This window comes from Candidatus Poriferisodalis sp. (assembly GCF_965215815.1).
In the GTDB taxonomy this organism is placed as follows: domain Bacteria; phylum Actinomycetota; class Acidimicrobiia; order Acidimicrobiales; family Poriferisodalaceae; genus Poriferisodalis.
This window is the reverse complement of the sequence record NZ_CBDCEO010000012.1, coordinates 804978-1034403: the sequence shown is the minus strand read 5'-3', so window position 1 is coordinate 1034403 and position 229426 is coordinate 804978. Positions and strand designations below refer to the sequence as shown.

The window sequence follows — 229426 nt, the reverse complement described above, 5'->3', positions numbered from 1 at the left end:
CTGACAACCTGCGCGCCATGCGCGTGCCCTGAGGCTGAGCCGACAGGCGAAGCCGTGGCCCGAGCGGCCCGTGAGCGCAGCGAACAAGAGCGGGAAACAAGAAGTTCGGCGACCACGGGCTACCCGAAGCCGAGGTCGACGTTGGGGCGGCCCGAATTGTCCCGACCCAGTTCGATGCGGTCCAGGTTGATGCGATCCGGACCACACAGCGGATTTTCCGGAACCTGCACCGTGCGTCCGAAGACGTCGCACGAGCACGTTTCTTGACAGTCCCGCAAGCCCGACCACTGCACGGCCAGCATTGCGGCGGCGCCGACGAGCACCACCGAGATGAGCACGGCCAGCACAAGCCGCCGAATCAACCGCAGAGCCACGATTGCTGCGACCACCAGCGAGGCGATGCCGCCGACGAGTGCGATGCTCAGACGGTCGGCATCGAGCCATTCGGGCAGCACCCAAACAGAGAGTACGCAGCCTTCCCCCGGCGCACGGGGACCGCTCCGGACTCAATCTTGACTCAGTCCCTGTTTCAATCCCGACGCAGTCCCGGATCAGTCTCAGGGGGCTCAGTAGAGTCCAACTGAGTTCGTTGACGCTCGCGAGGATCGTGCCATGGCTGCCACCCCCATCGACTTGCGCCCCGGCGGCCTGCCCGAGACGGTCCTGGACCCAGCTCCGCCAGCGGCTGCGGCGGCGTGGGAAGCAGCCTTGGGACAGCCAATGGCCGAGCGGGGTGCCGCCCTCGCAACGGTTGCGGCCCGCTGGCCGCGGCTGCTGGAGGCCTGGGCGGAGCTGGGCCGATGCGCTGCGAGCGAGGGCCGCCATGTCGAGGCGTATGCCTATTGCCGGGTGGGGTATCACCGCGGCTTGGACGCGCTGCGGGCAGCTGGGTGGCGGGGCAGTGGCTACGTGCGCTGGGCGGAGCCCACCAATCATGGCTTTCTGTGGGCGCTACTGGGCCTGGGTCGCTCCGCCGCTGCCATCGGCGAGCGCGATGAGGCCGAAAGATGTGCCGGGTTCCTGGTCCAGCTCGACCCCGGTGGTGAGCCGCCCATGGGTGAGTGGCCGCAGGCGTGAGCCCTGCCGGCGTCGTGCTGTGCGGCGGAGCCTCCACGCGCATGGGCAGCGACAAGTCCACTCTTGAGGCGGCGGGCCGACCGCTCGCCCTGTGGGTTGCAGAGGCACTGCGAACGGCCGGCGCGCACCCAGTCGTTGCACAGGGCGGCAGTCCGCCGCCGCCGCTCGCGGCCGAAGCCGACAGCGCGCCGGGAGCGGGCCCGCTTGGGGGTCTCGTCGATGCGCTCGAACGCCACGGCGATGTTCTTGTATGCCCAACCGACGTGCCGACCGTGCCGCCCGACCTGCTGGTCGCTCTTGTCGAGCTCGCTCACCAGACGGGCGCGCCGGTTGTTCTCGCGCGCAGCGACCGGCTCGAGCCCCTGATCGGCCACTACGCCCGCGAGTCGCTTCCGGTACTGCGGGAGGGCCTGAGGGCCGGTGCCCGCGGACCTAAGGCCGTGCTCGACAGCACGAGCGTGCCGACCGTGCCGGTCGCAGCGGCCGACGTGCTGAATGTGAACACACTCGCAGATCTCGCCACCGCCGAGGTGATCCTGTCCGCTCGATCGGCGACCGGGCCCCAAGCATCATGAGCGGTCACCTATGGGTGGACTCCCAGGCTGCGCTCGAGGCGCTGATCGCCGACCTTCTGGCGACTGAGCGCATCGGAGTGGACACCGAATTTCATCGCGAGCGCAGCTACCGCCCCCAGCTTGCTCTGGTACAGATCGCATTCGATGACCAGATCGCCCTTATCGATCCCACCGCGACCGATATTGCGGACTTGGGTTCTGTGCTTGCTTCCGATGTGGTGATCGTGATGCACGCCTGCGCACAGGACATTGAGGTTCTGTCCCAAGAGTGCGGTGCAATTCCGGCGAAGCTCTTCGATACCCAAGTTGCCGCAGGATTCCTGGGCATGAGCACCCCGTCGCTGGCTGCGTTGACTGAACGCCTCCTCGGAGTGCGATTGACCAAGGGCGACCGCCTGGCCGACTGGTTCCAACGACCGCTGCGAACGGCTCAGCGACGGTACGCGGCCGACGACGTCGCCTACCTGGCGCAGCTTCATGACGAGCTTCGCTCCCGCCTGACGGAGCGAGGTAGGTGGCAGTGGGCGCTTGACGAGTGCGAGATGTGGCGCCGCCCGCCCGCTGCGCCCCCGGATCCCGAACAGGCGTGGGCCCGCATCAAGGGCGCACGCCAGCTCCGCGGCTCTCAGCGTGCGGTGGCGTACCGGCTGGCTGCGTGGCGGGAGCGAACCGCCAGCGATCGCGACCTTCCGCTGCGCTTCGTTCTGTCGGACATGGCGCTGCTGTCCATTGCGCAACGGTCACCTGCGAGCGTTCGTGAGTTGCAAGGACTGCGCGGCGTGGACGGCAACCAGCTCCGTGGGGCGGCCGGCGATCGGATCATCGCCGAGGTGAAGCGCGGTCTGGACATGGCACCGGGCGACATTCCCGCCAGTGCGCTGGGCGGGGGACCAAACGTGGATGCTGCACTGCAGCCAGCGGTGCCCCTGGTCGCAGCCTGGGTGGACGAGGTTGCTCGCTCTCGTGGCATCGACCGCAGTTTGCTGGCCACTCGCTCCGATATCGCTGCGTTGCTCGCGGGCGACCCAGCGTCCCGCCTCGGGACCGGCTGGCGGGCCGAAGCGGTGGGCGATGGGATCCGGTCATTGCTGGCTGGAGAGGCCGCGTTGGCATTCGATCCGTCGGCGGGTCTGCAGCTCGAACCCCGGCGGGGCGGATGCGCCTGACCACCGGGTATGCCACGCAGCGGGGTTCCCTGGACGGTAGGGTGACGGGGCACTTCGTAGAACACAAGTGCCTCATCCGACGCGGCTACGGGCAAGCGGATGAAGGCAAGCGAGGCCTCACAGTCGAGCACGAGGAGCCAGCCGGTGAAGAAGGGTCGACATCGCCGCTACGAGGAGGCTCGCAAGTTCCAGCGAGCCACCGCGGAGCGTTTCACCGTCGAGGACTACGACTTCGACAACTCGGACCGTTTCGGCGTGGAGTTCGATGACGAGGATTCGGCTCCCGATGACCAGTACGGTCATCTCGCCGACAAGTACGACGACGACTACCCGGACCTTGAAGCCAAGTACGCCGACTTCGATTCCAGCGACGAAGAAGAAGCTCCGCAGCGCGAGAACGCCTGAAATTCAGCGCCGCTGCCGTATCTCGCCGCCAGCGGTGCCTTCGGGGCGGCACGCATCGCGGACTGGTTCAGTTGCGGTGACGAACGGCCGGATGGGGAAGCAGCTGGGCGGAATTGACGCGCTCGTCGAGATCGGAACGCAGCTCGGAGTAGATGCCGGCCCCGCAGATGGCCGTCAGCTCGTCGCGCAGGACTCGGTACACAGGCCTGCTGCCGACATGGGCCTGTGCCTGCGAGGTACACCACCACGACACGTCGGTGTCGGGCCCGCCCCAGTCCCGTAGCTCCCATTCGCGCACCATCGTGTAGACGTGGCCGGTGACGGTCTCGTGGTCCTCGCGGCGCAGCGGGGCCTGCCAACAGATCTCGGGCTTGGTGTCCATCGGCCGCCGACCGGTCCGCTGCGCCAGCAGGTGGAATGCGCAGCCGGTGCCGGCGGGATGGCCGGCCCGGTTGGCGAACACGCACGCCCCGTCCACCACGCGGGTACGCCACCAGCCATCGCTGTCCTGCCAGAGAGCTTCGGCGGGATCGCAGTGAAGCTGCCAGATCTCGGCATCCAGCTCGGCCATCATCGAGCGGACGTGCGCGAGATCATCATCACTGGTCACATACGCGCCATGGGTACAGCAGCCCAAGGCGAGCTCTGGGGCCGGTTCGGGGTCGATGCCCGGGCAGCCAGCACCGTAGATGCACGTCCAGGTGCTGGTGAGGAATGTCACGTCGAACAGCCATGTGCGGTGCTCGTGCGGATCCTCGAGCGAGAGCCACTCTCGCGCGTCGCTGCTGGGGCTCCCGCTGTTCGGGCCCGGTCCGATATCGGCGTCGGCGATTTCGGAAGCCATCGGCGGCGATCCTATTTGCATAGCCGGTCCGCCCTGTCTGTCGGGTACGGTCACGCCGTGGCTCCAGCGGTCGATGCGGCAGCGGACGCGGCCCTGTTGGCCGACCTGCGCAGCGTGCTCGGCGACCGGGCACGCGACAACGACTTCGAGCGCGGCCTGTACCGGCGCGACGGCTCGATCGAGGGCAGCCTCCCAGCCATCGTCTGCCTGCCGGACACCGCCACGGAGGTCGCCGAGATCGTGCGCATCTGCCGGCATCACGAGCGGGCTTTTCTGGCTCGCGGCTCGGGAACCGGCCTGTCCGGGGGAGCGGTGCCCGTGGGCAACCCGGTGGTCATCGCCACCGCCAAGATGGACCGTATCGTCGAGGTCGACACCGACAACCGTGTCGCCTGGGTCGAGCCGGGGGTGCTGAATCTCGACCTGTCCCGCGCCCTGACGCCGCTCGGATTCCATTTCGCCCCGGATCCCTCCAGCCAGCAGGTCTGCTCGATCGGCGGGAACATCGCCAACAACTCGGGTGGGCCGCACTGTTTGGCGTACGGGGTGACGACGGCCCATATCGCCGCCCTCGAAGTGGTGCTGCCCTCGGGCGAGACCACCACCTTCGGCGGGGTGGATGCGGAGGCGCCCGGTCTCGACCTGCGCGGGCTCTTCGTGGGCTCGGAGGGCACCATGGGCATCGCAACCCAGGCGGCGGTGCGGCTCACGCCGAACGCGCCGTCGGTGCGCACGCTGCTGCTCGACTTCGAAGACGTCAGTGAGGGCTCAGCAGCGGTCAGTGCAATCATTGCCGCGGGACTCGTGCCCTCTGCGCTGGAGATGATGGACCAGCGCGCCATCGAGATTGTCGAGGCATTCGTTCACGCCGGGTACCCGACTGAGGCCGCGGCTGTCCTGCTGGTGGAGCTGGACGGGTTGCCAGGCGGTGTCGAGGCGGGCGTCGAGATCATTCGCGAGGTGGCCCAGCGGCACCACGCCGGCCATGTGCGTGTTGCGGCCGACGACGCGGAGCGGGCGTTGCTGTGGAAGGGCCGCAAGAACGCCTTCGGGGCCGTGGCGCGGATCAAGCCCGACTACTACCTGCACGACACCGTGGTGCCCCGCTCGCGGCTCACAGAGGTGCTCGAGCAGGTATACCGGATTGCCGATGCCTACGACCTGATAGCGGTCAACGTGTTCCATGCCGGCGACGGGAACCTGCATCCGATCCTGGCCTTCGACCGGCGTCAGCCCGGCGTCGACGAGCGCGTGAAGGCTGCCGGGCGCGACATCGTGGCTGCATCCATCGCTGCGGGCGGGGTGCTGAGCGGCGAGCACGGCATCGGCTTGGAGAAGCGGGACTACATGGGGATGCTGTTCAGCGCCCACGACATGTACACCCAGGACCTGGTGCGTGAGACGTTCGACCCCGATGGCTTCGCCAATCCGCTGAAGGTGATACCGACAGGCTCGCGCTGCAGCGATTCGTTCCGGCAGCACGTGCCAGAAGGTGCCTGGGTGTGAGCGCGCAGAGTTCCGTCGCCGGTGCACCGCCGGCAACAGGATCGAGCACCGGCCCGGCTGTGGTCGGTGCCAGCCTGGCGGCGAACATCGCGCCCGAAGTCACAGCATTCGCCCGCGAGGTCGGCGACAGCGATCCGGTCACGGTGGTGGGTGCCCGCACGCATTCCCAAGTCGGCGGTGAATCGACGGCCGGTACGCGTGAGGTGCTGGCGCCAGCAGGCGTCTGGGAGCACGAGCCGTCTGAAATGACGGTTCGCTGCGGCGCCGGCACACCTGCTGCTGTGCTGGTTGCACACCTCGCACACAGTGGCCAGATGGTCCCGCTCGATCCCGCCGACGATGCCGCAACCGTCGGCGGCGTGCTGGCCTGCGGGTTCAGCGGCCACCGGCGGCTGCGCTACGGGCACGTCCGCGATCTGGTGCTGCAGACACGCCACGTCGATGCCGCCGGCAAGGTCGTCACCGCCGGCGGACCCACGGTGAAGAACGTCTCCGGCTACGACCTGCCCCGCCTGTTGGTGGGATCGCTGGGAACGCTTGGCTGCCTGGCCGAGGTGATCCTGCGCACCTTGCCGGTACCGCCCGCGGCGCAATGGCTGGTGGGCGTAGGCGATCCGTTCGCGGCGTTTGGCCTGCTGTACCGGCCCAGCAGCGTCCTGTGGAACGGCACGCGCACCTGGATCTTGCTGGAGGGTGATCCGAGCGACGTCGCAGCCGAAGCGGGCAAGGTGGAGCCGCTGGGCTTCGGCCCCGCAGATGGGGGGCCGTCGATTCCCGCAGCGGGGCGCGAGTCGATGAAACCGTCGGAACTGCGTGCGCTCACCGGCACTCCGGGCGAGTGGATTGCCGAGGTCGGCGTGGGGTTGGTGCATCGACCCGAGCCGGTCCCCCCAGGAGCGGTCGCGCCGACCAACGCAGCGCTGATGACTGAACTGAAGCGGAAGCTGGACCCTGAGGGTCGACTCAATCCCGGCCGGAGCGCCTGGTGAGTACGTTCGCCCTGCAGCTCGATATCGACAGCGACACGCTTGCCTCGTGCGTTGCCTGCGGCATGTGCCTGCCGCACTGCCCGACATACCGGGTGACGGGGGAGGAATCGGCATCGCCGCGTGGACGCATTGCCCTGATGCGTGATGTCGTCGAGCGGGGCGAAGCCGACGCTGCCTTCGTGGAGTTCATGGACGCCTGCATTCAGTGCCGCGGCTGCGAAACGGCCTGTCCCGCAGACGTGCACTACGGCCACATGATGGAGGTCACCCGCGAAGCGCTCGCGACCCAGACTCGGTACCAGCCACGGCTGCGACGGGCTGCCTACCGGGTGCTGGGCATGCCACGCCTGCTTACGGCGGGCTCCCGACTGCTGGCGCTCGCTCAGCGGCTCGGCCTGCTGCGTCTGGCCAGGCGGCTCGGCCGCGGCCGTGCTGCGGCGCGTGGGCCTGGTCGCATCGGGGCGCTTCGATCGCTAGCGAGCGCAGTAGACGCACTGCCGAAGGTGCCATTGCGCCAGCGACCGCTCCGAGCGAGCGGCGATGACGTCTGGCTGTTCACCGGCTGCGTCATGGACGCATGGATGCGGGACACGCACCGGGCTGCCCAGGCAGTCATCGAGGCGACTGGTGCTGGAGTTGCGCTGCCGCCGGCGGGAGCCGCGTGCTGCGGGGCGCTGCACATCCATGCCGGTCTCAGCACCGACGCTCGCCGCCTCGCGCAGCGGGTGATTGCGGCGATGCCCGGAGAGGCCCCGATCCTGGTCGACTCGGCGGGCTGCGGAGCTGCCATGAAGGAGTACGGGCACCTGCTGGGCACCCTCGAAGCCCAACAGTTCGGTGCGCGTGTCTTCGACGTTCACGAGTGGCTGGCCTCCCGCATCGACGAGCTGCCAGCCCGTTCGGAGAGGCCTCAGGATGCGAACGGCACAATGCGTGTCGCAGTGCAGGACCCCTGTCACCTGCGCCATGTGCAGCAGGCGCACATGCCGGTGCGTACCGTGCTCGGCCGTTACGTGGAGATTGCCGAGCTCGACGACGACGGACTGTGCTGCGGCGCTGGCGGCGCGTACTCTCAACAGCACCCCGACATCGCCGCCGCTGTCCGTGAGCGCAAGGTGGCTGCCATCGGGCGCACTGGGGCAGCCGTGATCGCCAGTGCCAATCCGGGCTGCACCTTGCACCTGCGTGCTGCGGGCCTCGATGTTCGCCATCCGCTCGAGATCGTGGCCGAGCACCTCGCTGTGAACACGGGTAGGCAGGCATGAACGACGAGATCACCGAGCTCGCGGATCGCCTCGATGACACTGCTGAACGGCTCGCCGAGCTGTCCATCGAGCTGCTGCAAGGTGCCCTTGCAGATGCCGACACCTCCGAGGCGCGTTCCCGGCTCGAGCGCAGCGTCACCCGCGCCCGCCGGGCCACGATCAAGGCAGCATCGATTCTGCGCGAGTCGGTCAGTCCGTCAGACGCGTATCCCGACAACTAGCGGCCGGGACGACGGACAGTGCGCTCACGGCGCGAACCACAACGTTCCCAGCAGGTCACACCCCGCCTACTGGCTGGTGCGCGTCCCCGACAAGGCACAGACCGACGGCGGGCAATTGCCGGACTGATTCAACTTCTATCCGGAATCTTCCGACTCACTGAGTCTCATGCACCGGGGCATTTCTCCTAGCATTTCTCCCGAAACCGAGAACATGGTTTCTTCAAGCAAGATCTCTTCCGAGGATCCCTCTTCCCTTAGAATTTCGGCAGACATCCCATTGAGTATGGCATCGGCAAGGGCATTGATTGACTCTTCGGAGACACTTTCGACGAGACACCGGGCGCTCTCTTCGGGAACGCCTTCTTCGATCGCCCCTTCTGTTAACGCTGCCAGGACAAATGCCTCCCATTCGACCCAAGACGACAGGGGGTGGACTCCATCGGTGGTTGCAAGTGAACGGTCATGATGACCGTTGCCAACACTTGCGAGCGACCGATGGAGGTGTCCAGTATGGCAGCGAGGCTGAGTTTGGATGAGCGGGTGTTCATCGAGTTGTCGCTCGGGGCGGGCCGCGGCGTCGCGGACGTCGCGCAACGGCTGGGCCGTGATCGGTCGACGGTGCATCGCGAGCTGGCCCGCTGCGCCGACAGGGCGGGCTATGACGCCCGCTCGGCGCACGCGTCGGCGTGCGCCGAGGGCGCGACGCGTTCGGGCCTGCAAGCTGGCCGCCGTCCCTTATCGATACTGACGTTTCGCTGAAGTTCCCGCTGGCTGCGGTGAAGCCGGACGGGAAGCCGACGATGGTATCCCCGGTGTGGTGCTGCACGACTGTCTGCGAGGTCTCGCCTGTGCTGAGGTAGGCGTTGATTGCTGTTTGGGATACCGCGGCGGGTCCGCCGAGCACGATGATGCGCTACTGCCAGCGAAGTCGCGTAACGATCCGGCCCTTACAAGCGCTCAATCTCGGTGTCGCCTGGCGCGGCGCCTGCCCCAGGCAGCGGCACCAACGCCTCAAGCACTAACGAGCACCAATGCAAGCAAGCCCGTCCGAAACGCCAGAGATCTCGTGGACGCGCGGGACGGCAAGCGCAGGCCACCCGAGCGATGCGACGCCCCGTTGTCGTGCAGCGGCTCATTCATGGCTGACTCTCGATTCATCTGGTTGATCCCGGGACTTGGCCCCTGTTGCCGGTCTTGTCCCAGCCCGCCGGGGGGCGCTTCCCCGTCGGCGAGTGAGGTGGTCATGGAACACGTGTAGGGCGATTGTTAGGGTACGGTGACGTCGCCCACAGGTGCTGCACCCTTCAGGGTTCAGTTGGTTGATGTGATCAATAGATCGAGACAGGCTCTGACAGCTCAGAACACCCGGCTTGGTTGCAGGCCGCAACGCTGTACACGGTCGTGGTGAACCCAACGAGGAAGATATGGTTCGGATCGCTGTCATAGTAGCTCACTCTTGGCGCAACGACCACACCGTCTAGATCAACAAAATCAATAACCTGATTGTTGAAACCGGATTGATATATCTGATAGTACGTGGCACCTATTACTGGATCCCACCAGATTCTGGCATCATCGGAACGGAGCTGAAGGTCGACCTTTTCGCCTCCTAAACCCTGTGGGGGTGGCGGAACACTGACTTCACGGTCAGCTTCGGTGACCCCACCGCTAGCCGGCAAGAAACGTGAGCAATCAGCATTGTTACAGGCTCGCACCATATAGTAATATGTGGTGCTTGGCTCCAAATCGCTGTCGACATAGAGGCCTCCAGCCACGTTGGAATCAACGACACTATAGTCGAGCGTCTCATGAGTGCTACGACTTAGTTCATAGTGCGTCACACCATGTCTAACTCTTATTCCTTCGCTAAGGCTATATATCGCAAGGCTCAGTGAATGAGATGTAGCTCTCTGAAGGACTCTAGCAACAGGCCTTATCCTCCCAGACCTGGGGTTGTTGGGCTGTATGGCGTGGTCGCTGTCGATGGTCGAGCATTCCGAGTCATTGCAGGCGACGACCCAGTAGTAATTGTTATACGGGTCTGGGGTGAGGTGGTCGTAGCGAGTGCCCGTTACGCTCGACGCTAATTCGTCACAATAGCTCGCACTACCGAACCGGATGTTGCAATTCGAGGAGTAGGCGTCATCGTGGTAGACCTTGTAGTGAGAAGCTTCGGGCACCGCATCCCAGACCAGGACCATCGCTGTCCAGCTCCAGGTCGCCCGCACACTCGTCGGCGCTGCAGGCGCGCTCCCGGGCCGCTCGGTGTCGGGTGCGGTTGCGGCGCCGACGGTTACGGTCACCGCCGTTGAGCAGTTGTTTGTCGTGTCGGACTCATCGGATGTCGAGTCCACGCAGGCGCCGTAGTAGTACGTCCCCGGTGTGGGCGGCGCGGTCAGCCTGATCGACTCGGCTCCGCTCTCCTGTGCGTCGAGCCGGAACACTGAGTCCGTGCCTGCTGGCGTGTCGGCGGTGGTGATGGTCGGGTCGGCGGAGCGGTAGTAGCGCAGCGTGGTGGACGCCGATGGGCCGCTGCCCTGGTTGCGCACGGTGGCGCTCAGCGTGAAGCGCGCTCCGGCGACAGGAGCGCTGACGTCCACCGTCGGGGTGCCCACCACCAGGTCGGGTGCGGGTTCGCCTGCGTTGAGGTAGGCGTCGATTGCTGTTGGGGATACTGCGGCGGGTCCGCCGAGCACGATGATGTGCTCGGTGCTTGTTCGGAGCCATTGGGCGGTTGTGGGGTGGGGTTGGTCGCGGTCGGTGAGCAGCAGGGGTGCGCAGAGTCGGGCGAGCAGCGGTGCGGCGCTGAAGGAGTCGAACGGGACGCGTGCGGTCGCCAGCCCGGCGGTGGACCGGTCGAAGCAGCGCGGGGCTGTCGAGGAGTATTTTGCCTGGACGAAGTCGGCTGTCGCGGTTGCGGTGCCGAATCGTGTCGCTCCTCCCAGCCGTGTGATTTGTGGTCCGAGCGATGCCAGGTCGCGTTCGACCCCAGCCGAGATTGCCGCGGTTCCGCCCATGATCACCACATGCAGGACGCCTTGTGTTCTGATGTATGCCGCGACATCGGTGTGCAATGTGTCGCGCGGTGTGAGCAGCACGGGATGGGCGCCTCGCGCTGCGAAGGGCCCGGCTACCAGCGCGTCGGCGAATACCGTGCTGTTCGCGACGATCGCGGTGCGCCCGTAGGCGGGCATCACTCCTGGGTTCTCGATGCGCTTGGCGACGGCCACCGACGTTGTCGGCGCGTCGTTGCCGCCGATGAGCTCGGTGTCTGTGACGCTTGACGGCAAAGAGCCCAGCACCGAACGCAGCGCCGTTTCGTTGGCGGTGCCCGCTGCGGCGATCGCCACGACAGTGGACACCTGGGTGTCGGCCAGGAATCTGAGCGCGTCCGCGCTGAGGCCTTGGGGGCTCGCGAGCAGCACCGGGGCGTCCAACGAGCCCGCGAGGCCTGCGGCCACCACCGCGTCAGGCCAGGAAGTGCCCGCCACCAGCACCGCGCTGTCCAACGCTCCGCCGGCTTCCTGGGCGAAACGACGCGCTACCGCCAACGAGGTCGCGTAACGATCCGGCCCTTCCAGGCGCTCGATCTCGGGATCGCCCGGAGCGGCGCCCGCCCCGGGCAGCGGCACCAACGCCACGGCCACAACGAGCACCAACACCAACCCAGCCGCCCGAGACGCCGAGGATCTGATCGGCACGCCACACTCCGAACGCGTCGCATTCATTGCTGTTGCGCATAGTTCTATAAGCAGGGATGATAGCTGTGACTATGTAGCGGCCGATGAGGTTGTCGGCGCTGTGGCGAATTGCTGCGGAGCACAGAATCGACGGAGAGGATTGACCAATGAGTGCCTTCATTGATGTGCTTGATCGTGGGGGCCTGTATCGAGGCCCGGGGCTTTGGCATCGCTGGCTTCGTGCGATGCGGATCGCGCCGCTGCTGTTGCTCATCGGCGCGCTGCTGCCATTACCGGCGGTGGGTGCGGCGGTGCCTGTCAGCGGCGGTGTGGTGGTGGTGGCGAACGGTTGGTCCCCGCCGGACGCGGGCGCTGCTGCTCCGCTCGCGGGTCGGCTCGGAGGCAGTGTGCTGTATGGGGCCGCCGACGGGCTCGGAGACTCGTCGGCGCGTGCGCTGGTGCGGCTCGCGCCGGCCAGGGTGATCATGGTCGGCGGGCCCGCTGCGCTGTCGGCGAGCGTGGAGGCCGAGATCCGCGGACTGCTCGGGTCGGCGATCGTCGAGCGTCTCAGCGGCACTGACCGGGTCGATACTGCAGCACGAGCGGCACTTGTCGCGCCCGTGACCGGGCAACAGCGGCCTGTGGTGATCGCCAATGGCCGGTCCGCGGCCGATGTCGGCGCCGCTGCGCCGCTAGCGACTGCGCTGGGTGGCAGCGTGCTGTACGCCACTGACCGAGCGCTGGGGGCTCCCACTGGCGGCGCGCTTGAGCAGCTCGCGCCCTCTCGGATAGTTCTCGTCGGCGGCACAGCGGCGTTGTCCGAGAGCATCGAAACTGAACTCGGCGGATTGCTCGCCGACGCGAGGGTGGAACGTCTGGCCGGCACAGACCGCTTCGACACCGCGGCGCGCGCTGCGAGTCTCGCGCAGCTGCCGAACGGCCGCCCGGTCGTGATCGCCAACGGCCGGAACCCGGCCAGCGTCGGTATCGCGGCGCCGCTCGCGGCGACATTGCGCGGCAGCGTGCTGTTCGCCAATGCCGACCGGCTTGGCACTGCGGCCAGCGACGCGCTCAAGACGCTGCGCCCTCTTCAGGTCGTGCTCATCGGCAGCTATGTCGAGCTGGGCGACAGCGTCGCTGCCGAGGTGCGCGAGCTGCTGCCGGAGGCGTCGGTGACCCGCATCAGCGGCGTCGACCGCCTCGACACCGCAGCCAGAGCAGCCATCTATGGCCAAACGCCGGCAGCAGAACGAGACGGTGTCGACACCATCGCTCCTAACGTGCGCGTCTTGTACGCGGCTCCCGCAGACCGCGAGTTCCGGCCCGACTACAGCGAGGGCATCGAGCACGCCCTGGTGGATCTTCAGTCCTGGTACCGCCAGCAGCTCGGCGGGCTGACTTTCTCGCTCTATGACGCCACGCCTGAGCATTGCCAGATGGACATGCCCGCGGACTTCTATGCCCCCGACAGCTGGAACAAGGTGGTGGAGGGGGTCCAGCATTGCGCTCCCGTGGAGGGGTTCACGTCGGAGTTCGTTTGGGTCATCTATGCCGATGTGGGCAGCGAATGTGATGACCCCAACTCCCTCGGGAGGGGTGGACCGGGCCTCACCATCTTGGGCCGCGACGACCTGGAGGGCCTGGTGGGCAACCGGCTCAGCTACTACGACCAATGCGGCTACGGGCCATTCGCTGGCCCCGTTCGACGCTGGATCGGTGGTATGGGCCATGAGCTTGGCCACGCATTGGGCCTTCCTCATCCGCCGGGGTGCGACGCAGGGCTCCCGACCTGCGACGGGTCTGCACTGATGTTCAACGGCTACGGTGACTATCCGGACACGTATCTGCGAGCTGACGAGAAGGAGCTGCTGATCCGCTCGCCGTTCATGGGCTCGCAGCGCGCCGTCGCACCTGACCCAACTCACTCGGTGCGGGTGCGCGGAACCGTGCGAGACCCCGACGGCAGGCCAGCCGATGGGGCCCGCATCTCCCTCGCCGCGGATGCCTTCTGGTCATGGGCAACTGTCGGCGGCGACGGCACGTTCGAAGTCTCGTTGCCGTCGGGTGCCATGGGCTCAGCGGTGCTGTCCGTGCATGCACACGACGCCGCACCGTGCCGCTGGCTCGGGTACCACAGCCCGAGCGGGCTCACCAGCGTACGTGAGAATGCGACATTGCTCGACATCGGCCACGACGCCACCGCGGGCATCACCATCACCCTGCCGAGCAGCCTCGACGACGTCTGCGACCAGCGGGCAACCATCTCGGGCACCTTGACCGGGCCCAACGGCAATCCCGTCGAGGGCATCCTCATTTGGGCTTGGAACAGGAATGTCGTCGAGAGCGGCTCCGCCGAAACTGGATCCGACGGCACCTTCGCCATCAGCGTCGCGGCAGGCACATTCTCGATCGACGTCTATGCCGCCCGCGACGGCAGCTGCGCGGGCTACTACGACGGCAGCGGTGTCACAGCCGACGGGAACAACGTACATCTCGTCGAAGTCGTAGTCGCAGAAGCGCGCGAAATAACAATTCGCCTGTCCATGCCGCCAGACAGTCTCGAAGGCATTCAGTGCTGAGTTCCAGAACGGAGCCTCAGCGTGAGTAGCAGCCGTGACTAACGGCAACTTTCGACATCAGGCAGGGCTTGAGATCCGGTAGAGCTCGCCGATGAGGTCGTCATAGCGGCCGATGGCCAGCGTCACGGCGTAGGCAGCGCCGACGACGGCGCCCGCAATGGCCACCGGTCGCCGATCCAGCGCTCTGCCGATCGCGGGCACGCCGTACGGTGCGATCGCGATGAGCAGCACCGGCAGCAGCGCCCCGACCATGTACACCAGCATCAACCCGGCGGTGCGCAGGCCATCGGTGGCGGCGTCGTTGAGGATGTCTCCGAGACGTGCCCCGACGCAGGGACGCCACAGCCAGCCGGCCAGCGCCCCGCCGACGATGCCTGCACCGGTCGCGTACGGCGAGGAGTGACCCTGCGCCCGCCACGCCGCTACGTAGGTGCCTGCGGCGAGCAGCCCCGCTATCACGACAGCAGCGCCACGCGATGCGACGGACCAGTGGCCAGCAGCCGGGGCCCATGCCAGCAGCGCGGCGCCCACCACGTAGTACAGCGCCACCGTGAGCCGGGCTTGGCGGGCGACCAGCACCAGAGCCACCCCTGGCGCGAGAACGGTCAGCGTGCACGCCCAGGTGATCACCCCGATGCCCTCGGTGAGGGTGTCGATAAGTGTGCCCACAGCGGTCGGCTCGCCGATCAAGTCTCGGCGAGGAGCCGCTCGACCGTCTCGTACAACTCGCGGTAGGTGTGTGCGCCGTCGCCGCGGCGGTCGAAACGGATCTGGTTGTCGCTGTCGATCACGTAGACGCGCGGCCAGTACGCGGTGGGCCCTTCCTGCCAGACGTGGAAGTTGTACTTGCGCGTGTCGAGTGCGATCGGCCAGACCACACCGAGCTCGGCCGCAGCCTCGATGATGTTGTCGACGTTGGCCTCATAGGCGAACTCGGGGGAGTGCACGCCTACGACTTCGACGCCACGATCCCGGAAGTCGGCATGGAGCTGTCCCAGAGCGTTCAGCGTCTTCTTGCAGTTCCGGCAGCCGAACGTCCAGAACTGCACCACCGTGATGGAGTTCTGCTCGCGGATCTCCTCCAGCGAGGACGCGTCGGTGTTGAGCCAGCCGTCGAGCTTGTTGAGCGTGAAGGCCGTACCGAGTACCGGAATCGGCTCGGGTGCTTCGGTCGTCGTGGTTGTCGGAGCCGCAGGGGCAGTCTCTGTGGTCTCTGCCGCGTCTGCTGGCGTCGTCAACGGCGCTTCGCTCGGCTCGATCTGCGATGCAGCAGTCGGCGTGCTTGCGACGTCGGTGAAGCCCTGATCGTCGTCAGGATCGCTGACGGCGGTCCAGACGATGAGAGCGACGCCAACAAGCAGAACACCGACAGCGAGATAGCGCGACAGGGAGGACTTCATCTAGAGCGCAGCGTACGCCCCACCCCACAGGCCGTGGCAGCGGGCGAACCTACGAGCGCGGCTTACTGGACGCGGCTGCCCCGTTGGAATCGCAGCCGCTTAAACGCGGCTGCTGTGTTGGAATCGCAGCCGCTTAGACGCGACTGCTGTGTTGGAATCGCAGCCGCTTAGATGCGACTGCCGAGCGACTCGAGCGGGATGAGTTTGCGGTCGGTGGCGTTGTCGGTGGGCCGGAGCACGCGGCTGTGCACCTGGGGTGCGCCGTCGGCGTTCTGGTAGCCGGTGAGGCGCTGGCGGGTGCGGCGTCCGAGAGGTTCCGCGATGTTCCGGAAGTCGTGCTCGGTGAGGCCTTGGCCGTGTTGGGCTCCCGCGGCTCGCGAGATGTTCTCGTCCATGAGCGTCCCGCCCATGTCATTGGCGCCCGCCCGCAGGATCTGCTGGGCCCCGGGCGGACCGATCTTCACCCACGACACCTGGATGTTCTCGATGAGTCCCCGGTAGGCGATGCGCGGAACTGCGTGCATCAGCAGGGTCTCCCGGAAGGTCGGGCCGCGCCGGGCGCCCTTGCGCAGGTAGATGGGGCTGGCCATGTGCACGAAGGGCAGCGGGACCCACTCGGTGAAGCCGCCGGTGCGCTTTTGCAGCTCGCGGGTGGCCACGATGTGGTTTGCCCAGTGCTCGGGCTGCTCGATCGACCCGAACATGATCGTGATGTTCGAGTGGAGGCCCACTGCGTGCGCCGCCTCGTGGCACTCGAGCCACTCGGCAGTGTTGATCTTGTCGGGGCACAGCACCGCTCGCACCGAGTCGTCGAGGATCTCCGCTGCGGTGCCCGGCAATGACTTCAGTCCCGCGTCCTTCAGCCGCATGAGATAGTCCACGAGCGACTCGCCGAGCCGCTTGGCACCTTCGATGACCTCGAGGGCGGTGAAGCCGTGCAGGTGCATGTCGGGCACGACGTCGTGAATGGCCCGGCAGACGTCGATGTAGTAGTCACCGTCGAAACTTGGGTGAATGCCGCCCTGCAGAGTCACCTCGGTGGCGCCCAACTCGGCCGCCTCGATCACCCGCTCCTGGATGTCGGCCAGCGTGAGCATGTAGGGGGTGCCCCGCAGGTTCAGCGACAGGGGACCCTTGGAGAAGCCGCAGAACTTGCACTTGAACGTGCAGACGTTCGTGTAGTTGATGTTGCGGTTGTGCACCCAGGTGACGATGTTGCCCACGGCCTCGCGGCGCAGCTCGTCAGCGACCTCGCCGACGGCGACCACCTCGGGGCCGCGTGCCCCGAACAGCGTGACGATCTCTTTGTGACCGACCTGCTGGCCGGCCATCACACCGTCGAGCACTTCACGCACGGCACCGCTGGCATACGACGGGCCGTCCATGATGGTCGTGGGCAAGTGGCCGGCGCCGCCGGAGTACCACTGGGTGGAGTTCTCGTCGGCCACCAGCACATCCGCACCGGAGCCGGCGTCGAGGTTCTCCATCGTCCGCTCGGGCATCTGGCTGCCTGGGTCGTCGCGGCCAAGGGCCTCTGCGTCGGAACGGTCCATGACTCCGAAGCGGTTGCCGTCGGACAGCCAGCGTCCGGGTTGCAGCGCGAACTCCGGATAGATCGTGAGCCGGGGAGCGAGCGTGAAACGCCGAGCCTCGGTGACCTCCCGCAGGCGGTCCAGCGCAGGCCACGGCCGCTCGGGGTTCACGTGGTCGGCGGTGATCGGCGAGACGCCGCCCCAGTCGTCGATGCCGACCTCCAGCAGGCCCCCGAAGTCGTCGGACAGGTTCGGCGGGGCCTGCAGGTGAATGTCAGCAGGCAGAATCAGCCGCGCCAGAGCGATGGCCTGCGCATACTCGTCGGGCGGGCACGCGGGCATGTTGTGCATGGAGGTTCCCGCCTTGGGCAGGAAGTTCTGGACGATCACTTCCTGGATGTGTCCCCAGCGGGCGTGGCTCGCGGCGATGGCCTCGAGTGCCGCCAGCCGGTCGGCCAGCGATTCGCCGATACCGACGAGAATCCCGGTGGTGTAGGGGATGGCCAGCTCGCCGGCTGCTTCAAGTGTGGCCAAGCGCCGGGCAGGCTCCTTGTCGGGCGAGCCCCGGTGGCAGTCAAGGTGCGGGTTCAGCGACTCCAGCATCATCCCCTGGCTCGGCGCGACTTCACGCAGCGCCGCCAGCTCGTTCGCCGTCATGGCCCCTGGATTGGCATGCGGCAGCAGACCGGTCTCGTCACGGACGAGCCGGCACATCTCAACCAGGTAGTGGACGGTGGAGTCCCAGCCGTGGGAGGCCAGCCAGTCCGCCGCTGCGGGGTAGCGCAGCTCAGGACGTTCGCCGAGGGTGAACAGCGCCTCGTGGCAGCCTGCTCGGGCGCCGCTGGCCGCTATTTCCAGCACCTGTTCCGGTGTGAGGTACGGCGAGTCGAGCCGCGCTGGGGGCTGGGCGAACGTGCAGTAGCCGCATTTGTCGCGGCACAGCATCGTCAGCGGGATGAACACCTTCGGGCTGTAGGTGACCCGTGTGCCGAAGGCCTCATCGCGTACCGCCGCGGCGCGTTCGGCCAGCTCAGCGAGCGGCAGACCGGCGAGCGACAACGATGCCTGTGTGGGCTGTGGCGCAACAGCGGAGTTCTCCAGCACGACGTCGTCGACGCTGTGCGGTGGATCGATGATGGTCACGGGGACCCTCCGTTCGTGAGCTGCAGTTCGATGGCTCGGGCACTCGGTGAATCGATGTGCTGGGGGCCGTGAGATTCGTCGTGGAGATGTGCGCGGCTGCGTATGCGTGTCGGGCTCACCGGCTCGTCACAAGTCGGGCAGCGGGTCGCGATCTCCAGTGCAGCGCCACAGTCGGCATGCACGAGCACCGTGGGGGCGTCCCCGTCTTGACACCACCGGTCGCCCCACGCCATGAGCGCGAGCAGGCTGTTCGACAAGTCGAGCCCTTTGGGCGTCAGGACGTAGTCGTAGCGAACCGGACGGTGCTGGTATGGCACCTTGGCGACAACGCCGGCATCGGTGAGACGGCTGAGCCGGTCGGCCAGCATGTTGCGGGCGATGCCCAGGTCATGCTGCATGGCGCCAAAGCGGCGCACGCCGCGGAACAAGTCACGAAGGATGAGCAGCGTCCATCGATCTCCCACGATGTCGAGGGTTGCCTGGATAGAGCAGGCGGGCTGGCCCGACGGCAGCGTTGTCACGGCCGCGCACACTACGGCAGTCAGTTTCGGTTTGCAACTGACTGGCTTGTGTCAGGCGAGTGAGTCTGCCCGGCGAGCCGTCAGGCGAGGGAGTCTGCCTTCGCCTCGAGCGACACCAGCAGTTCGTCGAAGCTCTTGGTGAATGCCGCGACGCCTTGTGCCTCAAGCGTGTCGGCGACGCTGTCGAGGTCGACGCCGTGCGATGTCACGGCCTCGAGCACGTATCGGGCTGCGGATTGGTCGGCATCGATAGTGCGACGGAGCTTCCCGTGATCACAGAACGCATCCAACGTGGCATCGGGCATGGTGTTGACCGTGTTGGGCCCGATGAGCTCGTCGACATACAGCGTGTCGGGATACGCCGGATTCTTCGTGCTGGTCGATGCCCACAGCGGACGCTGGACTTGTGCTCCGAGCGCCGCGAGCCGTTCCCAACGCGGTCCGCTGAATATCTCGTCGAAGCGACCGTAGGCGGCCTGCGCCTGTGCGACCGCGGTGCGGCCGCGCAGCCCGAGGGCGCTGGTGGTCCCGACCGCATCGAGGAGACGATCGACCTCGGTGTCGGTCCGGCTCACGAAGAACGAGGCCACGCTGGCCACTCCCGAGAGGTCGCTGCTGCCGGCAGCGACACGGTCTTCGAGGCCAGTCACGTACGCCTCGGCCACCTGCTCGTAGCGGGCCACCGAGAAGATCAGCGTCACGTTGATGCTGTAGCCCTCGGCGATCATCTGGCGGATAGCCCCGAGGCCCTTCACGGTGCCGGGGATCTTCACCATCAGGTTCGGCCAAGCGATTCCTTGGTGCAGTTCCAGGGCGGCGCGGGTGGTGGCCTCCGTGTCGTGCGCGAGCGACGGATCCACCTCGACCGACACGAAGCCATCCGTGCCGCCCGAGGCCGAATGCACTGGTTCAAGTGCCCGCAGCGCGCCGCGAATGTCACTGGTCACCAGCTGCCAGTAGGCATCGTCCACCGAGGTGCCTCCGCACACGAGGTCACCGAACTGCTCGTCGTAATCGTTGGATGACTCGATGGCCTTCTGGAAGATCGACGGATTCGATGTCAGGCCGCGGATGCCCCGCTCCACCCAGGCTTCGAGTTCGCCGCCGGTGATCCATCCTCGGCGGAGATTGTCGAGCCAGGGGCTCTGCCCGCATTCGGAGTACAGCCCCGAGAGCCGCCCGTCGGTAGTACTGCCGTTGCCGCCTTCGCTCATGGGTTTCCTTCTGTGAACATGCCTTCTGTTGTGTCTACAGCAGCTTGCGGGCGGCGTCGGCGATGGCCGGTGCCGTGAAGCCGAAGTGGGTCATCAAGTCGCTGCCCGGCGCACTGGCACCGAAGCCGACCATGGCCACGGTGGCGTCTGCGTAACGGTCCCATCCCATCGGCGACGCTGCTTCAATGCCGAGCACCGGGACGCCCGGCCGGAACACTTTCGCTCGGTACTGCGCATCCTGGGCCTCGAAGAGATCCCAACTGGGCATCGACACCACCGAGCTGGCGATACCGTCTGCGGCGAGCAGTGCTGCTGCGGTGGTGCAGCACTGCACCTCGCTGCCGGTGCCAGCCAGGATCACCGCAGGGGCCGGAGTGTTGATGAGGACATAGGCACCTCGGACGACCTGCGAAGCGCGCTCGGTGCCGTCGAGCACGGGGACGTTCTGGCGGGTCAGCACCAGCGCAGTCGGGCCGTCTCGCTCGATTGCGATCTGCCATGCCTGGGAGGTCTCGTTGGCGTCGGCGGGCCTGATCACGCACAGACCCGGAATGGCGCGCAGGGACGCGAGGTGCTCGATCGGCTGGTGGGTGGGCCCGTCCTCGCCCACACCGATCGAGTCGTGAGTCCAGACAAAGACCGTCTTGGCGCCGCTCAGCGCCGCCAGCCGCACAGCGGGCCGCATGTAGTCGCTGAAGACCAGGAAAGTACCGACGACAGGCAGCACGCCGCCGTGCAGTGCCATGCCGTTGGCGACTGCGCCCATGGCGTGCTCGCGGACGCCGAAATAGAGTTTGCGGCCGCCTGGATTCGCAGCCGACAGCACCTCGGCGGTCACGTCGGTGCCGGTATTGCCGGTCAGGTCGGCTCCGCCGCTGATGAGGGCGGGCACGGTGTCCAAAGATGCGTCGAAAATACGGTTGGCAGCCACCCGAGTCGCCATCTGGGTGCCGGCCTCGAAGGTCGGAAGCTCCGACAAGCTGCCGCCCTGGGCGCCGGCTGACCACAGCGCGTCGAGCCAGTCGCGGTCGTGCCCGCTCCCCGCGAGCCGGGCTTCCCATTCGAGACGCTCAGCGGCGCCTCGCGCACCGGCTGCCAGGTAGGCCTGCGCCACGTCGTCGTCCACCACGAAGGTGGCTTCGGGATCCATGCCCATCGCCCGCTTGGCCGCAGCGATCTCGTCGGCGTCGGTGATAGCGCCGTGTGCAGCCGACGTGTCGGATGCGGTGGGCATCGGGTAGCCGATGTGGCTTCGGACGATGACCATCGACGGCCGGTCGCTGACGAGCATTGCCTCGCGCAGTGCCCGTTCGAGTCCGTCCGCGTCTTCGGCCGCCTCTTTGAGGTCGGTGACGTGCCAGCCGTACGCCTCGAAGCGGCGGGCGGCGTTGTCGCTGAGTGCCAGATCGGTGCTGCCGTCGATGGTGATGTGATTGTCGTCGTAGACCGCGATGAGGCGTCCGAGTTGCTGGTGGCCAGCCAGCGATGCCGCCTCGTGGCTGAGGCCTTCCATCAGGTCGCCGTCGCTGACGATGACGAAGGTGCGATGGTCCACTAGGTCTGCACCCAGCCGGGAGCGCAGGCCACGCTCGGCCAGCGCCATGCCGACGGCATTGGCGAAGCCTTGCCCCAGCGGCCCTGTAGTCACCTCCACGCCGGGAGTGAGTCCACGCTCGGGGTGCCCGGGCGTGATCGAGCCGAGCTGGCGGAAATCGCGGATGTCCTCCAGCGTGACGCCGTAGCCCACCAGGTGCGCCATGGCGTAGACGAGCATCGAGGCGTGGCCGGCCGACAGGATGAACCGGTCGCGGTCGGGCCAGTCGGGCTCAGCGGCGTCGTAACGCAGGACGCGACTGAACAGCACATGCGCCAGTGGTGCCAGCGCCATGGCCGTGCCCGTGTGGCCGCTGCGGGCACGCATCACAGCGTCCATCGCCAGCGCTCGGATCGTGTTGATCTGTCGGGCTTCCAATGCTGCATTCATGACGATGCGCTCACGATCTGATGCTCACCCTGTTCATGAGGTTGGGAGATGGCTTGACGTGTCGTCGCTGTCAGTGTCGTTGTCACGAAACAGCGCCATCGAGGCCGTGAATCCATGCACGTACGAGCGTGCGCCGACGGGACCGATCTCGCCTGCGCAGAACATGCCGGCAACTTCGGCGGACGTGTGCTCGGCGAGCACAGACGCGTCATGATGCGGAGTCTCGAACAGATGGGTGCCGCGCCCGTTGCAGGTGAACAGCAGTGCGCTCTGCGTCGGTGGCGAATGCTCGAGCGCTGCGCGCAGGTCTTCGTCGGCGGTGCGTGCATCGCGCACGTGGAACTGCACGGTCGCCCCGATCGGCGCCTCGTCGCCGATGGCGATGGCGCCGCTTTCGCGGTCTGCTCCGAGCACGCCGCGGATCAAGAAGTCGCCGGAGCCGAACTCGACCTTGCGCTCGTCGGTGACGCGACCGACATGCAGGCCTCGCTGCACCAGCCGCTGGTCGGCCGGGTCAAGCTTCGAGAACATCCGCTGGAGCCGCTCGAAGGGGGGCAGGCCGCCGAGCGACCGGACGACGTTTCCTTCGGCCTCGGTGATGATGTACGGCTGACCGATGGGCCGGCAGCCCTGAGAGACCAGGTGTGTGACTGTGGCGCTGCCGCCCACGATCAGCGCTGCGGCGCCAGAGCGGTGAACACCGCCATCGGCAACGATGCGGTTGCCGCCCGGCATGGGTGCCCCCGAGGACAATCCGCCGAGCACGCTCACGTGCGGCCAGCGCTGCGCCCAGTGAGCGAGCGCCGCATCGACGGGGTACGAGTACGGGTCGGCCAGCACGATCATTGAGGGATCACCGGTGGCGTGCACCGAGTCCAGTGCGGCTGCGAGCGCCTCATCGTCGGCGGTCGGATCGGGCACCCCGCTCAGCCAGACCGCACGAGCTCGTGGCCCCTCGCCCGAACCCAGGCTGCCGACCCACAGCACCGCGGCGGTCTCTTCCTCGATCTCGCGCTCGCCTGCGGCCACCGAGCAGGCGGTGGTGCCGATGAACGCACCAGGGCTGAGCAGCTCTCCGACCGCTGCAGCAATCTCGTCGGTGTGCGCCATGTGTTCACCCGAGGTGAACAGCAGCGCCACATCGGGCTGCACTCCGAGCGACTCGAGGACGCGGCCGACGATCTCACCGGTTGCCACGCCGGGATCGGAGTGCTGGGACAGTCCGACAGTGAACGGCATTGCTGTCCGGGCCGCCTAGCCGCTTTGCTCTGCAGGCGTGCCGGTCCAGCCGCCCGCGGCGGACGATGCCTCGCTGGACGCCGAGGCTTCGTCTGCCGGCGGGTTCATCGTCAAGGGCACCACGACTGCCTCGCCTTGGTCAATGCGGCAATGGGCCTCGATGGTGGACGGCTCGTTGAAGGTGAGATCGGCCTGGACGAGGTTGTAGCCGAACTTGCCGGGCTCGACGGTGAGCGGCTGCACGTTGCGCGCCATCTGCTCGTCACCGCGCATGAAACGCACTTCGAGCGCCGCCAGTCCCGTATGGGAAGCGGGGCAGCGCACGAGCACGAGCATGTGCGGCGTGATGGTCACCGGGAATGGGCCCGGCGCGGCCATCGAGAAGTGAACGCCACCGAGATCGATGCGTGCGGCGCCGCCCGCCGCCTGGCGCATGTCGAAGTTCTCAATGAACAGCGCGGACATGATTTGCACGTTCAGGATCGTAGGCGTGTCGCACGGCCGCGACGCGAACGCACAATGCGGACGCTGGCAGAGTCTCGTGAAGGCGTGACGCGGGCTTCGCTCGATGCGCCGCCGTAGATTGCGCCCCATGGCACGCAGCGCAAAATTCGACGGCACCTATGCACCGAGCACGTGGGACTGGGTGGCGGACCAGGCAGCGGCGTACGAGTCATCTTCGGGCGCCGAGGCGAACACACTGCGCGATACAGGCTTGCCGATCATCGTGATGACGACCGTCGGGCACAAGACCGGCTTGGTGCGCAAGGTTCCGCTGATGCGAGTCGAGCAAGAAGGCGAGTACGCGATCGTCGGTTCCAAGGGCGGCGCACCGGCGCATCCGGGTTGGTACCACAACCTGATGGCCGAACCCACGGTGCTCATCCAGGATGGTCCTGAGCCGTTCCAGACGACGGTCCGGCTCATCTCTGGCGCCGAGCGAGATGCCTGGTGGGAGCGGTGTGTGGCCGCCTTCTCGCCCTACGCCGAGTACCAGGCCAAGACAGATCGGGAGATTCCCGTCTTCATCACCGCAGCGCGCGATTGACGCACCGGCCCGCCGGGGCCGGCCAGGCCAGCAGGCGCTGACGCTCTAGCGCTTCAGCAACTGGCGGTAGACGTGGGCTGCTCGTTCGAGCTCGGCGATCTCGACCCATTCGATGGCCTGGTGGGCTTGGTCGATGGAGCCTGGACCGAACACCACGATCTGGTCGGCCACCTCGCCGTATCGCAGTGCATTCGTGCCGAAGTCCGCGACAGCCGGCTCATGTCCCGACATCTCGGCGAGCGCGGTCACCAGATCGCTCCCAGGGGCCTGGAAGAACGCGTTGCTGCCGAACCCGTTTGCCAACTGCACCTTGACGCGGGCCGGCAGTGCTGCAGCACGTATCAGCTCCGTGAGACGGGCGGATTCCTCCTCGTAGTCCTCCCTGTCGGCGATCCGTCGTCCGACGTACAGCTCGCAGTGGTCGGGCACGATGTTGCGTGCCCGCCCCCCGCTCATCTCGTTGACCGACACGGTGCCCGCACCCAGTGCGCCGACCTCGCGCTGATTCGCCAGCCGTTCCTGTTCAGCATCGATTGCGGCCACGATGCGTGCGCCAGCCGAGAGTGCGTTGATGCCGAGGTGGGGCTTGGACGAGTGCGCCGCACGGCCCTCAACGTCGACTTCGAGGCCGAGTCCGCCCTTGTGGCCATATACCGGTGCGCACATTGTCGGCTCGGCGACGACGATCTGTTCGCGGCGCTCGCCGCGTTCGAGCAGCCGGTCGCGGTAGGCGGACGCGCCCGCCAGCCCGCCCCCTTCCTCCGAGATGGTCCCCACAAGCTCGACAGTGGACATCGGCTGCTGTCCGGCAGCAACCATCTCGCCCATCACGGCGAGCACGACGGCCATGGTCGCTTTGGTGTCGACGGCGCCCCGCCCCCAGACGCGGCCCTCGGTGATACGGCCGTCGAAGGGATCGCCGTCGGAGTGCTCGACGCCGACGGTGTCGAGGTGCACGTCGACCGTGAGCATCCGCTCGGTGCGGCCGGCGAACCGGGCGTACACGTTGGGCCGTCCCGGCTCGATCTCGTCCAGTTCCACCTCGGCGCCCAAGGCCTCGGCTCGGGCTGCCACCCAGTTGGCCATGTCGGCTTCGGCGACGGTGCCCGAGCGCGGACCGTGATGCATCGGGTTGACGCTGGGGATGCGCACCATCTCGCTCAGCAGCTCAGCCATCGACTGGCCCGTTGCTGTGCCGCCAGTGGTGCCTGTCGCCCTGCCGTCGTTCATGAGTCACCCCTTCGTGGCGGAGCGTACGCGCAGCGCAATCGCAGCGCGGCGAACCCAGCCGTCCCATGGAGGTTTATTGCAGGGCGAATCGGGGGACCAAAGCCCTACCGTTAGGGCCCATGTCGAACAGTCCTGCCTCAACTGGCTCAGGCGACGACGCCTCGCCGCCTGCGGGCGCGCCAGCCGCCAGCGGTGCGCGTGTACTGGCTGCGCTGCCGGCAACCGAGCGGGTGGGCATCGCCTTCTCCGGGGGGCTCGACACCTCTGCGGCGGTGGCCTGGATGGCCGAGCGGGGCGCGCTCGTATGCGCCTACACGGCCGACCTCGGCCAGTACGACGAACCAGACCTGTCCGGTGTGCCGCAGCGGGCGCTCGACTACGGCGCGCATGCGGCACGCCTGGTGGACTGCCGGGCCGAGCTCGTGCGAGAGGGTCTGATGGCGCTGCAGTGCGGTGCGTTCCATATCTCGACGGGGGGCCGCACGTACTTCAACACGACGCCGCTGGGGCGTGCAGTGACCGGCACGATGCTGGTGGCTGCCATGGCCGAAGACGGCGTGGACATCTGGGGCGACGGCTCGACGTACAAGGGCAATGACATCGAGCGGTTCTACCGCTACGGCTTGCTTGTCAATGCCGGGCTGCGCATCTATAAGCCGTGGCTGGACTCGGCATTTGTAGATCAACTCGGCGGCCGTGCCGGCATGAGCGAATTCCTGGTGTCGCGCGGCCTGCCGTACCGGGACCCCACCGAGAAGGCGTACTCCACCGATGCGAACATCTGGGGCGCCACCCATGAGGCGAAGCGCCTGGAGGACCTGGCGACCTCGATGGAGATCGTCTCGCCGATCATGGGCGTGGCGCACTGGGACCCTGCGGTCGATATCGAGCCTGAAGACGTGACCGTCCGGTTCGAGGCAGGCTGGCCGGTGGCGATCGGCGGACGGGAGTTTGCTGCTGGAGGTGCCGAGGGCAGCGACCACGTTGCACTGGTAGTGGAAGCCAATGCCGTTGGGGGGCGTCACGGCCTCGGCATGAGTGACCAGATCGAGAACCGTGTGATCGAGGCCAAGTCGCGGGGCATCTACGAGGCCCCGGGCATGGCGCTGCTGCACATCGCCTATGAGCGCCTGCTGTCAGCGATTCACAACGAAGCCACGCTCGAGAACTACCGAACGATGGGGCGCCGCCTCGGCCGACTGCTGTACGAGGGACGCTGGTTCGACCCGCAGTCGCTCATGCTGCGCGACTCGCTGCTGCGCTGGGTCGGCTCGAGCGTCACCGGCGAGGTCACGCTGCGGCTGCGCCGCGGCGACGACTACTCGGTGCTCGACACCACCGGCGCCGGTCTGACCTATGAGCCCGACCGGCTCTCGATGGAACGTGTCGAAGACGCTGCGTTCGGTCCGGCGGACCGGATTGGGCAGCTCACCATGGCGAATCTGGACATCGCCGACAGCCGTGCAAAGCTCGCTGCCTACCGGGAGTCAGGCCGCCTCGGACCCGGCGGTCTGGCCGAGCTCGACAGCTGAGCCGGCCCAGCGCGGCGTCGCTCGGGCGCTTCAGCCCGCTGAGCTGGCGCGGAAGTTGTCGAGGATGTCGTTGAACGTCGGGCTCGGCCGCATGGCGGCTTCTGCGAGCGCTGGGTCGGGCAGGTAGTAGCCGCCGAGATCGACGGGGGAGCCCTGGCAGTCCACCATCTCGGTGATGATCTGGGTCTCGTTGCCGGCGAGGGCAGCGGCGAGTGGTGCGAACTGCTCGGCCAGCACGGCATCGGCGCCCTGGTTGGCCATTTCGTCGGCCCAGTGCTTGGCAAGGTGGAAGTGACTGGCGCGGTTGTCGGGCTCGTTCACCCGGCGGCTGGGCGCGCGGCCCTCTGCGAGCCAGGTGCCGATGGCCGCATCGAGCGTGTCGGCAAGCAGCTGCGCGGCGGGATTCTCGGCGACACGAGCGAGATGCTCGAGCGACACCGCCAGTGCAAGGAATTCTCCCAGGCTGTCCCAGCGCAGGTGGTTCTCGGCCACCATCTGCTGGACGTGCTTGGGCGCCGAGCCTCCGGCCCCTGTCTCGAAGAGCCCGCCGCCGGCCATGAGCGGCACGACCGAGAGCATCTTGGCCGAGGTGCCCAGCTCCAGGATCGGGAACAGGTCGGTGTTGTAGTCGCGCAGGACATTGCCGGTGACCGAGATGGTGTCGGATCCGCGGCGAATGCGCTCCAGCGAGAATCGGCACGCATCGACCGGCGCCAGCTTCCGAATATCGAGCTCGCCGATCGAGGCATCTGAGGCCTTCCGTTCGGCCAGCCGGGCGTCGACCTTGCCGATGAGCTGTGCGTCGTGGGGCCGGTTTGCATCGAGCCAGAACACCACGGCCGCGCCGGTGAGCTGCCCGCGCTCGGTGGCCAGGTCCACCCAGTTGGTGATCGCTGCGTCCTTGGTGGTGCACATGCGCCAGATGTCGCCGGCTTCGACAGCGTGGCTCATGAGCACCTCGCCGGATTCGGCGACGACTCGCATGACCCCGGCGGCATCGACCTCGTAGGTCTTGTCGTGGCTGCCGTATTCCTCGGCCTTCTGGGCCATGAGGCCCACATTGGGCACCGAGCCCATCGTGGTCGGGTCGTAGGCGCCATTGGCGCGGCAGTCCTCGATGACGGCTTGGAACACGCTTGCGTAGCTCGAATCAGGGATGACCGCCTTAGTGTCCTGCTGGTCGCCCTGGGCGTTCCACATCTGGCCGGAGGCTCGGATCATGGCCGGCATGGAAGCGTCCACGATGATGTCACTGGGCACGTGCAGGTTGGTGATGCCGCGATCGGAGTCGACCATGGCCAGACCGGGCCGTTCGCTGAGTGTCGCGGCGATGTCGGCCTCGACGGCGTCGCGCTGGTCTGCGGGCAGCGATTCGACGGCGGCCAGCACGTTGGCCCAGCCGTTGTTGGCGTCCGCGCCTGCCCCATCCAGCACCTCGCCGTGCCGATCGAACACCGGCGCAAAGAACGCTCGCACGGCGTGGCCGAACACAATCGGGTCCGAGACCTTCATCATCGTGGCCTTGAGATGCAGCGAGAACAGCACCCCGCTCGAGCGGGCATCTTCGATCTGAGCGTCGAGGAACTCGCGCAGCGCGGCGACCGACATGAAGGTGGAGTCGGCCACCTCGCCTGCGTCCACCGGGACTTTGCGCATCAGCCGCACGTTCCCCTCGCCGTCGACATGCTCGATGCTCAGCGAGCCGGCAACGCTCACCGTGACTGACTGCTCGTTGGACCGGAAGTCGCCACCGGACATCGTCGACACGTGGGTGCGGCTCTGCGGCGACCATGCCCCCATCGAGTGGGGGTACTGCCGGGCGTATTCCTTGACAGCACGGGGGGCGCGGCGGTCGGAGTTGCCCTCGCGCAGCACCGGATTCACGGCGGAGCCCTTGACCCGGTCGTAGCGCTCACGGATCTCCCGCCCGTGTTGATCGTCGGGGTCGTCGGGGAAATCGGGCACCGCATAGCCCGCTGATTGCAGCTCGGCGATGGTGCCCTTCAGTTGCGGCACCGAAGCGGAGATATTCGGCAGCTTGATGATGTTGGCGTCACGATGCTGGGTCCACTCGCCGAGCTCGGCCAGTGCATCGCTGGTTCGTTGGTGGGGTTCGAGCATGTCCGCGAAGACCGCGATGATCCGACCGGCGAGGGAGATGTCGCGTGTCTCGACATCGACGCCGGCGGCATCGGTGAACGCCGTGATGATCGGCAGCAGTGAGTACGTCGCCAGTGCCGGTGCCTCGTCCGTGTGGGTGTAGACGATCTTCGAGCCAGTGCTGCTTGAGCTCGTGTTGCGGGGCGAGGAGGTCATCGACATAGCGATTCGACGCTACCGCCCGCCGGCAATACGCCGCCCGAAGGGCAGGGGGAAACTCAGTGCCCGGTCACCGAAGGCGGCTCAGCCGGCGGCGTGCGCAGCGGCGGAGCTTCCCGCCAGGCGACCGAACACAGCACCGGCCGAGAGGCCCGATCCGCCGGGATAGTTGCCGTAGAACAGTCCGCCGACCAGTTCGCCCGCGGCATACAAGCCCTCGATCGGCCGCAGATCGGTGTCCATCACGCAGCCGGTCTCGTCGATGCGCAAGCCGCCGAAGGTGAATGTCAGCCCGCACGTGACCCGGTACGCGGCGAACGGCGGTGTCTCGATCGGCATCGCCCAGTTGGTCTTGTCGGGGCCCAGGCCCGTGGTGCGGCGGCCGTCGAGCACGTTGGGGTCGAACGGGACGCTGCGGTCGACGGCTGCGTTGAACTCGGCGATGGTTTCCAATGCTCCCTCGGTGTGCACGTCCTCCATGCGCGCGCAGAGCTCTTCGATGCTGCTGGCGGTGACCTTGGTGACCTGCCGGATGCGGTACTCGTCGCGCAGCAGGTGATCGGTGCTGGCGTCGAAGACCTGCCACACCGAATGCCCGGGCTGGGCCAGGATTTCCCGGCCGTAGCGGGCGTAGGTGTAGTTGCGGAAGTCGGCGCCCTCGTCCACGAATCGCTTGCCGTGCTGGTTCAGCACGATCCCGAACGGGTAGCTGTGCTTCTGGAAACCGTCGCCGACGGCCAGGTCGCCGAATTCGGGGGCGTTGTAATCCCACGCCACGGCGTGAGCGCCGCTCCAGTTGCCGAATGGCATGGCGCCCACTTCGAGGGCCATCGCAATGCCGTCACCGGTGTTGAAGCGGGTGCCGCGCACCTTGGCGAGATCCCAGCCGGGTCCGAGATAGCGGGTGCGCCACTCGGCGTTGGCCTGGAAGCCGCCTGCGGCGAGCACCACGGCATTGCACGCGACCTCGATCATGCGGCCCTGCCGCCGAACGCGCACGCCGCGCACGGCGCCGCCGTCGTCGAGCACCAATGATCGTCCGGCAGCTTGGTGCCACAGGTCGATGCCGTTGCGATCCAGCGCCGCACGCAGCGACTCGACGAGTCCCTCGCCGCCGCCCACCGACTCCACCGTGAGGCCACCCCAGAACTTGAAGCGTCCGTCCACCTTGAAGGCCTGACGTCCCCAGATGGGCGCGAACCTCACGCCATGGCTCGCCATCCACGCCAGGGTCTCCTTGCTGCGGGTGACCAGCGTGTCCGCCAGTTCGGGATCGCACCGGTAGTCGGTGATGCGGCCCAGGTCGGCGTAGAACTCGTCTTCGGTGTAGGTGCCGAAATCGGTCACCTCGACTTCGGCATCGGTCAGGTCGGGCATCAGAGCGCGCAGGTCGTCGACGCCGTCGTAGGCGAAGCGGATTGCGCCGGCCGTGAAGCGGCTGTTCCCGCCGGCTTCGGCCTCAGGCGCCCGTTCGAGGACCAGCACCTCGGCGCCCCCCTCGTGTGCCGCCAGCGCGGCGCACATGGCGGCATTGCCGGCCCCGACCACCACGACGTCGAAGTGCTGCGGGTGCTCGGGCGTCGGCGCGACATCGGGCTGACTCACGCCGGGCGAGCCTATGTGCGCTGGCGGAGCCGCGATGGTCCCCGTCAGGTCCCACCGATCTCGACTCTGTGCACAGATGCCGCTTCGGACGGCACACGCCGATGGCAAACTCTGTCATCGCGATGCTACGCTGCGTTCGTGGCGACGATGAACGTGTCCCTGCCTGCCGAGCTGAAGCAGTACGTCGATGAGCGGACGAGTTGTGGCAGTTACGGCTCGAATAGCGAGTACATGCGAGAGCTCATCCGCCACGACCAGGCCCGCGAGAACCTTCGGGAGATGCTGCTCGAGGGTGCCCGATCGCCGATTGCAGCCCGGGCCGACAAGCAGTTCTTCGCCGATATGCGACAGCGACTCGGCATCGGTGAAGTGGCTGATGGGGGAGATGAACAAGCGCAATCGGCAACGAAATCGCGTGGGCACGTGGAGTAGTGGCCAAACCGGTTGACGTTGGGCGACGCTGCCTCAGCGACATCGAGAGCGCCGCCGACTACTACCTGACCCATGGCGGGGACGCTGTCGCCGATGAATTCCTGACGGCCGTCGAGGATGCGCTCAACTACATCGGCGACAATCCACAGGCGGGGTCGCTCAGGTGGTCGTACGAACTCGGATTGCCTGAGGTGCGGCATTGGCCGCTTGAACGATTCGCCTACTTGATTTTCTACGTCGATCAACAGGACCACGTGCGTGCGTGGCGGCTGCTCCATGCGCGGCGCGACATCGAGATGGAGCTGCAGGTACAGGATTGAGGTCGTGACCACCAGTCGGCGCCTCTGAGTTGCTGGGGACCTACGCTGCCGCGATGAGCGAGACCCGCACAACCAATGACGCTGCGACCGCCGACGCTGCCGCCGATCAGCCCGTCGTGATCGACCATGAACGCCTGGCTGGCTTCATCGCCGAGATCTTCCGGCATACCGCGTGCTCCGACGCCGAAGCCGAGCGCATCGGCGCCAGCCTGGTGGGTGCGAACCTTGCCGGTCACGACAGCCACGGGGTCATCCGCTCAGCCCTGTATGTCGAGCTGCTCGCCAACGGCGTGCAGTTGGCCGACCAGGAGATCAAGGTGCTGATCGACTCGGGTTCGCTGATGCTGGTGGACGGCCAGTACGGCATGGGCCAGACCGTCGGGCCGGCCGCCGTGGCACTGGGCATCGAGCGCTGCAAGGAGTTGGGCACGGCCATCGTGGGGCTGCGCAACGCCGGGCATCTCGGACGCATCGGTGAGTACGCCGAGATGGCCGCAGCGCAAGGCCTCGTCTCGGTGCACTTCGTCAACGTGGCCAACAGCCGGCTGGTTGCACCCTTCGGCGCCAAAGAGCGCCGCATGGGCACCAACCCATGCGCCTACGGCGCGCCCGTCGCCGGTCGCCGGCCGGTCATCCACGACTTCGCCACCTCGGTGGTGGCCGAGGGCAAAGCCATGGTGGCGCTGCACGGCGGGCCGGCCGTGCCGGAGAACGCACTGGTGTCGGCCGACGGCGAGATCACTGGCGATCCGCGGGTGCTGTACAGCTTCGCCGACGGCCAGCGGCCCGACTCGACGGACGGTCCCGGCTCACTACGGGCGATGGGGGAGCACAAGGGCTCGGGCATCTCGGTCATGTGCGAGTTGCTGGCCGGAGCGCTCACCGGCACGGGTACCGCAGGGCCCCGCCGCGTCCGGTTCGCCAACGGCATGCTCTCGGTGTACGTCGACCCCGCCCAGATCGACGCCGCTGTCGGCGAGGCCGACGATGGCTACAACGGCATCGCGGCGGACTATCTCGACTGGTTCTACGACGCAGCGGCGATCGATCCCGACCAGCCGGTGAAGCTGCCCGGTGATGTCGAGCACGAGCGTCGCCAGCACCGCAAGGCCAACGGCATCACGCTGCCCGCTGAGACGTGGGCGAGCATCTGCAGCGGGGCCCGGGCCGCTGGTGTACCCGAGGCGACCATCGCCGCGGCGGCTGAGCAGGCGCTGTGACAGGGGTCCCTGATTTGGGTCGATGAGTTGTGGGTCTGATTCCCGGAGGATGGGAGGATGACCACGATGAAGAGAAGGCGTCATACGCCTGAGCAGGCGGTCCGCAATCTGCGTGAGGGAGAGCGGCTCTTGAACGCTGGCCAGGAGTTGGGGCTGGTGCTGCGCGAGCTGGAGATCACCGAATCGACGTGGAATCGGTGGCGCAGCACCTATGGGGATGAAGGCTGCTGATGTGAAGCGCCTCAAAGAGCTCGAGGCCGAGAACGCCCGGCTGAAGAAGCTGTTGGCCGAGGCGGAGCTGGACAAAGCGATGCTGAAGGACCCTCGCGGAGGGAAAATGGTGACCCCGGACCGTCGGCGGGCCGCGGTGGTGCGGCTTGTGGACCGGTTCGGGGTCTCACAGCGCCGGGCGTGCGCGGTGGTGGGCCAGCATCGCTCGACCCAGCGGCGCCCGCCGGCGCCTCAAGCTGCTCAACGTCATCGACGAGTTCACACGCGAAGCCTTGGCCATACACGTCGATCACAGCATCGACGCCGACGGGGTCGTCGAAGCCGTTGACCGCACCGCCGCCGCCCGCGGCGCGCCCAAGCAGCTGCGCATGGACAACGGCCCCGAACTGGTCGCCGACACGCTGAGGGACTGGTGCCACCACTCAGGCACCCGCACCGCCTACATCGAGCCCGGCGCGCCGTGGGAGAACTGCTGGATCGAGTCGTTCAACGGCCGCCTGCGCGACGAATGCCACCAGCATCGAAGACTTCGCCAACCTGCTCGAAGCCCGCGTCGTCATCGAGGACTGGCGACACGACCACAACCATTATCGGCCCCACCGCTCACTCGGCGGACTGACCCCCGCCGCCTACTCCGAACAACACCGACAGGACAACCAGACAACGAAACACCCATAACGACCAGACCAACTAACGGGTCCCTGTCAAGTGTGCTGGATTCAGTCGCCAGCGATGTGTGGGACGAGCGAATCCGGTTCTTCGTCCCTTGGCATGGGACGAGGGTGTCGAGGAGTGTCGCGTCGGGTTCGGCGGTGTGTTCGGGTTGCTCTTCAGGTTGTCGTGCGGTGTCATGCCGGGCTCGGCAGTGTGCTGTGCGTCACTGCTCCTATCGGGCCGGGGGCGGTTCGCCGGTGCCAGTGTGCAGCACTGTCGTACTATGAAAAGGTATGTAAAGTAATTGTAATGATCGGATTGGGTCGAGAACGTGTGTTTGTGACACCCTCCCCGTAGAGTGAACACATGTTCTCTCACGTGGAGCAGGCACTCGGGCACCTCACCTCCGCGCTTGACGCCGTCGACGCCGCCTCCAGCGATCAGCTGCGCCGCACCCTGGCGCTGTCCAAGCAGCTGCGCAGCCGCGTCGAGCTGCTCGAGACCAAAGCCGCCGCGCTGGTCGCCCGCCGCGAGGACCACGGCGACGGCGGCGCAGGGCTGCTGAGCGAGCACAGCGGCCTGTCGCGCTCCGACGCCGCGCGCAACGTGCGCACTGGCGCCGAGCTTGCCTCGATCCCCGACGCGGACGAGGGTGTCGCGGCGGGCCAGATCAGCTTGACGAACGCGGCCAGGCTCGCGCGCGCAGCGCGCAAGACCAGCCCCGGCGCAGTGCAACACGACCCTGGGCTGATCGGGCTCGCCAAGACCCTGCCAGCCGACGAGTTCGCCCACGCCGCTCGCCGCTGGGAAGCCCAGCACCAGCACGGCGACGATCTGGCGGCGCAGCATCGCCGCAACCGCCGCAACCGTCATGTGCGCTTTTGGAACGGCGAGGACGGGTCGGTGCAGATGCGCGGCAGCTTCGACTCCGAAACCGGCGCCCGCATCCAGCAGCGGCTGCGCCGCCAAGCCGAACTACACCGCCAAGCCGACCGCCGCCGAGCCCAGCACCCCAATCGAATCGCTGGCGGCGACAACAACGACAACGACAACGACAACGGCAACAGCGGCAGCAGCATCGGCAGCGGCGGCGGTGCCGCCGGGTCCGCGACAGAGCAGCGCACCACAGACCAGCGCATGGCCGACGCGCTCGACACGCTCCTGGCCGCCGGCACAGCCGCACAATCCGCCGGCACAACAGCACAACCAGGCGTTCGCACACCCCCAGCACAAACCGCTCGGCTCGCTGCAGGGCAGGCGCCGCCGCCTGGAACACCACAAAGCGTTCGCACACCCCCAGGAGGGTGGTCGGAAAGTTCGGGTGTGGGTCCTGGTGTTGGGGGGCGTGATCGCGGATGATGGTGGGGTGCGCGGTTCGGCTGATGGTCAGGGTTCGATTTTCGATGTCGGGGTGATGGTGGGCGGCCTGCTCGACACTGAGGGTTTCTTGGCGACGTTGGGGCAGGCTCGGGGCGAGTTGTTCTGTGATGCCGATTTTGATGCGTTGTACGCGTCTGGCCGTGGTCGGCGGTCGCATCCGCCGTCGGTGGTGGCGGCGTTGTTGTTGTTGCAGTTGTTCTATGGCGTGTCGGACCGCGAGGCGGAGCGCCGTTCGCGGTTCGACATGTCGTGGAAAGCGGCGCTGGGTTTGCCGTTGGAGCATCGGGGGATAGCGCATGTGGTGCTGGTGGAGTTCCGGGCGCGTCTGGTTCGCGCCGGGATGGAGTCCTTTTTGGGGGATCGTGTCAAGATCGCAGCCAAACGCGCCGGGGTGATCGGCCATCGCCGCACGATGGACTCGACCGGTGTGGCGGACTCGGTGCTGACCCAGGACACGATCACGCTGATCAGGTCCGGGGTCCGCAAGTGCATCGAGGTGCTGGGCGGGATCGACGCCGGGGCCGCAGCGGAGCTGGCGGGGCTGTTGTCGCGTGAGGACTACGACCGGCGAGGCAAACCGCAGATCATGTGGGCTGATCCCTGCGCACGGGCCGCTTTGGTCGCGGAGCTGTTCGGCGACGCCGAGACCGTCATCGGGTTCTGCGCCCGTTTCGGGGACCCGGGCCTGGCTGGGGCGGTCGAGCTGCTGAGGGTCGTGGCGGGCCAGGACATCGAGATCGCCGCCGACGACGACGGAGCCCAAACCCCGCGGATAGCTCAAAGAGTGGCCCCCGGCCGGGTCATCTCGATGGTCGATCCCGACGCTCGGCACGGGCACCGTTCCCGCTCGGACCGCTACGACGGATACAAGCTGCACGTCTCCGCGGATGTGGACTCGGACCTGATCTGCTCAGCGACCGCGACGCTCGCGACTGTCCACGACGCCGCTGTGATCGAAGACCTCATCGACGCCGACCCGGTCCCGGTCGCCGAGATCATCGCCGACACCCACTACGGATCGGGGCCCACCCGTCAAGCGATGGCCGACCGAGGCATCGACCTCGTCGCCCCCGCCCAGCCGATCCCGACCCGCGGCGACAAGCTCACCAAAGCCGACTTCGACATCGACCTCGAAGCAGCGACGGTCACCTGCCCGCAAGGAAACACCGCACCCATCCCGCCGCCGAACGGCGCCAAACGGCGCCAGGTGCGGTTCGCGGCAACGGATTGTTCAGCATGCGAGCTCAAGCCCCGATGCACCACACGCGACGGCGGCCGCATCATCGAGATCAACCCCCACGAAGAACTCCTCGCCCCCGCAAGAGCACAACGCCACGAACCCGAGTTTCTCGCCAGATACCGATTGCGATCCCAGGCCGAACGCAAGATCGCCCAGATCAAGTCCCGCACCAAAAACGTCCCCTGGCGCGGCCTCGACAAGGCCAACCTGTGGCTCGACCTGCGCATCGCCGCCCTCAACCTCGACCGCGCCGGCCGCCTCGGCATCATCAGGTAAAACACCCGCCCCGACCGGCGACCCCGGGCCCCACTGGCCGACCGACGATGTGCCTGGGCATCATCAGGCAGAACACCCGCGCCCAACCCACCCCGAACCACCAACCAGACAACCGCGCACGCTCAACAAACAACACACACCACACCCCAATTGCCGACCACCCTCCCAGCACAGAGCGCACCAGCCGACCAGCGACCCAACACGAACCCCTCGCCGCAGTGTTGTGCGTCTGAGTTTGCCGCGGAGGGTCCACCGTGGAATGAACCAAGTCTGATCGTGTTCTCGCTGACGCGTGAAGGAGCATCAGATGACTGTCAGCGAGGGTCGGCGTCGACCGAAGAAGCTGTCCGCGGAGACGAAGTGGGAGATCTACTTGCAGGTCACGGGCGGAGAGATCACCCAGGCCGACGCGGCCCGGAAGTGGGGGGTCGATGTGTCGACGATCATCTCCATCCGCCGGACGGTGAAGGACGCGGCGCTGGCTGCGCTGGCCCGCAAGCCGGGTCGCCCGGCCACCGAACGGAACTGGGAGCTCGAAGCGGCCCGGGCAGAGATCGGTCAGCTCACCGAGGCGATCAAGGTCCAAGCGATCGAGTTGGCCATCGTCCGGGGAAAATCCGGCTGGGACTGAACGGACCGGTCCCGGCGAGAGTCCCCGCCGAGGCCAAAGAGCTGGTCCTCAACACCGTCGACGACGCCGTTGCCGCCGGGTTCTGGCACACATGGGCCACCGGTGTGTGGCAGGTCTCCGACGACCGGGTGCACCGCTGGCGGGCCCGCCGACGCGAGCTGGGCACGCTCAGCGACCTCGCCCCGGGCGGCGCGCCGGTGCATGCCTTGCTGGCCGACGAAGTCGCGGAGGTCCTCGCTGTCGCTGAAGAGTGGGGACCGGTCGACCGGTCGCACCGCAAGCTCGCCCACCGCGGTTCCTATGTGGGCCGGGTGTGGGTGGCCCCCTCGACGTTCCGGCGCGTTCTGGCTGCCCACGGGCTTGTGCTGCCCGAACAGCCGCCGACACCACGGCGGCCCCGCACGCCGTGGCCGCACTGGCTGGTCTGGGAACCGAACAGGATCTGGATCTGGGACGTCACCCACTTCGGGCAGGCCCGGCGCTGCGTGTTCGCCATCGTCGACATGGTCTCGCGCTACTGGATCACCAGCCTGGTCTCGACCGAGGAGACCTCCACCCAAGTGCGTGTCATCTTCGACCAGGCGTTGCTAGCCCAAGATCTCGACGAGCTGCTCACCGACGACCGCCTCGATCTCGACATCGACGACCCCGACCGGCCGATCCTGCTCGCCGTGTCCGACAACGGCCCGGCCATGACCAGCCACGACACCCGCGCCTACATGGCGATGATGGCCATCGCCCAACACCACGGCCGACCCCGCACCCCCACCGACCAAGCCTGGATCGAGAGCTTCTTCGGGCACATCAAGCACGAATGGCCCCACCTCGACGAGATCACCGACCCGGCGTTGCTCGACACAGAGCTGGCACGCATCCGGATCGACTACAACGAAGTCCGGCTGCACGAAGCGATCGGCTACGTCACCCCCGACGACGAACACCACCAACGAGGAGAACCGATCCGCGAGGCCCGCCGGCAAGGCCTCCAACGAGCCCGCACACGACGGCTCGACCACAACCGCCGGACCACCACCAACAACCCCGAGAACACAGCATGACTTGGTTCATTTCTCAGCCGATCTCCGCGGAAGACTCAGACACACCTCAGCAGCCAGAACTGCTGAGACCGCCCGACACCGACAGCCCACGATCGGGCCGACACGATGTAGCTGGCATGGTGGCCGACATCGCACCGAGGTCGCTCGACGCTGACAGACCACGACCGGGCCGACACGGCCACGCCGAAGGGATCGATCAGTCCGAGCCGGCGCTCTCGGCAGTGCCGGCGCCGACCGTGGGGCGCAAGGCCGCCGCGGAGATCATCGTGCGCGCCGACTTGGCCGCTTTGACTGATCAGCCCGGTGGGTTCGCAGAGATCTGCGGTGTCGGACCGATTCCTCCCGGCGCCCTTGCGCGGCTGGCGTGCAACTCCGATGTGTGGGTGGAGATCTTCGGCGACACGCTCACCCCGCTGTATGAGACCGTCGCACAACGGGCGCCCACCGCCGCCCAGCGCCGCGCGCTGATCGCCCGCGACGGCGCCTGCATCGGCTGCGGCGCGCTGCCGCTCGAATGCGAAGCGCACCATGTCATCCCGTGGAAGTGCGGCGGCAAGACACACGTCGACAATCTCGTGCTGGTGTGCTGGTCCTGCCACGACCAAATCCACGACCACAACTGGCACATAGTTCTGCGCGACGGCCGCTACCGGCTCATGCCCCCCGACCCTGCACAGCCACCGAACCCCGCCCGCTCACGCAAACCCAAACATCGCACCCCACACCAGCCAGCACCCGCCGACACCTCACAACTGCTGCCCCTGTCCCCAGCCGCGCCGCCCGCTGTGACCACCGCCACACCGCACAGACCACCGGTACCGGTCGCCGGCACACCACACAAATCACGGACCGCCACGACGCCGCACGAGACACAGCCAGCAGCCTGAACACCGACCACAACAGCCGTCGCCGACCGCGCTCACAGCACGAGGGACGCAACGGTCAGCCTGAACGCTGTCCACGGCCGCCGCGGCTGAGTTTCACTTCGGAGATGTCCCTCTGAACTGCTGAACCCGTCTTTCGACAAAGCGCATCGTCGCAGGTCAGAAGGGTGTTTGGACAGGGAAACCGTCTCTGACGCTGCGACGGCCCATCTGACGGCGACGGAAGATCGCCTCAATCAGCGCTTTGGCGGCGTGGATCGCGAGTTGGCGCACGGTCTGTGCGGTCGCGGGTATTGGCATCTGCACATGTATTCATGATGTCAGTGCATGGCTGCCGTAGAGTGCATGGCCACCATCCGGTACAGGCCCTTGGAGATTCGCTATGAGCCCCCCCCCCTCCCTCTCACAATGTGCCGAGGCAGGCATCCGGTCACAGCGCTCATCCAAACGCGTCAGTCATGACCGCCTCCCGGCGTCGTGCGCCGCTCCCGCTGCTCGCCGTGGCGATGCTGGCCGCCGTGTTCGTCTGGTCGCCGCCCGCGGAGGCGCTGACGGAGACCGTTCTGATCAAGAACACGGGGCAGTCCGTCTGGATGAACCACACCGAACTGTGGCCGATCAGTTTCCCCAAGCGCGCTCAACGGTTCACCACGGGCAACAACAGCGACGGCTACGTGCTGGGCTCAATCGCCGTCAGGTTCCATAACATCGCCGACACCTCGTCGGCCGGCAGCGAACTGATCGTCACGCTGAACGCGGACAACAATGGCAATCCCGCTGGCAGCGCTCTTTGCACGCTGACCGACCCGACGACGTTCTCCGCCTCCGGGCTGCACACCTTCACCGCTCCGACGACGGGTACTGATCGGTGCCCCCTGCTGGCTGCGAGCACGAACTACTTCGTAGTCATCCAGCGGGTGGCCGGCAGTACGGACCAGATCAGTTTGAGCCTCACCCGGAACTCCGATGAGGACAGCGGCGGCGCGGCGAACTGGTCAATCGGGAACGCCAACAAGTACTTCAACTCCAGTTCGTGGAACGGAACATCCGGACAATCCCACATGATCGAGGTCAAGGGCGCCGTGATCGTTCCTCCGCCGCGGGTGACGGGCTTTGACCTGCATAGCGACAACGACAACCCCAAAGGCATCTGGGGCAACGACGAGTACTTCTGGGTCTCCCAAAACGGTTCCACCGACAAGCTCTTCGCCTATAACCGTTCCGACGGCTCCCGCGCATCATCCCAGGACTTCAACACCTTGTCCGGCGCCGGCAACGACACGCCCACCGGCATCTGCTCGGACGGCACGACGATGTTCGTCGCGGACTTTGACGACACCAAGGTCTACGCCTACGACCTGTCCACCAAGGCGCACGACTCGACCAAGGACATCAACCTGGCCACCGCCAACAACAAGCCCGAGGGCGTGTGGTGCGACGCTACTTATGTGTGGGTCGTTGACGATGACACCGTCAGCAACGGCAACGACATCTTCGCCTACAACCGCGCCGACGGCACCCAGAACACCGATGTCGACTTCACCGACATCGACGACTCTGGACTCAACGCCAACCCCCGCGACATCTACTCCAACGGCACGACGATGTTTGTGGTCGACGACGAGGATGCCATGGTCTACGCCTGGAAGATGTCCGACCAGACCCAATTGGTGGGCTCTGACTACGAGGTCAACCTGGACAGCGATAACGCCGACCCCGAGGGGCTCTGGTTCGACGGCCGGGTGCTGTGGGTGGTCGACGACGCCGACGACAAGGTCTACGTCTACGACCTGCCGAACGCGCAGCCCGACAACTCCGTTGCGGAAGGCAGGCCAGTGATCCGCACCCCCACCAGCGAGGACGTCTGGACGGCGACACTGACGGCGGGGACGAACACATTCGGTGTGGGATACATCACCACACTGAACCCCGATGTCGGCTCGCTCAGCTCGGCGACGTTTACCGTGGACGGAGTCACCTACACCGTCACCAACCTGTATGACACTTCCGCTTCTGCGAACGACGGTGTCTTGGCGTTCGCGGTGGACAAGGCGCTGCCACAAGGTTTCACGCTCTCGGTGGCAGGAACGTCTTACTCGTCAGGCAACGCACTTGAGTTCCGAGACACACCGGAGTACGACTGGGCCGGCGCGAATCTGTCCTGGTCTGCCAGCGACACGATCTCGGTCGTCCTGAGTGTCGATACCGCTCCGGAGGAGGGCGTCGAGCTGACAGCCCATTCCACCGCCATCGACTACACCGATGGCCTCGCCGACGCGTTCTTCCATTACCAGTGGATCCGCGTGGACGGCGCCAACGAGACCGACCTCGACGGCGAGCGTCGCTCGACCTACACGCCGACCGCCGACGACGTGGACAAGAGCCTCAAGGTCCGGGTCGTCTTCGATGACGACGCCGGCAACCAGGAGTACCCCCGCACCAGCCGCCAGATCGGCCCGGTCATGGCACCGCCCAATAACCCGGCCAGCGGCGCCCCGTCCATCAGCGGGGTGCTGCAGCAGAACGAAGAGCTGACCGCCGACACGGTGGGTATCGCCGACGCCGACGGCCTCGGCAATTTCTCGTACCAATGGCTTGCCGACGGCACGGCCATTTCGGGGGCGACTTCCAGCACGTACACATTGACATCCGCCGAGGTCGGCAAGGCCATCAGCCTGACCGTGACTTTCACCGACGGGGAAGATCACTCCGAGTCGCTGACCAGCGCTGCCACCTACAACGTGGTCGCCTCGGGCGCCACCCGCAGGCTGCACTGGCTGGCCACGATGGAGGTGGGTTCCGTGCCAGGCGACGCGGCGTTTGGGTACGACGGCGGCATATCGTCCGTCGCCCATGGCTCGCTCTCGGTGACCAAACTGAGCGTCGCCGGGACCGAATACACAGTAGGCAGAGTGCTCTACGAGCGCAGGACCACTGAGGCTGACCTGTTCTTCGGTTTGTCCCCTGCATTTCCCGGGCCGTTCACCCTGCACACCGGCAGCGTTGCCACGGCGTTCGCATCGCAAGACGCCGCAAGGACCACCTACGCCGGTGACCCGGCTTACTCATGGACCAACACGTACCCGGGCTGGAGCGACGGCCAGCAGGTCGCCGTCTTTCTGACCGAGCCGCTCTTCCCGGCGGTGACGGTGAGCTTCGAGCAGGCCAGCTACTCGGTGGCCGAGGGTGACAATGTGACGGTCAAGGTGGAGCTCAACGCTGACCCCGAGCGTGAGGTGGTGGTGCCGCTGACGACGGCGAATCAGGGCGGGGCGTCGAACGGGGACTATTCGGGCGTGCCGGCGAATGTCACCTTCCAGAGCGGCGACACGGAGAAGTCGTTCACGTTCATGGCGACCCAGGACACGGTCGACGACGACGGCGAGAGCGTGAGGCTGGGCTTGGGCACGCTGCCCGCCAGGGTGACGGCCGGGGCCACCGACGAGGCCACGGTGAGCATCATCGATGACGATGAGCCGGTCAGCATCAGCCAGCCCCCTACCGTGTCGGCCACGGCTCAGCCCGGCTCGATCACCGCGGGCGGCACGGTGACGCTGGACGGCACGGCCAGCGACCCGAACGGCGACGCCTTGACCTACGCCTGGACCAGCAGTGGCGGCGGGACCTTCGCCAACGACTCCGCCCTGGATACCACCTGGACGGCGCCGACGGCGACGGCCGCCACCGTCTACCTGACCCTGACCGTGACGGACACAGGTGGTCTCAGCGCGTCGTACACGGTCAGCGTCGTGGTGGTGACGGCACCCCTGGGCGGCGATGGCCCGGGCGTCACGATCACGCCAACCCAGATGACGATTGCGGAGGGCCAAACGAGCACGTACACAGTCGCGCTGGCGCGCCAGCCGTCATCGAGGGTGGCGGTCGCCCTCGAGCCGCAGCGCGTCGGAACGACTGGGCGATCGGTTCACCCCCACACGTACCGGCTGACGTTCACCCGGTCCAACTGGCACATTCCCCAGACGGTCACGGTGGAGGCTCAGTATGACGACGACGCCAATGAGGACGTGGTCCCCATTCGCCACAAGATCGTCAACTTCGCCTCTGCCTCTGAGTACCGCAACCTCAGCATCGATTCGGTGACCGTGACCGTGACCGTGCCCGACTCCGACCCGCAGCCGGCCGCCGTGCTGTCGATCGGCCCAAGTGAAACGTCTGTGAACGAAGGAGGCTCGATCGTGGTCACCGTCTACATGAGCACCGCTCACAGCGAGGCGGTGAACGTCAGAGTCGGGCTGGTCTACGCGGCAGGGTTGGTGACGGGGACAGGCCAGAACAAGCCGGTCAGGGCCCACCCGCCCGGGGGCTCGGGCGGTGTGGCCTGGGCCACCGAATCCACCTACGTGGACCTGAACTTCCAGGCGGGCGACACGTCCAAGTCGTTCACCGTGTCCGTCGGCAGTGACTCCGTGCGCAGTCCTGCGGGCTCGCGCCGCATCATTGTGGGAATCAAGGGCGCCAACAGCTTGGACGTGATCGAGGGCACGCAGACCGTGGTGTACATCCACGTGCCGGAAGACGACTAGCCCCGATTATTCATTTCGAATGATCGGCGTGACCCATGTGCGTCGGTCCTCACTGGCCGTCTCGCCGCAGGCTGAATGCGCTGCGGCTGAGAGGATTCCCGACGGGAGGCGTTCGGACTACTCGTCGAGGGTGGGACCGCTGCCCTGCACTCGGGTCTGGCGCATGTAGCGGCGCCAACGGTCGGCGTCGTAGCCGGCGCCTCGGTGCAGCATGCAGCGGTTGTCGTAGATGACCGTGTCGCCCGGGCTCCAGCGATGCGAGTACACGTCCTCGGGCCGGGTGGCGCCCGCGTTCAACTCGTCGATCAGCCTGCGGCTGTCGATTCCGTGCCATCCGACGATGGATCGGGCGTGAGACCCGACGTAGTAGTTCTTCGCGCCGTTACCGGGGTTGGTGCGCACGAGCCGGTGGGGGATCGGCGGCAGCGACGCTGCATGGTTGAAATCGACCGGGGCTACCTGCGTGCGGCTGAAGACGTAGTCGTGCAGTACTTGGAGGTCGTCGATCTCTGCCTGGCGTGACGCCTCGAGACGGGCGTACGCAGCCCGCTGGCTGGCGTACTCGGTCTCGCCTCCTTCGCCGGGTACTTCGTAGGCATGCAGGATCGACACGTACGATGGCACGAGCCGGAATGACGAGTCCGAATGCCAGAGGTTGTTGCCCTTCTGGTTCTTGGTCAGCGGATCCGATTCGTCTCGCTTGGTCTCGTCGTCGACCACGTTGCCGATCGTGCCGAAGTACACGACTTCGCCGGTCTTGCCGAAAACGACGTGATTGGCCTCGGGCTCGCCGAGCAGCTCGGTAAGTGCCAGCTGGGCCTCATCGGACATGTCCTGGTCCGGGAAATGCAATAGCGAGTACGTGTCGATCGCCTCTACCAGCGCGGCCGTCGCCTCGTCGTCAAGATTCGCGCCCAGGTCGATGCCCGTGACCTTGGCACCGAAGTCGGGATGGATCGGCTCACATGTCAGCATCGACGTATCTTGGCATTGCGCAGCGAACTCTTCAGCCGGTGTCGTGGCCCAGCGAGTCGCCTTCGGCCAGAGACGCTACGTCGCAGAGACCTGGAACACTACGTTTTGTACCCCATAAATGCTACGTTTATATTGCCAGAAATAGTACATTCCTGTAGTGTGGCCGATATGAAAGCCCGCGAGTCGCCCGCTGATGCCGCCAACCCGCTGCAGCCGGCCGGGTATCGGCCCCGTATTGCAGAGGGGCTGCTCGATGACGCGCTGGGGGCAGTGCCTATGGTGCTCGTCGAAGGGGCGAAGGGATGCGGGAAGACTTGGCTGGCGCTCAGTCGGGCCCGAACGAAGATGATGCTGGCAGAGGACCCTGACGCCCTGTGGTCCGCACAGACGTTGCCCCACGAGTCGTTGTCGTCGGGCCCCCGACCGTTGTTGGTGGACGAGTGGCAGCGGGCGCCGCATGTCTGGGACACAGCGCGCGGCCTCTCAGACGTGGATCACGGCACGGGCAAGTTCTTGTTCACCGGGTCCTATGCGCGCGCCGATGCCGTCACCAGGCACTCAGGCGCCGGCCGGCTCATGCGAGTCCGGTTGCGCCCTATGTCGCTGCTGGAGACCGGCGACTCGACCGGGGAAGTATCGCTCTCGGCGTTGATGGACGGGCAGTCATGCAGCGCTCTCGGTGAGCGCCCGAGCGCTGTTCGACTGGCCGAGCTGATCTGTCGGGGCGGCTGGCCGCGGCATCCGCATCTGGGCACCGCTGCATGCCAGCGGCTGCTGGTGGCGTATCTCGACGAGACTGCCAGAGTCGACCTGCACGTCGAGACCGGATCAGTTCACAACCCCGTGAAGGTGGGCCGTCTGCTGAGAGCGCTGGCCCGCAACATCGCCAATGTGGCATCCCAAGCTCTGCTGGGCCGGGAGACCGGTGCCGACGGCGCCAAGCTCAACCATCAGACTGTCGGCCGCTACCTCGACGCACTGACACGCCTCTTCGTTCTCGAAGATCTCGCAGCGTGGTCGCCGCACATGCGCTTGGCTTCGCCTGCCCGGCAATCGCCCAAGCGCCACATGGTCGACCCGTCCCTCGCCGTCGCTGCGCTGGGCGTGGGACCGGAACGTCTGGCTGGTGACCCGCGAACGCTGGGATCGATGTTCGAGTCGCTGGCTGTGCGCGATCTGCGTGTGTATGGCGATGCGATCGATACGAGCGTGTTCCATCACCGAGACGGCGACGGCGGCGAGATCGATGCCGTCATCGAGGCCCGCGACGGGCGCTGGATGGCAGTGGAGGTGAAGCTGGGCGCCAACCCAGCCATGATCGATGCTTCGGCGCACTGGCTGCGCACTGTCGTTCAGCGAATCGACACATCCCAGCGGGGCGATCCCGTGCGATTGGTCATTCTCACGGCGTTCGGCACAGCGGCCCATGACCGGTCCGACGGAGTGAGCGTGGTGCCCATCAGCCTGTTGGGACCGTGACAGCGCGCCGCCATGTCTCGGGCTGACTTGGTTCAGCTCTCGTAGCGTGCCAGCGAGCCGTCCTGCGCCGCTAGGCGTTCGAGCAGCGGGCTCGGCGTCCAGTGGTCGCCGCCCAGCGTCAGGTCGTAGTGGCAGATGCGGCCAAGCACTTCGCCCAGGCCGATCTCGTCAGCCCAGTGCATGGGCCCTCCGGTGTACATAGGCCAGCCGTAACCGTTGATCCAGGTGACGTCGACGTCGCTGCCTCGCAGGGCGATGCCCTCATCGAGGATCTTGGCGCCCTCATTGACCATTGGATACAGGCACCGCTCAAGGATCTCTTGGTCGGTGACCTCCCGCAGCGTCGCTCCCCGGTCCGAGGCGAAGTCGCGGATCATCTGGGTGACCTCGGGATCGGGGGTCGATGCCCGGGTGTCAGGGTCGTAGATGTAGTAGCCCCGGCCGTTCTTCTGGCCCCGCCGGCCCGATTCGCACAGGACTTCGCGCACGGTCGAACTCGACGAGGTGTCGGAGTTCCACCCCACGTCGAGACCGGCCAGGTCGCGCATGGCGAACGGACCCATCGGGAAGCCGAAGTCGAACACGACCTTGTCGACCTGGGCGGGCGTTGCGCCCTCCAGCAGCATCTGGTCGGCCTCGACGCCGCGCATGAACAGCATCCGGTTGCCGATGAAGCCGTGGCATACACCGCAGAGCACTGGCGTCTTGCCGATGCGCTTGCCGATCGACATGGCCGTCGCGATTGCGGTCTTCGAGGTGGCATCGCCCCGCACGACTTCGAGCATCCGCATGACGTTGGCGGGGGAGAAGAAGTGCATGCCGACGACGTCTTGGGGCCGCGACGTTGCCGAAGCGATTTCGTTGACGTTGAGCGCCGAAGTGTTGGTTGCGAGCACCGCACCCGGCTTGCAGATGCTGTCGAGCTGGGCGAACACGTCCTTCTTGAGCGCCATGTTCTCGAAGACGGCCTCGATCATCAGGTCGCAATCAGCGAAGTCGCCCATATCGGTGGAGCCCTGCAGGAGGTCCATGCGGGTCTGGACGTCGTCGGAGGAGATGCCGCCGCGGGCCGCCGTCCGCTCGTAGTTGCGGCGGACTACGGCTAGGCCGCGTTCCAGGCTCGCCTCGTCGCGTTCGACGAGGGTGACCGGGATGCCGATGTTGGCGAAGTTCATGGCGATGCCGCCGCCCATCGTCCCCGCCCCGAGAATGCCGACACGGGCGATGTCGACCTGCGGCGTGTCACGCGGTACGTCGGGCACCTTCTGGGCCGCACGCTCAGCGAAGAAGTAGTACTGCTGGGCGTCGGCCTGCGAGCTGCCCATCAACTCGCCGAAGATGCGCGCCTCTGCCGCCAGGCCGGCCTCGAAGTCACCCGTGGCAGCCGTGGAGACCGCTGCTTCGACGCAGCGGATGATCCTGTCGGGCGCTTCAAAGCCGCGTGTCCTGCGGGCGATCGAGGCCCGGAACGCGGCGAATTGCTCGGCGCCGAAGCCTTCAAGGCGTTCGTTGCGGTCACGGATGCGTGGCCGGGGCATGTTCTCTGCGGCGGCTCGCCGAGCAAATGCCACGGCACCGGCTTCGAGATCGGCCAGCAAGTCGCCCACGATCTCGCTGATCAACCCGCACTCGAGCGCTTCGGCAGCGCCGATGGGGTTGCCACTGACCATCATCTCGAGCGCACGCTGCGGACCGGTGATGCGAGGCAGGCGCTGTGTGCCGCCGCCCCCGGGCAGCAAGCCCAGCTTCACCTCGGGCAGGCCGAACTGGGCCGAGCTGATCGCCACCCGGAAGTGCGCGCACAGCGCAACTTCGAGCCCTCCGCCCAGAGCGGTGCCGTGTGTCGCAGCCACGACCGGTTTGCTGCAATTCTCCATGGCTTCTTGACCGGGTACGAGAGCCGGCGGCTTGGGCGGCTGGGAGAACTCGGTGATGTCCGCTCCGGCAATAAACGTGCGCCCGTCGCAGATGAGCACGATGGCCGAGGCATCGCTGGCCTCGGCGGCCGCCATGCCGTCGATGAGGCCCTGGCGCACGTGGTAGCTCAGCGCATTGACCGGAGGGTTGTTGACGATGAGCAACGCCACGTCGTCGCGGCGTTCGAGTCGGACAGATTCGGTGATCTGACCCGCAGCGGTCTGGCTCTGGTCCTGCTGTGTCATGGGCCGCAGCGTACGCAACGACAGCCTGGCAGTTTCGAGCCACAGGCGTCCGCCCCGGAGAATTCACCCCGGTGCGATCGAGGCCCGGCGATACGCTTCGAATGTCCTGGGCGCCTGTGGGGCCCCGAGCCACGTCGAATGGAGTTCCGGTGACCACCAAGCCCGACCCGTTCACGGTCCCATTCGGGACCATCTTCTGTGACTGGATGACGACGGCGCGAGCCGACGGCGGGCCGTACGCATATGGCGGTGCCGCAGAACCGTTCGGGGACATCACAATCAGCCCCGCGGCGCACGTGCTCCATTACGGGAGCGCCATCTTCGAAGGACTGAAGGCACATCGACAGGTGGACGGTTCGCTGGCGATCTTCCGGCTGGACAGCCATGTGGCGCGCATGGTGTCCAGCGCGCAGCGGCTCCGGCTTCCGGCCATCGATGGCGATGTCTTGTACCAGATGGCCATTGACGCAGTTGAGGCCAACGCCGGCGAAGTGCCCGATCCGCCCGGTTCGCTTTACATCCGCCCCACGCTGATCGGAACCGAGCCGGATATCGGCGCTGCGGCCCGCCCGACGCGCAGCGCGCTGCTCTATGTCGTCAACTGCCCGGTCGGCGACTACTTCAAGGGCGGGGTTCGCCCGCTGACCTTGCTGGTGGAGACCGAGATTCCTCGCACGGTGCCGCAGTTCGGCATGGTCAAGTGCGGTGGGAACTACGCGATGGCGCTGGCACCCACGCTCGATGCCATGGCCGGCAACGAGGCCATCGACCAGATGCTGTTCGCCACTGGCGGCGATATCACCGAGACCGGGGCGTCGAACTTCTTCCTGGCCGATGACGAGCGAGTCGTGACGCGTCACCTCGACGAGTCGTTCCTGCACGGCGTCACGCGGGCGTCGGTGATCGAGCTGGCCGCCGAATTGGGATACGAAGTCGAGGAGCGATCGATCGATCCTGATGAGCTGGTCGACTGGGCCGAGCGAGGCGAGGCGTTCCTGTCCGGCACAGCGGCCGTGCTGGCACCCGTCGGCACCATCCTCTACGAGGGCAAGACGCTCACCGTGGGCGACGGGCAGCCGGGACGCAACACAATGCGACTGCGCCAGGCGTTGGTCGACATCCAGATCGGCGCTTCGCCGGATCCCTTCGGCTGGCGCACACCCGTGAAGGGCTGAGATCGCCGCCTTTCATTCCACGCACGGTGGGCGACGGCCGGGCGCGGGTGCGCGAACATGACGGCGACGGGGGCGAATCGCTTGGCAGCGGGGGCGTAATGGGCGATCACAGCGTTGACGACGATCGCGGCCGAGTCGTGCCGTGGACGGCCATGGAGCACGGGACGGCTGAGGACTACGAGTTCCTGGACCGGCAGCACTACGCACACGCCCGGTCTGGGTTGGTCGACAACCTGCTGGACATCCTGCAGTGCCTGCGCGGCCCCACGCTGGGTTACCAGATCGACCGCTACGACCACAGTCGCCAATCCGCGACGAGGGCGTTGCGCAACGGCGAATCGAGCGATCTGGTGGTAGCGGCGCTGTTGCACGACATCGGCGATGCATTCGCCCCGGAGAACCACAGTGCTGCGTCGGCGGCGCTGCTGCAGCCCTACGTCGACGAGCGCACGCACTGGGTGGTGGCGCACCACGGTCTGTTTCAGGGCTATTACTACTTCCACCACCTCGGCGGCGACCGCGACGCCCGCGAGCAGTACCGGGACTCTCCGCACTACGACGCCTGTGTGGACTTCGGTCAGAACTACGACCAGAACTGCTTCGACCCGAACTACCCCAACCTGCCGGTCGAGGAGTTCCGCCCCTTGCTCGACGAGGTTTTCAGCCGCCCGTCACAGGTCCCCGCCACCGCCCCACTGACCTGACGGCGCTACGACGCGTCGCCGGAATGCGGCCCTCCGCATCACCACAGAGTGGTAACGGGAAACTCCTCAAATGCTCGGTCCCTCGTGACGAGCGTCAAGGACTCGATCTCGGCTTGCGCTGCCAGCATCCGGTCGAACGGATCTTTGTGAGTCGTTGCGAAGCTGCCTGCCCTGAGTGCCTGCTCGTGTATGACGGGAAGGTGCAAGAAACCGTCTGCGGTGACTGATGCGCCGAAATGGGGAACGAGGCCGCTGAATTCGCCCAGTCGGCCCAATCTTGTCTTGGTCGCCATTTCCCATGCGCTTACGGCGCTCGCGAACACTTGAGTTTCTGTATCTGATATCACTTCGCGGGCGACTGGTGAGAGCGATGGATGATCTGTCCACCACCACAGCAGGGCGTGCGTGTCAAGCAGAAGGTCGTTCATTCGCCCTCCCATGCGGCGAGTTCATCGTCCGGCAAAGGATCGAAGAACTCGGGCGGGATCGTTACTCCGCGAAACCTGCCGGGCATCCGTCGAGTCGCCGCCGGCACGTAGGGCACGAGGCGGGCACACGGCTTGCCAGCCCGCGCAATCACGATCTCCTCACCCGCCTCAACTCGGCTGAGCAACTTCGACAGGTGTGTCTTCGCCTCGTGCACATTCACGATTGGTGAAGTTTTCATCTTATTTCAGCCTTTGCAAGTGAGTTTCATCGCCACACTCTGAATAAACTTAGTCGGATAACTAGACTAATAAAGAATCATACCGGCAGGCTCCGCTCCGCGAACGCGTCAAGCGACAAGCAATCCGCAACTCGTGCCAACGTGCATTCCCGAAATGCTCGACGAATGGCTCCGAAAAAGCGCTGTCGTAGGCCTTGGTCAGTGCGTGCCAAGCATCAGTACTCGCTGCTCGCTGCAGAAGGCAACTGCACCACCTTGGCCTTCCCGACGTGCGCGTAGCGGCCCGGAGTGCAAGTGAGGATGATCACTTGGCAGTGGTTGCCGGCTGACGCGATCGCGGCGCACATGTGCTGCAAGCGACGCGGATCGCTCCATCCCAGTGCGTCGTCGATGATGACGGGTGCACCGCCTGCGGTCGGGCTCACGATGGCAGCGCACGCCAAGCGGGCAAGAATGCCGAGTTGCTCCCGAGCACCGGTGCTGAGCTGCTCGACGTCGAGGGCGATGCCTTCGAGCGTGCGCCGTGCGATACCGAGTTGCTCGTCGAGTTCCACCTCGAACGTCGAATCGAACACGATTCGCCCGAATTGCTCTATGCGCTTCTTGAATGGAGCGACGTACCGCTGCCGGGCTTCCTGTCGTCTCTTGCCGAACGTCTCGTAGAGAAGCTCGGCGGCGAGTGCCCTGCGTTCGAGGCTCTCGTGGTCACGTTCGAGAAACCGCAGCTCGCCGATGGCGTTGTCGTGCTGGGTATACAGACCCATTTCGCCTCGAACCTCCAGCCCGCCGCGCAATTCGTGCTGCCGCCTGCTGTTCTCGGCGAGTTCGGTGGCCATGCGCCGCACGGCGTTACCGGCATTTGTGAGTTGGGCCTCGATGGAGTCGGGGTCCTCCTCCTGCAATCTCGTCTGAACGGAGCGTGCGGCTTGCTCGCATTCTGAGACGGCTTCGTCGGCTCGTGCGAGCGCCACCGCAAGATTTTCGTCGCTGACTTGTGACCGGGCTTCGGCGAGGCGTTCGCCAGCCTGGTCGCGCACCTGTCGTCCCGACTGCTGCTTGCCGGCCAGCTCCGCTGCGTCCAGCTGAGCTTGGGTGAGTGCCGCGTTTGCGCTCGTGGCTGCCTCGGTGCAGGACTCGAGTTCTGCACTGCGATCCCCGACAGCGGCCTCGAGGTTGGTGACCAAGGCTGTCGCTTCCCGTAGATCCGCGGGAAGCGGAGGCTGCGGCTGCCTGCTTGCGTTAAATTCCTCGATGCGCCCCGAATGCCGATCTGCCATGCGCTTGAGTTCCTCCGCGGTCAGGTCGCGCAGGTTCTCCTTGATCGTCTGGCGGGCATCGTCGCGATCCCGCAGCGCGGATTCCCGCCTGCTATTGGCTGCGCGTGCCGATGCCAGATCGGGAACATGGCCTTCGTCACAGAGCCGCTGGAGCTCTCGCCGAGCAGCATCGAGTTCCCGGGCCGTCTCCGCGGATCCCTTGCCAGCTTGCACGAGCACCGACGCGCTGTCGTCGATTCTCAGCTCGGTCGCATCGCTGACAGAGATGTCGAGTTGCTGGCCCGCAGCAAGGTCATGTCCCGTCCCGTCCACCTGTAGGGCGACGGCGCGCAACGCGGTGGTCGTGACCCCGGCGGCGGCGCTATTGGCCGACGCCTCGGCTCGTACGACAGCGATGTGGGCCTGATCGATCCGTTCGACGAGATCGCCGTCGACACCGATGTTCTCAACGACGGATTCGGCACCAGCCAGACTGGTTTGAGCATCGTCGATGCGTTCGAGGCGTTCACCGAACTGAGCGACTTCGATCATTCGGCGGTGATGGTCACGGTCGTCACACGCCTGTTTGTGCGTGGCGATTGCTTGATCCAGGGCCTCTTGGGCCGTGTCGCGACTGCCCTCTGCGTCGGTGACCCGCTGGTCCGCGGCGTTCAATGCGGGAGCGGACTCTTCGAGTTTGACGCCCAGTGCCGCTAGCGCCTCCTTCTGGCGGTCGAGATCGGAGACCAATTCGGAGCGACGCTCGGCGGCGGCGTGTCGCTGGCTCTGTTCGCTTAGCGCCGAGCCATGCGCCGTGTCTCGCTGCTGCGCCTCAAGCGCCAATTGCTCGACGTGTCTCCAGCGCTCGGCCAGCTCAGACTCGCGTTCTTGGGCCGTTTGATGCTCGCCCTCGAGCTGTCCATGGCGCTCCACGAGACTGACGAACGTGTCGGCGTCGGCTTGGATCTGGTTCAGGGCCGTTTCGAGCTCCGCGACCCGATCCTGTGCGTTGCGGACCTTGCCCGCCAAGTCCGCTCGTTCCTTGGACACCCGGCCCGTTGCGGTCCAGTAGCGACCACGCTCGGCCTCGATGCGGTCCCACAGGGCATCTTCGTCACCCGTCGGACCGTCGCCTCCCACAGCTAGGTCGAGTGCGGCGCCGAGGGAGCGAACGTCGAGCGACGGCAGGCGCAACTCGGTGCCCTGGTGCACTCTCAGGGCCTCCCACAGACTCCAATCGAGCGTTTCGTCGAGCATTTGGCGTACCCGCTCATGGGCTTCACGCCCCGTCAGCGACTCGGACCGGGGTTCGGTGACAGCGAGGGTTGTCTCAGGACTCCGTTTCCAGCGTTTGCGATAGACGAAGCGGTATTCGCCAGATGACAGCTCCGCTTCGGCCTCTGGGCCGACGTCTTTGCCAACGGGCTGGGTCGACCGAATGCGGGCCTTGTTGGACGAGTCCAGCTCGCTGAGGAGTAGGTCGAGGGCTTCGAAGATGCTGGTCTTGCCGATCTCGTTGTCACCTTCGACGATCGTCACGCCGTCATCTGCGAACTCCAGCTCGCAGTCGCCGATGCCGCGGTAGTTGTGGAGCCGAATTCGATGAACTCTCATTGGGCCGTTCCTGAGAGGCGATGCAGCAACGCCAAGCCATCCCGGGCTGCGAGCGCTTCCTGATCGTCACCCGAACTCGCAGCATCTCGCAGATCGCACAGCGCTTCGTGCGCGAATCCTGAGAGACCGAGCGCCTCGAAGTCGGCATCATCAGGTATGACGACAAGGTCCGTGCGCCGCTCCCAAGGCTCGAAGGCGGCGAGCAAGTCGGTTTGCATCTCGAGCAGTCGATCGAGACGAGCTCTCTGAGCGACCGAGATCTGCCCGATCGCAGACAGCTTCACGATGGTGCGCTCCTTGTCCGCGAGGGAGGCGAGCCAATCCTCCAATGCGTCGATGTCGGCATCTGATGCCAAGTGAGACTCGTGCCGCTTGAAGGTCCAGGTACCGACTCGATGCGCCCTCACCTCGATCTTGCCCGGTTCGAGTTCTATGACGAGCACATTGCCGGGGTCGATCTCGTCGTAGTCAGTGGGTTCCGGTGCGCCGGAGTACCAGACGCGGCCGCTGGTGCCTTCATTCGTTGTGGAGTGGCGGTCGCCGAGAGCGACATAGTGGAGCTCTTCGGCCTCGATGCGTTCTTCCAGACGGGCGAGCGTGATGAGCGCAGGATTGTCAGCGTCCGGTGAACGAGAGTCGAGGGCACCGTGGCCGGCAACGATTCGCAGTGCACTGGACGGCTCGAGGTTGGCGCAAGACTCATCGACGAGGTCACGGAGCGGTCGTTTGGACATCCACGGTGCCGCCACCAACTCGATCCGCTCAGCGACCGAAATCGAACCCGATTCGTCCAGTACCGCCACGTTGTCCGGCTTGTTCAACGTGAATGTGTTCGATCGGTAGATCGACGCAGCGTCGAGCGGATCGTGATTGCCCGGCAGCAGGTAGAAGGTCACCTGCGGAGTGGAAGCCATTGCGTCCAGTGCCCGAACAAGCACTTGGCGGTCGATCTGGTTGGATTCGAATACGTCGCCGCACACGAGGACAAACTCGCAACCCTCTTCGACCGCGAGTTCGCCGATACGCCGTACCGCGTCGAGTCGCGCTCCGCTGAACCGCGGCTGCGCCTCTCCGCTCAGAAAATGACGCGTCATCCCGAGTTGCCAGTCGGCTGTGTGAATGAACTTCATGGCACGCACAGTACGCAGAGGGTGTCATGGTCATGCAATGAGTTTGGATGCGGCGGTCCGGTATGAACCGGCGGGGCGCAGCGATCAGCTACGGGCTGCGGCCGTTCCGACGGTGGATGCTGCGGGGCGAGTGCGATCGTGTACTGGTGTTCGGCCCGATGTTGGCCCAATGAGTGTTGTTCAGTGCAGCAGGCTGTGCCGGATACTCGGACAGGCCGGGGTTGCGCTTGCCCGGAATACTGCTATGGGCTGCGGGCGGTGGCTGGTGCTCGGGCGGGTGGCCCGGCGTGCTGGGGTGGCATGAGTCGGGGTCTGCCGTCGGGTGGGGTGTGGATTTGGCGGTCGTGCTGGTGGAGGTCTGTGTGGCAGTCCCAGCACATCGACGCCAGGTTGGGTGTGTCGGTCAGGCCACCGTTCTCGAAGTAGTCGATGTGGTGGGCTTGGGTGTGCTCGCTGGTCAGCTCGCAGCCGATGCAGCCCCCGTCGCGCACGGCAAGCACGAGCCTTTGGGCGTCGCTGGCATTGCGGGTGCGGCCCAGCGCCAGTTCAGACCAGTCGGCGTTGAACACCGCCGGGAGCACTTTGGCGTCCACGGCGTACTCGGCGAGCATCTGGGCTGACAGGGGAGTGCCGTCGTCGAGGCGGGGGTTGGCGAGCCGGTCGTTCACCGCGTCGTAGTCGGCAATGATCACCAGGCTCGTGCTCGCCCGCCGCACCTTGGCGGTGCCGGCGATGAGGTCGCCGATCGCGTCGGCGGTGAGCTGAGCGCGCGTCGGCTCGATGTCGCTGCTGAGACTTCCATCGACGTCGATGCCGACACAACCGGCGCCGCTGGCGTCATCTTGGGCGCGGCGGCGCAGCGAACGCATCGCTGCTTGGATCGCCGTGTTGAGGTGACGGCCGTTGATGAAATCGAACTTGGCGAACAGATGCCACATGCCATCCGCGCCCAGCCGCATCGATCCCGACCGTTCGGCGCGCTGCAACTCGAGTTCCGCGTCGATCGGGCCGAGGCCCTTCGTGGCGGCTTCTGCCTCGAGTTCGGCGTACACCTGCTGGCTCACATAGGCGAACGGGTGACGCGCAACCGTGTCAGAGGGATACGCCCGGCACAGCTCCAAGAACTCTTCTTCGCTGCGGCGGTGCTTCTTGGGAGCCTCGCGGGCGATCACCTTCGCATGAGACGCCTGGATCTCACCGCACTTGAGCGCGTCCAGCGTCGCAGTCATCTCGTGCTCGACCAGGCTTTCGGCCAGCCGGGACTCGGTGCGTGCCTGGGCTGAGCTCATCCGGGTCAATTCCCGCAGCTGATGCGCCGCAGATTGAGCGCCCACACGCGATGTCAGCTCGCCCAAAGCCGCCAGATACTCGCCCTCGACACGGGCCCGCTCACCGGCCAGATCCACCACCCGGTCCTTGAGATCGGAATAGTTCAGCGCACCCAGTTCGACATCGGCGACATCACCGAGAGAAGCCTCGACAACGGCGGACACATCGCTCGCCCTGTCAGTGTCACTGGCCGAACCGGCGTCGTGCGCTGCTGGTCCGTTCCCGTAGCTGCAATGCGCAGGGGGGTCAATGAACATACAGAGAGCATACACACGTACGCCCCCAAACACAAACGTTCGCGCGCACCAATTTCCAGCAATTTCTGGAAATTTCGACGCAGAACCCGGGCAATGCACCTTCATCGGCGCTCGAATCCGCGATGCGCCGATTCGTGCGCTAGATCAGTCAGGGTGACCGCCACGACCTCGTCAGATCTGGCTGACTGAGTCGCCCATCCGGACGGTGCCGGGCCGCACGACTCGGCAGTTGACACCGCGCAGGCGCAGCTCACGTCCCTCGCCGGTGTTCACAAACCTCAGCGCCTCGCTACCGAAGCGTGCCGCATACTTGGCGCAGCCGGTGTGGGGCTCAACGGCGACCTCAAGCACGGCATCGCCAACCGCCAGCTGGGTTCCTGCCGGCAGAGCTTCGTGGCCGATGTCGAGGTCTGCGTAAATCTGGTCGCCCGCCAGCGGCCAGCGTTCGATCGGACCGATGACCGCTGCTGCGGCGCGGGAATTCATGATCGTGACCTGCTTGTTGGGGTGCGGACCCCCGTCGGCCGAGAACGAAGTCCCGCGCTGGTTCCAGGTGTCACCCTCGATGCCCTCGTCAGCGTTGATGCGGGCCTCGCTCAGTACCTCGCGGGCATCTTCAGCGGGACGGCGGACGATGAGCTGGATCGTGCCGGAACTTGCAGGTGCCTCGCGAATGTTCCGAAGCGCAGCCTCCAGTTCCTCCGTGCTGCGATGGCGAGCCTCGTCGTGACGGGCATCTGGATCAGCCCTGGCGGTTTCCGTTGATGGGTTCATGAAGGGCTGCCTCACAACGTGATCGTCGGCTTCGGGCGTGCCATGCCGCCACCTGCGGGAATTATCGCGGCGCAACCTACTGGGAGGAAACGAATTCCAGCTGCAGGTCGCGTGCTGCCGCATCCGGACTGCGGTCCGCGGGATCACCGAACCCGCCGCCGCCGGGAAACTCCACGATCAGGCGGCGGTCACCGGGGATCACCGAGCGACCCTTGGCACGCACCTCAGTGCCGTCGTCGAGCGACAGGCGGCCCAGCGCGCCTGGCCCACCGCCATGGCGGCCACGGGCTGGATACACCGTGCGCTCGTAGGTGGCGCTGATCGCGAAGTCCCGTCCCTGGCGGTTCTCCAGCTCGATCACCTGGCCCAGCCCGCCCCGGTACTTGCCCGACCCGCCGGAGTCGGTGCGGAACTCCTTGCGCCAGAACACCAGCGGCGAGCCGATCTCGTTCACCTCCACAGGCATGTTGCGCACTCCGCTGGGGAACGCCGTAGCCGACAGCCCATCGGCTCTCGGGCGGGCGCCTGCCCCACCGGAATGGAAGCTCATGAGGATGTAGCGCTCCAGCTTCCGCCGGTCTGAATCATCGCCGGAGCGCCCCACCGCCGTCACCGAGCGATTCGTTGCTCCGACTCCAGTGTCGGGCTGCCACATGCCAGTGCCGAGCAGGTTCCACAGCGATGACGTGCCCTCGGCGGGCACCCGTTCGGGCACAACCTGGCTCAGGCAGCCGAACACGGCGTCGGGGAGAAGTTGGCCCATGACGTGGCGCACGTTCACCGCGGCGGGATGGGGCGCATTGAGAATGCAGCCCTCCGGCGCTCGGACCCGAACCGCATCCAGTGACCCTGTGTTGTTCGGAATGTCGGCGCCGATGATGCAGCGCACGCCGAAGGACGTGTACGCGTCGGTGTATGCCATTGGCACGTTGATGCCCCATCCCGACTGGGGTCCTGTGCCGGCGAAGTCCACCTCGATGCCGTCGCCGGCAACCGTCACCGAGCAGACGATGTCAATGGGCTCCTCCATGCCATCGACCCGCATGGTCGAGTTCCAAGTGCCTCCGGGCAGTTCGCCGATGGCGTCGAGCATTGCCCGGTGCGACGACGAGATGATGTGCTCGCCAAGTTCGTCAAGGTCGGCCATGCCGTACTCGTTCATCATCGAGATCAGACGGGCCGCACCGGTCTCGTTGCAGGCGGCCAGCGAGTGGATGTCGCCGATCACCTGGATCGGGTCTCGCACATTGGCCTCGATGATCGCCACCACGGTGGGATCGAAGACGCCGTCGGTGGCGAACTTCAGGATCGGCAGGAACAGGCCCTCGTGGTACACCTCTTTCGAATCGGTGGTGAAGCCGGCCCCGCCGATGTCCACGACGTGGCTGGTGCAGGCGAACAGCGCCACCAGCTCGCCCCCTCGGAACGCCGGCGTGACCACCACGATGTCGAAGAGGTGGCCGGTGCCCTTCCAGGGATCGTTCGTGAGGAAGATGTCGCCGGGTCGCATCTCCGCAGCGAGGAATCGATCCAGGAAGTGCAGGACCGAGTACGCCATGGAGTTGACGTGGCCCGGCGTGCCGGTGACCGACTGGGCGAGCATCCGGCCCTGCGGGTCGAAGATCCCTGCAGACAGGTCGCCGGCTTCGCGGGTTGACGTGCTGAAGGCAGCACGGACCAGCGCTCGCGCCTGTTCCTCGGTGACAGAGATGAGGCGGTTCCACTGGACAGCGAGCCGTACGGCATCGAGAGCGGCCGCTTCGGCGGTGCGGCTCGTGCCCTCAGAAGCCGTCGCAGCTCCACCGAGTCGGCGAGTGCCATTGGATGCCGAATCGATGGTGATACGCAGATGGCCACCTGAGGTGACCGTCGACACGAATCCCTCCGGCACCACCGTGGTGGTCTGGTCCTCGGTGATCAGTGCAGGACCGACCAGCCAGTCGCCTTCTCGCAGCGCATCCCGCTCGTAGACGCCATGGGACACGGCTCGGCCGGTGGCGGTGTCGGTGACGAGCGTGGTTGTTCCCGAAGCGACCGGTTCAGCGGCCACCTCAGGGTGCAGCGGCATGACCTCGCCTTGGGGCGTGCGAACCTCCAGCAGCCAGCTGAGCACCTCGATTTCGAGGTTGCCGATGTGGCGGGTGTAGAGCTGCTGGTAGGCCTTGGTGAAGGCCGTCCGCAGCTGGCTGCGCACTTCGGCGTCACTGAGGTTGGCCACGTCGTCCAACAGCAGCGCGGCGGCGTCGACCTCGACGGTGATCTCGTGGCCCTGGCCCCGGTAGCGCATGAGGGCGCGCACGTGCGTGGTGGTCTCGGCGTCGGGCGCAGCAGCCCGCACGATCGCGTTGGCTTCGTCAGCCATGTCACCCAGCAGGTCTGCCAGGCTCGTCGCAGTCAGCTCGCTGACGCGGGCATGGCGTGTGCGGACCGATTCGTGGGACACCGGTGCCCGCAGGAAGCCGATGGCCGAGCCCACGCCCGCTCCGGCCGGCACCACGATGTCGTCGATGCCGAGCTTTGCGGCCACCCGGGCAGCGTGAAGCGGGGCGGCACCGCCGAAGGCGATCAGGGTGCCGCTGCTGATGTCACAGCCCTGATCGGCTGCGTGGACGCGGCCGGCATTGGACATGTTCTCGTCGACGACTTCGGTGATGCCGATCGCAGCGACCGTCGTCTGCAGTCCAGCCGGTTCAGCCAACGCAACCGTGAGCGCTTTGGCAGAAGCGTCGGGGTCGAACCTGAGCGTGCCGCCAGCGAAGCGTTCTCCGAGCAGCCTGCCCAGTACGGCGTCCGCGTCGGTCACGGTCGGTTCGGTCCCGCCGCGTGCGTAGGCCGCAGGCCCCGGTTCCGACCCGGCACTGGCCGGACCGACGGTGATGCGGCCGAGCGCGTCCAGGCTTGCGATCGAGCCGCCCCCTGCGCCGATCTCAACCATCTCGATCACCGGCAGGCGCAGCGGCAATCCGCTGCCTGCCAGGAACCGGTACTCGCGGCCGACCTCGAATTCGCGGTTCGTGCGGGGATGGCCGGACTCGACGATGCACAGCTTTGCCGTCGTGCCGCCCATGTCGAAGCTGAGCGCCCGCTCGCAGTCGAGGCCCCGGGCGATCTCCGACGCGAGGATGGCACCGCCTGCCGGTCCGCTCTCGATGAGCCGGACGGGGAAGCGCAGCGCCTCGGCGAGCGTTCCCAGCCCGCCGCCGGAGGTCATCAGGAAGAGTTCGCCGCCCAGTCCCAGCGCTGCCAGCCGCTCATCCAGGTCGGTCAGGTAACTCCGCATGAGCGGTGCGATGTAGGCGTTGGCGCACGCCGTGGAGAAGCGCTCGTACTCGCGGATCTCCGGGCAGACCTCGCTGGACAGAGTGACGCTCGCCTCTGGCCAGCACTGGGCCAAGATCTCCGCAGTGCGTTCCTCGTGGCGGGAGTCGAGATACGAATGCAGGTAGCCGACCGCCACGCTGGTGACGCCATCGGCCGCCAGTGACTCGGCAGCGGCCCGGACAGCATCGGAGTCCAATGCCAGCAGCACGGTGCCGTCGGCGGCGAGCCGTTCTGGTATCCCGATGCGCCGGTGCCGCGGAACGAGCGGCTCGGGCCGGCGCATGTACAGGTCGTACTGCTCGAACCGGTTTTCGTGCGCCATCTCGACCGAGTCGCGAATGCCTTGGGTCGTCAGCAGGGCCGTGCGTGCGCCGCGACGCTCGATGAGTGCATTGGTGGCGAGCGTGGTGCCGTGGATGAGCACGCCCACCTCAGCGGGTGCGACCCCCGCCTCGCCCAGGACGGCCTCGACACCGGTGAGCACGGCATCGGCGGGCGACTCCTGCGTGGTCAACACCTTCGCCGTGTGCAGCGCCCGATGCGCGCCTCGGCCGCTGTCGACCTCCAGCGCGATGTCAGTGAAGGTTCCGCCGATGTCGGCTGCGAGTCGCGCACGTGCGCCTGCCATCGACCCAGCGTAGGCGAGCCGCCGGAGGCGAAGCCGTGGCCCGAGCGGCCCGTGAGCCCGTCGAGCAGAGACTGGGAACAAGAGCGGGAAGCGACAGGTGCCGCAGTCGAATGGTCAGCCTTTGCGCTTGCGGCCCAGATGTCGCTGCTAGTAGCTGCGGGGTACCGTGCAGGCGTGGCAAGTGGCGACCAGCGGACCGGCAGGCCGCCCCCAGGAGCTGGTGCCGGACTCCGTGTCGGCATCTTGCGAGCAACCTGGAATCCCGACATCGTCGATCGGCTGTCGGATGGCGTTCAGCGGGCCCTCGATGAGCTGGGGGTCACCGAGGCAACCGAAGTGACCGTGCCTGGGTGTTTCGAAATCCCGCTGGCGGCAAAGATGCTGGCCAGCTCCGGTCGTATCGACGCGATCGTGACGATCGGAGCGGTCATCCGCGGCGAGACCACTCACTACGAGCTGGTCAGCGAAGGTGCTGCGCAGGGAGTGATGGCTGTTCAGCTTGAGACAGGTATCCCGATCGGCTTCGGCCTCGTCACGGTCGAGAGCGAAGAACAGGCGTACTCGCGCAGCGAAAGTTCCGGAGGCCACAACGTGGGCGAGGACGCGGTCTACGTCGCGGTCACGATGGCCTTGCTCGCCCGCGACTTCGCAGCCGACGGGGACTGATTGGCGAATCTGAGCTAGGCAGGGTCGGGGCGCATGCGAACGAGCACCTTGCCGACGGCTTCGCGTTCATCCAGCAGCCGGTAGGCCTCGGCCGCCTGTTCGAACGGCAGCACCTGCCCGATGGGCGGCCGCACGGCGCCCGTGGCGATCATGTCGAGCAGCCGTTCATGAATACGGGCCGGGATCGTCGGATCAGCGGCCACGGCTTCGCCCCATGCGGCGCCGACCAGGCTCACGTTGCGCAACAGCAGCCGATTCACCTTGACGGTCGGGATCTCGCCAGCGGCGAAGCCCACCACGACCAGTCGGCCAAAGCGTGCCAAGGCCCGAACCCCGTCCAGGAAACGGTCGCCGCCCACGGGGTCGTAGGTCATGTCAACCCCACGTCCGCCGGTGAGCTCACGCACTTCGTCCTTCCAGGTGTCGCTGATGAGCACGACGTGGTCCGCGCCGGCAGCCGTAGCGATCTCGCCCTTCGCTTCAGTCGAGACCAGACCGATGACGGGTCCCGCACCGACCGCCTTGGCCACCTGGATGCCCGATGTACCCACGCCGCCAGAGGCACCCAGCACCAGCACCGATTCGCCCTCGCGCAGGCCCGCCCGGTCGATCATGCAGAACACTGCCGTCTGGTAGTTCATGACCAGCGCCGCACCCTCTTCGAAACTGAGCTGGCTCGGCAGAGCGAACAGGTCCCGAGGACGCACGGCAACGGTTTCGGCCAGGCAGCCATTGGTCCACACGCAGACCCGGTCACCGGCCGCAAAGCCCGAGTCCGTCGGAGCCGAACGCACGACGCCGGCGGCTTCGATGCCGGGCCGGAACGGTGGATCCGGCCGGTACTGGTACAGACCCTGACTTTGCAGCAGGTCGGGGAATGACACACCGCCGCACACCATGTCGACGATCACCGAGGCCCCGGCAGGGTCTGCTTCGGGTTCCGGCGCGTCAACGACGGCGATACCGGCCGGACCGGTCAGGGACTGCACTTCCAATGCACGCATGGCGACACGATTGCACACCGAGCGCCTATGAGCATCAGCGGATAGGCACGGACGTCATAGGTGCGGAGGCGGCAGGGAACTCTGCGAGGTTGGAACCTGCTGGATTCCCGGAGCCGAGGGCCCTGCCGCCTCCGCAGCGGGCACACTCATTCGCGCGGCCTCTCTGTCGCCTCTCAGTAGCCGATCGCGGGCCGCTGATACTGTTGGCCACGAATTGGCGACCAGGCGCTTCAGCGCCGATGGGGGAGAGCGATGCGGTACTACTCGTGTGACTCGCACGTGGTCGAGGCGGCTGAGATCTACGCAGGGCTGACCGACCGGTTCGGCGACCGGGCACCGTTCATCAGCAAGGACTACAACGACAAGCCTGGCACCTGGTTGGTGCTGCCGGGCGGCATCCGCCCAGTGCCGGTAGGCCGGCTGGGAATCGCGGGCGCCAGCCTGTCGGACCCGGCTACTCACGCTCGCATCGAGCAGGGATACGACGGCTTCAACCCCGGTGTGATGGATCCGACTGCGCGCCTCGACGAACAGGCTCAGGACGGGATCGTGGGCGAGGTCATGTACCCCAGCCTGTCGATGTTCACCTTCGCCATCGGTGACGACGAAGTGCGTGACGCTGCGTTCCGGAACCACAACGACTGGGTGCTCAACTATTGCTCGGTGGACCGCAACCGCCTCATTGGCGTCGGCTGTCTCCCGTTGCCCGACGTCGAGCGGGCAATCGCAGAGATCGATCGCTCGGCCGAGCTCGGCGTGCGCGGGTTTGCCATCCCCGCTCACATCGACCCCGCCAAGCCCTACTGCCACCCCGATTTCGACCCGTTCTGGGCCCGCGCCCAGGAGTTCGGCGTGCCGCTCACCATGCACATCTTCACGGGGTCAAGCCTCGAAGGCGGGATGCCCGAGCATTGGGGCACACCAGGCGGCCACCTCAAGGGCTACACGCTGGCTCACACGACCATCGCCAACACGATGATCGACCTCATCTGCGGTGGCGTCGTCGAGCGATTCCCCCAACTGCGCTTCGTGTGTGCCGAGTACGAGACCGGCTGGGTGGGCCACTTCAAGCAGCGTCTCGACCACGCTGCGTACCGCACTCCGTGGGAGGTGTCCGACGAGCTCACCATGAAGCCGTCGGAGTACTTCGACCGGAACTTCTGGGTCACCTTCGAAGACGACACCGAAGGCATCGCCACTCGGCACTCGATCGGCGTCAGCAACCTGGTGTGGGGCAACGACTATCCCCACCACGACTCGATCTGGCCGAACTCTCGGCCGATCCTCGACGAGATTCTCTCGGGCGTACCCGACGACGAAACAGAACAGATGGTCTGGGGCAACGTCCTCGGGCTCTACAACCTCGATCCCGACGCCCTCCCCGCTGCCGCCTAAGCCTGAGTTGCTCGCGGCTACGCCGCCTGTGCTTGCCTCTCGCGGCTACGCCGCGACGAGCGGCTCCAGATGGGCGCGGATGGACTTTGCGACCAGTTCGCCGTTCTCCATGGGGCCGAAATGGCTGAGCTCAGCGAACGCCTCGAGGCGTCCATTGCCGAGCGCTTCGGCGATGGGTTGCGCGACCTGTGGCGGTATTTCGTTCCACTGGGCGAAGGAATCGCCACGAGCCACCACCGTCGGGCATGTCACTGCGGCGAAGTCGCTGTAGACGACGGGCACGCTGGCCTCGTAGATACGTGCCTCGGTATCGCCTGAGCACGACAGCCGCACTGCGTCGTCGCCCGAGGGATACGTGCCGATCTCGACGTACGCCCGCACTGCGGTGGGCTCGCAGCGCGAGAACGGAGGTTTCGAGACGAAGCGCTCATACGCCTCGTCGACGGTCGCAAAGCGGATACGGCGTCGCCGTGATGCCACCACAAGCTCGTGATCGGAGTCAGGCCGCGGGAAATCCGCAGGCACGAGCACCGGTTCGTAGAGATACAGCCCCCGGTAGGTGTCCGGCTGGCGCAGCTCGGCGAGCAGGAGACTGGCTGCCCCCAAGGAGTGGCCGACTGCGAGCATCGGCTCGCCGCCCAAGGCATTGACTGCGGTCAGTACCTCGTCGACGAAGCGCGGTCGCTCGACCGACATGCTGTCGTGCTGTGGCCGCGAAGCGCCGTGGCCTCGGAAGTCAAGTCCCCAGCAGTGGAACGCGTCGCGCAGATGTGGCACCACTGTCGCCCACATGCCGGCGTTGAGTCCATTGCCATGCGTCATGAGCAGGGGTGCCCCGTGTCCGCCGAGGTCGTGCAGCACGGCGTGCTCGCCGTCAGAGGTGGTCAGCCGCATCATCGCCGGGGCAGATTACTGGCCCATCTGCGGATTGTCTCAGTGGCCGGGCGGCCGTTGCCGATGCCGCGCCGTTGTGCTCCGGGCAGACTGGCGCCATGGCGAACTTCACACAGGGCTCCGTGGACATCCACTACGACGATTACGGCTCCGGCTTCCCGCTGTTGCTCATTGCCCCAGGCGGGATGCGTTCGGCAGCTTCGTTCTGGGAATCGACCCCGTGGAATCCGATCACCCAGCTGGCCGACCAGTACCGGGTCATCGCAATGGACCAACGAAATGCCGGCCGTTCGACCGCCCCGGTCTCGGCGGAAGACGGTTGGGCGACCTACACCGCAGACCAGCTGGCGCTCATGGACCACCTCGGCTGCGAGCAGTTCCACCTGGCAGGAATGTGTATCGGCGGCCCCTACATCATGGGGCTGATCGCGGCAGCACCCGAACGGGTGGCCAGCGCCACGCTGTTCCAGACCATCGGGCTCGACGAGAACCGTCACGCCTTCTATGGCATGTTTGACGACTGGGAAGCAGCCATCCGCGATGCACATCCCGATGTTGACGAGGCGGCTTGGAAGCAGTTCCGGTCCAACATGTACGACGGCGACAACTTCCTGTTCAACGTGGACCGTGACTTCGTAGCCACCGTGCAGACGCCGCTTCTGGTGCTGCTCGGAGGCGACCTGTATCACCCCGAGTCTTCGTCGCGGATCGTCCACGAGGTTGCGCCGAATTCGACACTGATCGAGGACTGGATGGACGGCGATGCGCGGTCTGCTGCCATGGCGCAGTTCGCTGCATTTCTGGTCGAGCACACACCCGCTTAAGTCCGAAGAGCCCGGGCCGGCAGGCACCCTCGCCGATCGGTCGGCGCTGCGCGTTAGCTTGCGCGCATGACTCCCGCAGCCAACACTGACAGCTCCATCAACACGGATCACCGGCTTGACGGCAAGGTGGCGGTGGTCACCGGGGCGAGCCGTGGCATTGGCGAAGCCAGCGCCCGAGCGCTGGACGCCGCCGGTGCCCGAGTTGTTCTGACCGGCCGGACCACTGCGGATCTCGATCGCGTAGCAGCCGAGTTGCAGCATGACCCGATCACCCTGACTGCCGATCTTGCACCGGCAGGCGCAGGCACCGACTTGGCTCGTCGCATCCTCAACGAGGTCGACGGCGTGGATGTGCTTGTCAACAATGCGGGCATTCCCATGCGGCGCACGCCTGCACAGCTCACCGAAGCAGATTTCGACCTGGTGTTCTCGATCAACGTGCGGTCCCTGGTGATGCTGAGCACCGGCCTGGCACCGTCGATGATCGCTCGGGGCGGCGGTTCGGTCATCAACATCAGCTCGGTCGCCGGCGTGCACGGTCCGCTTGGCCGCGTCGCCTATGCCGGCACCAAGGGCGCCGTTGACGCCATGACCCGGGCGCTCGCCGCGGACTGGGGCCCTGACGGCATCAGGGTGAACTCGATTGCACCCGGTCTGATCGCGACGGCTATCTGGGAAGAGGCACGCAACAACGTGCCAGGCCTGATAGCAGACCTTGCCGGCCAGGTAGCGCTCAAGCGCTGGGGCTTCGGCGACGACATCGCCGACGTCGTGCTGTTCTTCGCGTCCGATGCTTCCCGTTACGTCACCGGCGAGACGCTCGTGGTGGACGGTGGTCTGGCCCGGGTGACCGCAACGAGCGCTCCGCCGGCGCTGCCCGAACTCGAAGACTGACAAGCGCCCGAACGCGCAGAGGGTGCCGAACCGGAGTCCGGCACCCTCTGTTGTGCGCCTGCGCCGTCAGCCCTGACGGGCGACGGCTGCATTCAGTTGCCTACGCAGCGGCGCGTGCTGCTTCGAGCCAGGCGTCGACCGTGGCGCGGTTCTCAGCGATCCACGCAGTGGCCAAATCGCCGGGTGCGGCGCCGGCTTCTTGGTCGACGTTGGCCAGCGAGACCTCGATCACCGACAGCTTGACCGCCTCGAGCAGCGCCTTGGCTGCAGGGTTGGCGTCGATGAAGTCGTTGTTGGCGGTCGCCAGGATGTCGGCTGCGATCCATCCGATCGGGCACAGCCCGTCGGCGTTGTCCGCGGCTGCCGGGCACTGGTCGGCACCGATGGCTGCGTAGCCGCCTGTGCCGTCGCCGGTCTGGTCGTATTGCTCGCCGCCCTCGATGCCCGTGGGGTTCGAGTCGTCGAGGATGTTGTCAACACCAATCCAGTAGACGTTGTCGCCGGGGCGCAACTCGGTGATGTACGCCGAAGGCGTCCAGGTGTAGGCCACCATCGGGATGCCCGCATTGGCGTTATCCACAGCTTGGACGAACATGGCGTCATAGCCGGCGATCGTCTGTGTGATGTTCTCCCAGCCCGAGAAGGCGATCTGCGCGGTAATGATGTTGTCGCAGGTCCACGACTCGGGGCAGCCGAAGATGTCGGCAATGCCGTTGCCGGGCACCGGGTCGGTTGCATCGAACGCTGCAATCGCGTCAGCATTGCTGTTCAGAGCGTCCAGCGTGTAGACACCGAATTCGTCGGCGAAGGACTTGGTCACCAGGAAGCCCTGAAGCCCCCCGGCGATCATCTCCTCACCCAGCACAGTCAGGTGGTCGCCAACCAGCGAGCCGTCGGGCAGTTCGCCCGCCAGCCATGCCTTGTGGCCTGGGTACCAGCTATTGACCCAGAAGTCCATGTCGCCAGCGGCCATCGCCACGTAGCCGTTGTTGGGCCCTAGCTCGAGTTCGGCGGGATCTGACACCGTGTAGCCGAGCTCGGTGAGCAGCTGCCGGTACAGCTCGGCCTGGAAGTAGCCGGTGGTCCAATCGGCGCGGCCCATCGTCACCGAGACGCCATCGCCAGGCGTCATCGACATCGCCTCTTCCATCGGCTCTTCTTCGACCATGGCTTCGGTGGTGGCGGCGGGTGCCTCTGTTTCCGCAGTGGCAGTGGCATCGTCGTCGTCATCACCGCCGCACGCGGCAGCGAATAGCGCGAACGCTGCTAGTAACAACAGCAGCTTGGTCAATCGTTTCGTTTTCATTTCGGAGATCCTCCCTGATCTGCGACAGATTGCGTCACGCGGTGCACCATGTTGCGACCACGCATGTGCGGCGCCGTTCGCCCGGATCGACGAGGGCTCCTTGAATGGCAGCGTAGTCGGGTGCCTGCGCGCCCTAAACCCTAGACCGCGCATACATGTTCGGATTACTTTGCACGGCTCGCCTCAGCAACTAGCCAGTGTTGGCGGGGATATCGCCGTAGATCTTGTTCCGCTCGAACTCTGACAGGGTTCCCCGTGACGCGGCAAACAGGGTCACACCAGCGGCCATCACGAAGACCGATCCGACGCCAGAGACCAAGTTGGTGTCTGCGACGCGGGCGATGGTCAGGATCCATGCCAGCGGGATGATGGCTATGCCCAAGCCGATTCCTGCCACCAGCGTGCTCCAGCGGTACCGGAGGCTCTCCTCGATGCCCAGCAGTCCGATTGCCGGCAACGAGAGCCCGAGGGCGGCGAGGCCTGCGATGAATGTCCAGATGCCCAGCCCAGCGCCCTCGGATTCAAAGCCGTCGTGGATGATGTCGCCGGTGCGTTTTGCCAACGCGATCTTCGCGGTGATATCGGCGGCCCTGATCCCCGCCAGCGCCAGCGCTTGGTTCTCCACTCGACGTTGCTCTTGTTCGGCAACGACATCCCCAGCCTCAAATGCTTCATCTGCGGCTGCATCGGCAGCCACAGCTGCTGCAGCCGCAGCTTCGCCTTCGGCGGCGATGGCATCGAGCTCAGCGCGCAGCTCATCGCTGATCACCGATTCGGTCCGAGTGTCGAAGCTCCAACCTGCGTAGCCGCCGCCCACCAGCAGCAACACGGCGAACGCGGCGCCCAGCAGCCGGCCCCACGCCACCGTTGCCGGCAGCGGCCTGCGAGCAGCCATTGGCGCCCGCCACAACCATGTAAAGGCGCCGCCGGTCGCCAGCAGCGCTCCCGCGACGGCGACATAGACGCCGATGCCGGCGCTGTAGATCTCGACCCTGTCCGGCGGGTTCGCCAACAGGTACACCGCCGCGGTGGCCAGCGACGCCAGCGAGAACGCCGCAGCACCGTGCGCGGTGAACCAGCCAGAACCGCGGCCACGCCGAAACAGGGTGTTGTAGGCGGCGATAAAGGCCACAGCGGCCGCTATGGCGATGAAGATGCCGAACCATGAGCCGCCCGAGGCCGACACGCCGTTGAAGCTGTTGGAGAGCAATGACTCGGAGCCGTCACACACGCGATTGCTGCCGGCCTCTGCCAACGGGTTGAGTGACTGCACGTCGATCCAGTCGCCCGAGCACTGCTCGGTCCGGAGGTCCGCGTCGGTGCTGCGGGCATAGGCCGAGACGAGTCCGGCATCGATGTTCCACGGCAACGCCAGTGCGACCAGCGTCACGAGCGAGCCGACAGCCGTCACGACTGCAGCGGCACGCTCGGGGCGACCTGCGGGCACGAACGATTCCTCGGGTGCTTCGGGTTGTGCCGCCAGCTTTCTGGCTGCGTCGCTGCTTTCGGCCTCGGCCTGTTGCACCAGCAGCTTCTCCGGTGTGCGCCGGTTGGCCCAAGCTTGAGTGATGCGACTGAGCAAGTTGCCCGAATCGCTCGACTCTGGCTGGCTCAGCCTGTCCAGTACCACGGCCACCAGAAAGAAGGCCAGACCGGCCGAGCCTGCAAGAGCGATGTCGAGGTTTGAGATAGCCGTGAACAGCAGCCGACCTAAGCCGCCAGCGCCCATGATCGCCGCGATGCCCAGCATGGAGATCGCCAACAGCAGCGTCTGGTTCAGACCCGTCATGATTGCGGGGCGGGCCAGCGGCAGCTGCACGTCGGTCAACACCCGCCATTCGGGTGCGCCGTAGGCCCTCGACGCCTCCACCACGTCCTCGGGCACTTGTCGGATGCCCAAATTGGTCAGCCGAATCAGCGGCGGCAGGGCAAAGGTCATCGTCACCATCGTGGCGGAGACGAACCCGATGCCGAAGAAGAAGATGAAGGGCAGCATGTACACAAAGGAGTGGACGACCTGCATGGCATCGAGCACGGGCCGGACCACTTTCCAAGCGCTGTCCACCCGCCCGCACAGCACGCCGATTGGGATGCCGACGATCACGCACAGCAGCACCGCCACGCCGATGAAGCCGATGGTGAGCGCGGTCTGACGCCAGTAGGCCTCGCCCAGCAGCCCGCAGATGAGCAATCCGATGAACGCCATGGCGCCGACTTGGAAGTTGCGCACCAGCCAGCCCAGCAAGAACACCGCCAGGCACACGGTGAGCCACGACAGCTTGAGCAGCCATTGGTCCACGATGACGTTGAGCAGCTTGGCGAATGGCCACTCGATGACACCCAAGGTGGCTTCCATGTTGTTATCCACCCAGAACACGACCTGCTCCACCCAGTCGCCCACAGGTATATGCCACTGGTCCAGCACCGTGTTCTGCCGCACCTGTGCGATCAAGCCGGAGCCGCACTCCACGAGATCGCCCTGTGCGTCAATCACCGCGTCGCGGCACTCAAATATCTGCCCGTCCTCGATGAACGTGCGGGTGCCCGAGGCCACGACCACGTCAGGTCGGCTGCGGTACCACCACACCGCGATTAATCCGAGCAGTCCGCCAGCACCGATCGCGTAGCGACGGCCCCGTATCCCTCCGAAGATCAACAATGCCGGCACAGCGAACAGCGCTGCGGCCACCGCCCATTCCACGCCAGTTGTGAGCCAGTCGGCGACGCGGTCACCGGCCTCGGGACTGGTGACGGTGTCGATGAACTTGTCAATGAAGTGGCCGGTTTCTTGAACCTCCTCGGCGTCTGCCTGGGCGAGCAGCGCGGCGGCGCTCACATGAACACCTCCCGCTCGAAACCTTCTATGAGCTGCTCGACTCTGCCCATCTCCTCCATGATCAGGCGGGGATCCAGATTGCCGATGAGCTTGCCATCGTCGTCGACGACGGCAATGGAGAGACCGCGGCCCGCTGATGCATAGAGCTCGTTGAGCGTGGCGTCAGGGTTGCACTGGTCGAAATCGGATCGCTGTGCCTTGGCGAGATCGTTGCTGCCCATGCTGCGGGCGCGCAGGCCGTCGGCTGCTGTCAACAGCGCGACCGGTCTGCCGGATGCATCGCAGCAGAACCGCCCAGCGATGTCGTCCAACAGCGTGAGTGCATCGCTGAGCGACATGTCGGAGGGAATCGGGCGTGGTTCGGACATCACCTCGACCACTTTGATCACGCGCCCTTGGTCGACGTCCTGCACGAACTCGGCCACGTAGCCCGTCGCTGGTTCGGTGAGGATTTCCTCGGGCGTGCCGATCTGCACGACCGCGCCGTCTTTCATGATGCAGACCCGGTCGCCGATGCGCAGGGCTTCATTGAGGTCGTGAGTGATGAACAGGATCGTCTTGTGCACTTTGTCCTGGATCTCCATGAGCTCGTCCTGCATCTGGCGTCGAATGAGCGGGTCGAGAGCGCTGAACGCCTCATCCATGAGGAGGATGTCCGGGTCTGACGCCAGCGCCCGTGCGAGGCCCACACGTTGCTGCATGCCGCCTGAGAGCTGGGCGGGCCGATGTTCGGCAAACGCAGCGAGGCCCACCAGCGACAGTGCCCGCATGGCCGCCTCGTTCCGGTCGGAGCGGTCGACCTTTTGCACCTTGAGTCCATAGCCGACGTTGTCAAGCACATTGCGGTGCGGGAAGAGTGCGAAGTGCTGGAAAACCATGCCCATCTTCTCCCGCCGGAACGCTTGCAAGTCGGTGCCGTCGAGTTTTTGAACGTCGACGCCGTCCACAAGTACCTCGCCGTAGGTGACGTCATGCAGTTTGTTCACCGTCCGGATGGCGGTCGACTTGCCCGAACCTGACAGGCCCATCACGACGAAGATCTCACCTCGGTTGATCGAGAAGCTCACATTGGTGAGCCCGACGACATGGCCCGAGAGCCGTTGTACCTCGTTCTTGGGCACGCCAGAACGGGCCAACTCGAACGGACGGCCTCGCGGCTGTGGCCCGAAGATCTTGTAGACCTCGTTGAGACGGACGATTTCGTCGCCCGCAGCAGAGCCGTTGGCTGCGTCGTCGCTCATAAGTTCCCCCTGGCCGATCCCGCGACACGTTAGGCGCGCCGCGTGTGCGCGTCGGTAATCCGTGTATTCCTGACTGGGATGCACGTGTGGCGGGCCTAGCTGTCCCCTCAGGTGCGTCGATAAGGACGTGTCGTGTGCGAACCTATGACCGTGACGCGCCTTGGGTTCCTGTTGGACAGCGGCGCGTGCATTGGCTGCCATGCGTGCACGGTGGCGTGCAAGAGCGAGCACGACGTGCCGCTCGGTGTCAACCGGACGTGGGTCAACTACGTCGAGACCGGCGAGTTCCCCGACACTCAGCGGCACTTCACCGTGATGCGCTGCAATCACTGCGACGACGCCCCCTGCATCTCGATATGCCCGACCGGCGCGCTGTTCCGGGCATCGAACGGCGTCGTGGACTTCGACGACTCCCGCTGCATCGGCTGCAAGGGCTGCATGAACGCGTGCCCCTATGACGCGCTGTACATCTCGCCGAATACCGGAACGGCACACAAGTGCAATTTCTGCCAGCACCGGCTCGAGGTCGGGCTGGAGCCTTCATGCGTCTCGGTCTGTCCGACGCGCGCTATCACGGTCGTGGACCATGACAATCCCGCGGACCCCACCGCTGAGCGAATTCGCCGAGAACAATTGCCGGTCCGCGCTCCCGAGCGCCGAACGTTGCCGAAGGTGCATTACGCGGGCACGGTGCCCGAAGCCCTCGACCCACTGGCACGCCCCGTAGCCGAAGACGGCCTGATCTGGTCGGATTGGACCGGCAGCGCAACTTGGCCATCGAAGTCAGCATCGAGCCCGGCACCGAGCCCTGCAACACGGACGGCGTACACGGTGCCTCACGCTGAGCCGTGGGGGGCCAAGGTCGCCGGTTACATGGTGACCAAGGGCGTCGCAGCAGGCGTGATGCTGTGGGCCGCTGCTGCGGCGCTGCTGGGCTGGGACGACCGAGCGGCCGTCGCCACGGGGCCAGCGGTGATAGCGCTCGTCGCTCTGGCGGTGACCGGCGTGCTGCTGATCGCCGACCTGAAGCGGCCAGAGCGCTTCTGGTTCCTGTTCGCCAAGGGACGGCTTCGCAGCTGGATCACGGCGGGTGCGTGGGTGATCATGGCCGACGCAGCGTTGGTGATGCTGTGGGGTGTCGCGGGCTTGTGGGGCGGCTCGACCTGGTTCGTCGTGCTGATCGGCCCGACAGCGGTGTTCTCGCTGCTGACTGCTGCGTACACCGCGTTGTTGCTTCACCAGTGCCGCGGTCGTCCGATGTGGGCGGACCGGCCAGTGCTGGTGCTCATCGCTCGACTGGCCGGCGAAGCCGTGCTGGGCGGCGGTGCGGTCTGGGGTTCCTTCCTCGCCCTGCGAGCTAACGCCGTCGTTTTCGCCTGGACCCCTGTTATCGCCGCCGTGCTGCTGGCGTGGCTGTGGCGACACGACCGTGAGTTCCTGCGTGCCGCACAGGCAGCGCCGCTGTCATGACGGATCGCCCCGCCGCCGACATCGCCGGTTCCCCCCACAGCGGTCCCGATGGCATCGGGCTCAGGGCTTCGCCGCCGCACGAGCAATGGCATCACTGGACCGAGCTCGACGCAGCCTCCTGGCCCGAGCGCATCGAGCGCAACTACACGCTGGTGCCCACCACCTGCTTCAACTGCGAGGCGGCATGCGGGCTGGTCGCCTATATCGACCGGGACACTGACGAGGTCGTTCGATTCGAAGGGAACCCCGAACACCCCGCATCGCGGGGACGCAATTGCGCCAAGGGGCCGGCCACGATCAACCAGGTCCACGACACCGAGCGGATCCTGTACCCGCTGCGCCGAACCGGCGAGCGCGGTGGGGGAGGCTGGGAGCGCGTCAGCTGGGACGAGGCATTGACCGAGATCGCGGCGCGGATCCGGACAGCCATCGTCGAAGACCGCCGGGACGAGATCATGTATCACGTCGGCCGACCCGGCGAGGACGGTTACACCGAACGGGTGCTGACTGCATGGGGCATCGACGGCCACAACAGCCACACCAACGTGTGTTCCTCCAACGCCCGCGTTGGCTATACGACCTGGATGGGGCATGACCGCCCCTCATCGGACTTTGCCAATGCCGAGGTCATCTTCCTCATCTCGAGCCATCTCGAGGCAGGGCACTACTTCAATCCGCACGCTCAGCGCATCATCGAGGCCCAGCAGCGCGGCGCCACGGTCATCTGCGTCGATCCGAGGCTGTCGAACACCGGAGCCAAGGCCGATCACTGGCTGCCGGCGTGGCCTGGCACTGAACCGGTTCTGCTGCTGAGCCTGGCCCACCTCCTGCTGGAGGCTGGCACGTGGGACCGTGCGTTTGTCCACCGCTGGACGAACTGGCAGACCTACCTGGCCAAGACTCGACCCGATCTTCCGCCGACATTCGAGTCGGTCGAGGTGGCCCTGCGCGACGCGTACGCCCGCTACACCCCTGAGCGCGCGGCACACCTGTGCGGGGTGGACGCCGGCGAACTGCGCGAGATCGCAGCGGCGATCGGAGGGGCATTCGGTCGCTTCGCATCTCACACCTGGCGGGCCGCCGGGGCGGGCAACCTCGGCGGATGGCAGACGGCGCGCTGCCTGTTCCTGCTCAACGTGCTCACCGGGTCAGTCGGCACCGTAGGGGGCACGACTGGGGCTGGCTGGCACAAGATCAAGCCGGCACCGCCGCTGCGGCCGCCGCCGGTCGGGCACTGGAACGAGCTGTCCTGGCCACGTGAGTACCCGCTCAGCCATCACGAGATGTCGATCCTGCTGCCGCATTTCCTGCGCGAGGGCAGGGGCCGGCTCGACACCTACTTCACGCGCGTCTACAACCCGGTGTGGACGAACCCTGACGGGTTCAGCTGGCTGGAAGCCTTGAGTGATCCTGAGCGCGTGGGCTGCCACGTTTCGCTCACGCCGACCTGGTCGGAGACAGCGTGGTTCGCCGACTACGTGCTGCCGATGGGCGTCGGCTCGGAGCGCCACGATCTGGCATCGTTCGAGACTCACGCAGGCCAATGGCTGGGCTTCCGCCAGCCGGTCATGCGCCGGTATGCCGAACTGCGGGGCCAAGAGGTCGGCCCCGACAGCCGGACCCACGAGTTCAACCCAGGCGAGGTCTGGGAGGAGAACGAGTTCTGGATTGACCTGTCCTGGCGGATTGATCCGGACGGCTCGCTCGGCATCCGCCAGTGGTTCGAGAGCCCGTCCCGGCCCGATGAGCCCATCAGCATCGACGAGTACTACGAGGCAATCTTCACCGACGAGGTGCCGGGCTTGGCACACGACGCTGCTGCCGCGGGACAGACCCCGCTCGAGTTCATGCGTGACCGGGGCGCCTACGCTGTTCGAGGCGATCCCTATGGTCACCATGAGCGCGTCGTTCAGCCCTCGCAGCTCGCTGGCACCGTGCTCGGTGACGATGCCGTCTACCGGCCCCAGCGCAACACGATCCGTGATGGGAACACCTCGCTGCCCCCGCTCGGGGATGGCTCAGTGGCGGTGCAGGTTGCGGGAGCAGCCCGTCACGGATTCCCGACGCCCTCCCGCAAACTCGAGCTGTACTCGACGACATTGGCGGACTGGGGCTGGCCCGAGCATGCGACACCCGGCTGGATTCCCAGTCATGTGCACTGGCAGCAGCTGGATCTGGCAGGCAGTGAGCGGATCCTGGTACCCACCTTCCGCATCCCGACGCTCATTCACACCCGGTCTGCGAACTCCAAGTGGCTGTCGGAGATCAGTCATCGACATCCGCTTTGGATCCACCCCTCAGATGCCGAAGCTCTGGGCATCGGAGTCGGCGGGCTCGTGCGGATCACCACCCGCATCGGCCATTTCGTCATCTCGGCGTGGCGAACCGAGGGGATTCGCCCTGGCGTGGTAGCGGCATCGCACCACATGGGTCGCTGGCGGCTCGATCCTGCTGCCGCCGGTGGCTCGGGCCCCAATGGTGATGGCGCGGGACCGAGGTCGTGGGCCGGAGGCCCTGCAGAGATTGACCGAGACGGCACCGTGTGGCGGATGCGCCGCACGGGTTCGATGGCGCCGTTCGCCTCCTCCGATCCCGACTCCGAGCGGGTGTGGTGGAACGACACGGGAGTGCACCAGAACCTGACGTTCTCAGTGCAACCCGACCCGATCTCCGGCATGCAGTGTTGGCACCAGCGGGTGCATGTGGGACCGGCCGAAACCGACGATCGCTATGGCGATGTCGTAGTTGACACGGCGCGCTCTCGGGAGGCGTATGAGGAGTGGCTCGCGATGACGCGGCCCGCTCCTGGTCCGGGAGGGCTCCGCCGCCCGCTGTGGCTGTCTCGCCCACTCAAGCCCCGCGCTGAGGCCTATCGTTTCGACACCTGAGCCAAGATGCCTCGCGGAGTCGGGGAGCCTGCTCAGCTCGGCTTGTGGGCCTTGCGAGAACCCGCTTCCCAATCCTCCATTTCGGGCGCGTCGGTGAGGGTGCCGAGCACGTTCAGCTGCGGGGCCTCGCGCAGTGACCGCTTGAGCTCGGCAAAGCCCGGGAAGCGGGCCAGCTCGATGACGGCATTCCACAGCGGCACTGCCTGTTCGTCGGAGGGAACTCGCGAGATCACCGGGCCGAAGAACGACAAACCGTCTGGTGGTTCAAAGGTGATGATCGGCGTGCCGACGTCACGTCCGGTGCGACTCAGCGCCAGCTCGGTCTCGGCGGAGATCTCGGCGTCCCAGGAGTCGTCGTCGACCGTAAACGCGTACTCCGTGGGCAGCCCGGCGGTTGCCAGTGCCTCCGCGGTGTGCTCCACGGTGCCAATGCGGTCTCGCAGGCCCGAGCCCTTGGGCATCTCCCAGTAGTGCTGACCCATTGCGTCATACAGCGGGCCCATCTGATCGCGGCCCAGCTCAGCTCGCACCTTGGCGGCCACTCGCAGCATCCGGAGTCCCGCGGTATGTCCTTGCTCGTACCCCGGCGGGAACTCAGTGGCGTAATCGCGGTGCCGGTTCAGGACGCGCAACGAGATGAAGCGCCAGTCCACGGAGTAGCCGGTCTGAGCGATCACCTTCTCCACCCAGCGCGAGGTGATCCAGGCGAACGGGCAGACCGGATCCCAGAAGAACTCAAGATCGGGGGATTGCTCGGCAGCCGGGGCGGCGTCTGTAGTACTCATGCGCGCATGGCTAGCACACACGTCTCCCAGACATGAGTGGACCCGACGGCGGCATCCCGGCACCCGACATGGTCCACGTGGCCGACGGTGTCGAGCTTGCGCTGCACCGCCTCGGCGGAGCCGGGCCGCCGCTGCTGTTCGTGCACGCCACTGGTTTCAACGGCCGAACCTATGGGCCGCTCACCGGTCGACTCGCCGAGCACTTCACGGTGTGGGCGCCCGACCTTCGAGCGCACGGCTGGAGCCCGCCGCCCGCGGGCAGGGACTTCCTGTGGACCACGCTGGCGGGTGACCTGCTGGCCATCATCGACCATCTCGGCATCGTTGCGGGCGAGTTGGACTGCGTCGGTCACTCCATCGGCGCGGCAACGCTGCTGCTGGCTGACGCCCAGCGACCCGGCACCATCCGGCGCATGTACGGCTACGAGCCCGTCGTGTGGCGTGCAGAGGAAGTGTTCGGGCCCGGCGAGAACCCCTTGATCGCTGTCACCACAAATCGCCGGGAGGTCTTTTCTTCGCGTGGCGAGGCCTTCGAGCGGTTTGCCTCCCGGCCACCATTCGGTGGAGTGCGGGCCGACGCACTGCACAGCTACATCATGAACGGATTCGAAGACCTGCCGGATGGAACCGTGCGCCTGCGCTGCCGTGCGACCGACGAAGCGGCGACCTACGACGGCGAGTGGACCTCGACGACCACCCGCCTGCAAGGCAGCGAAACCGACGTAGTCATCGGCAAGGGGCTGGAAATGACCTTCGAGGACACCGGCATCCCTGCCCATGAGGTGCTGGCAAATTCACGCCTGATCACCTATGCGGGCCTGGGCCATTTCGGGCCGTTCGAAGCACCCGACGTCGTCGCGGCCGACGCGCTTGGGGCCGTGCTCGGTCAACCTCCGGTTGAGAGGCAGTCCGAGACGAACTCGACTAAGTAACCGGCGATCTTCTCGGGCTGGTCGCGGTGGGCGACATGGCCGCAGTCATCGATGATGTGCCCGGTTGCACCGTTCACATTCTGGGTGATGGTCCACACCTGGGCATCGGTGCCGTACTGATCGCCGTCTCCCTGCAGCACCAGCACCCCGCAGGCAATGCGTTCCAGCAGGGGCCGAATGTCCCAGTGTCGGAACTCATCGGTCAGCCAGACATCGCGCCAGCGCTCGAATGCGAGCCGTGGGTTGTCGTGATGGCGGGCAAGTCCGGAAATGACCTTGTCGCTCTGGGTGTCAATCGCTCGGATGCCCTCAATGCAGACGTCTTCAATGAACGCATGCGGTGCGATGACAGCCACACCGAGTGGCGTCACCGAGCCCAGAGCGGCAGCGATGAGCGCGATCGAGGCTCCGTCGCTGTGGCCGATCAGGATGGGTCGGCGCACAGCGAGCGCCTCGAGCACCGCAGGCAAGACGTCGGTTGCCTCGCGTTCCATGAAGCCGTCGCTGTAGTTCGCTGGCAGCGGATCGGACCGTCCGTAGCCGCCTCGGTCGTAGGCGACGACTTCGAGTCCGCACTGGCGTGCCAGCACCTCGGGCAGGTCTCGCCATTGGGTGATGCTGCCGAGCCCCTCGTGCAGCATCACGATCGTGGGATTCCCGTCGACGTTGGGGTGCCCAGCTTCGGAGCATTCGGGAGTGAGCCGGCGGTAAGCGATGCCGACCGCGTCGATCCCGATGCGACCGTCTTCGACGTCCATTCTGGCTACAGGCGCACGTACTCGTAGGCGACGGGCCGGGTGTTGATGCCGCGAGCCGGGGGAGCGATCCAAGCGGCCATTCGCCCCGGCTCATAGACGGGCGACATGAGCGAGTTGATGTAGTCGCGGTCGGCGTCAGTGGGCAGCCAGTCCTCACACGTTGCCTCCCATTCAGCCCTGGTGACGACGCGGCCCTCAGGCGTGATGTCGAAGGGGGCAAACACACCCACGGCGCGGTTGAAACCAGGGTGTGGCAGCGTCAGCTCGAAGTCAATGCCGGCCTCGGCGATCAGCCGGTTCCAGCGCCGCAGTCCCTTCTGGCAGTCCTCGGAATACGAGTCGCGCAGTTGCAGGTTCACCACCTGCAGGGATGGCCGCTCCACGGTGGCCATGGCGCCGTCGACCACCTCAGTGCAGGTGAACGTGGACGACGTGAGCACATGGTCGTCGTTGTACTTGGCTTCGTCGAAGCGTCCCTTGAGTCCGGCGGTGTAGAAGTTCGCACCATTGGTGGAAGCCTCGGCGCCGAACAGGTCGAGCGAGACCGCGTAGTGGAAGTTGATGTACTTCTGCAGCGTCGGCAGGTCGATGGCGCCGAAGGGGCGAACGTCGTCGGTGTCGTGCTCGACGATCACTTCGCAAGTGCGCTGCGCAACCCGGCCGAGGCCGGTAGCGCCGACGAACATGTGGTGCGCTTCCTCGCGCAGCATGAATTCGCACGTCCTGGCGAGCGGATCGAACGCCGACTCGGCCAATGCACCGAGCTGGTACTTGCCGTCGCGGTCGGTGAAATACGTGAACGCCAGAAACGAGAGCCAGTCGGAGGTCTTCTCGTTGAAGGCGTTGAGGATGCGGGGATTGTCGGGATCGCCCGAGTGCCGCTCGAGCAGGGCCTCGGCCTCGTCGCGGCCGTCGCGGCCGAAGTGTGCGTGGAGCAGGTACACCATCGCCCACAGGTGGCGACCCTCCTCGACATTGATCTGGAAGAGGTTGCGAAGGTCATACAGCGACGGAGCGGTCTGGCCGAGGTAGCGCTGCTGTTCCACCGAGGCTGGCTCGGTGTCGCCTTGGACCACGATCAGCCTGCGCAGCTCGCTGCGGAACTCGCCGGGCACCTCCTGCCATAACGGCGCACCCATCGACTCGCCGAAGCCGATTCGGCGATCGGGTTTGGGCGCCGAGAGGAAGATCCCCCAGCGGTAGTCGGGCATCTTCACGTAGTCGAAGTGGGCCCAGCCTTCGGCACTCGTGTCAGTTGCGGTGCGCAGGTAGACGTCGTTTCCCGAGAAGCCGGCGGGGCCCAACTCGTCCCACCAACGGGCGAATTTGGGTTGCCAGCCCTCCAGCGCACGCTGCAGCCGCCGATCCTGCGAGAGTCCGACATTGTTGGGGATGCGCTCGCTGTAGTCGACCTTGGTCATCTGCGTTCCAGCGGGAGGTGCCTGCCCCTCGGGGCGTCACTGCCGCCCAGCGAGGTTAGACGCGGGACCTTAGACGCGGTCTTGGGCGTAGATCGGGCGAGTCCCGGTGCCGTAGCGGGTCAACGCGCCCTGTGGTCCGGTTGCGTTCGGACGAATGAAGATCCAGTTCTGCCAGGCCGACAACCGCCCGAAGATCTTCGTCGCCATGGTCTCGGGGCCGCAGAACCGGTGGTTGGCCTCCATGGCGGTCAGCGCATCGGGAGAGAAGGCCGCGCGCTCTTCGATCGCCAACCGCAAGTCGTCATCCCAGTCGAGGTCGTCGGGCGTCGAGGTCGCCAAGCCAGCCTCAGCAGCGGCCTGCGCGTCGAGCGGGGTACCGATGGTGCGGGCGGCTGCGGCAATGGCTGTTTCGTCGCCCCACAGCCGCGACTGCAGCCGTGTGAGGCCGTTGGCCATGGGCATCGTTCCCAGGCTGAGCTCGGAGCACAACAGGACGGCGGGCTCATGAGGTCCGATCACCTCGCCTCGCAGGGCACGCACGCGCGCTCCCACGGCATCGCCGGGACGGTCGTCGACAAACTCGCCGTCGAGGATGTACGTGCGGTCGCCAGCCAGTGCCAGCTCGGCAAGCACGCCGGCGAAGCACGAGCCAGGCTCGATTGCAGCGATGAGTGTGCGAGCAGTGAGGTCGAGGCGAGACAGTGTCCGGCGCCACAGCAGTGCGGTCTCGAGCTCGGCATGGCTGGCGGGTTCGCGCAGCGCACGTTCGTGGACTGTCACGTCTGTGTGGCTGCCGCCGGTGAGCAGCACGATGGTGCCCAGATCGGTCTCGTTGAAGCGAAGATGGCACAGCAGCGCATCTAGCTCCCGTGCGGCTCGCAACGGCCACGCGGGGTCGGGGCTTGCTGTGATCAGCACCTCGGCGCACGCGCGTTCACGATCCGGTGCCATCGCCACGAACTCACCGATCACGCTGCCGTCATCATTGGGGCGCAAGTCGAGCGGCTCGAGCGCCACCGGTTCGCTGTCTGCAGAGGGGCCTGTGGCGCGGCTCTTCGCAGCCAATGCAGCCGCCCGCGCGCTCGCCGCCTCGGCAAACGTCGTCCGCGGCGCCAACTCGTCGACCAGGCCCCATTCGAGTGCCACCTGTCCCCGCAATCCTTCGGCCTTGGTGGCGAACACATCGGCCCGGTCGCGGCGAACGTGCCGCTTGTCGGTCAGCCGGGTCAGTCCGCCGGTGCCGGGCAGGACACCGAGCAGCGGCACTTCGGGTAGTGACACTGCAGTGTTGCGATCGTCCACGAGCAGGATGTGGTCGGTGGCGAGCGCCAGTTCGTAACCGCCGCCCGAGCACGCACCACCCACCGCCGCGAGGAATCGCAGCCCACTGAGGGCGGAGGCCTCTTCGAGCTCCAGCCGGGTCTCATTGGTGAACTTGCAGAGGTTCACCTTGTGGGCATGCGTCGCGGCTGCCAGCGCACGGATGTTGGCGCCGGCACAGAAGACCCCGTCGTAGCCGCTTTCGATCACGACGCATCCGACGCTCGGGTGCTCGAAGCGGATGCGGCGGATGGCGTCGGCGAACTCCAGCTCGACGCCCATGTCGTAGCTGTTCAGCTTCAGCTCACAGCCCTCGAAGATGCCGCCGTCGGGCTGCACTCCCATGGAGAGCGTGGCGACCGGACCGTCCACCCGAAGAGCCCAATGCCGCCACGGACGAGGATCGCCGAAGAAGTCGAGGTATACGCCGTGTTCGGTGCTCACACGATGAGTGTGCATCGTTAGTGTTCGCAACGACACCGGCAGCGTCAGGGAGGCCACGCGTGAGCGCGAACGCCGTCTACCGATTCGTCATCGAGCCGGCCGCGGCCGCGCCCGACGAAATAGCGGTGGTCGACGCCCCGAGCGGCAGCCAGTTGACCAGGGCCGAACTGGTCGAGCGAGTGCGCGCTGCCGCAGCTGCGCTGGCTGAACGCGGCGTACAGCGCGAGCAGCGAGTGATGCTGTGTTGCGCCGACACCCCGGCATTCCTGTGGTGGTTCTGGGGAGCCATGTGGATTGGCGCGGTGCCGGTGCCGGTCTCGACGCTGTTTCGTACTGCCGACTACCGGTTCTTGCTTGGGGACAGCCGCGCTGTAGGCCTGGTGTACTCGCCGCCCTTCGCCGCTGAGATCTTGCCGGCTGCCGATGACCAGCCGTTTCTGGCATGGACGCTCGACGACACCGATGACTCCGGCCTTGGTGACCCTGGGGCCGCTGGCGATCCGTTCGGGGCCATCGACAATGACGTCGCGTTCTGGCTGTACACGTCTGGCACGACCGGCCACCCCAAGGGCGCCATGCATCGGCACATCGACATGAGCGCTGTCACCGACCAGTACGCAGTCGACATCTTGGGCATGGGGCCCAGCGACACGGTTTATTCGGTTGCAAAGTTGTTCTTCGCCTACGGCTTGGGCAATGCCGGCTATTTCCCTCCCGCCACCGGAGCCAGGGTTGTGCTTAACCCGGCCCGCCCGACACCCCAAGACATCGCGGCACATGTGACCCGGTACCAGCCGACGCTGTACTTCGGGGTCCCGACCTCGTACGCGCAACTGCTCGCTGCAGATCTGCCGGTCGACACGTTCGCGTCGGTCCGCCAGGCCGTTTCCGCTGGTGAACCTCTTCCCGCAGACATCGGTCGGAGATTCCACGAACGCTTCGGCGTGGAGATCCTCGATGGCTTGGGAACCACAGAGATCGCGCACATCGTCATCACGAACCGGCCGGGCGCTTCGGTGCCGGGCACGAGCGGGACGCCGATCGAAGACTGCGAGGTGTCGCTCCGCGACGAACACGGCAACGAGGTGCCCGACGGGGAGCCGGGTGCATTGCACATCGCTTTCGAGTCGGTCATGGCGGGCTACTGGAATCGCACCGAGCAGAACCGCAAGGCGCTGCACGGCCGGTTCCTTGCGACTGGCGACACCTACGTACGCAATCGGGACGGCACCTACACCTGCCTGGGGCGTACCGACGACATGATGAAGGTCAGCGGCATCTGGGTGTCACCCGCCGAGGTCGAGGCCGCCATCTTGGAGATGGACAGTGTGCTGAGCGTCGCGGTGGTGGGCGCTTTCGACGAAGCGGGCCTCACGAAGCCGAGCGCCTTCGTGGTGCCGGCACCCGGCGCGGCCACTGACGGCCTTGCCGAATCCGTCCAGGCTCACGTGCGTGAGCGTCTCGCGCCCTACAAGTACCCGCGCTGGGTCAGCATCGTCGACGAGCTGCCCCAGACAGCCACCGGCAAGATCAAGCGCTACCTGCTGCGCGACGGCTGAAACTCGCGTCAGGGTTCTCAGCCCTGGGCGCGTGCTTCGGCGTGGGGCGTCAGCCCCACGCGCGTGCAATAGCGCGCGGCAGCTCCTCGATCCACTGGATGAGGTCGTGCCCGCAGACGCGCTCGGTCCATTCATGGGGCGATTTCGCGAAGTGCAGCCACGCTGCCCACGCCTCGGTGGCTTGGTGGAATCCGCCCTCCAACGTTCCGGCACACAGGTGAACGAACGGGGCCTCGGCGGAGTTCCAGTCCATGCGCTCGTTCGGCGGCATTCCAGTGGAATAGGCCATGACGTGGCCGAACTTGTCGCGGTGCATGTGCCCGACGGCGAGCGCGTGCCCGCCGCCATCGGATGCGCCGAACACGCCGCGCTGGCTTCGGTCATCGGAGACGCCAAGAGACTGCTCGGCCCACGCCGTCAGCTCCTCCACAAAGAAGCGCTGATGGCGGTCGAAGCGATCGTTGTCAAAGCCAGGCAGGTACTCCATGGCCCGCTCATTGCCATAGCCACCCATTGGCGCAGCGTGGGCCGCGACCAGCACGAAGCGGGGCACGGTCCCGTTCATGATCCCGGCGTCAAGGCGCCGGATGTAGGGGCCGATCATGCTGCCGTCTGTGGCATAGAGCACCGGAAGGCGTTCCGAAGCTGTGTGCTGGGGCGGCAAGTACACGGTGGCCTTCCGCTTCGAGCGCAGTGAGGTGCTGTCGACGGTGTGCACTTGCGTCGTGCCTTGCAGTTCGTCGTCACGATGTGATGGCACTTCGGCGGGAGCTTCGGGTCCGCGGAAGCGGTGCGGCACTGGGCCGCGCTGACCGCCCAGCAGACTTCCGGCGTCGTCAAGGGGCCAGAAGCCGTAGCCGATCACTGCTTCGGGAAGACGTTCGATTCGCACGCTGAGCGCCCACAGGTCGCTGTCGTCGCCGTTGCCGACCCGCCACATGGGCAATTCGATGACGGGGCCGGGCAGTACGCCGGCGGCGTCGCTGCGGCAGACCAAGGTGAGCTCGTCGCCATCGTTCCAGCAGCCGGCCGGGTCGGCGTCAAGTTGGGCAGCCAGGAATTCGGGACTGGGGTCGCGCCAAACCCGGCATACGCGCTGACCCGGCGGGAGACCTCCCTCAGCGGCTCGCTCTCGGGCAAGTTCCCGGTTTCTCCGATCGATCTCGGTGAGGCGATGCGTCAACGTGGGCAGGCCCATGCGTGCGCGGGACTCGTCGTCGACCGTGCCGTCGATCGGTGCGAGCACCAGGTCGCCGAGGTGTCGCGTGACCACCGTGCCGAATTGCTGGGGCCGACCGCCGAGCAGGCTCATCTTGTCGGCGCACTCGGCGAAGATGACCCCGGCACCGGCTTGGCCGTCGCGGTGTGCTCGTGCGGCAAGCTCCCCGGCGATCGACAGAAGCTGCGGCCCGCCGTGGACGCTGAGCGCACGGGCCGCTCGCAGGGCGGTCGCCCCTTGAGCCTGCTGGAGCTCGGGAGTCCGAGCCAGGAGCTGCACCAGCATCGGGGCCTCGGTCGATTCGGCCATCTCGATGCGAGCGATCAGATCGCGGACCTCGTCGCTGCCTGAAGCTTCGCTCGTTGCGGGTGAGCCGTCGCCGTTCATGCCAACCCCAAGTCCGCGGCTGCCCCCGGGTTCGCGCCGCGCGGCGAGACTACTGTCGGCGCCGTCGGCGCTGCCGATGGCGTCAAACTGCCGACAGACCAACAACCGCTTCACCGACGGAGGAGATTTCGTGAGCGATGAACCGCTTGTGCTGACCGAACAGCGCGGCTACGTGCAGATCCTGACCTTGAACCGCCCCGATGCGATGAACTCGTTCAACATGGCCCTGTCGGAGGCGCTCGGCGAGGCTCTCGACAACCTCGATGCAAATCCCGATGTCCGGGTCGGCGTGCTGACTGGGGCAGGGCGAGGCTTCAGCGCAGGCATGGACCTCAAGGCCTTCGTGAGCGGCGGTGGCATCGACGCCATGCCGAACCCGCCGGGCCGCGGCTTCGCCGGCATCGCCGAACGCAGTGCTGCAAAGCCGCTCATCGCTGCCGTGGAGCGCTTCGCCCTGGCGGGGGGTCTGGAAGTGGCGCTGTCGTGCGACCTCATCGTGGCGTCGCAAGGCACAGTGTTGGGCATCCCGGAAGTGGGTGTGGGCCTGTTCGCAGGTGCCGGTGCGCTGTTGCGCCTGCCGCGCCAGCTTCCCTACAGCCTGGCCATGGAGATGGCGTTGACAGCAGAGCCGATCACGGCTGAAGTCGCGCACCAGCACGGCATGGTCAACCGGGTCTGCCCCAAAGGCGAAGCGGTCAACGTGGCCGTAGAGCTCGGCGAGCGCATAGCCCGCAATGCGCCGATGGGCGTTCGTGCCTCCAAGCGGCTCATCCGCGACGTGCTGGGCGTTGCCGAGGACGACTTCTGGGCGTACCAGCAGCCCGCTCTTGAGGAGGTCTTCGGATCGGCAGATGCCATCGAGGGTGCTTCCGCCTTTGCTGAGCGGCGTGATCCGAATTGGGAGGACCGCTGAGCCGCTGGGAAGATCGAGGCGACATTCCCCGCGGGACCGAATACGACGACCGCTGGGCGCGCATGGCAGCGCGCGGAGAGTCGATCCACGGTGAAGCGGATCTCGTTGCCTCGCTAGTCCCTCCGGGCGGAAGTGTGCTGGACGCTGGATGCGGGACTGGACGGGTAGCCATCGAGCTGGCGCGACGCGGCCATGACGTCGTCGGCATCGATCTCGACCCGGCGATGCTCGATCTGGCACGGGACAAGGCACCCGACAAGCCGTGGATTCAAGGCGATCTGGCCAGCACCGTTGTGTTTGACGCCGCCGGAGAACGGCGCCTGTTCGATGCAGTCATCGCCGCTGGCAACGTGATGATCTTTCTCGAGCGCGGCACCGAGGCCGCTGTCGTGGCCAACATTGCGGCGCACCTGCGCCCTGGCGGCGTTCTGGTCGCGGGCTTCCAGCTCAGCGACGGGTACATGCAGTTGCACGTCTACGACGCGCTCGCGCAGCGCAATGGGCTGGAACTCGTCGCCCGCTACTCGACGTGGGAAGGCGCCCCGTTCGACGGGGGCGACTACGCCGTTTCCGTGCATCGTCGAGCCGCTGCGACGACTCACAGCGGCGGCTAGGACTGCTGGGCCCGCAAACGTTTGCCAGTCTGGCGCTTATCTGTGCAAAATCACTCGCTCAGCGAACATTTCTGCACAGAAAACTGATCTTGTCGAGGCCAGCGAGGCATTCAGCCCGCCTCAACCACGCAAACGTTTGCGGACACAGCACTAGGACTGCCGGGCCCAGGCTGCGGGACCCAGGCTCGTGGGCCCAGGCGGCTGATTGTCAGGCGCTGGCGTCCGCCGAGTGTTGGGGGGTCCACTTGTCGCCCCACTCCGCAAGGGCCTCCAGTACCGGCCTGAAGTCCTGGGCGGCGGGGGACGGGATGTACTCGAACCTCGGCGGGCGATCGGTGTACTGGCGACGTTCCAGCAGGCCGCTCTCGACGAGACGATTGAGTCTGCTGGTGAGCACCGTCGGCGCGATGCCGAGATTGTTCTGTATGTCGTCGAAGCGGGTGAGCCCGATCAGGACCGTGTCACGCAGGATCAGCGGGGTCCACCACTCGCCGACAAGTTCGAGCGATTGGGCGATGGGGCACGCCATGTGCTCAAAACTCTTGCGTTTCATACGATCAACGTACCAAAAGGCAGGCCCGGAACCCGATGAGCGGCGGACTTGGGCTCAGGCGGCTGAGTTCACTGGCGGCGAAGCCTTGGTCCGAGCAGGGAGCCGGGTGGCCACAAGGCTCGCCAAGACTGCGGCGGACGCCAGGTACGCGAACGCCCAGCGGAAGGCGCCGACCGTGGGGACGCCAGATGCGCTGGCACCGAGAATGGCAACCAGGATGGCGACACCGATCGCCCCAGCGAGCTGACGGGCGGTCTGGGTGACCGCTCCGGCGACGCTGAAGTGTGCAGGCTTGACTTCGGAGACTCCGGCCCCGTTCAGGATGGCTGGCCCCGCTCCGATGCCAGTTCCGGCCAGCAGAAAACCTGGAAACAGATCCAACAGGTAATTGGGGCTGGGGCCCGCTCTCACACAGAGCCACAGCGCACCGACGGTGAAGAGCAGCATTCCGGGGATCACCACGGCCCGGAATCCGAAGCGATCGGCGAGCGGTCCGCTGACGTTGGCCGACACCAAGGCTGCGACGGGCAACGTGATGATCGCGATGCCGACGTTCACGGTGGAATAGCCGGCGATCTCGGTGAGGTACAGCACCACCGCCAAGAGCATGGAGAAGAACCCCAGGCCGAACAGGAAGAGCGAAGTGGAGGCGACTCGAAATGACGACACTGCCAAGAGCGTTCTCGGCACGATGGGGTCGCTATGGGTAGCGGTGCGACGAGCGACGACGATGAGCGACACGGCGCAGAACACCAGCAATCCGAGCACTGCTGGTGAGGTCCAGCCCCATTCCTGGCCTTGCACGATTGCCAGCGCGAGGCCGCCGGTTGCGGCTCCCAGAAGCGCCGCGCCTACCAGATCGGGGTAGTGGGTCTCGGGGTGGCGCTCGCTCTCGCTCAGCACCCTGATTCCCCACACCAGCGCGATCAAGCCGACCGGGATTTCCAGCGCGTAGGCCCAGCGCCACGAGCCGTATTCGATCAAGAAGCCGCCGACCACGGGGCCGACTGCGGTCGACAGCGCGAGCGTCGAGCTCCAGACTGCGACCGCGGTGCCGCGCCGCTCGATGGGCCATGCGGCGACGGCGAGTCCGAGCGAGGCCGGGGCCATCATCGCCGCGCCGATCCCCTGAAGTCCTCGCATGGCGACGAGGACCACCAGCGAGGGTGCGATGGAGGCCAGCGCAGCGCCGATCACAACGCAGGCAATGCCGATATTGAGCATTCGGAGCCGGCCGAAGCGGTCGGCCCATCTTCCGGCCACGATGAGAAAGCCCGCAAAGACGACCATGTAGAAGGTCAGCACCCACGAGATGTCTGCTGTGCTGGCGCTGGCGAACGTTCGACCGATGTCGGGCACCGCAACATTGGTAATCGACAGATCCAGTCCCACCACGAAGTTCGTGAGCGATGTGGCGCCGAGAATCTTCCAGGCCCGGCCCGAGACCTTGCGCGTGCCTAGGTCGATGACTTGTGTCATAGTAGTCACTCTAGCAAGCGACGACCTCGGTGCCTCGTGGCCGCTGCGAGAGAACTCAGTCGGTGGGCAGGCGGGCGAGGAGCTCGATCTTGCGCTCTTCGTACTCGTCGAAGGAGATCTCGTCGTTGTCGAACTGGGTCTGCACCTCTTCGACCAGGCGAATCAGGTCGCCAGCAGACAGCTCGTCGTCGAGGTTGCCGTCGAGCACGGCACCGTCGCCGTCAAGTTCGGGTTCGGCCGCGACCAGTGGGCCGCTGAGGGGAATCTTGCCCATGCGCTTGGCACGTTTTGCGTCGGCCTTCGCCTTCTTGGCCCGGTCCCTCTGCAGTTTCTCGAACGTCGTGCGACCAGCAGCCATGACTCACACCTTGCTGTCGGGATACGGGCGGTAGGGAAACGACACGCGGGGCGAACCCCGGCGCCAAGCGGCTTGTGACCTCGCTCGGCGCAGCAGTGCCGGTGGCCGCCAAAGCGGCCAGAGAACGGACTCGGCAATGCGGTCCGCGCGTCCGAATCACATGCTACCGGCAGGGTCATGGCGCAGGTCGGCGTGGACCCGAGCTAGCGCTGCGGCCAGACGTGCCCCGAGTAGTAGGTGCGCAGCGCTTTCTTGTCGATCTTGCCGGTGCCGGTCAGGGGAATCACGTCGATGACGACGATGTCGTCGGGCAGCCACCATGAGGCGACTCGTGGCCCGATGGCATCGAGCACTGCTGCGTGATAGAGGGTGGCACCGTCGGAAAGCTCGATGATGAGCAGCGGGCGTTCGCCCCAGCGTTCGTGCGGCAAGCCGATGACGGCCGCAGCCGCAACCCCCGGGGCCCCAAGGGCAGCGTTCTCCAGTTCGATCGAGCTGATCCACTCGCCGCCGCTCTTGATGACGTCCTTGGACCGGTCCGTAAGGGTGAGATAACCCTCGGAGTCGAGGGCGCCGACGTCGCCGGTGCGCAGCCAACCGCCTTCGGCTTCTCCGAGGTGCGAGTCCGCAAAGGTCTCGGCATCGGCGAGGGCGCCGCGGTAGTACGAGCCGGACATCCAGGGGCCGCGTGCCTGGATCTCGCCGACGCTGCGGCCATCACGCGCCACGACGGTGCCCTGGTCATCGACCACTCGCAGCTCAATGCCGTACAGCTCACGGCCGGCCTTGGCCTGGCGGGCTCGCATGTCGTCTCGTTCCATTCGTTCGACCCGGTGTGTGAAACGTCCCGAGGTTCCTTGGGTCATCTCGGTCATGCCCCAGATATGGCTGACCGTGACGCCATAGTCGTCCTCGAGCGTGTCAATGAGCACACGGGGTGCGGCAGATCCGCCGACCGCGACCTTCTCCAGCGTGGGCACGGCACGACCCGTGGCTTGTAGGTATTGCACGACACCTAGCCAGATGGTGGGAACGCCCGCTGAGAAAGTGATGTCCTCGGCCTCGATGAGATTTACGAGCGCTTCGGGGCTCAGGTCCGGCCCGGGCAGCACAAGCTTTGCGCCGCTCATCGCCGTCGCGAAGGGCAGCGCCCAGCCGTTGACGTGGAACATGGGGACCGCACCCAGGACTGCGTGACCAGAGTGAACGTCGTGGCCGTCGCCGGTGCAGCACGCCCACGTCTGCAGCACGATCGATCGGTGACTCTGCAGGACGCCCTTGGGATTGCCCGTCGTGCCAGAGGTGTAGCAGAGCGTTGCCGCCGCACGCTCGTCGAACTCGGGCCACGTGGCCGGGCCCGGCACGGCGTCCAGCCAGTCCTCATAGGCGATCTCGCCTGGCATGCCCGCGGGCGAGTCAAGGCGCCCGAGCACCACCCAGCGGCGGACGCTGGGTGTGCGTGGGGCGAGACGGGCAGCGATCTCGACGAAGGAGGGGTCCACCAGCACGACGCTGTCGGCGGCGTCGTTGAGTATGTAGGCCAGCTGGTCGTCATGAAGCCGTGGGTTGACGGTGTGCAAGACGGCGCCGATGCCACAGATGCCGTAGTAGGCCTCGAGGTGGCGGTGATCGTTCCAGGCAATGGTGGCCACCCGATCGCCCGGCTGAATCCCGTCGGCAACCAGCGCAGCAGACACCCGTCGCGCTCGCTCGCCGACCTCGCCCCAAGTGCTGCGCGTGGTGATGCCCGCTGAGTCGACGGCTACGACCTCGGTGGCGGCATGGCTGTGGGATGCATAGGAAATGAGGGTCGAGACCAGCAGCGGCCGATCCATGGTGTTGCCGGCCAGGAATGGCCCGAAACCGCCCGTCGTCATCGGAAACGCCTTCTGGGCGCCATGGGTACGCCTTGGCTCATCGCAGCAAGCTGAAGAAGGCCCGCACGTCGTCGACGAAGAGCTCAGGCTGCTCGAATGCCGCGAAATGGCCGCCGGCCGGCATCTCGGTCCAGTGCCGGATGTCGGAATAGATCGGCTCGGACCAGGCACGCACCGGAGGGATGATCTCCTTGGGGAACTTGGCCACGCCGGTGGGAACGTCCACCGTCATGCGGGGCATCTGTCGAAAGCTCTCCCAGTACAGACGTCCCGACGAGGCCGCATTGGCGTTGAGCCAGTACAGCATGATGTTGTCGAGCATCTCGTCGCGGCCGAGCGCATTTTCGGGATGGCCGTCGCAGTCCGTCCACGCCCAGAACTTCTCCAGAATCCATGCGGCCTGTCCAGCGGGAGAATCCGTGAGCCCGTAGCCCAGGGTCTGAGGACGGGTGGACTGCTGCTTGGAATATCCCGAATCCCAGTCGTTGTAGTGCTTCGCCGCTGCGAGGGCTGACAGCTCCTCATCGTTGGGCTCACGATCCTTCGGGCGGCTGCCGCGCATCACCATGTTCAGGTGGATGCCGATGCAGGTATTCCCATGGCGACTGCCGAGCGCACTCGTGACGGCTGAGCCCCAATCACCGCCCTGGGCACCGAATCGGTCGTAGCCCAAGCCGGCCATGAGCTCGGCCCAGCAATCGGCGATTTTCTCGACGCCCCAGCCCGGCTCGGACGGTTTGCCGCTGAAGCCGTACCCCGGCAGCGACGGGCAGATCACATCGAATGCGTCGGCTGCGTTTGCGCCGTGGGCGACGGGGTCGGCCAGGGGCTCGATGACCTTGTGGAACTCGACCACTGAGCCCGGCCAGCCATGGGTGATCACGATCGGCATCGCATCGGGCTCGGGCGAGCGGACGTGTATGAAGTGCACGTCCATGCCGCCGACGTCAGCCATGTACTGGTCGAAGCGGTTCAGTGCGGCTTCGCGTGCCCGCCAGTCATAGGTGTTGGCCCAGTAGTCGCACACTTCCTGGACGTAGGCGAGCGGGATGCCTTGGGACCAGTCGTCGACGGGCTCGGGCTCGGGCCAGCGGGTGCGGACCAGGCGGTCGTGAAGGTCGTCGAGTTGCTCTTCCGGCACGGCGATCTGGAACGGTTCGATGCGCATGGCGTGACGGTAGCCGTCTGGTGTTGTATCGCTCAGGTTGTTGCCCGGGGTGTGCGAGGGCAGGGGCGTCCGTGCTTCAAACAGATGCAGCGCGATTTGCACTCTCGCGGGGTCGCAGGGGCGCTGCATAACTGCGCGCGGCCACCCCTGCCCACGCACACCCCTCGTTCTTCTGCGCGTTCGACGTAGTTGGTCAGTCGTAGACGAAGCCGAGTTCTGCTGGTGGGGGTAGTTCGCCGCCTATGTGGCCTTCAGCCCGGAGGTTTGCGATCTGGTCTGTGCTCAGGCCAGCTACTTCGGCCATTACCTCGTCGGTGTGCTGGTCGAACAGGGGAGCGGGGCCGGTCGGGGTGGGGCGCTTGCCGTCGAGCGTGAAGGGGGAGGCGATGTGGCGTCTTTGGCCGGTTACTGGATGCTCGACGATTTCAATGTGGTCCACTAGGGGGCTATGGCCTGGGGCCGTCCAGGGGTCCCGGCAGGGCTCGGTGCGGGCGCCCGCGGCGTGCAGGATTGCCTGGAGGTCTTCTCGGGTACGAGTCGGTGCGCCGCTGTTCGCTTCGATCTCGTCGAGCAGGCCGCGGATGACATTGGCGGCATCGAACTTCGGAGTCGGAGATCCATCCGATGTGTCGGCGATTGCTGCTAGCCAGCCGCCGGTTCCTTCTATGAAGCCGCTCCATGCCGTGCCGGGTTCGCGGTTGCCCATGCGGCCGATGTCGCGCCCGGCCGCCGAAGCCAGCACTATTGCCTCGCCGCTGTGTTGCCAGGTGCCTTCTTGCTGGGAGACGTCGATCTCGATGCCTTGGCCGGTGTGCTCTGCGTGGTGCAGGCCGCTCAGCAGGGCGAAGCCCGCGGCGATGCCGGCGATGGGGTCCGGGAAGTAAATGTTGGAGATGCGGGCGCCTTCGTGCTCGTAGCCCTGCCGGTGCCCGAGCCCGCCCATCGCCTCGATGATCGAGCCATAGCCGACCGCGTCCGCGTACGGACCGTCGATGCCGAACGCAGGCATGCGTACGAGCACGATGCGGGGGTTGACCTCGGCCAGCGTCTCGAATTCGAGCCCCAGTTGGGGCAGCACGTGGGCCGAGAAGTTGGCGACGAGTGCATCGCAGTTGCGCACCAGCTCCATGAACGCTTCCCGGCCCTCGGGCGTGGACAGCGTCACCACGCAGTCGCGCTTGCCCTTGTTGACGGCGTTGAAGTGGCCGCCCGCCTCGTAGAAGCGATTGTCCTCCACGAGGTGTTCGAGTCCCGGTGCCATGCCGTGGTCATAGGGGCGCTGTGTGCGAAAGCCGTCGAAGGGGTTCTGCGCTTCGATCTTGATGACGTCGATGCCGAGCGGCGTGAGCAGGTTGCCGACATAGGGGCCCGCCCAAGCGATCGTCATCTCGATGACGCGTAGCTGGTGAGCTGGACATAGCGCAGGAGCCGCGTCATTGCGGGAGCCGTTCGTCAGAGCCGGAAGCGAGTCGGTGCCTCGGTCGCTGACTCGCTGATTCGGCACCGGCACGCCAACGGCGGTGAACGGTCGGATAGGTCCAACCGCAGAGCCGGCCGGTGTCTCGATGTTGCCGAGGAAGCCGCGAGCAACGAGGTGCTCGTCGTTGAGCGCGTCGAGCGGGGTCATCACCATGCCGACGGCCCATGGCGTCTCGAGTGCGAACTGGAAGAGTTCCCGCTTGGTGCGCGACTGGTACCACGGCTCGATGACCTCGCGGATCTTGTCGATGTGGCGGACCCGGCGATGCCGGTGGCTCAGCTCAGGATCGTCGATCCACTCGGGGACACCGAGGTGCAGGCATTGCATTTCCCAGTCGTCACGCCGGATCGATCCAGGGCACACGTAACCGTCGGCACAGCGGATCGCGCCCGAGGGGTACGCCGTGGGCGGGTGCGGCCCCACCAGCGGCCGCGGCCGATCACAGTGCAGCGCATCGCAATAGCAGAGCTCGACCGCTGTCAGCAGCGCTCCCAGCCACGACACGTCCATGTGGGTCTCTGGCCGCCGCAAGATGAGATGCGCAGCCCAAGCGGCGAGTCCGCCAGCGGTGTACTGGGCCTGCCAGCCGGGGAGGCGCAGCGGTTCGGCACCCTCGTCGCCGTTGAAGCCCAGGAAGCCGGTTGCGGTCTGCACCAACAGCTCGTCGGCAATGACGCCCGGGTCGTCTGCGTCTGCACCCCAGGCGGTGACCGTCACAAGCTTGGGTGCCGGGTCGCCCGCAGCGGCGCGGGCCGTCAGTCGCTGCGGGTCCCACGGAGAGCCGGCGAGCCCCGCCAGGGTGTCACTCGCAATCACCACGTCGGGCCACGACGGGTCGAGGTCGTCCGCCGCGCAATTCAGCTTCGCCGCGTTGAGGTGAACGAACAGGGGGCTCAGTTCGCCGTTCTGCAGCGGGACATCGTCGACTGGCTGGTGCCGGGCAGGGTCGCCGTCCGGCGGCTCGACCTTGAGCACCGTCGCGCCGGCGCCCGCAAGCAACCGTCCAGCGAACGGCCCGGCGATGCCGGTGGCCACCTCCAGCACCTTCATGCCGGCGAGCGGTGGCCCCTCAGTGGGACCAGATTCAGTCCGTTCTGGCATCGGGTCACGGTATCGCCCGGCAGCTTGGCCACATGGGGCCCGCCGGCGGAGGATGCGACGCATGCGGACGTGGCAGGCGCTGATGGAGGTTCAGTAGGGTCCGCAGATGAGCCCCGAACGACCACCCGATGCCCCAGATTCCCGTGTAACGGTCTGCCTGAGCTTCGACTTTGATGCGATCTCAATCTGGACGGGGCCACGAGGTTCAAGATCGCCGAACCTGACCGCCCGCGGGGAATTCTCCACGATCGGCGCGCACCGGCTGCTCGACCTGCTCGATGAGCGCAGCCTTCCCTCCACGTGGTTCATCCCCGGCCACACCATCGACACCTTCGGCGACGTGTGCGCCCGGGTGGTTTCGGACGGGCACGAGGTGGGCTATCACGGCTACTGCCACGAGGCTCCCTCATCGAAGCGGGATGAAGCCGACGAGCGGGCCATCCTGACGCGCTCCATGGACTGCCTCGAACGGCTCTCGGGCAGTACGCCGGTCGGGCACCGAGTGCCGGGCGGTAACTGTGGGGACCGCTGGATCGGCCTGCTCATCGAGCACGGCTTCTCCTACGACTCCTCCATGGCCCGCAACGACTACGCGCCCACGTGGTGCCGGCTGGGCGACGTGCCTACCACCGTCGGTCCGCACCAATTCGGCGGTGAGGTGGACCTCGTTCAGCTGCCGTTCGACTGGATCCTCGACGACTGGCCGTACTTCAGCTACGACGGTCCCACGGTGCAAGGGCTGCGCACCCCCGATCACGTCTATGACGTGTGGTCGGCTGAGTTCGATTACCTCTGTGACCGGGTCGGCAGCGGGGTGTTCGTGCTTACGATGCATCCCCAGTGCATAGGACGGGGCAGCCGCATGCTGATGCTCGAACGGCTCATCGACCACATGGCGTCCCAGCCCAGCGTGACGTTCGCCACCATGGCCGCTGTTGCTGACGAGTTTCGGGCGGCCGCCAAGCCGGGGGACCAGGCGAACCGCCGCTTGTAAACAGTTCCGCCCGGTAACTTGCCGCCGGGCAGTGCGGCGTGCCGGGGCCGCGCCGAGAACCAGGAGCGCCAGCGCATGATCGGACGACCGAGGACGGCTGTAGAGGGGCTGCCGGAATACAAGCCGGGTCGCTCGGCCGCGCAGGCCGAGGCCGAGCATGACCTGACCGAAGCCGTCAAGCTGGCTTCCAACGAGAACGCCAACGACCCGCTTCCCTCGGTGGCCAAAGCGGTCGCCGAGGCTGCGCTGGGCATGAACCGCTATCCCGACCATCGCTGCATGGAGGTACGGGAAGCGCTGGCCGACAGGCACCGCGTCGGGCTCGATCAGGTCACCGTCGGCTCGGGTTCGGTGGGCGTGCTCCAGCAGCTGTTTGCCTCGTACGTCGATCCCGGCGACGAGGTGGTGTATCCGTGGCGCTCGTTCGAGGTCCATCCGGTGTTCTGCGCAGTGTCGGCGGCTCGGGCTGTGACGGTTCCGCTCGTCGACCATGCCTTCGACCTCGACGCCGTCGCCGCAGCGGTCACCGACGCCACCAAGATCGTGATCCTCTCGACCCCCAACAACCCGACCGGCACGGTCTGTTCGACTGCGGAACTGCGACGCCTGCTCGCAGCCGTGCCCGACGACATCATCGTGGTGGTTGATGAGGCATACCGGGAGTTCGTCACCGATCCTGCGGTGGCCGATCCCATTGAGGCCATCGTGCCCGAGCACCCGAATGCGTTGGTGCTGCGCACGTTCTCCAAGGCATACGGCCTTGCCAACCTGCGTGTCGGCTATGGCGTCGGCCACCCGGGTGTCATCGGCGCGCTCGACAAAGTGGCGCTGCCGTTCATCGTGAGCGGGATCGCTCAGGACGCGGCGCTGGCATCGCTGGAGCCGCAGGCCGCAGCGGAGCTGGCCGAACGAGTCGCAGGGATCTTGGCGGAGCGTGAACGCGTCAGCGCTGCGATGGGCGAGCAGGGATGGCCCGTCGTGCCGAGCCAAGCCAACTTCGTCTACCTGCCGGTCGGAGCTGGAGCCATGGACCTGTTCGTCCGGCTGGAGAAGCAAGGCCTGGTGACCCGCCCGTTCGAAGGCGAAGGCGTGCGGATCAGCCTGGGCACTCCGCAACAGAACAACCGGGTGCTGGCCGCCTTGGGCACGTTCGAACCTGCCAGCTAGACGGCGGCCTCGCTGATCGTCTTCCAGAGCAGGTCCAGGTGCGACCGATCGGTGCGGGACTGACCGATCGCCACACGGATGATGCTGTGGCCGTCCAGCTTGGAGGGGGTCAGGTAGGCGACGCCGCTGTCGTTCACCGCCGCGCCAACCGCGTCGGTGGCGCGGTCCGCGACTTCCTGTGAAGTCTCGGACTCGTCGGCGGGACTGCAGCGGAAGCACACCAGCGAGAACGGGTGCGGCGCCACGATCTCGAAGCGAGGGTCGTCGTCGAGTCGTTGCGCCAATTCCTGGGCCATGGCGACGTGGTGGCGCACCATCTGTCGCAATGCTGCGGCACCGTAGCTGCGCAGAACCCACCACAACTTGAGCGCTCGGAAGCGGCGACCCAGCGGCACCTGCCAGTTGCGGTAATCGATCACGTTGCCGGCATCGCTCTGGGCGTTGCGCAGGTACGGCGGGTCAATCGACAGCGCCTCAGTGAGCGCCTCCCGCTCCGCCACGTAGAACGCCGAGCAGTCGAAGTTGACCATCATCCACTTGTGAGGGTTGAACACGTAGCTGTCGACCAGCTCGATGCCGTCCTGGTGGTGACGGAATTCGGGGCAGATCATGGCCGTGCCCGCATACGCAGCGTCAACGTGATGCCACAGCTCGTGCTCGATGGCGATGGCGGAAATGGCCCGCACCGGGTCGACAGCGGTGGTGCCGGTAGTGCCAACGGTCGAGCCGACGAACGCCGGCACGAGACCTGCGGCTGCGTCGGCCTCAATCGCAGCTCGCAAAGCGTCGGGTCGCATTGCCCGCCGTTCGTCGGTCTCGATGAGGCGCACCACGCCGAAGCCCGCAATGTTGGCGCCCTTCTCCACCGAGCTGTGTGCCTGTGCCGAGGTGAAGGCCACCATCTGGGTGGCGGGCAGACCGCTGCGGGCGCTCGCACGGTGGCGGGCCGCGACCAGGGCGACATGAGTCGCGTCGGACGCACTGCCCTGCAGCACGCCGCCTCCGGTCGACGTGGTCTTCCAGTGGCCCGGAAGGTTCAGCAGATCCACCAGCCAGTCGAGCACGTGGCTCTCGATCTCGGTCATCGCCGGCGAGGCCGACCACAGCAGGCCGATCAGCCCGAGCCCTGCCGACACCGTGTCGGCCAGCACCGATGGCGGGGAATTGTTCGCCGGGAAATAGGCGAACCAGCCCGGATGCTGCCAGTGCGTGACGCCCGGAAGCACCACGCGGTCCAGATCGGCGAGCAGGTTCTCGAACGGCTCGGCCTCTTCGGGGGCGGCGTCGGGCAGCATCGCTCGGATGTCGCCCGGCGCGACGGTCGACGCCACCGGCAATGACTCGATGCGCTCCCAGTAGTCGGCAATCCAGTCGATGACTTCCCGGCCGTGGCGCCGGAATTCGTCCGGTGTCATGTGCGGAGGAGGCGACGTCAGCTCTGCAGGCAGATCTGGCACGGTCGAGTCCATGGCGCCGACGCTACCGGTCGTCGCCGCAGCGATTCGTCGCGGATTCGCGGTGCCGGTGCAGCCCTCGGCGCGGGTGTGCACAGCCCGCAGCGGGCGCCGCCGGTTGCCATAGTGTGTGCGAACTGCGCCAGCCTGCACATCGGCGGGCGCTCGCCGGGTACAAGGGGAGGCGAGATGACCGACGGGGCGACAGGCGGCACGGCGGTGAGCAAGGTCGTTGGGTACGACGTGCCCGCGGTGGAGGCATGGATCGACGCCAACGTCGACGGGCTTGAGCCGCCGTTCACGTGGACTCAGCTCGAGGGCGGCCACAGCAACCTCACCTACAAGCTAACCGCCGCCGATGGCACCACTGCGGTCGTGCGCCGCCCGCCGATGGGGGAGCTGCTGCCCAAGGCCCACGACATGGGGCGTGAGTTCACGATCATCAGCGGCCTGGGATCCACCGATGTGCCGGTCGCCATTGCATACGGCTACTGCGAAAGTCCCGATGTGACCGGTGCTCACTTCTACGTGATGAGTTATGTCGAAGGCAGGCCCCTGTTCGAATCTGCCGATGCCCGCGAGCACCTGAGCGCCGAAGGCAGGGCACATGTCGGCACGTCGTTCATGGACGTGCTTTCAGCGCTGCACTCGGTGGATCCCGACGATGTCGGCCTGGGCGATCTCGGCAAGAAGGTGGACTACGTCGGGCGTCAGGTTCGCACCTGGTACCGGTCGTGGACGGCTTCGGCGGAAGCGGCAACCTACGACACTCCCGTCGTCCACGAACTGCACGACTTCCTCTTGGAACGCAAACCAGAGCAGGGTCCGGCGCGCGTCGTGCATGGCGACTACGGCCTGCACAACTGCCTGTTCAACCCCGGCGGCGAATTGCAGGCAGTGTTGGATTGGGAGATCTCGACGCTCGGCGACCCGCTGGCGGACTTCGCATACGCGCTGAACGGCTGGACCGAGCCGAGCGACGACATCCTGGAGGGCTCGGATCCGCCGACCCTGGTGGACGGGTTCGTCAGCCGTGCCGACATCATTGAGCGTTACGAGGAACGCACGGGAGCCGACCTGTCGGACTTGGCGTACTACGTCAGCTTCAACCATTGGAAATCGGCGTGCATCATCCACGGCGTCTATGCCCGGTACATGCGCGGCCAGAAGCCCTCCGATGACGTCGACTTGGACCTGTACCGGGCCCGCATCGGGCGCGGCATCGAGCTGTCCGCTGCGGCGGCGGCGGCAATCTCCTAGGGCTGCGGATCGCTGCAGGCAGGCGATGACACGCACCGACTGGAACCCGATCCTGCGGGGCGAGTTCGAAAAGCCCTACTGGCCGATCCTGCAGCAATACGTGGCCGACGAGCGTGCTCAAGGCGCCGTGTTTCCGCCCCACGACCAGGTGTTCGCGGCGCTGCACTTGACGCCGTTCGCAGAGGTCAAGGTGCTGATCCTCGGTCAGGACCCCTATCACGGCCCCCGCCAGGCGCACGGGCTGTGTTTCTCGGTGCCGCATGGCATCCCGCAGCCGCCGTCGTTGCAGAACATCTTCGTCGAGTTGCGCGACGACCTCGGCATCGAGCCGCCGTCGCACGGCAATTTGGAGGGGTGGGCGCGCCAGGGTGTGCTGCTGCTCAATGCGTTTCTCACGGTGCGTGCCCGCCAGGCGGCTTCGCATCGGTCGGCTGGCTGGGAGACGTTCACCGACGAGGTGATCCGTGCTGTGAGCGCAAAGCCCGAGCGGGTCGTGTTCATCCTGTGGGGAGCGTTCGCCCGCCGCAAGAAGGCGCTCGTCCTGACCCGGCACGTGGTCATCGAATCGGCCCATCCGTCGCCGCTCAGCGCCCACAACGGGTTCTTCGGCAGCCGGCCGTTCAGCCGTGCGAATGCCGCCCTCGTGGCCGCCGGACGTCAGCCCGTCGACTGGCGCGCGGACGACTAGTCAGCGCTGGACGCCATGCGCCCGGTGCAGGGCCAAGGGTTGTTGACCGGACGGGCGCTGATCGCCCCCCGGGCTCAGCGCAGCGTGACTCGGCCGTTGGGTGTGTCGAGTGTCGCTTCGAGGCTGACGCTGTCGCCTGCGTTCACGTCGACGTCGATGCCGATCGCGGCGTGCAGTGCTCGGATGTGATCGGGGTCGGGGTGCGTTCCGGCCAGCGAGACCAGGGTGCAACCGGTCGGCGTCACGGTGGCGGGATGGGTGGTGTCGCCCCATTCGATGACGAACGGGGCCAGGCCGGCCCCCTCGGCAAGACCGGCGGGGGACAGGGTGAGCGACCAGTGGAGCTCCTCGCCGTCGGGCTTGACGCGGCTCATCGAGATGATCTCGCCGGGGTCCTCGCCGCAGACGCGCATTGCCGCCACCACGTCGTCAATGGTCTCGCCGTCCGACGCATGCACGGCGAACGTCACGAGCTTCGGCCCGCTCAGGCTGTCGATCCCGAACGGCCGCGGATTGGCCGGGGCGGGCTGTTCTGGGTCGGGCGCGATGATCTCCAGATAGACGTCGTCGCCGAGCGACATGAGCGTGTTGCGGGTGCCGACGCCCGGATGGGGCCCACCGGGCGCCGCACGCATGCCGACGAGTGCTTCCACGGCCGCGGTGCCCGCCTCAAGGTCGGGTGCTGCGACGACGATGTGATCGATTGCTGCCATGCACGCATGTTAGAGGCTGTGCGGAGAGGCGGCATAAGCGCCAGACCAGGCCGACCGGCGCGGACTTTGCGCAGAAATGCCGCCTCAGCCAGCATTTCTGCACACAGAAGGATCGCACTGCCGCTGGGCTAGTCGAATGCCTCGGCGGCGGCCAACTCGGCAACGCGCTCAGCGTCGTAATCGAGATGCTCGGTCAGGACTTCGTAGAGGTGCTCTCCGAGAGCGGGCGCAGCGACCTCTGGCCACACTCGACTGCGCGACATGGTGAACCGGGGCGCTTCGATGATCGTCGAGCCATGCGTCGAGTGGGGAACCTCAACCCAGTGACGCCGGTGGGTGATCTGGGGGTCGATTGCCAGTTCGGGGCTGTTCTGCACCCGGTGCGCAGCCACACCGGCGTCCTGGCACTGCCGTTCCACCTCTGCTTCATCGAGTTTGCTCGTCCATGCGGCGAGGGCGGCCTCAAGTTCTGGCCGTCGTTCGAGTCGGTCGCCGACCGGCAGCGTCGCCAGGTCATCGCAGCCGACAAGGCGGGCGAGCGCAGCCCATGCGTCGTCATCTTGCGCGACCACGGCGACCCACCGGTCGTCCCCGGCTGCGGGAAAGACACCGTGCGGGCAGGCGTGCTCGCTGGAGTTACCCCGCCCTTCCACGACAGTGCCATTTCGCAAGTACTCGAGCATGGCGGGCGCAATGAAGTGAATCGACGCCTCCGCCTGGGAGAAGTCGATGTAGTGGCCCTCACCGGTCCGGCGTTGATGATCGACGGCTGCGAGCAGGCTGGCCAGTGCTGGATGCGGCGAGGTGTAGTCGGTGATGGCGCCATAGGGCCCGACCGGGGCGCGATCACCCCAGCCCGTGATGTTGTAGAACCCAGCCATTGCGCCCGAAAGGTTGCCGTACCCCGCAAAGTTGGCAAGCGGCCCGCTCTGGCCGAACAGGCAGGTCGACAGCATGACGACCGATGGGTTGATCTCGCGCACGTTGTCGTAGTCGAGACCCCAAGAACGCATGGCCCTGGGCGTGTAGGCCTCGCACACCACGTCGGCCCAGCGGATCAGGTCGTGGGCGACTTCGAGGCCGGCTGGAGTGCCCGGATTCAGCGTGATGCCGAGTTTGCCCGCATTCATGTTGTTGAACAGGGCGCTGTTCTCGGGCCCAGGGTCGTTGTTGATGAACGGCAGGAAGGTACGGCACGCGTCGAGGCGGACTGATGACTCGACCCGGATCACGGTTGCCCCTGCATCGGCGAGGATCCGCGAGAACGTGGGCCCGGCTACTGCCCACATGAAGTCGAGCACCTTCAAGCCTTCGAGCGGGCGTTCACGTCTGGTTGGCGCATCCGGGGCGAACACTGCAGGTGTCCGCTGCGAGGCCAGGACAGCGGCCGTGTGCTCGCCGACGGCCGGCACCCGATCGGCCGAGCCGTCGGTGGGTTCGGGCTTCATCCAATGCCCGGGATAACGCTGCCCGTCAACGTCATCCCAGTAGCTGCGACTGGCCAATTGCTCCGATGCTGCGACATCGGCGGTTGTGGCGACTGGTGCGAGCAGCAAGCGATGCTCGTTGGCGAGGGCGAACAGCTCCTGCTTGGTCCGGGAGGCCGTGAATGCGGCGACGCATTCCTTGATTCGTTCGAAATTCTCGATCGTCTCGCTTCCGTCGCTGAGCGCCATGCCGTAGCTGATCCAGTCCTTCGACGCGGTCTCGGCATCGCAGAATCCCGCCTCGTGCACCAGGTCCATCAGCCGAGCCGTCGCCGGCCCGATTGCAGCCCCGAACACGTGGGTCACCGAGACGTGCCCGTCGCTGGCCGGGTACATGAACCGCAGCCGGAGATCGCCGCTGCGCACAGCTCCACCGCCTCGCAGGGTCAAGGGTGCACCGATCAGCGAGCACAGCACCGACGACATCGTCGAGTTCATTGCGACGGCTTGCGCCGATACGTCGATGTGCTGGCCCCAGCCGGACTGGTTGCGTTCCACCAGTGCGAGCGTCACCAGTGATGCAGCGTGCGCAGCGGCATGACGGAATGCCTGCGGGACGCCCACGCCGAGCGGTGCCCGGTCTTCGTCGCCGCACAGGTGCATCGGGCCGCCTGATGCCCACACAGTCAGATCGGCCGCCGCCCAGTCGGCCTTGGGGCCGGTCTGGCCGAACGGCGAGATCGAAGCGATGACGAGTGCGGGGTTGATCTCGGCGAGTGCATCGGGTCCGAGGCCCAGCGATGTCAGCTGGCCAGGCGGGGCAGATTCCAGCAATGCGTCGGCGCCAGCAGCGAGACCGCGGAGCGCTTCGGCGCCATCGGGGGTGGTGATGTCGAGCTCCACGGATTTCTTGCCCCGGGCATAGGGAGAATGCGTCAACGAGGTGCCGTCCGCGTCGAACGGTCCCAGCTGCCGCACTGGGGTGCCGCCCGGCGGCTCGATGGCGATGACCTCGGCGCCAAGCCTTGCCAGGATGAATCCGGCCAAGTGACCGCGATCATCGGTCAGGTCGAGCACTCGGTACGGAGACAGCAGGGTCATGTGCCGTCGAAAACTACTCGCGTACGGCGAGGTCGTCGCTGGGGTAGTGCTTCACATGAAATAGACACAGATATCCATGAGTAATTCAGGATCCTTCTGTATTCTGCGTCGGTGTTTTGCCCAGCATCGGAACCGCCACCGGGTGCCATCGGTTCGCCCCGACTCTCAAGGCTCGCCTTCGGGGGGCGGGCGGCGAAGACGATGCGACACGCTTCTGGGGCCCGGTGAGCGGCCCATTTGAGCGTGCAGATCCTCCACGCACGTGGCGGGGCGGGTGGCCGCAGGTCGCCGTTTGCACCGCGCTGGCCGTGCTGGCCTCGATCCTTGTGGCGGTGGGCACGGCGCCGCCCGCAGCAGCAGCTGACGAGGACGGCCGAATCAGTCCTACGTTGTTGACGGCTTCCACCTCTGAGCTGTGGTCGGCATCGCTGAGTGTGGCCCAAAGCACCGGTGCGATCGGTTTCGTCGCCAGCTCCCGACTCGGCGACGTGTCGGATGACCAAATCACCATCGGGGGCACCAGCCACACGGTGACAGAGCTCACTGTCGCATGCAACGGGCCCGACACCGACTGTGCGGTGCGCTTCGCTGTCTCCCCTGCCATCGACGGCAGGACTGACAGGCTGGTGCTGCGGCTGCGGCAGGTGTGGCTGAACCTGGCCGACGCACGTTCTGACGGGGAAGTCCTGACGTGGACCGGCGTGCGGGTCCGGCTGCGTGTTGGCGACATCGTCTCGGTTGCCCTGCGCGAATACCCCATGTCGTTTGGGGTGCGCTCGCTCGACGGCTGGGGCAACAATGTCGAGAATCCCGAGTTTGGCTCGGCTGGCATTCAGCTCCTCCGGCTGGCAGCCGCGGATTACGTCGGGCTCTCAGATGTGCCCACGGACCTTCCTGGGCCGAGGGCAGTCAGCAACATCGTGGCAGCTCAGGCCAGGTCAATCACCAACGCCGCCCACGCCACCGACATGGTGTGGCAGTGGGGCCAGTTCTTGGACCACGACATCAGCCTGACGCCCGAGCACCGCCCCGCAGAGTCGTTGCCGATCCCAGTTCCGACCGGCGACGTTGTCTTCGATCCCGCATTTGCCGGGACTCGTACGATTGCCTTCAACCGGTCGGCTCACGACACTGCCGCGGGCGGCACCCGTCAGCAGCTCAACGTGGTTACGTCGTTCATCGACGCCTCGAATGTCTACGGCTCGTCACTAGGTCGAACGCAGGCGCTGCGAACCAACGACGGCACGGTGAAGCTCCGTACATCGAGCGACGGCCGATTCTTGCCATTCAACGAGTTCGGACTCGACAATGACAGCGGCGGCCGAGGCGCCGGAAGTTCTCGCACTGATCTGTTCGCGGCAGGTGATATTCGGGCGAATGAGCAGGTGGGACTTTCTGCATTGCACACATTGTTCGTCCGTGAACACAATCGCCTGGCCGACCTGATCGCGGCCGCCCATCCCAGCTTGGCCGGGCAGGAGATCTTCGAAATGGCGCGCAAGATCGTTGGCGCTGAGATGCAGGTCATCACTTACAACGAATTCCTGCCGATATTGCTGGGCCCCGATTCGGTCGGCTCCTACGACGGCTACGACTCAGCAGTCGATGCGTCCATAGCGAATGAGTTCTCCACGGCGGCCTACCGGGTGGGGCACACCATGCTTTCGCCCGATCTCCTCATGGTTGACGGGAACGGCAACGAGCGGACGCTCTCGCTGGCCGACGCATTCTTCGCGCCATCACGGGTGACCGACGAGGGCATCTCGGGCTTGCTGCGTGGCCTCGCAACACAGCATGCCCAGCAGGTCGACACTCAACTGGTCGACCCGGCCCGAAACATGCTGTTCGGCCCGCCCGACAGCCCCGGACGGGACCTGGCGGCGCTCAACATCCAGCGGAGCCGCGACCACGGACTGGCGTCCTACAACGCGGCCCGCCAGGCGTACGGGCTGCCAGCGGCAACGAGCTTCGGTGACATCTCATCTGATCCCCATGTACAGGCGAAGCTGCGCTTGGCCTACGGCGAAGTCGGCCAGGTCGACCTCTGGACGGGCGGGCTCGCCGAGGACCATGTGGAAGGCGCCATGGTCGGCGAGACGTTCCAGACGATCATCGCTGACCAGTTCCGCCGCCTGCGTGACGGTGACCGTTTCTGGTATCAGAACGACACGTGGTTCGCCGCCAACCCCGATGTGCTGGCGGAAGTGGACGCCACGACACTGGCAGACATCATTCGCCGCAACACGCCGATCGGCAATGAGATCGGAGACAACGTCTTCATCAACTCATCGCGAGGCAACGACATCGCGAGCGAGGGTGAGCGCGACATCGCGACCGACGGCTACCGAGACACATCATCGAGCGAAGTGCACACGGCCGCGGCCAAGATCGACGAGGACGACGGTCCTGACGAGCCGACCGAGACCGAGTCGGGTGCCCCAAAGCCTGAGCCATCGTCCAGCACCCAGGATCGCTGGCCGGTCCCGGGCTCCGCCCACCCCTACGAACCGATGTAGAAGAACAACTCCGACTACTCACCGGCGAGGCCGAAGGTTCCTCAAGTGGAGCTAAGGGGAACGAATAGACACTGGTCAAGAACGAAACACGGCCTTGGTTCCCTAATAGTTCCCTTTGGGCATTGGCTGGTGGGTCCCTCATGTGACCCAATCGGCGAACTCCGCCAGTCTGAGTTTGTTGGCCACCGTGTTTGATACTCGACGCCTGGCCAGCTCCGGTGAGGGTGCCCGATGCCGTCGGCGAAACCACTTGAAGCGGAATCGATCGGCCCTGTTCGCCGGATCGGCGGAGCCCCCAGGAGGTGATTCCGGTGATGCTGGCGCGGCCCCGCCGGGCGAGGATCATTGACGCACGCCGTCCCAGCTGACGTATTCGTCCACACGGGATAATGCCCCATTGTCTCCGACTATGCGTGGCCACGCAGCCGGGAACCCCTGCAGCTGCGGGGGCGTCCGCTAGGGTGTTTCTGCGCGTTATCTGCGACTGTCGGGCGTGGCTGGGGTGGGCGACATCATCGAACTGGGCCTTCAGCGGCGCTCTGAGACGACGCTTCTCGACCTGGTGGACGATTTCTTGGCCGCCGTGGACCTCTCGGAGAACACCCCGCGCGCCTACCGGGCGTCCCTGGAGGCCTTCGCCGACGACGTCGGCCACCGTCGCCTGGACAGCATCGGGAGGGCCACGATCGAGCGGCACCTGCGCGAACGGTACGCCGGGCGGGCGCCGGCGACCGTGAACCGGCACCTGGCGGCGATCTCGGCGATGTTCGGCTGGGCCGCGGAGATCGGCATCCTCGAAGCGTCGCCGGCGGCAGGCATCCGGCGTCGCCGCCAGCCCCGCAGTGCCCGGTCCGAGCGGCAGGGGCGGCCGATCCCGCTCGACGAGCTGCAGGCGCTGTTCGAGCACCGTGACCACCTGGTGCGGGACCGGGTGCTGTGGCGGCTGCTGTACGACAGTGCCGCCCGGGCGCGTGAGGTTCTGAACTTGAACATCGAGGACATCGACTTCGCGAAGAAGCGCGCCACGGTGATCGGCAAGGGCGGCGGCGTCGAGACGATCCAGTGGTCCACCGACACCGCACGCGTGTTCCCCGCAGTGCTGCGCTGGCATCACCTGCGACGCGAGTCCGGTCCGGTGTTCCTGTCGAGCCGAAAGCTGCGGGGACCGTCCGCACGCGACGTGTGCGCCCTCACCGGTCGCCCCAGGCTGAGCTACAACCGGGCATCTGAGATCTTCAAGACGGCATCGAGGGGCCGGACTTTGCATCAGTTGCGACATTCCAGGCTCCCCCACCTTGCGGAGTCCGGCGTCGACGCCACCATCCTGCGAGCCATCTCCAGGCACGCGTCGCTGCGCACGCTCGACCGCTACGTGAATCCGTCAGCGGAAACAGTCGCAGCTGTGCTCGACGAGCACGCATCGTGAGGCCGCCAACGAATGAGGAGCGCAGGCTCCGAAGCGTCTGATGCCTTCGTAGCCAAGCCGCGCGAGCGACAGCTGCCGGGCTAGCGCGGGGCGGTCGACGAGTCGCCGAGCGGACCGCCCAGCGAGAAGCCTCGGCTTCGCACGTCGAGGACCAGATCGTCGAATTCCTTCGCCGTCATCGGCAGCGGATCGGCGGGCACGTAGCGGCGAGATGGTGCGTCGCGGTCCGGGCCGTCATGGGCGGGGAGGAAGCCGCGGCTCTGCACGTCGTGGAGAACGGCGTCGAAGTCCTCGGCAGGCCTCATAGACCGAGTCCTCGGCCGGGTCGTCCTTGGTGACGAGTCGGGCGCTCTGGGACTGCGCGGAGAGACCCATCGAGGGCGGCGATGTTGTCGTGGAGGTCTTCGCGGAAGCGGCGGATCATGCCGGGGTCGAAACCGAGATCGCTGCAGTGGTCGTCGACGAACTCGGCGATGCGGTTCGCCGCCGAAACATGCCGACGCAGGTAGGTATCGTCGTAACGCTGCACCGGACGGGCTTCGCGGTACCTGCCGGCTTCGGACCACTTATCGAACTGCTCGATGTCGAGGTCACGGCAGTGGCTGACAAACGTGGTGCGAATGGTGCCGGGCTGGTCCTCCAGCAGCTCGAGGATTTCGTGACTACGGGGCGGCGCGGTGCCGAGCGTGGTGACGTAGGTGGTCTTGGCGGCGGTCTCCACGACGAGGTGCGCCGCCTGGCAGGCCAAGGCGAACCGGTCGTCTTCTCGTGCTGCCAGATCGGCCTGCTTCGACGCAGCAGCAGCGTCGAGTTCTCGCTTTTCCGGGGACAAGTGGAGTTGCAAGCGCTGCACGGCGCTGGCGAAATCGGCGAAACGGGTCTGCATCTCAGCTGTGGGGTTGTCCGGCATCCCGATCTCCTTGTCCCAGTCGATGGTGTCGTGCTGGGCTGCGTCAGCCAGCCGGACTGCGTCTCGGGCGATGCGCGCTTCCAGCGAGCACGGCACCGCCGTGGTGCGCCGAACCCACTCTGGCGCGTCCGTGACCAGCACATCGACCCGGCATCCCGCAGCGCGGCGTGCCTGAGCTTCCAAATCGCAACGCCGAGCTTGGCGTTCGCTGTAGTCGAGATCGTCGTAAATGGCGATTAGATCGATATCGCTGCCGTCCCGTGGCTCGCCACGCGCCAAGGACCCAAACAGCAGCACCGTGCCGACACCGGCGCCGAGAATCTCATCGGCCGCTCGTCGAGCGTCAGCAAGAGTCGGCGCGCCCATACGCCGAGGATACCGGCCTCCGCGACATGGCCTCACGCAGCGGAGCAGGAATGCTCCTGGGCCAAGACACGAGGCGCGAAACCCACCTAGGAACCGACAACGCGGCGATCGAGGGGCTGGACCGCTCCGGCACGCATAGTGCTAGCGAAAGATCTCCCCAATGGGCGCTGAGGGATCGATCGCTCCGGATTGGAGTGCATTGCGGAGGTCTTGGAGGGAGCGATCCGCTTCCTCGCGTGTCGGCTTTGTGGCTATGACGGGAAAGCCGTGCCGGTCAGCGTCGACCGCGAACACGTAGTCACTCGTACCGCACCGAGAGCAGTGCTCGCTAGCTGAGTTGAGCGCCGCTGCGCATTGCGCGCAGAACAGGCCGTAGTTCTCGGTTTCCTCGTCAGGATCGCTGCACACGATGTCGCGGTGCCGGGCCATGAAGCTGAGTTTTCGGTTGCTGAACGCGAGACGCTGCCCGAGCGAGCGCGCCCCTTGCGCGGTTTCGTCGTCGGGGGCGTCTTCGGCAACTCGTTCAGCCGCGCGTTCGCTCCGCTCGGCTTCGGCGATCAGTTCATCAGCAAGGTCGGCGAGTTCGACGGCGCTGAGGTAGCGAAGCGCCTGCGAGAATGCTCTGGTAGCAGAGATGTCCGCGGCGCTTGCACGGCGCGCGGCTTCCTTGTCGCTGGTCATGTTGGAGCCTCCAGGGTCGGGGAATGCCGAGCCGAGTATGGCTGAATTGCCCAGATAGTCCTCGCGGTCCGCGGAGAGCGACAGTGGCTGTCTAGGGCGCCAGGCCGGCGGTGATCTAGGCAGCACAACACCGCTGATCTGAGGAGCACCGACACGATGGCATAGCCGGTCAGACACGTCAGCGTGCCGTCGAGGAGCGCTAGCTGGAGATGGTTCCGAAGTGGTTGGCTCGGCGGCGGGCGGCTGGTGCGGTGCCGGCGTCCTGGCGGGTCTGAATCCACCAGGGTGTGTCGCCGGGGCTGCTTTGGGTGTCGGGGTGATGGATGTGTGCTGTGTGGACGTAAGCGACGGTGATGGCGGCGAAGGTCCCGGGCGACGACCTTCGGTCAGCGGTTCAGGACTGTCGATCGGGCAATGCGAGCGCTAGAACCATCCTCCGTGCCCGCAGTGCTCGATGCATGGCGCTGTCAGGTCAGCGGACGCCTGCTCGTGTAGTGGGCTGAGGGTGCCACATGGCGCCGCTTGGGTCTGCTTCGGTCGCGAGTTTGGCGATTCTGTGTGCTTCGTCCAGCGACGTGAACACTTTGGCTTCGTCGTGGTCCCACCACTCGCGGTAGCAGTCCTTCGGGACACCAGAGTGTTCCTCGTAAGGGTCCCAGCATTCGCCCTGGGACTCCCGGAAAAGGAACCGGTGCGTGAAGGAGCGGCCCGTGATGTAGAGCCCGTTGCTGTCCATCACGATCCATGACTCCGCCGTGCCGCTCATGCGCCCAGTATGCGACACAACGCGACCCGCCATCGTCGAGCTGCATTCCTACGACACCCCCTCGATATGGTTCGAAGACACGGACGTCGACCCCGACGTACACGCATGGCTCGACAGCGAGACTGGGCAGAATTGTGGGTGATGGGTACCACCGTGAGCGTCAAGCAATGGCCGCGAATCGACGATGAGACCTTCGACGCGGAGGAGGAATTCATTCTCTATGCAGGTTGGTGCCCGGACCTCGACTGTAAACAGTGTGCCCGAGTGGGTTGAGCCGGGGAGGGGCGCGGTGAACGAGAGTCCGAGAGTCGTGCGGTCCATTCCGACCTACGGCTTCGCCGGATATAGGGCGAGCAGCTTCGCGCACGCGGTGGGGTGGCCGGGCCTCGCTGTGACGTTTGTGTCCTTCTTCGTGCTGGGCATATTCGGCGAAGCGGGATACCTGGCCGTGGCGGCCTTTGTGGTCTCTGTCGACCTGTGGGCACTGAGCCGTGTGCACTCGAACCCGACAAGGGACCCGGAGGGCATTCGCACGGGCTCTGGAAAGCGAACAGATCGAATCGCGTCAGGAATGCTCTGGGCAGGTCTACTGCTCGTAGCGGTGGCGTGCGCCTCGATCGCGGCAAACGACGCTGAATTCCGAGTCGCGCATCTCGTGGCGAGACCTCTCGCGACTGTCGCGCTGCCTTTGAACATCGCTGCCATCAGCACTGCACTCCGTCGAGAGCGACTCGTCGAGATGGCGACCGAAACAGTGGTATGGAGTCTGGAGGATGACGACGGGTACTTATGGAGGCGTTGCCTGGCGCGCTGTATCGACCTCGTGCTTGTTGGAGTGGGAGGATCGTTTCTCGTGCTGACGGACTGGTGGAGCCGATACGTCCCGAATCTCGGAATCGAGGGCGGTCGGGAATTCCTGGGTGCGCTGCTGGTTCTGGTCGTGTACGAGTGTTTTTGGGGATACGCCAGGGGATCGATCGGCAAGCGGGCCTGCGGGCTTCGCCTCCGCAGTGTCCCAGGAATCAGAGGGTTCCGAGCTGCGATTTGGCCTGTCTCGCGAGCGACGGCGTTTCTGGCCACCGGCGCAGCCGTCTGGCTCGCGACGTTTCTCACGGAACGAACAGGCTCGACCGAGGCACAAACACTCATGGCGATGGTCATCCTGCCGTTGCCGATGATGCTGCTAGTCCATCCGGAGGCCCAAGCCGTGTACGACGCCGCAGCAGGCTGTCGCGTCACGCGCAAGAGAGAGCGGGTGCCCGCAACTCTCGCGAAAATCTGAGGCCCTGCCGGGCCGACGGACTCGCCGCTCCCCCGGCTGTGTTTCGACAGTTGACAATGGATCTTAGGTCGAGTCGCGCAGGTCGGGGCGGGCTGAGTCGGGCTACAGCGACGGTCCGCTGCTCGATCGTCGCTGGCTTCGCCGGCTGGGGTAGGCGCTGTCGAGCCTGTCGGCGGCGAAGTAGCCCATGGCGGGTGTGTGGAGATGAGCGGGCACGGCTTGGGTGAGCAGGTCGAGCAGCTCGGTCTCGGTGCGGATGCCGAGCCCTCGGATGAGGATTTCGCAGTCTGCTTCGTCGATCGGCCGTCCGCTCACGAGCTTCATGGCCAGGACGTAGCGGTCGCCTGCGGAGTCGATGACGAGACTGTGGCCGGTGTAGATGCGCTCGGGCTCGATCGGGAGGTTGACACGTTTGAGCTTGGCGCCGTCGTTGAGCCAGTCCGCTCGCAGGCCGCGATGGCGGCGGCTGATTTCCTCGACGGAGCGACGCAGCCGATCGGTCATGCCTTCGGAGATGACGTCGACGTCGGCTGTGAGTCTCGAATCCGATTTGGTGGCGATGACGGCGCCGCCGGCAATGTGAAGATGGAGCTGGTCGACAACGCCGCTTTGGGTGAGCAGCTCGTCGAGCTCCGCGAAGTACCGCAGCATCTGTGGTGCGGCGAACAGGGACTCCACCGCTGTGGTGCGGCGATCAGCGGAAGCCATGCACCCGGTAGTCGTCGAGAGCGGTCGGCACGAACCAGACGTTGTGCCGCTCGCATGCCGGCGGCGCGACCGAGCGGACCCATGCGTTCCATTTGGTCGCAGCGAGCCGCTGCTGGGTCAGCGACACGGGCCGATCGGCTCGGTGGGACGCCACCCACGCGGGAGGGCTCAGATTGTCGCGTTCGCACAGCCCGTCCACTACCGCAGCGATTCTGGCGAGATCGAAACGACGCGGTCCGAGCCGATGCCAGGGACGGTGCGGTAGCGGAGCGTCGGCGACCATGCGGCGGCACCGAACGTCATCGGACGCTGCCCAGTCCTTGACGAACTGGCGGAGCGCGACGACACGGCCACGCCCGTCGTCATCCGCGATCAAAGCGGGCAGGTGGCAGGCGCGCAGAAGCCTCTCGGGAGGCTGCACTGTCGTCACGCTGGGGACCTCGGTCACAGTCGAATCGTAACTGCGAGCCGAGCCGGGCAGCGCGGCAGCTCGTTCTGCTGGCTCACGGGCGCGAGAATGCGGCCGCATGCGCGGACGTGGTCGACTGCAGGCCGGTCTCAGACGCTGCCGAGGAGCACGGATTCCGCTTCGAGGCGCTGACTCCCTCGGCTGCTGTTCGACTGTTGACAATGGTTCTTAGGTTGAGAAGCACAGTCTTGATTTTCCAGTGTGGATCGCCCGTGTGAATGCTTGCGGTGCTGATCGCAATAGCGAATCCTCAGGTGCGATCATCCGACCAACAGCCCGTACAAGGCAGCGTTCCTGAGAGTTCCGCGTGGTGCGGCCCACTGATGTCCGGCTGCACGAGGAACCGAGGCCACAATTCGGTCACGGCGAACAACAGGGCTCACCAAGGGCTCGCCGCTCGCGAATCACTACTTCGGGCGAGGGGCTAAGGGGAACGGATAGTTGCTGGCCAGAGGCAATTCTCGGCGTCAGTTCCCTAATTGTTCCCATCAATCGTCTTGGGTTCACTGCTAGTACGCAAAGTCTCGCGCCCGTTCTGCGCCGGTGTCAATGGCCAGTGGGATCTGCCCAGTGGCGGACAGTAGAACTGCCCGTTGGTGGCCAACAGAACTGCCCGGTGGTGGCCAGGTGTTGTGCCCGTAGCTCAGTTGGTCAGTGGCGTCACCCCCTTGCCGGCGGTGGCTTGGGTGAGGCGGATGCTGTCGCCGGCGGTCATGACGATGTGGGCGTGGTGCAGGAGCCGGTCGACGGTGGCGTTTGCGATGGTCTTGGGCATGAGTTCGTCGAACCCGGCGGGGTGAAGGTTGCTCGACAAGGCGATGGAGTGTTTCTCATAGGCAGCGTCGACGACGCGGTAGAGCGCTTCGGCGGTCTCGGTGGCGACGGGGAGCAGGCCGATGTCGTCGATCACGATGACGTCGGCGCGCATGATCCGCCGGATCGCTTTGGCGGCGGTGTCGTCGGCGCTGTGGCGGCGCACGAGCGCGCCGAGGTGCTCGAGACTGAACCAGGACACTTTGTGGCCGGCATCGACGGCGGCCTGGCCGAGCGCTTCAAGGAAGTGGGTCTTGGCGGTGCCTGATGGTCCGCACGCGACGAGGTTCTCGTGGCGGTGGATCCATTCGAGGGTGCGCAGCGCCCGCTGGGTCGGCGCCGGGATCGAGCTGACGGTTCCGTCCCAGGCGTCGAAGGTCTTGCCGGTGGGGAACCCGGCCGCTTTGCGCCGGGCTCGGATTGAGGATGCTTGACGGCCGGCGAGCTCCTCGGTGAGCAGTGCGCGCATTGCTTCGGCCGGTTCCCAGCGTTGTGCTTTGGCGGTGGCCAACAACTCCGGTGCTGCGGCGCGCATGTGGGGCAGGCGCAGGGTGCGCAACAGGTCGACGACCTCGTCGATCGGTGCTGGGTTCATCGGTCGCCTCCGAGGCGACCCCAGGCGGCGGTGCCGGGCTGCAGCGAGTGCACGTCATCGGCGCGTCGGCGCTGTCCGGGCGGGTCAGCGGCCAGGATCGAGGCCAGGTCGCCGTCTGCGAAGCGGCCGAACATCGCGGCGGCACCGAGCGCCCCGTCAAGCCGCTCGGCGCCGTGCAGTCGGGCAAGGGTGACGGCTTGGGCCATCTTGACCTTCATGCGGGTCGTGCCCGCAGCAGCTGCTTCAACGAGCCAGGTGCGGGCGCCGTCTCCGATGGCGCCGAACTCGGCCTCGGCCGCGCTCGTCGGTTTCGGACGCCGCCCGAGCGGCCCAGCCGGGCGCGGCGGGTAGTGGGCGTCGTCGATCATCGGATGCCCAGGCGTCGAACGCTGGTGGCGGGCAACCTCGATTGGGCCTGACGGTGCGCAGTGGGTGACGACGAGGTGGTCACCGTCCACACGCACCCACACCGTCTCATCGGCCAACGTGTGCGGGACCGAGTAGGTCACGCCGCCGAAGCTGATCGTGGAGCTCCAAGAGACTTTCCGGGTCTCCCCGAGCACCGCCGTGTATGGGGCCTCGGGCAGGCGATGCAGCCGCTGCTGCTCCTCGAGGACCATCTCGACCGGTGCCCGCCGGGTCACCCGATGCTCACGGCCGTTGACCTCGGCCATCCACGCCTCGCACGCATCGACCAGCTCGGCCCAGCTGGCGCAGTCGCCGCGCAGGTTCGCGTCGGTGGGCACCAAGTCGGCCTTGGCGACCCGCACCGTCGCCTCTGACCCGCCCTTGGATTCAGGGTCCGCCGGCACACACGTCGCGATCGTGATCCCGTAGCGGCCGCCGATCGCGACCATCTCCGGATGCCTGACCGGCACCCCCGCGACGTGGTCGATCGTGACGGTGCGCTCGTTGTCGGTCAACCAATACGTCGGTGCACCACCCAAGGCCCTCATCGCCCGGTCGACACAGCCGATCACCGTCGCCAACCTGCGATCCCAACACGGCACCACCACCCGGAACCTCGACCACGCCAACCACGCACAAAACAGATTCGTCCTTCGGCCCGCGATGACCGGACCGGTGCCCCAGTCCCACTGCGCCCACATCCCAGGCTCGCCGATCCACGGCCGATACACCCGCCGCCGACCACGGCGATGGTTGGCCTTCACCTCCGCCACCGCCCGACGCACCGTCCGGGCCGAACCCTCGAACCCCAACGCCTTCAGCTTGTCGTGGCAACGATCGGCGCGGATCTTGGCGTGCGACCGCTCGACCCACTCCTCGATCTTCGCCAAGAACGGATCGATGATCCGCCCCCTGCGCCGCGGCCCGTCGCCGGCCAGCTCGCCGGCATCGCGCTCAGCGACATAACGGGCCACAGTGTGATGAGACACCCCGGCCAGCTCACCGGCGCCACGCAACGACCCAGCCAGGTCGAACGCTTCCAACATGTTCATGATTTCCTCGCGAGACTTCACTCGCTCCTCCAACTCGACGGTCACCGTTGTCGTGACCGGCCATTCGAGTAGGAGGAGCACCCCGCCGCGGTGGACCCCGACGGGAAATGGACTTCAACGCGGGCAGTCCTGTTGGCCGCCGCCGGGCAGAACCGTTGGCCCCCAGCGGGCACCTACATGGCCGCCACTGGGCAGGATCTCATGGCCGCCGACACGCCGGGTTCTCGATGATGTCACTTGACGGGTGGATGCCATGTCAGCACTTCCGGCAACGCTCAGTCGTGGGTGTCGCCGACGAGCGGCTTCATGACTCCTTCAGTGACTTCGAGGCTGATCCTGCCGTAGTTCCCTCCGCTTCGGCGCGTAGCTGGAGCGGTCACGTTGCTGGGGATTCACCGTCGTCGGGCCGTTTGGCCGCCCAATCCTCCGGATTGTGGATCACCCATGTGCTGGGATCGGCATTAGTAGTCGGGTCGAGCAGCGCAGCAGCGGCGAGCATTGCCCCTGCCTCGCCTTTGGGGGCGTCAGGAGGCAGCTCGCCCTTGTCTTCGGGCGCCACTAGCGCGGAAGCGATGAGGCGGGCCGACTGAGCGCCTGCGCGACTCGCTGTCATGACGGCGTGAATCATCGCGAGATGTGCGCGTTGGTCCTCGGGCATGTCAGAGTCGATGATCTGGGCGCACTCATCCAAGTAGGCCGCCGTGGCGAAACAGTTCTCACCGCCGCGCTCGGCAATCAGATTGGCGCGTTGTCGTGTTGCGGAGGCGCACCTGCGCGCTGCTTCAGAGTCGAGGCGAGTCGCATCGTCGTGGTTCGTCACCATTCCTCCTGGAGTGTCGTCCTGCGTTCTTGCCCCTTTTCGCGTCAGGGTGTCAAAGGGGGACGCCTTGAGCGGTGTGACGGTAGTGCGCTTGTTGTTCGTCAGGTGTGTGACAGTCGCGTGGGTTTGGTGTCGCTGAGTGGTCTGGCGGGCGAGCCGCCCGGGAATCGGCTGGAGCGCCGTAGCCGTGTCGGGACGCTGGCGCCGGTGCACGGGTTGTCGTTTGACGCGGGCTGTGGACGGTCGGGCGGATATGTGATCCGGGGAGATCCCGCCCTGTCCATGGTCGCGGCCGGGCCCAGCGGGCGATCGGCGGGATCGCGTGCGGGCGAGAATGGTTCAGCGGACCTCTGGCCAGACCGGGATAGCTTCAATCGGCCCGGTCAATCGGCGATGAGGAGCACGGCGCGTGGGTTTGGACTGGTCTGATCTCAGAGCTCTGAACGGTTCTCAGCGTGAGGGCTTTGAGGAGATTTGCAGCCAGCTGGCGCGGCTTGAGGCACCGGCGGGCGCCGAGTTCTTTCGCAAGGGCAGCCCAGATAGCGGTGTGGAGTGCTATTGCGCGCTCGAAGACGGCTGCGAATTGGGCTGGCAGGCGAAGTTCTTCCGCGGGTCGTTGGGTGATTCGCAGTGGAGGCAGCTGGATCGATCGGTGAAGTCAGCGCTGGAGGCGCATCCGAGGCTGGTCAGATATTTCATTTGTGTCCCCCGTGACCTTTCTGACAGCCGTCGGGCAGGCATCACCACGGCAATGCAGAAATGGGAGCAACGGGTCTCCATCTGGACGACCTGGGCGCGTGAGCGTGACATGAAGGTCGAGTTCGTGTGGTGGGGCGCGTCTGAGTTGACAAGGCTGCTGTCGCACGACAGTCAGGTCGGCCGTCTTCGGTTCTGGTTCGGCACCGGTGGACAATTCAGTAAGGAGTGGATCAACCAGCAGCTTGAGCGGGCCATCGAGGTGGCCGGGCCGCGGTACACGCCCGAGGTTCATGTCGATGTGCCGATCGTCGAGGACTTCGAGCTGTTCGGCCGCACTGAGGCCGCGGCGGCAAGAGTGCGTGAATTGGGCAAGGACATCCGTCAGACGTCGGCCTCCACGCTGCGAAGGCTTGCTAGCGAAGAGACACATGACGCCATCTCGGAGCTGGCTGAGGCTGTTGAGTCGGTCGACCTCGTTGTCGCTGAGCTGTATGGCGTGCAGTGTCCCGCGCATCAGAAGTGGTTGCTGTCAGGGATCGCGTCGACAATCGACGATGCCGAAGTGCAGCTCTCCGCGTGTCTCGCACCGTTGTCGGCGAGGGCGGAAGCGCTCGACGAGCGCGACCAGGCCGAAGAGGTCGAACGCAGGAACCGGCCAAACCCATACTGGGACGCTGTCAGGGAAGTCCGTGCTCTGGGAGACGCACTGTGGAACGCCTCGGCGACGCTCGAACGGTATGAGAGCGTCGTCAACAGCGATCTGTTGATCGTCAAGGGCAAAGCTGGGTCCGGCAAGACACACCTATTGTGCGATATCGCGACTGGGCGGCTGGCCGAAGGGTCCCCGACCATCGTCCTGATGGGCCAGCAGTTCACGACGACTGAGCTCCCGTGGCTACAGGCACGCGCTCAGCTCGACCTGACAGATCTCTCTGCGGAGCAGTTCGTGGGCGCCATGGCGGCCGCCGCGCAGGCCGCCGGCGCCAGGGCGCTGTTCATGATCGACGCGATCAATGAGGGAGAAGGCCACGCGATCTGGCCGCCGCATCTCGCTGACTTTCTTTCCCGTCTGAGAGCTTCCCCGTGGATCGGTGTCGTCTTGTCGGTTCGTTCGCCCTTCATCGACCACATCGTTCCCGATCCGGTCAGGAGCACAGCCCATGAGGTGACACATCACGGCTTCGCTGACGATCCCTACGCCGCGGTCGAGCGGTTCTGTGAGCACTACGGATTGGATTTCCCGGCGACACCTCTGCTGCGACCCGAATTCGGCAACCCGCTGTTCCTCAAAACACTCTGCGAGGGTCTGCGCAACCGCGGCGAGCGCAGCATTCCCGTCGGAACTGAGGGCGTTACCACTGTCTTTGGCAGGCACTTGGACGCGATCGAAGCGACGATCACTGACAAGCTGGACTACGACGCGCGCGATCGCATAGTCGCCCGGGCGCTCGACGCCGTGGCCTCAGAACTCGCCGAGCGTGCAGCCCGCTGGCTTCCCAGGCGCAGGGCCCGGGAACTTGTCGATCCGCTGGCACCGAGAAGCGGCTATCGGCTTTCGCTGTATCGAGCGCTCGTCGACTCCGGGTTGTTGTTGGAGAGTCCGGGGTCCGACCGCGACGACGATTGGAGCGTCTCGTTCGGCTATGAGTGGTTCGCTGACCATCTGATCGCCAAGCACCTCATCGCCCGGTGCGGCGACGCCGAAGGGCTGGCCTCCGCGTTGACGGGAGAGCAGGCCGAGAGCAGCGTGGACGGCTGGAATCTTCGGAACGCGCCCCTTGAGGCGCTGAGCATCTTGTTGCCCGAGCTGCTCAGCGTCGAACTGCCATCAGCCCTCGCGGGTCACGGCACGGACCGCGGCGTCAGGCGCGCCTTCTTGAGCGGGCTGCCATGGCGAGACCCGGCTCGGATCGGATCAGACTGCCGGGAGCTGGTCGTCGATCTGTTGGGTGCGGCATTCCACCCGGGCACCGGGGAGGCCTTCGACGCGCTCATGGCGTGCGCAGTCGTGCCTCATCATCCCCTGGGGGCGGCACTCCTCGACGAACATCTGCGGCGCGTTGGGATGCCTGACCGCGACGCTGTCTGGTCCCATTATCTGTTTCGCGCATATGGGCGCAAGGGGCCGCTGGACCGTCTCCTCGACTGGACAGAGAAGCACCCCGAGCGCGTCACCGTGCTAGATGACGAGACTGCAGAGGCGTGCGCTGTCGTGTTGGCGTGGTGTCTGACGGCCTCGCATCGCTTCGTTCGCGATCGCGCTACCAAGGGCCTTGTGGCGGTGCTGACCAACAAGATCGCGCTGACCCGCGAACTGGTCGAGCGCTTCGAAGACGTGGACGATCCCTACGTGCGAGAGCGAGTCATGGCAGCCGCGTACGGCGTGGCGATGCGCTCAACTGACGCCCGAGGACTCGCCCCGCTCGCTGAGGCTGTGTATCGCTTGATCTTCGCGCACGGCAAACCTCCGGCACACATCCTGTTGCGAGACTACGCACGCGGTGTCATCGAACGCGCACAGCGCCTCGGCGCCAGCATCGCCGTGGACACGAGCCTTGTAGTGCCCCCGTATCGCAGCGATTGGCCCCACATCCCAGATGACAGCGAGACGGAGAGGCTCGATCCTCCTATCCGACAAGACCAGCCCGAGCTAACGAGCACGCAGAGAGCGCAACGAATGATCGCATTCTCGGTGATGCACTGGGACTTCGCCCGCTATGTGATCGGCACCAACGCAGCGTCGGCATCGCCTCATTGGCTGTCCGTTCCGATCACAGAGCCTCCCTGGCAGTCACCCGCAGAGCGCGCCGAAGCGTTCAAACGGCTCCTCGACCCCGAACCCAAGGAGATGTTCGAAGCACTGTGGAGTCCTCCTCGCACCAGCACGAGCGGGGCCTTCGCAGCGGCCCTCGGCGCTCTGCTCCAGGCCGAATCTGACGCTGCTGAAGAGCCGGTTCTCCCATTCACGGTTGAGGAGCCCGATCTCGATCCTGAGCCCGGGGAGCGGTTCCTGGCAGCGCTCAGCGAAGAACAGCAGACCGCATACCAAGAGATCAAGGCCGCACGCGACGCTCCAGAACCCCGCCTGAGCCTCGAGGTCATTCAGCGCTACGTGCTGTGGAGGGCATTCGACCTGGGGTGGACCATCGAACGCTTCGGTGACCTCGACTGGCGCATTTCCAACTCGGACAGAAACGGCCGCAGCGACACTCGCAAGCCCGAACGAATCGGCAAGAAATACCAGTGGATCGGATACCACGAGATCCTGGCGCACATATCGGACCGCTTCCAGTATCGGGCTCGCTACGACGACGAAGCACCCACACACGAGTACAGCGGAGCGTGGCAACTCTCCGTTCGCGACATCGACCCCTCCGCCATCGTTACCCCCGCAACGGCACATGGCGAGCGGCCTGGGACGCCCACCAGATGGTGGACGTCCCAGGCCGCTTCGATCGCTTCCCCCGATGACGTGGACGACTTGCAGTGGCTGCGTCGCGAATCCGACATTCCAGACCGCGGTCAGCAGCTGCGCTTCATCGACCCCGAGAGCGGGACCGCATGGATCAAGCTCCAAGGCATGGACATCTGGCAGTCAGCGCCGCCGACGGGCTACGACCGCCACGAGGTCGACCAACGGGAGATCTGGCTGTACGCGTGCGGGTATCTCATCGACGCCGCCGACGTCGAAGCGTTCATCGCCTGGTCCGAAGCTGTGGATTTCTCGGGTCGCTGGATGCCAGAACCACCACGGAGCTATGAGCTGTTCTTCGGCGAACTCGGGTGGAGCGTTGCATCCCGAGCGCTTCTCGGCGACCACTTGGGAGTCCAGCAGCCAGAGCCGCGCGACGGTCCGCAATGCCCGATAGCGCTCCAATCAGCCGCATTCGAATGCAGCGCCAACGGCGGCGAGTACGACTGTTCATTGGCCCACAGCGAGGACTTCTACCGACCCAACCCCGGCCTGACCGAGGCCATCGGTCTTCGATGGACCGGCTACGGCGCCGACTTTGTGCACGAAGATGGCACGCTCGCGGCGTTCGATCCATCGGCCCACGACGACGGTCACGGCGCTCTGCTCATGCGGGAAGAATGCCTTGAGCGCTATCTCAACGAAACACAATCGGCTCTCGTGTGGGCCACGATCGGCGAGAAACAAGCCATCAAGCCCCGACACCGTCGGGATCCGTGGGCAGGGATCCTGCGGATCACCGACGCGGCCGCCTATGAAGGCGGGCGCCTATGGGGACATCGCACGACACGCCTCGAAATATTCGATCGTGACCGCTAGCTGTCGCGGTCATCGAGGTTGGCAGCAGGGTGACGGGCTGAGCCACCTTTGCGCGCCCGGCAGTCGAAAGACGCCCACGAACCCAGAAGGTGGCTCGAGGTCTCACGCTTGGGGGGAAGGCATAGACGCGGGCTAAGAGTGTTCTTCTGCGCTAGTTCCCGAGCGGTTCCTGTTGCTTGTGCGCGTTCAGCTCCGGGATTTGGAGTCTCGCCCCCAGCATTGCGTTTACTCTTGACAGTCTGGCTCTCCCGAGAGCCAGCCATATCCGGGCGTCTGTCGGCTCGCCGTCATGGCCGTCCCCGGCCGAGTCGGAGCGTCCCCGCGGATTCATCGGGCGGCTTCGAGGCCCCGTGCGATTCACTCTTCCCACACGGTCCCAGTCGTGTCCGAGGTTGAGCAGATGTTCCTCTCATGGCTCGTCTTGGGGCCAGCCGTCGCGGCTTCGTTGCTCGCAGGCTCTTCACTGGTCGGAACCCCGGGCGCACCTCGTGGAATGCGGACATCACCGGCGTCCCTGAACCCGACTGACGGATCGGCGCTTCGGTACCGTGAGACCATGCCCGCAGCCAACGGGACCCCGATGCTCACCGGTGACAAGCGGCAGCTGCGCGCCCGTGACCTCTGTGCGCTCCTCGCCGATGACGATGGCCGCGGCCGCCTCGTCGACATTCGGCAGTTCTGCAAGGACTGGGCGGCATCAGACGATTTCCGTCGCCGCGAGATGATCGCCGATGCGCCCCGGCTACTTCGTTGGCGGCATCGGATCAGCGCGCGGCGCTTCGACCTCCGACGGATCGCCGCGGTAGTCGACGCCCTGTGCGACCGCGACGATGTGCCAACCCCGCAATGTGTCACTTCGCGCCGCTCACGCCGCCCGGTGACGTTCGCACAGCCGCGGTTCCCCGCGACTCCTTGGAACGATCACGTCAGATCGGTAGCGCCGCCCGCGTGCGCACGACACAACGTGTGGTTCCGGCCTGTCGACCTTGATGATTACCGGGTGCATGGATTCCGCTGATCACTGCTCCGAAATGAACGACGCTGCGTTCACCGCCGCCGAAGTACAGCGCTGATTCGCCGAGCCGGCGCATTAGGTCGTCCAACACGACGCCGCCATCCCTGGAGAGATCCGGGCCATGTTCCGCAGGGCCGGCGTCCGCATCATCCCCCACGGCAACCGCGACGTCGTAATAACGCCGGCGGGGAGCGCAGCGACGGCCGAGGCCTTGTCGCACAAGCGCTGCATGTGGACGACTGGCGGACGTTGATCGAGCAGCGGCACATCGACTGGCAGCGGGCCTGCGCCGACGACGTCGAGGGGGCACGCGACAGAAGACAACGACATCAGGCCGAGCCGCCGGTCGTCTGAGGCCTGAGCGGCGACATCGCCAACGGGCGGGTAGGTGCCTGACGCCGGCGCCGAGTCCGACTTGGGCCATGCGTGGTCGTGCTGCACCTGGCGCCTCAGGGCTGCGGAGCGGCGAACGGTACCTACTCTCAGCACATGATGGTGATTTACCGGGAGATCATGAGCCTGGCGTTGGCCGCGCCGGCGCTGGGCGCACTTCTGCTGTGGGTTCCGCATCGACAAGATCGGGACGACTTTCGATACAGCGGCACCCATGACGGAACGCGGCTGGCCGGGGCACTGGCCGAGGCGCTGATGGGGAGGCTGGCGATGGTGCCAGCCGTGGTGCTACCGCTGCTGGGAGCGGCGCTTGTCGTGTTGGCGTTCGTGCACGGCGAGCTGAGCGATGTCACGGAGGGGTGGTGGTACGCACTCGATCCGAGGGGGCACATCTTGGAGCCGTGGAAGTGGGCGCTGCGGCTGGTCTATTGCGGCATTGGCGCCCTGGTAGTCGCCGGCTGCGGATTCGTGGCGCGGCCCCGCGGCCGGCCCGCCGTGCCGCAGGCATCAGTGCTGCTGGGTATTCCCGACTCGAGGCTGGACTGGCCCTGGCGGAGTTTCGGTGGGCCACGGCAATGGGCGGCCTACAGCTGTGCCGTGGGAAGCTGGCTGCTCACCGGATGTGTGGTGCTGATGGTGCCGACCCTTCTGAATCTGATGGTGGCGGTTCTAGGGGCCCAAGAGACTGCAGCGACCGTCGAAGCGATCACGAACGTCGTCAGCAACCAGGAGTGAAACACTGGCCTGTGCGACCAGACACCGCGGGGCGAAGTCGTCGGGCTGCTGATTCCTGGTGGGTTGCTGGCTGAACGTTTCAGATGCTCAGGCCTCAGCCGCGACCATCGCGGCGACGCAGCTCGGTCTCAAGCAATTGGGATTTGTGTGCGCGCCTACCTGAGCGCCGAGAAATCGAGATCCAGTGATTCGCGCCACAGCCTGACTGATTCGCTGGCGTTCGCCTTCGCCTGAATGGATGGTCAGGGTCCGTGGCTATGCAGGCTGTGTACGTCTGGCCCCACACCGCAGCTTCGGTGCGCTGGTGGCTATCGCTTGTTTGCAAAACTGTTTTGAGCCATTCGAGAGGGTTTTTGACCGGTGAGCAGCCAGAGCAGGATCAGGAGTCCGGCGATGTCTGTGCTGTAGCGGGCGGCCTGCGACGTGGGATCAGTCGTCAGCGAGCAGCTGGTTGATTCGCATAGCGCTTTGCTGTGCTTCGAGACCACGAGCCTCTTGGCGAGCCTCTTCGGCTTGTCGCTCTCGTTCTTTTTCTCCTCGTCGGACGCGGGCCTGTTCATTGGCTGTTGCTATGACACGTCTCAGTAGGTCGAGCTGCCATTCTTCGACGTCTTTGAAGGTGGTGCCCACAAGGATGATCCGATTCGCTTGCGCCTTCAGGGTGGTGTCGGGGGCAGCATCAGTTGTCGCTCTCATGGCGTGTTGCCAGAGGGTGGTGAGAATGTCGGGTTCGTCGGAGTCGACGGATCGATTCAGTTCGAATGTGACATCGTAAGTGTCGGGGTCGCCATACCAGCGTTTGCTGCCGAGCGAGACCGGAGTGGTCTCGTCGCGGACTTTGACCAAACGGAGATCGTCCATGAGCGGCAGGCTAACGACGACTGATTCCGCAGCCGACTGCAACAGCGGCGACGCGATGACCTCTGGCAATAGCGCCTGTGTGTGATTAGGGGCCAGGATTCTCTCGTTCGATCCTGACTGCTGTGGCGAGTGTGACATAGAACATAGCGATGGCCCTGCACATGTTGCCGACTCGTGGGCGTCCAAGCGTATAGGCGATGCCAGCGATGAAGCTGGCGGTGGTTCCGGACCACCAGAGAGTCTTGGTGAGTTCGGTGAGAAAACTGGGCATGGCGCGTGACGGCAGCTGTTGCGGATGCGTTAGCGGCGCTGTGAAGCCACGCCGATGAGTCCCCGAAGCAGGCATCGACGGCTGGCTTGGCTCCGGTGAAATCGAGCGAAGCAAGCGGCTGGAGCTAGTAGGGGACCGGCGGGATGTCGACGCACGGCTTGCTGTATTCGCCGTCGAGCACGGATTCATCGCCTAAACAGCCTGGCGCGAGGCCGGGGCATCAGCGGAGTCACCTGCCGGGCGGGGACTACGCGGGGACAGCAGCGGCTGATCTCCGTGGATGCCAGCTCCGGAGATCGTGGCCATTCTGCGTAATCAGACTTGGCCCGCACGATTGACGGCCTGTTCGTATTCCGAGAGCAAGTGGAAACCAGCGGCGAAGATCGGTCCCCGAAAGGCCTTGCTGACCTCCGCAATTGGATGCTCTGGTATCTGCGCCTGTCGCATCACGATTGTGCTGATGTTGGCGACGGCCGTCATTGCTCCGCCGACTGATGCCAGCTGAAGACGCTCCATGAGATCGTCGGGGTTGTCTTGAGTCATCATGATCCAATCGAACACGAGGTTCGGGTGGGTCAAGTTGCTCATGATGCTCCACACAACAGCGCCTCCGTCGACGCCGTCGGGCACTGGCGGCATTCTTGGAGTTAGGGGGTCGTCGGCGCGCAACTCGATGTAGCCCAGATACTCGTCCCTGCCGAGTCTTGGTCGGTAGTCGTCCTTGCCCGTGACTTGTCGGATGTCGCGCTCATGGCGCCGCAGGATTATCTCAGCTGCTGAGTTGACCTCTTGACTGAAGACTCCCAGAACTTCGTTTAGCTCGTGGCGCATGAGAATCAGCAAGCGATGGATGCGTGTGGCGCCATCCAACTCTGGGTTGCACAGCCAGAAGGCCTTCCACAACGATTCATTCGCTCTTCGGCAAGCAGCAATGGCGCTATGGAGGCCAAGGCCGTTACGCATCGTCTGCAAAGCACTTTGGATCGACGCGCACGCAGCGACCAGCCTGGCAGATAGGGCACTGCGGTAGTGATCGGCCAATTCGGCATCGGCTCGCAGAGGCGGAAAGCAGATCGCGGCGTCCGGCGGGTCATCGATCTCATGAAGGGACGCGTATGCATGAATCCCAACCGCTGGGATCACGTGCTGGGGTAGCACGCCCTCGCAAACGGCTTCATGCCAGTCTCTCGAAATGCTGTCGATGAGATCGCCAAGGTCCGAACTTGGGCTCGGATCGTCCATCTCGTGCCGGCGTCCTCGCTGTTCGATGGGAGGGATCGGTTGCAGAACGAGCCGTGAGCCTAGCCAGAGCTATCTGCTCCAGAGCCGCCTGTCGCTCCAGCGCCAAGTCACGAGCGTCACGTTGTGAGGCGACGGCAAGCACTCACCATCCGACTGCACATCGTCGCCAATCAGCGCTCGAGTCCGGTACGACCGGCAGAGCATGGACGGCATCGCACCCAACAAGTCGGCCGCGATATGGGGCGGACTTGTCGAGTCCGCGGACGAACGCACGCCATGCCGGGCAGAACGCCGCGGCACTGTCGTTCGCATGAATCGCAGGACACCTGACCGTCCCCAGCTAAACGCCGAGCTAGCGGTGCCGCTGCGGCGCTCGGGGACGTGGCACCCAGACATGATCGGCGCCTGTCTGATGCACGTATTCGACCGGCTGCATGACACCGGCGAACTCGAATCAGCGGGGTTCATCGGCCAAGTGCTGGTCGAAGCGCCGCGCGGCGGGGATCCCAAGACGATCGCGGACACTGTGGGCGCCGAGCGGTCAACCGTGCGCCGCATCGGCAGAGCCGCCGATGGCCCCGAACGCCCATGACGCCTGACCGTCGCGCGGGGACTGACTGCTAGCCCAGTTCTGCGTCGTGAGACAAGCGGTGAGGCCCGGGGAGTCCGACCATCGCCCTGGCACGCAGTCACGGTGACTGGCGTCCGCGCCGACTCTTCGCAGGGCTCAGCGGGTGGCGGACTCGCGCTGCCGCCAGCTCAGGCTGGGCCAGCAGCGCTCCGACGAGGAGTACGAGCACCGCTCGGAACCTGCGAGGCGGGAATGTGGTCGCGAGGTCTGACTCCGGCGTCCGGCAGGCCATTTCGCAATCGAGGTGGCCATGACACCAAAGCGACGGCAGGAGCTGGATGGGACCGTTCCGCTCCATAGAGCGAGGCCGACGGTGCAAATCGAAGCTCTGTGGGACCAAACCCTTCGCTGCGGTCGTAACGGCGTCCCCGACCCGAGCGTGGCCATGTCCATGAATCCCGAAACAAGCATTGCAACAGACATCGCGAGGCGCGCTGACGTCGGTCCTCGAGAGCAGGAAGATCTCACAGCAGCTGCGGCCGACACGCTGATGAATACCGCCCGGTGTGTTGGGTTGGTTGACTACGCCACGATCGCCGTTGCTCATGTCAGCCGTAGCCATAACCCATGCACTTATGCCGCGATAGCGGGGGAGGGTTGAGATGGTCCGCCGGGAGCCCTTTGAGTTCACGACCGAGCGAGTGTGGGACGACACTGGTGTACTCGCTGACGACGCTGTAGCTGATCTGTTGATCGTCGGCGACGTGCACGGCGACACTAAGAACCTCTCCGATGCGGTCGGTCTAGCTATCGACGTACGGGTGCTGCGCGCCCTTGACCTCTGCGCGCTCATCGCTGATCACGATGGCCGCGGCCGGCTCGTCGACATCCGCCAGTTCTGCAAGGACTGGGCGGCGTCTGAGGGTTCGCGTCGCCTCGAGATGATCGCCGATGCGCGCCGACCGGTTCGTTGGTTGCATCGGTTCAGCGCCCGGCGCTTTGACCTCCCCCGGATCGCCGCGGTGGTCGACGCACTCTGCGATCGCGACGATGTGCCGGCCCCGGAATGGGTCGGCTCGTACCGTGCGCGCCGCCCGGTGACTCTCGCACAGCCGCGGTTCCCGGCGACTCCTTGGAACGATCACGTGAAATTGGCAGCGCCGCCCGCGTGCGCACGACACAACGTGTGGTTCCGACCTGTTGACCTAGATGACTACCGGGTGCACGGTTTCCGCTGATGCCAGCTCCGAGTCGGCTGGCGCTTCGTTCGCCGCGGCCGATCTACTGTGATTGCCGGTCATAGGTGCGTCTTGCACGGTCCGTGGTGTGCCATGTTGATCCGTCGACTCCAAAACCATGCGGTCGTAGTGACATCTTCTCGGTACGGTCGGTTGGGCAAGTCTGAACGGAAGCGGGCCATGTTCTCGAGCAGTCATGTGGACATCGCGACGCGTGCTGAGGTTGGTCCTCGGGATCGGCAGGAGGATCGCGTCCGCGAAGTTGTGAGTACTGATGGGTCTTGGGTGGTGGCGGTGGCGGACGGGCTGGGTGGTCATCCGTTCGGGGATGAGGCTGCGCAGGCGGCTGTGGATGCACTGCCGGGCCGGATCGCCGATTCCGTTGAGATGGTCAGGGCGTTCGACGCGGCAAATGCGGCGGCGTGGGCGTTGCATCCTGAGATGCGCAGTCCCGACGAGGGTCTGTCGTCGGTGATTGCGTTGACGACGTTGGTCGTAGCGGCGTGGACCCCTGAGGGCGGTTTGTTGGTGTCGTGGGTGGGTGACTCGATGGCTTTCTTGGTGCCGATTGGGGGCGGGGCGGGTTGGCACAGCACGCCTCATGGCGGGCCGATGGGCTTTGTCAGCCGAGGCGTTGGCATGTTCCGCGCGAGCCGTGGCGACAGCTATGAGTTGCCGCCTGGGCACTTGGAGAATCTCAGCGACGATGTTCCAGCGGCGCGCATCGCCCAGTGGATCGGTGAACAGGGTCTGCTGGTCGTGTTGGCGACCGATGGTCTGTTCGACCCGATTCTGGTGGCCCATGATCGGGGCTGGTTCGGCGATGATCGTGATGACCTCAGCCTCGGCTTCGCGTTGCCAGCCGATCGGCGGGGTTCTGCTGGTGATGTCGTGGACACGCTGATGTGCACCGCACGCGATGTGGGTTTGGTCGATAACACGACGATCGCCGTGGTCCGCATTGGCGATGGCCTTGTCGCGACTTCGGGTGTTCCCCCGGCGGGGGAGTCTTGAGATGCGCAGGTGGGAGCCGTTTGAGTTCATCACTGAGCGGGTTTGGGACGAGGCTTCAGAGCTTTGCGCCGATGCGGTGTCCGAGATGCTGGTGGTCGGCGATGTGCATGGGGACACGCAGAATCTGACCGATGCGATCGATCTGGCGTGCGATCTTGGCGTCGGGGCGATTGTGCAGATCGGCGACTTCTGGCTCGCTGACTCGCACTGGAGCCGGCTGAATCCGCTGGAGTCGGAGTTCATGTGGGCAGCCCACGACTCGCGTGTGCCGATCGTCGTGGTCGACGGCAACCACGAGGTATGGCCAGCGCTTGGCCGGTACGCCCTCACTCCTGCCGCACAAGCAGCGATGGCATCACGGCGGCCGCTGCATCTGGGCGGGTCGATCTGGTGGGCGTGGCGCGGCAGCACCTGGTGCTGGGGCGGGCGGAGGTTCGGGGCACTCGGCGGAGCGGTGTCACCGGACCGGCGAGACCCTTCGGTAGGCGGGTATCGATGGGACGAGGAGGCCACCACCCAAGAAGACCTCGAGCGGCTCATCGCCAATGTCGATGCCGAGTTCGGCGGCAGTCTCGATGTGCTGTTCACCCATGACGCCCCTGGGCAGGTTCAGAATCTCGAGTCCGGCATGAGCGGCGTCCCGTGGGACATCCAGCAGGCAGCCCACGACGGACGAAAACTGCTCGGGAAGGCCGTCGAGCACACCGGGCCTGCGTTGGTGCTGCACGGCCATTGGCACCGCACCAACCAGGAGCGAATCAGCGACACGACCGAGGTGTTCGGGCTCAGCGCTGACGGGATGCCCAACAGCACCGCCTGGCTCACCACGAGCCCCGAGCTGGCTGTCAGCTATCTGAGCTGATTCGACGACGGCCGCTTCATGTCGGCTCAGATGTGTGACCGGGGCATCATCGTGGCGGTGTGGATGTCGATGGGGGCAGTTCGTGGTGCCATTGGCGGACCCAGTCTCGTAGCTGTTCGTACTGCGAGTCAGGGATCGGGAACGTCTGGCGTGGATGACGGTCGAACACCCCGACGGCGTCGCGCAAGTGTTCGAGGCTGAACCCTGGGTCCTTGTCCGCCGCAAGCTCGTAGAGCTCGTTGAGGTCGAAGCGAGCGGTCAGGGCGCGGACGTCGAGGAAGTCGCGTGGCTCGGCGCGGCCGAACAGGGCCAGCAACTTGTCGCCTGCGAGATCTTCGGCCGCGAGGACGCGGCCGTGCGGGGTCGTCACCGGTGTGAAGGCTCGCGACGAGATCCCGACATCGATCGACATCTCGTCGTCGCCGTCGGTCACCTCGAGACGCACGAAGTCCGCGCTCGACCGTGCCGTGTCGACGCGCAGACCTTCGCCTAGGAGGGCCCTTTGGGCGGCTTCGGCGAATATGCGGACGTCGACGACGACGGGGGAGAAGTAGTCCAAGTCGGTGGTCGCGCGGTCGACGATGCCGTGCAAGATGAGCGCGCCGCCGCCGGCGAGGGCCACCATGTCGGCTTCGGGCAAGTCCGCGACGATGCGACACACGCGCAGCTGCAGCGGTGTGAGCACAGCGTTATGCGATCAGGTCGCGGTCGCGCAGCCAGCGGTCCCAAGTCTCGCGGACGTGAGGCGAGAGCCACATGCCGGGCCACATCTCGAGGAGATGATCGACGTCGATGTAGCGGCGCATGTCGTCGGGTGTGGCTTCGGTCATCACCAGCTGGTACACGTACATGCGGTCTCGGCGGTCGTCGAGATCGAAGTGGCCTTGGCCGCTCCATGCGATGCGGTTGGGCAGTTTCACTCGGCCGCGCAGGGGCGCGACGGTGCGGTCGGCGAGATCGTCGGGGATCTCGACAGGTCGGGAAAAGCGAGTCGCTGCCATTCCCGCTCAAGTGTAGAAACCTGACAGGGCGCAGCTCACCGACGATTCCAGCCGCTTGGCCAGCACGAGTCGCGGTGCCGGCTTGGGGCGCGTGGATTCGGAAACCAACAAATCTCTTCGCTGTTGGGTTGGCGGCGTGTGATGCTGGAGTCTTGGCCCGCCAACAGGCCCAACGTGATACGCGAACGACAACCGACACCCCCATTGCACCTGGGAGCCGGCAGGAAGCGGTGCTGGTCACCCATCGCGCAGCGATCCGCCGCGTCGCGAAGGACCGCAAGGCGACCTCGATCGCGTTGATCGGGTCGGTGGCCCGCGGCGAGGACACCGACAACAGCGACTACGACTTCCTGGTCGCGTTTGCGACCCGAGCGAGCCTGTTTGATATGGCAGGCCTCCAGCTCGACTTGGAAGCGCTCCTCGGCGGCGACGTGGACGTGGTCTCAGCAGGCGGGCTCACCGAGCGTCACAGCGACATGCTGAGCGACGCGATCGTGCTGTAGGCCGCCGACCGACCGTGGTGGGCCGCGTCCATAAGCTCGGGGCATGGCCTACGTCGTGGTCGATGTCGAGGCGACATGCTGGGATGACTTGCGTTTTCCCAACAACGAGCGGGAGATCATCGAGATCGGCGCGGTGCAGCTCGACGATGACCTAGTGGAGCAATGCCAGTTCTCCCAGACCGTCCGGCCGGTGCGGCACCCCGAGCTCAGCGAGTTCTGCACCCAGCTGACCGGCATCACCCAGACCGAGGTCGACGCTGCACGCAGCTTCGCTGAGGTGGTTGAGAGCTTCGTTGGGTGGGCGGGCCCAGGCGACCACTGGCTGTGCTCGTGGGGCATCTATGACCGACAGCAGCTCGCGTGGGACGCCGAGGTTCACGGCGTGACACTGCCCGATTGGTTCGTGTCGCGACACGTCAACATCCGCAAGGGGTTCACACGTTGGCGCGGTATCGACCGATGCAGCCTTGCCGATGCCTGCGTCATGATCGGCGAGGAATTCACCGGCACGCAGCACCGAGGCCTCCACGACGCCCGCAATGGCGCCGTGGTGCTCGCGGCCTGGCAGCGAGCCCACGCCGCACTGCGAGCCCGCGCAGCCCACAGCGGACTCTGATTCCGCCCGACCCCGGCTTGGCCCGGCCGCACCGCGACTGCGTTTCTGCCAGGGACGTTTTCTGGGGTCGTGACGGAGCGGCTCGAGCGGCGGTGCGTCGGGTGCGAAGCCAGTTTGGTCTTTGGGCTCTGTTATCGGCAGGCGTTGGCGGGGCCGGCGAGTCCCCGAGCCGTCGCAGAGGCGTCCTGTGGCGGGTGCGTTCATTGTCCGCTGTGCTTGGAGGTGAGGGCGGTGAGCGATGTGGCGCCGTTGCGCGCGACTGGCGATGTGGGGTCCGAGCCGTGGCCGCGGCTTGGGGTTCTCGACGAGCTTCGCCGGTGGTCCGCGTTTCGCAGCATGCGCATCGGCCGCGGCATCGACGATCTTGAGGTCTCGCACCTGAGCAGCGATGTCGCGGATTCCGCGCGGGAGCGCATCGTTCTGGGTGGGGCTCAGTGGCAATTGTTGTGCTGTGACGGCGACGGCGAGGTGCTGTGCTTTCGCAAGGATGAGACACCGGGTTCGTTTGTGGGCTTTGGGACGCCGACGCCCTCCGGTTGGGTAGGCGAGCTGGGGTATTCCCTGCCCGTGGGGTGCGCTGTGCGGGTGTATCTCGACAGGGACGACACGGCGCTGAACGCTGTGGTGGGGGTGCTGGTTGACCTCGGCGTGGACGACCCGCACGAGGTGGCGATATTCGACTTCCACGTCGACGGGATCCTCATCGACTGGTCGCCGTTGCTGTGGCCGGACCCCGCAGACGAGCAACCCCATGGACTGCCAGGGGACTGACGGGACGACCCTGGCGGTCTGTCGAGGTTCATCCGCTCGCGGTGCCGCGGTGAACCGGCGGTGCCCGCACGGTCAAGCGGGCTGGGGGAACGTGCTGGAGGTCTGAGCCGTTGGCGTATTCGGGGACCCACGACTGAGCAGCTGCCCCTGAGAGCATCGATGGTCGATTCGGCACAGCGGTCCGGCGAGGTGTTGTTGGGCGTGCGGTTGTGTTCGGCTCGGCCGCGCCCGACGAGGGTCCGCAGCGCCGTGTGACATCGGGACCTCGGCGTGGAGTTGGTGGTGTCAGGCTGTCGCGAGATCCGAAGTGCTGGCAGGCTGCTCAAAGTCGAGACTCCTGTGTGAGCGTGCCTTGGTCGCGGTGCGCTGCGCGCAGTTCTGCCGCGGCGCTACGTCCGTGGGCCCACCCGACGAGCTGGAGCATGTGTTCGATGAACTCGATTCCGTGGTCGTGCCGGTGGCGGGGGCATTCGATGGCGGTGACGAGGTGCGCGAGTTCGTGGACCACCATGCCCTCGGTCGCGCCGCGCCGCAGGTCCAGTGAGATCGCTTGCGTGCCGTGCGCAGTGCCTCGCGTGGGCTCGGTGTGTGTGACATATCGCACTCCGTGTTCGCACAGGGTCCCCTCAGCCATCACCGGAACCCAAGCAGCGGGTTCGGGGAACCGGTCGTAGCGGGCCTTTGGTGGAATCGACAGTTGCCGGTGAGCCAGCGGGAAGCGCTGCGCGAACTCGCGGCGGTTGATCAGCGAGTCCGCGAACCGCTGGGCGGTCGGGTAGTCGTGGATCGCTGCAGCGCCGACTCCCGCGAAGACATAGTCCTCCTCGGCGAGGTACAGCTGGAGGTCTCGGGTGTCGGGGCCAGTCATGTCGCAGCGTCCCAGCGTCGCTTCGCTGCCGTCGGGGGCCTCGCCGAACTGTTCGACCCTCGCTGCGGCGCCAACCATCCCAAGCGCCCCGACCTCGACGCCGCCCCGCCGACACAGAAACGGCCGCTGTTGAGTGACCGGCTCGTCGGGCACTTCGGCACTTGGGGCTTGGGTCGCGCACTTCATGCGGCACCACGGCCGATGCCGGACGCTCGCGGGCGTCCGTCGATCCAGGCTTGGATCTCGTCTGCGCGCCAACGCACGCTTCGGTGGCCGATGCGCAGCGGCTCAGGGAACTCGCCTCGTCGCATGGCCCGGTAGAGCGAGCTGCAAGAAAGTCCGGTCAGCCTCTCGATCTGGGTGCGGGAGAGCAGCAGGGCGGGCGGGTCATGCGCGGTCTGTTTCATGGCACTAAACCTCTCACCGGCCCTCCGACACCGCACGACACCACACGACCCCGCACGACTTCGACGCCCGCGACACCAGTCGCGACCCCTCAGAGCCGCCGATTCGCAGCCCCACAGCGGCTCAACCGCCGATCGCGTCGCAGCTGCTGTCGGCGGCACTGTCGCGGCCCGCAGGGCGCAATGCGGCTCTCGCAGGCCTGCAGGACAGCGCCCCGGGGGCGGCTCAGGAATCAGCAGGAACTCAGATGAGGTTTCCGAGGACGAGTGAGGGGCTGAAGGGACGGTGGATGGCGGGGGATGGGCGTGCGGGCGGTGCTGACGAATTCAGGGGGACGTCGCTGTGAGACCGTCGCAGCCGATCTGGCGTTGTCGCAGATACCGCTCGCGAGGCTGTCGCGGTGCCGCGACTACGCACCGAAACCGCTGTCGCGAGGTTGTCGCGTAAGGGTCCACACGTTTGCATTGAAATGCCTGTTGCGATCTGTGTATAGGAGACTTGTCATGACTGTTGGGGTGTCGGTAGTGTCCTGGCATGCCCAAACGGCGTCGCACCCCAGCACTGCGTTCAGTGCCCAGGTCGGCGGGCGATCAGCCGTCTCAGGCAGAGCTGTGGGACCCCGTCGATGCTGCGGTTGGGGGCGAGGATGGTTCCGATGCCGGGGCGGCACACGCTGGGATGCCAGTCGATGACGGTGCCGCGCAGCCGCCCCCGGCGCGCAGCTCGCGGCCGTCGGCTGCGCCGAAGCGACCCGTGCGAGGCGGCCGCGGCAGCTTCAGCCAGCAGGCGCTGCTGCGCGAGCAAGCCGAACTGCTCGACGAGGTAGCGGCGCGGCGAAGCGAACTCGACGAAGCCGAAGCCGCCGCCGCGGCCGCGCGACGCGCCTGGCTGCGCTCGGTCAAAGCTGCGCGGTCCAAACACGTGACCATGGACGCCATCGCCGACGTCTCAGGCGTCACTCGCGCCGCGGTGTACCAGAACCTCGAACGCGACCGTCCAAGTCGCGCCCGCTCCTGACGCAGCCGAATGCCGATTCGCGGACTCGCCATTTGGATGTGTCCCGTGTCTGGGCGAAGCCGTTGGGTCTTGTCGGTCGCGGTGGCTGGTCTCGTCGGCCACGAGGCCAAGACTGCCGATTGACCCATCCCGACCGCTCGTTGGGAGCCCGCTTGGCGGCCCTGTCGGTGAGTATCGTGACTGCCGTGGGCAACGCCGGAGCCGCCATCGCGATGAAACCCGAACAACCGCCGATACATCGCCGAGCCGGCCGTACCGACGCTTCGGACGTCGCTGAGCCCACACAATCAGCCGCCGTGTCGTTCCGAGACCTCCCAGACGGCTACCCGGCCCACATTGCGGAGGCGTTCGCACGCTTCGGTGACCGCTACGACGACATCTGCGTTGAGCTGTTCACGAACGACCCGGTGCTCGGCACCGATCCGTCAGCGTTGCCGCTCATTCCCGAGGACATTTCCCCAGCCCAGCACCAGATCGGGCCCGTCGATCCTCGTCGATGACCAGCGAACAGGCCTCCGCTCCGTCACCGTACGCAGCTTGTTGCGCCGACGAGGCGCACGTCACCGATATCGAAGGCGAAACCGAGCGGGTGGACCGCACCCGCGCCGGCTTCGACCACGCCGTCGCTGACGTGCGGGCCGAATTCGCAGCCCACTATCGCGAGATCGCTGCCGAGCTGTTCGACGACGACCCAGACCCCTGTTGCCGGCTTCCACCGCGGGAGCCCGCAAGCATCTAGACCCAGCCTCCGCGATCCCCAGACACCGCGATTCGCGTCCACGGGGACCCGATGCAGCCAGAACCCCATGATCCTGGAAGCCAGCACGAAACCATGGGTCGAACGCGTGTCCGAGCGGTCGACCGCACGCGATCCATCGTTGCCCACCGCCGTTCATCGGAACGGCCCGCTCACCTCGAGTACCGCGTCGAGGTCCCACGCGACGGTGCAGTCGCAGTCGAGCTGTGCCCACCACAGCTGGGGATCGTCGCTGCGCCGGTAGCGGGAGACGTGCAGCCCGCTGTAGCCGGCGTCTTGGACGCAGCGCCAGTCCACCTCCCAGCCCCCGAGCCCGAAGCCGAGCTCGGAGACTTCCCAGCCGAATTCGGCAGGCACGTCCTGCTCGGCTGTCAGACGCAGCATGCCGGTGATGTCAACGGTGATCTCCCAATGGTGATCCCCGATGATGCCCAGCTCCCTCGCCGCGGTGCAGCGGTTCCAGCCGTTCGCGCTGGTCTTGGGAGAGGTCCACAGCCCCCACGGATTGCGGCCCCGACGGCTCGCCCGGCGATACACGCGGCCGGGGTCGAACTCCCAGGCGGCGCTGTCGCCGAAGTCCTCGTTCGGCCAGTGCAAGCCGACCACGACACGGCGAGCTGACATGACCCGGCTCACCCTGACGTGGACGTCGCAAGGCGTTTCGGACGCGCAGGCCAGGCACTCGGCGAACGTGCAGCGGCCGCTGCCCGATCGTCCATCAGCGATCTTCGAGCCGTCTGCGGTGTCGATCGAGCTCGTCGCCGTCGAGATCGAGATGGTCAAGGATCCAGCCGACGATCGCGTGGGCCGCATCTCGCGCGGGCCCGACGTGGCGGGTGTCGACGCGGCGGGTGTGCCGATCAGGCTCCTCGTCTCCGCGATCGCGCCGATAGTGCATCTCAGACAGCGCGGCACCGCAGCTGTCCAAGGCCCGCCTGAAGGCGTCGCCGACCCATGACGGCTGCGCAGCGAGCAGCATCGTCACCTCATCGCCCTTGGGCGGCGCGATCCCCAAGGTCGCGACGTGCATGACACGCACGGCAGCAAGGAACGCCCCGTACGAGCCGGCCAGGACCGAAATGTGCCGGACACGACGGCAGAACTCGGCTTCGTCGGGGTCAACTCGGGCGAGCTCGAGCTCTCGCTGTGTGGGACGCTCGTGCAGCAGCAGCGACATAATCTGTCTGGTGGCGACCTCGAGCCTGTCGGCGAGTTCGGCCTTGTCGCTGCCGGGCCGGCCGATCGGCTTGTCCCACTCGATGACGCCCGAAACGTCGTCATTCGCGGCGAGCTCGATCGCGTAGGTAGCGACGTGAGCCTCGAAACTCGACATCACTTTGGTCGTGCGGATCCTCCATTCGGGCTCGTCGGTGACGAACACCTCGGTCCAGAACCCGCACGCGCTGCGGGCGATTTCCTCGAGACCGGACTTGCGCTTCCACCGGCCGCTGTATTCCAGATCGGTGTCGATGGCCACCAAGTCGATGTCGCTCAACGACGTCGCGCCCCCGAGCACAACCGACCCGAACACCAGCACACGGCCGACGCCGGCATCGGCCAACGCGCTCGCCGCTCGCCGGGCATCGTCCATCGTCGGAGCCGGCTCAACTGTCATGACGCTGCCAGCGCATCGAAGCGCCCCCGAGCCCAGACGCCACTTCCCGAGGCCACACGCGAGCGAACCGCAAACCGACCACGGCCGCAGACTCGCACCGGAAGCGATGCCGAGCCAAGCGAATTAGCCGCCGGTCGGCAGAACCGGCTCGATGCGGGCGGGCGAGCACCAGAGCGCCCTCGAACGGGCAAAGAAGGCATGTGCCGCGAGCATCGGCTGTTGGCGACGAAACGTGCCCGACGGGGGCTGAGGCCAAGCCGTCGAAGCGGTTGTCGCGCCCACAACGGACGCCATCGAAAAGCACGACTCGCGTGCCGCAAGCTCCACGGCCCTTGTGCCGCAGCATTTGAATGCAAGCGTGTGTCCCCCGCCGCGACAACCCGCCGCGACACCCGCGACAGCCTGCCGCGACACGCCCGCGACACCCAGACACGGCCGCTACATCGCCTGTTCGCGTCCAGATGTCGTGCGGGGTCGTGTGGTGTAGCGCCGCTGGTGGGACGCTGCGGCCCATGAAACGCACCGAACCAGAACCGCAGGCCCCGCTGCTGCTGTCGCGTCCCGAGGTGGAGCGCCTTACCGGGCTGTCGACGAGCTCGCTGTATCGGGCGATGCGCCAGGGCGATTTTCCCGAGCCGCTGCGCGTCAGCCAGCGAGCGGTGCGCTGGCGCTGCGACGAGATAGGGGCCTGGATCGAGGGGCGCCCCAGAGCGTCGGGCATCGTGGGCTCGGCGGCATGAGCACCAGCCCGCAACGACGGCGCAGACCCCGACGGGCCCGCGCACCCACAGGGGCTGCTGGGCGTCGGACTCGGTCAGCGGATCTGGTCGGCGAGGGACCCCAGGACCGCCACGGGGTCCTCGCCGGGATCGAGCTGGACCAGCGCTGCGTCGTAGCCGGCATCGGCGATGTCCCCGAATCGGGCTCGGGCGGGGCCGGTCGAGGGGACCTTGGCGGCTGTGACGACGTGTTCTGCGAGTCCTGCGACGTCGGGGCCGAGACTGAGCATCCGGTCGGGATCGTCGCCGTTGACGACAACGACGCTGGCGCTGATCGCGGCGGCGATGTCGATCTGGTCCTCGTCGCGGACCTCGACCGCGAAACCGGTGCCCTCGCCCCAGGCGGTGTCGCGGATCGCCAGAGCCTGGGTCGCGGCGACACGGTCGAGGCTCACCAGGGTGGACTGCAGGGCGAGCATGCGGGTGAGCCGGGCGTCGTGGATGCTGTCGACGTTGCCGGTGCGCAGGATCGGCAGCCCGCATCGGGTGGCTTCGTGGACGCCGTCGAGGCTGTCGTCGGCTTCAGGGCTGCGACCCGCGGGCTTCCAGTACGAGATCGGCGCGATCGCGATGCCGCTCGCTCCGCCGGCGCGGCAGCGTTCGGCGGCCCGCGGGTCGACCGGTCCCGGGGGCAGCTCGGCGACGACCGACAGCCCGTCGGCGCGCAGCGCATCGGCGAAGCGGCTGCTGCTCGCATAGCGGGGCCGGTCGGGCTCGAGACTGCGCATATGCCGGCTCCACGCATCTGTGACGTGCGGCGCGACGAACATATCTCCCCAGGCGTCGAGCAGCCCGTGCCAGTCGACATAAGTGCGCACGTCATCGTCTGTGCCCTCGGCCAGCACGATCTCATAGGCATGCTGTCGGTCGTGGGGGTCGTCGAGGTCGAACTCTCCCTGGCCGCTCCACGCCACACGATTGGGCAGCCTCACCTTGCCGCCGGCGGAAGCGACCGACCCCGGCCCGAACCCCGCAGGGATCGACACCTCACGGCGGAAGCTGTATTCCTTGCGACGCGGCATCTTGTTGAGGCGAGGCATCTTGGCCATGCTGCCAGCCGACCGCAGCGAATCCTCGGGCATCTCAGCCGGTCCGGTGCTGGGCACCGACGACCCAGACGCGGGTGTCGCGGCCCCCGTCGGCGCGGGTGTTGAACACGATCCGGTTCCCGTCAGGGGACCAGTGCGGGTTCAGCTCGGTGCCCTCGGCAGTGGTGATGTCGGTCACGCTGCCGGTCGCGACCTCGAAGATCGCAATGTTGGCCTCGACATTGGAGGGGTCGTCGCGGGGTCCCGCGAAGCGCGCCATCGCGATCCGGGTCCCGTCAGGTGACCATGAGAGCTTGCTGAACCAGTGCATGGCGACGTCCCAGCTGCGCAGGTTGGTGCCGTCAGGGTTCATGAGCCCCAGCCGCAAGCCGGTGTCGAGGGCGAGCAGGGTGCCGTCGGGGGACCACGCGGGATGCGATTCCCAGCCGCCGCCCTTGTTGAGCTCGGCCTGATTGGCGCCGTCGGGGTCCATCGTGACGATGTAGCGGTCGTTGCCCACCGGCGGCGACACCGTCCGGTCCTGCCAAGTGGTGCGCTGAAAGACGATCCGGGTTCCGTCAGGGGACCAGCTCGGGTAGTCGTCCTCGACAATGCCGTCGGTGATCTTGGTCGCATCGGTGCCGTCCGCGTTCACGACGTAGATGTGGCGCCGCTGATGCTCGTAACCTCTGCCGCCGTCGAAGCTGAACACCGACAGAACAATGCGGGTTCCGTCGGGCGACCACCCAGGATTGTTGAGCACCATGCCCGGCAAGCGCAGCACAGCGGTCGCATTGGCGCCGTCCACGTCCGCGATCGTGAGCGCCCCGACGTCGACATAGGCGATCTTGTTGCAGTCCGGCGACCAAACAGGCTCCCGGGCGAACGTTGACCCCGAGATCAGCTGCGACGGCGGATCAGCGGAGTCCGCGCCGCACGACAGCGCCGGCTCGGCTGGGTCCGCACCCTCGTGATCCTCGTCTTGGGGGGTCTCGAGGTCGAGAAAGGCCTCCACAGCAGCCTGCGACACCGCCGCGTTGCCGCCGAACACCGTCAGCAACACCTTGTCGTCGGTTGTGCTTCGGGTGTCGTTGAGAAACGCAGACGTGCTCGCTGGAACCTTCTCGGGATCGGTGAGCACCAATGGAGCGCACCGGCGGGCCATCAGCGGCGCGGCGCTGAACGAGTCGAACGGCACCCGGGCACGCGCCAGACCGACGCTGCCGCTGTCGAAACACCCGCCGCCGACCAATTCGGCTGCGAACCGTCCGGTCAGGATCGCTGTCTCGAAACGGGTCGCGCCCGCCATCCGATCCACCGAGATCCCCAAATCGGCAATCGCGGACTCCACCCCGGCCGACAGCGCGGCGGTGCCGCCCATCAGCACGACACGCTCGATGCCTGCGTCACCCAGAAACCCGGCGACCGCTGAGTGCAGTTCGTCCCTCTCGGTAAGCAGCACCGGGATCAGCCGCCGTGCCGACAGCGGACCCGCGACCAGCGCATCGGCGAACACCTCGCCGTTGGCGACGATCGCGATCTTGCCGCTCACTTCTTGGCTCTGCGCTTCGACCATCCACTCCGCGACCGACACACCAGTCGCGTAGCGGTCGTCGCCGCCGAGGCGACCCACCGTCAAGCCGGCCTCCTCGAGCGCTGTGAACACACTCGGAGACACCGACGTGTCGGGCCACGCACCAGTCGTGACGACCGTCACCTGGGTGGCTCCCACCCGTCCGAGGAACTCCAACGCATCCTCACCCAACCCATCGGGCGGAGTCATCAACACCGGACCCCCCACCCGACCCGCGACACCCGCCGCCACAACAGCGTCATGCCAATGACGGCCCGACACCAACACCACATGATCCAACTGCCCACCGGCGTCAGCTGCGACTGCCTCCGCGACCAGTAGCGATGTCTCATAGCGATCCGCGCCCCCGTAGCGGACCACCTCGACAGGGCTGAGATCGCCGTCGCCGGTTTGGGCCGACACGGCCGATACCGGCGCCACGACGGCAGATGCGGCGATGACGGATGCGAGCAAGGCATGGCGTGGAATGCGGCTCGTGGCGGTGCGGTGCAACAGCAGCCGCAAGATGGTGAAGATCGTGTCGCGCACAGGTGGGTCCCTCCGGCAGTGGGTCGATGTCTGTCACCAACGCCGACACAGCCGATCCGAAGGGACCCTTGCGGGACCCACTTGCTTTTCAGCTGTGCCAATCCCCGGTTTGGGAGACGGCGTTGGTGACGGGTCAGAGAGTAGCCGCCGGCCGGGCCGGACCTGCAATCCATCTGGCACAAACAATGAATCCGGCAAGCTCTGCTTGAGTCTGTTCCGGAACGGACTCAGAACGCTCGTCGTGACTTGCCCAGGGAAATGCGGAGCCGACACGTATTCGCCTAGGCGTCACATCCCGCATCTACGGTCGACTCCATGCCGATCGATGCCCGAACGCCAATGCCGTCGCCGACTGAGCCGCGGCAAGCCAGATGGCTGCACAACCACCAGATCCTCCAACGAGTCACCGGAGTCGATCCTCTGCGCTGGTTCGAGGCCGAGCTGGTCGAGGGCTGGAACTACGAATGGTGGGCAGTCGACTTCGGAGAGCCCGACGGCCCGCGCCTCGGCGCAGTGGACGTGCTCAAGCGAGACGATCCCGAACAGTGCCTGTGGCCGCACGCGGACGCCGTCGCAGCAATCGACTCGGCCTGGCCGACCAGCAGGATTCTCATCCGACAACCGACGGGCCCGAGAGTCTGGGTTCCCGCAGCGGTCCGGCTGCCAACCGCGACGGGCATCAGCGAATCCGACGACCTCGACAACGACTGGTACATGTTCGAACGCGCCGCCGCGTCGACCAAATGCGCGGCATTTCTCAGCGACGAACCGTTCACCGATTGGTATGGCGAACTCGACGCAGTCGGTGTCGGCTACGACCCGCACACCCTCAAGGACATGACCGTGCGCATCACTGCGCGGCCGCTGCACCCCGAAGATTGCCTCGGCGAGCTGAACTGGGAATTCGTACGCGGCACATGGCCCGACGTCAAGCTGGTCCTCGAGGGCGAGATGATGGTCGGCCGAGTGGGCCGACTCGGCGAGATTGTCGACCAATGGTGCCCCATCCCGTCAGGCGAGCCCGCAATCGCCAACATCGTCGAACGAGAACTCGACGTGCTCGTCGAAGCACCAGAACTGGACACAGACTGGCTGCTGCACCGGCTCAGCCTTGACGCCGTCGGCCCCTCATGGTGGTGCCGCTGGTGCCCCGACCACGAACGCCGACCGGCTCAATACGTCGTCGGCGGACCCGACGGCACCGTCAGCTGCGCAGCACACCTGACCAACGCAGCCAAACACGAACAAGCCTTCAACGACGAATCGGTCTGAGGATGACTGCCAGGACCACCCAGACTCGAAATTCACCCGCCGAGAGAGAAGCATTGCCGTCGGGACTCGCGTGAAGTGAGGCAGCTATTCTGCCGCGCCCAGGATGCGCCCACAACGAGTCAAGGGACCCCTAGAGCCGGCGCAATAGCCGGTGAGTTTCACCCATGCGGAACAGTCGCGGCCCGCATCACCCGCGCAGGTGCACTACTAGCGTTGAGAGTCTTGACGGCCACTTGGGGGTGGTTGCAACGGCTCTAGGTGATGTGACCGCCGAGGGCGTCGAACGCGCAGCCGCCGAGTTCGATCGTCTGGGCAGGGAGACCTTCCTTGACCGTCATGGCTTTGGGAGGGCGCGCACCTATTTCCTTGTCCATGGTGGACGCCGATATGACTCCAAGGCCGTCGTCGGTGTTGCACACGGCTTTGATCGACCTGACCTCGGCCCCCTCCGGCCGCAGGACTTCTCTGGTGGAGAAGCCACCGTGGCTGCTCACCTAAGGGCCCTTGGTTTCCGGGTCGAGAACTATTCGCGTGGCATACCTTGGGCTGAGGAAGAGCGGATCCTCGTACTCGACCTCTACCTTCGCTCGGGTCGTCTCGATAAGACTGATCCGCGCGTCGAGGAGCTCTGTCGCGTTCTCGACGCCCTGACGGTCCACTCGACTGGTTCAGACCCGCACCACGGCCGCAGCACGGACACCGTTGCGCTCAAGCTCGGGAACTTCGCTTGGCTCGACCCCAACGAGAAAGGCGGCGCGTCGAACTTCGCTAGGGGCGACGCAGATGTGTGGGACCGGTATGCGTCGGACGAGGACGCGCTTGGTGCGATCGTCGCCGCGATTCAACAGGAGCGCGGACTGCCGGCAGAGCGGCCTGCCGAACCACCTCGCCAGCGCGTCAGCCGGGTCGCGGTCGAGGCGCAGAAGGTCGAACAGTTCCAGTTCTCCGTTCCGGGCCACGACATTGTGGCCAGCCGACGCGAACAGGGCCTCGTCTTGACCTATGTCGAGTACCTAGAGAGCCAAGGGCACACAGTGTCGCGAGGCAAGTACCGGCCGGACGGCTCCGATTCTGTGCTTGCATCCGATCTCGTGGACGAGACCGATCGGGTGCTCTACGAAGCCAAGGGCGATGTTCGGCGAGCATCAGTGAGAATGGCTATCGGGCAACTCCTCGACTACCGCCGTTTCGAACCGCCATCGACGCGCCTGGCAGTCCTTCTTCCGCGCATGCCTGCTCAGGACCTCATCGACTTGATTCTCACGGTCCCCGCAACGGCCGTCTGGCGGACTACCAACAGTTTCGCAAGCCTCCAGCCCTAGCGCGCGAGTGAACCCCACCGGGTCACGCGTTGGCCGTGGGAGCCACAGGCCTTGCAGACACACGTCAGCGCCGCGGGGCCAGGCGGGCAACTTCCACGAGCCCCGGGAGCGTGCGGCGCAGACGGCTCTCGAGGCATAACGGAATCCAGCCGGCAGCAAGAAATGGCAGCGTCGGTAACGAACCGGCGAACCACCGCTCGCGCGACGGCGCCCAAGCGCGGCCGGGCTAGCCAAGTCGGATGTCGTAGGGATTTGAACCGAGGGAACTAGGGGGAACTTCATACTCAACCCCGCTGCTGACCTGCGGAAACTCAGTCCCCCCTCCGATGTGCTCGGGGTGCTGTACCCGATCTGGCACGACAAGCCCGAGAAGGCGCGACGCGTCCGACTCAGCGTCGCGGCGCACCACCAGACGGTGTCGGAACTTGCGTTGCTACTCTCGATCGTCAATCAGGAATTCCACTCACGAGACACCCCGGCTGTCAACAACCTTCGTCAGTTGCAGACTGAGTCGCGGCGCGGAGTTGTAGGCGGAGCGTCGAGGGCGGCGGCAGCAGCCTTGAGGACGGCGATCCAGCGTTCGGGTAGGTCCGAGTGAGGCGCCAGGCCACCGCCGTGTCGGGTTCCTGGCTGGAGCCGGGGGATAGCGTTTGTGAGGTCGTGGGTCACGATGGCTTGTGCTCTCGGGTCAGAAGCAGATTTCCGAGCTGGGAAAGGGTCGTTAGCAGTTGCGCACGTTCTGCTGGCGTGTCACGGAGCCGGGTTAGTCCCGCGTTGTCCGAGAGGTCAGATGCGAGCACGATCGCGCCCGCCGGGACAGCCGAGTGGGGCACGTCGCCAGTGTCGACGCTGATGGGCACGACGAGCATCGAGCCCCATTTCGAAGAAGCGAGGGCAGGGCCGTCTGCCTCGAGCGGCGCGCCGCTGCAGACAGCCTCGACAACGAGGCGATGAAATGGCATCTCGATTGGGTGGCGCTCGAGGGTGTTCTCGTCGTGGAACTCGAGATCCGAGCGGGCGACGAGGACGAGTTCGCCCTTTCTTGGGTCGTGGGCCCATAGATGTAGTGCAAGTGTCTCGTCCTCCTGGTGGAGGGCACCGAAATCAGCGAAGTTCTTTGAAATGGCTCCGGCGGCCTTCGACAGTGCGAGGCGCGCGGGGGATCGACGCGTGGCGAAAGCGGGGCCGGGTAGGACACCGATCTCGACAGCTGAGTGGACCCAATTTGCGAGCTCGTCGACTAGGGCCGCCTCGCCGGCCGCGGTGCGCCTGAGCTCGCGAAGAAACAGGCTGGTTTGGCAGAAGAAGTCCGCGGCGAGGCGCTCCGCCCCCATGCCAACGAGCCGCCTCGCGGAGGCGAGGCGGCTCGCAGCGAGGGCAAGGTCAGTCGCATCGATCCCGGGTGGTTGGTCACCCTGTCCGATCCCGAGAACGTAATGACGGACATCGTCGCTCGTCCGATTAGCGGTGCTGTGCAGGTACGAGAGCAGGTTTGGATCGGTGAGGCTTGTCCCTACGAAAACGCTTGAAACGGACTCAAGAAGGGACCGGCAGTACCGCCGGGTCGCTGTCGCCGACCCGCCATCTAGCGCGCCGAAGTAGTCGTCCTCGGCGAGCACGATGTCGCCCTCTGGTACCGAGAGCGCGGTGGATTGATTGGGATGTGGGATGACGCCGTGGAGATGGATGACCCGATACGTCTTGAGGCCGGTCTCGTGCGGGCCAGGCTCTCCCGAGATGATCTCGACCTCGGACACGGCGACTCCGGCGTCAAGGAGAGCGAGTTCGATGAGGAGGTCATAGTTGGTGGTAATGACGGTCAGTCGCCCTGGTCCACGTTCCGTCCACAGTGCTGCGATCTCGCGCGCCGTCGCGCCCGGGGTGATATCCAGCTGGCTTTCCATCGCGGGCTGGTACAGCGCTCGCTCAATCATTGGTATGTAGTCGTCAGCAGGGACGTGGCTCTTCACGATGGACGCCGCGCCGAGCAGGCCATGGGTCGCCATGACGAGGCGCTTGAAGCTGGCCACATGTGGCTTGATCGCAGCTCTGGCTTCTAGCGTCGTGACGCCGTTGCCTGTGAGATCCTGTTTGTGATTCCGTAGCGGCGCGCTCGTCAAGGCGACCTCACCGAGTAGGTGCTCGAGCAGGTCTGACCACCCGGGCAGTCCGGACTCACGTGACACTCCGGCGCCGACGATCAGCGCGATATGTTTCTGATCAGCGAGGAACGCGAGAGACTCGCGAGTGGATTGGTCTTCAAAGAAACCCTGGAGACCCGAATAGGCGCCAGTCACGCTCACTCCGGCGACCGAGACGAATATTCGTTCGGTGCGAGTTCAGGGGTATCGTTCCGGTGCATCGGCATTTTTGCGAGACTCGTGGTGTGAGACGACCAACTTACATTGAGGAGCTTGCTCGACTGGGGGAATCGTACGAGTCAGCACAACGGGCGGACATCGCACAACTCGTCGAACTGCAAGCGTCCATGGGGCGGCGCCCAGCGATCTTCGCAGCGTCCGGAGGAAGCCTCGCGGTAGCGCAGCTGGCCGCGGAGGTGCATGTCGCTACTTGGGGGGCCCTTGCCACAGCGGTTACGCCTCTGGCGCTGGCGAGCGAGGCCACGGTCCGAGACGCATCGGTCGTTGTGATCTCGTCGCGCGCGTCGCATCCTGACATCGCCTTTTGCCTCGCAGCTTCCCGGCAACGTCACAGCTACCCGGTTGTGCTCGTAACGCATCGTGACCCGGCGTTGCTCAAACCTAACGTGACCAGGCATCTCTCAGATGCGATTCACATCGAGCCCGTCGTGCTGGACGGCTTTCTCGCGACGAACAGCGTGTTGGCGTTGGCCACCCTGTTTGTTCGGGCCGCGGATCCTGCGACGGCGTTGCCCACGCTGCCATGGCTCAAGCTCCCCGTACGAGCGATTGAGACGGACCGTGTCTTGATCCTTCACGGTTCGGGCCAACGGCCAGCGGCGATCGATCTCGAGACTCGTCTTTCCGAGATCGGCCTTGCGAGTGTGCAGGTCGCTGACTATCGCAACTTTGCCCATGGGAGACACACAGGCTTAGCGCGGCACCTGGAGACCACCTCGATCGTCTCCCTTGCAGGTCCCGCGACAGAGTCGCTAGCTGAGGCGGTGCTCAAGGAGCTGCCCGATGGTGTGCGGGTTCATCGCGTATGGACGTCGAGAGAAGGGTTCGCCGGCGCCTTGGATCTGCTGTGCGCGTCGATGCGAACGGTGGGGGAGACTGCAAGTGCAGCCGGCATCGATCCTGCCCGACCTCGGGTCCCGACGTTCGGACGACGCCTCTATCACCAGTCAGCGCGTCGGCACATCGCGGTTGAAGAGGCCGGCGCAGTCGAACGCAAAGTAGCCGCAGCCGAGATCCCAGCTCGCAGCTCTCTGGCCCGTAACGTGTCCTTGAGCTATGCGGCATGGCGCCGGGACGTCAGCGCAACGCGATTCGGTGGCGTGGTGTTGGACTACGACGGCACGATGTGTGGGACGAAAGATCGCTTTGACGGGCCCCTGCCCGAAGTGTGCTCCGAAGTGATTCGACTTCTGGACGAAGGTTGTCTCCTCGGCGTCGCTACTGGGCGTGGGGTCGGACTCCTCGAGGAATTCCGCGGATTGGTGCCGCAAGACCTCTGGCCGAGCGTGACGATGGGGCTCTACAACGGTGCCGTCGTCATCGGCCTGCGCGACCCTGCCCCAACCGGCGACCGCTCGGACTGCAACGAACTGGAACACTTCAGCCACGTGCTCGGCGAATCGGAGTTCGCGACAATCGTCAAGATTGAGAACCGGCCGTGGCAGGTCTCGGTTCGGCCTGTGACAGGCGTCGGTCTAAGCGTCGCATCGGTCTCGCGCTGGGTGCAGGAGTGTCTAGCCCGCGCAGGAGCGGATGGCCTGAAGGTCGTGCAATCGGGCCACTCCGTCGATGTGGTCGCTGCCACGACGTCCAAAGTGGCAGTGGTGGAGAGGCTTGAGAATTGCGGCGGTAAGCCGGTGCTGGCCATTGGAGACCGGGGAGAGGTTGGTGGGAACGACTTCGAGATGCTTGCTGCGCGGCGATGGTCCCTTTCGGTCGACCGTTGCAGCGGTGACCCGACGCGATGCTGGAACCTGTCTCGCTCGGGACGGCGGGGCCCGGAGGCGCTCGTGGCCTATCTGAGGGCGCTGAGCAATACGTCCTCCGGTTGGCGACTTCGACTGCCTCGCCCGTGAAGGACCAGCTCCTCGAGAAGCTCTTGGCTCGCGTTCTCAACTGGGAGGCGGCCGATGTCGCGAATCGGGGCGGCGAGTACCAGGCAATGGCACGCCTAAAGTTCGACGAATACGGTGGCTACCGGGCAGGAGAGGGGTTTCTCGAGAACCTCACCGGTTGGCTTGGCCAGATGTCCACGGAAGACCGACAACGAGCGGCTGAGTTTGTGCGCGACGAGATGGTCTTCATCTCTACTGCTGAGCTTGACCACCTCATCGAGACGGCCTACCCCGATGTCATCCGGCCCACGTTGCTCCGAACGGCGGCCGCACGGCTGGGTTGTCAGCCGTGGGAGCTCGCGAGAATCAAGGCATCGGACGAGTTCATGAAGCTGCACCGCCAAACGTTGATCCTCGGGCTTGGCGACGGAGCGCACATTGACCAGCTGCGCAGGACAAGCGAATTCTCGAACGAGCAGTTCTACATCGCGCCAGAAATGGCGGAGTCTTCGGCAGAACGTATGCGAGACGACCTTCGGAAAGCACTTGACGACGAAGCTGCGCTCTTCGAGCATGTGGTGCTTGTGGACGACTTCTCCGCCAGCGGCGTCACGATGATGCGGCCGAAGGATGGTGGTTCGTTTACGGGTCGTCTCGTCAAGGCCAAGGAGCAACTCGATCGCCTGACGGATGTCGCTGTGGTCGCCGAGCCGAACGTAAGCGTGCTTCTCTATTGTGCGAGCGAGACGGCTCTCGACCACATCAACCAGCTGTTGGGCCAGGTCGGATGGTCGTGGCAACTTAAGGCGATACAGGTCCTTCCAAGCTCACTGCGCGTCGAGGATTCGGTTCTGCTCGAGATGTGCGAGAAGTACTTTGACAATCGGTTGCTCGATCAGCTCGGTGCCCATATCGATGTTGCAGGTGACGATATCCGGCACGGATTCGGAGGCGGCAGGCTGCCGGTTGTGCTGTCTCACAACGCTCCAAACAACTCGATCTCTCTGCTTTGGGCGGACACCCGGCACTTGGGCGGATCTCAGCGCGGGCTGTTTCCCCGCCGGCATCGTCACAATGCGGAGCGGCCATGAGGACGCTCCACAATCCGTTCCTGTCACGAGCCTCGGAACAGGAACGCGAGACCTTCGATTTCCTGCGACACGTCGGTGCAGCTGTCCTTGAACTCCTCCCGGACTCGCTGTGGGACCGCCCCCTTATCATCCGCTCGGCTTCGGGCGGAGGCAAGACAACTCTGCTGCGGGTCTTTACCGCCGAGAGTCTGCGGGAGGTCAACGTTCGGCGAGATGATCTGCGCGACCTCGCGGAGCAGCTCGATCGCGTCGGCGCACTCGCGGACAGTCCGACGCACCTTGGAGTGCTGCTGAATCTCAGCCGCGACTACCGCACAATTGCGATGTCGGGTGCTCCGCCAGAGATTGCTGACCGGCTCTTCTTACGGCTCCTTGATGCGCGCATCGTCTCGGCGGTGGTTCGTGCAGCCGTCGGCTCCAGCGCAGGGCGTTACCCCGACGACGCGGGGCGGCTCCACCTTGAGCTTGACGAGAGCGATGAGCGTGCGGCTGTAGCTGCCGCTCGGCTCGGCGGCCTTGACGGCACGGCCTTGGTGGAGGCAAGTCGGGCGATTGAATCGGAGATCGTCGAGATATTGGACTCGCTGAAGCCGGTCGACTGGGACCGGGCAGCCCGCGGGCATTCGCAGCTGCACTCGTTGAGGCTTCTCTCGTCCGCGGAACTCCTTTTTGACAATCAAACCGTGCCGCCAGTTCACCTGCTCTTCGATGACGGCCATGCGCTAGCAGAGGATCAACGCGCCGCGGTATTGACAGCCCTGCAGGATCGCAAGCTCACCGTTGCGCGCTGGTACGCCGAGCGCCTCTCGGCGCTTGACTCGTCTGAGGTACTGCAGGGGGAGACACGAGGTCGTGACTACGAGCTGCTGGAACTTGAGAAGGCAACTCGGGCCAACGCCCGCGGGGGCGGTCGCCGGTTTGATCGCATCCTTCGGGAAGTCGGCAATCTGAGAGCAGGCTGGCACATCGACCAGTACACGCGTAGCCAGCGAGACTTCTTTGAGTTCCTCGATTCCCCCGTCGTTGTTGAGGACGCGCAGCTGGAGGCCATCCGTAATTCCGCTAAGGAAGCGGCGGGCTCAAACACGTTGCACGCGCGATGGATCGATGAAACGAAAGGCAAAACGGCACTCGAATCAGCAGTTCTGCTGCGCGGCGCCGAGATTCTGATGGAGCGTTCCAGGAACAAGCCACAACAAACGCTCTTTGACCCAGCGGAGGGGCCTGCGCTAACGCAGAAGCTGGGCAGTGACGTAAAGGGCGCGGCGCGGCTCTTCCTCGCGCGAGAGCACGATGTGCCGTACTACGCGGGGGCCGACACGATCACCCGCGTTGCCTCGGAGAACGTTGAGCAGTTCTTACGCGTGTGCGGCGACGTATTTGAGTACATGCTGGCCAAGATCACGTTGGACGAGCCGCCGACCGTTCCCGTCGAGGAGCAAGACCGGATCCTTCGCTCCGCCAGTGAGCGCATGTGGAGAGAGCTGCCGGACCGACTACCTCGATACGCCGACGTGATCCGGCTAGTCAACCGGATCGCGCGGATCTCTGAGCAGCAGACACAGCGTCCGACCGCACCATATCCCCCTGGCGTCAACGGAATCGCCATCACGATGGAGGACCGCACTCGCCTCCTCGATCCGGGCACCCGCGCCAGAATTCCAGGCGGTGACAGACTCTTCGAGGCGCTCGGCGTTGCCGTAGCCCGAAATGTCCTGGTCGCGGATGTCGACTATTCGGTGAAGAAGAAGCGGGTAATGGTGCTGTACCTCAATCGATTGCTCTGCCCTCGCCTAGGTCTGCCGCTCAGCCGTGGGAGTTTCCGTGAACAGAAGGTCACCGAGGTGGCCGGATGGCTCCTCGACGGTGACGATGCGGAACCAGCAGCGCCCGAACCGCCGCTGTTCGACCTATGACCGGATCTCAGCCAGGCGCGCTGTGGGGGGACTACGCAATCGGCCGAGACACCGATATGAACGACATGTTGCGAGCAGCGGCGAGATGCGTCGACGAATCGCTGCATCTCGTGATCGGCGACGGTTTCGATCAGCGCACACTGCACATTGTTCGTCGATGCCTCAAGCTTGGCATCGACTTTCGCGTCACCGCCATGGCGCTCCCTTCCGGCGTCGGGCATGGGGCTTCGTCGTCGCTCGCACGGGCGAACCGCGAAGCACTCGCTGAACTGAGCGATAAGCACGGCTTCGCTATGCATCTCGCGCCGGAACCAACAGAGGCCGACTCGCTTACCGTCGGTGCACGGCAGGCGAGAGCCCTGATCGCTGACGGAATCCTGAAAGTGGGCGAGGCGGTGGTACTCGACGTGTCAGCGCTTCCGACACGCCGGTTCTTCCCACTCATCGGAGCGATCGAGAAGCAGGTTCGTGAACACGACGATGGCGAGTTCCTCGTAACGGTGGCGGAGAATCCCGAATTGGATCAGATGATCCGCTCAGAAGGAACGACCGAGCCCGGAGCCATCGCCGGGTTCCGCAACAAGCTGGGAATCGACGCGGCGGATGCCAACACGATCTGGGCACCGGTCCTCGGCGAATCCTCGTCAGCAGAGCTGAGGGCGATCTATGACTATTTCGGACCTGACGAGGTGTACCCGATCCTGCCGTTTCCCGCTCGTGATCCGCGGCGGGCTGACGGCCTCATCCTCGAGCACCGGGAGTTGCTATTCGATGTGTTCGAAACGGACAAACGCAATCTGCTCTACGTCCAAGAAGCGAACCCTTTTGACTGCTATCGCGTGCTAACAGGTCTGTACCTGCGATCCTCGGATTTGCTCGCACCCCTTGGCGAAGTGAGGGTGATCACGTCGGTTCATGCCTCAAAAATGCTCTCGATCGGAGCTTGCCTTGCGTCAATTGAGCAGCCGATAGCGGTGGTTACTGCAAGCGGGAGTCACCATTTGCCAGAGGCCCCGGACGATCAGTGGGTACGGGATACAACAGACATGACCGCCATCTGGCTCCAGGGAAGCCCATACCGCGCGTGATGTTGAAAGCTCTGTGTGGTGGGTACGTGGTGCTCGACATCGTGCACGGCCCGTGGGGGATACAACGGGCCGCCGGCGGAACCGCCGCGAACATCGCGGCCAACCTCTCTTACCTCGGGTGGCAGTCTGAGATTGCGGCTCGAATTGGTGACGATTCCGCGGGTAAAGCCGTGGTGGCGGATCTGCGAACGGCTGGCGTCGCGGTTGACGGTCTCTGGCTCGATGCAGGCACAAAGACCCCACTGATCGAGCACTCGTCTCGTGACGGAGTTCCGCGTTACAGGTACGGATGCTCGGAGTGTCGGCGTGGCGTTGCCATACACCGGCCACTGCCGGCGGAAGCGGCCATCGACGTGCTGAGAGCTGGCTTGCGCGATGTCTTCGTGTTTGACAGACCATGCCGCTTCAACGCCGCGGTGGCCGCGGCGCACCAGGCTGGGGGACGCCAAGTCGTCTATGAGCCTGCCACGAGAGCGAGCCCAGGAGCGCACCGGCGTGCGTGCGCGGCGGCGACAATTGTCAAGATGAGCCGTCTAGACAGCAAGAAAATTGGTGACCGGCTGCCGCCGACGGCTGATGGCGAGGTCCGGATTATCACCGACGGTGCTGATGGTGCGACTCTTGAGCTCGAAGGGATCTGCCGTCGAATCCCGCCACCGTGTGTCTCAGCCGTCGATGCCGGCGGGGCCGGGGATTGGTTGACTGCCGCTTTGGTGCACCGACTCGCGTCGGGGAGCAAGCTCACGGATGCGCTGGACTGGGCTCAGGCCGTGGCGGCGATGTCGACCCTCTATCCGGGCGCACGCGGGATGAGCAGCTCTATCTCTCGACCCTCGATGTACCAGCGCGCGGGTCGGGTTCGCCGAGGAATGAGCGTGCGCACGGGCTACGTGGCTACGCCGTCTAATCGCGCTAGGCGAGGTGGCTGCCCTCGATGTGGCCTCGCGCTACCGCGTCACGCGTCATGAAATGCATCTCTCGGTTAGGCGGTGGCAGCGCCGGGGTGAGGTTGACCCCAGCTGACATGTTTCGCTGCAGCTGCTCGGACCGTGGGGTGTCGTTCTGCCACCGGTTTGCCGAATGCATCGCGCTCGCACGATCCGACTGGAGTGGCATCGGGCGCGTGGTCTCCCGCCAGGAGCCGTGCTCGCTGCACCATGTGCGACCGGGGCGCGGCTCGCGAAGTGTCCATTTGGTAGTCAAGTCCCACTCCAAAGAGCAACGGCTATGTACATCAGGGTGCGACGTAGTCGGCCCAGTTCTGCATGAGTTGCCGGCGCTGGTCAAATAGGTCCGAGCGGACGTAGGCGGCTTCGACGCTGTTGCCCACGACATGAGCTAGAGCGGCTTCGCCGACTGCCCAAGGTGTAGCGCTCTGTTCGATGCACCAGGTCTTGAATGCTGATCGGAAGCCGTGCACTGTCGTTTCCATCTCGTACGTGCGCAGCAGCTTGAGCAGGGCTTGCCAGCTGAGTGGTTCGCCTCGACGTAGCGGGCTGGGAAAGACGAGGCTGCTGCCGTCATTGAGGCTCTTGGCGGCTTCGAGGGTGTCGAGTGCTTGGCGGCTGAGGGGCACGCGATGCTCACCGTTGGCCTTCATGCGTTCGGCGGGAATCGTCCAAGTTGCGTTCTCTGTGTCGATTTCGGCCCAATTGGCGCCGCGTGCCTCGCCGGATCGAACGGCGGTCAGCACCAAGAAGCGCAGACACAGTTTCGACGCCTCACTCGCTTGGGAGTACGCTGTCTTGTCGAGCGCGGCAGGCACCTCGAAGTAGGGGAGCGCCCGCTGGTGGTTCTTGACCTTGGGCATCGACGGGAGAGCGCCGTCGATGGCTTCTCCGGCGGGATTGGTCTCAACCCATCCGTGTGCCATGCCGTACTGCATGACTTTGCGGATGCGCTGTCGCACGCGTCGTGCCGTCTCTGGCTTCGTGGTCCAGATCGGTGAGAGAACAGCGATGATGTCACTACGCTCGATGCGATGTAGCGGAATGTTGCCGATTCGGTCGAACGCGTAGCGCTCGAGGCTGGCGAACCATTCATTCGCGGCGTGCTTGTTGCGCCACCGAGGAAGGTTCATCTCGTGGACGACCTTGGCGGCAGCAGCGAAGGCCGGGGCATCGCCGGTGCGTTCGGAGCCTGTCGGATCGCTTCCTTCAATGGTGGCAACGCGCATCTCTGCCGCCCTCAGTCGGGCGTCAGCAAGGCTGACGCTGGGGTAGCCGCCGATTCCGATGTCGCGTTGCTTGCCGTCGATGGTCAAGCGCATAACCCATGATCGTGTTCCGCTGGGCTTGACGACGAGCGTGAGTCCGTCCCCGTCCGCGTGCTTGCCTGGCGGCGCGTGTTGGACAGTCTTGGCGGTAAGGCGCTTGGAGCGTCGCACGAGTTCCCTCTTCGAGTTCCCTTTTTCTAGGGAACTGACGCTATGGCATGGGAACTGCCAAAGCAAGCAATTTGCCAGAAACGCTCTTTGACCTGCAGCTTTGGGAACTTCTGGGAATTCCTGGCAAGTCCTCCGGGTGGAGCTAAGGGGAATCGAACCCCTGACCTCTTCCATGCCATGGAAGCGCTCTACCAACTGAGCTATAGCCCCGAGGCTCCACGACGATACCAGCGCGCTGCCGGAATTCGAAGGAGACGGCAGGGTGCGCGGGGAGCCGCTGCGGGCGTAACGTCCCGCATATGAGCATCCCCGTGGAGCCCGCCGACGTCGGCAACCAGATGGAGCACTTCGGTGCAGCGGCCTACGTGCTGACCGTGCGTGACGACGCCACACCGCACATCGCCCACCTGGCCATGCGCCTCGATGGTGAGGTGCTGCGCTGCGGCGCCAGCCGGTCCGCAGCAGCCAACGTGGCGCAGCGGCCCAGTATCTCAGTGCTGTGGCCGCCGTACGAGCTGGGCGGCTACTCGATGATCGTGGACGCCAGCGCCCGGACCGTCGAGACCACCGATGGTCTTGAATTGGAGCTTCGACCGACTTCAGGCGTCCTGCACCGGCCGGCCACACCGGCTACACCGCCGAGCAACAGCGGGTGTGCCTCCGACTGCGCCCCGCTCAGCTCCTCTGGCGCCTGATCGGCACGCTGCGGCGCTGCGTTTCGAGTCGATTCTCGCTCACTCCGTAAACCACTTGAAATCGTCGACCCATATCACCCATATTTCTCAGTATGGGTAGTATGGGTGAAGTGAAGACCACGGTCGATGTGCACGACGAGTTGCTCAAGCGGGCCAAGCGGCACGCCACCGAAACCGGTCAGACATTGCGAGCCGTCATCGAAGAAGGCCTGCGCCTGGTGCTGGAGAAACCCCAGGTGAGCGGCTACAAGTTGCCGGACTTGAGCATTGGAGACCCGAACGGGCCGAACCCGTTTGAGAAGTTCACATGGCCCGAGATGCTCGAACTCAGCGACCGTGAATGGCCGGGCGCGGAATGATTGCTGTCGACACGAACATCCTCGTGCACGCCCACCGCCGTAGCTCACCGCACTGGCACCACGCGTTCGGCCTCCTACAAGAGTTCGCCCATGGTTCCGAGTTCTGGGCCATCCCATGGCCCTGCTGCTATGAGTTCTTGGGCGTGACGACGAACCGGCGCATCTGGGGCGACACCGTGAGCACGACTGAGCAGGCATGGCGACAGCTCGAGGCGTGGACTGCATCGCCGTCATGCCGGCAGATCGGCGAAACCGCCGGCTTCATGGACACGTTGTCGGAGATCGTGAACCGCCCGAACGTCCGCGGCCCCATGATGCACGATGCCAAGATTGCGGCGATCTGCGTGGCGCATGGGGTCGAGGCGTTGCTGACCTGTGATCGAGACTTCTCAAGGTTCCCCGAGCTCGTGACGAGGAACCCACTCGTCGCCAGGTGACACTTCGAGCGAGCTGGCACTAGCTCTTCAGGTCGTTGAAGATCGTCTCCCAGCGGGAGCGGTCGCCCTTGTAGGGGGCGTAGAAGCTCACGCGGTCCACGACGTCGTCGAAGCGGCGCTTCAGTTCGGCGGCCACGCGCTCTGGCTCGGCAACCACGGCGAAGGCGTCGAGGACCTCGTCATCGACAAGATTGGCCATCTCGACCCAACGGCCTTCCTTCGACATGGCGTTCAGCTCGGTTTGCATGTCGCCCCAGCCGTGGCAGTCCAGCACCGGTCGGTACGCCGGCGTGGATCCGTAGAACGCCACCTGCTGCTTGGTGGCCTCTTTGGCCTTGGTCATGTCCTCTTCGGTGCTGCCAGTGACGATGAACGATGGCCCGGAGATCGTGATCTCGCTGAGGTCACGGCCAGCCCGCGCGGCGCCTCGTTCGAGTGCCGGGATGGTTTCCTCACGCAGATACTTCTCGGTGGTGAAGCCGTGGCAGAGGAACATGTCGCAGGTCTCGCCGGCCACCTCGGTCATGAGCGGGCCGACGCCGGCCAGCGCCAGACGCGGCGGGCCGTAGGGGTTCTCACCGGGGTCGAAGAACGGCGTCATCAGTGTGTGCTCGTAGAAGTCGCCGCGGAAGTTCAGCTTCTCGCCGTTGTTCCAGCAGTTCCAGATCGCCTTGATCGCAAGGATCATCTCTCGCATGCGTGCAGCCGGCTTGGACCACTCCATCGAGAATCGACGTGTGATGTGGGGCCGGATCTGGCTGCCGAGGCCCAGGATGAACCTGCCCTGCGACAGCATCTGAATGTCGTTGGCGCTGTAGGCCAGCGACATCGGGTTTCGGGCGAATCCCACCACGATGCTGGTGCCCAGCTCTACCGTCGAGGTGGCATGCGCCATGAGGGGGAGCATGGTGAACGGGTCGTGGCTGGTCTCTGGCACCCACAGACCGTCGTAACCCAACGCTTCTTGTTCCCGGCTCGACTCCATGATGTCGTCGAATCCGCTGCTGACTCCGATGCCGCCGTCTACCTTCATGGCGGGGACATTAGTGGCCTGCGTTGGAATTGGCTCAGGCTTCGAGTTGGCTCAGGAGCCGGCGAGCACGGCTTCGGCACGCTCGGCCAGCGCAACAATGCTCTGCGGGAACTGGTGGACCTCGGCCGGTATTTCTGGGATGGCACCGCCCACGTACCGGGCGTGGACGCCTTCGAGGATGCAAGCGAGACGCCAGCTGGCGAAGGCAAAGTGCCAGTCGATTGCCCCGAGATCTCGGCCGGTTGCCTCTGCGTACGCATTCGCGAGCTGGTCGCGGGTCCAGAATCCCTTCGCAGTGGTGGCGTCGTGGCCCAGCGGGCTGAAGCCGTCACCGGCCTCCACCCAGTAACCCAGCAGGAATCCCAGATCGGCCACCGGGTCTCCCAGCGTGGCGATCTCCCAATCCAGCACCGCCGCCACATCGCCATCCGCGGTCACCAGGCAGTTGTCGAGGCGATAGTCGCCGTGGACCAGCGTGGCGTCGGTCTGGGGCGGTATCGACGCCACCAATTTGTCGTGGACACGCTCGATGATCGGCAGGTCACGTGAGGTCATGGCCTTGAACTGACGCTGCCAAACGTGCAGCTGCCGGGCGACGTAGTCCGCTGAGCGGCCAAGGTCGGCGAGCCCCGTGGTGTCGAGATCGGTGGCGTGGATCGCAGAGAGACACTCCACCAGCCGGGCGCAGAGCGCACTGCACGCCTTGGGGCTGAGTTCATCTGCTTCTGTGAGGGATCGCAGCACGCTGCCCTCGACGAAATCGGTCACGTAAAAATCGGCGCCGTTCACCGAGGCATCGGTGCACAACCCGACGACCGGTGGGGTGGGCACGTCGGTCTCGGCCAGGCCACAAAGCAGGCGATGTTCCCGCACCATGTCATGCGCGCCGGCCAGCAAGTGAGCCAGCGGCGGACGTCGGAGCACCCAACGCTGGCCCTGCGCGTCGGTGACGCGATAGGTCAGGTTCGAATGTCCACCGGTGATGAGCCCGAACTGCAACGGAGGAGCGACCGCCGCTCGTTCGGCCAGCCAGTTCGTGACCGGCACGGGATCGATTCCCGCGACCGGATCGGAGGCAGGGTCGCCTGCAGCTGGCACCGTCGTTCCCTCCAGCGGTCGAAGCTCGTCGCACTCCATCATGGCCTCGGCGGTGCGGTGATGCCCCGCTAGGGGTGAGTGCGGGCGGGTCGGAGCCGGGCGGGAATGGCCCAGCCAGGCACCAGCACCAATACGCTTCGCCGGTGCTGTTCGTGACGATCTATGCGACACAGTTTTTCGTCTCGGCCTCCCTGGGCGTCGTCTTCGCCTACCTCGCGGATCTTCAAGACCGCTACGACCTCACCAACCTCGAGCTGGGCATGATCGCATCGGTCGGTTTCGTCGCAGGGTTGGCGTCTCAGCTGCTGCTGTCGCCGTTGGTGGACCGAGGCCATCACCGCTTGGTGGTGTGGGTTTCGGTGGTATCTGCGGTGGCGGGCGCATTTGGATTCGTATTCGCGGAGTCGACCTGGTCCCTGGTGACCAGTCGGGCATTGGCGGGCGTCAGCTTCGGCCTCTTCGGTCTGGTGGCACGCAAGGCGCTCATCGGGCTCGACATCAGCGGCAGCGGCTCCAAGGTGGGCGGCCTGCTGTCATTCGGCGTCGCCGGCTTCATCAGCGGCCCGTTCATCGGCGCGGCGCTCAGCGGCATCTCCTTCGAGGCGCCGTTCCTGCTCACAGGCACGTTGATGGCGCTGGTCGGACCTTTCGCCGCAATCCTGATCTCGAAGTCGCCGATCGCAGCAACTGCCGTGGACTACTCGGACTTGCTCAACCTGCTGCGGCGGCCCCGAGTGCAGGCGGCGATCCTGGTGCACGTCGGCATCTGGGGTCTGGTGGGAATGTTTGACGCGACCGTCGATCGGTACCTGACCGATGTCGGGCTTTCCTCGACTGAGTTCGCCATCGGGCTCCTCGTTCTCGGCATCCCGCTCATGGTGCTGCCCCCGCACGCCGGCGCCCTGGCTGAACGTCTCGGCGGGGGTCGGGTAGCCGTGCCCGCCCTCGTGCTGTTCGCGCCCGCGGTGGTGCTGTACGGCTGGGTCGGGGGCTTGTGGACCTTCATCGCAATCGGAGTGGCCGAAGCGATCACGGAGTCCTACAGCGAGATGGGTGCACAGGTCCTGATACTGGAGGCGACCGGCGTCGAACAGGCGGCGATGGGCACCGGAGTGCTCGAGGCAATCGGTCTCATGATGGCTGCCATCGCTGCGCTTTTAGGCCCGTCGTTGTACGGGCAGTTCGGCTCACGCTGGCTCTTCGGTGTCTGGGGCGTCGTCTGCCTGGTGCTCTCGGGCATCGTAATGCTGAGATTGAAAGCAGTGAAAATTCCACCAAAGGGAATCACGCTGTCTAACTAGGGTCGCGGTTATGCGGGCGCCGGACGCTGAGCGCTCTACGGACTGGCGTTCGGTAGCGGCTGAAGCAGCGGGCTTCGCCCGGAGGGTCGGCGTTGTACCTGTCGTGGTGCTGCTCGGCGCCATCGGTGCAGTTGTTACGGCAGGTTTCCTGGCCGGCGTCCGGCACGGCGCGCCCGAGCCGGTCGAGCTGCCGCTGGCAGCAGCGGGAGCGCCGCCGCCAGTGGCGACGACCCAACCGTCGCTGATGCGTGTGCACCTTGCTGGTGCGGTGCAGCGACCAGGGCTCTACGAAGTTCCAGCCAGCTTCAGGGTCGGAGACCTGATTGATGCAGCCGGCGGCCCGAATGCAAACGCCGACACTGCGGCCGTCAATCTTGCAGAGCGAATGCGTGACGGGCAGCAGATCTACGTACCCCTCGTGGGGGAGAAACCCGTCGCCCGAGCGGCCGGCGCCGATGCCTCCGGACCGCTGGATGTGAACACAGCGACGGCGGCACAGCTCGAGCAACTGCCAGGCATCGGCCCGTCGCTATCGGCGGCAATCGTTGCCTACCGAGCCAAGCACGGTCCGTTTGCGACGCTCGACGCATTGGCACAGGTGCCCGGGATCGGGTCATCCAAGCTCTCCCAGCTCCGGCCCCATGCGAAGGTCTGAGTCGCCGAGTCCGCCACGAGCGGCGCCCCGGAAATTCGGAGGTCTCAGCGCTGTCGGCGACCGGTGGCTGGTCACCGGAGCGGTCGCGACAGCAGCCGGAGCTCTGTGGGCGCCTTCGGTTTGGTGGTGGTGGGGGACAGTTCTGGTGGGGGCGGGTCTGCGAACCCGTGCCCGTGTGCTCGTTCCGGCCGGTCTGCTGGTTCTGGGGGCTGCGGCCATGGGGCAACAGGTCGCCCAGTTGAGCGCGGCGGTGGGAGGAGATTTCGAAGGCGAAGCGGTCCTGGTCGGCGATCCCAGATGGCGCTCGGGCGCCTTGGTCGTTCCCTTCAGCGCCGTCGTTGACGGCAAGGAATTCCGGTGGGAAGGCCGTGCACGCGGTCCCGCTGCGTGGGCGCTGGAAGACGCCGCGTTGGGGGAGCGCTGGCTCCTGAGCGCGACCGTGGCACCCGCCGAGCCCGCCGACCGACCCTTCCTGTGGCCGCGGCATCTTGCGGGGAGCGCCCAGATCCACACGGCATGGCGCCGAGACGGCGGCAGTGCGCCGTTCCGACTCGCAAACTCCATGCGCAGCCTCGTCGAAGCGTCGAGTGATTCGTTGTCGCAACGGGATGCAGCGCTGCTTGCCGGCTTCGTTTACGGTGACGATCGAGGACAGCTGCCCGAAGTCGTGCACGACTTCCGGGCGACCTCACTGACTCACCTGCTCGCTGTGTCCGGTTCGAACGTGGCGTTCGTGTTGCTGCTGTTCGCACCGCTGCTGGTCCGGCTGCGGCCGGTCGCCCGGCTCGGCGCCGTCGGGGTACTGCTCGCTCAGTTCGCTGTGCTGACCAGAGGCGAGCCCTCGGTGCTGCGGGCCTGCGTGCTCGCCACGTTGGCAGTCGGAGCACATGCGATCGGCAGGCGGGTATCCGCTCCGCGCCTGCTCGCGCTGGCGGTCATCGTGCTGGTACTTGTCGATCCACTGCTGGTGCGATCGGTTGGCTTCCAGCTCTCCGTCGCCGCCACGGCCGCAATCGTGGTCGGCGCTCGCCCCATCTCCAGGCTCCTGTGGGGTCCGTCGTGGTTGCGCTTGGCCCTTGCAGCGACGCTGAGCGCCCAGGTGGGAGTGCTGCCCGTCCAGCTTGCCGTGTTCGGCTCGCTTCCGCTTGTGAGCATTCCCGCCAACGTCCTGGCCGGGCCGATTGCAGGTCCTGCCATGGTCTGGGGGCTCGTCGGGGGTCTCGCGGGCGGCGTGGCGGGCGACGCCGTGGCATCGGTGCTCCACGTCCCGACCAAGTTGATGATGGGTTGGGTTGCTGGTGTGGCCCGATGGGGCGCGGCGTTGGGATGGCCCCATATCGAGGCGTCAGAAGTTGCCGCAGCCGTCACCGTCATCGGGCTCTGCGCAGCCGTTGCGTACTTGTTGCGACCCTGGGGCACTGTGCTACGCGGACTGGCCGTAGCTGTGGCCGGCGTTGGGGTCTGGGTTGCTGCCGGAGCTCATCGGCCGGCGCTTCCTTCGGGCACGCATCTGTCGGTGCAGCACCTCGAACCCACCGTCGTCGTCGTGGACCGCCCCGATCCGGCGCGGGCCCTCGATGCGCTTGCCGCGGCCGGGATCGACGACATAGATGTGCTCGTGGCCCGCTCGGCCAGCAGGGCAGGGCGAGAAGCGGTGCGGGCGCTGGATGCTCGTCACGAGATCGCACGCGTCCTGGCGCCCGTTGGTTTCGGTGGCTCGGTGTCACATGAGGCTCTGCGTCAGCCGGTCGCCGTGGGCGGCCTGCAAGTAGAGCCGTCCGCGGGCCGTCTCGATATTGCCCCGGCGGTAGCTTCGAACGCGTGGCAGGCGGAACCGTAAGGCTCGTCAGCGGTGCAGACGAAATCCTCACCGCCGAAGCAGTGCGTGCTGCGGTCACCGAGCTAGTCGGCGATGCCAACCGGGCAGACGTGCTTGACGAGTTCTCGGGCGATCAGTTCACCCTGTCCGATCTCGTCATCTCGGCATCGACGCCGCCGATGCTGGCGTCGCACCGAGTAGTCGTTGGCCGGGGTCTCAGCCGCTTCGGCGCGGCCGAGCTCACATCGCTCATCAACTGGCTTGATGATCCGTGTCCCACGACCGATCTCGTTCTCGAGTGGGACGCAGCCCGTGTGCCTCGAGCGCTCGTCGAAGCGGCCGAAGCCGCCGGTGGCCAGCGGATCGCGTCCGACGTGCCCGGCGGGGCGCGCAATCGCCGGACCTGGCTCACCGAGCGTCTCGCGGAGGCCTCGGTCCAGTTCGATGCCCGTGCTGGTGCATGCATCGCCGACCACCTCGGGGAGGAGCTCAGCCGCCTCGGAGCTGTGATCGAAACGCTGGAGGCCATCTACGGCGCAGGTGCCCGGTTGGGGCCCGATGAAGTGCTGCCGTACCTCGGCGCAGAGGGTGACGTCCCGCCATGGGAGCTGACCGACGCGATCGATCGAGGCGATGTGGGCGGCGCACTCGCCGTGCTGGGGCGCATGTGGGGCGCCGGTCGCCACCCATTGGCTGTCACCGCAGCCGTGGCAGGGCACATCACCCGGATGGCTCGCCTCGATGGCGCCGATGCTGCGAACGAGAAAGAGGCGGCTCGTGTGCTGGGCCTACGCGGCTCTACGTTTCCGGCCCGTAAGGCGCTCGATGCCAGCCGGCGGCGCGGCAGCGGGGGCATCGCGAGGGCCGTCGAACTTCTGGCGGCGGCTGACGTGGACTTGCGCGGACGGTCCGGACTCGATCCCCGATGTGTTGTCGAGATTCTCTGCGCGCGGCTCGCGGCCGGTGCGCGTTGATCGCTAGCGCAGCGGTCTAGGCCTCGTTGGCCCGCGTTGAACGGGCCACGAGACGGGACTTGCGCCGATCTGCCTCATTGGGGTGGATGACGCCCTTGGTGGCCGCCATGTCGAGACGCTTCTGGGCGGCGCGCATCAGCTCATCGGTGGGTTCACCGGCTTCCGCAGCAGCGATGACTGCCTTCTCGCGAGTCCGCAATTCTGAGCGCACGGCGCGATTTCGCACCCGGCGCGTCTCGTTCTGGCGATTGCGCTTGATCTGGCTCTTGATGTTGGCCACGAAGGCGTGCTCTCTGTCTCGGTGGCGGTCACAACGGCATGCCCGCTGGGAGTCGGTTGGGTGTGTTTGGGCCGCGAGGCGAGTAGCCACGGTTTGTCCCGAATCCGGCCTCGCAGGGTACCGTGCGGCCTGCAATGCCCCACGTGCCTCCAGCGTCTGCTCAAGGGTCTGCCCGTGGGTCTGCCCGTGTCGGGCCCGGTTCGATCCGCAACTTCTCGATCATCGCCCACATCGATCACGGGAAGTCCACGTTGTCGGACCGGATCCTGGAATTGACCGACGCTGTGGAGGAGCGCTCGATGCGCGCCCAGTACCTCGATTCCATGGACCTCGAACGCGAGCGCGGCATCACCATCAAGGCCCAGAACGTGCGGGTGAGCTGGCAGGGGCACACGTTGCACCTCATCGACACACCTGGGCATGTGGACTTCGGGTACGAAGTCAGTCGCTCGCTGGCGGCCTGTGAAGGCGTAGTGCTTCTTGTCGATGCCGCACAGGGCATCGAGGCGCAGACGTTGGCGAACTGCTACCTGGCTCTCGAGTCAGATCTCACCATCGTGCCGGTGCTCAACAAGATCGACCTCCCCGCGGCCGATCCGGATCTGTACGCGTCGGAAATCGAACGCGTGCTGGGGATTGACGCGAGCGAGGTGCTGGCGATCTCGGCCAAGACCGGCGAGGGCGTCGCAGCACTGCTCGACGCAATTATCGAACGCATCCCCCCGCCCGGCGGCGATCCGCAAGCTCCGCTTCAGGCGCTGATCTTCGATTCCCACTTCGACCAGTACCGAGGCGTGGTGTCCTCGCTGCGTGTGATGAACGGTCGGCTGCGCACTGGTGATCGGCTGCGGTTCATGCACGCCGGTGGGCTGTACCTGTGCGAGGAAGTCGGACTGCGCCTGCCCGCGGTGACACCGACAGACGAATTGGGACCCGGCGAGGTCGGGTACCTCATCGCGGGCATCAAGGACGTGGCTGAGGCGCGCTCCGGCGAGACCGTCACCTCCGCTGCTGCGCCGGCTGATGCACCGCTGGCGGGCTACGACGACCCGAAGCCGATGGTTTTCTGCGGGCTGTTCCCCGTCGACGGCGACGAGTACACCGATCTGCGAGAGGCGCTGGCGAAGCTGAGGCTCAATGACGCCTCCGTGACCTTCGAGCCCGAGACTTCAGGTGCGCTGGGATTCGGGTTCCGCTGCGGCTTCTTGGGTCTTCTGCACATGGAGATTGTCCGCGAGCGGCTCGAGCGCGAGTTCGGACTGTCCCTCATTGCCACAGCGCCGTCGGTGGCCTACCGGGTGCACACCGACGACGATTGCGAGATGGAGGTCGACAACCCCTCCGACTTGCCATCGGCGGCTCAGATTGTCGAGATAGCCGAGCCCATGCTGAACGTGTCCGTGCTGACGCCGACTGCCTACACGGGCGCGGTCATGGACCTGTGCCAGTCGCGTCGGGGCTCGATGACCTCCATGGACTACCTGTCGCCAGAACGCGTCGAGCTGCGCTACGAGCTGCCGCTGGCGGAGGTGGTGACCGACTTCTTCGACCAGCTCAAGAGCCGAACCCAGGGGTACGCGAGCCTCGACTACGACCACGCGGGCTACCGGACTGAGCGCCTCGTGCGCGTCGACATCCTGCTGAACGGCGAACCGGTCGATGCATTCTCTGCCATCCGTCACCGCGATGGCGCGTATCCCTACGGCAAGGCCATTACCGCAAAGCTCGCCGAACTCATCCCGCGTCAGCTGTTCGACGTTCCGATCCAAGCCGCCATAGGCGGGCGGATCATCGCCCGCGAGACGGTCAAAGCGAAGCGCAAGGACGTGCTGTCGAAGTGCTACGGCGGCGATATCACCCGCAAGCGCAAGCTGCTCGAGCGGCAGAAAGAGGGCAAGAAGCGGATGAAGGCCATCGGGCGCGTCGAGGTACCCAACGAGGCCTTCGTCTCGGCGTTGCGCCTCGAACAGTAGACGCCCGGGAATCCTTCGCTCGCCGCGTCGGCGAAGCCCGGCCACATGAGCGCAAGAGGCCAGAAGCAGCCAGCCCAAAGCTGCCTCGGAGGGGTGTCGGTAGCATCGACACCATTGCGGGCATCGGCCCCGATCATGGGTGCGGCGCTGGGCAAGCTGCCGGGGCCGCGGAGGAGTGATGGACGAGCGCAGAGCCACGGTGCTGCGAGCGGTGGTCGAGAACTTCATCGAGAGCGCGCAGCCAGTCGGCTCCGCAGCGGTGCTCGAGATGACCCGCCTCGATGTGTCACCAGCGACCGTGCGAAACGACCTCGCCGCGCTCGAATCTGGCGGCTACCTGATGCAGCCGCACACCAGTGCCGGTCGCGTGCCGACTGAGGCGGGCTACCGGTACTTCGTAGACGGCCTCGGGCCCGGTTCCCTGGACAGCACAGGCGTCCGGCAGGTAGGTGCGTTCTTCGCCCATGCCCAAGGACAGATTGAGGAGCTGCTCGCCGACACCAGCCGGCTCTTGTCTGACCTGACCGAGTATGCAGCGATGGTCGTCGCGCCCAACCACGACCTTGACAGCATCCGATCGGCCCAGCTGGTGGACCTCGGCGGCGGTCGATTGCTTGTGGTGTTGGTGATGTCGTCGGGCGTCGTGGAGCGGACCTACGTCGACGTGTACAGCAACCCGGACTTGGAGGCGGCGGCCCAGGGGCCTGCTGCAGGTGCGGCCTCTGCCGTCCTGGCCGAAGCGCTTGTGGGACGGACTCGTACCCAGCCGCTGGTGGTTCCTACAACCGGAGATGCGGCAACCGATGCACTGGTGGCCGCGGCCCTGTCCGCCCTGGCTGCCGACGAACCGCATCCGAGCGAGCTCTATGTGGGTGGCACAGCCAAGATCACTGAGCAGTTCGAACCCGCGTCATCGCTGCGTTCAGTCTTGTCGGTGCTGGAAGAGCAACTGATGGTCGTGACGCTGCTGCGAAGCCTGGTGGATCGCGGTCTCAGTGTGGCCATCGGATCCGAGACCGGCATGAAGCCGCTGGCGGAATGCTCGGTGGTGGTTGCGCCCTACGAGGTCGATGGCCGAACCGTCGGCAGCGTCGGCCTGCTCGGGCCGACACGGATGGACTACTCGAAGGCGCTTGCGGCGGTGCACACGGTGAGCCGGAGGCTGTCGGCTTCGCTCGGAGACGGCGACGGCGCACATGTGCCGACGGGCTTTTCGCGATCGGCCCAGGAATAGACCCAGCACAGATGCCTGCGGACTATTACGAGTTGCTCGGTGTGAGCAGCGACGTCAGCGAGAACGATCTCAAGCGTGCATACCGGGGCAAAGCCCGTGAGCACCACCCTGATGCGAATCCCGGCGACGACGGGGCTGAGGCCCGCTTCAAGGAGATCAGCGAGGCCTACGCCGTGCTCTCGGATCCCGAGGCGCGGGCCCGATACGACCGCTTCGGACATGAGGGCTTGCGGGGCGGGATGGGCGGACCCGCGTTCGACTTCGACCTCAGCGACATCTTCCAGTCATTCTTCGGAGGGAACCCGTTCGGCAGCGGCCGATCGCGCCGCCCCGCAGGTCCGCCCCGGGGCGATGACCATGAAACGGTCGTCGACCTCGATTTCGCCGAGGCCGTCTTCGGCGCCGACCGGTCGATCGAGGTGCGGACACTGGTTCGGTGTGACGATTGCGATGGCTCGGGCGCCGCAGAGGGCACGTCGCCGACCGTCTGCAGCGTCTGCGAGGGCATTGGCCAGGTTCGCCAAGTGCGCCAGAGTTTTCTGGGCCAGATGGTGACCACTGCGCCCTGTGCTCGATGCCGTGGGATCGGTGAGGAGATTGCCGAACCGTGCCGGTCGTGCCGGGGCGAAGGGCGTCGAGCGGAACACGTCTCGCTCGTTGTACGTGTGCCGTCTGGCGTCGATTCTGGTGCAACGCTGCGCCTGAGCGGCCGCGGGTCCGTCGGGCCTCGCGGGGGACCCGCGGGCGACCTGTATGTGCACCTGCGTGTTGCCGAGTCCGATGTCTTCGTGCGCCAGGGCGACAGCCTGGTGGCGGAGCTGCCGGTGACGATGCTGCAGGCAGCGCTGGGTGCGACGGTGTCGTTCGAGACGTTGGACGGGCCACAGGAACTTGCTGTAGCGGCGGGCACGCAGCCGAACGACACCCTCCGGTTGAGCGGACTCGGCGTGCCTCGAGCGAACGGGCGCGGACGGGGCGACCTGCACGTCGTGGTGCGGGTGGACATCCCGAAGAAGCTCTCGAAGTCCGAGGCGGCGAAGCTGCGTGAGGTTGCTGCCGAGCGCAGTGAACTCGTGGACGGCAACGCCGACCCTGTGCTCGCCCAGGCGACCGAGACCCAACACGACGGCGACAATCGGTCGATTGGCCGGCGCAAGCGGCGCCACAAGCTCTGAGATCTGCCGATATGGAGCCAGACGCCGACATCGCCGAGGTCGACGTCCGTTCTGCCCAGTGGCGCAGCTCAACGGAGTCGAATGCACTGGTGGGGGAGCGACTGCGTTCCGTGCGTCGCCAGCAACGGCTCTCTCTGGCCGATGTGGAAGCCGCGTCAGGCGGCGAGTTCCGGACATCAGTTCTGGGGGCATATGAGCGCGGTCAGCGGGGATTGCGAGTGCATCGCCTGCTGCGATTGGCCGAGATCTACGGAGTACCCCCCGCTGCCTTGTTGCCGCAGGAGATGTCGATGCCGCCAAGCAGTGAGTCATCTCGCACATCGAGCGAGGTTCGGTCCCCCTCATCGTCCAACTTTCCCCCTGAGGCCGTGCTGTGAGCGACCTGTGAGGGAAAGCGGAGGATCCAAGGCTCCCGCAGCGCAGGCGACGTCGTCCGAATTCGGCGTCTACTGCCATATTCCGTTTTGCACACACCGATGCGACTACTGCGCATTTGCGACGTGGACGGATCGCAGCCATCTCATCGTCGACTACATGGAGAACTGCCGCCGCCAGGCCCAGGAACTGGCGGGGGATCTTCCGCCGGTGACATCGGTGTTCTTTGGCGGCGGCACGCCGAATCTGGTGGAGCCTTCGCTGCTTGCCGATGTGCTGAAGGAGTTGCCACTGGCGCAAGACGCAGAGGTAACGGTCGAGTGCAATCCGGACTTGGTCACGGAGGACCAAGTGCAGGCGTACGCGGGCATGGGCGTGAACCGTGTCAGCCTCGGAGTGCAGTCGATGGTTTCCCATGTGCTCGAGGCGCTGGGCCGACGTCATGATCCGCAGATGGTCGCCGCATCGGTCACCGCGATCCGCAATGCGGGCATCGACCGGCTCAATCTGGACCTGATCTTCGGCTCGCTGGCCGAATCGGTGTCCGACTGGAAGCAAACGCTGGTCGATGCCATTGCGCTCGAGCCAGACCACCTGAGCGTGTACGGGCTGACACCCGAGCCCGGTACAGCGCTCGGCGACGATCCCTCCCGGCATCCCGACGACGACGACATGGCCGACAAGTACCTGCTTACCGATGACCTGCTGGATCAGGCGGGCTACGAGATCTATGAGATTTCCAACTGGGCTCGACCCGGCTCGCAATGCCGGCACAACCTGCTGTATTGGCAACAGGGCTCCTACGCGGGCATCGGCTGCGCAGCGCACAGCCACCGCGACGGCCGCCGCTACTGGAGCGTTCGCACGCCCGAGCGATTCATCGCGGCGATCTCGACGGGAATTTCGGCCACCGCCGGCAGCGAGGAGCTCGACTCCGACGAACGCCGCATCGAGGCGCTGCAGCTTGCGCTGCGCACTTCCGCCGGTGTCCCCGCCGATGTGGTGCCCGACGACGTCGCGCACCTGCTCACGCCCGCCAGCCAGGGTCGTCTCAAGCTGACCGCTCTTGGACGCCTCGTCGCAAACGAGGTGGCAATCCGTCTGGAGCTGCCGACGCGGCGCTAGCGCGACTGCGCGCTCAGAACCAGCGCAGCATCCGCCGCGGGCTCGCGTTGGGACAACGTCAGTTGCAGATCGCCATAGTGCACAACAAGCGCATCGCAAGCAGCATCGTGCGCTGCGCCGAACGACGACGACCTCGACACAGCGTCGGCGTGCTGAGGCACAACGGCAATGCGAGTTGGAACGACGGGGCGGTCCGGCGGGGGCCACGAACCGTAGAAGCCGACGATGCCCAAACCAGGCTTCACAACCGCCAGCGTCGAGCGGCCGTCGCAGTCCCAATCGCCGACGGCGACAAGATCACCATCGGCACCGAGCGTCCATTCTCCGTGCGGAGTGCGCACGGCCGCCGACCGACGATGTGCGTCGGGCATCTCGATGTGGACAGGTACCGGACAGCCATCCCCGCGGACGTCGACGTGGTACAGCATGTCCGTCGCATCGACACTCGCCCCCTCGCTCTGCGGTGGTGTGCTGGGGGGCTCGCTGGGCTGAACTGAGCCGTCGCTGCCCTCGCCAACGTCAAGATCGGCGCCAGTCCACTCGGGGCAATACGCCGTTGCCGTGCTGTACAGCAAGGTCACTCCCTCCGACGTGGACTCCCCAGAGGTGATCGTGGCATCTGGCAGTGCGGTCGAGCCTTGGCCGTGGTCATCGGCAGCGGCCGAGGCGCCAGCGAGTTCAAGCGAGAGGGCACCGGATGTGGCAGCAGAGGTCACGGGACTGCTTCGGGAGGCGATGAGTAGTGCCGTGCCAGGAGGCTCGACATCCGCTTGGCTGCCCGCGAGCGCTTGCCATCCGATGAATGCTGCGACCGCCAAGGCCGCAACGGCCGCCGCAGAGGCGCCGACACGCCGCCGGTCCCACGTCATTGGGCCACGAAGCTCCGCACGGCGAGGCGGGTGAGCGACACCATCTGGCGGACTCGAGGCCGTGATATCTGCTCGCAACCGTTCGCGCAGGCCATGTGGTTCGTGTCCGAGCGTCGCAACACGCGCCTGCTCGGATCCGAAGCCATCGGCGGTCACCGCATGTTCCTGTACGGCTGCATTGCGAACGTGACGCAGCCGGTTGAGCCACGCCTTCAACGCCTCACTGTCGTGGGGACTGGCCGACGCGACAGCAGCGAGGTCGCCGCTGGCGATAAGGGCATCACCGCAGAACTGGCGCTCTGCGGGGTCCGACGCCGAACGATCCGTGCGCGCGAGTTCCACCTGCCCGAGAACAGCGAGAGCAGCGAGATCGGCGCCCGGCAGATGCTGACGCTGGTCGGCAGGACCCGTCGCTTCCCCGAAACCGCAGATCACCGGCCGGCGCGGTCGCGCCAGGAGAACGTGCTCGCCTCTGAGTGCACCGTGGCGGATGCCTCGAGCATGCAGTTCGGCGAGTGTCGTGCCGAGATCAATGAGGACATCGAGAAGGTCGACCAGACCGAGGGGCGGCTGTTCAGCAAGCGTCGCGGCTTCGAGGTAACGCAGCCGCAGCTCGCATCGCTCATCAACTTCGTCAAACCCGACAGACTCGACCACTCCTTCGATGCGAGCGGCGTCGAGCACCCCGGCCTCGTGGCGCAGACGCGGCCGCTCAGTGCCGATGGCGTGCTTGACCAAGACTGCGTTGCCCGATCCATCGTCGCGAACGGTCGGACTTCTCAGCACATGCAGAAGCTACAAAAAGTTAGGAAACACATTCAAATTGATTGTCTTGGAGCAAGTGGTGCAGTTCATCCGTTCAGCCTGAGAGGTGTACGCGGCCGATGGCTTCGGCCGAGATGTTCCAGTTGGACTGTCCATCCACGTTCCCGATCAAGCCGATGACACGTCGTGCCGAGCCCGAGACCGACACCCGCACGGCCCTCGGACCTGCCGCGCTGACAGCCACCGAGATCGAGCCGGGTTCGAAGACCGCGGACAGCCGCTCGGTGGCCATCCGCTGGCTCCATGGACTCAGATTCCGAAGGCGTGAAGCGTCGAGCCGGTAGGACCCGTGACGGCGAAGCGAGACCTCGTCGATGCCAAGCGAGACCAGGTCGTTCGCGAGTGAGGACGCTGCTGCTTGGGCCTCGCGCTGCGCCAAGAACGCGGCGGCGCTGTCGACGGCGATGCTGGCCAGCAGTGCCATGATCAGCACTCCGGTCGGCACGAGCAGCAGCACCGTGCCTCGCTCGCAATCGCCGGGAACCTTCGGCGAGGGCTCATCACCTTCAGCGGCCCCCGGCCCGACGGGCTCACTGTCCACAGGGTGCCCGTCCGCTCAAACCGTGCCGGAAGGGATCGACGATCTCGCTGGCGCGAGCACGGACCGTGAGGGGCGACCAGCCGCCGCCCAACAGAGCGATACGTGGGACTTCCTGCGTCGCTTCGAACGTCACTCGATCGCAGCGACGCAACCGGGCTGCACCGACCGGCGCAACGGAGGCCTCACCGTGGAGCCGGTAGCCGGACATCGCCTGCGTACCTGCGGAGACCGCCGCGTTCACTGCATGTGCGGGGCGAGGTCCGGGGTGCTCGACGAAAGTCCGCGTGGCCTCCCGGGCACCAGCGACTACGGCGATCTTCGCATCGAGTGCCGCCCAGGCTTGGGCGAGCACCAAGGCGCCCCCGATGAAGACGAGCACCACAAACGGCAGTACTTCTGCCCCCACGATGCCTGAGGAATCACGCCCTCTGCGGATCACGGGGAGCCCTCGAAGCGTGCCAGTTCGCGTCGCATCTCGAACCGACGCTCGATGCTCCGCAATCCGATCAGTGCCGACGCGTCGATGAGAACGTTCGGCGGCTTTGCCACCAGATCCAAGGCGACGATTTCGGAGGTCGTGCTCCAACGCAACGTCACGATTTCCAGTCCTGGACCGATGCTCGAGCGCAACCAGCGTTCGGCATCGACGATCGAGGCGGGGTCAGCGCCCGCGAGCGCAGCCCGGCGCGTTGCGTCGTAGCCGACAGCGGTGACAATCGAGGTGCTGTAGAAGTGCACGGCAACCTGAACTGCGAGCATGAGAAACGTCAGGTACGCCAGCACACCCCACGGCAGAGCGACGAGACCGACGCCTTCCTCATCGTGAGCAAGCGTCACTTGCCGATCTTTGCGATTTCAGAATTCGTCGTCTCCTCGGCGTTTTCCCACAGCGCCTTGAAGCCGACCCACATGAGGGCGCCGAGCGAGGCGATGATCAGCACAGCGATGGCCGCTGAAATGACTCCTTCGCCACATTCGTTTCGCCCGGAGGGGCCGCGTGCGGCCCAGGAGACCGCCGGGTTCTGCCATCGGTCCAGTGTCACGATGCCAGCACTGGCGCAAACTGCGCTGAGCGCAGCGACGGAGGCATCGAACGTCACTGCGAGAGCGGTTTCAAATACAGCGGTCAAGGTGGTGAGGTACACGGGGTTGTCCTTTCGATGAATACCGGTCATGTGCTTGGGAGGGTTCGCCCGGCTTCGCTGGCGCCGACCGGCGGCTCATAGCGCCGCAAAGCTGCTGAGGGCGTCGCTGAACGGGATCGCCAGCAGGACCGATCCCGGTACCAGCGCGGCGACGGTGACGGGAATCCACACCTGTTCGTTGCGACGTTCGATGTGGGCGATGAGGCGCCGGTGGGCCTCCATGCGGGCTGAGCGGGCCTCGTCGGATACCAGCGCCGCTATGTCCGTCGTTTCCTCGTGCAGGGTGAGCACGCCGACGAATCTTCGAATCTCCGCCGAACCGGCGTCGTCGGCCCACTCGGCGAGTGCCACCTCAACCGCGGTTCCGCCCGAGACGTGGGCGCTGACGCGTTCCAGTCCCGCGGCGCAGATCCCCTTCCCCCGCCGTGCCGCTGCTTCGAGGGCGCTGGTCAGCGACATGCCGCTGGCAAGCAGCATGCCGATCTGCTCGGCGACGATCGGCAGCTCTTCGATGATCTGTGTGCGCCGGTCGGCAACCGATCTCCCGAGGCGGTGCTCAAACGTGCCATATGTCGCAGCGGCCGCAGCGAGCGCCCCGGCGAGTCCCAGCAACGGCCTCGCACCGATGGCGCTGAGTGCAGCCGCTGATGCAATGAGCACGGCACCGCAGGTCACGTATTGCCGTGTACGAAATGCCGACGGGGATTGGGCAATGCCGGCCTGAGACAACCGGGCGCGGAGTTCGGTATCGGAATCCAGCAGTGTCGCGAGGCGCCCTCCGAATGCCGCGGCGTTGCTCATTGGAGGCTCACTGGCCGAATACCCGCTTCCGGAGGGGGACTGCCATGATCCGTGCCGCCCACAACCAGCAGCCGACTACGGCGAGCACGCTGAGTGCCACAAGCAATTGGCCGTCGGGCGCCTCATAGGCCTGTCGGCCGCGTCCGATGCTCAGGCCGATCACGGCCATGAATGCCGGCACCACCGCGACGAAACTGCGGGCAAAGCGCGCTCCGGCCTGCTTGGCGCGAGCGTCCTCGCGGGCAGCAGCCTCGGCATGTGCAGCCTCAGCCAGTGCGCGCAGGCGAGTGTCGAGCCGCACCCCTCCGATCTGGTGCGCGGCCAGCAATGTCTCGCAGATGGCGTCCGCAGTCGGGTCCGCCAGCCATGTCTTGAGCACATGCAGCGAGGCTTCGAAATCGGTGCTCAATGCCCATGTGCGTGCCGCTTCGGAGAAAGCGTCGCTCATTTCCTGAGGAGCTTGAACTCCGGCAGCGAACAACGCGGAAGGGATTGACATTCCCCGGTTGGCCACGAGGATGCGAATCTCTGCCAACAGTCGGGGCCACGCCTGCCGGGAGCTCGCGACACGGTGCAGGCGCCGTCGGGAAGCTGCACTCGGGGGGATGGCAGCACCGAATGCCGCGACGAGCGCCGGCGCGACGTACCCGCCGAAGAGGATCCAGGCACCAGTCCATCCGACAACGGCTGCCGCAACCGCACCCAGCACGCTGCGAAGCAGGTGACCTGATGATCTTCGAGATGTCAGTGACGCCGGGCGCACCATCTTGGGCAACAACCGTGGCGCGAACGGCACAAGGCCCCTCTTGGTCGCCAGCAGCCAGACGCCCAGCACGCCGGCGATCGTGAACACGAGACCGGTCATCGTGGTGCGCCCGCGGGTGCGCGTGGGCCTGACATCTTGAATCCCGCAGATTCGATGTGCGACCCTGCCCGTCGTGGCACGTTCCCTGTGCTCGCAGGCGTCTGGCCGAGGCGGTCAATTGCGTACAGCGCCGTCGTCTCGAACGAGAGGCTGTCACCGCTGCCGGCAGGATCTTCCACCGCCACGATCTCGGTGACCTGCACCCCAGAAGGGTTCCGCCGCAGATACACCACGATGTCGATCGATTCGGCCACCAATTGGGTGATCGCTGCGACGGGCATGTCACGCACGTCAGGCGCGAGCTGGCACATGAGCCGGAGCCGTCCGAGCGCCTGGCGTGCTGATCCCGCGTGGATGGTGGCGTAGCCAGTCACCCCGCTGGACAGCGTCAGCAACAGGGGAACCGCCTCGCGGTCGCGGACCTCGCCCACGATCGCCACGTCGGGCGCCATGCGCAGGAAGCCGGCAACCAAGCGCCGCAAGTCGACAGGTGCGCGCTCGGTCCGCCCAGGCCGGGTCTGCATACCGGCGACGTTGGGCAGCGGTATGTCGAGTTCGAATACCTCTTCGGCGGTCACGACATGAAGCTGCGGATCGAGCTCGGCCGCGCAACACCCCAGCAGCGTCGTCTTGCCGGTGCCCGGAGCGCCGGCAAACAGGATCGACAGCCGGGCACGCACAGCAGCGCGCAGGAATTCGGCGATCTCGCGGGTCAGCGTCCCGATCGCTGTCAAGTCGTTCAGGCTCGAGAAAGCGATCCCGGTGAACTTCCGGATATTGAAGATCAGGTGGCCGCCACGGCCGATGTCGGAATGGACGATGTGGAGCCGGGCGCCGTCGTCGAGCTGCGCGTCCTGCAGTCCCTCGCTCGGATCCAGCTTGCGATGGGACGCAGTCGCGTCGTCGATGATTCTCGTCAGCGTGCGTCGGACGTGCTCGCTGTCGTGGAAGACCTCGTCGTGACGACCGCTCGGGCCCCGGTGACGCTTGACGAAGATCTCACGCGGGGCATTGACCATGATCTCCCATACGTCGGCATCGGCGAGCAGCGCCTCGAGCGGTCCGTAGCCCAGCAGGTCGAGCTGAACCCGGTCCGCCACCGAATCCGCGTCTGCGATTGCATGGCTGCGTACGTCGCGCTTGAAGTCGAGATTCCAGCGCCGGATTTCTTCGTGGGCGATAGCCGTGATGGCGAGATCTGCGCCCGGAGCGCGGGGATCCAGTCCGCTGTAGCGAGCCCGTTCCGACACCGCTCGTTCAATCTCGGCGAGAGATTCTGGATCGATCATGACCCGACGGGATTCGAGGCACCCCAGGCCCGGATCAGGGTGATGACGCCTGCATCTGCGGCCGCGGCGACCGAGACGGCGGCGACGCGATCGGGCACCTGCAGCGTGACGGTGATCGTGTTCGAGAGATGCTCGGTGTCCGAGAGGCCGTCGACGTCGAGCACGAACGCCCCGGTCGCCACGACGGCTGCTCCTGTCGGGGGGACGTGATCGGTCGCGACGACGTCAACCTGCTCGCCAGCGGTGAGCAGGCCGTTGAGAGCCCGGGAACGATCGAGTTCGACAGAGATGGCATAGCCCTCACGTCGGTCGCTTGCGAACCCAGGCGAACCGACGTCGCCGCGCGTCAGCAATTGCCCGGCGTGCACGGCCCCGACAACAAGGTTGCCCACCACGTCATCGCCGTTGCCGAAGACGGTGACGGAGACCTCAGGCGGCAAATGGATCGGCACGAGGGCAACGTCAGTTGGCTTGATGACGCTGCCCGGCGCGAGTCGGCTCCGTGCGACGAAGTAGCTGGTCTCGGGCGCCGCCGCAGACTGCTCGAACGCCCACCACAGCCCCAGTGCTGCGACTCCGCACAAGATGCCGCCTGCGATGGCTCTCGGACGAATCGAAGCGCGTGCCGGGGCGGCGCGGCGGCTCGCGCCAGCCGCCGCGGGGACCGCATCGCGACCGGCCGGCAGCAGCGGATCGGTGGGCACGGTGAGAACCTAGTCACACTGTACTGAAACAACAAGAAAATTATGGAAACAACACTTAATTTACTCAATACGTTGTATAAATACGGCGATATAGCGCGCAATATCAATGATCGATATCGAAATGCACTTTGCCCAGAGGCGAGCGCACTAGCGTGCTTTTCGAGGAACTTGGCGATTGCCCTACAACGCCAACGGCCGAGCAACTGCGAGGTGCGAGGATGCCCGAGGAGCCGATGGAGGCAGGCGACGATGGCGCAACGAGCCCGGAACAGCGCCAGGCCTCCTATGACGAAATCGTCTGGCTGTCCACGCTGAAGGCTGCAAACCGCATGGGCATCACCACCCGGACGCTGTATCGCTTCATTGATCGGGGCGACCTACCCGCGTACCGGTTCGGCCGTGTCATCCGGTTGCGACTCTCCGATGTGGACAGTTTCGTGGAGCAATGCAGGGTTGAGCCGGGAAGCCTCGAGCATCTCTATCCCGAAGCGCGCCTGTCCGACGTCGACGAAGTACCCGAGACGGCCGACGAGGTTTGAGCGGCCAGGAAGTTCCACCCGCTGACGCCGATGCGCCAAGGGGCGTGTGGAGCACGATCAGCCCGCGCTTCGGTGTCCGCCCAGACTGGCGCAGCGCGGCGGTTCGTGGACGCTGGCCGGGAGGCCTTGCCCTCCTCTTCGTGATCGGTCTCGGCGGCTCGATCGCCTTGCTCGCGGTCTCGCTGATTGCGTCAAAAGTGGGCTATGACAACACCCTGGAGTCCGAACTCCTCAAGCGACCCCTCGTCGAGCAATTCGTGCTCGTGACGCTGCTGGCGCCGGTTATCGAGGAGCTTGTGTTCCGGCTCCCGCTCGCCGGCCGCTTGCGCTTGGGGGTACTGGCGGCCACGGGAGCGATCGGAGTCCTGAACTTCGCAGGAGGCGACGGGCCGGTCATCGCCATCGCTGCGATGTTCGGGATCGTCGTGGTCGCGTCCGGCGTGTTGTGGATCCAGTCGCTCATCGTCGGTGTGACGCGAGATGCCGCTGAGAGCGAGAGTGCCCCGACCCCCCCGACCTGGCGCGACAGCGCCGCTCGGTGGTGGTCATCACACCCGGGCTGGCCGGTGTGGTGCTCGATCGCAGCGTTCGGCTTCGTGCACCTCAGCAACTACGACGTGAATCTCTCCATCGCCGCGATTGTCGTGGCGCCCCTCGTGGTGAGCCCGCAGATGTGGCTGGGCCTCATGTTCACCATCGCGCGAGTGCGCTATGGGTGGTGGGCGGGCCTGGCCCTGCACGCATTCCACAACCTGGCGGTATGGGGCGTGACCAGTTCCCTCAGCCAGATGGCGCTTCCGTAGCCGCCTGGGCGTACTCGTGCGGCGGCAAGCGCCGCTCACCGTCGATGTGGACGCTGGGCAGCCTCGCCCGGGTGCGGCCCGTCCGCAAACGCAACATCCGGATTTTCGGCGAGGCCTGAGCGCATGCCGTGTCAGGATTTGCTGGCCCTTGTATGACGCAGGACGACACACCGGAATTCCAGAGGTTCGCCGTGGAGCGCATCGGTACCCTTGCAGCCCGATCGGGACCCCGACAACAGTGAGCTTGCAGATATTCGACACCATGACGCGGCGCAAGACCGCCTTCGTCCCGCGCACGCCGGGCGAGATCTCGATGTATGTCTGCGGTCCCACGGTTTATGACGTGCCGCACCTCGGTCACGGCCGCACTGCGCTGACCTATGACGTGATGCGGCGCTACCTGTCCTGGGCCGGGTTCGACGTGACAGTCGCATCGAATGTCACCGACATCGACGACAAGATCGTTGAGCGCGCCCAGCGTGAGAATCGCTCGGAGGCCGACGTCGCAACCGAGTTCACGGCGGCATATGACGAGCAGTTGGATCGTCTCGGTGTGCTCCGGCCCCATTCGCGGCCCCATGCCACCCACTTCATCTCCCATATGATCGACGTGATCTCTCAGCTGAAATCGCTCGGGGCTGCGTATGACATTCCCGGCAAAGGCGTGTACTTCGCCGTGGACTCAGTTCCCGGGTATGGCCAGCTGGCCGGGCGGACCCTCGAGCAACTCGCCGCTGACGCCGGCGCACGCGTCGAAGTCGATCCCGACAAGCGCTCGCCATTGGATTTTGCGCTGTGGAAGGCCGCCCGACCGGGGGAGCCGCGTTGGGCGACTCCGTGGGGCGAGGGCCGGCCCGGCTGGCATACCGAGTGCGTGGCGATGTCGCTCAGCGCGCTCGGGCCCGGCTTCGACATTCACGGCGGGGGAGACGACCTGGTCTTCCCGCATCACCAGAACGAATGGGCGCAGGTGACTGCTGTTGGCGAGTCGTTCGCTCGTTACTGGGTGCACAGCGCAATGGTGAACGTCGGCAGCCAGAAGATGGCAAAATCGCTCGGCAACTACACCCAGCTCGCTGACGCCATCGACGCTACGGGGGCTCGCGCCGTCCGACTGCTGGTGCTGCAGACCCACTACCGGCGAGCGATGGAGATGGGGTCTGATGCGCTCGCGGCAGCTCGCAGCGCCGTCGGCCGCCTCGATGCGTTCGCGCGCCGAGTCGCGGCTGCAGGCATTGCCCCGGAGGTGTGGGCCACACTGCGACGGCCCGAAATCGAGGCTGGCGCAGCACCCGAGCTCGATGTCGAAGCGGCAGCGACGTTCGCAGCGGCGATGGACGACGATTTCTCCACGCCGACCGCGCTCGATGTGATCTTCCGGCTGGTGCGCCGTGCGAACGCCTCTCTCGATGCCGAACAGCCTCGAGAGGCCGCGCGCTCGGCTCGTACTGCGCTGCATCTGCTGAGCGTCCTCGGTCTCACCTGCGGAGACGACGGCGACCGCGTTCGCACCGATGTCGAGCTTTCCGACGCCGAGGTCGAGGCGTTGCTTGTAGATCGGGCAGCAGCGCGCGCAGCTCGCGACTTCGACACCGCCGACCGCATCCGCGCCGACTTGGCCGCTGGCGGCATCGTGGTGTCCGATGGCCCTAGCGGCGCGAGCTGGCACCGCAGCTAGGCGCTGAGTTCGACCAGATGAGCCCAGCGCCGCCTAGGCGCCGCCTGTGCGCTTCAGCCAGTCGTCGATCAGCCAGCCTGCAATCGACATGCCACCACGTGGGCAAGGGGGCAGGTTGTCAGCGGTGTACCAGCCGGCTTCGACGATCTCTTCAGGGTCGATCTCGATCTCGCCTGCTTGCCATTGGCAAGTAAAGCCGCACATCAACGAGTGCGGGAAGGGCCACGGCTGGCTACCGAAGTAGCGCACGTCGCTTACTGAGATAGCGACTTCTTCGCGTACCTCTCGGAACACGGCGTCCTCGAGGCTCTCGCCGGGTTCGACGAAGCCCGCGAGTGCGCTGTAGAAGCGTCCGGGGAATTGCCGGCCCCATGCGAGCAGTACCTCGGGGCCACGCTCGACGAGAACGATCATGGCCGGGCTGAGCCTCGGAAACGCCATATGCCCGCACTCGCCGCAGACCTTCGCTCGGTCGGAGGCATTGGTGTTCGTCGGGCTCCCGCAACGTCCGCAATAGCGGTGGGTTCGTTCGAACTCCACAATCTGAGTTGCGCGGCCGGCGATCTGCCAGTGCTCGTCGGGGATGCGGCCGTAGAGCTTTCGCAGCGGAACGGGCTCGAGATCACCCTCGTCCAGTGGCGGTCCATCGGCGGGATCCATGTCGACTGCCCACACGCCCTGCCCGTCGAGCACTCCCAGGAATGAAGCGAGAGGCGATCCGTCGCCGACTGGGGCCGTCGAGCCGCTGGCCAAGCCGCCTGTGGGATCGGTGAAGACTGCGCCGGATCGGATCGGGATCCACACCCGGGACGTGACATCGAGATCTTCAGGTGGCTGCGTCAGGACCGTGAACACCAGCCAAGTTGAGCACACGGCGTGCAGAAGCGCCGTGTTTGACAGTTCGCGGCTACAAGCGGCGCCGTGTTTGACGGTCCGCCGCTAAAGACGGCGGATCACCGTCACCACCTTGCCGTAGATCGTGACCTCGGCGGCGGGGCGGACGATCGGGCGGTGGTCGGGATTGGCCGGTTCAAGAGTGATTTGATCGTCGGCGCGCCGGTAGCGCTTGACGGTGCCCTCCTCGCCATCGAAGCCGGCGACAACGATGTCCCCCGACTCGGCATCGGGTTGATGGCGGGCTACGACATAGTCGCGGTCCCAGATACCGGCATTGATCATTGAGTCGCCCCGCACTCGCAGCATGAACAATTCACCGCTGCCTGTGAAGTCGGCGGGCAGCGGCAGCAGTTCCTCGACGTTCTGCTGGGCGAGCACGTCGGTACCGGCCGCGACGTCGCCAATGAGGGGCACATGACGGGTCGGCCGTCGCTCTCCTTTCACGCCCGTCTGCCAGTCGAAGTTGACGATGAGTGCTCTGGGCCGTGACGGGTCACGCCGGAGCCAACCGTCTGCCTCAAGTGTTCGCAAATGGCGGTGGACGGTTGCAGGCGAGCTGAGGTTGACCGCCTCGCCGATCTCACGCACCGATGGCGGGTAACCGCGCTCGCGCTGTGTCTCGTCGATGAACTCGAGCATGGCGCGCTGGCGCTCTCCGAGATGTGCGACCCTCTGGTCTGCAGCACTAGCCATCTTCATGGGGATCCTCCTGGAGATTTACGTCCCGGTGAGCAGTGTCGGGCGAATCCGCTTGGCGAATCCGCCGAGTTGGCTCACCATCGTCCGTCGAGCCGGAACTCGTCGAAGTCCGTGAAATGAAATTCGTGAGATGGAACCCTCGTTCCGGGCATTACACTACCAACGAATGTTCGATATAGCGCGCATTTGTTCGGGATTTCAGCGCCGGGAGCGGATCCAGCGCACGAAGAGCACACCGTCTTGGGTGATGACGTGCTCCAGCGCGTACTCGCGTGGTCCTGCAGGCGCTGAGCCGCCAACGGGCGCGGTGGCGATGCGTGGGGCCTCGTCTCCGACGGCCAGCGGGGCGTGCGTCAGATTCACTTCGTCTACGAGATCGGCTGCCAGCAAGCTGGCGTTGAGGGCTGGCCCACCTTCGCACAGCACGACGCGGGCTCCCAGCGAGCCGAGGTGCCTCAACGCCGCATGCAGATCCACTGTCTCGGTGCCAGCGGGCACGACGTCGGCACGATCTGCCAGCCGCGCCGCGGCATCAGGGTCAGCGTTGGCAGTTGTCACCACCAGTGGCAACGGTGCGGTCGCCGGATCGGACGGCGATCGGAACAGCGGCAAGTCCGGATCGACGCTCAGTGAGCCGCTGACCACTGCAATGCGGGCCCCAGATCGCCGCGCAGGGCCATATCGCTCGGCGTTCGCTGTGCGGGCACCGACCAGGACGATGTCGGCTTGGGCGCGCAAGGCGACGAACAATGCCTTGTCGGCCGCGCTCGAGAGTCCCCGCGACAGACCGTCGACCGCGGCGGCCCCGTCGATGCTCGCAACCATGTTGAGCATCACCCAGGGACGGTCAGCGTGCGGCAAGCGCCGCGGGCCAGCGGCTTGGTCCGCGTCGACGGGTCCCGGAGGCAGCGGGTACAGCCGTTGCACGCGGCGAGTCTGCCACTGTTGGGTCCGACGATCGCCCCGGGCGACGGCACTCATCCACAGGCGCTGTGGAAAACTTCCTGCCAGAAGCGCCAGTTCGGGAGGAGGATCTCTGTCGTGTCCCGACCGGGAGGTCACCACTCTCCCCTGCTCACGGGGCTGTCACGCAATTTCTGCTAGGCGTCCGCTGCTGGCACCTCGGTGGGCGGTTGTCCACACCACTCGCCAGTTGTGCACAGGAATATCCCCATGAAAGCCCCGACGTTGCCCACTTCCATTCCACAGGCAGGCGGCCATAGGGTGCGCCTGTCTGTGGTGGCCGGAAGATTCGGCAGCCGTGTTCTCGCGAATCGATTCTGGCTCGCGACACTTGTGCAGGGGGATAACAGCACGTGGCGATGACCGAGACGCAGCGAGTGCAGACCGCAGACCCCGGCCGCCGTCCTGGGGGCGCGCCAATGCGGTTGCGTCGGCATTTCACCGTTGCCGGCACCCACCCTTACGACGCCATGCGGTGGGAACGCTTCGACGCGTCCATCACCAACGCGGTCGACGGGTCGGTGGCGTTCTCGCAGCCCGACGTCGAATTCCCTGCCGATTGGAGTCCCACCGCGGTCAACATCGTTGCCCAGAAGTACTTCCGGGGCACCCTCGGCACCCCAGAGCGAGAGCATTCACTGCGCCAGGTCATCGACCGCGTAGCGGGCACGATCACCCGCTGGGCAGCCAGCGATGGCTATTTCGAATCACCTGAAGAGGTCACCACCTTCGAGGCGGAGCTGGCATGGCTGTTGCTGCATCAGCGAGTGGCCTTCAACAGCCCGGTGTGGTTCAACATCGGCGTGCGGGGCGTGCCTCAGCAGGCGTCGGCGTGCTTCATCCTCGCCGTCGACGACGAGATGGAGTCGATCCTGGAGTGGTACGTCACTGAGGGCCGCATCTTCAAGGGTGGCTCGGGAGCCGGCGTGAATCTGTCGGCGCTGCGGGCCTCGTGCGAACTCCTGTCGGGCGGTGGGACTGCAAGCGGCCCAGTCAGCTTCATGCGGGGCGCCGACGCGTCAGCGGGAACGATTCGCAGCGGCGGCAAGACCCGTCGCGCAGCCAAGATGGTGTTGCTGGACGCCGACCACCCTGATATTGAGGCGTTCGTGTGGTGCAAGGCACGCGAAGAGCGCAAGGCGCGAGCGTTGTCCGCCGCGGGCTTCGACATGGATCTCGACGGCGTCGATTCGTTCTCGGTGCAGTACCAGAATGCGAACAACTCGGTTCGGCTGTCCGACGAGTTCATGGCAGCGGTGGAGGCCGATGCCTCCTGGGAGCTGCGCGCCCGCACGAACGGCGAGGTGACTTCGGTGATGGGGGCGCGGGACCTGCTTCGCCAGATTGCCCAGGCGTCCTGGGAGTGTGCAGATCCCGGCGTGCAGTTCTCGACCACGATCAACAGCTGGCACACCGCGCCGGCTCACGGTCCGATCAACGCCAGCAATCCGTGCAGCGAGTATGTCCACCTCGACAATTCGGCCTGCAACTTGGCAAGCGTCAACCTGCTGCCCTTCTTCGGGGATCACGTGGGCACCGCACCCGGTTGCGACTTCGACGTCGAGGGCTTTCGTCAAGCAGTACGAATCACGTTTATTGCGCAGGACGTGCTGGTCAGCCACGCCGACTACCCGACTGATCTCATCGGCGAGACGTCCCGCCGCTTCCGCCAGCTCGGTCTGGGCTTCACGAATCTGGGGGCGCTGCTGATGGCAGCGGGCGTCCCGTACGACTCGCCGCAAGCGAGGGCGCTTGCAGCGTCGATCACGGCGCTCATGTGCGGGGAGGCCTACGCCACCTCCGCCGATCTGGCTGAACGACTCGGAGCGTTCGACGGCTACGCGCCCAACGCAGAAGCGATGAGCGGTGTGCTGGGCCGACATCGCGACGCGCTCGAACGCATCGAGGCCTGCCCAGACCGCACGGAAGCCGCCGACAGCGTTTCCTCAGAGAACGGACTGCCCGCTCTGGTAGTCGAGCTGCGATCGGCTGCACGCGAGCGATGGGACCGTGCAGTAGATGGTTGTGAGGCTCACGGCGTCAGGAATTCTCAGGCCACCGTCATCGCGCCCACGGGCACGATCTCGTTCATGATGGACTGCGACACCACCGGGATCGAGCCCGACCTGGGCTTGGTGAAGCACAAGAAGCTGGTCGGCGGCGGCGACTTGCGCATCGTGAACTCGACAGTGCCCGTCGCTCTTGCACGGCTGGGATACTCGCTGCCGGAGATCGCCGATATCGAGGCGCACATCCTCGAAACCGGGCACATCTCCGGCGCGCCGCATCTGTCGGACGCAGACCGCGCTGTGTTCGCCTGCTCGATCGGGGATGACGTGATCTCGCCGCAGGGCCATGTCGCGATGATGGCCGCGTGCCAGCCATTCGTGTCGGGCGCGATCTCCAAGACCGTGAACCTTCCGGAATCGGCCACCGTGGACGACATCGAGGACCTCCTCACCGAATCGTGGCGGCTCGGCCTCAAAGCAGTAGCGATTTACCGCGACAACTGCAAGGTGAGCCAGCCATTGTCCGTCGGGCCCGCGCCAACGGCTGCCGTGGCCCACGCGGCCAACGCCGACGCGGCGCTGCGGGGAGCGCCGATACCGCCGCGCAATCGGTTGCCGCGCAGTCGCCGGTCGCGCACGTCCTCCTTCCGCGTCACCGACTGCCACGGCTACATGACGGTCGGCGAGTATGACGACGGACGACCAGGGGAGATATTCCTCACCGTCGCAAAACAGGGCTCCACGCTGGCCGGGATCATGGACGCGTTCGCCATCTCGGTGAGCCATGGCCTGCAGTACGGGGTGCCGCTGCGCTCCTATGTCGAGGCCTTCACCAACATGCGGTTCGAACCGGCGGGGCTCACCGACGATCCCGAGCTTCGTATCGCAACCAGCATCGTCGACTACATCTTCCGCCGCTTGGCGCTCGAGTATCTGTCGTTCGACGAGCGCAGCGAACTGGGGGTGCTCAGCGTCGACGAGCGCACCGATCCGCCATTGCCAGGACTTGAGAGTGCTTCGGTCGAGAGCGCAATCGGCGCCGAGCCGGCTCCGGATCCTCCGTCGGAGCGCTCCGAGGCACGCTGGCACCGGGACGCACCGTTGTGCATGACCTGCGGCGATCGGATGGTGCGCGCCGGTTCGTGCTTCGCTTGCCGGTCCTGCGGAGCGACCAGCGGCTGCGGCTGACGGCTAGCCGACCCGCCCTAGGGGACAGCAGCTTGGGGCACAGATGTCGGGTCGTGGACCGAGGTGACCCACCGTGGGCCTGTCGGTACGCAGCCCAGCGGTCTCTTCGACGAGATCGACGAGCGCTGAAATGAACAGCGGATGAGTGCCGACCGTGCGGGCACGCACCATGGTGATGCCTGAGCGAGCGGCCGCCGTACGAGCCCTCGTGTCGAGGTCGACGAGCACCTCCATGTGGTCTGAGGTGAATCCGAGCGGCACGACGAGGACGGCGCGGCATCCCTGCGAGCCGAGCTGGGTGAGACGGTCATTGACATCGGGTTCCAGCCACGGCACCTGCGGGGGACCACTGCGGGACTGGTACACGATCTCGATCTCGCCAGCGAGGCCTGCCATATCGGCAACGGTCTCGGCGACGTCGCGAAGCTCGGCCTCGTAGTTGCACGACGCCGCCATCGGGCTCGGCAGGCTGTGCGCGCTGAACAGGGCGTGCACGTCGCTTCGAAGATGCGCTCCGTCAAGCGCTTCTCGGATGCATCCGGCGACAGCTCCGGCGAACCCGGGATGATTGCCGTAGACGCGAATCCGGGACAGTTGCGGCGCGTTGGGCACGTCGCTCGCGGCTTGCTCAAGATCCTCGTGGTACTGGCGGCAGCCTGAGTACGAGCTGAACGCCGACGTCACGATCACCGCTGCGTGACGGCGACCCTCGGCAACCATCTGGCCGACTGTGTCCCGCAGGTAGGGATGCCAGTTGCGGTTGCCCCAGTAGCACGCCAGCGGGGTGCCTCGTCGAGCTAGCTCTGTCGACACGGCCGCCAACAGCGAGCGGTTCTGCGCATTGATGGGGCTGACGCCGCCGTGGCGGAGGTACTGCATCTCCACCTTGGCAAGACGTTCAGGCGTTACGTCGCGCCCCCGGGTCACGTTCTGAAGGAACGGCGTCACGGCGTCCGGGCCTTCGGGTCCGCCGAATGACAGCAGCAGGACCGAATCGATGGCAGCGGGACCGAGCGCTTGGTACGCGGGAACGTGTACGGGTTCGCCTGAAGGGGGATGAGCGGCTGTCGTTGATACAGGTGGCGGGTGCTGCGTTGTCGCTTGTGGACCAAATGCCGCGGGACGCGAGCGTGCGAGCCGTTCAGCTGCAATCAGCAGCGGTACGGCAGCGAAGCCCACGAGCATCGCAATGGTGATCGTGGCGTTGTAGCCGCTGGCATCGATCAGTAGGCCGAGTACCGGTGGGCCGATCATCGCCCCGACTCCAGCGGCGGTGTACAGCGCTCCGAGCACGCCGCCAAGCCCGACTGGGCCGAACAACATCGCGGCCACTGCCGGGGACAATGCGATGAAGCCGCCGTAGCTGAGTCCCATGACGATGGCGAACGTGAGCAGCATCCACGGGTTTGCCTCGGAGCCCAGCCACAACAGGTAGCTGAGCGCCATCGTGAAGAACGAGAGCTGATACAGGCGCATCATGGGGACAATGGCCCCGAGCGCCCCCAAACCGAGCCGGCCTACTACCGACGCGCCGCCGATGATGCCCACCAGGGTCGCGCCGCCAGTCCTGCCGAGGCCCGACACGTAGTCGGGCAGGTACACGAAGGGCATAAAGAGGCTCGCGCTCAGGACGAGCACCGACGCGTACAGGAATGTGAACATGAGCGCCCGGCCCCGCATCAGCGCGGAGAGACGCGGCAGCTCTGCAGTGTCGGCATGCATCGGGGGGCGGCGTGCGCCGATTGCCGCCACCAGCATGAGCGCAGTTGCTGCGACCGCCAAGATCCTGTAACTGGATCGCCACCCGTAAGCCTCTACAAGGGCCTCGGCGGTTGGCGATCCCACGAGCGTGCCCACGCCGATTCCGGCAACGGCCACACCCAGTGCAGCAACTCGCCTGCGCTCGAACCACCCGCCGACAACCGCCACCATCGGTACGTAGGCGCAGGCAACGCCGACCCCGACCCCGACCCCGTAGGTGAGGTACGCGAGCCAGATGTTGTTCGTCATCGAGGTCAGCCACAGCCCACCCAACATCACGAACGCGCCGGTGAGCAATACCCGGCGCGGCCCAAAGCGGTCGGCGAGCCTGCCCGTGAAGATCCCCAGCGTGAAGTACGCAAACGTCGTCACGGAGAAGAGCAGCGACGTCTGGCTGCGGTCCACTCCGAACTCGGCCCGAATTTCAGCGAAGAAGGCGCCAAAGCTGTAGGCCACGCCGAACACAGCGAACGTTGCGAGCGCAGCCGACAGTGCGACTACCCACCCCGCAGCCGAGTCGAGCCGAGCACCTTGGGCATCAGTGCTCATCGCGACGCCTGAAGTTCTGTGCCCTTCACGCCGTCTTCGGCGACCGGGGAGGAAGTCCTAGCCATGCTGGGTCTGGGCTGCCCTTCGACGCACGCGTGCACCGCCGGTGCGGTTGCGGCGCGATTGGGCACATTACTGCCGTACCGTTGGCACCGGCAGAGGCAAACCCCGGAGCGGACCCGGAGCAGCGAAGTGGCCATCCAGAACGTCGGCGCGAATGTCGCTAGCAGTCCTGACGTCATTGAGCGTCCGGACACCCGCGAGACCGAAGGCGACCATGACCGCTTTTCCCACTACGTCGCCAAGACGGCGCTGACGCGCTCGGCCGTCAGCGGTCGAGAGGTCGTGGCGCTGTGTGGCAAGAAGTGGGTGCCCACCCGCGACGGCGAGCGCTTCCCGGTGTGCCCGGCGTGCAAGGAGATATTTGCCGGCCTGCGGTCCTGAGCCAAACAAGTGGCCGATGTGCGTTCTCGGTTGCGGACTAGCCTTGGCCGCATCGTGACCGCACCTTCCGTCGGCATCCCCGATTGCCGTCTTGGCGCCCCGTGTCAATGAGCGCTGGGCCGTTGAGCGCAGGCACCTAAGCCCTGTGACCGACACCCAGGTTCGGATTCACGTTCCGGGCAACCACCTCATGGTCGGTGTGCTGGGCCAGCGCGACGAGCACTTGCGGCTCGTCGCGGACCACTTCGCCGACGCCGACATCCATGTTCGCGGCAACGAGATCACCGTGGCGGGCCCGAGCGCTGCGCTCGTCGGGCAGGTCTTCGAAGAGATGGTTCACGTCCTCGAGGCCGGCCAACGGATCGAGCCTGAAGTGCTCGACCGCGTCATCGACATGGTCGAAGCCGACGAGAGCCCGAGCGATGTGCTCTCTGCTCCGATCTTGCGCGCTCCCAACGGCAGGGTGGTTCGCGCCAAGAGCGCAGGCCAGAAGCGCTACGTGGAAATGGTTCGGTCGAACATCGTGACGTTCGCCGTCGGACCCGCCGGCACGGGCAAGACGTGGCTGGCCGTGGCGCTGGCCGTCGACGCGCTGATGTCCAAAACCGTGCGGCGCATCGTGCTCACCCGGCCCGCGGTGGAGGCGGGTGAGCGACTCGGTTTCCTGCCAGGCGATCTGATGGCCAAGATCGACCCGTACCTGGCGCCCTTGTACGACTCGCTCTACGACATGTTTGATGTGGAAGCCGCCGCCAAGCTTCTCGAACGCAAGATCATCGACGTTGCGCCGCTGGCGTTCATGCGGGGGCGGACCCTCAATGACAGCTTCATCATCTTGGACGAGGCGCAGAACACCACGCCTGAGCAAATGAAGATGTTCCTGACCCGGATCGGCTTCGGCTCCAAAGTGGTCGTGACTGGCGACCGGACCCAGATCGACGTTCCAGGCGGCAAGAGTGGCCTGATTGACGTGGAGAAAGCACTGGACGGGATTCCCGGACTTGCCTTTGCACGCCTCGGCCGGCGCGACATCACCCGGCATCGCATCGTCGTCGACATCGTGGAGGCCTATGACCGACGTGACGCGCAACGCAACGGCAACGAGTGAGCGAGCCGGGTCGCAACGCACTCTTGCGAGCTGCGCCGAGCCGGTCGGTGGCTGTGCGGGTTCACTCGGCGAGGGCGGTGTGCTGATTGCAGATCGCCAGAGCGATGTCCGACTCGACTCGCAGCGCTATTGCGCGCTGGTGCGCGATGTGCTGGATGCCGAGGGCGTGCCGCCGGGTTCGGAAACCGCTGTGACATTCGTCGGTTCTGAAGAAATGGCACAGCTGAACAAAGCTCACATGGGTCACGTCGGACCGACAGATGTGCTGGCGTTCCCGATCGATCTCGTCGCCGGCGCACAGGAGTCGAGCGCTCCAGATGCGGGCGATGTTCTGGTCGGCGATGTGGTTGTGTGTCCGGCGGTCGCCGCATCGAACGCTGCGGCAGGGGCTGGGTCCCGCCCGGGGCACGACGGCAGCGTCACAGCGGAAATCGATCTCTTGGTCGTGCACGGAGTGCTGCATTTGCTCGGCATGGACCACACCGAGCCTGCCGCGGCTGCGGCCATGCGCGCCCGTGAGACTGAGCACCTTCGCAAATTGTGGAGCCGTTCATGAACTGGGTGCTCGGCGCGGTCGCGGCAGCCGTCCTGCTTGCGGCGGCCATGTTTCTGCGATTGATCGAGGCGACCTTCATTCGTCTGGGGCGTGCCCGTGCCTCAGGTCTGGACGAGGCGGACGGAAACAGCGAACGGCACAACGGCGACCGCGACAATGGCCACTCGAGCGCCCCCCCGAGGGCGTCGTTGGAAAAGCTGGTGGAAGACCGCGAGGTGGTGCTGGGGCCTGTCTCGCTGCTGCGAGTACTGGCGCAGGTGACGCTTGTGGGCGGCGTTACATGGATCGCCGCAAGCCGGACGGGTGCAGCGGGCATCGTCGCCGCGATTGCCATGACCTCGTTCGCGCTGTTCGTGGTCACCGAGGCCTTGCCCCGGCGGTGGGGGGTCGAGGCGAACGATCGCATGGCGCGGGTGCTCGCGCCGGTCGCACGCGTACTGAGCCGCGCTGGGCCGCTCGTGTGGCTGGCTCGGCTGTTGGCAGTGCCCGCGAAAGCGCTCGGACCCGCAGCGACGCACGGTGACAGCGGTGAGGTCACCGAGGACGAGTTGGTCGCTCTGGCGTCGGCAGCAGCCCAAGCCAGTCTGATCGAAGACAGCGAGGCCGAGTTGATCGGGCAGATCATGGGACTCGGGGACACGATCGTGCGGGAGGTGATGGTGCCCCGCCCCGACATGATCACCGTGAGCATCGGCGACAGCGTCGCCGATGCTCTGGAGAAGGTCATCGCCTCTGGCTTTACTCGGCTGCCTGTGACCGGTGCCAGCGTCGACGATCTCCAAGGCATCGTGCTGGCGAAAGATCTCGTCGCCGCCCACCTGCACGGCATCGGCACCGACGGAGTGGTGAAATGCGCACAGGTGCTGCGCTCCGCCACCTTCGTGCCTGAGACGAAGCGGGTCAGCGACCTGATGCGCGAGATGCAAGAGTCCAAGTCGCACCTGGCCATCGCGGTCGATGAGTACGGCGGTGTGGCAGGACTGGTCACGCTCGAGGACATCATCGAGGAGCTGGTCGGGGAGATCGTCGACGAGTACGACGCCGACGAGGCTCTGGTTCAAGTGCTTGGCGATGATGCGTTCCTGTTCTCCGGACGGCTGCCGGCGTCGCAACTGGCCGAGGTGTTGGAACTGCGCCTGCCTGAGGGCGACTGGGACACGGTCGGCGGCCTTGTGCTCGACCGCATGGGTCACGTGCCCGAGACAGGTGAGACCACCGAACTCGACGGCTGGTGTCTGTCCGCCCTCGAGGTGGAAGGCAGACGCATCAACCTCGTCGGGGCTCGGCGGGGCGCTGACTCTACGGGTTCTGGGTAGTTCCGGGGCCAGCGATGCGTTCAGGCTTCGTGACACTGGTGGGTCGTCCCAATGCGGGCAAGTCCACCTTGTTGAACTGCCTCGTCGGTGCCAAGGTCAGCATCACCTCCGCCAAGCCGCAGACCACGCGACTGCGCGTCATGGGCGTGCGGCACCTGCCAGATGCCCAGATCGTGTTCGTCGACACGCCTGGCATCGGCAAGCCGGTCACGCCGCTCGGCGAGAAGCTGAACGAGACCGCACGGACTGCGTTAGCCGACCTCGAGCCACCCGATGTGATCTGCATGGTCCTCGACGCCACAGCGCCCTTGGGTCGTGGCGACCGGTTGATCTGGGAATCGCTGCCCGCGGGCACTTCCACCGTCATTGCTGTCACCAAGTGCGACCGGGCATCAAGGGCCCAAGTGTTAGCGCAGCTGGCTGCGGCTGCGGAGTTCGATGCCGATGCGTATTTCCCAGTGTCGGGAAAGACGGGCGAGGGCACCGAAGTGCTGCTTGAGCACTTTGCGGCCGGCTTAGGGGAGGGCCCGGCCTATTTTCCCCCCGAGAGCATTACCGATCTGCCCGACGCATGGCGCATTTCCGAGGCCGTGCGCGAGCAGCTGTTGGCACGCTTGGCGGACGAGCTGCCGTACAGCATCGCGGTCCGCGTCACGGAGTGGGAGCCCAACCGCATCCGCTGCGACATCGCCGTGGAACGGTCCTCGCAGAAGGGCATCGTCATCGGACGGGGCGGACAGATGCTGCGAGAGGTGGGCACCGCGGCACGCCGCGAACTCGGTCTCGACGGGGTCTACCTGGAACTGCGGGTACGCGTCGAGCCGGACTGGCAGCGCACCCCCGATGCGGTCGCACGCATGCTCGCGCCAGAGGCGCCCTCGAGCCCGCACCCCTGAGAAGCGTCGGCTGTCAAGCGCCGGCTCAGCGGTCGTGGAGTTCCCTGATGGCGTTCAGGAAAGCGAGCGTTTCGGCTCGGTCGATGCTGCGGCGCATCGGCGGCAGAGGGTCGAGCAATCTTGCTCGGTAGCCGGCGGTAGCGAGTCGGGAATCCATTATTGCGACGACGCCGCGATCGGTGGTGGTACGGATGAGCCGGCCGACGCCTTGGGCCAGCAGATCGGCTGCATTGGGCACGTCGACCGACATGAACGCGTCGTCGCCGGCCGCTTCGCGCCGGGCCGCCGCGAGCGGCTCGTTGGGGCGAGTGAACGGGAGACGGTCGATGGCCAGCAGCGACAAGGCCGGCCCTGCGACGTCCACGCCCTGCCAGAAGCTCATCGTGCCACACACGACGGTTGCAGGATTGTTGCCCAGTGCCTCCAGAAGGGCGGTGTTGGACAGGTCGCCTCCCTGACGCAGCACCCGGATGCCGCTGAGCAACTCGCCGAGTGCGCTCGCAGTCTCATTGAGTGCGCGCCAGCTCGTGAACAGGGCCAGCGTGCGCCCTCCGACGGCTGAGATCAGCGCGGCCAGCTCCTCAGCCGCTGCTGCTCGGTGAGCCTCCTGGGTCGGTGCGGGCAGGTGCCGTGCGCAGTACAACAGCGCATTCGACGGGTAGTCGAACGGGCTCTCCACGCCGACGTAGGTGTGTTCGGCGGCTGGCACACCAAGTCGCTGGACATAGTGCGGGCCGAGCGTCGCGCTGGTGAGGATGCACGCTTGGCGACCCCACAGCCGGCTCGCGAGCAGGTCGCCGATATCCAGCGGCGCGATGCGAAGCCGACCCCGGCCTTCGACCAGGATGACAGTGCCCGCAGGAGGGGCTGCGGCGACGCGCAGTGCGGTGAGGGACTCAGCGGCTAGCCGCGCGACACGCACCCGTTCGAGATCGACACTGTCGGCGCTGTCGGTGCCGTCGGCAGACCGCAACTCGGCAGCCAATTGCTCAACCCTGCCGTCGGCGACTTCGAGCAAGCTCGCCAGATCGCCCGTGATTGCTCCCAGGCGGGTATCACGCAGCGGCTCGAGTTCGCTCGTCAAGCGTGTCGCTATGTCTGCCACGGCATCCGCCACCGCGCCAGCTGCGCCAACACTGCGCGCTTCGGACGCGAGCCGGGCGAAGCCTGCGGGCGTGATCTCCAGGCCGGCCACCTGCGTGACCACCGACTCGAGCTGGTGTGCTTCGTCGAACACGACGGCGTCGTGAGGACCGAACAGGTACCCGTCGCCGAACAGATCGATGCAATACAGGTGCTGGTTGGTCACCACGATGTCGGCTCGCGCGGATCGGGCCCTTGCATCCTCGGCGAAACAGCGATGGCCCTGCGGACAACGTTCGGCGCCGACGCACTCAGTGCTGTTGACCGACACCGACGACCACACGCGACCGTCTGGCGCGACTGCCAGTTCGGACCGGTCGCCGGTGCGCGTCAGGCGGACCCACCGCTCGATCTCGGCGAGTTGGTGACGGCGACTCAGATCGGCGCCAGAGACCGGGCCATCGTCAAGGTCGAGCTGCTGTTGGGAGTGCTCCTCCCAGCGGTGACGGCACAGGTAGTTGTTGCGGCCCTTGAGCAGCTCCCAGCGAACCGGGCGTCCGAGTCGCTGAGCCAGCCCCGCTGCGACGAGCGGCAGATCCTTGGTGACCAACTGGTCCTGCAACGCCAGCGTTGCGGTGGCGATGACGACGCGAAGGCCGCTGGCAGCAGCGAGTGCTGCGGGCACGAGGTAGGCGAGCGACTTGCCGACGCCGGTGCCCGCCTGGCACAGCAGCGTGCCGCCGTCCTTGATAGCTGTCGCGACTGCAGCCGCCATCTCGGCTTGGCCGCGACGTTGCTCGCCGTCGTGGCCGAGGGCTGAGATCGCGTCGTCGAGCGCCGCATCGCAGTCGTAGGTATCGGTTGCAGGAGCAAGATCGGTTGGCTCGTCGGACATCGGCCTCCTGTCAGTCCGCTGCGGTAACGGTACGAGACGTGCGGTATTTCAATGCTTGGCGCAATGATCCGCGTCGACAGGGGTTCTACCCTGCGCAGTGTGAACCGAGGTGCGGGAATTGATCTGTCGCGCGTGCCCACTCACGTGGCATGTGTGATGGACGGCAACGGACGCTGGGCGCAAGCACGCGGACTGCCGCGAACTGAAGGTCATGCAGCGGGTGAGGAGGCCTTGATCGACACGGTCGAGGGCGCGGCCGACATCGGTTTGAAATGGCTCACCGTGTATGCGTTCAGTACGGAGAACTGGCGTCGCCCGCCATCAGAAGTGCGCTTCCTCATGAGCTTCAACGAGTCGCTGCTGGTTCGACGCAGCCACGAGCTGCATGAGCGGAACGTACGGATCCGCTTCGTCGGCCGGCGCGACACACGCGTGCCCAAGCGTGTGCAGGCTCGTATCGAGGAAGCCATCGAGCTCACGGCGGCAAACACCGGTCTCACATTCACAGTTGCGTTCAACTACGGCGGGCGCGCAGAGATCGTCGACGCCGCTGCGGCCCTCGTGCGCGCGGGCGTGTCGGCAGATGACGTAGACGAGGCGTCGCTGGCGAAGCACCTCTACGACGCGCAGATGCCCGACGTGGACCTCATGATCCGAACCTCGGGCGAGAACCGCGTGTCGAACTTCTTGTTGTGGCAGATGGCGTACAGCGAGCTGGTGTTCACTGACACTCTCTGGCCGGACTTTCGGCGGGATGACCTCTTCGATGCCGTCTGCGTCTACCAGGCTCGGGATCGGCGGTTCGGTGGCCTGAACCGCTAGAGAAACACTGAGCTGGAGCCACACTGAGGGGATGCTGCGCAGACGCTGCAGCAGCACTCAGCCGAGACAGCGAAGGGGATGTCCCCGCAGATGCAGTACCGGGACCAGGGAGTGGTGCTCCGCACCATCAAGCTCGGCGAGGCCGATCGGATCATCACGATCATCACCTCGGGGCACGGCAAGGTGCGCGCTGTGGCGAAGGGTGCTCGGCGAACCCGCAGCCGCCTCGCGGGGCATGTCGAGCCGCTGCGTCACGTCGACCTGCAGCTGTATCGAGGCCGGGGCGAACTCGACATCGTCACCGACGCGGTAACGCTGGACCGGTGGTCCGGGCTTCGCGAAGATCTCGACCGTTTGGGCACCGCTATGACCCTCGCCGAGGCAGTGGACCAGTCAGTTCATGACCGGGGCGATGATCCGGTGCCGTACCAGATGCTGGTGGGGGCGCTGCGCCGCTTGGATCTTGCGAGTTCCGAGATGCTGCTGCCGGCATTCCTGCTGCGTCTGCTGGCCCACGAGGGCACGGCGCCGCTGCTCGATGAATGCGTCGTGGGAAACGGTTGCGGCGTGGCGGCCATCGTCGCGTTCGACCCGGCGCAGGGCGGTGTCACGTGCGAGACCCACCGGCGTGGGCGCCCCTTAGGAGCAGGCGCGCTCGGTTTGTTGCGGTCGATCATCGCCGGACAGGTGAACTCGGTGCTCGAAGCACCGCGCTCTGCTGATACCCAGGAAGCCGCAGCGGTCGTCAATCGCATGTGGGAGTACCACATGGACCGGCGGCTCAGGAGCGCTGACCTGCTCGGGTGAGTGGTCGAGTGGCGCCGGTCCCATTGAGTCCAGACCGGCGCCTGCGAAGCGCAGACCTGCTGGACCGATGACCCCGCGCTAGCGGAAGATGCGGTTGCCGCCTTTGGGGTTCTCGGCGCCGGCGTGGAGACGCTTGAAGCGCTTCTCGGCCCGGGAATCGGCGGTGGTGCGCCACCACGTCATGCCGCGCCACATCGCTCCGGCGAGGGCGAGCAGCCCTAGGACAACCTGTGTACGGCCCAGCCCGCCACACAACGGATGCTGGCTCTGCGGAGCGATGTACGGCCGGCCGGTCGTGCTGGCGGTGACGTGCGCGTCCGCCACGGCCTCGCGCACCTCATCGAGGTCTACGTCGGGCGGAGCCAGGCTCAGCAGCGGGACCGAGCAGGTCCACTCGACTTCGCCGTCGCGGATGCCCTCGTACGGACCGCCGAAGACGGGCATCGGCACAAGCAACGCCACCACGCCGAGGAATGCGCACAAGAAGACCACAGTCGTATCGCGCAGCCGCATGTTCTGAGCCTAATGAGGGGTACGACGTCGGGGCAGCCGTTCTGGGGCGAAATTCATACTGAACCCTCCCGAGACCCTCAGTACCCTTGCCGCCCGTGACCGCACCGTTCGAGAGTCAGGCCCCCGCCGCTGAACCCTCGCCTGATCCAGCGCTCTTCGACAAGATCGTCAATCTCGCCAAGCGCCGGGGCATCGTCTTCGGCTCAGCGGAGATCTACGGCGGATTCCGCAGCGCCTACGACTACGGCCCCATCGGCGTTCAGCTGCTGCGCAACGTCAAGGACGCGTGGTGGCGCGTAATGGTGCAGTTGCGCACCGACATCGTGGGTCTCGACGCTTCGATCCTGGGTCCTCCTGCGGTATGGGAGGCCTCGGGCCACCTGACGAACTTCACGGATCCCCTGGTCGACTGCACGAGCTGCAAGACCCGCCACCGCGAAGACCAGCTGACCGATCCGCACCAGTGCCCCAACTGCGGCAAGCGCGACACCTTCACCGAGGCGCGCGCCTTCAATCTGATGTTCCGCACCCATGCGGGGCCGGTCGAAGGTGCCGGCACCGAGGTGTATCTGCGGCCCGAGACGGCCCAAGGCATGTTCGTGAACTTCAAGAACATCCTCGAGACCAGTCGCAAGCGGCCCCCGTTCGGCATCGCGCAGGTCGGGAAGTCGTTCCGCAACGAGATCACACCGGGCAACTTCGTGTTCCGCACCCGCGAGTTCGAGCAGATGGAACTGGAGTTCTTTGTCCCGCCCGCAGACGCTCAGCAGTGGTACGAGTACTGGCTGTCCGAGCGCCTCCAGTGGTATTTGGATTTGGGGATACCGGCCAGCCACCTGCGCCTACGCGCTCATGATGCCGATGAGCTGAGCCACTACTCGAGCGGCACCAGCGACGTCGAGTACCTGTTCCCGTGGGGCTGGGGCGAACTGGAGGGCGTGGCAAACCGCGGCGACTACGACCTGCGTCAGCACGCCGAGCACTCGGGCCAGAAGCTGGAGTACTTCGACCAGGCCAGTGGCGAGCGCTACATCCCGCATGTCATCGAGCCCGCAGCCGGGGCGACGCGAGCGCTGATGGCGTTCCTGCTGGCCGCTTACCGGGAAGAGACCGTCAACGACGATCTGCGAACGGTGCTGGGGCTGCACCCGCGACTGGCGCCCTACAAGGTGGCGGTCCTGCCGCTGTCGCGCAAGGAGCCGCTGACGGCTCTGGCGGCCGACGTGCTTGCGCTCTGCCAGCCGCATTGGGTGTGCGACTACGACGAGACGCAGGCCATCGGCCGTCGCTACCGCCGCCAGGACGAGATCGGCACCCCGCTGTGCGTGACGGTGGACTTCGAATCGATCGAGGACCGGTGCGTCACGGTGCGCGACCGGGACACGATGGCGCAGGACCGGCTGCCGATCGCATCGCTAGTAGACCATCTGGCAAGCCGCTTGGATCTCTGATCACCCGCGGCCGGGAGGTCCCATGACTGCGGCCGGCAAGGCAGTGACAGGCCTCAGCACTCAGCAGCGACAGGCGGTGGCAGACCTCAGCGTCGCCGAGTTGTCCGAGGCCCTGCACCCGACGTTCGAGAGCGACTCGGGCACGCTGCTGACGACAGGCCTCGCCGCGTCGCCGGGCGCGGCATCGGGACTCGTCGCCGTCGGCTCGACCGCAGCGCTGGATCTCGCGTCACAGGACCGCGCGGTGATCTTGGTTGTAACCGAGACGACACCGGCTGACGTCGCAGCGATGGGCCTTTCAGTGGGGATCTTGACCGCTCGCGGGGGTCTCGCGAGCCATGCGGCGGTTGTTGCCCGCGGTTGGGGAATCCCCGCGGTATGCGACGCACGCGACATCACCGTGGAAGCTGGCAGCTTCGCCGTCGGCGACCGTCGAATCACGAACGGCACACCGATCTCGATCGACGGCTCGACGGGCGAAGTGGTGCTCGGCGACCGGGAGGTGAAACCGGTCCGCCCACAGGAGGCATTGCCGCCCGATGTCGATGAGATCCTGCGCTGGGCAGATGCCGTCATTGCGGGCCGAGTCGCGGTGCTGGCGAATGCCGATACTGCGGTCGACGCAGGTGTCGCACGGAAACTTGGGGCCCTTGGTATCGGGCTGTGTCGCACCGAGCACATGTTCCTCGAACCCGGCCGGTTGGATATCGTCCAGCGAGTCATCCTCGATGGAGGTGACGCTCACATCGACGAACTGGCCGCATCGCAGCGCGCAGACTTTGTGGACCTGCTGGCGGCAATGGACGGCTTGCCGGTCACGGTGCGGTTGCTCGACGCACCGATGCACGAGTTCTTGGCGGGCGCAGATCCGCACACGGCCGCCGAATGGCACGAGCACAACCCGATGCTGGGTGTACGCGGTGTGCGCTTGGGACTGTTGCGTCCAGAGCTGTACGACGCGCAGGTCCGGGCGCTTGCTGGCGCGGTCGCCGATCGGCGAGCAGCCGGTGGTGATCCCCACGTCGAGATCATGGTGCCGCTCGTCTCGACGGCTGGTGAGCTGGTCGCAGCGGTCCGCGCACTGCGCTCAACATGGGAAGGCGAACTGGTCGGTCCCGTGCCTCCGATCGGAACCATGATCGAGACCCCCCGAGCGTGCCTGATCGCAGGACAGCTGGCACCTGAAGTGAAGTTCGTCAGCTTTGGCACCAATGACCTCACCCAGTTGACGTTCGGATTCAGCCGGGACGACACAGCGACCCGAGTCATTGCGCCCTACCTCTCCGATGGATTGCTGGAGGCCGACCCATTCGCGTCCCTTGATCGCCCTGGAGTGGGAGAACTCCTCGTTGGGGCGCTGCAGCGCGGGCGGGCAGCAAACCCGCGATTGCGCGCGGGCATTTGCGGTGAACACGGCGGTGACCCAGACAGCATCGGCTTCGCAGTGCAGGCGGGATTGGACTACGTGTCCTGCTCGCCCTACCGAGTGCCCATCGCACGTCTGGCGTGCGCCCAAGCGGTGCTGGGCATCGCAGACCCAGGGCGGTAACCGGGGCCGCTGCGACGCCAGCGAATCGTTAGCGTCGCAGTGAAGATGAGCATCCGTGACTCCGATGTCCAGCGCGTGCGAGAGGCCACGGACATCGTCGCGCTCATCGGCCGCCGGGTGAGCTTGAAGCGGGTCGGCGGCCGCCACGTCGGGCTGTGCCCGTTCCACACCGAGAAGACCCCGTCATTGAGTGTCGATCCGTCACAGGGCTTCTATCACTGCTTCGGCTGCAAGGCCTCCGGCGATGCCATCACCTTCCTGCGCGAGACCGAGCAACTCGATTTCGCTGACGCGGTGGAGCAGCTGGCGGCGGCGGCGAACATCACGCTCACCTACGACGCCCCCGGCGCACAGCGCGCCAACCAGCGTCGCAAGGAGCTCATGGAGCTGCTCGAGGCTGCGGCTCGCTTCTACCACGAGCGACTGCTGAACGGTCACGACGCCGGCCCGGCTCGTGCGTACCTGCGTCGACGCGGCTACGACCGGGACACGGTGGTGAAGTGGCGCCTGGGATACGCCCCACCGCTGTGGGATCCGTTGTGCCAACACCTCGGAGCACCTGCTGCTCAGCTGGCCGCTGCTGGTCTCGCGTACGCGGATTCGCGGCGCCCCTCAGGCGCACGGCGTGACGGTGGCACCTCCGGCGAAGACAGCGATGCGCCCAGCGACGACGCCGAGACCACCAGCCGGGCATCGGACTTTTTCCGGGACCGCATCATGTTCCCGATCTGCGACGCAAGCGGCCGAGTAGTCAGCTTTGCCGGCCGCGTCTTGCCCAGGCCAGATGAAGCCCCGTCGAAGGGCCCGAAGTACAAGAACACCGCGGGCACTGCTGTATATGACAAGAGCAAAGTCCTGTACGGGCTGCATCTGGCAAAGCAAGCAGCGCGTACTGCGGACCGGATTGTGGTGTGCGAGGGCTACACCGATGTCATCGGGTGCGACCAGGCGGGCATCTTCGAAGCGGTGGCTACCTGCGGCACTGCGCTCACCCAGCAGCACGCGGAATTGCTGTCGCGCTCGGCCAAACGCATCGTGCTGGCCTTCGACGCCGACGCAGCGGGGCAGACAGCCACCGAACGGGTGCATCAGTGGGAGCGCACCTACGCCCTCGACGTCTTTGTGGCGGCGCTGCCGCCCGGTTCCGATCCCGGCGACCTGGCCGCCACTCACCCGCCTGCGTTGCGCCGGGCATTGGATGAGGCCCAGCCGCTGCACTCCTTCCGGGCCGAGCGAATCCTGCACCGGGCCGAGCTCGACAGCCCGGCCGGCCGTGATCGAGCGGCCGATGAGGCCGCCGAGGTATTGGCCGTGTACCCCGCCGACGTCTTGAATGACGACGACCTTGAACCGATCGCACGTCGAATCCCGATGGAAGCAGCGGACCTGCGCCGCCGCGTTGATGCGGCTCGTGATCGGCTGGCTAAGCGCCCAGCGTCCTCCGCTCCCGATCCCAACGACGCCCCTTTACCGCCTGAGCGTGACGACGGCTACTACGACCACGAGTACGGGCGGGACTTTGACCCGACGGGTCGCGCGGATCGTGGGCCCGCAGAAACCCGCCTGAGTCGGCGTGTTCACGTGCAGATCGAGAGGTCAGCCAGACAGCGGGCGAGGCGGGAGCGCCTGCTGTTGGAAGCCGCAATGGCTCCAGAGGGTGATGCCGTCTCCCTCATCACTCCTGAGCTCTTTGTCAGCAACACAGCCTTGGAGGCGTTCTCGCACATCGCTTCCGACGCGGACTGGCGTGACGACGAGGCGGTGCCCAGCGAAACTGACGTCGTGGGTGGGGCGTCAGGTTCACCCGGCGAAGATGTGCGGGATCTCTTGGCGGCGGCGGCTGCTGGTGGGGAGAAACTGTCGACCGAGGAGGCACTGGGGCGGGTAGCGATTGAGTTGCGGCACTTCGTCAATGAGACGATTCTTCGAATCCGCGAAGGCGCCGATGTTCCCTTCGCGACACTCAACGCCGACGCGTCTCAAGCCGAGCGCTACCACTTGCGTCGCAGTTGGCTGCGCTGGCTCAGTGAGCGCGAAGTCGAGCTGCGCGACGTCAAGCAGCAAATCGGTGCCGCGTCGGCGGTCGCGAGCTGGATCCAGGGCGGCATCGAAGCTGTGAAACCTGGACCCGTCGAGTCGGCCTCACATGAATAGAGCCGGTGTTCATTGATGGAGTGATCGTGCTCCGGGGGTGGGGATCGAACCCACGACAAACGGATTAACAGTCCGCTGCTCTGCCAGCTGAGCTACCCCGGACCGAACGGGTCGATTACTTCCCCGAACGTGCGGAGCAACGATACTGAGTCGGCTGGGCACGCCGACGGCAAGTGGGCCGGGTGGGGATCGAACCCACGACCCAGCGATTATGAGTCGCCTGCTCTGACCACTGAGCTACCGGCCCGGCAGCACCGTACCGGGCCCAAGAGCCGATCTGGGGATAGGTCAGTAGCGTGCTCAGGGGCTAGTAGTTTTCGCGTAGAGCGCCGCGGCGGCGCAGTGGGGGAGGAATGTCAACAATGCATACAGGGGAAACGCGGCGCGACGCCGAGAAACTCACGAGTGGGCGACGCAAGCCTCTTTCCCGGCGGCCGCTCCGTTGGCGGATCGGGGTCATCGTTGCGGTGTTCGCGCTGATCGCCGTTGCATGCGGCGGCGGCGATGACGCAACAGGTGACGGCCCGAGCGAGCAGCCCGAGACAGCCGAGGCTGATGAGGCTGCGCCCGATACCACCCCCGATGAGGTCCAGGAAGAGGTAGTGGAAGCCCGTGAGGCAGGCGAGGCCACCGGCGAGGACATCCGCGAAACCGAGACCGGTCCGACCCACGGCGGCAGGCTCGTGTACGGCATCGAGGCCGATACGGCCAATCCGTTCGTGCACTACGCATCGTCGTGCGCGATCAGCTGCCGAATGATCTTCCGCTCCATCACCGACTCGCTGTATGTCACCGACAGCGACGGCGAGATCGTGCCGTACCTCGTGGAATCCGAGACGCACAGCGACGACTACATGGTGTGGACCATGACGCTCCGCGACGGCATCAACTTTCACGACGGAACGCCGCTGACTGGCGAGGCCGTGGCCTACAACATCAATCTGTGCCGCCTGAGCCAGCTCACCGGGCCGGCGCTGCTGGGCATTGACGATGTCACCGGCGAGGGCCAGACGGTCACCGTAACTGCCAGTCCCGGACAGCCGCTCGCAGCCGGCCTCGGCCCCGCAGGGCGGGCCGAAACGTGCGGCCAGATGTTCAGCCAGGCGTGGCTGCACACACTGCCGAACAACCCGCTGTACGTGTCACCGGCATCGCCGCTGCCCCAGGAGATGCGCGAAGCGCTGCGAGAAGAAGCCGTCGGCGATCCCTCTGCCCCGGTCGGGCTCGGCGCCTTCAAGTTCGTGAGCTACACCCCCGGCAACGGCAACAGCTTCATCGCCGCGCGCAACCCGGATTACTGGCGAGGTGAAAACGGCATCACCGGCGAGAACCTGCCGTACCTCGACGAGATCGAGTTTGTGGTCGCCGTGGACATCCAGGGTCGCTCGAATGGTCTCAAAGCTGGTCAGTTCGACATCATCCACACGGCCAATGCCGACGAGATCTCCAAGTACGAAGGCGACGACTTCGTGCTGCTGCAGGCCAACGACTACGGCGAGACCAGCCACAACCTCATCAACGTGGCCGCAGGTGTGAATCCGGTGCTGGCGTTCGTGCGTGGCGCGGCTGAGCCGATCGCGATGGATCCGCTGGGGCTCAACTCGACCAATCCGCTGGTGCATCTGAGCTGCCGCAAGGCACTTGCCCACGCCTTCGACGGTGACCGCTTCGCCAATGAGCGGCATCAAGGCCTGGTGCAAGTGGCGAACGGACCGTTCCCGCCAGGCAGCGTCGGCTACCTCGAAGACTCGGGCTATCCGACCTACGACCCTGAGGCCGCTGCTTCGGAATTTGAGCAGTGCAAGGCCGACAGCGATCAGAACCCCGTGGCGTTCTCGTTCAACACCACCAACGACGCGTTCAACGTCGAGTCCAACGAGCTCATCGCGGCCATGTGGACAGACGCCTTCGGCGACGAGGTGGCCGTGTCGATCCAGCCCATCGAGCAGGGCCAGTACATCAACCTGGCACTGGCTGGTGTGTTCCAGATGCAGGGTTGGCGCAACCACGGCGGCGTGGACCCCAGCGAGCAGTGGTACTGGTGGCATTCTGCAACGGCCAGTCCGATCGATCCGACGGTGCCCGAGCTGGCACTGAACTTCGGCCGATTCCAGGATCCCGCCATCGACGCTGCGTACCAGGTCATCCGCCACAACCCAGACCCAGCTGCCCGGCTGGCTGCTGCCGAGGAGGTCAACCGGGCCTTCGGGCGCAATGTCTGGAACCTGTGGACCTACTGGACGCTGTGGGGCATCATCGCCAACCCGCGGGTGCAGAACATCACAGACCTGCCCATTCCCGACAACGCAGAGAATGCCTTTCCGGTGATCTCTGGTAAGCACCACCTGACGCAGATCTGGTGCACAGACGGCAACTGCCAAGGCTGAGCCCGCACACCGACGGCACGGGGGACGGCAATTGGCACGGGCGCGGTCCTGCAGCAGCGGCGTTCGCGCTGATTGGCGTTGCCTGGGCCACCGGAGCGAGCCGATGAAGCTGGTCGGATGAAGCAGATCCTCCGCGACCAACTCGGGCGCATCATCGCCGTTGCTCTGATCGCCACGGTTGCGTGGGCGTGGTTCTTCCGACCCCCGTTCAGCTGGACCTTCGGCGTGCTCGTGGCAATCGGCACGGCGGGCGCGGTGATCGCCGACGGGCGCTATGCGCTGCGCCGGATCGCGAGCGTGATACCGATCCTGGTCGGGGTGTCGTTCGTGGTGTTCGCGCTGATGGCGAGCCTGCCCGGCGATCCGGCCATCAACATCTTGGGGCCCGCTGCGACGCCGGACCAGATCGAGATCGTCCGTACCGAGCTGGGCTTGGACGAGCCCTTCTTCAGCCGATACGGCAATTGGCTCGGCGGTGTGCTGCTCGGCGACCTGGGGAGCTCGATCGTGCTGCGCGAGGACATCGCTGACGGCATCTCACGATCCATGACGCCGACCCTGCAGCTCATGTCCTACTCGGTGGTGATTGCCCTGGTGGTGTCGCTGCCGCTCGGCGTGTGGGCGGGGTACCGGCAGGGCTCGGGATCGGACCGTGCGATCAACAACGTGATGCTGGGATTCCTGGCAACGCCCAACTACGTGCTCGCGGTGATGCTCGTGCTGTTCTTGGCAATCGGCGGGATCAGCGTCGCCGGCAATCAGTTCGGATTCCACGCATTGCCCGCCGCGCGCTATGTGCCTCTGGGCGACAACGTCGTGCTGCACTTCAAGCATCTGCTGCTGCCGTCGTTGTCGCTCGCGATGGGGCAGGCCGCCGTGTTCATGCGGCTGCTGCGCTCGGACATGATCGGCACGCTGCGGCTGCCGTTCATCGATCTGGCTCGCAGCAAGGGACTGCCCACCAGGCGGATCTTGTGGCGGCATGCGCTGCGGCCGTCGAGCTTCACCCTGCTGACCGTGGTTGGGCTGACGGTCGGCCTGCTGATCGGCGGCGCACTCATCGTCGAATTCATCTTCACGATCCCGGGCGTGGGCGCATACATCTTTCTGGGCGTGACCCAGCGTGACTTCATCGCCGTGCAGGGCGGGGTGCTGGTGATCTCGACGCTGTACATCGCCGTGCTCACCATGTCCGACTTCCTCTATCTGGCGCTCGATCCGCGGCTGCGTGGCAGGGAGATCGGCGCCCGTGCGTAAGCAGCTCGGATTCTTCTTCTGGCTGGCCGTGGTTTACCTGGTCGTGCTGGGGCTCTCGGCCATATTCGCCGATGTCCTGCCCATCAAGGACCCCGCCCAGACGTTTCCCGGCACGTCCAAGAATGGTCCCAGCCTGTCGTACTGGTTCGGCAATGACGGTGTGGGCCGCGACGTGTTCAGCCGGGTGATCTACGGGGCGCAGGTGAGCCTGGTGATCTCGACGGTCGGAACGGTGCTGGCTCTGGGGATCGGCGGCTTGTTGGGCATGGTGTCGGGCTACTACAGCGGGCGGACCGATCGTTGGCTCACCGCCGCTCTGAACGCGTCGCTCGTGATCCCGCCGCTCATCCTGTTCCTCGCGCTGGTGCTGTTCTTGGACTCCGAGGCCCAGCGACGAATCTTCATCTTGGTTTTCACCTTTGTGCTGCTGTCCATCGCGCCTATTGCGCGGGTGGTGCGTGCAGCGACGCTGACCTGGGCCAGCCAGGACTTCGTGCTCGCAGCCAAGACGCTCGGGGCTCGCGACGGCCGGGTGCTGTTCCGCGAAGTGCTGCCCAATGTGGCTCCCTCGCTCATCAGCTACTCGCTCATCATCATGGCGGGCCTCATCGTGGTCGAGGGTTCGGTGGCCTTCTTGGGGTTGAGCGTCCCGCCGCCCACACCGACCTGGGGCGACATGATCAACAAGGGCCGGACCAATCTGGACATCGCTGCGCACATCAGCCTGATGCCGGCGATGATCATGTTCATCACGGTGCTGGCGCTGAACTTCGTCGGCGACAAGCTGCAGCAGTTCTTGGAGCCGCGGGAGTCGGTCCTGTAATGGCCGGCAGCGGCAACGCCCACTTGCGCTCCGGTGCGATCCTCACCGCTCGGGATCTGGTCATGGAGTTCCCGGCGGCCGGAGGGCGCACCGTCTATGCGGTGTCGGGCGTCTCGCTCGACCTGCTCGAAGGCGAGACGCTGGGGCTCGTCGGTGAATCCGGTTGCGGCAAGAGCACAACCGGACGGGCGATCCTGCAGCTGCCGCGGCCCACCTCGGGCTCAGTGCAGCTCACCGGCCAGGAACTGACCGTTCTCGACGACGATGCCATGCGCGAAGTGCGGCCACGGCTGCAGATGATCTACCAGGACCCGATTTCATCGCTGAATCCGCGGCGCCGGGTTCGTGACATCGTGGCCGAGCCGCTCTACATCGCATGGGAGAACGTGACCCAGCAAGCGGCCATGGCGTTGTGGCTGGGGCGCGTCGGCAACCTGCTCCAGAGCTTGCTGCGGCGTGCGGCGGCGCCGTTGCGGCTGCTGGGCCTGGTGCTGTCGGTGGCGTTCGCATTGTGGATCGTGTCCGAGGCCGCCGAGGAGCGGGCCGCAGAGGGGCTGCTCGGCTGGCTGGAGATTCCCGCCGCAGTCATCGGCTTTCCGGCGTTGGCTCTGGCGCTTCTGGTCGCAGGGATTGCCCTGATACTGGGCCTGGTCTGGGTGATGCTGGCGATGGTTCTGCCGTTCAGCCTGATGTCGCGCCAGTTCGGAGACGTGCCGGCGGCCGTGGGGCTTCCCGGGGTGCTCGTCACCACTGGTGCCAGCGCCTTCATGGCTTGGCGCACGTGGTCGAGCTTCGGAGGCTGGGCGCATTGGCTCAACTCCGGTGGGCTGAGCCTGCTCACCGCATTGCTCATCGTGTGGCTGGTGGCGTCGCTCGCGAAGCCCGAACGGGCAGGCGCCAGCGCCGTGGCTACAACGCTGAGTGCCATGGTGGTCCTGCAGGTCTTCTACGTTGCAGGTCTTGACGACGCCCCAAAGCTGATTGTCTTGGTCGTCTCGGGTGCCGTGGACTCGTTTCTGTTCTGGTGGGTGCTGCGCCGCTACAGGGCGAACCGTCAGATCCTGCGAGAGCGCGCCGAACCGCGGGTGCGCGAGGTGCTGACCTATGTGGGGATCAACCCCGAGGATGCCCTGGATCGCCGCCCGTGGGAGTTCTCCGGCGGTCAGGCGCAGCGGCTCTCCATCGCCCGAGCGCTCGTCAGCGTGCCCCAGGTGATCATCTGCGACGAGCCGGTGTCCTCGCTGGACGTCTCGGTGCAGGCCCAGATCCTCAACCTGCTCGAGGACCTCAAGAACCTCATGGGTCTGACGCTGGTGTTCATCGCACACGATCTGGCGGTGGTCAAGAACGTGAGCGACCGGGTGGCGGTGATGTATCTCGGCAAGCTGTGCGAGGTCAGCGAACCCGATGCGATGTTTGCGCAGCCCGCCCACCCGTACACCGAGTTGCTGCTGGCGGCGATCCCGCATCCCGACCCAGAGGCCGATCTTGGCTCCGGTCGCATCGGCGGGGAGCTGCCGTCGCCGATGGCGCCGCCGTCGGGTTGCCGTTTCCGCACCCGCTGCCCGCTGGCTGCTGCACGCTGTGCCGCCGAGGAGCCCGAGATGCGAGAGATCGCCCCGGGGCGATTCGTCGCCTGCCACACGCCGCTGTTCGGCGAGCACGCGCCGCCGGTGCGGGTCCAGATGAGCTCGGCTCCCCAGTGGGCGTCGTGAGTGACCAGGCGCCGCTGAGTGCGCCAACGCTCCTCGAGGTATCGGACCTGCGGACCACCTTCAACACCGTTGCGGGCCCGCTGGTGGCTGTGGACGGCGTCGACTGGTCGCTGGCCGAGGGCGCCCGGCTTGGCGTGGTGGGGGAGTCGGGTTCAGGCAAGTCGGTCATGTCGCGTTCGATCATGCGGCTGCTGCCGAAATCGGGAGTGATCTCGACAGGGAGGGTCACCTTCGACGGGATCGACATGATGTCGCTGAGTCGCCGCCAACTGCTCGACATGTGGGGCCCGCAGTTGGCGATGGTGTTCCAGGATCCGCTGGGCTCGCTGAATCCGGTGATGAAGATCGGCCGGCAGGTGGGTGAGGGCCTGCGGGTGCATCGGGACCTGGGGGCACGCGCCGCACGCTCGGCTGCGCTCGAGCTGCTCGATGAGGTGGGCATTCCCGAGCCCCAGCGCCGAATCGACGAGTACCCCCACCAACTCTCAGGCGGCATGCGCCAGCGCATCGTGATCGCTATCGCGCTGGCGTGCAGTCCCCGGCTGCTGATTGCCGACGAGCCAACGACGGCGCTCGACGTGACGGTGCAAGCGCAGATTCTGGACCTGCTGGAGACCCAGCGAGCTGAGCGTGACATGTCGCTGGTGCTCATCACTCACGACTTGGGGATCGTGGCGGGCCGCACCGACGAGGTCATCGTGATGTACGCGGGACGGATTGTGGAACGCGCTCCCACCACGACGCTGTTCCGCAACATGAAGATGCCCTACACCGAAGCGCTGTTCCGGTCGATCCCGAAAGTCACCGACGACAGTCACGCCCGCTTGGAGATCATCGGCGGTCAGCCGCCCGAGATGACCCGTTTGGGTCCTGGCTGCAAGTTCGCACCTCGCTGCAAGTACGCGCAGGAGCTGTGTGTCGCAGAGGAGCCGGCCTTGATTGCGGCGCCGACGGTTCGCGACCCGGACGCCCGCGACCTCGACGACGCTGCGGCCGACAACGGCCATGTGTACCGGTGCTTCTATCCGGTCGGCTCCCCGGAGGCCGCCGACGCACTCGAGCGCAATATCTCTTCAGGCCGCGTCAGCGAGGCCGGCGTCGTCATCCAGACCAGCTGAACGCACCAGAAGCTGGCCCCGGGCTAGGCAGATACGTCGTCGTACCAGTCGTTGGCGTGGTGCAGCAGGTAGTCGCAGATCTTGGCGCAGAGGTCGAACGGCGCACACATGTCGTCCTCGCCTTGCAGCAGGGCTTGGAGCGACAATTCTCTGCGGGCCACGATCATGAGCGTCCGCTTGGTCGGGTCGGTCACCGATATCAGGGAGTCGATTGCGGATACTTCCACGGGCAGGGCCGTGCCTCCCAGACCCGCCAGATCGGTGGCCAGCACGAGCATGTCGGGGCTGTGATCGAGTGGCGGGAGCGCCCAGGTGAAGAGCAGCGGCAACCAGAATTCATCGGGCGGAAGATCATCTTCGGGCATCGCCCACAGGACCTCTTCGAACGACAGGAGCGTGCGCGGGTCAGCTTCCAATGTCAGGTGCAAGTCGAGCGGACCGCCGCACGCCTCGGCCGGATGCAGATCCACTTCCCAGGTCTGGCGCAGGCTGTAGGTCTCGATGAATTGCCGCTCGTCGTGGATGTGAAAGCCATGCGCATGTGCATGGTCCTTCAGGCTTGCTACGTAGCCGGTGATGTCGATCGCTGCCATCGGGACGCTCCCCATGTGGCGCCGGGACAATGCGCGGAGGCTATAGCCCCGCACGGTGCGGCTCGACAGGTTTGCGCGATCCGATCCGCAGAGGTGGCAGCGGACCGCTACCCTCCGCTCGATGCCGCCCGGAGTTCGACTCGCTCGGATCCGGCAGAGCCTCCCGCAGTGGCAGCGTGACCCGTGCCGGGATTCGCGATGACCGTTGCAGGCGACGACTGGCTGGGCCTGCTTCGGCGAACCGCTGATTCGGTGGCAGCAGCGCTACGCACCTTTGATCGATGGACGCAGAGCGGCGACCGACCGGACCAGTACGCACTCGATCAAGTGGCCGACGTTGCAGCGCTGGACGTGCTCGACGCGGCAGGCGTGAGCGTGCTCAGCGAGGAATCAGGTCTGCGCCGTGGGGTCGGTAACGAGACCGTCATCGTGGATCCTGTCGATGGCTCCACCAATGCCTCACGTCGCATCCCGCACTACTGCATCAGCCTCTGCGTCGTCGAAGGTCTCACGCCAGTGGCAGGTCTCGTACGCCACCTCGTCTCGGGCGAGGAATTCACGGCAGTTACCGGCGGAGGCGCACACTGTGACGGCCACCCGATCAGCCCAAGCAATTGCACCGGACCCGAGCGAGCGATCATCGGCGTCTCCGGACGCCCCGGCCCCGAATTGCCCGGTTGGCAAGTCCGAGTCCTCGGGTCGGCCGCGCTGGACCTGTGCGCCGTCGCCTGTGGCCGGCTCGATGCCTACCTCGACCTCAACTCGAATCATGGCGTCTGGGACTATGCCGCTGGGGTGCTGATCTGCGCCGAGGCGGGGGCGTGGACCGGCGAGACGCACGGCAGGGAGCTGTTCCATCTCGAACACAGCCAGCGCCGGGGACCGATCGCCACGAGCACAGCGCAGCTGGCAAGCCTGCTCGACGGCTTCGGGCGCCACGACCACCGGTAGCCTGCGAGACCCGGCCGACGGGGGCGCTTAGCTCAGCTGGCGAGAGCACCTCCCTTACAAGGAGGGGGTCGCAGGTTCGAGTCCTGCAGCGCCCACCCCAGCGCCGCGATGGGCCCGCTCAGTAGATGCCAGGAATGATCCGATACCGGACCCGCTCCTGGTACTCCGCCCACTTGCCAGGGCCGTATTTCTCAGCGCAGCGCTTGTCGTCGTCGATCTGGCGGTAGGTGAACAACGCAACGACGTAGGCGAAATATATCCACGCCCAGAGGTTGCCGAAGTGGCCCCAGACCAAGGCGATCGACAGTCCGAAGAACCCCTCGCCCATATAGTTGAAATGACGGGCGACGCCCCAGAAGCCGCTGCAGAGAATCTTGCGCTCGCCGGCCTCGATGAAGCGCGGCTCAAAGATTCCGAGGAACTTGCGCTCAGGCCACCGCTTGAACGTGTATTTCTGCATGTTGGTACCACGGGTGATGCACCATCCGACGGCGAACAACGCTGGCGTCCCGATCAACCAGAGATAACGCCATCCTGCCGCGAGCCCCGGATCTGGATGCGCTGCCATGCCCCACATCGGAATGATGAACATCCAGCCGTATACGATGAGACCCCCCCAGAATATCTTGAAGCCCAGACGCTCGTAGATGACGTCGTATGTATAGAGCTGCACCCGCTCGAACACGAAGTAGTCGAACACATAGAAGGTGAAGAACGCCGCAAACATGAAGACGCCTGGATTTGGGTCTTCGTATTTGTTGTAGTGCCAGACCGCGCCGGAAAAGGCATTGAGCGACAGCATCGTCCCGCCGACCACATAGAGGTACATCTTGAGATCGAAGCGGTCGTTGAAGAACTGCATCTCCTGGGCGCGCCCGAACCAGCACGCCAAGAACTTGTTCTTCACCTCTCCGGGGGGCTGGCTGAAAACTGCGATGAGGGTCCCGATGAGGGCGAGCACCGTGCCGCCGGCCACGGCGTACAGCGATGAACGGTAGAACCAGTCGCGTGGCATGCCTGTGAGTTCGAACCACCACAGCACTTGGGCCACGACGAACACCAGCAGGCCGTTGAGACGGTAGCTGCGGGGCAGGCCGGTTTCGCGATCGACGACATAGCTGGAAACGTGCCTTCCGGGCAGGACCATCTGCAGCACGAAGAAGGCGGCAAACACGAACAGCGGAGTGAGAAATCCCAGCAGCGCCTCGGTCGCAGTCAGCTCGACCAAGTGTCCGACACCAAGCCGCTCAAACATGGCAGGCCTCCCTTTTGCTACTGAAATAGCAAGCCGGTACTAGTAGATGCCGGGAACGATCCTGTAGGGAACTCGAGCCTTGTACTCCGCCCACTTTTCAGGGCCATACTTGACAGCACAGCGCTTGTCGTCTTCGACTTGGCGCGGAACGAACATTGACACAACGAATATGGCGTATGTCCAGGCCCACAGGTTAGTGAAATGTCCGAAGACAAGCCCCATGGACACCCCATAAAGTCCTTCGCCAAAGTAGTTGAAGTGCCTCGCCGCCCCCCAGAGTCCACTGCACAGGATCTTGCGATCGCCGGCCTCGATGACCTCCGGCTCGATGATGCCGAGAAACTTGCGTTCGGGCCACCGCTTGAAGGTGTACTTCTGCAGGTTGGCGCCACGAGAGATCACCCAGCCCACCAAGAAGAGCGCCGCCGAACCGATCAGCCAGAAGTATGTCCATCCATTCGAGAAACCTGGATCGGCGACCGGGGCCATGCCCCACATCGGCAGAACGAACATCCAGCCCCACACGAATGGTCCGCCCCAAGTGAGCTTGAAACCGATGTTCTCGTGGATGAGATCGTATGTGTAGAGCTGCACCCGTTCGAAGACGAAATAGTCAAGGATGTAGAAAGAGTTGATGGCGACGTAGAGGAACAGGCCGGGGTTGGGGTTGGCATCGGCAACGTTCTCGTTGTGCCAGACCGCCCCGGACCACGCGTTGAGTGACAGCATCGTGCCGCCGACGATGTAGAAGTACATCTTGAGGTCGAAGCGGCCCTTGAAGTACTGCAGTTCTTGCGCCCGCCCAAACCACCAGGCCAAGAAGCGGTTCTTCTGCTCGCCTTCAGGCTGAGTGAACACCAAGACGGTGGTCGCGATGATGCCGATGACCAGTCCGCCGGCCACTGCGTACATGGCGGACCGGTAGAACCAATCCCGCGGCATTCCGGTGAGCTCGAACCACCACACGATGTGCGCAAGCACGAACACCGCCAATCCGTTGAGCCGGTAGTTGCGGAGCTCGCCGGTCTCGCGGTCGGCGACGTAGCCGGTCACACGCCGGGCGGGCAAGATCATGTGCGCTACGAAGACAGCGGCGCAGACGAACAACGGAGTGAGGAATCCCAGCACCGCCTCGCCACCAGACAACTTGAACAGATGGTCGATGCCGAGCCAATCGATCATATTTCATGCCCCTTCACGCGCATGTTGGCGCTGACGGCCAGTATTGCCGCACCGATGGTACGGCGGATGGACTGACCGAAGGGCAGGGCGATACCGGCCGCTGAGGGCTCGGCGAGCCGCGATGGGAACGTTGCACTACGGTCCGTGTCGGCCCGTGGACAGGGAGGCGCACGAAAGATGAAACTCGATAGCGGAGATCTCTTCCCAGCACTGACGCTGAGCGATCTAGAAGACCAGCAGGTCTCGATCCCTGATGTCTTCGGCGACGGCTGGGGCGTCGTGCTCATGTACCGGGGCCACTGGTGACCGTACTGCCGTCAACAGTTGGTTGACTTCAACGGCGCCGCATCACTGCTGAAGATGCTGGGTGCGAGCGTGGTGGCGTTGTCCGTCGATGACAAGGACACCACTCAGCAACTCGCGAACAATCTGCAGCTGGGCCCCGTGCGGATGCTGCACAGCGCCGATCCCGACGAAGTGTCGGGGCTGACGGGCGCGTTTACCGAGCCCAAGCGAGGCATCCTGCATGCCACTGGGTTCATCCTGGCGCCGGGGGGCAAGGTCGCGCAAGCCTGTTACTCGACGGGCCCCATCGGGCGAATCACGGCCCTCGACACCATGCGGATTCTTCGCTTCGTCCAGCGCCAGCAACAGCGATAGCAACCCGGCGGCGGTAGCCAAACCGGTGGTCGCTCAGCGGCTAGCAGCCCGGCGTTGATGTTCGGCGGTTGTCCGCCCGGTGTTGTTGCTCGGCGGTTGTCCGCCCGGTGTTGTTGCTCGGCGGTTGTCCGCCCGGTGTTGTTGCTCGGCGGTTGTCCGCCCGGTGTTGTTGCTCGGCAGTTACCCGCCGACGATGAACCGTTGGTGCGTGCCTTCGGAGATGAGCGTGTCGCCGTGGGTGACTCTGATGTCGAAGACGAGGCGGCGGCGGTCGATCTCACTGATCTCGCCCGACACCACAACGTCCTCGCCTGAGGACACAGCGGCCTGGTGGCTCACGCAGATGTGGATCCCGACAGTGGTCTGGTTCTCTTCGAGGAGCGGTTGTACGCCGAACAGGCACGTGCCTTCGATGAGGCGGACCATGTCGGGCGTGGACAGCACCTTGTTGGGCAGATGCGGCGGGGACATTTCGTCGGTCACGCGGTGTGTGTCGCTGACGCTGAATCCGACCTCGATGGCTTTGCTCATGGCGGCAGACCTTAGAGCGTGCACTGCGCCTCAGTGTCGGGGCCATCCCCACTAGCTTGCGGAGATGGCTGAGCTGCACATGCAATGCGAACCGCTTGCCCCCCTGCTGGGTACTTGGCAGGGCACCGGCGTTGGCCACTACCCGACGATCGACGACTTCACCTATGTGGAGGAGCTGGAGTTCAGCCACATCGGCAAGCCGTTCGTGTCGATGATCCAACGCACCCGCAACCGCGTCACGGGCGAGCCGTTGCACTCCGAGGCGGGTTACCTGCGAGCCCTGCCCGACGGGCAGCTGGAGTTCACGATTGCCCAACCGTCAGGCGTCACCGAGGTCCATCTCGGCACCATGCGCACCAGTGACAGCAGCCTCGTCGTCGAACTGTCCAGCGATCAGGTCGGCCTCACACCGACTGCCAAGGAAGTGACCTCGGTCCGGCGTGAACTGACCGTCAACGGCACCAAGTTGATCTCCGAGCTATGGATGGCCGCAGTGGGCTACACCGAACTCGTCCATCACCTGCGAGGCGAACTCACCAGGCAGGACTGACCGCCTTCGAGAACTTCGAACGCACACCTGCGCAACTCGCTTCACCAGATTCCGCGACACGCCACGCCCTACGCTGGCTCCACGGCGGAGGGGGAGTGATGTCACAGGGGTCCCAGGACAGCGCAACGAACGGGGCGCATGCGCTCGACCACGGCGCGCCAACCGCCGCTGGCCGACCCGATGTAGACGATGAGACCCTCGCAGCAGCCGTGGCCGTTGCGAACGTCCCGACACTGCTGATGGTGCTGGTGCAGATGACGGGCGAGCTGCATTGGCTCGAGGCCCCGTACTGCCCCAAGCGCCAGCCCGGCCTCGGCGACAACGACACCGGCGGATTGACGCCCGAGCACCAGCAGGACGTGCGCGAGGCGGCGTTCGAGGCAGTGAGTGCCTGGCGCGACGGCCGCCCTATGGCGATTCCCGAGCCCGACGACGACCTGATCGTGCGAATGCTGAGCACGGCAATGGGAGAGCACGTCCCCGACGAATACGGCGCATTCACTGCCGCCCAGCTCGGCCTCGCCAAGTTCTTGGACCACGACCCCATCAGCGTGCCGCCCGGCTTCAAGGTGCTGGTGATCGGAGCTGGCGCATCTGGGCTGTGCGCGGCGATCAACCTGCAGCAGGCCGGCGTGCCCTTCGAGGTGGTCGAGCGCAACGGCACGGTCGGCGGGGTCTGGTGGGAGAACCGTTACCCGGGGGCAGGCGTGGACACGCCGAACCACCTGTACTCGTACTCGTTCGCCCCGCACGACTGGAAGATGTACTTCTGCCTGCGCGACGAGCTGCACGGCTATCTCGAAAAGGTCACCGACGACTTCGATGTGCGCCCCAGCATTCGTTTCAACACCTCGGTGGAGAGCGTCAGCTATGACGCCGAGCGCCAGGTCTGGCGCGCCGAAGTGCGCCATGTCGCGGACAACGAGGGACGCTGGGAGACCGGCAGTCTGGGTTTGAGCGCCACGCCTGACGAGACAGGCCTGCGCCGGCGCGACGACGGTGCGGCCACGGCGCCCGGTGCGAATGGGCACGCTCGGGGCGTCGACGGACCCACCGAAGTCATCGAAGCCAACGTCGTCATCAGCGCCGCCGGCATCTTCAACCCGCCGATCCGCCCCAACATCGACGGCCTCGAGTCCTGGAGCGGCGAGACCTGGCACACCGCGAGATGGCCCGCAGATGTGGATCTGGGTGGCAAGAGCGTCGCCATCGTGGGCAACGGCGCGAGCTGCATGCAGACCGGTCCAGAGATCCAGGACGACGTGGAGTCGTTGACGATCTACCAGCGTTCCAACCACTGGGCAGCGCCGTTCGAGCAGTTCCGCAAGCCGGTTCCCGATCCGATGCGGGTGCTGTTCGAAGCCGTGCCGCTGTACCGGGCGTGGTACCGGGTGCGATTGGGCTGGACGTTCAACGACCGCATCCACTCGGCTTTGCAGCGCGATCCCGACTGGGATCATCCCGAGCGCTCGCTCAATGCGCAGAACGATGCGCACCGCAAGTACTTCACGCGTTACGTCGTCGACGAGTTGGGCGACCGGGCCGATGAGCTGTTGGACAAAGTGCTGCCGACCTACCCACCGTTCGGCAAGCGGATGCTGATGGACAACGGCTGGTACCGGATGCTGCGCAACCCCAACGTCGAACTGGTCGACGATCCGATTGCCGAGATCTCGGGCCAGACGATCCGTACCGCTGACGGCTCCGAACGCGAGGCCGATGTGCTGGTGCTGGCGACGGGGTTCGACGTGCTGCGGTTCATCACCACCTATGAGGCGGTGGGCCGTTCAGGCAGGACGCTGCGCGAATCGTGGGGGGATGACGACGCGAGCGCCTATCTCGGCACGGTCACGCCTGATTTTCCGAACTTTTTCACCCTGTATGGGCCGAATCTGCAGCCTGGCCACGGCGGAAGCCTCATCTTCGTCGTGGAGATGCAGGTCCGATACATCATGGACATGATCGGCAAGATGTATGCTTCTGGCCTTGGCGCGGTCGAGGTGCGTCCAGAGGTGCACACCGACTATCGGGACCGTGTCGACGAAGCGCACGAACACATGGTCTGGATGCACCCGGGCATGACCAGCTACTACCGGAACGAGTCAGGCCGGATCGTCGTGAACTCGCCGTGGCGCAACGTGGACTACTTCGACATGACCAAAGAAGCCAACCTCGACGACTACCTCTGCGAGCCGCGGGTGGTTGACCGGGAGCTGGTCGCCGACTGAGGCCGTCTTGGTTTTCTAGACGGCTAGCTCGGCGGCGATGGCTTCTAGCGTCGCGTCAACGTCGGCTTCGCTGACGTCGAGGTGCAGCACCATCCGCGAGCGGCCGAATCGCCAATCGGCCAGCACGCCACGGCCTTCGAGACGCTTGCTGAGCGTGGGATCGTGCCGTTCGAGCTGCGAGAAGACCATGTTGGTGTCGCAGTCCGTGACCGTGATGCCGTCGATGGCGTCTAGCCCGGCGGCGAGCCGTTGCGCGTTGGCGTGGTCGTCGACGAGCCGGTCGATGTGGTGCTGCAGGGCGAACAGCCCGCCCGCGGCGATGATGCCGGCTTGACGCATCCCGCCCCCGAGTAGCTTTCGCCAACGCCGCGCCTTGCCCACGAGCTCTTCGGTGCCGCACAGCACCGAGCCCACCGGGGCGCCCAGGCCCTTTGACAGGCACACCGACACGGAGTCGAACGGCGCCGCAACCTCGGCGGGGGACAGGCCCAGCCACACTGCTGCGTTCCACAGCCGGGCGCCGTCGAGATGCAGCCCCAGGCCGTGTTGGTCGGCGAAGTCCCGGGCGGCTTGGTGCTGCTCGGTTGTCAGCACCTTGCCGTTGATGGTGTTCTCCAGGCAGAGCAGGCGGGTGCGGGCGAAGTGACTGTCGTCGGGCTTCACTGCCTCGGTGGCCGCGTCGAGGTCGAGCATGCCGGTGTCGTCGGTCGGTACCGGCTGGGGCTGGATGCTCCCCAGCACGGCTGCACCGCCCCCCTCGTACATGTAGGTGTGGGCGTGATGCCCGACGATGTACTCGTCTCCCCGCTCGCAGTGCGCCATGAGTCCGCACAGGTTCGACTGGGTGCCGCTCGGCACGTACAGAGCCGCTGCGGTGTCCAGCAGTTCGGCGGTGTATCGCTCCAGTTCGTTGACGGTGGGGTCGTCGCCCCACACGTCGTCCCCGACCTCGGCTGCGGCCATGGCGGCGCGCATGTCAGCGGTCGGGCGAGAAACGGTGTCGGAACGCAGGTCGATCACGGCAGCAAGCCTGCCATGGGGCTTGCGCCGTGCAACGTGCGCAGAGCTGGCCTCTTCGGACGAGGTTGTTCGGGCTGAGCCATTCGGCGCCCGGAGCTCAGCCCCGGCAGGCCCGCCAAGCGGCTCAGCCTCGGCCGTTGCGCAGCAGCTTGCCCGGCAGCGGGCCGTGCGGGTCGACGGCGTCGGCGCCATCGCGGCGAATGACGGTGCCGTTCACGATCACTGCGTCGATGCCTTTCGCATCAGAAATGAGGCGGTCGGCGCCGGCGGGAAGGTCGTATACGCGCCGCTTGCCCAGATGGCCGACCTCGTCGGCGTCGAACACCACGACGTCGGCAGGCTTGCCCTGCGCCAGCGTGCCGCGATCGGTGATGCCGAACACCTCGGCGGGGCGCTGGGTCAGCATGTGGATTGCGGTCTCGAGGTCGAAGCTGCCCCGATCGCGCACGAAGGTCTGCAAGAACTCTGTGGAGTACTTGGCGTCACACAGCTGGCTGGCGTGCGCCCCAGCGTCGGACAGTCCGATCACCGTCGTCGGGTCGTGCAGCAGCTCGTCGATGTCGTCAGGGTCGTGGTTGAGCACGTCCTGGATGACGCGCATTTCCAGGTCGGCCTCGAGCGCCATGTCGAGCACCCAGTCCACCGGATCCTGGCCGGCATCGTCGGCCATCTGCTGCACGTTGCGGCCTTCGAGCTCTGGGTTGTGGGGCAGGTAGCTGACTTCGGTTCGAGCCCAGCGGTCGCCGATCTTGCCGCCGTTGCCGGCTTTCTCCTTGAACTCGGCTCGCCAGTCGGCGTCGGCGTAGTAGCGCTTGCGCCCTTCGAGATCGCTCTTGGAGACCGGCGCGAAGCAGCGCAGGGCTTCGTAGATGAAGGGTGCCTTCCAGCTCATCTCGAACTGGATGGGCTGCACGGCGACCTGCGGGAACACCGGCAGGCCACGCGCGGCGATCTCGCGCGCACGCTCCAATTCAACACGGTGGCTGCCCGGACCTCGGGCCGAGCCCAGCAGTGCCGTCCAGCTCACGTGGGCCCCGGTGGTCTCGGCGATCCGTGCGAATTCGTCGTGGCTCAGACCCCGACCCACGGTGGCCTGCATCACACCGCCGACATCGCCGAGCGCCTGGGCGATTTCGATGATCTCTTCGGTGGTCGCGGCACGGCTGGGAACCGGGCGTCCCTCGTAGCCGACATGGGTAGATGCCTTGGAGGTTGCGAAGCCGAGCGCTCCGGCTCGCAGCGCCTCGGCTACCAGGTCGCGCTGAGCAGCGATCTCTTCGGGGGTGCCCTCTCGCTCGGTGGCCTCTTCGCCCATGACGTACATGCGGGCGGCGGTGTGCCCGATCAGCGCTGTCATGTTGACTGCAGCGCCGTTCGATTCGAGCGCATCGAGGTACTGCGGGAAGGTCTCGAAGCCCCAGTCGCCGAGGCCGGCACGCAACGCATCGACGCTCATGCCCTCGACGTTCTCAAGCGTGCGCATGATGAGGTCGCGGTGCTCTGGCCGGGTAGGTGCCACCGAGAACCCGCAGTTGCCCATCACGATGGTGGTCACGCCGTGCCACGGCGAGCAGCTGACCAGGCGGTCCCACATGATCTGCGCGTCGTAGTGGGTGTGGATGTCTACGAACCCGGGACAGACGATGCGCCCGGTGGCGTCGATCATCTGCGCAGCTTCAGCGGGCGCCGTCCCGAGCGCCACGACCTTGCCGCCCGAAATGCCCACATCACCGACAAACCGGGGCGATCCCGTCCCGTCGATGATCGTTCCGCCTGTGATCTTCAGGTCGTAAGCCATGTCGTAAACCCCGTGCTCGCCGCGAACGCGCCCCTGCTCTCGGGTTGGATCAACCCGAGGCCGCGACGGCCACGTTAGTGCTGAGACCGCAAACGTTCACGATGTCGCCAGCGGTGGTGTTGGTGGGCGTGTCGCGAGCATCACCGGAGGTGGCGTAGTTGGCGGTGGTGGCGTTGTTGGCGGTGGTGTCCCGGTTGCTGGTGTCGCCAGTGGTGGCGTCGCCGGCCGCGAGGGGTGGGATCACGGTGGACCTTTCGCCATTTTGTGGCTGGATTGGCCGGAGATGTGAGAGCGGTGTGTGGTGGTCCATCTGCCGGGGCCAGGGCGTCGCTCAAGTCGCTGGTTGTTGTTGTGGAGCTTGTCGTGGCAGTCGTTGCAGAGGGCTGCGAGGTTCGGGGTGTCGGTGTTGCCGTTGTCGGCTGCCCATTCGTCGATGTGGTGGTAGTCGCAGCGGTGCATGGGTGAGCGGCACAGCACGCAGCCACGGTCGCGTACAGCCACGGCGAGCTGCTGGGCGACGCTGGCGTGTCGACGGCTGCGTCCGAGCCACAGGATCTCTCCGTTGGTGTCGAACAGAGCGCCTGCGATGCGCGTGTCGGGTGAGAGGTTGTCCAAGATTGACGGCGGGACTGGTCCGGTGCCGAGCAGTTCGCAGGTTCCGTCGGGCTTGGTGCCGTCGATGACGCCGATCTCGGCGATGATCACGAGCTGGTTGGGTGCTCGAGCGGGCCGCCAGCGTTCGACTGAGCGACCCGCCGCGCCCTCCGAGGCGACATCGGCGTCCCCACCGAGCCCCGCATTGATGCGCCCGCCGTGTCCGTCGTCGGTGTGCGGGCGACCCCCGCGGTTGGGGGTGTGTGCGGCAGGGTGACCGATAGTAGCTAGGGCGTTGCGGTCGGTGATCATTTCAAACAGGCTGTCCGCGAGACGCTGGCGGTTGTCGCGGATCTGGTCGGGTGTGCCGTCGCGTCCGCCGTCGAGACGCCACAACGCGTCGTTGTATTTCTCGAACGCCTGGCGCACCAACGCGAAGCTGACCGGGTCGAACTCGGCGTGCAGCACACCCATCCCAGTGGACTCATCGACAAACAACGAAGCACAACGCTCACTGCGCTGACGGCCCAATTCGGTCTCAGCGGCGGCGGGGTCGTGACGGGCCGCGAACTTCATGGCTTGCTCGCGCAGCGTCTCAGGCGAGACCACCGCGGCGGCTTCGAGCAGTTCCATTGCGGTGTTGACCGCATCAGGGCTGGTGCGCCGCGCAGCGTCGGCGAGCACAGCCGCGTGCTCGACGTTCAGCTCGCCGACAGCCAGGCCGCGAGCCACGTTCGGCATCTGAGCGACCTGCTCGCTGACCTCCACGGTGCGCTTGGCGTCGCGCTTGCTCACACGCGCCCGGTCACGCAACGCCGAACGGCCCGAACCCGCACGGGCGGCTTCGAGTGCGGCGGTCGTTGCGAGCAGCAGTGCGTCTGTTGCTGACCGCAGTCGTGACGCAGCGGCGATGACGTCGCTGAGCGTCTCACAGTCTGTTCCGCCCAGCGGCACCCGCGATGCTCGGGTAACAACGTCACGTGCTCCGCACAGCACCGACAACACACTCTCCGCCGAAGGCGAAGACGGCCCACCGGCAGGTGACGGTGGCCCATCGGCGGGTGACGACGGCCCAACCGACTCGACTGGCGAGGCCATCGGAGATGGCACGGCCATAGCTGCGTCGTCCGCCGGCATGGAACCTGTCGGCATTCCCGCCGCCAGTTCGCTACGAACGTCGGTGTGCGTCATGACAATCACTGTAAATAAAGGGTGTGATACCAAAACCTCGAAACGACACCCCAACGGCACCTCCGCACCCGAACCGACTCCAACGCAAACGTTGGCAGACACAGCACGAGCCGCACTCCTTGCAAGCGGCCCTGAGTACCTCCGCCCCTTCGACTCAGGTTCCGCATTGAGGCAAGAACTGACTCAAGCCGGGCTCAACGCCCGCATCGATGCGCGCCTGACCGCGCCACGCCTAGACCGACTGGTAGCACCAGACGCTGGTGGCCTACGTAGGGTTCTCACATGAGCAACGCCGCCCTTGCCGACGAACTGGTCAATCGGATCACGTGGAAGATTCCCAACGCGCTCGCTCTCGTCGGCTCTCGCTCCGGCGAGGAACGCAATGCCATGACGACCAGCTGGATCACGCAGTTGTCGATGGAACCGGTGCTCATCGGCGTCAGCGTCGAGAACACCGCCGTCACGCACCGGCTGATCTCCGACGGCGGCTCGTTCACCGTGAACCTCTGGGATGCAGAGAACACCCGGCCGTTCGTGAAATTCTCCAAGCCTGCTGCCTACGAGCCTGCTTCCCATGACACGGCGAGCGACGCCGAAGGGTCGGCGACGGGAACCTTGAACGGCTGGTCGGTGTACGAAGCCGCCACCGGGGCGCCAGTGTTCGTCGATGCCGCCGCGTGGATGGACTGCGAGGTGCGCCACAGCGTGGACTTGGGCACTCACACGCTGTTCATGGGCGAACTCGTGGCAGCCGCCATCAACAACGACGAGGTGCGGCTCGCCTCGATGTCGGACACTCGCATGAAGTACGGCGGGGTCAAGCGTCACTGAGCGAGCTGCGCCGGCCGGGCTCGGACACGTCGGGCAGGCGCCCTGAGGCGTCCTCGGCTACGATGGACCGGTCCGTGCGCTCGGCCAATGGACCGGCGCATCGACTGTTTCCAACGAAAGAACCTACGTGCCCAAAGTCAAAGACGACGCCATCTTGCTCGAAGGCAAGACCGTCGAAGCCCTCAAGGGTGGCCATTTCCGTATCGTGCTCGACAACGGTCACGAGGTGCTCGGACACCTGAGCGGCAAGATGCGCAAGCACCACATCCGGATCCTTCCTGGAGACCGGGTGCAGGTGGAAGTCTCGGCGTACGACCTCAGCCGCGGCCGCATCACCTACCGCTATAAGTAATCCTCATGAGCAGTCCGGCGCAGCCGTCGAACGGCACGGTCAGCTTCAGCGTCGACGGCGACGTCGCCACGGTGACGCTCAACCGCCCCGAGACGCTGAACTCCATGAACGACGACTTCATGAACGACATCAGCGAAGCGTTCGGCATGGTGGCGGCAGACGATTCCATGCGTGCGGTGATTCTCACCGGGGCTGGACGAGGATTCTGCTCGGGCGCCGACCTGCGCGGTGCGGTCGCCGATGGTGCGCAAGACGTCGATCGCCAGGCTCCGGGCGATGCCACGACCGACTCGATGGACAACGTGTTTCATCCGGCCATCCGAGCGGTCGCCGAGTGTCCAGTGCCGACGGTCGCCCGCATCAACGGCGTCACCGCTGGCGGCGGCATCGGTCTGGCCCTCTCGTGCGACATCGCTATCGCAGCCCGATCGGCATTCTTCGTCGCAACGTTCGGGCCTCGGCTCGGCATTGTCCCCGACCTTGGCACGACCTGGCAGCTCCCGATGCGGGTCGGCCGGGCACGGGCGCTGGGCATGACGCTGCTCGGAGAGCGCGTCACGGCAGATCAGGCGGCCGATTGGGGCCTGGTGTGGAGGACGGTCGACGATTCCGAGCTCGATGCTGCGGTCGCCCAGGTGGTCGACGTGCTGCGTCGCAGCTCTCCGGCGGCGATGGCGCGGATCCGATCAGCGGTCGATGGCGCAATGCAGCGTGACCTCGCCGACCAGCTTGATGTTGAGATGGGCCACCAAGCGGTGCTCATCCCGCGCAACATGTCGCACGGCGCAGAGGCGTTCTTGGCCAAGACTGAACCTTCGTTCCCGGGCGAGCGTTACTGACCCGTCCCGGGATTGCTGCGCAGCGCCAGCGGCTGTGCAGTGCTGGCAGACTGGCGCCATGACCGACACGCTCGAAGCACCGACGACAGCCAATGCCGCTGCGGCGCGGGTTGACGCCGCCATCGACGAACTGCTGGCATCGCACGACCCCAAGCAGTTGAGCTACGCGGAGTTCCGCGGGGCACAGTTCGACGCCGGTCTGGCTTGGGTGCACTTCGACGAGGGTCACGGCGGCTTGAGTGTCATTCCACAGCTCCAGCGCCGGGTCGAGGAGCGGTTGCGGACCGCCGGTGCCCGGTCGATGAAACCTGTCACCTTCTTCATGCACCTGGCCGGGCCGACCATCCACACGCACGGCAGCGAAGAGGTCAAGCAGCGCTTCCTGCGGCCGATGTTCACTGGCGAGGAGCTCTGGTGCCAGCTGTTCAGCGAACCGGGTGCGGGCAGCGACTTCGCCGGGCTGGCAACCCGGGCGATCGCCGACGGCGAGGAATGGATCGTGAACGGCCAAAAGGTGTGGAACACGCTGGCCCACCTCGGCGACTTCGGCATGCTCGTGACGCGTACAAATCCCGAGGTGCCCAAGCACCGGGGGCTCACCTACTTCGCACTCGACATGAAATCGCCAGGTGTAGAGGTGCGCCCGCTGCGCCAGATCACCGGCGAGGCCGAATTCAACGAGGTCTACATGACCGATGTTCGTGTGCCAGATGCGAGCCGCGTCGGCGACGTCGGTGACGGCTGGCGGGTGTCGCTGACCACGCTGATGAACGAGCGCAACGCCATCGGCGGCGGCAGCGGCGGACCGCCCAAGCCGGGATCAGGACCGATCTCGGTGCTGGTGAAGCTGTGGAACCAGCGCCCCGAAGCTGACCGCGACGAGGTCACTCGAGATCGCCTGACGAAGCTGTGGACCCGTGCGGAAGTGCTGCGACTCACGAACATGCGCGCAGGGGCCAACCGCCGCATGGGCAATCCCGGACCCGAGATGTCCATCGCCAAGCTGGCCTATGCCGAGCTGAACCAGGCGCTCATGACCTGTGCGGTGGACATGATGGGTGCCGACGGACTCGTCGGCTACGACTACACGTTCCGCCGCCCAGGCGACCTGTCAGTGGACGGTTCCGACGGCGGCGTGCAGCACGGCTTCCTGCGGGTACGCGCCAACTCCATCGAGGGCGGCACCTCCGAGATCATGCGGAACATCCTCGGAGAGCAGGTCCTGGGGCTCCCGGGCGAGCCACGGATCGACAAGGACGTCCCGTGGCTCGAAGTGCCCCGCAACTGAGGCACGCCAGAACAGTCAGTCGATCAGCTCAGGCGATCAAGTCAGTCAAGGAGCAGCGATGACGGCGACCGACAGCAGCACCGAGGCGCCTCCCGCACCTGAGGTGCCGAAGCGCACTGCGGCGGTTGCCCCCCGCGGCGTCAATCACCTTGTGCTGAACGTGCGCGACATAGAAGAGTCGCACCACTTCTGGAGTGATCTGCTGGGCTTCCGTCAAGTCGGCAATCTCGTTGCGGCGCCCGACGGCCGCGAGCGTCCCACCATGCGCTTCTACAGCGGTGTCCGGGACGCTGCACAGGGTCAGCACCACCATGACATCGCGCTGATGGAACAACCCGACCTGCCTCCGCCGCCCGAAAAGTGGACGCTGTCAGGTGGCGGCTGCGCAGTGAACCACATCGCCATCACCTATCCCGATCGGGAGTCGTGGCTCGCTGAGGTGAAGTTCCTGATCGACAGCGGCGTGAGGATCAGCCGGCGTACCGACCACGGCATGACGCACAGCATCTACATCACCGACCCCAACGGCTACGGCGTCGAAGTGCTGTACGACCTGCCACGGGAAGTCTGGGAGAACGACATCAACGGGGCGCTGAACTACGCCGTCGACCACCCCCGCTCAGAAGCGCTCCACGACGACACCGACTATCTCGACGACTTCACCGGCTGGGGAGATCCCGCCGACAAGTTCTAACAACGGCAACCCTGGGGCGGGACCGGGCGAACGCTCAGCCCAGCCCCGACGTAGCCGTCAACACCGGGCCAGGCCGCAGCCCAACCCGGTGCGCTGCCGGCTCAATTGACGCGAGGCCCCCTCAACTCTTGGCCTCGGTCAGCATGTCCTGCACGATGAGCCCCAGGTCGCCCATCTGGGGGATCAACTCCAGCCGGGCGTACACCTCTGGCGGCGGGTAGATGCCCGGATCCTCCAGAATTTCTTCCAGGATGAACGGCGTTGCGGCTGTGTTCGGGCTGCCGTAGTACGTGTAGTTGGTCAACGCAGCACCGTTCTGCGCGTCAAGCAGGAAGTTGATCATGGCGTGGGCCGAGCACACGTTGTCGGAGTTGTGCGGAATGGCCATCGTGTCCACCCAGCGGACACCGCCCTCGATCGGGATGGTGTACACGTGAGTCTCATACGCATCGGTCTCGAAGAAGGCCTGAGCGAATCCGCCGCTCCAACCGTGCGCCACATCGACCTCGCCGTTGACCAGGTCGTCGCCGAAGGTCACCGAGTCGTACTTCAGCAGCCGATCATTAGTGGCCTTGAGCAATGCGCCCGCTTCACGCACGGCCTCCTCGTTACCGGACTCGATCACCTCAGTGATGCTGTAGCCCAAGTACTTCAGCGCCGCCGAAACGGCCTCGGGCGCGTCGTCGAGCATGGAGATGTCGCCCGGCACCAGCGCCGCCGTCTCAGCATCGAAGATGACCGCCCATGACGACTCGCCGCCCAGCGTGTCGAGCATGTCGTAGGTCATGCCGATGCCCGTCGTGCCCCACTGGTACGCCACATGGAAGCGGTGCTCGGGATCGAACGGCGGGTTGTCCCACGCATCGTCGATGTTCGCCGCATTGGGCAAGGCATCGAACTCCAGCGGCAGCAGCAGATCCTCGGAGATCATCAACGCCACCATGTAGTCCGAAGGAATGACCAGGTCATAGATGGCGGCACCTGACTCGACCTGAGTGAGCATCTGCTCGTTCGACTCATACACCGAGTAGTCGACGCTGATGCCTGACTCCTCCTCGAAGGCGACCAGCAATTCCTCGTCGATGTAGTCGGCCCAGTTGTAGAACGCCAGGTCGCCGTCGGTCTCGCCGGGTTCGCAGCCGACGTCGGCAGCCGCAGCATCACCGGCATCTCCCGCATCGGGTGCCGCGGCAGTCGTGGCGGCAGCCTCGCTGGCATCGTCGTCGTCTCCGTCGCCGCATGCGGCGACCAGCAGCACGGCGACAACGGTGACTGCGAGCCACCGACTGCGGCGCAGCCGGCCTCGGGTGCTCGCTGAATCGGTCATATTTCCTCCCTCATGGACGTCCCAACGGAACGCCGCTGTATGTATTGCGCTGTATGTATTGCTCTGTGTGAGCGTGCTTGTGTCGAGTGGTGCCGGTTCACGGCGTGATGCTCCGAGGCCGCTGCAGAGCCAGCGAGGCCACGACCAGCGTGATCGAGGCGGCCAGCATGAGCGTGGAGATGGCGTTCAGCTCGGGCGTGACACCTTGGCGGATGCTGCTGAAGACGTACACCGGCAGGGTCGTGGCGCCCGGGCCGGCCGTGAAGGCCGAAATGACGACGTCGTCGAGCGACAGCGTCAACGCCAGCAGGGCGCCGGCCGCAATGCCTGGCGCTATGAGCGGCAGCGTCACCCTCCTGAACGTACGCCACGGGGTGGCATACAGATCACGTGCGGCCTCTTCGAGCGTGCGATCGAACTGATCCAGGCGGGCGCGCACGACCACCGCGACGAACGAGATGTTGAACGCGATGTGGCTGAGGGCGACCGTCGTAACTCCCAGGGTGAGCCGCGGGCCGAAGGCGTCGATGAGTTTGAATGCCTCGGCGAAGAACACCAACAACATGACGGCCATCGTGATATCGGGGATGACGATGGGCAGGTAGACGGTGCCGTCCAGCGCCCGCCTCCCCTTGAAGCGGTAGCGGTCGAGCGCAAGAGCCACCGCAGTCCCCAGCACTGTCGACACGATCGTCGAGGTGAAAGCGACGACCAGTGACACCCGCAGCGCGCCGACCACCTGGGTATTGCCAAGAGCCTCGCCGTACCAACGCGCCGAGAGGCCTTGCCAGACGTTGACCCGCTCGGAATCGTTGAACGAGAACACCACCAGCACCGCGATCGGCACGTAGAGGAACGTGAACACCAGCCACGCGTTCGCCGCCAGCAGCCGTCGAGACGAGCGCTTGGTACCCGCAGTGTCGAGACTGCTCATGGCGCACCTGTCATGGCGCACCTGCTCGGGTGCGTTCGGCGTTCTCCGAATTGCGCTGATTGATCGTCACTGCGATGAGCATCGCCACGATCACCAGCACGCTCAGCGAGGCGCCCAGCGGCCAGTTGCGAGCAGCCTGGAACTGGCGTGCCACGTATGAGCCGATGAGCAGCGTCTTGGCGCCGCCCAGAATCTCGGGCACGACGTAGGAGCCGAAGCTGGGCACGAACACCAGCACGCAGCCCGCCACGATGCCCGAACGGGTCAGCGGAACCGTCACCCGCCAGAACGCCTTCGCGCCGCTGGCGTAGAGATCGCGGGCGGCCTCGACCAAGCGCCAGTCCATGCGCTCGAGGGCCACATACAGCGGCAGCACCATGAACGTCAGGAACCCGTACACCATTCCCAGCACGACCGCAGTGGGTGTGAACAAGATGCGGAACGTGCCGAAGCCCAAGGCCTCGCTGAGCGCTGAGGCCGGGCCATTCGAGCCGAGCAGGAAGCGGATTGCGAAAATCCGCACGAGTCCGTTGGTCCAGAACGGGATCATCACCAGCACCAGCAGACGGGCACGGACCCTGGGGGAGCGGGTGGCCAGGTAGTAGGCGAAGGGGTAAGCGACCACCAGGCACAGCACGGTCGTGATGAAGGCCAGCCAGGCCGAGCGGCCGACGATGCCCAGAATCACGTCGTCGGCGAGGCGCTCATAGGAATTGAGGTTCCAGCCGCTGAGCGAGGTGCGGCCCGTCGATGTGCGCGTGGCGAACGAGTACACGGTGATGAGGCCCAGCGGGACCATGAAGAAAATTCCCAGGTACAGCGCACCGGGCGAGGCGATGAGCGTCCCGATGCGCCGAGCCCGGCGCTGCGCGGTCTGCTCCTGGGGTGTCAGCAGCGCTTTCGCTGGGCTGGTTCGGCGACGCAGCGTGGGCATCAGTCCGCCACGACGGTCGTAGTGGCCGGGGCCCAGCTCACGCTGACCGGCTCGCCCGCGGCCTGTGCCGCCTCACCGGTCTCGACCCGGGCGGTGACCGTCGTTGCGTCGTTGCTCGTGCCGGACGCCGCGCCGACCGACACCGTGTAGACGAAGGCGTGGCCGAGGTAGGTGACGTCGAGGATGACACCGTCGAGGCACGGAGCACCGGCGGGCGCCTCGCCCCACCGATGCAGCCGCACCTGTTCAGGGCGCACGCTCAACGCGGCAGGGGTGCCCGCGGCCAGATTGCTCTGTGCAGCAACGACTGCCCCAGCGTGCAGGCGCACCGTCGAGGAACTCTCCACGACGCCCTCGAGCAGATTCGTCCGCCCAATGAAGTCGGCCACGAAGCGGCTGGCGGGATGCTCGTACACCTCCGCGGGCGTGCCGACCTGCAACAGGCGGCCGTGCGACATCACGCCCACCCGGTCGCTCATCGCCAAGGCTTCTTCCTGATCGTGGGTCACGAACACGAACGTGATGCCCACCTCACGCTGGAGGACCTTGAGCTCCACCTGCATTTCCTGGCGCAGCTTCAGGTCCAGCGCTCCCAGGGGCTCGTCGAGCAGTAGCACCTTGGGGTGGTTCACGAGCGCCCGGGCCAGCGCGACCCGCTGCTGCTGACCTCCCGAGAGCTGCGAGGGCCGACGGTGTTCCATGCCTTCGAGCTGAACGAGCGCGGTTGCCTCGGCAACCTGCCGATCGGCCTCGGAACCGCGGATGCCGCGCATGTTCAGGCCGAAGGCGATGTTCTGGGCCACCGTCATGTGCGGGAACAAGGCGTACGCCTGGAACACGGTGTTGACGGGTCGTCGGTCCGGTGGTGACGAAGCGACTTCGTCGCCGTGGATCAGCAGGCTGCCCTCGCTGGGAATGTCGAGGCCGGCGATCATGCGAAGCGTCGTGGTCTTGCCGCAGCCCGATGGTCCGAGCAGTGCGAAGAACTCGCCGTCAGCGATCCGCAAGTTGACCGAGTCGACCGCTACGACATCGCCGAACCGTTTTGAGAGGTCGCGCAGCTCCACAGCCGGTGCGCCGGTGCCGGCCGAGGTCTCGTCCGCGGTTGTGTTCATGTGAGTCCCACGGGGTTGGGCGGGACACCAGCACGCACTGCACGGGTGCAGATGAAGTCGTGCGCGATGGTCGCTGCTGCCAGAGCGGTGATCTCGGAGACGTCGTATGCGGGGGCAACCTCCACTACGTCCATTCCGACGATGTCGACCGGCGAGAGGCCACGCACGATCTCGAGCGCCTGGGCGGTGGTGAGACCGCCCGATACCGGAGTCCCGGTGCCAGGG

The 229426-nt window shown here is 65.9% G+C and carries 200 protein-coding genes, 4 tRNA genes and 4 pseudogenes (2 of these 208 only partly in view); 109 read left to right on the top strand and 99 right to left on the bottom strand.

The window, feature by feature from the left end:
• On the top strand, positions 1-32 hold the final stretch of the coding sequence (pyk, locus tag ACOOHB_RS06555; RefSeq protein ID WP_420443997.1) for a pyruvate kinase. The gene continues 1402 nt to the left of window position 1, outside the view; only the last 32 of its 1434 coding nucleotides appear in the window; the start codon falls outside the window, past its left edge; the stop codon is at positions 30-32.
• An 87-nt stretch (positions 33-119) separates the two neighbouring features.
• On the opposite strand, the gene ACOOHB_RS06550 is transcribed toward pyk, so the two are convergent.
• Positions 120-455 carry a hypothetical protein gene (locus ACOOHB_RS06550; RefSeq protein ID WP_420443996.1) on the bottom strand — a complete coding sequence of 112 codons (336 nt, stop codon included), beginning with the start codon at positions 453-455 and terminating at the stop codon, positions 120-122.
• Positions 456-612: 157 nt separating this feature from the next.
• On the opposite strand from ACOOHB_RS06550, the gene ACOOHB_RS06545 reads away from it, so the two are divergent.
• The 4 genes from ACOOHB_RS06545 to ACOOHB_RS06530 all read left to right on the top strand — a co-directional run bounded on the left by ACOOHB_RS06545 (position 613) and on the right by ACOOHB_RS06530 (position 3223).
• Complete coding sequence (locus ACOOHB_RS06545) at positions 613-1077, top strand: DUF3151 family protein (RefSeq protein WP_420443995.1); 465 nt, start codon at positions 613-615, stop codon at positions 1075-1077.
• The gene (gene mobA / locus ACOOHB_RS06540; RefSeq protein WP_420443994.1) at positions 1074-1652 is read left to right on the top strand and encodes a molybdenum cofactor guanylyltransferase; all 579 of its coding nucleotides are present in this window, start codon (positions 1074-1076) and stop codon (positions 1650-1652) included. Before ACOOHB_RS06545 ends, mobA begins: the two co-directional genes overlap by 4 nt.
• Positions 1649-2818, top strand: coding sequence for a ribonuclease D (locus ACOOHB_RS06535; RefSeq protein ID WP_420443993.1), 1170 nt, complete (start codon positions 1649-1651; stop codon positions 2816-2818). The genes mobA and ACOOHB_RS06535 overlap by 4 nt, the downstream gene beginning before the upstream one ends.
• Positions 2819-2962: 144 nt before the next feature.
• Positions 2963-3223 carry a hypothetical protein gene (locus ACOOHB_RS06530; RefSeq protein ID WP_420443992.1) on the top strand — a complete coding sequence of 87 codons (261 nt, stop codon included), beginning with the start codon at positions 2963-2965 and terminating at the stop codon, positions 3221-3223.
• A gap of 67 nt (positions 3224-3290) precedes the next feature.
• Here the strand turns inward: ACOOHB_RS06530 and ACOOHB_RS06525 are convergent, their stop codons facing one another.
• Positions 3291-4067 carry a hypothetical protein gene (locus tag ACOOHB_RS06525; protein ID WP_420443991.1) on the bottom strand — a complete coding sequence of 259 codons (777 nt, stop codon included), beginning with the start codon at positions 4065-4067 and terminating at the stop codon, positions 3291-3293.
• A 57-nt stretch (positions 4068-4124) separates the two neighbouring features.
• Here ACOOHB_RS06525 and ACOOHB_RS06520 point away from each other — a divergent pair, with 57 nt between their 5' ends.
• From ACOOHB_RS06520 to ACOOHB_RS06500, 5 genes are all read left to right on the top strand, one after another.
• Positions 4125-5573 (top strand): FAD-linked oxidase C-terminal domain-containing protein, encoded by a 1449-nt coding sequence (locus ACOOHB_RS06520; protein ID WP_420443990.1) that lies wholly within the window; start codon positions 4125-4127, stop codon positions 5571-5573.
• Positions 5570-6562 carry an FAD-binding protein gene (locus ACOOHB_RS06515; RefSeq protein WP_420443989.1) on the top strand — a complete coding sequence of 331 codons (993 nt, stop codon included), beginning with the start codon at positions 5570-5572 and terminating at the stop codon, positions 6560-6562. Before ACOOHB_RS06520 ends, ACOOHB_RS06515 begins: the two co-directional genes overlap by 4 nt.
• Positions 6559-7827: a (Fe-S)-binding protein gene (locus tag ACOOHB_RS06510; protein ID WP_420443988.1), complete on the top strand. Its 1269-nt coding sequence runs from the start codon at positions 6559-6561 to the stop codon at positions 7825-7827. Before ACOOHB_RS06515 ends, ACOOHB_RS06510 begins: the two co-directional genes overlap by 4 nt.
• Positions 7824-8048, top strand: coding sequence for a hypothetical protein (locus ACOOHB_RS06505; protein WP_420443987.1), 225 nt, complete (start codon positions 7824-7826; stop codon positions 8046-8048). The genes ACOOHB_RS06510 and ACOOHB_RS06505 overlap by 4 nt, the downstream gene beginning before the upstream one ends.
• 510 nt (positions 8049-8558) lie before the next feature.
• Positions 8559-8807 carry a helix-turn-helix domain-containing protein gene (locus ACOOHB_RS06500; RefSeq protein ID WP_420443986.1) on the top strand — a complete coding sequence of 83 codons (249 nt, stop codon included), beginning with the start codon at positions 8559-8561 and terminating at the stop codon, positions 8805-8807.
• A 569-nt stretch (positions 8808-9376) separates the two neighbouring features.
• Here ACOOHB_RS06500 and ACOOHB_RS06495 read toward each other — a convergent pair.
• Positions 9377-11749, bottom strand: a complete 2373-nt coding sequence (locus ACOOHB_RS06495) for a cell wall-binding repeat-containing protein (protein WP_420443985.1) — start codon at positions 11747-11749, stop codon at positions 9377-9379.
• 146 nt (positions 11750-11895) lie between these two features.
• Here ACOOHB_RS06495 and ACOOHB_RS06490 point away from each other — a divergent pair, with 146 nt between their 5' ends.
• The gene (locus ACOOHB_RS06490; RefSeq protein ID WP_420443984.1) at positions 11896-14307 is read left to right on the top strand and encodes a cell wall-binding repeat-containing protein; all 2412 of its coding nucleotides are present in this window, start codon (positions 11896-11898) and stop codon (positions 14305-14307) included.
• A 57-nt stretch (positions 14308-14364) separates the two neighbouring features.
• Here ACOOHB_RS06490 and ACOOHB_RS06485 read toward each other — a convergent pair whose 3' ends face one another.
• The 8 genes from ACOOHB_RS06485 to ACOOHB_RS06450 all read right to left on the bottom strand — a co-directional run bounded on the left by ACOOHB_RS06485 (position 14365) and on the right by ACOOHB_RS06450 (position 23814).
• Positions 14365-14976: a hypothetical protein gene (locus ACOOHB_RS06485; protein ID WP_420443983.1), complete on the bottom strand. Its 612-nt coding sequence runs from the start codon at positions 14974-14976 to the stop codon at positions 14365-14367.
• 17 nt (positions 14977-14993) lie between these two features.
• A complete protein-coding gene (locus tag ACOOHB_RS06480; RefSeq protein WP_420443982.1) occupies positions 14994-15707 on the bottom strand; it encodes a redoxin domain-containing protein in 714 nt (237 codons plus the stop codon).
• Positions 15708-15874: 167 nt separating this feature from the next.
• Positions 15875-18382: a 5-amino-6-(D-ribitylamino)uracil--L-tyrosine 4-hydroxyphenyl transferase CofH gene (cofH, locus tag ACOOHB_RS06475; protein WP_420443981.1), complete on the bottom strand. Its 2508-nt coding sequence runs from the start codon at positions 18380-18382 to the stop codon at positions 15875-15877.
• The gene (locus ACOOHB_RS06470) at positions 18379-18903 is read right to left on the bottom strand and encodes a winged helix-turn-helix transcriptional regulator (RefSeq protein WP_420443980.1); all 525 of its coding nucleotides are present in this window, start codon (positions 18901-18903) and stop codon (positions 18379-18381) included. The genes cofH and ACOOHB_RS06470 overlap by 4 nt, the downstream gene beginning before the upstream one ends.
• Before the next feature lie 80 nt (positions 18904-18983).
• The gene (gene tal, locus ACOOHB_RS06465; protein ID WP_420443979.1) at positions 18984-20117 is read right to left on the bottom strand and encodes a transaldolase; all 1134 of its coding nucleotides are present in this window, start codon (positions 20115-20117) and stop codon (positions 18984-18986) included.
• A gap of 34 nt (positions 20118-20151) precedes the next feature.
• Positions 20152-22101, bottom strand: coding sequence for a transketolase (tkt, locus tag ACOOHB_RS06460; protein ID WP_420443978.1), 1950 nt, complete (start codon positions 22099-22101; stop codon positions 20152-20154).
• Positions 22102-22134: 33 nt separating this feature from the next.
• Positions 22135-23340, bottom strand: coding sequence for an FIST signal transduction protein (locus ACOOHB_RS06455; protein ID WP_420443977.1), 1206 nt, complete (start codon positions 23338-23340; stop codon positions 22135-22137).
• A gap of 15 nt (positions 23341-23355) precedes the next feature.
• Positions 23356-23814 (bottom strand): hypothetical protein, encoded by a 459-nt coding sequence (locus tag ACOOHB_RS06450; RefSeq protein WP_420443976.1) that lies wholly within the window; start codon positions 23812-23814, stop codon positions 23356-23358.
• Positions 23815-23932: 118 nt separating this feature from the next.
• On the opposite strand from ACOOHB_RS06450, the gene ACOOHB_RS06445 reads away from it, so the two are divergent.
• Positions 23933-24388, top strand: coding sequence for a nitroreductase family deazaflavin-dependent oxidoreductase (locus ACOOHB_RS06445; protein ID WP_420443975.1), 456 nt, complete (start codon positions 23933-23935; stop codon positions 24386-24388).
• Between the two features lie 45 nt (positions 24389-24433).
• Here ACOOHB_RS06445 and ACOOHB_RS06440 read toward each other — a convergent pair whose 3' ends face one another.
• The gene (locus tag ACOOHB_RS06440; protein WP_420443974.1) at positions 24434-25618 is read right to left on the bottom strand and encodes a M20 family metallopeptidase; all 1185 of its coding nucleotides are present in this window, start codon (positions 25616-25618) and stop codon (positions 24434-24436) included.
• A gap of 119 nt (positions 25619-25737) precedes the next feature.
• Here ACOOHB_RS06440 and argG point away from each other — a divergent pair, with 119 nt between their 5' ends.
• Complete coding sequence (gene argG, locus ACOOHB_RS06435) at positions 25738-27150, top strand: argininosuccinate synthase (RefSeq protein WP_420443973.1); 1413 nt, start codon at positions 25738-25740, stop codon at positions 27148-27150.
• A gap of 30 nt (positions 27151-27180) precedes the next feature.
• Here argG and ACOOHB_RS06430 read toward each other — a convergent pair whose 3' ends face one another.
• Both ACOOHB_RS06430 and tcuA read right to left on the bottom strand, forming a co-directional pair.
• Positions 27181-29472, bottom strand: coding sequence for an NADP-dependent isocitrate dehydrogenase (locus tag ACOOHB_RS06430; RefSeq protein ID WP_420443972.1), 2292 nt, complete (start codon positions 29470-29472; stop codon positions 27181-27183).
• A gap of 81 nt (positions 29473-29553) precedes the next feature.
• Positions 29554-31074 (bottom strand): FAD-dependent tricarballylate dehydrogenase TcuA, encoded by a 1521-nt coding sequence (gene tcuA, locus ACOOHB_RS06425; protein ID WP_420443971.1) that lies wholly within the window; start codon positions 31072-31074, stop codon positions 29554-29556.
• 147 nt (positions 31075-31221) lie between these two features.
• Between tcuA and ACOOHB_RS06420 the strand changes: the two genes are divergently transcribed.
• The 10 genes and pseudogenes from ACOOHB_RS06420 (at position 31222) to ACOOHB_RS06375 (ending at position 43944) form a co-directional block, all read left to right on the top strand.
• The gene (locus ACOOHB_RS06420; protein WP_420444674.1) at positions 31222-31506 is read left to right on the top strand and encodes a type II toxin-antitoxin system ParD family antitoxin; all 285 of its coding nucleotides are present in this window, start codon (positions 31222-31224) and stop codon (positions 31504-31506) included.
• Positions 31506-31826, top strand: coding sequence for a type II toxin-antitoxin system RelE/ParE family toxin (locus ACOOHB_RS06415; RefSeq protein ID WP_420443970.1), 321 nt, complete (start codon positions 31506-31508; stop codon positions 31824-31826). Before ACOOHB_RS06420 ends, ACOOHB_RS06415 begins: the two co-directional genes overlap by 1 nt.
• A gap of 53 nt (positions 31827-31879) precedes the next feature.
• Complete coding sequence (locus tag ACOOHB_RS06410; RefSeq protein WP_420443969.1) at positions 31880-33046, top strand: Ldh family oxidoreductase; 1167 nt, start codon at positions 31880-31882, stop codon at positions 33044-33046.
• A gap of 57 nt (positions 33047-33103) precedes the next feature.
• A pseudogene (locus ACOOHB_RS06405) lies at positions 33104-33955 on the top strand (integrase core domain-containing protein).
• A gap of 342 nt (positions 33956-34297) precedes the next feature.
• Positions 34298-35290 (top strand): hypothetical protein, encoded by a 993-nt coding sequence (locus ACOOHB_RS06400; RefSeq protein ID WP_420443968.1) that lies wholly within the window; start codon positions 34298-34300, stop codon positions 35288-35290.
• A complete protein-coding gene (locus ACOOHB_RS06395; protein WP_420443967.1) occupies positions 35277-36827 on the top strand; it encodes a transposase in 1551 nt (516 codons plus the stop codon). Before ACOOHB_RS06400 ends, ACOOHB_RS06395 begins: the two co-directional genes overlap by 14 nt.
• Before the next feature lie 307 nt (positions 36828-37134).
• Positions 37135-37458, top strand: coding sequence for a hypothetical protein (locus tag ACOOHB_RS06390; protein ID WP_420443611.1), 324 nt, complete (start codon positions 37135-37137; stop codon positions 37456-37458).
• 104 nt (positions 37459-37562) lie between these two features.
• Positions 37563-38516, top strand: coding sequence for a transposase (locus ACOOHB_RS06385; protein ID WP_420443966.1), 954 nt, complete (start codon positions 37563-37565; stop codon positions 38514-38516).
• A complete protein-coding gene (locus ACOOHB_RS06380) occupies positions 38513-39403 on the top strand; it encodes an HNH endonuclease (protein ID WP_420443965.1) in 891 nt (296 codons plus the stop codon). The genes ACOOHB_RS06385 and ACOOHB_RS06380 overlap by 4 nt, the downstream gene beginning before the upstream one ends.
• 455 nt (positions 39404-39858) lie before the next feature.
• Positions 39859-43944 (top strand): Calx-beta domain-containing protein, encoded by a 4086-nt coding sequence (locus ACOOHB_RS06375; RefSeq protein ID WP_420443964.1) that lies wholly within the window; start codon positions 39859-39861, stop codon positions 43942-43944.
• 117 nt (positions 43945-44061) lie between these two features.
• Here ACOOHB_RS06375 and ACOOHB_RS06370 read toward each other — a convergent pair whose 3' ends face one another.
• Positions 44062-44919, bottom strand: a complete 858-nt coding sequence (locus ACOOHB_RS06370; RefSeq protein WP_420443963.1) for a TauD/TfdA dioxygenase family protein — start codon at positions 44917-44919, stop codon at positions 44062-44064.
• Between the two features lie 168 nt (positions 44920-45087).
• Between ACOOHB_RS06370 and ACOOHB_RS06365 the strand changes: the two genes are divergently transcribed.
• Entirely contained in the window at positions 45088-46398 is a 1311-nt protein-coding gene (locus ACOOHB_RS06365; RefSeq protein WP_420443962.1) for an ATP-binding protein, read from the top strand.
• Between the two features lie 32 nt (positions 46399-46430).
• Here the strand turns inward: ACOOHB_RS06365 and ACOOHB_RS06360 are convergent, their stop codons facing one another.
• Positions 46431-48560: a 3-hydroxyacyl-CoA dehydrogenase NAD-binding domain-containing protein gene (locus ACOOHB_RS06360; protein ID WP_420443961.1), complete on the bottom strand. Its 2130-nt coding sequence runs from the start codon at positions 48558-48560 to the stop codon at positions 46431-46433.
• Between the two features lie 149 nt (positions 48561-48709).
• Between ACOOHB_RS06360 and ACOOHB_RS06355 the strand changes: the two genes are divergently transcribed.
• Together ACOOHB_RS06355 and ACOOHB_RS06350 are read left to right on the top strand one after the other, a co-directional pair.
• Positions 48710-49735, top strand: coding sequence for a branched-chain amino acid aminotransferase (locus ACOOHB_RS06355; protein ID WP_420443960.1), 1026 nt, complete (start codon positions 48710-48712; stop codon positions 49733-49735).
• A gap of 26 nt (positions 49736-49761) precedes the next feature.
• A complete protein-coding gene (locus ACOOHB_RS06350; RefSeq protein WP_420443959.1) occupies positions 49762-50439 on the top strand; it encodes an HD domain-containing protein in 678 nt (225 codons plus the stop codon).
• Between the two features lie 38 nt (positions 50440-50477).
• Here ACOOHB_RS06350 and ACOOHB_RS06345 read toward each other — a convergent pair whose 3' ends face one another.
• From ACOOHB_RS06345 to ACOOHB_RS06330, 4 genes are all read right to left on the bottom strand, one after another.
• Positions 50478-50867, bottom strand: coding sequence for a type II toxin-antitoxin system VapC family toxin (locus ACOOHB_RS06345; protein WP_420443958.1), 390 nt, complete (start codon positions 50865-50867; stop codon positions 50478-50480).
• Positions 50864-51106 (bottom strand): type II toxin-antitoxin system Phd/YefM family antitoxin, encoded by a 243-nt coding sequence (locus tag ACOOHB_RS06340; protein ID WP_420443957.1) that lies wholly within the window; start codon positions 51104-51106, stop codon positions 50864-50866. The genes ACOOHB_RS06345 and ACOOHB_RS06340 overlap by 4 nt, the downstream gene beginning before the upstream one ends.
• Positions 51107-51321: 215 nt before the next feature.
• Positions 51322-53976, bottom strand: a complete 2655-nt coding sequence (locus tag ACOOHB_RS06335; RefSeq protein ID WP_420443956.1) for an AAA family ATPase — start codon at positions 53974-53976, stop codon at positions 51322-51324.
• Complete coding sequence (locus tag ACOOHB_RS06330) at positions 53973-55106, bottom strand: metallophosphoesterase family protein (RefSeq protein ID WP_420443955.1); 1134 nt, start codon at positions 55104-55106, stop codon at positions 53973-53975. Before ACOOHB_RS06330 ends, ACOOHB_RS06335 begins: the two co-directional genes overlap by 4 nt.
• 47 nt (positions 55107-55153) lie before the next feature.
• Between ACOOHB_RS06330 and ACOOHB_RS06325 the strand changes: the two genes are divergently transcribed.
• Complete coding sequence (locus ACOOHB_RS06325; RefSeq protein ID WP_420443954.1) at positions 55154-55279, top strand: hypothetical protein; 126 nt, start codon at positions 55154-55156, stop codon at positions 55277-55279.
• 69 nt (positions 55280-55348) lie between these two features.
• Here the strand turns inward: ACOOHB_RS06325 and ACOOHB_RS06320 are convergent, their stop codons facing one another.
• From ACOOHB_RS06320 to ACOOHB_RS06310, 3 genes are all read right to left on the bottom strand, one after another.
• Entirely contained in the window at positions 55349-56692 is a 1344-nt protein-coding gene (locus ACOOHB_RS06320) for an HNH endonuclease signature motif containing protein (protein ID WP_420443953.1), read from the bottom strand.
• A 171-nt stretch (positions 56693-56863) separates the two neighbouring features.
• The gene (locus tag ACOOHB_RS06315; RefSeq protein ID WP_420443952.1) at positions 56864-57466 is read right to left on the bottom strand and encodes an MOSC domain-containing protein; all 603 of its coding nucleotides are present in this window, start codon (positions 57464-57466) and stop codon (positions 56864-56866) included.
• Positions 57467-57542: 76 nt separating this feature from the next.
• Positions 57543-61415, bottom strand: a complete 3873-nt coding sequence (locus tag ACOOHB_RS06310; RefSeq protein ID WP_420443951.1) for a hydantoinase B/oxoprolinase family protein — start codon at positions 61413-61415, stop codon at positions 57543-57545.
• A gap of 174 nt (positions 61416-61589) precedes the next feature.
• Here ACOOHB_RS06310 and ribH point away from each other — a divergent pair, with 174 nt between their 5' ends.
• On the top strand, positions 61590-62081 hold the full coding sequence (gene ribH / locus ACOOHB_RS06305) for a 6,7-dimethyl-8-ribityllumazine synthase (protein WP_420443950.1): 492 nt from the start codon (positions 61590-61592) through the stop codon (positions 62079-62081).
• Positions 62082-62095: 14 nt separating this feature from the next.
• Here the strand turns inward: ribH and ACOOHB_RS06300 are convergent, their stop codons facing one another.
• The gene (locus ACOOHB_RS06300) at positions 62096-63085 is read right to left on the bottom strand and encodes an NADPH:quinone oxidoreductase family protein (protein ID WP_420443949.1); all 990 of its coding nucleotides are present in this window, start codon (positions 63083-63085) and stop codon (positions 62096-62098) included.
• Between the two features lie 252 nt (positions 63086-63337).
• Between ACOOHB_RS06300 and ACOOHB_RS06295 the strand changes: the two genes are divergently transcribed.
• Entirely contained in the window at positions 63338-64480 is a 1143-nt protein-coding gene (locus tag ACOOHB_RS06295) for an amidohydrolase family protein (RefSeq protein ID WP_420443948.1), read from the top strand.
• Positions 64481-64525: 45 nt separating this feature from the next.
• On the opposite strand, the gene ACOOHB_RS06290 is transcribed toward ACOOHB_RS06295, so the two are convergent.
• Positions 64526-65377, bottom strand: a complete 852-nt coding sequence (locus ACOOHB_RS06290) for an alpha/beta fold hydrolase (RefSeq protein ID WP_420443947.1) — start codon at positions 65375-65377, stop codon at positions 64526-64528.
• A 95-nt stretch (positions 65378-65472) separates the two neighbouring features.
• Here ACOOHB_RS06290 and ACOOHB_RS06285 point away from each other — a divergent pair, with 95 nt between their 5' ends.
• The gene (locus tag ACOOHB_RS06285; RefSeq protein WP_420443946.1) at positions 65473-66198 is read left to right on the top strand and encodes an alpha/beta fold hydrolase; all 726 of its coding nucleotides are present in this window, start codon (positions 65473-65475) and stop codon (positions 66196-66198) included.
• A 66-nt stretch (positions 66199-66264) separates the two neighbouring features.
• The gene (locus ACOOHB_RS06280) at positions 66265-67092 is read left to right on the top strand and encodes an SDR family NAD(P)-dependent oxidoreductase (RefSeq protein WP_420443945.1); all 828 of its coding nucleotides are present in this window, start codon (positions 66265-66267) and stop codon (positions 67090-67092) included.
• Positions 67093-67192: 100 nt separating this feature from the next.
• On the opposite strand, the gene ACOOHB_RS06275 is transcribed toward ACOOHB_RS06280, so the two are convergent.
• The 3 genes from ACOOHB_RS06275 to ACOOHB_RS06265 form a co-directional block, all read right to left on the bottom strand.
• Complete coding sequence (locus ACOOHB_RS06275; RefSeq protein ID WP_420443944.1) at positions 67193-68398, bottom strand: glycine betaine ABC transporter substrate-binding protein; 1206 nt, start codon at positions 68396-68398, stop codon at positions 67193-67195.
• A 190-nt stretch (positions 68399-68588) separates the two neighbouring features.
• Positions 68589-71234: an ABC transporter permease gene (locus ACOOHB_RS06270; RefSeq protein ID WP_420443943.1), complete on the bottom strand. Its 2646-nt coding sequence runs from the start codon at positions 71232-71234 to the stop codon at positions 68589-68591.
• Positions 71231-72475 (bottom strand): quaternary amine ABC transporter ATP-binding protein, encoded by a 1245-nt coding sequence (locus tag ACOOHB_RS06265; protein ID WP_420443942.1) that lies wholly within the window; start codon positions 72473-72475, stop codon positions 71231-71233. Before ACOOHB_RS06265 ends, ACOOHB_RS06270 begins: the two co-directional genes overlap by 4 nt.
• Before the next feature lie 144 nt (positions 72476-72619).
• On the opposite strand from ACOOHB_RS06265, the gene ACOOHB_RS06260 reads away from it, so the two are divergent.
• Together ACOOHB_RS06260 and ACOOHB_RS06255 are read left to right on the top strand one after the other, a co-directional pair.
• Positions 72620-73945: a 4Fe-4S dicluster domain-containing protein gene (locus ACOOHB_RS06260; protein WP_420443941.1), complete on the top strand. Its 1326-nt coding sequence runs from the start codon at positions 72620-72622 to the stop codon at positions 73943-73945.
• A complete protein-coding gene (locus ACOOHB_RS06255; RefSeq protein WP_420443940.1) occupies positions 73942-76833 on the top strand; it encodes a molybdopterin-dependent oxidoreductase in 2892 nt (963 codons plus the stop codon). Before ACOOHB_RS06260 ends, ACOOHB_RS06255 begins: the two co-directional genes overlap by 4 nt.
• Before the next feature lie 32 nt (positions 76834-76865).
• Here the strand turns inward: ACOOHB_RS06255 and ACOOHB_RS06250 are convergent, their stop codons facing one another.
• Positions 76866-77618, bottom strand: coding sequence for a hypothetical protein (locus ACOOHB_RS06250; RefSeq protein WP_420443939.1), 753 nt, complete (start codon positions 77616-77618; stop codon positions 76866-76868).
• Positions 77619-77650: 32 nt separating this feature from the next.
• Here ACOOHB_RS06250 and ACOOHB_RS06245 point away from each other — a divergent pair, with 32 nt between their 5' ends.
• Entirely contained in the window at positions 77651-78550 is a 900-nt protein-coding gene (locus ACOOHB_RS06245) for an alpha/beta fold hydrolase (RefSeq protein ID WP_420443938.1), read from the top strand.
• Here ACOOHB_RS06245 and ACOOHB_RS06240 read toward each other — a convergent pair.
• The 3 genes from ACOOHB_RS06240 to ACOOHB_RS06230 form a co-directional block, all read right to left on the bottom strand.
• Positions 78505-79308 (bottom strand): alpha/beta fold hydrolase, encoded by an 804-nt coding sequence (locus ACOOHB_RS06240; RefSeq protein WP_420443937.1) that lies wholly within the window; start codon positions 79306-79308, stop codon positions 78505-78507. The two genes, ACOOHB_RS06245 and ACOOHB_RS06240, sit on opposite strands and share 46 nt — an antisense overlap.
• Positions 79309-79313: 5 nt before the next feature.
• Positions 79314-80729 (bottom strand): benzoyl-CoA 2,3-epoxidase subunit BoxB, encoded by a 1416-nt coding sequence (boxB, locus tag ACOOHB_RS06235; protein ID WP_420443936.1) that lies wholly within the window; start codon positions 80727-80729, stop codon positions 79314-79316.
• Positions 80730-80798: 69 nt separating this feature from the next.
• Complete coding sequence (locus ACOOHB_RS06230) at positions 80799-82508, bottom strand: enoyl-CoA hydratase-related protein (protein ID WP_420443935.1); 1710 nt, start codon at positions 82506-82508, stop codon at positions 80799-80801.
• Positions 82509-82552: 44 nt separating this feature from the next.
• On the opposite strand from ACOOHB_RS06230, the gene ACOOHB_RS06225 reads away from it, so the two are divergent.
• Positions 82553-84052, top strand: coding sequence for a benzoate-CoA ligase family protein (locus ACOOHB_RS06225; protein ID WP_420443934.1), 1500 nt, complete (start codon positions 82553-82555; stop codon positions 84050-84052).
• A gap of 49 nt (positions 84053-84101) precedes the next feature.
• Here ACOOHB_RS06225 and ACOOHB_RS06220 read toward each other — a convergent pair whose 3' ends face one another.
• Positions 84102-85658: an alpha/beta hydrolase gene (locus tag ACOOHB_RS06220; RefSeq protein WP_420443933.1), complete on the bottom strand. Its 1557-nt coding sequence runs from the start codon at positions 85656-85658 to the stop codon at positions 84102-84104.
• A gap of 130 nt (positions 85659-85788) precedes the next feature.
• Here ACOOHB_RS06220 and ACOOHB_RS06215 point away from each other — a divergent pair, with 130 nt between their 5' ends.
• Together ACOOHB_RS06215 and ACOOHB_RS06210 are read left to right on the top strand one after the other, a co-directional pair.
• Entirely contained in the window at positions 85789-86571 is a 783-nt protein-coding gene (locus ACOOHB_RS06215) for a crotonase/enoyl-CoA hydratase family protein (protein WP_420443932.1), read from the top strand.
• Positions 86568-87185, top strand: a complete 618-nt coding sequence (locus tag ACOOHB_RS06210; RefSeq protein WP_420444673.1) for a class I SAM-dependent methyltransferase — start codon at positions 86568-86570, stop codon at positions 87183-87185. The genes ACOOHB_RS06215 and ACOOHB_RS06210 overlap by 4 nt, the downstream gene beginning before the upstream one ends.
• A gap of 208 nt (positions 87186-87393) precedes the next feature.
• On the opposite strand, the gene ACOOHB_RS06205 is transcribed toward ACOOHB_RS06210, so the two are convergent.
• The 6 genes from ACOOHB_RS06205 to ACOOHB_RS06180 form a co-directional block, all read right to left on the bottom strand.
• Complete coding sequence (locus tag ACOOHB_RS06205) at positions 87394-87738, bottom strand: winged helix-turn-helix transcriptional regulator (protein WP_420443931.1); 345 nt, start codon at positions 87736-87738, stop codon at positions 87394-87396.
• A gap of 54 nt (positions 87739-87792) precedes the next feature.
• Complete coding sequence (locus ACOOHB_RS06200; RefSeq protein ID WP_420443930.1) at positions 87793-89217, bottom strand: MFS transporter; 1425 nt, start codon at positions 89215-89217, stop codon at positions 87793-87795.
• 55 nt (positions 89218-89272) lie between these two features.
• Complete coding sequence (locus ACOOHB_RS06195) at positions 89273-89575, bottom strand: hypothetical protein (protein ID WP_420443929.1); 303 nt, start codon at positions 89573-89575, stop codon at positions 89273-89275.
• A gap of 203 nt (positions 89576-89778) precedes the next feature.
• Positions 89779-91452 carry a long-chain fatty acid--CoA ligase gene (locus ACOOHB_RS06190; protein WP_420443928.1) on the bottom strand — a complete coding sequence of 558 codons (1674 nt, stop codon included), beginning with the start codon at positions 91450-91452 and terminating at the stop codon, positions 89779-89781.
• 37 nt (positions 91453-91489) lie between these two features.
• Positions 91490-92620, bottom strand: coding sequence for an epoxide hydrolase family protein (locus ACOOHB_RS06185; RefSeq protein ID WP_420443927.1), 1131 nt, complete (start codon positions 92618-92620; stop codon positions 91490-91492).
• Between the two features lie 193 nt (positions 92621-92813).
• On the bottom strand, positions 92814-95201 hold the full coding sequence (locus ACOOHB_RS06180) for a CoA transferase (protein ID WP_420443926.1): 2388 nt from the start codon (positions 95199-95201) through the stop codon (positions 92814-92816).
• Between the two features lie 106 nt (positions 95202-95307).
• Here ACOOHB_RS06180 and ACOOHB_RS06175 point away from each other — a divergent pair, with 106 nt between their 5' ends.
• Positions 95308-96195, top strand: coding sequence for a polysaccharide deacetylase family protein (locus ACOOHB_RS06175; RefSeq protein WP_420443925.1), 888 nt, complete (start codon positions 95308-95310; stop codon positions 96193-96195).
• Between the two features lie 75 nt (positions 96196-96270).
• Positions 96271-97362: a histidinol-phosphate transaminase gene (gene hisC / locus ACOOHB_RS06170; protein WP_420443924.1), complete on the top strand. Its 1092-nt coding sequence runs from the start codon at positions 96271-96273 to the stop codon at positions 97360-97362.
• On the opposite strand, the gene ACOOHB_RS06165 is transcribed toward hisC, so the two are convergent.
• Positions 97359-98831 (bottom strand): pyridoxal-dependent decarboxylase, encoded by a 1473-nt coding sequence (locus tag ACOOHB_RS06165; protein ID WP_420443923.1) that lies wholly within the window; start codon positions 98829-98831, stop codon positions 97359-97361. The genes hisC and ACOOHB_RS06165 overlap by 4 nt on opposite strands.
• A 174-nt stretch (positions 98832-99005) precedes the next feature.
• Here ACOOHB_RS06165 and ACOOHB_RS06160 point away from each other — a divergent pair, with 174 nt between their 5' ends.
• Positions 99006-100076 carry a phosphotransferase family protein gene (locus ACOOHB_RS06160; protein WP_420443922.1) on the top strand — a complete coding sequence of 357 codons (1071 nt, stop codon included), beginning with the start codon at positions 99006-99008 and terminating at the stop codon, positions 100074-100076.
• A gap of 25 nt (positions 100077-100101) precedes the next feature.
• Entirely contained in the window at positions 100102-100764 is a 663-nt protein-coding gene (gene ung, locus ACOOHB_RS06155; RefSeq protein WP_420443921.1) for a uracil-DNA glycosylase, read from the top strand.
• A 74-nt stretch (positions 100765-100838) separates the two neighbouring features.
• Here the strand turns inward: ung and ACOOHB_RS06150 are convergent, their stop codons facing one another.
• Together ACOOHB_RS06150 and ACOOHB_RS06145 are read right to left on the bottom strand one after the other, a co-directional pair.
• Positions 100839-101477 carry a VOC family protein gene (locus ACOOHB_RS06150; protein WP_420443920.1) on the bottom strand — a complete coding sequence of 213 codons (639 nt, stop codon included), beginning with the start codon at positions 101475-101477 and terminating at the stop codon, positions 100839-100841.
• Between the two features lie 128 nt (positions 101478-101605).
• On the bottom strand, positions 101606-104005 hold the full coding sequence (locus tag ACOOHB_RS06145) for a CaiB/BaiF CoA transferase family protein (RefSeq protein WP_420443919.1): 2400 nt from the start codon (positions 104003-104005) through the stop codon (positions 101606-101608).
• A 224-nt stretch (positions 104006-104229) separates the two neighbouring features.
• On the opposite strand from ACOOHB_RS06145, the gene ACOOHB_RS06140 reads away from it, so the two are divergent.
• Both ACOOHB_RS06140 and ACOOHB_RS06135 read left to right on the top strand, forming a co-directional pair.
• Positions 104230-106521, top strand: coding sequence for a peroxidase family protein (locus tag ACOOHB_RS06140; protein ID WP_420443918.1), 2292 nt, complete (start codon positions 104230-104232; stop codon positions 106519-106521).
• 502 nt (positions 106522-107023) lie between these two features.
• A complete protein-coding gene (locus ACOOHB_RS06135; RefSeq protein ID WP_420443917.1) occupies positions 107024-107947 on the top strand; it encodes a tyrosine-type recombinase/integrase in 924 nt (307 codons plus the stop codon).
• Positions 107948-108027: 80 nt separating this feature from the next.
• Here the strand turns inward: ACOOHB_RS06135 and ACOOHB_RS06130 are convergent, their stop codons facing one another.
• The 4 genes from ACOOHB_RS06130 to ACOOHB_RS06115 all read right to left on the bottom strand — a co-directional run bounded on the left by ACOOHB_RS06130 (position 108028) and on the right by ACOOHB_RS06115 (position 110670).
• The gene (locus tag ACOOHB_RS06130; protein ID WP_420443916.1) at positions 108028-108252 is read right to left on the bottom strand and encodes a hypothetical protein; all 225 of its coding nucleotides are present in this window, start codon (positions 108250-108252) and stop codon (positions 108028-108030) included.
• The gene (locus tag ACOOHB_RS06125) at positions 108249-109223 is read right to left on the bottom strand and encodes a nucleotidyltransferase domain-containing protein (protein ID WP_420443915.1); all 975 of its coding nucleotides are present in this window, start codon (positions 109221-109223) and stop codon (positions 108249-108251) included. Before ACOOHB_RS06125 ends, ACOOHB_RS06130 begins: the two co-directional genes overlap by 4 nt.
• 141 nt (positions 109224-109364) lie before the next feature.
• Positions 109365-109904, bottom strand: a complete 540-nt coding sequence (locus ACOOHB_RS06120) for a hypothetical protein (RefSeq protein WP_420443914.1) — start codon at positions 109902-109904, stop codon at positions 109365-109367.
• Positions 109905-110376: 472 nt separating this feature from the next.
• Positions 110377-110670 (bottom strand): hypothetical protein, encoded by a 294-nt coding sequence (locus ACOOHB_RS06115; RefSeq protein ID WP_420443913.1) that lies wholly within the window; start codon positions 110668-110670, stop codon positions 110377-110379.
• A gap of 289 nt (positions 110671-110959) precedes the next feature.
• On the opposite strand from ACOOHB_RS06115, the gene ACOOHB_RS06110 reads away from it, so the two are divergent.
• Positions 110960-111952 carry a hypothetical protein gene (locus tag ACOOHB_RS06110; protein ID WP_420443912.1) on the top strand — a complete coding sequence of 331 codons (993 nt, stop codon included), beginning with the start codon at positions 110960-110962 and terminating at the stop codon, positions 111950-111952.
• Positions 111953-112054: 102 nt separating this feature from the next.
• Here ACOOHB_RS06110 and ACOOHB_RS06105 read toward each other — a convergent pair whose 3' ends face one another.
• The 4 genes from ACOOHB_RS06105 to istA form a co-directional block, all read right to left on the bottom strand.
• Positions 112055-112660, bottom strand: coding sequence for a hypothetical protein (locus ACOOHB_RS06105; RefSeq protein ID WP_420443911.1), 606 nt, complete (start codon positions 112658-112660; stop codon positions 112055-112057).
• On the bottom strand, positions 112647-113108 hold the full coding sequence (locus ACOOHB_RS06100) for a hypothetical protein (RefSeq protein WP_420443910.1): 462 nt from the start codon (positions 113106-113108) through the stop codon (positions 112647-112649). Before ACOOHB_RS06100 ends, ACOOHB_RS06105 begins: the two co-directional genes overlap by 14 nt.
• A 664-nt stretch (positions 113109-113772) precedes the next feature.
• Positions 113773-114537, bottom strand: a complete 765-nt coding sequence (istB, locus tag ACOOHB_RS06095; protein ID WP_420443909.1) for an IS21-like element helper ATPase IstB — start codon at positions 114535-114537, stop codon at positions 113773-113775.
• Positions 114534-116018 carry an IS21 family transposase gene (gene istA, locus ACOOHB_RS06090; RefSeq protein WP_420444672.1) on the bottom strand — a complete coding sequence of 495 codons (1485 nt, stop codon included), beginning with the start codon at positions 116016-116018 and terminating at the stop codon, positions 114534-114536. The genes istB and istA overlap by 4 nt, the downstream gene beginning before the upstream one ends.
• A gap of 69 nt (positions 116019-116087) precedes the next feature.
• On the opposite strand from istA, the gene ACOOHB_RS06085 reads away from it, so the two are divergent.
• Complete coding sequence (locus ACOOHB_RS06085) at positions 116088-116228, top strand: hypothetical protein (protein WP_420443908.1); 141 nt, start codon at positions 116088-116090, stop codon at positions 116226-116228.
• 145 nt (positions 116229-116373) lie between these two features.
• Here ACOOHB_RS06085 and ACOOHB_RS06080 read toward each other — a convergent pair whose 3' ends face one another.
• Positions 116374-116817 (bottom strand): hypothetical protein, encoded by a 444-nt coding sequence (locus tag ACOOHB_RS06080; RefSeq protein WP_420443907.1) that lies wholly within the window; start codon positions 116815-116817, stop codon positions 116374-116376.
• Positions 116818-117226: 409 nt separating this feature from the next.
• Here ACOOHB_RS06080 and avs2 point away from each other — a divergent pair, with 409 nt between their 5' ends.
• Both avs2 and ACOOHB_RS06070 read left to right on the top strand, forming a co-directional pair.
• Entirely contained in the window at positions 117227-121807 is a 4581-nt protein-coding gene (gene avs2, locus ACOOHB_RS06075; protein WP_420443906.1) for an AVAST type 2 anti-phage system protein Avs2, read from the top strand.
• Between the two features lie 556 nt (positions 121808-122363).
• Positions 122364-122825, top strand: a complete 462-nt coding sequence (locus tag ACOOHB_RS06070) for a hypothetical protein (protein ID WP_420443905.1) — start codon at positions 122364-122366, stop codon at positions 122823-122825.
• Between the two features lie 72 nt (positions 122826-122897).
• On the opposite strand, the gene ACOOHB_RS06065 is transcribed toward ACOOHB_RS06070, so the two are convergent.
• Positions 122898-123263, bottom strand: a complete 366-nt coding sequence (locus ACOOHB_RS06065) for a hypothetical protein (RefSeq protein ID WP_420443904.1) — start codon at positions 123261-123263, stop codon at positions 122898-122900.
• A gap of 48 nt (positions 123264-123311) precedes the next feature.
• Between ACOOHB_RS06065 and ACOOHB_RS06060 the strand changes: the two genes are divergently transcribed.
• Entirely contained in the window at positions 123312-123950 is a 639-nt protein-coding gene (locus ACOOHB_RS06060) for a hypothetical protein (RefSeq protein ID WP_420443903.1), read from the top strand.
• 429 nt (positions 123951-124379) lie between these two features.
• On the opposite strand, the gene ACOOHB_RS06055 is transcribed toward ACOOHB_RS06060, so the two are convergent.
• Positions 124380-124811 (bottom strand): hypothetical protein, encoded by a 432-nt coding sequence (locus tag ACOOHB_RS06055; RefSeq protein ID WP_420443902.1) that lies wholly within the window; start codon positions 124809-124811, stop codon positions 124380-124382.
• Positions 124812-125397: 586 nt separating this feature from the next.
• Positions 125398-126324 carry a hypothetical protein gene (locus ACOOHB_RS06050; RefSeq protein WP_420443901.1) on the bottom strand — a complete coding sequence of 309 codons (927 nt, stop codon included), beginning with the start codon at positions 126322-126324 and terminating at the stop codon, positions 125398-125400.
• 202 nt (positions 126325-126526) lie between these two features.
• Here ACOOHB_RS06050 and ACOOHB_RS06045 point away from each other — a divergent pair, with 202 nt between their 5' ends.
• The 4 genes from ACOOHB_RS06045 to ACOOHB_RS06030 all read left to right on the top strand — a co-directional run bounded on the left by ACOOHB_RS06045 (position 126527) and on the right by ACOOHB_RS06030 (position 130009).
• On the top strand, positions 126527-126916 hold the full coding sequence (locus ACOOHB_RS06045) for a hypothetical protein (protein ID WP_420443900.1): 390 nt from the start codon (positions 126527-126529) through the stop codon (positions 126914-126916).
• A 641-nt stretch (positions 126917-127557) separates the two neighbouring features.
• Entirely contained in the window at positions 127558-128133 is a 576-nt protein-coding gene (locus ACOOHB_RS06040) for a hypothetical protein (RefSeq protein WP_420443899.1), read from the top strand.
• 180 nt (positions 128134-128313) lie between these two features.
• Positions 128314-129147, top strand: a complete 834-nt coding sequence (locus ACOOHB_RS06035) for a protein phosphatase 2C domain-containing protein (protein ID WP_420443898.1) — start codon at positions 128314-128316, stop codon at positions 129145-129147.
• Between the two features lies 1 nt (position 129148).
• The gene (locus ACOOHB_RS06030; protein WP_420443897.1) at positions 129149-130009 is read left to right on the top strand and encodes a metallophosphoesterase family protein; all 861 of its coding nucleotides are present in this window, start codon (positions 129149-129151) and stop codon (positions 130007-130009) included.
• A 46-nt stretch (positions 130010-130055) separates the two neighbouring features.
• On the opposite strand, the gene ACOOHB_RS06025 is transcribed toward ACOOHB_RS06030, so the two are convergent.
• Together ACOOHB_RS06025 and ACOOHB_RS06020 are read right to left on the bottom strand one after the other, a co-directional pair.
• Positions 130056-130694, bottom strand: coding sequence for a nucleotidyl transferase AbiEii/AbiGii toxin family protein (locus ACOOHB_RS06025; RefSeq protein ID WP_420443896.1), 639 nt, complete (start codon positions 130692-130694; stop codon positions 130056-130058).
• Positions 130695-130698: 4 nt separating this feature from the next.
• The gene (locus tag ACOOHB_RS06020) at positions 130699-131010 is read right to left on the bottom strand and encodes a transcriptional regulator (protein ID WP_420443895.1); all 312 of its coding nucleotides are present in this window, start codon (positions 131008-131010) and stop codon (positions 130699-130701) included.
• Positions 131011-131240: 230 nt separating this feature from the next.
• Between ACOOHB_RS06020 and ACOOHB_RS06015 the strand changes: the two genes are divergently transcribed.
• The 3 genes from ACOOHB_RS06015 (at position 131241) to ACOOHB_RS06005 (ending at position 132900) form a co-directional block, all read left to right on the top strand.
• A complete protein-coding gene (locus ACOOHB_RS06015) occupies positions 131241-131513 on the top strand; it encodes a nucleotidyltransferase family protein (RefSeq protein WP_420443894.1) in 273 nt (90 codons plus the stop codon).
• Between the two features lie 43 nt (positions 131514-131556).
• Positions 131557-132129 carry an exonuclease domain-containing protein gene (locus ACOOHB_RS06010; RefSeq protein WP_420443893.1) on the top strand — a complete coding sequence of 191 codons (573 nt, stop codon included), beginning with the start codon at positions 131557-131559 and terminating at the stop codon, positions 132127-132129.
• A gap of 231 nt (positions 132130-132360) precedes the next feature.
• Positions 132361-132900, top strand: coding sequence for a hypothetical protein (locus ACOOHB_RS06005; RefSeq protein ID WP_420443892.1), 540 nt, complete (start codon positions 132361-132363; stop codon positions 132898-132900).
• A gap of 322 nt (positions 132901-133222) precedes the next feature.
• Here ACOOHB_RS06005 and ACOOHB_RS06000 read toward each other — a convergent pair whose 3' ends face one another.
• Both ACOOHB_RS06000 and ACOOHB_RS05995 read right to left on the bottom strand, forming a co-directional pair.
• Positions 133223-133954 (bottom strand): hypothetical protein, encoded by a 732-nt coding sequence (locus ACOOHB_RS06000; protein WP_420443891.1) that lies wholly within the window; start codon positions 133952-133954, stop codon positions 133223-133225.
• Positions 133951-134175 carry a helix-turn-helix transcriptional regulator gene (locus tag ACOOHB_RS05995; protein WP_420443890.1) on the bottom strand — a complete coding sequence of 75 codons (225 nt, stop codon included), beginning with the start codon at positions 134173-134175 and terminating at the stop codon, positions 133951-133953. The genes ACOOHB_RS06000 and ACOOHB_RS05995 overlap by 4 nt, the downstream gene beginning before the upstream one ends.
• Before the next feature lie 532 nt (positions 134176-134707).
• On the opposite strand from ACOOHB_RS05995, the gene ACOOHB_RS05990 reads away from it, so the two are divergent.
• The 3 genes from ACOOHB_RS05990 to ACOOHB_RS05980 all read left to right on the top strand — a co-directional run bounded on the left by ACOOHB_RS05990 (position 134708) and on the right by ACOOHB_RS05980 (position 135929).
• On the top strand, positions 134708-135190 hold the full coding sequence (locus ACOOHB_RS05990; protein WP_420443889.1) for a hypothetical protein: 483 nt from the start codon (positions 134708-134710) through the stop codon (positions 135188-135190).
• Positions 135191-135375: 185 nt separating this feature from the next.
• Positions 135376-135690 (top strand): hypothetical protein, encoded by a 315-nt coding sequence (locus ACOOHB_RS05985; RefSeq protein WP_420443888.1) that lies wholly within the window; start codon positions 135376-135378, stop codon positions 135688-135690.
• Entirely contained in the window at positions 135687-135929 is a 243-nt protein-coding gene (locus tag ACOOHB_RS05980; RefSeq protein ID WP_420443887.1) for a hypothetical protein, read from the top strand. Before ACOOHB_RS05985 ends, ACOOHB_RS05980 begins: the two co-directional genes overlap by 4 nt.
• A 153-nt stretch (positions 135930-136082) precedes the next feature.
• Here the strand turns inward: ACOOHB_RS05980 and ACOOHB_RS05975 are convergent, their stop codons facing one another.
• Together ACOOHB_RS05975 and ACOOHB_RS05970 are read right to left on the bottom strand one after the other, a co-directional pair.
• Complete coding sequence (locus ACOOHB_RS05975) at positions 136083-136571, bottom strand: hypothetical protein (RefSeq protein WP_420443886.1); 489 nt, start codon at positions 136569-136571, stop codon at positions 136083-136085.
• 94 nt (positions 136572-136665) lie between these two features.
• Entirely contained in the window at positions 136666-137562 is an 897-nt protein-coding gene (locus ACOOHB_RS05970; RefSeq protein ID WP_420443885.1) for a hypothetical protein, read from the bottom strand.
• Positions 137563-138074: 512 nt separating this feature from the next.
• On the opposite strand from ACOOHB_RS05970, the gene ACOOHB_RS05965 reads away from it, so the two are divergent.
• Positions 138075-138302, top strand: a complete 228-nt coding sequence (locus ACOOHB_RS05965) for a helix-turn-helix transcriptional regulator (RefSeq protein WP_420443884.1) — start codon at positions 138075-138077, stop codon at positions 138300-138302.
• A 74-nt stretch (positions 138303-138376) separates the two neighbouring features.
• On the opposite strand, the gene ACOOHB_RS05960 is transcribed toward ACOOHB_RS05965, so the two are convergent.
• The gene (locus tag ACOOHB_RS05960) at positions 138377-139390 is read right to left on the bottom strand and encodes a hypothetical protein (protein WP_420443883.1); all 1014 of its coding nucleotides are present in this window, start codon (positions 139388-139390) and stop codon (positions 138377-138379) included.
• Positions 139391-139424: 34 nt separating this feature from the next.
• Positions 139425-141491, bottom strand: coding sequence for a cell wall-binding repeat-containing protein (locus ACOOHB_RS05955; protein WP_420443882.1), 2067 nt, complete (start codon positions 141489-141491; stop codon positions 139425-139427).
• A 315-nt stretch (positions 141492-141806) separates the two neighbouring features.
• Here ACOOHB_RS05955 and ACOOHB_RS05950 point away from each other — a divergent pair, with 315 nt between their 5' ends.
• Entirely contained in the window at positions 141807-142763 is a 957-nt protein-coding gene (locus ACOOHB_RS05950) for a hypothetical protein (protein ID WP_420443881.1), read from the top strand.
• A 254-nt stretch (positions 142764-143017) separates the two neighbouring features.
• Here the strand turns inward: ACOOHB_RS05950 and ACOOHB_RS05945 are convergent, their stop codons facing one another.
• Complete coding sequence (locus ACOOHB_RS05945; RefSeq protein ID WP_420443880.1) at positions 143018-143257, bottom strand: hypothetical protein; 240 nt, start codon at positions 143255-143257, stop codon at positions 143018-143020.
• Here ACOOHB_RS05945 and ACOOHB_RS05940 point away from each other — a divergent pair.
• Positions 143246-144085 carry a hypothetical protein gene (locus tag ACOOHB_RS05940; protein ID WP_420443879.1) on the top strand — a complete coding sequence of 280 codons (840 nt, stop codon included), beginning with the start codon at positions 143246-143248 and terminating at the stop codon, positions 144083-144085. The genes ACOOHB_RS05945 and ACOOHB_RS05940 overlap by 12 nt on opposite strands.
• Before the next feature lie 665 nt (positions 144086-144750).
• Here the strand turns inward: ACOOHB_RS05940 and ACOOHB_RS05935 are convergent.
• Positions 144751-146382: an SIR2 family protein gene (locus ACOOHB_RS05935; protein WP_420443878.1), complete on the bottom strand. Its 1632-nt coding sequence runs from the start codon at positions 146380-146382 to the stop codon at positions 144751-144753.
• 89 nt (positions 146383-146471) lie between these two features.
• On the opposite strand from ACOOHB_RS05935, the gene ACOOHB_RS05930 reads away from it, so the two are divergent.
• The 5 genes from ACOOHB_RS05930 to ACOOHB_RS05910 are packed head-to-tail and all read left to right on the top strand — an operon-like array spanning position 146472 to position 153364.
• The gene (locus ACOOHB_RS05930; protein WP_420443877.1) at positions 146472-148322 is read left to right on the top strand and encodes a hypothetical protein; all 1851 of its coding nucleotides are present in this window, start codon (positions 146472-146474) and stop codon (positions 148320-148322) included.
• Positions 148319-149392 carry a phosphoribosyltransferase-like protein gene (locus tag ACOOHB_RS05925; RefSeq protein ID WP_420443876.1) on the top strand — a complete coding sequence of 358 codons (1074 nt, stop codon included), beginning with the start codon at positions 148319-148321 and terminating at the stop codon, positions 149390-149392. The genes ACOOHB_RS05930 and ACOOHB_RS05925 overlap by 4 nt, the downstream gene beginning before the upstream one ends.
• Complete coding sequence (locus tag ACOOHB_RS05920) at positions 149389-151308, top strand: hypothetical protein (RefSeq protein ID WP_420443875.1); 1920 nt, start codon at positions 149389-149391, stop codon at positions 151306-151308. Before ACOOHB_RS05925 ends, ACOOHB_RS05920 begins: the two co-directional genes overlap by 4 nt.
• Positions 151305-152396, top strand: a complete 1092-nt coding sequence (locus tag ACOOHB_RS05915; protein ID WP_420443874.1) for a hypothetical protein — start codon at positions 151305-151307, stop codon at positions 152394-152396. Before ACOOHB_RS05920 ends, ACOOHB_RS05915 begins: the two co-directional genes overlap by 4 nt.
• Positions 152396-153364 (top strand): carbohydrate kinase family protein, encoded by a 969-nt coding sequence (locus ACOOHB_RS05910; RefSeq protein WP_420444671.1) that lies wholly within the window; start codon positions 152396-152398, stop codon positions 153362-153364. The genes ACOOHB_RS05915 and ACOOHB_RS05910 overlap by 1 nt, the downstream gene beginning before the upstream one ends.
• Before the next feature lie 266 nt (positions 153365-153630).
• On the opposite strand, the gene ACOOHB_RS05905 is transcribed toward ACOOHB_RS05910, so the two are convergent.
• Together ACOOHB_RS05905 and ACOOHB_RS05900 are read right to left on the bottom strand one after the other, a co-directional pair.
• Positions 153631-154956 (bottom strand): tyrosine-type recombinase/integrase, encoded by a 1326-nt coding sequence (locus ACOOHB_RS05905; RefSeq protein WP_420444670.1) that lies wholly within the window; start codon positions 154954-154956, stop codon positions 153631-153633.
• A tRNA-Ala gene (locus ACOOHB_RS05900) sits at positions 154920-154992 on the bottom strand. Before ACOOHB_RS05900 ends, ACOOHB_RS05905 begins: the two co-directional genes overlap by 37 nt.
• An 89-nt stretch (positions 154993-155081) precedes the next feature.
• Here ACOOHB_RS05900 and ACOOHB_RS05895 point away from each other — a divergent pair.
• The 3 genes from ACOOHB_RS05895 to ACOOHB_RS05885 all read left to right on the top strand — a co-directional run bounded on the left by ACOOHB_RS05895 (position 155082) and on the right by ACOOHB_RS05885 (position 156273).
• The gene (locus ACOOHB_RS05895) at positions 155082-155477 is read left to right on the top strand and encodes a pyridoxamine 5'-phosphate oxidase family protein (RefSeq protein ID WP_420443873.1); all 396 of its coding nucleotides are present in this window, start codon (positions 155082-155084) and stop codon (positions 155475-155477) included.
• A 101-nt stretch (positions 155478-155578) separates the two neighbouring features.
• The gene (locus ACOOHB_RS05890) at positions 155579-155836 is read left to right on the top strand and encodes a hypothetical protein (RefSeq protein WP_420443872.1); all 258 of its coding nucleotides are present in this window, start codon (positions 155579-155581) and stop codon (positions 155834-155836) included.
• Complete coding sequence (locus tag ACOOHB_RS05885; RefSeq protein ID WP_420443871.1) at positions 155818-156273, top strand: type II toxin-antitoxin system VapC family toxin; 456 nt, start codon at positions 155818-155820, stop codon at positions 156271-156273. Before ACOOHB_RS05890 ends, ACOOHB_RS05885 begins: the two co-directional genes overlap by 19 nt.
• 19 nt (positions 156274-156292) lie before the next feature.
• Here the strand turns inward: ACOOHB_RS05885 and ACOOHB_RS05880 are convergent, their stop codons facing one another.
• Both ACOOHB_RS05880 and ACOOHB_RS05875 read right to left on the bottom strand, forming a co-directional pair.
• Positions 156293-157306, bottom strand: coding sequence for an LLM class F420-dependent oxidoreductase (locus ACOOHB_RS05880; RefSeq protein WP_420443870.1), 1014 nt, complete (start codon positions 157304-157306; stop codon positions 156293-156295).
• A 51-nt stretch (positions 157307-157357) separates the two neighbouring features.
• Complete coding sequence (locus ACOOHB_RS05875) at positions 157358-158404, bottom strand: phosphotransferase family protein (RefSeq protein ID WP_420443869.1); 1047 nt, start codon at positions 158402-158404, stop codon at positions 157358-157360.
• A gap of 143 nt (positions 158405-158547) precedes the next feature.
• Between ACOOHB_RS05875 and ACOOHB_RS05870 the strand changes: the two genes are divergently transcribed.
• The 4 genes from ACOOHB_RS05870 to holA all read left to right on the top strand — a co-directional run bounded on the left by ACOOHB_RS05870 (position 158548) and on the right by holA (position 163153).
• The gene (locus ACOOHB_RS05870) at positions 158548-159705 is read left to right on the top strand and encodes an MFS transporter (RefSeq protein ID WP_420443868.1); all 1158 of its coding nucleotides are present in this window, start codon (positions 158548-158550) and stop codon (positions 159703-159705) included.
• Positions 159706-159715: 10 nt separating this feature from the next.
• Entirely contained in the window at positions 159716-160360 is a 645-nt protein-coding gene (locus tag ACOOHB_RS05865; RefSeq protein WP_420443867.1) for a helix-hairpin-helix domain-containing protein, read from the top strand.
• Positions 160361-160505: 145 nt separating this feature from the next.
• A complete protein-coding gene (locus ACOOHB_RS05860) occupies positions 160506-162200 on the top strand; it encodes a ComEC/Rec2 family competence protein (protein ID WP_420443866.1) in 1695 nt (564 codons plus the stop codon).
• Entirely contained in the window at positions 162182-163153 is a 972-nt protein-coding gene (holA, locus tag ACOOHB_RS05855; RefSeq protein ID WP_420443865.1) for a DNA polymerase III subunit delta, read from the top strand. The genes ACOOHB_RS05860 and holA overlap by 19 nt, the downstream gene beginning before the upstream one ends.
• A 16-nt stretch (positions 163154-163169) precedes the next feature.
• On the opposite strand, the gene rpsT is transcribed toward holA, so the two are convergent.
• Complete coding sequence (rpsT, locus tag ACOOHB_RS05850; RefSeq protein ID WP_420443864.1) at positions 163170-163433, bottom strand: 30S ribosomal protein S20; 264 nt, start codon at positions 163431-163433, stop codon at positions 163170-163172.
• Positions 163434-163567: 134 nt separating this feature from the next.
• Between rpsT and lepA the strand changes: the two genes are divergently transcribed.
• From lepA to hemW, 5 genes are all read left to right on the top strand, one after another.
• The gene (gene lepA, locus ACOOHB_RS05845; RefSeq protein ID WP_420443863.1) at positions 163568-165406 is read left to right on the top strand and encodes a translation elongation factor 4; all 1839 of its coding nucleotides are present in this window, start codon (positions 163568-163570) and stop codon (positions 165404-165406) included.
• A 178-nt stretch (positions 165407-165584) separates the two neighbouring features.
• Positions 165585-166640, top strand: a complete 1056-nt coding sequence (hrcA, locus tag ACOOHB_RS05840) for a heat-inducible transcriptional repressor HrcA (RefSeq protein ID WP_420443862.1) — start codon at positions 165585-165587, stop codon at positions 166638-166640.
• Between the two features lie 11 nt (positions 166641-166651).
• Positions 166652-167815: a molecular chaperone DnaJ gene (gene dnaJ / locus ACOOHB_RS05835; RefSeq protein ID WP_420443861.1), complete on the top strand. Its 1164-nt coding sequence runs from the start codon at positions 166652-166654 to the stop codon at positions 167813-167815.
• A gap of 11 nt (positions 167816-167826) precedes the next feature.
• Positions 167827-168192 carry a helix-turn-helix domain-containing protein gene (locus ACOOHB_RS05830; RefSeq protein WP_420443860.1) on the top strand — a complete coding sequence of 122 codons (366 nt, stop codon included), beginning with the start codon at positions 167827-167829 and terminating at the stop codon, positions 168190-168192.
• Between the two features lie 7 nt (positions 168193-168199).
• On the top strand, positions 168200-169315 hold the full coding sequence (gene hemW, locus ACOOHB_RS05825; RefSeq protein WP_420443859.1) for a radical SAM family heme chaperone HemW: 1116 nt from the start codon (positions 168200-168202) through the stop codon (positions 169313-169315).
• Here hemW and ACOOHB_RS05820 read toward each other — a convergent pair.
• The 9 genes from ACOOHB_RS05820 to ACOOHB_RS05780 form a co-directional block, all read right to left on the bottom strand.
• The gene (locus ACOOHB_RS05820) at positions 169312-170970 is read right to left on the bottom strand and encodes a hypothetical protein (RefSeq protein ID WP_420443858.1); all 1659 of its coding nucleotides are present in this window, start codon (positions 170968-170970) and stop codon (positions 169312-169314) included. The genes hemW and ACOOHB_RS05820 overlap by 4 nt on opposite strands.
• 73 nt (positions 170971-171043) lie before the next feature.
• On the bottom strand, positions 171044-171550 hold the full coding sequence (locus tag ACOOHB_RS05815; RefSeq protein ID WP_420443857.1) for a hypothetical protein: 507 nt from the start codon (positions 171548-171550) through the stop codon (positions 171044-171046).
• Positions 171540-171989, bottom strand: a complete 450-nt coding sequence (locus ACOOHB_RS05810; protein ID WP_420443856.1) for a hypothetical protein — start codon at positions 171987-171989, stop codon at positions 171540-171542. Before ACOOHB_RS05810 ends, ACOOHB_RS05815 begins: the two co-directional genes overlap by 11 nt.
• Complete coding sequence (locus ACOOHB_RS05805; RefSeq protein ID WP_420443855.1) at positions 171986-172387, bottom strand: hypothetical protein; 402 nt, start codon at positions 172385-172387, stop codon at positions 171986-171988. The genes ACOOHB_RS05810 and ACOOHB_RS05805 overlap by 4 nt, the downstream gene beginning before the upstream one ends.
• Positions 172384-172725 (bottom strand): hypothetical protein, encoded by a 342-nt coding sequence (locus ACOOHB_RS05800; RefSeq protein WP_420443854.1) that lies wholly within the window; start codon positions 172723-172725, stop codon positions 172384-172386. Before ACOOHB_RS05800 ends, ACOOHB_RS05805 begins: the two co-directional genes overlap by 4 nt.
• A gap of 45 nt (positions 172726-172770) precedes the next feature.
• The gene (locus tag ACOOHB_RS05795; protein WP_420443853.1) at positions 172771-173496 is read right to left on the bottom strand and encodes a type II secretion system F family protein; all 726 of its coding nucleotides are present in this window, start codon (positions 173494-173496) and stop codon (positions 172771-172773) included.
• A gap of 7 nt (positions 173497-173503) precedes the next feature.
• Complete coding sequence (locus tag ACOOHB_RS05790; protein ID WP_420443852.1) at positions 173504-174361, bottom strand: type II secretion system F family protein; 858 nt, start codon at positions 174359-174361, stop codon at positions 173504-173506.
• Positions 174358-175650 (bottom strand): CpaF family protein, encoded by a 1293-nt coding sequence (locus ACOOHB_RS05785; protein WP_420443851.1) that lies wholly within the window; start codon positions 175648-175650, stop codon positions 174358-174360. Before ACOOHB_RS05785 ends, ACOOHB_RS05790 begins: the two co-directional genes overlap by 4 nt.
• Positions 175647-176354 (bottom strand): hypothetical protein, encoded by a 708-nt coding sequence (locus ACOOHB_RS05780; RefSeq protein WP_420443850.1) that lies wholly within the window; start codon positions 176352-176354, stop codon positions 175647-175649. The genes ACOOHB_RS05785 and ACOOHB_RS05780 overlap by 4 nt, the downstream gene beginning before the upstream one ends.
• A gap of 218 nt (positions 176355-176572) precedes the next feature.
• Here ACOOHB_RS05780 and ACOOHB_RS05775 point away from each other — a divergent pair, with 218 nt between their 5' ends.
• The 3 genes from ACOOHB_RS05775 to cysS all read left to right on the top strand — a co-directional run bounded on the left by ACOOHB_RS05775 (position 176573) and on the right by cysS (position 179374).
• A complete protein-coding gene (locus ACOOHB_RS05775) occupies positions 176573-176893 on the top strand; it encodes a helix-turn-helix domain-containing protein (protein WP_420443849.1) in 321 nt (106 codons plus the stop codon).
• 140 nt (positions 176894-177033) lie between these two features.
• Complete coding sequence (locus tag ACOOHB_RS05770) at positions 177034-177696, top strand: hypothetical protein (protein WP_420443848.1); 663 nt, start codon at positions 177034-177036, stop codon at positions 177694-177696.
• A 238-nt stretch (positions 177697-177934) separates the two neighbouring features.
• The gene (cysS, locus tag ACOOHB_RS05765) at positions 177935-179374 is read left to right on the top strand and encodes a cysteine--tRNA ligase (RefSeq protein WP_420443847.1); all 1440 of its coding nucleotides are present in this window, start codon (positions 177935-177937) and stop codon (positions 179372-179374) included.
• 33 nt (positions 179375-179407) lie between these two features.
• Here cysS and nudC read toward each other — a convergent pair whose 3' ends face one another.
• From nudC to ACOOHB_RS05750, 3 genes are all read right to left on the bottom strand, one after another.
• Entirely contained in the window at positions 179408-180229 is an 822-nt protein-coding gene (gene nudC / locus ACOOHB_RS05760) for an NAD(+) diphosphatase (RefSeq protein WP_420443846.1), read from the bottom strand.
• 84 nt (positions 180230-180313) lie between these two features.
• On the bottom strand, positions 180314-180970 hold the full coding sequence (gene lexA, locus ACOOHB_RS05755; protein WP_420443845.1) for a transcriptional repressor LexA: 657 nt from the start codon (positions 180968-180970) through the stop codon (positions 180314-180316).
• A 198-nt stretch (positions 180971-181168) separates the two neighbouring features.
• Positions 181169-181897, bottom strand: coding sequence for a dihydrofolate reductase family protein (locus tag ACOOHB_RS05750; protein ID WP_420443844.1), 729 nt, complete (start codon positions 181895-181897; stop codon positions 181169-181171).
• 395 nt (positions 181898-182292) lie between these two features.
• Between ACOOHB_RS05750 and ACOOHB_RS05745 the strand changes: the two genes are divergently transcribed.
• Positions 182293-185130, top strand: coding sequence for a vitamin B12-dependent ribonucleotide reductase (locus ACOOHB_RS05745; protein ID WP_420444669.1), 2838 nt, complete (start codon positions 182293-182295; stop codon positions 185128-185130).
• 3 nt (positions 185131-185133) lie between these two features.
• Here the strand turns inward: ACOOHB_RS05745 and hemH are convergent, their stop codons facing one another.
• Entirely contained in the window at positions 185134-187440 is a 2307-nt protein-coding gene (gene hemH, locus ACOOHB_RS05740) for a ferrochelatase (protein WP_420443843.1), read from the bottom strand.
• Positions 187441-187632: 192 nt separating this feature from the next.
• Here hemH and ACOOHB_RS05735 point away from each other — a divergent pair, with 192 nt between their 5' ends.
• From ACOOHB_RS05735 to era, 5 genes are all read left to right on the top strand, one after another.
• The gene (locus ACOOHB_RS05735; protein WP_420443842.1) at positions 187633-187884 is read left to right on the top strand and encodes a DUF3039 domain-containing protein; all 252 of its coding nucleotides are present in this window, start codon (positions 187633-187635) and stop codon (positions 187882-187884) included.
• Between the two features lie 145 nt (positions 187885-188029).
• Positions 188030-188992, top strand: coding sequence for a PhoH family protein (locus ACOOHB_RS05730; RefSeq protein ID WP_420443841.1), 963 nt, complete (start codon positions 188030-188032; stop codon positions 188990-188992).
• Positions 188955-189548 carry an rRNA maturation RNase YbeY gene (gene ybeY / locus ACOOHB_RS05725; protein ID WP_420443840.1) on the top strand — a complete coding sequence of 198 codons (594 nt, stop codon included), beginning with the start codon at positions 188955-188957 and terminating at the stop codon, positions 189546-189548. Before ACOOHB_RS05730 ends, ybeY begins: the two co-directional genes overlap by 38 nt.
• On the top strand, positions 189545-190864 hold the full coding sequence (locus tag ACOOHB_RS05720; RefSeq protein ID WP_420443839.1) for a transporter associated domain-containing protein: 1320 nt from the start codon (positions 189545-189547) through the stop codon (positions 190862-190864). The genes ybeY and ACOOHB_RS05720 overlap by 4 nt, the downstream gene beginning before the upstream one ends.
• Positions 190865-190878: 14 nt before the next feature.
• A complete protein-coding gene (gene era, locus ACOOHB_RS05715) occupies positions 190879-191760 on the top strand; it encodes a GTPase Era (RefSeq protein ID WP_420443838.1) in 882 nt (293 codons plus the stop codon).
• 25 nt (positions 191761-191785) lie between these two features.
• Here the strand turns inward: era and ACOOHB_RS05710 are convergent, their stop codons facing one another.
• A complete protein-coding gene (locus ACOOHB_RS05710) occupies positions 191786-193738 on the bottom strand; it encodes an ATP-dependent DNA helicase (protein WP_420443837.1) in 1953 nt (650 codons plus the stop codon).
• A gap of 99 nt (positions 193739-193837) precedes the next feature.
• Here ACOOHB_RS05710 and uppS point away from each other — a divergent pair, with 99 nt between their 5' ends.
• Positions 193838-194560, top strand: a complete 723-nt coding sequence (gene uppS, locus ACOOHB_RS05705; protein WP_420443836.1) for a polyprenyl diphosphate synthase — start codon at positions 193838-193840, stop codon at positions 194558-194560.
• Positions 194561-194650: 90 nt separating this feature from the next.
• On the top strand, positions 194651-195367 hold the full coding sequence (gene recO, locus ACOOHB_RS05700; protein WP_420443835.1) for a DNA repair protein RecO: 717 nt from the start codon (positions 194651-194653) through the stop codon (positions 195365-195367).
• Between the two features lie 78 nt (positions 195368-195445).
• Here the strand turns inward: recO and ACOOHB_RS05695 are convergent, their stop codons facing one another.
• On the bottom strand, positions 195446-195880 hold the full coding sequence (locus tag ACOOHB_RS05695; RefSeq protein ID WP_420443834.1) for a hypothetical protein: 435 nt from the start codon (positions 195878-195880) through the stop codon (positions 195446-195448).
• Between the two features lie 164 nt (positions 195881-196044).
• Here ACOOHB_RS05695 and ACOOHB_RS05690 point away from each other — a divergent pair, with 164 nt between their 5' ends.
• The 3 genes from ACOOHB_RS05690 to ACOOHB_RS05680 are packed head-to-tail and all read left to right on the top strand — an operon-like array spanning position 196045 to position 201034.
• On the top strand, positions 196045-197331 hold the full coding sequence (locus tag ACOOHB_RS05690; RefSeq protein ID WP_420444668.1) for a glycine--tRNA ligase: 1287 nt from the start codon (positions 196045-196047) through the stop codon (positions 197329-197331).
• A gap of 22 nt (positions 197332-197353) precedes the next feature.
• On the top strand, positions 197354-198880 hold the full coding sequence (locus ACOOHB_RS05685; protein ID WP_420443833.1) for a putative PEP-binding protein: 1527 nt from the start codon (positions 197354-197356) through the stop codon (positions 198878-198880).
• 45 nt (positions 198881-198925) lie between these two features.
• Positions 198926-201034, top strand: coding sequence for a DNA primase (locus ACOOHB_RS05680; RefSeq protein ID WP_420443832.1), 2109 nt, complete (start codon positions 198926-198928; stop codon positions 201032-201034).
• Between the two features lie 29 nt (positions 201035-201063).
• Here the strand turns inward: ACOOHB_RS05680 and ACOOHB_RS05675 are convergent.
• Positions 201064-201136: transfer RNA gene (locus ACOOHB_RS05675), tRNA-Asn, on the bottom strand.
• A gap of 72 nt (positions 201137-201208) precedes the next feature.
• Positions 201209-201281 (bottom strand) — tRNA-Ile (locus ACOOHB_RS05670).
• A 115-nt stretch (positions 201282-201396) separates the two neighbouring features.
• On the opposite strand from ACOOHB_RS05670, the gene ACOOHB_RS05665 reads away from it, so the two are divergent.
• From ACOOHB_RS05665 to ACOOHB_RS05640, 6 genes and pseudogenes are all read left to right on the top strand, one after another.
• Positions 201397-203421: an ABC transporter substrate-binding protein gene (locus tag ACOOHB_RS05665; RefSeq protein WP_420443831.1), complete on the top strand. Its 2025-nt coding sequence runs from the start codon at positions 201397-201399 to the stop codon at positions 203419-203421.
• A 117-nt stretch (positions 203422-203538) separates the two neighbouring features.
• Positions 203539-204678 (top strand): ABC transporter permease, encoded by a 1140-nt coding sequence (locus ACOOHB_RS05660; RefSeq protein WP_420443830.1) that lies wholly within the window; start codon positions 203539-203541, stop codon positions 204676-204678.
• Positions 204671-205501 carry an ABC transporter permease gene (locus ACOOHB_RS05655; protein ID WP_420443829.1) on the top strand — a complete coding sequence of 277 codons (831 nt, stop codon included), beginning with the start codon at positions 204671-204673 and terminating at the stop codon, positions 205499-205501. The genes ACOOHB_RS05660 and ACOOHB_RS05655 overlap by 8 nt, the downstream gene beginning before the upstream one ends.
• Positions 205501-205875: pseudogene (locus ACOOHB_RS05650) on the top strand (ATP-binding cassette domain-containing protein); the annotation flags it as partial. The gene ACOOHB_RS05655 and the pseudogene ACOOHB_RS05650, both read left to right, overlap by 1 nt.
• A gap of 699 nt (positions 205876-206574) precedes the next feature.
• Positions 206575-207216 (top strand): annotated as a pseudogene (locus ACOOHB_RS05645) (oligopeptide/dipeptide ABC transporter ATP-binding protein); the annotation flags it as partial.
• Complete coding sequence (locus ACOOHB_RS05640; protein WP_420443828.1) at positions 207213-208334, top strand: ABC transporter ATP-binding protein; 1122 nt, start codon at positions 207213-207215, stop codon at positions 208332-208334. The pseudogene ACOOHB_RS05645 and the gene ACOOHB_RS05640, both read left to right, overlap by 4 nt.
• A gap of 23 nt (positions 208335-208357) precedes the next feature.
• Here the strand turns inward: ACOOHB_RS05640 and ACOOHB_RS05635 are convergent, their stop codons facing one another.
• Positions 208358-208927, bottom strand: coding sequence for a hypothetical protein (locus ACOOHB_RS05635; RefSeq protein ID WP_420443827.1), 570 nt, complete (start codon positions 208925-208927; stop codon positions 208358-208360).
• A gap of 198 nt (positions 208928-209125) precedes the next feature.
• On the opposite strand from ACOOHB_RS05635, the gene ACOOHB_RS05630 reads away from it, so the two are divergent.
• The gene (locus tag ACOOHB_RS05630; RefSeq protein ID WP_420443826.1) at positions 209126-209878 is read left to right on the top strand and encodes an inositol monophosphatase family protein; all 753 of its coding nucleotides are present in this window, start codon (positions 209126-209128) and stop codon (positions 209876-209878) included.
• A gap of 21 nt (positions 209879-209899) precedes the next feature.
• Positions 209900-209973 (top strand) — tRNA-Val (locus ACOOHB_RS05625).
• 23 nt (positions 209974-209996) lie between these two features.
• Here the strand turns inward: ACOOHB_RS05625 and ACOOHB_RS05620 are convergent.
• Both ACOOHB_RS05620 and ACOOHB_RS05615 read right to left on the bottom strand, forming a co-directional pair.
• On the bottom strand, positions 209997-211133 hold the full coding sequence (locus ACOOHB_RS05620) for an ergosterol biosynthesis protein (RefSeq protein ID WP_420443825.1): 1137 nt from the start codon (positions 211131-211133) through the stop codon (positions 209997-209999).
• 39 nt (positions 211134-211172) lie between these two features.
• Positions 211173-212315: a DUF1295 domain-containing protein gene (locus ACOOHB_RS05615; protein ID WP_420443824.1), complete on the bottom strand. Its 1143-nt coding sequence runs from the start codon at positions 212313-212315 to the stop codon at positions 211173-211175.
• 177 nt (positions 212316-212492) lie between these two features.
• Here ACOOHB_RS05615 and ACOOHB_RS05610 point away from each other — a divergent pair, with 177 nt between their 5' ends.
• Positions 212493-212621 carry a hypothetical protein gene (locus ACOOHB_RS05610; protein ID WP_420443823.1) on the top strand — a complete coding sequence of 43 codons (129 nt, stop codon included), beginning with the start codon at positions 212493-212495 and terminating at the stop codon, positions 212619-212621.
• 12 nt (positions 212622-212633) lie between these two features.
• A pseudogene (locus ACOOHB_RS05605) lies at positions 212634-212975 on the top strand (peroxiredoxin); the annotation flags it as partial.
• 180 nt (positions 212976-213155) lie between these two features.
• Here ACOOHB_RS05605 and ACOOHB_RS05600 read toward each other — a convergent pair.
• Positions 213156-213506, bottom strand: a complete 351-nt coding sequence (locus ACOOHB_RS05600) for a thioesterase family protein (protein ID WP_420443822.1) — start codon at positions 213504-213506, stop codon at positions 213156-213158.
• 64 nt (positions 213507-213570) lie between these two features.
• Between ACOOHB_RS05600 and ACOOHB_RS05595 the strand changes: the two genes are divergently transcribed.
• Positions 213571-214056, top strand: coding sequence for an FABP family protein (locus ACOOHB_RS05595; RefSeq protein ID WP_420443821.1), 486 nt, complete (start codon positions 213571-213573; stop codon positions 214054-214056).
• A 98-nt stretch (positions 214057-214154) separates the two neighbouring features.
• The gene (locus tag ACOOHB_RS05590) at positions 214155-216284 is read left to right on the top strand and encodes a flavin-containing monooxygenase (RefSeq protein WP_420443820.1); all 2130 of its coding nucleotides are present in this window, start codon (positions 214155-214157) and stop codon (positions 216282-216284) included.
• Between the two features lie 15 nt (positions 216285-216299).
• Here ACOOHB_RS05590 and ltaE read toward each other — a convergent pair whose 3' ends face one another.
• From ltaE to ACOOHB_RS05570, 4 genes are all read right to left on the bottom strand, one after another.
• On the bottom strand, positions 216300-217259 hold the full coding sequence (gene ltaE, locus ACOOHB_RS05585) for a low-specificity L-threonine aldolase (RefSeq protein WP_420444667.1): 960 nt from the start codon (positions 217257-217259) through the stop codon (positions 216300-216302).
• Between the two features lie 169 nt (positions 217260-217428).
• Complete coding sequence (locus tag ACOOHB_RS05580; protein ID WP_420443819.1) at positions 217429-219102, bottom strand: N-acyl-D-amino-acid deacylase family protein; 1674 nt, start codon at positions 219100-219102, stop codon at positions 217429-217431.
• Between the two features lie 49 nt (positions 219103-219151).
• Positions 219152-219346, bottom strand: coding sequence for a hypothetical protein (locus tag ACOOHB_RS05575; protein WP_420443818.1), 195 nt, complete (start codon positions 219344-219346; stop codon positions 219152-219154).
• Positions 219343-220887, bottom strand: a complete 1545-nt coding sequence (locus tag ACOOHB_RS05570; RefSeq protein WP_420443817.1) for an HNH endonuclease — start codon at positions 220885-220887, stop codon at positions 219343-219345. Before ACOOHB_RS05570 ends, ACOOHB_RS05575 begins: the two co-directional genes overlap by 4 nt.
• Before the next feature lie 282 nt (positions 220888-221169).
• Between ACOOHB_RS05570 and ACOOHB_RS05565 the strand changes: the two genes are divergently transcribed.
• From ACOOHB_RS05565 to ACOOHB_RS05545, 5 genes are all read left to right on the top strand, one after another.
• Complete coding sequence (locus tag ACOOHB_RS05565; protein ID WP_420443816.1) at positions 221170-221718, top strand: flavin reductase family protein; 549 nt, start codon at positions 221170-221172, stop codon at positions 221716-221718.
• Between the two features lie 127 nt (positions 221719-221845).
• Positions 221846-222070: a translation initiation factor IF-1 gene (gene infA, locus ACOOHB_RS05560; protein ID WP_420443815.1), complete on the top strand. Its 225-nt coding sequence runs from the start codon at positions 221846-221848 to the stop codon at positions 222068-222070.
• A gap of 5 nt (positions 222071-222075) precedes the next feature.
• Positions 222076-222909 carry an enoyl-CoA hydratase/isomerase family protein gene (locus ACOOHB_RS05555; protein ID WP_420443814.1) on the top strand — a complete coding sequence of 278 codons (834 nt, stop codon included), beginning with the start codon at positions 222076-222078 and terminating at the stop codon, positions 222907-222909.
• Positions 222910-222967: 58 nt separating this feature from the next.
• Entirely contained in the window at positions 222968-224197 is a 1230-nt protein-coding gene (locus ACOOHB_RS05550) for an acyl-CoA dehydrogenase family protein (protein ID WP_420443813.1), read from the top strand.
• A gap of 58 nt (positions 224198-224255) precedes the next feature.
• Positions 224256-224891 carry a VOC family protein gene (locus tag ACOOHB_RS05545; RefSeq protein WP_420443812.1) on the top strand — a complete coding sequence of 212 codons (636 nt, stop codon included), beginning with the start codon at positions 224256-224258 and terminating at the stop codon, positions 224889-224891.
• A 121-nt stretch (positions 224892-225012) separates the two neighbouring features.
• Here the strand turns inward: ACOOHB_RS05545 and ACOOHB_RS05540 are convergent, their stop codons facing one another.
• The 5 genes from ACOOHB_RS05540 to speB all read right to left on the bottom strand — a co-directional run.
• Positions 225013-226218 (bottom strand): polyamine ABC transporter substrate-binding protein, encoded by a 1206-nt coding sequence (locus ACOOHB_RS05540; RefSeq protein WP_420443811.1) that lies wholly within the window; start codon positions 226216-226218, stop codon positions 225013-225015.
• A 97-nt stretch (positions 226219-226315) separates the two neighbouring features.
• Positions 226316-227152 (bottom strand): ABC transporter permease, encoded by an 837-nt coding sequence (locus tag ACOOHB_RS05535; protein ID WP_420443810.1) that lies wholly within the window; start codon positions 227150-227152, stop codon positions 226316-226318.
• A 10-nt stretch (positions 227153-227162) separates the two neighbouring features.
• Positions 227163-228086 (bottom strand): ABC transporter permease, encoded by a 924-nt coding sequence (locus tag ACOOHB_RS05530; RefSeq protein ID WP_420443809.1) that lies wholly within the window; start codon positions 228084-228086, stop codon positions 227163-227165.
• Entirely contained in the window at positions 228086-229201 is a 1116-nt protein-coding gene (locus ACOOHB_RS05525) for an ABC transporter ATP-binding protein (protein WP_420443808.1), read from the bottom strand. The genes ACOOHB_RS05530 and ACOOHB_RS05525 overlap by 1 nt, the downstream gene beginning before the upstream one ends.
• Positions 229198-229426 carry the end of an agmatinase gene (gene speB, locus ACOOHB_RS05520; RefSeq protein WP_420443807.1) on the bottom strand. The gene runs 794 nt beyond the window's last position, so the window shows 229 of its 1023 coding nt (coding positions 795-1023); the start codon falls outside the window, past its right edge — the gene reads right to left on this strand; the stop codon is at positions 229198-229200. The genes ACOOHB_RS05525 and speB overlap by 4 nt, the downstream gene beginning before the upstream one ends.

Excerpts from the sequence above, each read along its gene's own strand:
- ACOOHB_RS06545 (WP_420443995.1), top strand. The coding sequence starts at position 613 with ATGGCTGCCACCCCCATCGACTTGCGCCCCGGCGGCCTGCCCGAGACG.
- ACOOHB_RS06535 (WP_420443993.1), top strand. The coding sequence starts at position 1,649 with ATGAGCGGTCACCTATGGGTGGACTCCCAGGCTGCGCTCGAGGCGCTG.
- ACOOHB_RS06525 (WP_420443991.1), bottom strand. The coding sequence starts at position 4,067 with ATGGCTTCCGAAATCGCCGACGCCGATATCGGACCGGGCCCGAACAGC.
- ACOOHB_RS06505 (WP_420443987.1), top strand. The coding sequence starts at position 7,824 with ATGAACGACGAGATCACCGAGCTCGCGGATCGCCTCGATGACACTGCT.
- ACOOHB_RS06500 (WP_420443986.1), top strand. The coding sequence starts at position 8,559 with ATGGCAGCGAGGCTGAGTTTGGATGAGCGGGTGTTCATCGAGTTGTCG.
- ACOOHB_RS06490 (WP_420443984.1), top strand. The coding sequence starts at position 11,896 with ATGAGTGCCTTCATTGATGTGCTTGATCGTGGGGGCCTGTATCGAGGC.
- ACOOHB_RS06480 (WP_420443982.1), bottom strand. The coding sequence starts at position 15,707 with ATGAAGTCCTCCCTGTCGCGCTATCTCGCTGTCGGTGTTCTGCTTGTT.
- tal (WP_420443979.1), bottom strand. The coding sequence starts at position 20,117 with ATGAGCGAAGGCGGCAACGGCAGTACTACCGACGGGCGGCTCTCGGGG.
- tkt (WP_420443978.1), bottom strand. The coding sequence starts at position 22,101 with ATGAATGCAGCATTGGAAGCCCGACAGATCAACACGATCCGAGCGCTG.
- ACOOHB_RS06455 (WP_420443977.1), bottom strand. The coding sequence starts at position 23,340 with ATGCCGTTCACTGTCGGACTGTCCCAGCACTCCGATCCCGGCGTGGCA.
- ACOOHB_RS06445 (WP_420443975.1), top strand. The coding sequence starts at position 23,933 with ATGGCACGCAGCGCAAAATTCGACGGCACCTATGCACCGAGCACGTGG.
- ACOOHB_RS06440 (WP_420443974.1), bottom strand. The coding sequence starts at position 25,618 with ATGAACGACGGCAGGGCGACAGGCACCACTGGCGGCACAGCAACGGGC.
- argG (WP_420443973.1), top strand. The coding sequence starts at position 25,738 with ATGTCGAACAGTCCTGCCTCAACTGGCTCAGGCGACGACGCCTCGCCG.
- ACOOHB_RS06430 (WP_420443972.1), bottom strand. The coding sequence starts at position 29,472 with ATGTCGATGACCTCCTCGCCCCGCAACACGAGCTCAAGCAGCACTGGC.
- ACOOHB_RS06420 (WP_420444674.1), top strand. The coding sequence starts at position 31,222 with ATGAACGTGTCCCTGCCTGCCGAGCTGAAGCAGTACGTCGATGAGCGG.
- ACOOHB_RS06410 (WP_420443969.1), top strand. The coding sequence starts at position 31,880 with ATGAGCGAGACCCGCACAACCAATGACGCTGCGACCGCCGACGCTGCC.
- ACOOHB_RS06400 (WP_420443968.1), top strand. The coding sequence starts at position 34,298 with ATGTTCTCTCACGTGGAGCAGGCACTCGGGCACCTCACCTCCGCGCTT.
- ACOOHB_RS06390 (WP_420443611.1), top strand. The coding sequence starts at position 37,135 with ATGACTGTCAGCGAGGGTCGGCGTCGACCGAAGAAGCTGTCCGCGGAG.
- ACOOHB_RS06380 (WP_420443965.1), top strand. The coding sequence starts at position 38,513 with ATGACTTGGTTCATTTCTCAGCCGATCTCCGCGGAAGACTCAGACACA.
- ACOOHB_RS06375 (WP_420443964.1), top strand. The coding sequence starts at position 39,859 with ATGACCGCCTCCCGGCGTCGTGCGCCGCTCCCGCTGCTCGCCGTGGCG.
- ACOOHB_RS06370 (WP_420443963.1), bottom strand. The coding sequence starts at position 44,919 with ATGCTGACATGTGAGCCGATCCATCCCGACTTCGGTGCCAAGGTCACG.
- ACOOHB_RS06365 (WP_420443962.1), top strand. The coding sequence starts at position 45,088 with ATGAAAGCCCGCGAGTCGCCCGCTGATGCCGCCAACCCGCTGCAGCCG.
- ACOOHB_RS06360 (WP_420443961.1), bottom strand. The coding sequence starts at position 48,560 with ATGACACAGCAGGACCAGAGCCAGACCGCTGCGGGTCAGATCACCGAA.
- ACOOHB_RS06345 (WP_420443958.1), bottom strand. The coding sequence starts at position 50,867 with ATGAACGACCTTCTGCTTGACACGCACGCCCTGCTGTGGTGGTGGACA.
- ACOOHB_RS06340 (WP_420443957.1), bottom strand. The coding sequence starts at position 51,106 with ATGAAAACTTCACCAATCGTGAATGTGCACGAGGCGAAGACACACCTG.
- ACOOHB_RS06335 (WP_420443956.1), bottom strand. The coding sequence starts at position 53,976 with ATGAGAGTTCATCGAATTCGGCTCCACAACTACCGCGGCATCGGCGAC.
- ACOOHB_RS06330 (WP_420443955.1), bottom strand. The coding sequence starts at position 55,106 with ATGAAGTTCATTCACACAGCCGACTGGCAACTCGGGATGACGCGTCAT.
- ACOOHB_RS06325 (WP_420443954.1), top strand. The coding sequence starts at position 55,154 with ATGCGGCGGTCCGGTATGAACCGGCGGGGCGCAGCGATCAGCTACGGG.
- ACOOHB_RS06320 (WP_420443953.1), bottom strand. The coding sequence starts at position 56,692 with ATGTTCATTGACCCCCCTGCGCATTGCAGCTACGGGAACGGACCAGCA.
- ACOOHB_RS06315 (WP_420443952.1), bottom strand. The coding sequence starts at position 57,466 with ATGAACCCATCAACGGAAACCGCCAGGGCTGATCCAGATGCCCGTCAC.
- ACOOHB_RS06310 (WP_420443951.1), bottom strand. The coding sequence starts at position 61,415 with ATGGCAGGCGCACGTGCGCGACTCGCAGCCGACATCGGCGGAACCTTC.
- ACOOHB_RS06300 (WP_420443949.1), bottom strand. The coding sequence starts at position 63,085 with ATGCGTGCATTGGAAGTGCAGTCCCTGACCGGTCCGGCCGGTATCGCC.
- ACOOHB_RS06295 (WP_420443948.1), top strand. The coding sequence starts at position 63,338 with ATGCGGTACTACTCGTGTGACTCGCACGTGGTCGAGGCGGCTGAGATC.
- ACOOHB_RS06290 (WP_420443947.1), bottom strand. The coding sequence starts at position 65,377 with ATGATGCGGCTGACCACCTCTGACGGCGAGCACGCCGTGCTGCACGAC.
- ACOOHB_RS06285 (WP_420443946.1), top strand. The coding sequence starts at position 65,473 with ATGGCGAACTTCACACAGGGCTCCGTGGACATCCACTACGACGATTAC.
- ACOOHB_RS06280 (WP_420443945.1), top strand. The coding sequence starts at position 66,265 with ATGACTCCCGCAGCCAACACTGACAGCTCCATCAACACGGATCACCGG.
- ACOOHB_RS06275 (WP_420443944.1), bottom strand. The coding sequence starts at position 68,398 with ATGAAAACGAAACGATTGACCAAGCTGCTGTTGTTACTAGCAGCGTTC.
- ACOOHB_RS06265 (WP_420443942.1), bottom strand. The coding sequence starts at position 72,475 with ATGAGCGACGACGCAGCCAACGGCTCTGCTGCGGGCGACGAAATCGTC.
- ACOOHB_RS06260 (WP_420443941.1), top strand. The coding sequence starts at position 72,620 with ATGACCGTGACGCGCCTTGGGTTCCTGTTGGACAGCGGCGCGTGCATT.
- ACOOHB_RS06255 (WP_420443940.1), top strand. The coding sequence starts at position 73,942 with ATGACGGATCGCCCCGCCGCCGACATCGCCGGTTCCCCCCACAGCGGT.
- ACOOHB_RS06250 (WP_420443939.1), bottom strand. The coding sequence starts at position 77,618 with ATGAGTACTACAGACGCCGCCCCGGCTGCCGAGCAATCCCCCGATCTT.
- ACOOHB_RS06245 (WP_420443938.1), top strand. The coding sequence starts at position 77,651 with ATGAGTGGACCCGACGGCGGCATCCCGGCACCCGACATGGTCCACGTG.
- ACOOHB_RS06240 (WP_420443937.1), bottom strand. The coding sequence starts at position 79,308 with ATGGACGTCGAAGACGGTCGCATCGGGATCGACGCGGTCGGCATCGCT.
- boxB (WP_420443936.1), bottom strand. The coding sequence starts at position 80,729 with ATGACCAAGGTCGACTACAGCGAGCGCATCCCCAACAATGTCGGACTC.
- ACOOHB_RS06230 (WP_420443935.1), bottom strand. The coding sequence starts at position 82,508 with ATGCACACTCATCGTGTGAGCACCGAACACGGCGTATACCTCGACTTC.
- ACOOHB_RS06220 (WP_420443933.1), bottom strand. The coding sequence starts at position 85,658 with ATGAACGGCGACGGCTCACCCGCAACGAGCGAAGCTTCAGGCAGCGAC.
- ACOOHB_RS06205 (WP_420443931.1), bottom strand. The coding sequence starts at position 87,738 with ATGAAACGCAAGAGTTTTGAGCACATGGCGTGCCCCATCGCCCAATCG.
- ACOOHB_RS06200 (WP_420443930.1), bottom strand. The coding sequence starts at position 89,217 with ATGACACAAGTCATCGACCTAGGCACGCGCAAGGTCTCGGGCCGGGCC.
- ACOOHB_RS06195 (WP_420443929.1), bottom strand. The coding sequence starts at position 89,575 with ATGGCTGCTGGTCGCACGACGTTCGAGAAACTGCAGAGGGACCGGGCC.
- ACOOHB_RS06190 (WP_420443928.1), bottom strand. The coding sequence starts at position 91,452 with ATGACGACGGGCGGTTTCGGGCCATTCCTGGCCGGCAACACCATGGAT.
- ACOOHB_RS06185 (WP_420443927.1), bottom strand. The coding sequence starts at position 92,620 with ATGCGCATCGAACCGTTCCAGATCGCCGTGCCGGAAGAGCAACTCGAC.
- ACOOHB_RS06180 (WP_420443926.1), bottom strand. The coding sequence starts at position 95,201 with ATGCCAGAACGGACTGAATCTGGTCCCACTGAGGGGCCACCGCTCGCC.
- ACOOHB_RS06175 (WP_420443925.1), top strand. The coding sequence starts at position 95,308 with ATGAGCCCCGAACGACCACCCGATGCCCCAGATTCCCGTGTAACGGTC.
- hisC (WP_420443924.1), top strand. The coding sequence starts at position 96,271 with ATGATCGGACGACCGAGGACGGCTGTAGAGGGGCTGCCGGAATACAAG.
- ACOOHB_RS06165 (WP_420443923.1), bottom strand. The coding sequence starts at position 98,831 with ATGGACTCGACCGTGCCAGATCTGCCTGCAGAGCTGACGTCGCCTCCT.
- ACOOHB_RS06160 (WP_420443922.1), top strand. The coding sequence starts at position 99,006 with ATGACCGACGGGGCGACAGGCGGCACGGCGGTGAGCAAGGTCGTTGGG.
- ung (WP_420443921.1), top strand. The coding sequence starts at position 100,102 with ATGACACGCACCGACTGGAACCCGATCCTGCGGGGCGAGTTCGAAAAG.
- ACOOHB_RS06150 (WP_420443920.1), bottom strand. The coding sequence starts at position 101,477 with ATGGCAGCAATCGATCACATCGTCGTCGCAGCACCCGACCTTGAGGCG.
- ACOOHB_RS06145 (WP_420443919.1), bottom strand. The coding sequence starts at position 104,005 with ATGACCCTGCTGTCTCCGTACCGAGTGCTCGACCTGACCGATGATCGC.
- ACOOHB_RS06130 (WP_420443916.1), bottom strand. The coding sequence starts at position 108,252 with ATGAGGCCTGCCGAGGACTTCGACGCCGTTCTCCACGACGTGCAGAGC.
- ACOOHB_RS06125 (WP_420443915.1), bottom strand. The coding sequence starts at position 109,223 with ATGGGCGCGCCGACTCTTGCTGACGCTCGACGAGCGGCCGATGAGATT.
- ACOOHB_RS06120 (WP_420443914.1), bottom strand. The coding sequence starts at position 109,904 with ATGACCAGCGACAAGGAAGCCGCGCGCCGTGCAAGCGCCGCGGACATC.
- ACOOHB_RS06115 (WP_420443913.1), bottom strand. The coding sequence starts at position 110,670 with ATGAGCGGCACGGCGGAGTCATGGATCGTGATGGACAGCAACGGGCTC.
- ACOOHB_RS06105 (WP_420443911.1), bottom strand. The coding sequence starts at position 112,660 with ATGGCTTCCGCTGATCGCCGCACCACAGCGGTGGAGTCCCTGTTCGCC.
- istB (WP_420443909.1), bottom strand. The coding sequence starts at position 114,537 with ATGAACCCAGCACCGATCGACGAGGTCGTCGACCTGTTGCGCACCCTG.
- ACOOHB_RS06070 (WP_420443905.1), top strand. The coding sequence starts at position 122,364 with ATGCCCGCAGCCAACGGGACCCCGATGCTCACCGGTGACAAGCGGCAG.
- ACOOHB_RS06060 (WP_420443903.1), top strand. The coding sequence starts at position 123,312 with ATGATGGTGATTTACCGGGAGATCATGAGCCTGGCGTTGGCCGCGCCG.
- ACOOHB_RS06055 (WP_420443902.1), bottom strand. The coding sequence starts at position 124,811 with ATGGACGATCTCCGTTTGGTCAAAGTCCGCGACGAGACCACTCCGGTC.
- ACOOHB_RS06050 (WP_420443901.1), bottom strand. The coding sequence starts at position 126,324 with ATGGACGATCCGAGCCCAAGTTCGGACCTTGGCGATCTCATCGACAGC.
- ACOOHB_RS06045 (WP_420443900.1), top strand. The coding sequence starts at position 126,527 with ATGGACGGCATCGCACCCAACAAGTCGGCCGCGATATGGGGCGGACTT.
- ACOOHB_RS06040 (WP_420443899.1), top strand. The coding sequence starts at position 127,558 with ATGGTCCGCCGGGAGCCCTTTGAGTTCACGACCGAGCGAGTGTGGGAC.
- ACOOHB_RS06035 (WP_420443898.1), top strand. The coding sequence starts at position 128,314 with ATGTTCTCGAGCAGTCATGTGGACATCGCGACGCGTGCTGAGGTTGGT.
- ACOOHB_RS06030 (WP_420443897.1), top strand. The coding sequence starts at position 129,149 with ATGCGCAGGTGGGAGCCGTTTGAGTTCATCACTGAGCGGGTTTGGGAC.
- ACOOHB_RS06020 (WP_420443895.1), bottom strand. The coding sequence starts at position 131,010 with ATGGCAGCGACTCGCTTTTCCCGACCTGTCGAGATCCCCGACGATCTC.
- ACOOHB_RS06010 (WP_420443893.1), top strand. The coding sequence starts at position 131,557 with ATGGCCTACGTCGTGGTCGATGTCGAGGCGACATGCTGGGATGACTTG.
- ACOOHB_RS06000 (WP_420443891.1), bottom strand. The coding sequence starts at position 133,954 with ATGAAGTGCGCGACCCAAGCCCCAAGTGCCGAAGTGCCCGACGAGCCG.
- ACOOHB_RS05995 (WP_420443890.1), bottom strand. The coding sequence starts at position 134,175 with ATGAAACAGACCGCGCATGACCCGCCCGCCCTGCTGCTCTCCCGCACC.
- ACOOHB_RS05990 (WP_420443889.1), top strand. The coding sequence starts at position 134,708 with ATGCCCAAACGGCGTCGCACCCCAGCACTGCGTTCAGTGCCCAGGTCG.
- ACOOHB_RS05980 (WP_420443887.1), top strand. The coding sequence starts at position 135,687 with ATGACCAGCGAACAGGCCTCCGCTCCGTCACCGTACGCAGCTTGTTGC.
- ACOOHB_RS05975 (WP_420443886.1), bottom strand. The coding sequence starts at position 136,571 with ATGTCAGCTCGCCGTGTCGTGGTCGGCTTGCACTGGCCGAACGAGGAC.
- ACOOHB_RS05970 (WP_420443885.1), bottom strand. The coding sequence starts at position 137,562 with ATGACAGTTGAGCCGGCTCCGACGATGGACGATGCCCGGCGAGCGGCG.
- ACOOHB_RS05965 (WP_420443884.1), top strand. The coding sequence starts at position 138,075 with ATGAAACGCACCGAACCAGAACCGCAGGCCCCGCTGCTGCTGTCGCGT.
- ACOOHB_RS05960 (WP_420443883.1), bottom strand. The coding sequence starts at position 139,390 with ATGGCCAAGATGCCTCGCCTCAACAAGATGCCGCGTCGCAAGGAATAC.
- ACOOHB_RS05950 (WP_420443881.1), top strand. The coding sequence starts at position 141,807 with ATGCCGATCGATGCCCGAACGCCAATGCCGTCGCCGACTGAGCCGCGG.
- ACOOHB_RS05920 (WP_420443875.1), top strand. The coding sequence starts at position 149,389 with ATGAGGACGCTCCACAATCCGTTCCTGTCACGAGCCTCGGAACAGGAA.
- ACOOHB_RS05915 (WP_420443874.1), top strand. The coding sequence starts at position 151,305 with ATGACCGGATCTCAGCCAGGCGCGCTGTGGGGGGACTACGCAATCGGC.
- ACOOHB_RS05910 (WP_420444671.1), top strand. The coding sequence starts at position 152,396 with ATGTTGAAAGCTCTGTGTGGTGGGTACGTGGTGCTCGACATCGTGCAC.
- ACOOHB_RS05905 (WP_420444670.1), bottom strand. The coding sequence starts at position 154,956 with ATGGAAGAGGTCAGGGGTTCGATTCCCCTTAGCTCCACCCGGAGGACT.
- ACOOHB_RS05895 (WP_420443873.1), top strand. The coding sequence starts at position 155,082 with ATGAGCATCCCCGTGGAGCCCGCCGACGTCGGCAACCAGATGGAGCAC.
- ACOOHB_RS05890 (WP_420443872.1), top strand. The coding sequence starts at position 155,579 with ATGGGTGAAGTGAAGACCACGGTCGATGTGCACGACGAGTTGCTCAAG.
- ACOOHB_RS05885 (WP_420443871.1), top strand. The coding sequence starts at position 155,818 with ATGGCCGGGCGCGGAATGATTGCTGTCGACACGAACATCCTCGTGCAC.
- ACOOHB_RS05880 (WP_420443870.1), bottom strand. The coding sequence starts at position 157,306 with ATGAAGGTAGACGGCGGCATCGGAGTCAGCAGCGGATTCGACGACATC.
- ACOOHB_RS05865 (WP_420443867.1), top strand. The coding sequence starts at position 159,716 with ATGCGGGCGCCGGACGCTGAGCGCTCTACGGACTGGCGTTCGGTAGCG.
- lepA (WP_420443863.1), top strand. The coding sequence starts at position 163,568 with ATGCCCCACGTGCCTCCAGCGTCTGCTCAAGGGTCTGCCCGTGGGTCT.
- hrcA (WP_420443862.1), top strand. The coding sequence starts at position 165,585 with ATGGACGAGCGCAGAGCCACGGTGCTGCGAGCGGTGGTCGAGAACTTC.
- dnaJ (WP_420443861.1), top strand. The coding sequence starts at position 166,652 with ATGCCTGCGGACTATTACGAGTTGCTCGGTGTGAGCAGCGACGTCAGC.
- ACOOHB_RS05830 (WP_420443860.1), top strand. The coding sequence starts at position 167,827 with ATGGAGCCAGACGCCGACATCGCCGAGGTCGACGTCCGTTCTGCCCAG.
- ACOOHB_RS05800 (WP_420443854.1), bottom strand. The coding sequence starts at position 172,725 with ATGACCGGTATTCATCGAAAGGACAACCCCGTGTACCTCACCACCTTG.
- ACOOHB_RS05795 (WP_420443853.1), bottom strand. The coding sequence starts at position 173,496 with ATGAGCAACGCCGCGGCATTCGGAGGGCGCCTCGCGACACTGCTGGAT.
- ACOOHB_RS05790 (WP_420443852.1), bottom strand. The coding sequence starts at position 174,361 with ATGACCGGTCTCGTGTTCACGATCGCCGGCGTGCTGGGCGTCTGGCTG.
- ACOOHB_RS05785 (WP_420443851.1), bottom strand. The coding sequence starts at position 175,650 with ATGATCGATCCAGAATCTCTCGCCGAGATTGAACGAGCGGTGTCGGAA.
- ACOOHB_RS05775 (WP_420443849.1), top strand. The coding sequence starts at position 176,573 with ATGCCCGAGGAGCCGATGGAGGCAGGCGACGATGGCGCAACGAGCCCG.
- lexA (WP_420443845.1), bottom strand. The coding sequence starts at position 180,970 with ATGAAGATGGCTAGTGCTGCAGACCAGAGGGTCGCACATCTCGGAGAG.
- ACOOHB_RS05745 (WP_420444669.1), top strand. The coding sequence starts at position 182,293 with ATGACCGAGACGCAGCGAGTGCAGACCGCAGACCCCGGCCGCCGTCCT.
- hemH (WP_420443843.1), bottom strand. The coding sequence starts at position 187,440 with ATGAGCACTGATGCCCAAGGTGCTCGGCTCGACTCGGCTGCGGGGTGG.
- ybeY (WP_420443840.1), top strand. The coding sequence starts at position 188,955 with ATGACCGACGTGACGCGCAACGCAACGGCAACGAGTGAGCGAGCCGGG.
- ACOOHB_RS05720 (WP_420443839.1), top strand. The coding sequence starts at position 189,545 with ATGAACTGGGTGCTCGGCGCGGTCGCGGCAGCCGTCCTGCTTGCGGCG.
- era (WP_420443838.1), top strand. The coding sequence starts at position 190,879 with ATGCGTTCAGGCTTCGTGACACTGGTGGGTCGTCCCAATGCGGGCAAG.
- ACOOHB_RS05710 (WP_420443837.1), bottom strand. The coding sequence starts at position 193,738 with ATGTCCGACGAGCCAACCGATCTTGCTCCTGCAACCGATACCTACGAC.
- recO (WP_420443835.1), top strand. The coding sequence starts at position 194,651 with ATGCAGTACCGGGACCAGGGAGTGGTGCTCCGCACCATCAAGCTCGGC.
- ACOOHB_RS05695 (WP_420443834.1), bottom strand. The coding sequence starts at position 195,880 with ATGCGGCTGCGCGATACGACTGTGGTCTTCTTGTGCGCATTCCTCGGC.
- ACOOHB_RS05685 (WP_420443833.1), top strand. The coding sequence starts at position 197,354 with ATGACTGCGGCCGGCAAGGCAGTGACAGGCCTCAGCACTCAGCAGCGA.
- ACOOHB_RS05680 (WP_420443832.1), top strand. The coding sequence starts at position 198,926 with ATGAGCATCCGTGACTCCGATGTCCAGCGCGTGCGAGAGGCCACGGAC.
- ACOOHB_RS05665 (WP_420443831.1), top strand. The coding sequence starts at position 201,397 with ATGCATACAGGGGAAACGCGGCGCGACGCCGAGAAACTCACGAGTGGG.
- ACOOHB_RS05660 (WP_420443830.1), top strand. The coding sequence starts at position 203,539 with ATGAAGCAGATCCTCCGCGACCAACTCGGGCGCATCATCGCCGTTGCT.
- ACOOHB_RS05635 (WP_420443827.1), bottom strand. The coding sequence starts at position 208,927 with ATGGCAGCGATCGACATCACCGGCTACGTAGCAAGCCTGAAGGACCAT.
- ACOOHB_RS05630 (WP_420443826.1), top strand. The coding sequence starts at position 209,126 with ATGACCGTTGCAGGCGACGACTGGCTGGGCCTGCTTCGGCGAACCGCT.
- ACOOHB_RS05620 (WP_420443825.1), bottom strand. The coding sequence starts at position 211,133 with ATGTTTGAGCGGCTTGGTGTCGGACACTTGGTCGAGCTGACTGCGACC.
- ACOOHB_RS05615 (WP_420443824.1), bottom strand. The coding sequence starts at position 212,315 with ATGATCGATTGGCTCGGCATCGACCATCTGTTCAAGTTGTCTGGTGGC.
- ACOOHB_RS05610 (WP_420443823.1), top strand. The coding sequence starts at position 212,493 with ATGAAACTCGATAGCGGAGATCTCTTCCCAGCACTGACGCTGAGCGAT.
- ACOOHB_RS05600 (WP_420443822.1), bottom strand. The coding sequence starts at position 213,506 with ATGAGCAAAGCCATCGAGGTCGGATTCAGCGTCAGCGACACACACCGC.
- ACOOHB_RS05595 (WP_420443821.1), top strand. The coding sequence starts at position 213,571 with ATGGCTGAGCTGCACATGCAATGCGAACCGCTTGCCCCCCTGCTGGGT.
- ACOOHB_RS05590 (WP_420443820.1), top strand. The coding sequence starts at position 214,155 with ATGTCACAGGGGTCCCAGGACAGCGCAACGAACGGGGCGCATGCGCTC.
- ltaE (WP_420444667.1), bottom strand. The coding sequence starts at position 217,259 with ATGCGCGCCGCCATGGCCGCAGCCGAGGTCGGGGACGACGTGTGGGGC.
- ACOOHB_RS05580 (WP_420443819.1), bottom strand. The coding sequence starts at position 219,102 with ATGGCTTACGACCTGAAGATCACAGGCGGAACGATCATCGACGGGACG.
- ACOOHB_RS05570 (WP_420443817.1), bottom strand. The coding sequence starts at position 220,887 with ATGACGCACACCGACGTTCGTAGCGAACTGGCGGCGGGAATGCCGACA.
- ACOOHB_RS05565 (WP_420443816.1), top strand. The coding sequence starts at position 221,170 with ATGAGCAACGCCGCCCTTGCCGACGAACTGGTCAATCGGATCACGTGG.
- ACOOHB_RS05555 (WP_420443814.1), top strand. The coding sequence starts at position 222,076 with ATGAGCAGTCCGGCGCAGCCGTCGAACGGCACGGTCAGCTTCAGCGTC.
- ACOOHB_RS05550 (WP_420443813.1), top strand. The coding sequence starts at position 222,968 with ATGACCGACACGCTCGAAGCACCGACGACAGCCAATGCCGCTGCGGCG.
- ACOOHB_RS05545 (WP_420443812.1), top strand. The coding sequence starts at position 224,256 with ATGACGGCGACCGACAGCAGCACCGAGGCGCCTCCCGCACCTGAGGTG.
- ACOOHB_RS05540 (WP_420443811.1), bottom strand. The coding sequence starts at position 226,218 with ATGACCGATTCAGCGAGCACCCGAGGCCGGCTGCGCCGCAGTCGGTGG.
- ACOOHB_RS05535 (WP_420443810.1), bottom strand. The coding sequence starts at position 227,152 with ATGAGCAGTCTCGACACTGCGGGTACCAAGCGCTCGTCTCGACGGCTG.
- ACOOHB_RS05530 (WP_420443809.1), bottom strand. The coding sequence starts at position 228,086 with ATGCCCACGCTGCGTCGCCGAACCAGCCCAGCGAAAGCGCTGCTGACA.
- ACOOHB_RS05525 (WP_420443808.1), bottom strand. The coding sequence starts at position 229,201 with ATGAACACAACCGCGGACGAGACCTCGGCCGGCACCGGCGCACCGGCT.